General features: G+C 64.5%; 234 protein-coding genes, 1 tRNA gene and 1 riboswitch (2 of these 236 cut by a window edge). Of the genes, 133 read left to right on the forward strand and 102 right to left on the reverse strand.

From position 1 onward, the window contains the following. Together ACNEOT_RS00815 and ACNEOT_RS00820 are read left to right on the forward strand one after the other, a co-directional pair. Positions 1-343, forward strand: the 3' portion of a protein-coding gene (locus ACNEOT_RS00815; protein WP_415971352.1) for a MarR family winged helix-turn-helix transcriptional regulator. The gene continues 113 nt to the left of window position 1, outside the view; 343 of the gene's 456 nt are visible here — the last part of the coding sequence; its start codon lies off the left edge, out of view; its stop codon occupies positions 341-343. A 2-nt stretch (positions 344-345) separates the two neighbouring features. Next, complete coding sequence (locus ACNEOT_RS00820; protein ID WP_415971354.1) at positions 346-1230, forward strand: pirin family protein; 885 nt, start codon at positions 346-348, stop codon at positions 1228-1230. Positions 1231-1261: 31 nt separating this feature from the next. Here the strand turns inward: ACNEOT_RS00820 and ACNEOT_RS00825 are convergent, their stop codons facing one another. From ACNEOT_RS00825 to ACNEOT_RS00835, 3 genes are all read right to left on the reverse strand, one after another. Next, positions 1262-1792, reverse strand: a complete 531-nt coding sequence (locus tag ACNEOT_RS00825; protein WP_415973612.1) for a ribonuclease H family protein — start codon at positions 1790-1792, stop codon at positions 1262-1264. 93 nt (positions 1793-1885) lie between these two features. After that, a complete protein-coding gene (locus ACNEOT_RS00830; RefSeq protein ID WP_415971356.1) occupies positions 1886-2695 on the reverse strand; it encodes a family 1 encapsulin nanocompartment shell protein in 810 nt (269 codons plus the stop codon). Further along, positions 2692-3732, reverse strand: coding sequence for a Dyp-type peroxidase (locus ACNEOT_RS00835; protein ID WP_415971357.1), 1041 nt, complete (start codon positions 3730-3732; stop codon positions 2692-2694). Before ACNEOT_RS00835 ends, ACNEOT_RS00830 begins: the two co-directional genes overlap by 4 nt. Before the next feature lie 125 nt (positions 3733-3857). On the opposite strand from ACNEOT_RS00835, the gene ACNEOT_RS00840 reads away from it, so the two are divergent. Both ACNEOT_RS00840 and ACNEOT_RS00845 read left to right on the forward strand, forming a co-directional pair. Then, positions 3858-4850 (forward strand): GlxA family transcriptional regulator, encoded by a 993-nt coding sequence (locus tag ACNEOT_RS00840; RefSeq protein WP_415971359.1) that lies wholly within the window; start codon positions 3858-3860, stop codon positions 4848-4850. 53 nt (positions 4851-4903) lie between these two features. After that, positions 4904-5458, forward strand: coding sequence for a hypothetical protein (locus tag ACNEOT_RS00845; protein WP_415971361.1), 555 nt, complete (start codon positions 4904-4906; stop codon positions 5456-5458). Here ACNEOT_RS00845 and ACNEOT_RS00850 read toward each other — a convergent pair. After that, on the reverse strand, positions 5419-6297 hold the full coding sequence (locus ACNEOT_RS00850) for a helix-turn-helix transcriptional regulator (RefSeq protein ID WP_415971363.1): 879 nt from the start codon (positions 6295-6297) through the stop codon (positions 5419-5421). The two genes, ACNEOT_RS00845 and ACNEOT_RS00850, sit on opposite strands and share 40 nt — an antisense overlap. A 111-nt stretch (positions 6298-6408) precedes the next feature. After that, positions 6409-8868 (reverse strand): LuxR C-terminal-related transcriptional regulator, encoded by a 2460-nt coding sequence (locus ACNEOT_RS00855; protein WP_415971364.1) that lies wholly within the window; start codon positions 8866-8868, stop codon positions 6409-6411. Positions 8869-8972: 104 nt separating this feature from the next. On the opposite strand from ACNEOT_RS00855, the gene ACNEOT_RS00860 reads away from it, so the two are divergent. From ACNEOT_RS00860 to ACNEOT_RS00875, 4 genes are all read left to right on the forward strand, one after another. Then, positions 8973-9914: a DNA-3-methyladenine glycosylase family protein gene (locus tag ACNEOT_RS00860; RefSeq protein WP_415971366.1), complete on the forward strand. Its 942-nt coding sequence runs from the start codon at positions 8973-8975 to the stop codon at positions 9912-9914. A 103-nt stretch (positions 9915-10017) separates the two neighbouring features. After that, positions 10018-11301, forward strand: a complete 1284-nt coding sequence (locus ACNEOT_RS00865) for a multidrug effflux MFS transporter (protein WP_415971368.1) — start codon at positions 10018-10020, stop codon at positions 11299-11301. A 36-nt stretch (positions 11302-11337) separates the two neighbouring features. Beyond that, positions 11338-11814, forward strand: a complete 477-nt coding sequence (locus tag ACNEOT_RS00870) for a DUF309 domain-containing protein (protein ID WP_415971370.1) — start codon at positions 11338-11340, stop codon at positions 11812-11814. A gap of 106 nt (positions 11815-11920) precedes the next feature. Beyond that, the gene (locus ACNEOT_RS00875; RefSeq protein ID WP_415971371.1) at positions 11921-12616 is read left to right on the forward strand and encodes a hypothetical protein; all 696 of its coding nucleotides are present in this window, start codon (positions 11921-11923) and stop codon (positions 12614-12616) included. Here the strand turns inward: ACNEOT_RS00875 and ACNEOT_RS00880 are convergent. Beyond that, positions 12594-13358 (reverse strand): deoxyribonuclease IV, encoded by a 765-nt coding sequence (locus tag ACNEOT_RS00880; protein WP_415971372.1) that lies wholly within the window; start codon positions 13356-13358, stop codon positions 12594-12596. The genes ACNEOT_RS00875 and ACNEOT_RS00880 overlap by 23 nt on opposite strands. A gap of 74 nt (positions 13359-13432) precedes the next feature. Here ACNEOT_RS00880 and ACNEOT_RS00885 point away from each other — a divergent pair, with 74 nt between their 5' ends. The 5 genes from ACNEOT_RS00885 to ACNEOT_RS00905 all read left to right on the forward strand — a co-directional run bounded on the left by ACNEOT_RS00885 (position 13433) and on the right by ACNEOT_RS00905 (position 21171). Continuing rightward, positions 13433-14167: an ABC transporter ATP-binding protein gene (locus tag ACNEOT_RS00885; protein WP_415971374.1), complete on the forward strand. Its 735-nt coding sequence runs from the start codon at positions 13433-13435 to the stop codon at positions 14165-14167. A gap of 53 nt (positions 14168-14220) precedes the next feature. Next, positions 14221-16743: an ABC transporter permease gene (locus ACNEOT_RS00890; RefSeq protein ID WP_415973613.1), complete on the forward strand. Its 2523-nt coding sequence runs from the start codon at positions 14221-14223 to the stop codon at positions 16741-16743. Positions 16744-16928: 185 nt separating this feature from the next. Then, the gene (locus ACNEOT_RS00895; RefSeq protein ID WP_415971375.1) at positions 16929-19496 is read left to right on the forward strand and encodes an alpha/beta fold hydrolase; all 2568 of its coding nucleotides are present in this window, start codon (positions 16929-16931) and stop codon (positions 19494-19496) included. A 125-nt stretch (positions 19497-19621) separates the two neighbouring features. Next, positions 19622-20536 carry an alpha/beta fold hydrolase gene (locus ACNEOT_RS00900; RefSeq protein WP_415971377.1) on the forward strand — a complete coding sequence of 305 codons (915 nt, stop codon included), beginning with the start codon at positions 19622-19624 and terminating at the stop codon, positions 20534-20536. Next, positions 20533-21171 carry an LON peptidase substrate-binding domain-containing protein gene (locus ACNEOT_RS00905; RefSeq protein WP_415971379.1) on the forward strand — a complete coding sequence of 213 codons (639 nt, stop codon included), beginning with the start codon at positions 20533-20535 and terminating at the stop codon, positions 21169-21171. The genes ACNEOT_RS00900 and ACNEOT_RS00905 overlap by 4 nt, the downstream gene beginning before the upstream one ends. 59 nt (positions 21172-21230) lie before the next feature. On the opposite strand, the gene ACNEOT_RS00910 is transcribed toward ACNEOT_RS00905, so the two are convergent. Continuing rightward, positions 21231-21304: transfer RNA gene (locus tag ACNEOT_RS00910), tRNA-Met, on the reverse strand. 77 nt (positions 21305-21381) lie between these two features. Between ACNEOT_RS00910 and ACNEOT_RS00915 the strand changes: the two genes are divergently transcribed. Further along, complete coding sequence (locus ACNEOT_RS00915; protein ID WP_415971381.1) at positions 21382-22161, forward strand: enoyl-CoA hydratase/isomerase family protein; 780 nt, start codon at positions 21382-21384, stop codon at positions 22159-22161. Here the strand turns inward: ACNEOT_RS00915 and ACNEOT_RS00920 are convergent. Beyond that, on the reverse strand, positions 22144-22761 hold the full coding sequence (locus ACNEOT_RS00920) for a DUF998 domain-containing protein (protein ID WP_415971382.1): 618 nt from the start codon (positions 22759-22761) through the stop codon (positions 22144-22146). The two genes, ACNEOT_RS00915 and ACNEOT_RS00920, sit on opposite strands and share 18 nt — an antisense overlap. Before the next feature lie 139 nt (positions 22762-22900). Between ACNEOT_RS00920 and ACNEOT_RS00925 the strand changes: the two genes are divergently transcribed. Continuing rightward, entirely contained in the window at positions 22901-23464 is a 564-nt protein-coding gene (locus ACNEOT_RS00925) for a TetR/AcrR family transcriptional regulator (RefSeq protein WP_415971383.1), read from the forward strand. Between the two features lie 56 nt (positions 23465-23520). After that, complete coding sequence (locus ACNEOT_RS00930) at positions 23521-24861, forward strand: ABC1 kinase family protein (RefSeq protein WP_415971385.1); 1341 nt, start codon at positions 23521-23523, stop codon at positions 24859-24861. A 20-nt stretch (positions 24862-24881) separates the two neighbouring features. Here the strand turns inward: ACNEOT_RS00930 and ACNEOT_RS00935 are convergent, their stop codons facing one another. Further along, a complete protein-coding gene (locus ACNEOT_RS00935) occupies positions 24882-25859 on the reverse strand; it encodes an NADPH:quinone oxidoreductase family protein (RefSeq protein ID WP_415971387.1) in 978 nt (325 codons plus the stop codon). A gap of 200 nt (positions 25860-26059) precedes the next feature. Between ACNEOT_RS00935 and ACNEOT_RS00940 the strand changes: the two genes are divergently transcribed. Continuing rightward, positions 26060-26944 carry an amidohydrolase family protein gene (locus tag ACNEOT_RS00940; RefSeq protein WP_415971389.1) on the forward strand — a complete coding sequence of 295 codons (885 nt, stop codon included), beginning with the start codon at positions 26060-26062 and terminating at the stop codon, positions 26942-26944. 24 nt (positions 26945-26968) lie between these two features. Here ACNEOT_RS00940 and ACNEOT_RS00945 read toward each other — a convergent pair whose 3' ends face one another. Further along, positions 26969-27817: a patatin-like phospholipase family protein gene (locus ACNEOT_RS00945; RefSeq protein ID WP_415971391.1), complete on the reverse strand. Its 849-nt coding sequence runs from the start codon at positions 27815-27817 to the stop codon at positions 26969-26971. Positions 27818-27845: 28 nt separating this feature from the next. Continuing rightward, positions 27846-28700, reverse strand: a complete 855-nt coding sequence (locus ACNEOT_RS00950) for a lysophospholipase (protein ID WP_415971393.1) — start codon at positions 28698-28700, stop codon at positions 27846-27848. Positions 28701-28864: 164 nt separating this feature from the next. Between ACNEOT_RS00950 and ACNEOT_RS00955 the strand changes: the two genes are divergently transcribed. The 3 genes from ACNEOT_RS00955 (at position 28865) to ACNEOT_RS00965 (ending at position 32225) form a co-directional block, all read left to right on the forward strand. Then, positions 28865-30046, forward strand: a complete 1182-nt coding sequence (locus ACNEOT_RS00955; RefSeq protein ID WP_415971395.1) for an alkane 1-monooxygenase — start codon at positions 28865-28867, stop codon at positions 30044-30046. A gap of 102 nt (positions 30047-30148) precedes the next feature. Next, on the forward strand, positions 30149-30469 hold the full coding sequence (locus tag ACNEOT_RS00960; protein ID WP_415971397.1) for a nucleotide pyrophosphohydrolase: 321 nt from the start codon (positions 30149-30151) through the stop codon (positions 30467-30469). Between the two features lie 79 nt (positions 30470-30548). Continuing rightward, a complete protein-coding gene (locus ACNEOT_RS00965; RefSeq protein WP_415971399.1) occupies positions 30549-32225 on the forward strand; it encodes a DNA/RNA helicase domain-containing protein in 1677 nt (558 codons plus the stop codon). Positions 32226-32268: 43 nt separating this feature from the next. Here the strand turns inward: ACNEOT_RS00965 and ACNEOT_RS00970 are convergent, their stop codons facing one another. Next, positions 32269-33471 carry an AAA family ATPase gene (locus ACNEOT_RS00970; RefSeq protein WP_415971401.1) on the reverse strand — a complete coding sequence of 401 codons (1203 nt, stop codon included), beginning with the start codon at positions 33469-33471 and terminating at the stop codon, positions 32269-32271. 229 nt (positions 33472-33700) lie between these two features. Here ACNEOT_RS00970 and ACNEOT_RS00975 point away from each other — a divergent pair, with 229 nt between their 5' ends. Then, complete coding sequence (locus tag ACNEOT_RS00975) at positions 33701-34177, forward strand: 2-isopropylmalate synthase (protein WP_415971403.1); 477 nt, start codon at positions 33701-33703, stop codon at positions 34175-34177. A gap of 138 nt (positions 34178-34315) precedes the next feature. Here ACNEOT_RS00975 and ACNEOT_RS00980 read toward each other — a convergent pair whose 3' ends face one another. Beyond that, positions 34316-34831, reverse strand: coding sequence for a hypothetical protein (locus ACNEOT_RS00980; protein ID WP_415971404.1), 516 nt, complete (start codon positions 34829-34831; stop codon positions 34316-34318). A gap of 147 nt (positions 34832-34978) precedes the next feature. On the opposite strand from ACNEOT_RS00980, the gene ACNEOT_RS00985 reads away from it, so the two are divergent. Genes ACNEOT_RS00985 through ACNEOT_RS00995 form a run of 3 tightly spaced genes read left to right on the forward strand, consistent with a single transcriptional unit; the run spans position 34979 to position 37917 of the window. Further along, positions 34979-35878, forward strand: coding sequence for a metal-dependent hydrolase (locus ACNEOT_RS00985; protein WP_415971406.1), 900 nt, complete (start codon positions 34979-34981; stop codon positions 35876-35878). Beyond that, the gene (locus ACNEOT_RS00990) at positions 35875-36981 is read left to right on the forward strand and encodes a PDR/VanB family oxidoreductase (RefSeq protein WP_415971408.1); all 1107 of its coding nucleotides are present in this window, start codon (positions 35875-35877) and stop codon (positions 36979-36981) included. Before ACNEOT_RS00985 ends, ACNEOT_RS00990 begins: the two co-directional genes overlap by 4 nt. A gap of 12 nt (positions 36982-36993) precedes the next feature. Further along, positions 36994-37917 carry an alpha/beta fold hydrolase gene (locus ACNEOT_RS00995; RefSeq protein ID WP_415971409.1) on the forward strand — a complete coding sequence of 308 codons (924 nt, stop codon included), beginning with the start codon at positions 36994-36996 and terminating at the stop codon, positions 37915-37917. Here the strand turns inward: ACNEOT_RS00995 and ACNEOT_RS01000 are convergent. Continuing rightward, positions 37893-38828 carry a quinone oxidoreductase family protein gene (locus tag ACNEOT_RS01000; protein WP_415971410.1) on the reverse strand — a complete coding sequence of 312 codons (936 nt, stop codon included), beginning with the start codon at positions 38826-38828 and terminating at the stop codon, positions 37893-37895. The two genes, ACNEOT_RS00995 and ACNEOT_RS01000, sit on opposite strands and share 25 nt — an antisense overlap. Positions 38829-38915: 87 nt before the next feature. Here ACNEOT_RS01000 and ACNEOT_RS01005 point away from each other — a divergent pair, with 87 nt between their 5' ends. Further along, the gene (locus ACNEOT_RS01005) at positions 38916-39503 is read left to right on the forward strand and encodes a TetR/AcrR family transcriptional regulator (RefSeq protein WP_415971411.1); all 588 of its coding nucleotides are present in this window, start codon (positions 38916-38918) and stop codon (positions 39501-39503) included. Here ACNEOT_RS01005 and ACNEOT_RS01010 read toward each other — a convergent pair. Together ACNEOT_RS01010 and ACNEOT_RS01015 are read right to left on the reverse strand one after the other, a co-directional pair. Next, positions 39497-40765, reverse strand: coding sequence for an LLM class flavin-dependent oxidoreductase (locus ACNEOT_RS01010; RefSeq protein ID WP_415971412.1), 1269 nt, complete (start codon positions 40763-40765; stop codon positions 39497-39499). The genes ACNEOT_RS01005 and ACNEOT_RS01010 overlap by 7 nt on opposite strands. A 1-nt stretch (position 40766) precedes the next feature. Then, on the reverse strand, positions 40767-41528 hold the full coding sequence (locus ACNEOT_RS01015) for a 3-oxoacyl-ACP reductase (RefSeq protein WP_415971413.1): 762 nt from the start codon (positions 41526-41528) through the stop codon (positions 40767-40769). Positions 41529-41577: 49 nt separating this feature from the next. Next, positions 41578-41670: riboswitch (TPP riboswitch) on the reverse strand. Between the two features lie 106 nt (positions 41671-41776). Here ACNEOT_RS01015 and ACNEOT_RS01020 point away from each other — a divergent pair. Continuing rightward, positions 41777-42091, forward strand: a complete 315-nt coding sequence (locus tag ACNEOT_RS01020) for a hypothetical protein (protein ID WP_415971414.1) — start codon at positions 41777-41779, stop codon at positions 42089-42091. Here the strand turns inward: ACNEOT_RS01020 and ACNEOT_RS01025 are convergent. Genes ACNEOT_RS01025 through ACNEOT_RS01035 form a run of 3 tightly spaced genes read right to left on the reverse strand, consistent with a single transcriptional unit; the run spans position 42081 to position 45277 of the window. Further along, positions 42081-43376: an alpha-amylase family glycosyl hydrolase gene (locus tag ACNEOT_RS01025; protein WP_415971415.1), complete on the reverse strand. Its 1296-nt coding sequence runs from the start codon at positions 43374-43376 to the stop codon at positions 42081-42083. The two genes, ACNEOT_RS01020 and ACNEOT_RS01025, sit on opposite strands and share 11 nt — an antisense overlap. Beyond that, positions 43376-44554: a lactate 2-monooxygenase gene (locus tag ACNEOT_RS01030; RefSeq protein ID WP_415971416.1), complete on the reverse strand. Its 1179-nt coding sequence runs from the start codon at positions 44552-44554 to the stop codon at positions 43376-43378. Before ACNEOT_RS01030 ends, ACNEOT_RS01025 begins: the two co-directional genes overlap by 1 nt. Positions 44555-44563: 9 nt before the next feature. Next, on the reverse strand, positions 44564-45277 hold the full coding sequence (locus ACNEOT_RS01035; RefSeq protein ID WP_415971417.1) for a type 1 glutamine amidotransferase: 714 nt from the start codon (positions 45275-45277) through the stop codon (positions 44564-44566). A 48-nt stretch (positions 45278-45325) separates the two neighbouring features. Between ACNEOT_RS01035 and ACNEOT_RS01040 the strand changes: the two genes are divergently transcribed. Further along, positions 45326-47275: a helicase-related protein gene (locus ACNEOT_RS01040; protein WP_415971418.1), complete on the forward strand. Its 1950-nt coding sequence runs from the start codon at positions 45326-45328 to the stop codon at positions 47273-47275. Positions 47276-47368: 93 nt separating this feature from the next. Continuing rightward, the gene (locus ACNEOT_RS01045) at positions 47369-47524 is read left to right on the forward strand and encodes a DUF6131 family protein (RefSeq protein ID WP_094611554.1); all 156 of its coding nucleotides are present in this window, start codon (positions 47369-47371) and stop codon (positions 47522-47524) included. A gap of 253 nt (positions 47525-47777) precedes the next feature. Here the strand turns inward: ACNEOT_RS01045 and ACNEOT_RS01050 are convergent, their stop codons facing one another. Then, on the reverse strand, positions 47778-47939 hold the full coding sequence (locus tag ACNEOT_RS01050; RefSeq protein WP_415971419.1) for a hypothetical protein: 162 nt from the start codon (positions 47937-47939) through the stop codon (positions 47778-47780). Here ACNEOT_RS01050 and ACNEOT_RS01055 point away from each other — a divergent pair. Continuing rightward, a complete protein-coding gene (locus tag ACNEOT_RS01055) occupies positions 47938-48696 on the forward strand; it encodes a GTP pyrophosphokinase (RefSeq protein WP_415971420.1) in 759 nt (252 codons plus the stop codon). The genes ACNEOT_RS01050 and ACNEOT_RS01055 overlap by 2 nt on opposite strands. Before the next feature lie 67 nt (positions 48697-48763). On the opposite strand, the gene ACNEOT_RS01060 is transcribed toward ACNEOT_RS01055, so the two are convergent. Next, positions 48764-50383 carry an MFS transporter gene (locus tag ACNEOT_RS01060; protein WP_415971421.1) on the reverse strand — a complete coding sequence of 540 codons (1620 nt, stop codon included), beginning with the start codon at positions 50381-50383 and terminating at the stop codon, positions 48764-48766. Positions 50384-50464: 81 nt separating this feature from the next. Between ACNEOT_RS01060 and ACNEOT_RS01065 the strand changes: the two genes are divergently transcribed. After that, complete coding sequence (locus ACNEOT_RS01065) at positions 50465-51031, forward strand: TetR family transcriptional regulator (protein WP_415971423.1); 567 nt, start codon at positions 50465-50467, stop codon at positions 51029-51031. A 163-nt stretch (positions 51032-51194) separates the two neighbouring features. Here the strand turns inward: ACNEOT_RS01065 and ACNEOT_RS01070 are convergent, their stop codons facing one another. Continuing rightward, on the reverse strand, positions 51195-52184 hold the full coding sequence (locus tag ACNEOT_RS01070) for an NAD-dependent epimerase/dehydratase family protein (RefSeq protein WP_415971424.1): 990 nt from the start codon (positions 52182-52184) through the stop codon (positions 51195-51197). Positions 52185-52444: 260 nt separating this feature from the next. After that, positions 52445-53278: a DUF72 domain-containing protein gene (locus tag ACNEOT_RS01075; RefSeq protein WP_415971425.1), complete on the reverse strand. Its 834-nt coding sequence runs from the start codon at positions 53276-53278 to the stop codon at positions 52445-52447. A 33-nt stretch (positions 53279-53311) separates the two neighbouring features. Between ACNEOT_RS01075 and ACNEOT_RS01080 the strand changes: the two genes are divergently transcribed. Genes ACNEOT_RS01080 through ACNEOT_RS01090 form a run of 3 tightly spaced genes read left to right on the forward strand, consistent with a single transcriptional unit; the run spans position 53312 to position 56401 of the window. Continuing rightward, the gene (locus tag ACNEOT_RS01080; protein ID WP_415971427.1) at positions 53312-53698 is read left to right on the forward strand and encodes a hypothetical protein; all 387 of its coding nucleotides are present in this window, start codon (positions 53312-53314) and stop codon (positions 53696-53698) included. A gap of 10 nt (positions 53699-53708) precedes the next feature. Continuing rightward, positions 53709-55253, forward strand: a complete 1545-nt coding sequence (locus tag ACNEOT_RS01085) for a metallophosphoesterase (RefSeq protein WP_415971428.1) — start codon at positions 53709-53711, stop codon at positions 55251-55253. Positions 55254-55291: 38 nt separating this feature from the next. Beyond that, complete coding sequence (locus tag ACNEOT_RS01090) at positions 55292-56401, forward strand: S1C family serine protease (RefSeq protein WP_415971430.1); 1110 nt, start codon at positions 55292-55294, stop codon at positions 56399-56401. Positions 56402-56506: 105 nt separating this feature from the next. Here the strand turns inward: ACNEOT_RS01090 and ACNEOT_RS01095 are convergent, their stop codons facing one another. Next, the gene (locus ACNEOT_RS01095) at positions 56507-56920 is read right to left on the reverse strand and encodes a VOC family protein (protein WP_415971432.1); all 414 of its coding nucleotides are present in this window, start codon (positions 56918-56920) and stop codon (positions 56507-56509) included. 59 nt (positions 56921-56979) lie between these two features. Between ACNEOT_RS01095 and ACNEOT_RS01100 the strand changes: the two genes are divergently transcribed. Then, positions 56980-57957: an LLM class F420-dependent oxidoreductase gene (locus ACNEOT_RS01100; RefSeq protein WP_415971434.1), complete on the forward strand. Its 978-nt coding sequence runs from the start codon at positions 56980-56982 to the stop codon at positions 57955-57957. A gap of 64 nt (positions 57958-58021) precedes the next feature. Here ACNEOT_RS01100 and ACNEOT_RS01105 read toward each other — a convergent pair whose 3' ends face one another. Genes ACNEOT_RS01105 through ACNEOT_RS01120 form a run of 4 tightly spaced genes read right to left on the reverse strand, consistent with a single transcriptional unit; the run spans position 58022 to position 61450 of the window. Further along, on the reverse strand, positions 58022-58411 hold the full coding sequence (locus tag ACNEOT_RS01105; protein ID WP_415971435.1) for a universal stress protein: 390 nt from the start codon (positions 58409-58411) through the stop codon (positions 58022-58024). Then, on the reverse strand, positions 58408-59934 hold the full coding sequence (locus ACNEOT_RS01110; protein WP_415971437.1) for a tripartite tricarboxylate transporter permease: 1527 nt from the start codon (positions 59932-59934) through the stop codon (positions 58408-58410). The genes ACNEOT_RS01105 and ACNEOT_RS01110 overlap by 4 nt, the downstream gene beginning before the upstream one ends. After that, positions 59934-60473 carry a tripartite tricarboxylate transporter TctB family protein gene (locus ACNEOT_RS01115; protein WP_415971438.1) on the reverse strand — a complete coding sequence of 180 codons (540 nt, stop codon included), beginning with the start codon at positions 60471-60473 and terminating at the stop codon, positions 59934-59936. Before ACNEOT_RS01115 ends, ACNEOT_RS01110 begins: the two co-directional genes overlap by 1 nt. After that, on the reverse strand, positions 60470-61450 hold the full coding sequence (locus ACNEOT_RS01120) for a Bug family tripartite tricarboxylate transporter substrate binding protein (protein WP_415971439.1): 981 nt from the start codon (positions 61448-61450) through the stop codon (positions 60470-60472). Before ACNEOT_RS01120 ends, ACNEOT_RS01115 begins: the two co-directional genes overlap by 4 nt. Positions 61451-61554: 104 nt before the next feature. On the opposite strand from ACNEOT_RS01120, the gene ACNEOT_RS01125 reads away from it, so the two are divergent. The 5 genes from ACNEOT_RS01125 to ACNEOT_RS01145 all read left to right on the forward strand — a co-directional run bounded on the left by ACNEOT_RS01125 (position 61555) and on the right by ACNEOT_RS01145 (position 65984). Then, the gene (locus tag ACNEOT_RS01125; protein WP_415971441.1) at positions 61555-63183 is read left to right on the forward strand and encodes an ATP-binding protein; all 1629 of its coding nucleotides are present in this window, start codon (positions 61555-61557) and stop codon (positions 63181-63183) included. 5 nt (positions 63184-63188) lie between these two features. Beyond that, entirely contained in the window at positions 63189-63854 is a 666-nt protein-coding gene (locus ACNEOT_RS01130) for a response regulator (protein WP_415973614.1), read from the forward strand. A 78-nt stretch (positions 63855-63932) separates the two neighbouring features. Beyond that, positions 63933-64541 carry an AIM24 family protein gene (locus ACNEOT_RS01135; RefSeq protein ID WP_027495163.1) on the forward strand — a complete coding sequence of 203 codons (609 nt, stop codon included), beginning with the start codon at positions 63933-63935 and terminating at the stop codon, positions 64539-64541. Between the two features lies 1 nt (position 64542). Beyond that, complete coding sequence (locus ACNEOT_RS01140; protein ID WP_415971443.1) at positions 64543-65220, forward strand: AIM24 family protein; 678 nt, start codon at positions 64543-64545, stop codon at positions 65218-65220. Positions 65221-65231: 11 nt separating this feature from the next. Continuing rightward, a complete protein-coding gene (locus ACNEOT_RS01145; protein ID WP_415971445.1) occupies positions 65232-65984 on the forward strand; it encodes an AIM24 family protein in 753 nt (250 codons plus the stop codon). Here the strand turns inward: ACNEOT_RS01145 and ACNEOT_RS01150 are convergent. Then, complete coding sequence (locus ACNEOT_RS01150; protein WP_415971447.1) at positions 65928-66713, reverse strand: alpha/beta fold hydrolase; 786 nt, start codon at positions 66711-66713, stop codon at positions 65928-65930. The two genes, ACNEOT_RS01145 and ACNEOT_RS01150, sit on opposite strands and share 57 nt — an antisense overlap. Positions 66714-66742: 29 nt before the next feature. On the opposite strand from ACNEOT_RS01150, the gene ACNEOT_RS01155 reads away from it, so the two are divergent. Beyond that, positions 66743-67069, forward strand: coding sequence for a hypothetical protein (locus ACNEOT_RS01155; protein WP_037194906.1), 327 nt, complete (start codon positions 66743-66745; stop codon positions 67067-67069). Positions 67070-67131: 62 nt separating this feature from the next. Here ACNEOT_RS01155 and ACNEOT_RS01160 read toward each other — a convergent pair whose 3' ends face one another. Next, positions 67132-67980 carry an alpha/beta fold hydrolase gene (locus tag ACNEOT_RS01160; RefSeq protein ID WP_415971448.1) on the reverse strand — a complete coding sequence of 283 codons (849 nt, stop codon included), beginning with the start codon at positions 67978-67980 and terminating at the stop codon, positions 67132-67134. Positions 67981-68116: 136 nt separating this feature from the next. On the opposite strand from ACNEOT_RS01160, the gene ACNEOT_RS01165 reads away from it, so the two are divergent. Further along, a complete protein-coding gene (locus ACNEOT_RS01165; RefSeq protein ID WP_415971449.1) occupies positions 68117-69664 on the forward strand; it encodes an FMN-binding glutamate synthase family protein in 1548 nt (515 codons plus the stop codon). Here ACNEOT_RS01165 and ACNEOT_RS01170 read toward each other — a convergent pair whose 3' ends face one another. Next, positions 69665-70210 (reverse strand): pyridoxamine 5'-phosphate oxidase family protein, encoded by a 546-nt coding sequence (locus ACNEOT_RS01170; protein ID WP_415971450.1) that lies wholly within the window; start codon positions 70208-70210, stop codon positions 69665-69667. A 110-nt stretch (positions 70211-70320) separates the two neighbouring features. Here ACNEOT_RS01170 and ACNEOT_RS01175 point away from each other — a divergent pair, with 110 nt between their 5' ends. Continuing rightward, the gene (locus ACNEOT_RS01175) at positions 70321-70785 is read left to right on the forward strand and encodes a hypothetical protein (RefSeq protein ID WP_415971452.1); all 465 of its coding nucleotides are present in this window, start codon (positions 70321-70323) and stop codon (positions 70783-70785) included. Positions 70786-70797: 12 nt separating this feature from the next. Here the strand turns inward: ACNEOT_RS01175 and ACNEOT_RS01180 are convergent, their stop codons facing one another. Continuing rightward, positions 70798-71946 (reverse strand): macrolide family glycosyltransferase, encoded by a 1149-nt coding sequence (locus tag ACNEOT_RS01180; RefSeq protein ID WP_415971453.1) that lies wholly within the window; start codon positions 71944-71946, stop codon positions 70798-70800. Positions 71947-71979: 33 nt separating this feature from the next. Beyond that, positions 71980-72294 (reverse strand): ArsR/SmtB family transcription factor, encoded by a 315-nt coding sequence (locus ACNEOT_RS01185; RefSeq protein WP_415971455.1) that lies wholly within the window; start codon positions 72292-72294, stop codon positions 71980-71982. A gap of 87 nt (positions 72295-72381) precedes the next feature. Here ACNEOT_RS01185 and ACNEOT_RS01190 point away from each other — a divergent pair, with 87 nt between their 5' ends. From ACNEOT_RS01190 to ACNEOT_RS01205, 4 genes are all read left to right on the forward strand, one after another. Then, positions 72382-73665: an MFS transporter gene (locus ACNEOT_RS01190; protein ID WP_415971457.1), complete on the forward strand. Its 1284-nt coding sequence runs from the start codon at positions 72382-72384 to the stop codon at positions 73663-73665. Next, positions 73634-74221: a GNAT family N-acetyltransferase gene (locus tag ACNEOT_RS01195; RefSeq protein ID WP_415971458.1), complete on the forward strand. Its 588-nt coding sequence runs from the start codon at positions 73634-73636 to the stop codon at positions 74219-74221. Before ACNEOT_RS01190 ends, ACNEOT_RS01195 begins: the two co-directional genes overlap by 32 nt. 9 nt (positions 74222-74230) lie before the next feature. Continuing rightward, complete coding sequence (locus ACNEOT_RS01200) at positions 74231-76600, forward strand: lysylphosphatidylglycerol synthase domain-containing protein (protein ID WP_415971460.1); 2370 nt, start codon at positions 74231-74233, stop codon at positions 76598-76600. 148 nt (positions 76601-76748) lie between these two features. After that, positions 76749-78443 carry an EAL domain-containing protein gene (locus tag ACNEOT_RS01205; protein WP_415971461.1) on the forward strand — a complete coding sequence of 565 codons (1695 nt, stop codon included), beginning with the start codon at positions 76749-76751 and terminating at the stop codon, positions 78441-78443. A gap of 15 nt (positions 78444-78458) precedes the next feature. On the opposite strand, the gene ACNEOT_RS01210 is transcribed toward ACNEOT_RS01205, so the two are convergent. Then, positions 78459-78755 carry a putative quinol monooxygenase gene (locus ACNEOT_RS01210; protein ID WP_415971462.1) on the reverse strand — a complete coding sequence of 99 codons (297 nt, stop codon included), beginning with the start codon at positions 78753-78755 and terminating at the stop codon, positions 78459-78461. 45 nt (positions 78756-78800) lie between these two features. Beyond that, a complete protein-coding gene (locus ACNEOT_RS01215) occupies positions 78801-80306 on the reverse strand; it encodes a PucR family transcriptional regulator (protein ID WP_415971464.1) in 1506 nt (501 codons plus the stop codon). Between the two features lie 148 nt (positions 80307-80454). Here ACNEOT_RS01215 and ACNEOT_RS01220 point away from each other — a divergent pair, with 148 nt between their 5' ends. From ACNEOT_RS01220 to ACNEOT_RS01255, 8 genes are all read left to right on the forward strand, one after another. Continuing rightward, complete coding sequence (locus ACNEOT_RS01220) at positions 80455-81321, forward strand: FAD binding domain-containing protein (protein WP_415971466.1); 867 nt, start codon at positions 80455-80457, stop codon at positions 81319-81321. Between the two features lie 2 nt (positions 81322-81323). After that, the gene (locus ACNEOT_RS01225; RefSeq protein ID WP_415971468.1) at positions 81324-81797 is read left to right on the forward strand and encodes a (2Fe-2S)-binding protein; all 474 of its coding nucleotides are present in this window, start codon (positions 81324-81326) and stop codon (positions 81795-81797) included. Further along, positions 81794-83146: an 8-oxoguanine deaminase gene (locus ACNEOT_RS01230; RefSeq protein WP_415971470.1), complete on the forward strand. Its 1353-nt coding sequence runs from the start codon at positions 81794-81796 to the stop codon at positions 83144-83146. Before ACNEOT_RS01225 ends, ACNEOT_RS01230 begins: the two co-directional genes overlap by 4 nt. Further along, positions 83143-85467, forward strand: coding sequence for a xanthine dehydrogenase family protein molybdopterin-binding subunit (locus ACNEOT_RS01235; protein ID WP_415971471.1), 2325 nt, complete (start codon positions 83143-83145; stop codon positions 85465-85467). Before ACNEOT_RS01230 ends, ACNEOT_RS01235 begins: the two co-directional genes overlap by 4 nt. A 119-nt stretch (positions 85468-85586) precedes the next feature. Next, complete coding sequence (locus tag ACNEOT_RS01240; RefSeq protein WP_415971473.1) at positions 85587-87029, forward strand: NCS2 family permease; 1443 nt, start codon at positions 85587-85589, stop codon at positions 87027-87029. A gap of 1 nt (position 87030) precedes the next feature. Beyond that, the gene (locus ACNEOT_RS01245; protein WP_415971475.1) at positions 87031-88113 is read left to right on the forward strand and encodes an XdhC family protein; all 1083 of its coding nucleotides are present in this window, start codon (positions 87031-87033) and stop codon (positions 88111-88113) included. A 238-nt stretch (positions 88114-88351) separates the two neighbouring features. Continuing rightward, on the forward strand, positions 88352-89548 hold the full coding sequence (locus ACNEOT_RS01250) for an MFS transporter (RefSeq protein ID WP_415971477.1): 1197 nt from the start codon (positions 88352-88354) through the stop codon (positions 89546-89548). Positions 89549-89717: 169 nt separating this feature from the next. Beyond that, on the forward strand, positions 89718-92048 hold the full coding sequence (locus ACNEOT_RS01255) for a DUF222 domain-containing protein (protein WP_415971479.1): 2331 nt from the start codon (positions 89718-89720) through the stop codon (positions 92046-92048). 4 nt (positions 92049-92052) lie between these two features. Here the strand turns inward: ACNEOT_RS01255 and allB are convergent, their stop codons facing one another. The 7 genes from allB to ACNEOT_RS01290 are packed head-to-tail and all read right to left on the reverse strand — an operon-like array spanning position 92053 to position 99497. Continuing rightward, the gene (allB, locus tag ACNEOT_RS01260) at positions 92053-93429 is read right to left on the reverse strand and encodes an allantoinase AllB (RefSeq protein WP_415973615.1); all 1377 of its coding nucleotides are present in this window, start codon (positions 93427-93429) and stop codon (positions 92053-92055) included. Further along, complete coding sequence (alc, locus tag ACNEOT_RS01265; RefSeq protein ID WP_415971481.1) at positions 93371-94414, reverse strand: allantoicase; 1044 nt, start codon at positions 94412-94414, stop codon at positions 93371-93373. The genes allB and alc overlap by 59 nt, the downstream gene beginning before the upstream one ends. Further along, positions 94411-95544 carry a glycerate kinase gene (locus tag ACNEOT_RS01270; RefSeq protein WP_415971483.1) on the reverse strand — a complete coding sequence of 378 codons (1134 nt, stop codon included), beginning with the start codon at positions 95542-95544 and terminating at the stop codon, positions 94411-94413. The genes alc and ACNEOT_RS01270 overlap by 4 nt, the downstream gene beginning before the upstream one ends. Positions 95545-95546: 2 nt before the next feature. Then, positions 95547-97346, reverse strand: coding sequence for a glyoxylate carboligase (gene gcl / locus ACNEOT_RS01275; protein ID WP_415971485.1), 1800 nt, complete (start codon positions 97344-97346; stop codon positions 95547-95549). A gap of 1 nt (position 97347) precedes the next feature. Continuing rightward, a complete protein-coding gene (locus ACNEOT_RS01280; RefSeq protein WP_415971486.1) occupies positions 97348-98229 on the reverse strand; it encodes a 2-hydroxy-3-oxopropionate reductase in 882 nt (293 codons plus the stop codon). A gap of 8 nt (positions 98230-98237) precedes the next feature. Then, positions 98238-99074, reverse strand: coding sequence for a hydroxypyruvate isomerase family protein (locus ACNEOT_RS01285; RefSeq protein WP_415971488.1), 837 nt, complete (start codon positions 99072-99074; stop codon positions 98238-98240). A 27-nt stretch (positions 99075-99101) separates the two neighbouring features. Further along, positions 99102-99497, reverse strand: a complete 396-nt coding sequence (locus ACNEOT_RS01290) for a gamma-glutamylcyclotransferase (protein WP_415971490.1) — start codon at positions 99495-99497, stop codon at positions 99102-99104. Positions 99498-99729: 232 nt separating this feature from the next. Between ACNEOT_RS01290 and uraD the strand changes: the two genes are divergently transcribed. Genes uraD through ACNEOT_RS01315 form a run of 5 tightly spaced genes read left to right on the forward strand, consistent with a single transcriptional unit; the run spans position 99730 to position 103723 of the window. Further along, complete coding sequence (gene uraD / locus ACNEOT_RS01295) at positions 99730-100269, forward strand: 2-oxo-4-hydroxy-4-carboxy-5-ureidoimidazoline decarboxylase (RefSeq protein ID WP_415971492.1); 540 nt, start codon at positions 99730-99732, stop codon at positions 100267-100269. Next, on the forward strand, positions 100262-100600 hold the full coding sequence (gene uraH / locus ACNEOT_RS01300; RefSeq protein WP_415971493.1) for a hydroxyisourate hydrolase: 339 nt from the start codon (positions 100262-100264) through the stop codon (positions 100598-100600). Before uraD ends, uraH begins: the two co-directional genes overlap by 8 nt. A 5-nt stretch (positions 100601-100605) precedes the next feature. After that, positions 100606-101502 carry a factor-independent urate hydroxylase gene (gene pucL / locus ACNEOT_RS01305; protein ID WP_415971494.1) on the forward strand — a complete coding sequence of 299 codons (897 nt, stop codon included), beginning with the start codon at positions 100606-100608 and terminating at the stop codon, positions 101500-101502. A gap of 12 nt (positions 101503-101514) precedes the next feature. After that, positions 101515-102915 carry a nucleobase:cation symporter-2 family protein gene (locus ACNEOT_RS01310; protein ID WP_415971496.1) on the forward strand — a complete coding sequence of 467 codons (1401 nt, stop codon included), beginning with the start codon at positions 101515-101517 and terminating at the stop codon, positions 102913-102915. A gap of 31 nt (positions 102916-102946) precedes the next feature. Next, complete coding sequence (locus tag ACNEOT_RS01315) at positions 102947-103723, forward strand: IclR family transcriptional regulator (protein WP_415971498.1); 777 nt, start codon at positions 102947-102949, stop codon at positions 103721-103723. Here ACNEOT_RS01315 and ACNEOT_RS01320 read toward each other — a convergent pair. The 3 genes from ACNEOT_RS01320 to ACNEOT_RS01330 are packed head-to-tail and all read right to left on the reverse strand — an operon-like array spanning position 103720 to position 105639. Further along, a complete protein-coding gene (locus ACNEOT_RS01320; protein ID WP_415971500.1) occupies positions 103720-104544 on the reverse strand; it encodes a spermidine synthase in 825 nt (274 codons plus the stop codon). The genes ACNEOT_RS01315 and ACNEOT_RS01320 overlap by 4 nt on opposite strands. Continuing rightward, positions 104537-104977: a cupin domain-containing protein gene (locus ACNEOT_RS01325; protein WP_415971501.1), complete on the reverse strand. Its 441-nt coding sequence runs from the start codon at positions 104975-104977 to the stop codon at positions 104537-104539. Before ACNEOT_RS01325 ends, ACNEOT_RS01320 begins: the two co-directional genes overlap by 8 nt. Continuing rightward, positions 104974-105639, reverse strand: a complete 666-nt coding sequence (locus tag ACNEOT_RS01330) for a TetR/AcrR family transcriptional regulator (protein WP_415971503.1) — start codon at positions 105637-105639, stop codon at positions 104974-104976. The genes ACNEOT_RS01325 and ACNEOT_RS01330 overlap by 4 nt, the downstream gene beginning before the upstream one ends. Positions 105640-105792: 153 nt before the next feature. On the opposite strand from ACNEOT_RS01330, the gene ACNEOT_RS01335 reads away from it, so the two are divergent. The 7 genes from ACNEOT_RS01335 to ACNEOT_RS01365 are packed head-to-tail and all read left to right on the forward strand — an operon-like array spanning position 105793 to position 113590. After that, positions 105793-107340, forward strand: coding sequence for an amino acid permease (locus ACNEOT_RS01335; protein WP_415971505.1), 1548 nt, complete (start codon positions 105793-105795; stop codon positions 107338-107340). Between the two features lie 6 nt (positions 107341-107346). Then, positions 107347-108129, forward strand: coding sequence for an urea amidolyase associated protein UAAP1 (locus ACNEOT_RS01340; protein ID WP_415971507.1), 783 nt, complete (start codon positions 107347-107349; stop codon positions 108127-108129). 41 nt (positions 108130-108170) lie between these two features. Continuing rightward, positions 108171-108794: an urea amidolyase associated protein UAAP2 gene (locus ACNEOT_RS01345; protein WP_415971509.1), complete on the forward strand. Its 624-nt coding sequence runs from the start codon at positions 108171-108173 to the stop codon at positions 108792-108794. After that, the gene (locus ACNEOT_RS01350; RefSeq protein WP_415971510.1) at positions 108791-110803 is read left to right on the forward strand and encodes a 5-oxoprolinase/urea amidolyase family protein; all 2013 of its coding nucleotides are present in this window, start codon (positions 108791-108793) and stop codon (positions 110801-110803) included. Before ACNEOT_RS01345 ends, ACNEOT_RS01350 begins: the two co-directional genes overlap by 4 nt. Next, positions 110793-112496: an allophanate hydrolase gene (gene atzF / locus ACNEOT_RS01355; protein WP_415971512.1), complete on the forward strand. Its 1704-nt coding sequence runs from the start codon at positions 110793-110795 to the stop codon at positions 112494-112496. Before ACNEOT_RS01350 ends, atzF begins: the two co-directional genes overlap by 11 nt. Before the next feature lie 45 nt (positions 112497-112541). After that, positions 112542-113045, forward strand: a complete 504-nt coding sequence (locus tag ACNEOT_RS01360; RefSeq protein WP_415971513.1) for a PaaI family thioesterase — start codon at positions 112542-112544, stop codon at positions 113043-113045. Between the two features lie 2 nt (positions 113046-113047). After that, positions 113048-113590, forward strand: a complete 543-nt coding sequence (locus ACNEOT_RS01365) for a winged helix-turn-helix transcriptional regulator (protein WP_415971515.1) — start codon at positions 113048-113050, stop codon at positions 113588-113590. On the opposite strand, the gene ACNEOT_RS01370 is transcribed toward ACNEOT_RS01365, so the two are convergent. Further along, entirely contained in the window at positions 113540-114181 is a 642-nt protein-coding gene (locus ACNEOT_RS01370; protein ID WP_415971517.1) for a LysE family translocator, read from the reverse strand. The genes ACNEOT_RS01365 and ACNEOT_RS01370 overlap by 51 nt on opposite strands. Before the next feature lie 57 nt (positions 114182-114238). After that, complete coding sequence (locus ACNEOT_RS01375) at positions 114239-115054, reverse strand: SGNH/GDSL hydrolase family protein (protein WP_415971519.1); 816 nt, start codon at positions 115052-115054, stop codon at positions 114239-114241. A gap of 329 nt (positions 115055-115383) precedes the next feature. On the opposite strand from ACNEOT_RS01375, the gene ACNEOT_RS01380 reads away from it, so the two are divergent. Continuing rightward, positions 115384-115539 (forward strand): hypothetical protein, encoded by a 156-nt coding sequence (locus tag ACNEOT_RS01380; RefSeq protein WP_415971521.1) that lies wholly within the window; start codon positions 115384-115386, stop codon positions 115537-115539. Here the strand turns inward: ACNEOT_RS01380 and ACNEOT_RS01385 are convergent. Further along, positions 115536-115778, reverse strand: a complete 243-nt coding sequence (locus ACNEOT_RS01385; protein ID WP_415971522.1) for a hypothetical protein — start codon at positions 115776-115778, stop codon at positions 115536-115538. The genes ACNEOT_RS01380 and ACNEOT_RS01385 overlap by 4 nt on opposite strands. A 239-nt stretch (positions 115779-116017) precedes the next feature. Here ACNEOT_RS01385 and ACNEOT_RS01390 point away from each other — a divergent pair, with 239 nt between their 5' ends. The 3 genes from ACNEOT_RS01390 to ggt all read left to right on the forward strand — a co-directional run bounded on the left by ACNEOT_RS01390 (position 116018) and on the right by ggt (position 121328). Continuing rightward, positions 116018-116992 carry an NAD(P)/FAD-dependent oxidoreductase gene (locus ACNEOT_RS01390; RefSeq protein WP_415971524.1) on the forward strand — a complete coding sequence of 325 codons (975 nt, stop codon included), beginning with the start codon at positions 116018-116020 and terminating at the stop codon, positions 116990-116992. Positions 116993-117146: 154 nt separating this feature from the next. Beyond that, positions 117147-119369: a putative bifunctional diguanylate cyclase/phosphodiesterase gene (locus ACNEOT_RS01395; protein WP_415971526.1), complete on the forward strand. Its 2223-nt coding sequence runs from the start codon at positions 117147-117149 to the stop codon at positions 119367-119369. A gap of 36 nt (positions 119370-119405) precedes the next feature. Then, entirely contained in the window at positions 119406-121328 is a 1923-nt protein-coding gene (ggt, locus tag ACNEOT_RS01400; protein WP_415973616.1) for a gamma-glutamyltransferase, read from the forward strand. A gap of 3 nt (positions 121329-121331) precedes the next feature. Here ggt and ACNEOT_RS01405 read toward each other — a convergent pair whose 3' ends face one another. Further along, entirely contained in the window at positions 121332-122711 is a 1380-nt protein-coding gene (locus ACNEOT_RS01405; RefSeq protein ID WP_415971528.1) for a PLP-dependent aminotransferase family protein, read from the reverse strand. A 47-nt stretch (positions 122712-122758) separates the two neighbouring features. Here ACNEOT_RS01405 and ACNEOT_RS01410 point away from each other — a divergent pair, with 47 nt between their 5' ends. After that, positions 122759-123196, forward strand: coding sequence for a carboxymuconolactone decarboxylase family protein (locus tag ACNEOT_RS01410; protein ID WP_415971529.1), 438 nt, complete (start codon positions 122759-122761; stop codon positions 123194-123196). Here ACNEOT_RS01410 and ACNEOT_RS01415 read toward each other — a convergent pair. Beyond that, on the reverse strand, positions 123168-124601 hold the full coding sequence (locus ACNEOT_RS01415) for an amidase (protein ID WP_415971530.1): 1434 nt from the start codon (positions 124599-124601) through the stop codon (positions 123168-123170). The genes ACNEOT_RS01410 and ACNEOT_RS01415 overlap by 29 nt on opposite strands. A 253-nt stretch (positions 124602-124854) precedes the next feature. Here ACNEOT_RS01415 and ACNEOT_RS01420 point away from each other — a divergent pair, with 253 nt between their 5' ends. Beyond that, positions 124855-126429 (forward strand): AbgT family transporter, encoded by a 1575-nt coding sequence (locus ACNEOT_RS01420; protein WP_415971532.1) that lies wholly within the window; start codon positions 124855-124857, stop codon positions 126427-126429. 10 nt (positions 126430-126439) lie between these two features. Here the strand turns inward: ACNEOT_RS01420 and ACNEOT_RS01425 are convergent, their stop codons facing one another. Together ACNEOT_RS01425 and ACNEOT_RS01430 are read right to left on the reverse strand one after the other, a co-directional pair. Further along, positions 126440-127429 carry an Lrp/AsnC family transcriptional regulator gene (locus ACNEOT_RS01425; protein WP_415971534.1) on the reverse strand — a complete coding sequence of 330 codons (990 nt, stop codon included), beginning with the start codon at positions 127427-127429 and terminating at the stop codon, positions 126440-126442. Positions 127430-127443: 14 nt separating this feature from the next. Next, positions 127444-128448 carry a 1-aminocyclopropane-1-carboxylate deaminase gene (locus tag ACNEOT_RS01430; RefSeq protein ID WP_415971535.1) on the reverse strand — a complete coding sequence of 335 codons (1005 nt, stop codon included), beginning with the start codon at positions 128446-128448 and terminating at the stop codon, positions 127444-127446. 116 nt (positions 128449-128564) lie between these two features. Between ACNEOT_RS01430 and ACNEOT_RS01435 the strand changes: the two genes are divergently transcribed. Then, positions 128565-129260, forward strand: coding sequence for a GntR family transcriptional regulator (locus ACNEOT_RS01435; protein ID WP_415971537.1), 696 nt, complete (start codon positions 128565-128567; stop codon positions 129258-129260). Here the strand turns inward: ACNEOT_RS01435 and ACNEOT_RS01440 are convergent. The 8 genes from ACNEOT_RS01440 to ACNEOT_RS01475 all read right to left on the reverse strand — a co-directional run bounded on the left by ACNEOT_RS01440 (position 129242) and on the right by ACNEOT_RS01475 (position 137930). Further along, positions 129242-129919 carry a response regulator gene (locus ACNEOT_RS01440; RefSeq protein WP_415971539.1) on the reverse strand — a complete coding sequence of 226 codons (678 nt, stop codon included), beginning with the start codon at positions 129917-129919 and terminating at the stop codon, positions 129242-129244. The genes ACNEOT_RS01435 and ACNEOT_RS01440 overlap by 19 nt on opposite strands. Next, positions 129916-132387 carry an ATP-binding protein gene (locus ACNEOT_RS01445; RefSeq protein WP_415971540.1) on the reverse strand — a complete coding sequence of 824 codons (2472 nt, stop codon included), beginning with the start codon at positions 132385-132387 and terminating at the stop codon, positions 129916-129918. The genes ACNEOT_RS01440 and ACNEOT_RS01445 overlap by 4 nt, the downstream gene beginning before the upstream one ends. Further along, complete coding sequence (locus tag ACNEOT_RS01450; RefSeq protein ID WP_415971542.1) at positions 132371-133012, reverse strand: potassium-transporting ATPase subunit C; 642 nt, start codon at positions 133010-133012, stop codon at positions 132371-132373. The genes ACNEOT_RS01445 and ACNEOT_RS01450 overlap by 17 nt, the downstream gene beginning before the upstream one ends. Positions 133013-133014: 2 nt before the next feature. Beyond that, entirely contained in the window at positions 133015-135015 is a 2001-nt protein-coding gene (gene kdpB, locus ACNEOT_RS01455; RefSeq protein WP_415971544.1) for a potassium-transporting ATPase subunit KdpB, read from the reverse strand. Continuing rightward, the gene (kdpA, locus tag ACNEOT_RS01460) at positions 135012-136676 is read right to left on the reverse strand and encodes a potassium-transporting ATPase subunit KdpA (protein WP_415971546.1); all 1665 of its coding nucleotides are present in this window, start codon (positions 136674-136676) and stop codon (positions 135012-135014) included. Before kdpA ends, kdpB begins: the two co-directional genes overlap by 4 nt. Positions 136677-136683: 7 nt before the next feature. Next, on the reverse strand, positions 136684-136767 hold the full coding sequence (locus tag ACNEOT_RS01465) for a potassium-transporting ATPase subunit F (protein WP_072691966.1): 84 nt from the start codon (positions 136765-136767) through the stop codon (positions 136684-136686). 147 nt (positions 136768-136914) lie between these two features. Then, positions 136915-137388 carry a hypothetical protein gene (locus ACNEOT_RS01470; RefSeq protein ID WP_415971547.1) on the reverse strand — a complete coding sequence of 158 codons (474 nt, stop codon included), beginning with the start codon at positions 137386-137388 and terminating at the stop codon, positions 136915-136917. After that, positions 137373-137930 (reverse strand): RNA polymerase sigma factor, encoded by a 558-nt coding sequence (locus ACNEOT_RS01475; protein ID WP_415971549.1) that lies wholly within the window; start codon positions 137928-137930, stop codon positions 137373-137375. The genes ACNEOT_RS01470 and ACNEOT_RS01475 overlap by 16 nt, the downstream gene beginning before the upstream one ends. Positions 137931-138104: 174 nt before the next feature. Here ACNEOT_RS01475 and ACNEOT_RS01480 point away from each other — a divergent pair, with 174 nt between their 5' ends. From ACNEOT_RS01480 to ACNEOT_RS01515, 8 genes are read left to right on the forward strand one after another with little or no spacing between them, the layout of a single operon-like run. Continuing rightward, positions 138105-138593, forward strand: coding sequence for an Asp23/Gls24 family envelope stress response protein (locus tag ACNEOT_RS01480; RefSeq protein ID WP_415971551.1), 489 nt, complete (start codon positions 138105-138107; stop codon positions 138591-138593). A gap of 11 nt (positions 138594-138604) precedes the next feature. Further along, positions 138605-138880 carry an Asp23/Gls24 family envelope stress response protein gene (locus ACNEOT_RS01485; RefSeq protein ID WP_415973617.1) on the forward strand — a complete coding sequence of 92 codons (276 nt, stop codon included), beginning with the start codon at positions 138605-138607 and terminating at the stop codon, positions 138878-138880. A gap of 19 nt (positions 138881-138899) precedes the next feature. Next, positions 138900-139184 (forward strand): hypothetical protein, encoded by a 285-nt coding sequence (locus ACNEOT_RS01490; protein WP_415971553.1) that lies wholly within the window; start codon positions 138900-138902, stop codon positions 139182-139184. A gap of 15 nt (positions 139185-139199) precedes the next feature. Then, positions 139200-139379, forward strand: coding sequence for a hypothetical protein (locus ACNEOT_RS01495; RefSeq protein ID WP_027495126.1), 180 nt, complete (start codon positions 139200-139202; stop codon positions 139377-139379). Continuing rightward, positions 139372-139740, forward strand: coding sequence for an Asp23/Gls24 family envelope stress response protein (locus ACNEOT_RS01500; protein WP_415971555.1), 369 nt, complete (start codon positions 139372-139374; stop codon positions 139738-139740). Before ACNEOT_RS01495 ends, ACNEOT_RS01500 begins: the two co-directional genes overlap by 8 nt. Next, positions 139737-140279: a DUF6286 domain-containing protein gene (locus tag ACNEOT_RS01505; RefSeq protein ID WP_415971556.1), complete on the forward strand. Its 543-nt coding sequence runs from the start codon at positions 139737-139739 to the stop codon at positions 140277-140279. Before ACNEOT_RS01500 ends, ACNEOT_RS01505 begins: the two co-directional genes overlap by 4 nt. Next, positions 140276-140854 carry a hypothetical protein gene (locus tag ACNEOT_RS01510; protein WP_415971557.1) on the forward strand — a complete coding sequence of 193 codons (579 nt, stop codon included), beginning with the start codon at positions 140276-140278 and terminating at the stop codon, positions 140852-140854. Before ACNEOT_RS01505 ends, ACNEOT_RS01510 begins: the two co-directional genes overlap by 4 nt. Positions 140855-140906: 52 nt before the next feature. Beyond that, positions 140907-141710 (forward strand): SDR family oxidoreductase, encoded by an 804-nt coding sequence (locus tag ACNEOT_RS01515; protein ID WP_415971559.1) that lies wholly within the window; start codon positions 140907-140909, stop codon positions 141708-141710. A 1-nt stretch (position 141711) separates the two neighbouring features. Here ACNEOT_RS01515 and ACNEOT_RS01520 read toward each other — a convergent pair whose 3' ends face one another. From ACNEOT_RS01520 to ACNEOT_RS01530, 3 genes are read right to left on the reverse strand one after another with little or no spacing between them, the layout of a single operon-like run. After that, positions 141712-142677, reverse strand: a complete 966-nt coding sequence (locus ACNEOT_RS01520) for an endonuclease/exonuclease/phosphatase family protein (RefSeq protein ID WP_415971561.1) — start codon at positions 142675-142677, stop codon at positions 141712-141714. A gap of 14 nt (positions 142678-142691) precedes the next feature. Next, a complete protein-coding gene (locus ACNEOT_RS01525; protein ID WP_415971562.1) occupies positions 142692-143990 on the reverse strand; it encodes a lipase family protein in 1299 nt (432 codons plus the stop codon). 60 nt (positions 143991-144050) lie between these two features. After that, positions 144051-145322 carry an HNH endonuclease gene (locus ACNEOT_RS01530; protein WP_415971564.1) on the reverse strand — a complete coding sequence of 424 codons (1272 nt, stop codon included), beginning with the start codon at positions 145320-145322 and terminating at the stop codon, positions 144051-144053. Positions 145323-145493: 171 nt separating this feature from the next. On the opposite strand from ACNEOT_RS01530, the gene ACNEOT_RS01535 reads away from it, so the two are divergent. The 5 genes from ACNEOT_RS01535 to ACNEOT_RS01555 all read left to right on the forward strand — a co-directional run bounded on the left by ACNEOT_RS01535 (position 145494) and on the right by ACNEOT_RS01555 (position 150516). Then, positions 145494-146420, forward strand: a complete 927-nt coding sequence (locus ACNEOT_RS01535; RefSeq protein WP_415971566.1) for a TIGR04222 domain-containing membrane protein — start codon at positions 145494-145496, stop codon at positions 146418-146420. A 99-nt stretch (positions 146421-146519) separates the two neighbouring features. After that, positions 146520-147419 carry a TIGR04222 domain-containing membrane protein gene (locus tag ACNEOT_RS01540; protein WP_415971568.1) on the forward strand — a complete coding sequence of 300 codons (900 nt, stop codon included), beginning with the start codon at positions 146520-146522 and terminating at the stop codon, positions 147417-147419. After that, entirely contained in the window at positions 147416-148255 is an 840-nt protein-coding gene (locus ACNEOT_RS01545; RefSeq protein ID WP_415971570.1) for a DUF692 domain-containing protein, read from the forward strand. The genes ACNEOT_RS01540 and ACNEOT_RS01545 overlap by 4 nt, the downstream gene beginning before the upstream one ends. 320 nt (positions 148256-148575) lie before the next feature. Beyond that, the gene (locus tag ACNEOT_RS01550; protein ID WP_415973618.1) at positions 148576-149808 is read left to right on the forward strand and encodes a molybdopterin-dependent oxidoreductase; all 1233 of its coding nucleotides are present in this window, start codon (positions 148576-148578) and stop codon (positions 149806-149808) included. A gap of 18 nt (positions 149809-149826) precedes the next feature. Beyond that, on the forward strand, positions 149827-150516 hold the full coding sequence (locus tag ACNEOT_RS01555; protein ID WP_415971571.1) for a hypothetical protein: 690 nt from the start codon (positions 149827-149829) through the stop codon (positions 150514-150516). 18 nt (positions 150517-150534) lie between these two features. Here the strand turns inward: ACNEOT_RS01555 and ACNEOT_RS01560 are convergent, their stop codons facing one another. Together ACNEOT_RS01560 and ACNEOT_RS01565 are read right to left on the reverse strand one after the other, a co-directional pair. After that, entirely contained in the window at positions 150535-150978 is a 444-nt protein-coding gene (locus ACNEOT_RS01560; protein WP_415971573.1) for an SRPBCC family protein, read from the reverse strand. Positions 150979-151031: 53 nt separating this feature from the next. Then, on the reverse strand, positions 151032-151985 hold the full coding sequence (locus ACNEOT_RS01565) for a D-2-hydroxyacid dehydrogenase (RefSeq protein ID WP_415971575.1): 954 nt from the start codon (positions 151983-151985) through the stop codon (positions 151032-151034). A gap of 23 nt (positions 151986-152008) precedes the next feature. Between ACNEOT_RS01565 and ACNEOT_RS01570 the strand changes: the two genes are divergently transcribed. Further along, positions 152009-152569 carry a sugar O-acetyltransferase gene (locus ACNEOT_RS01570; RefSeq protein WP_415971576.1) on the forward strand — a complete coding sequence of 187 codons (561 nt, stop codon included), beginning with the start codon at positions 152009-152011 and terminating at the stop codon, positions 152567-152569. Here ACNEOT_RS01570 and ACNEOT_RS01575 read toward each other — a convergent pair. Both ACNEOT_RS01575 and ACNEOT_RS01580 read right to left on the reverse strand, forming a co-directional pair. After that, complete coding sequence (locus tag ACNEOT_RS01575; protein WP_415971577.1) at positions 152561-154141, reverse strand: ABC transporter permease; 1581 nt, start codon at positions 154139-154141, stop codon at positions 152561-152563. The two genes, ACNEOT_RS01570 and ACNEOT_RS01575, sit on opposite strands and share 9 nt — an antisense overlap. Beyond that, on the reverse strand, positions 154138-154938 hold the full coding sequence (locus tag ACNEOT_RS01580) for an ABC transporter ATP-binding protein (protein ID WP_415971578.1): 801 nt from the start codon (positions 154936-154938) through the stop codon (positions 154138-154140). Before ACNEOT_RS01580 ends, ACNEOT_RS01575 begins: the two co-directional genes overlap by 4 nt. Positions 154939-154973: 35 nt before the next feature. Between ACNEOT_RS01580 and ACNEOT_RS01585 the strand changes: the two genes are divergently transcribed. Together ACNEOT_RS01585 and ACNEOT_RS01590 are read left to right on the forward strand one after the other, a co-directional pair. Next, positions 154974-155777 carry an SDR family oxidoreductase gene (locus tag ACNEOT_RS01585; RefSeq protein ID WP_415971580.1) on the forward strand — a complete coding sequence of 268 codons (804 nt, stop codon included), beginning with the start codon at positions 154974-154976 and terminating at the stop codon, positions 155775-155777. Positions 155778-155835: 58 nt separating this feature from the next. Then, positions 155836-157401: a Na+/H+ antiporter gene (locus ACNEOT_RS01590; RefSeq protein WP_415971582.1), complete on the forward strand. Its 1566-nt coding sequence runs from the start codon at positions 155836-155838 to the stop codon at positions 157399-157401. Here the strand turns inward: ACNEOT_RS01590 and ACNEOT_RS01595 are convergent. Beyond that, on the reverse strand, positions 157398-158180 hold the full coding sequence (locus ACNEOT_RS01595; RefSeq protein WP_415971584.1) for a pirin family protein: 783 nt from the start codon (positions 158178-158180) through the stop codon (positions 157398-157400). The two genes, ACNEOT_RS01590 and ACNEOT_RS01595, sit on opposite strands and share 4 nt — an antisense overlap. Before the next feature lie 34 nt (positions 158181-158214). Further along, positions 158215-158706, reverse strand: coding sequence for a VOC family protein (locus ACNEOT_RS01600; RefSeq protein ID WP_415971586.1), 492 nt, complete (start codon positions 158704-158706; stop codon positions 158215-158217). A gap of 84 nt (positions 158707-158790) precedes the next feature. On the opposite strand from ACNEOT_RS01600, the gene ACNEOT_RS01605 reads away from it, so the two are divergent. Genes ACNEOT_RS01605 through ACNEOT_RS01615 form a run of 3 tightly spaced genes read left to right on the forward strand, consistent with a single transcriptional unit; the run spans position 158791 to position 160786 of the window. After that, a complete protein-coding gene (locus tag ACNEOT_RS01605; RefSeq protein WP_415971588.1) occupies positions 158791-159243 on the forward strand; it encodes a MarR family winged helix-turn-helix transcriptional regulator in 453 nt (150 codons plus the stop codon). Next, positions 159240-159962 carry a pirin family protein gene (locus ACNEOT_RS01610; protein WP_415971590.1) on the forward strand — a complete coding sequence of 241 codons (723 nt, stop codon included), beginning with the start codon at positions 159240-159242 and terminating at the stop codon, positions 159960-159962. Before ACNEOT_RS01605 ends, ACNEOT_RS01610 begins: the two co-directional genes overlap by 4 nt. Positions 159963-159976: 14 nt before the next feature. Further along, positions 159977-160786, forward strand: coding sequence for an alpha/beta fold hydrolase (locus tag ACNEOT_RS01615; protein WP_415971592.1), 810 nt, complete (start codon positions 159977-159979; stop codon positions 160784-160786). A 3-nt stretch (positions 160787-160789) separates the two neighbouring features. Here ACNEOT_RS01615 and ACNEOT_RS01620 read toward each other — a convergent pair whose 3' ends face one another. Then, complete coding sequence (locus ACNEOT_RS01620) at positions 160790-161221, reverse strand: MarR family winged helix-turn-helix transcriptional regulator (RefSeq protein ID WP_415971593.1); 432 nt, start codon at positions 161219-161221, stop codon at positions 160790-160792. A 188-nt stretch (positions 161222-161409) separates the two neighbouring features. Between ACNEOT_RS01620 and ACNEOT_RS01625 the strand changes: the two genes are divergently transcribed. Then, positions 161410-162333, forward strand: coding sequence for a helix-turn-helix domain-containing protein (locus ACNEOT_RS01625; protein WP_415971595.1), 924 nt, complete (start codon positions 161410-161412; stop codon positions 162331-162333). 8 nt (positions 162334-162341) lie between these two features. After that, complete coding sequence (locus ACNEOT_RS01630) at positions 162342-162554, forward strand: hypothetical protein (protein ID WP_415971596.1); 213 nt, start codon at positions 162342-162344, stop codon at positions 162552-162554. A 7-nt stretch (positions 162555-162561) separates the two neighbouring features. Here the strand turns inward: ACNEOT_RS01630 and ACNEOT_RS01635 are convergent, their stop codons facing one another. Then, positions 162562-162912, reverse strand: coding sequence for a GNAT family N-acetyltransferase (locus tag ACNEOT_RS01635; RefSeq protein WP_415971598.1), 351 nt, complete (start codon positions 162910-162912; stop codon positions 162562-162564). 134 nt (positions 162913-163046) lie between these two features. Next, on the reverse strand, positions 163047-163991 hold the full coding sequence (locus ACNEOT_RS01640) for a DUF808 domain-containing protein (RefSeq protein ID WP_415971600.1): 945 nt from the start codon (positions 163989-163991) through the stop codon (positions 163047-163049). A 186-nt stretch (positions 163992-164177) separates the two neighbouring features. Between ACNEOT_RS01640 and ACNEOT_RS01645 the strand changes: the two genes are divergently transcribed. Both ACNEOT_RS01645 and ACNEOT_RS01650 read left to right on the forward strand, forming a co-directional pair. After that, positions 164178-164585 carry a hypothetical protein gene (locus tag ACNEOT_RS01645; RefSeq protein WP_415971601.1) on the forward strand — a complete coding sequence of 136 codons (408 nt, stop codon included), beginning with the start codon at positions 164178-164180 and terminating at the stop codon, positions 164583-164585. Then, complete coding sequence (locus tag ACNEOT_RS01650; protein WP_415971603.1) at positions 164582-164779, forward strand: helix-turn-helix transcriptional regulator; 198 nt, start codon at positions 164582-164584, stop codon at positions 164777-164779. The genes ACNEOT_RS01645 and ACNEOT_RS01650 overlap by 4 nt, the downstream gene beginning before the upstream one ends. Before the next feature lie 7 nt (positions 164780-164786). On the opposite strand, the gene ACNEOT_RS01655 is transcribed toward ACNEOT_RS01650, so the two are convergent. From ACNEOT_RS01655 to ACNEOT_RS01680, 6 genes are all read right to left on the reverse strand, one after another. Next, positions 164787-165761 carry a glycine betaine ABC transporter substrate-binding protein gene (locus ACNEOT_RS01655; RefSeq protein WP_415971605.1) on the reverse strand — a complete coding sequence of 325 codons (975 nt, stop codon included), beginning with the start codon at positions 165759-165761 and terminating at the stop codon, positions 164787-164789. Then, positions 165758-166495 carry an ABC transporter permease gene (locus ACNEOT_RS01660; protein WP_415971606.1) on the reverse strand — a complete coding sequence of 246 codons (738 nt, stop codon included), beginning with the start codon at positions 166493-166495 and terminating at the stop codon, positions 165758-165760. The genes ACNEOT_RS01655 and ACNEOT_RS01660 overlap by 4 nt, the downstream gene beginning before the upstream one ends. Then, complete coding sequence (locus ACNEOT_RS01665; protein WP_415971607.1) at positions 166492-167700, reverse strand: ATP-binding cassette domain-containing protein; 1209 nt, start codon at positions 167698-167700, stop codon at positions 166492-166494. Before ACNEOT_RS01665 ends, ACNEOT_RS01660 begins: the two co-directional genes overlap by 4 nt. Further along, a complete protein-coding gene (locus ACNEOT_RS01670; RefSeq protein ID WP_415971609.1) occupies positions 167697-168341 on the reverse strand; it encodes an ABC transporter permease in 645 nt (214 codons plus the stop codon). Before ACNEOT_RS01670 ends, ACNEOT_RS01665 begins: the two co-directional genes overlap by 4 nt. Before the next feature lie 177 nt (positions 168342-168518). Next, positions 168519-169745, reverse strand: a complete 1227-nt coding sequence (locus ACNEOT_RS01675) for a pyridoxal phosphate-dependent aminotransferase (RefSeq protein WP_415971610.1) — start codon at positions 169743-169745, stop codon at positions 168519-168521. After that, positions 169742-170683, reverse strand: coding sequence for a DMT family transporter (locus ACNEOT_RS01680; protein ID WP_415971612.1), 942 nt, complete (start codon positions 170681-170683; stop codon positions 169742-169744). Before ACNEOT_RS01680 ends, ACNEOT_RS01675 begins: the two co-directional genes overlap by 4 nt. On the opposite strand from ACNEOT_RS01680, the gene ACNEOT_RS01685 reads away from it, so the two are divergent. Both ACNEOT_RS01685 and ACNEOT_RS01690 read left to right on the forward strand, forming a co-directional pair. Next, the gene (locus ACNEOT_RS01685) at positions 170682-172076 is read left to right on the forward strand and encodes a PLP-dependent aminotransferase family protein (protein ID WP_415971614.1); all 1395 of its coding nucleotides are present in this window, start codon (positions 170682-170684) and stop codon (positions 172074-172076) included. The genes ACNEOT_RS01680 and ACNEOT_RS01685 overlap by 2 nt on opposite strands. Positions 172077-172163: 87 nt before the next feature. Beyond that, positions 172164-172802, forward strand: coding sequence for a hypothetical protein (locus ACNEOT_RS01690; RefSeq protein WP_415971615.1), 639 nt, complete (start codon positions 172164-172166; stop codon positions 172800-172802). On the opposite strand, the gene ACNEOT_RS01695 is transcribed toward ACNEOT_RS01690, so the two are convergent. Together ACNEOT_RS01695 and ACNEOT_RS01700 are read right to left on the reverse strand one after the other, a co-directional pair. Next, positions 172768-173511 (reverse strand): HD domain-containing protein, encoded by a 744-nt coding sequence (locus ACNEOT_RS01695; protein ID WP_415971617.1) that lies wholly within the window; start codon positions 173509-173511, stop codon positions 172768-172770. The genes ACNEOT_RS01690 and ACNEOT_RS01695 overlap by 35 nt on opposite strands. Beyond that, a complete protein-coding gene (locus ACNEOT_RS01700; RefSeq protein ID WP_415971618.1) occupies positions 173498-174118 on the reverse strand; it encodes a TetR/AcrR family transcriptional regulator in 621 nt (206 codons plus the stop codon). Before ACNEOT_RS01700 ends, ACNEOT_RS01695 begins: the two co-directional genes overlap by 14 nt. Before the next feature lie 56 nt (positions 174119-174174). On the opposite strand from ACNEOT_RS01700, the gene ACNEOT_RS01705 reads away from it, so the two are divergent. Both ACNEOT_RS01705 and ACNEOT_RS01710 read left to right on the forward strand, forming a co-directional pair. Continuing rightward, a complete protein-coding gene (locus tag ACNEOT_RS01705; RefSeq protein ID WP_415971620.1) occupies positions 174175-174609 on the forward strand; it encodes a PaaI family thioesterase in 435 nt (144 codons plus the stop codon). A gap of 40 nt (positions 174610-174649) precedes the next feature. Further along, positions 174650-175111: a DUF6194 family protein gene (locus tag ACNEOT_RS01710; protein WP_415971621.1), complete on the forward strand. Its 462-nt coding sequence runs from the start codon at positions 174650-174652 to the stop codon at positions 175109-175111. Here ACNEOT_RS01710 and ACNEOT_RS01715 read toward each other — a convergent pair. From ACNEOT_RS01715 to ACNEOT_RS01725, 3 genes are read right to left on the reverse strand one after another with little or no spacing between them, the layout of a single operon-like run. Then, positions 175055-176011 (reverse strand): transketolase family protein, encoded by a 957-nt coding sequence (locus tag ACNEOT_RS01715; protein WP_415971623.1) that lies wholly within the window; start codon positions 176009-176011, stop codon positions 175055-175057. The two genes, ACNEOT_RS01710 and ACNEOT_RS01715, sit on opposite strands and share 57 nt — an antisense overlap. Then, entirely contained in the window at positions 176011-176691 is a 681-nt protein-coding gene (locus tag ACNEOT_RS01720; protein ID WP_415971625.1) for a thiamine pyrophosphate-dependent enzyme, read from the reverse strand. The genes ACNEOT_RS01715 and ACNEOT_RS01720 overlap by 1 nt, the downstream gene beginning before the upstream one ends. Positions 176692-176738: 47 nt before the next feature. Then, the gene (locus ACNEOT_RS01725) at positions 176739-177332 is read right to left on the reverse strand and encodes a TIGR03086 family metal-binding protein (RefSeq protein WP_415971626.1); all 594 of its coding nucleotides are present in this window, start codon (positions 177330-177332) and stop codon (positions 176739-176741) included. Between the two features lie 103 nt (positions 177333-177435). Here ACNEOT_RS01725 and ACNEOT_RS01730 point away from each other — a divergent pair, with 103 nt between their 5' ends. From ACNEOT_RS01730 to ACNEOT_RS01765, 8 genes are all read left to right on the forward strand, one after another. Next, positions 177436-178368 (forward strand): helix-turn-helix transcriptional regulator, encoded by a 933-nt coding sequence (locus ACNEOT_RS01730; RefSeq protein ID WP_415971628.1) that lies wholly within the window; start codon positions 177436-177438, stop codon positions 178366-178368. A 233-nt stretch (positions 178369-178601) separates the two neighbouring features. Continuing rightward, positions 178602-179006: a VOC family protein gene (locus tag ACNEOT_RS01735; protein ID WP_415971630.1), complete on the forward strand. Its 405-nt coding sequence runs from the start codon at positions 178602-178604 to the stop codon at positions 179004-179006. Position 179007: 1 nt separating this feature from the next. Then, positions 179008-179529, forward strand: a complete 522-nt coding sequence (locus tag ACNEOT_RS01740; RefSeq protein WP_415971632.1) for a putative immunity protein — start codon at positions 179008-179010, stop codon at positions 179527-179529. Between the two features lie 40 nt (positions 179530-179569). After that, positions 179570-179908, forward strand: a complete 339-nt coding sequence (locus tag ACNEOT_RS01745) for a hypothetical protein (protein WP_415971634.1) — start codon at positions 179570-179572, stop codon at positions 179906-179908. A 14-nt stretch (positions 179909-179922) separates the two neighbouring features. After that, positions 179923-180396: a GNAT family N-acetyltransferase gene (locus tag ACNEOT_RS01750; protein WP_415971636.1), complete on the forward strand. Its 474-nt coding sequence runs from the start codon at positions 179923-179925 to the stop codon at positions 180394-180396. A gap of 23 nt (positions 180397-180419) precedes the next feature. Beyond that, positions 180420-181175, forward strand: coding sequence for a class I SAM-dependent methyltransferase (locus tag ACNEOT_RS01755; protein WP_415971638.1), 756 nt, complete (start codon positions 180420-180422; stop codon positions 181173-181175). A 90-nt stretch (positions 181176-181265) separates the two neighbouring features. Further along, a complete protein-coding gene (locus ACNEOT_RS01760; RefSeq protein WP_415971640.1) occupies positions 181266-181550 on the forward strand; it encodes a DUF1490 family protein in 285 nt (94 codons plus the stop codon). A 19-nt stretch (positions 181551-181569) separates the two neighbouring features. Then, positions 181570-183750: a heavy metal translocating P-type ATPase gene (locus ACNEOT_RS01765; protein WP_415971642.1), complete on the forward strand. Its 2181-nt coding sequence runs from the start codon at positions 181570-181572 to the stop codon at positions 183748-183750. On the opposite strand, the gene ACNEOT_RS01770 is transcribed toward ACNEOT_RS01765, so the two are convergent. Next, the gene (locus ACNEOT_RS01770; RefSeq protein WP_415971644.1) at positions 183751-184995 is read right to left on the reverse strand and encodes a KasA/KasB family beta-ketoacyl-ACP synthase; all 1245 of its coding nucleotides are present in this window, start codon (positions 184993-184995) and stop codon (positions 183751-183753) included. A gap of 40 nt (positions 184996-185035) precedes the next feature. On the opposite strand from ACNEOT_RS01770, the gene ACNEOT_RS01775 reads away from it, so the two are divergent. The 4 genes from ACNEOT_RS01775 (at position 185036) to ACNEOT_RS01790 (ending at position 187764) form a co-directional block, all read left to right on the forward strand. Further along, positions 185036-185614: a TetR family transcriptional regulator gene (locus tag ACNEOT_RS01775; RefSeq protein ID WP_415971646.1), complete on the forward strand. Its 579-nt coding sequence runs from the start codon at positions 185036-185038 to the stop codon at positions 185612-185614. A gap of 207 nt (positions 185615-185821) precedes the next feature. Then, the gene (locus tag ACNEOT_RS01780) at positions 185822-186307 is read left to right on the forward strand and encodes a MerR family transcriptional regulator (protein WP_415971648.1); all 486 of its coding nucleotides are present in this window, start codon (positions 185822-185824) and stop codon (positions 186305-186307) included. Next, on the forward strand, positions 186288-187280 hold the full coding sequence (locus tag ACNEOT_RS01785; protein WP_415971649.1) for an aldo/keto reductase: 993 nt from the start codon (positions 186288-186290) through the stop codon (positions 187278-187280). The genes ACNEOT_RS01780 and ACNEOT_RS01785 overlap by 20 nt, the downstream gene beginning before the upstream one ends. A gap of 1 nt (position 187281) precedes the next feature. Next, entirely contained in the window at positions 187282-187764 is a 483-nt protein-coding gene (locus ACNEOT_RS01790; RefSeq protein WP_415971650.1) for a cysteine hydrolase family protein, read from the forward strand. A gap of 17 nt (positions 187765-187781) precedes the next feature. Here ACNEOT_RS01790 and ACNEOT_RS01795 read toward each other — a convergent pair whose 3' ends face one another. The 7 genes from ACNEOT_RS01795 to rpsF all read right to left on the reverse strand — a co-directional run bounded on the left by ACNEOT_RS01795 (position 187782) and on the right by rpsF (position 194183). Continuing rightward, positions 187782-188039: a DUF3297 family protein gene (locus tag ACNEOT_RS01795; protein WP_415971652.1), complete on the reverse strand. Its 258-nt coding sequence runs from the start codon at positions 188037-188039 to the stop codon at positions 187782-187784. A gap of 75 nt (positions 188040-188114) precedes the next feature. Further along, on the reverse strand, positions 188115-189509 hold the full coding sequence (dnaB, locus tag ACNEOT_RS01800; RefSeq protein WP_027495083.1) for a replicative DNA helicase: 1395 nt from the start codon (positions 189507-189509) through the stop codon (positions 188115-188117). 521 nt (positions 189510-190030) lie between these two features. Further along, complete coding sequence (locus ACNEOT_RS01805; RefSeq protein WP_415971653.1) at positions 190031-192310, reverse strand: SulP family inorganic anion transporter; 2280 nt, start codon at positions 192308-192310, stop codon at positions 190031-190033. A gap of 220 nt (positions 192311-192530) precedes the next feature. Further along, a complete protein-coding gene (rplI, locus tag ACNEOT_RS01810; RefSeq protein ID WP_415971655.1) occupies positions 192531-192986 on the reverse strand; it encodes a 50S ribosomal protein L9 in 456 nt (151 codons plus the stop codon). 15 nt (positions 192987-193001) lie between these two features. Beyond that, complete coding sequence (rpsR, locus tag ACNEOT_RS01815; protein WP_027495080.1) at positions 193002-193244, reverse strand: 30S ribosomal protein S18; 243 nt, start codon at positions 193242-193244, stop codon at positions 193002-193004. 42 nt (positions 193245-193286) lie between these two features. After that, positions 193287-193838, reverse strand: coding sequence for a single-stranded DNA-binding protein (locus tag ACNEOT_RS01820; protein ID WP_037195207.1), 552 nt, complete (start codon positions 193836-193838; stop codon positions 193287-193289). Positions 193839-193895: 57 nt separating this feature from the next. After that, positions 193896-194183, reverse strand: a complete 288-nt coding sequence (gene rpsF, locus ACNEOT_RS01825; RefSeq protein WP_008711385.1) for a 30S ribosomal protein S6 — start codon at positions 194181-194183, stop codon at positions 193896-193898. A gap of 161 nt (positions 194184-194344) precedes the next feature. Here rpsF and ACNEOT_RS01830 point away from each other — a divergent pair, with 161 nt between their 5' ends. The 5 genes from ACNEOT_RS01830 to ACNEOT_RS01850 all read left to right on the forward strand — a co-directional run bounded on the left by ACNEOT_RS01830 (position 194345) and on the right by ACNEOT_RS01850 (position 199159). Beyond that, a complete protein-coding gene (locus ACNEOT_RS01830; RefSeq protein WP_415971657.1) occupies positions 194345-195727 on the forward strand; it encodes a glycosyltransferase family 87 protein in 1383 nt (460 codons plus the stop codon). 33 nt (positions 195728-195760) lie between these two features. Further along, on the forward strand, positions 195761-196450 hold the full coding sequence (locus ACNEOT_RS01835; protein WP_415971659.1) for a response regulator: 690 nt from the start codon (positions 195761-195763) through the stop codon (positions 196448-196450). Next, entirely contained in the window at positions 196450-197631 is a 1182-nt protein-coding gene (locus ACNEOT_RS01840; RefSeq protein ID WP_415971660.1) for a sensor histidine kinase, read from the forward strand. Before ACNEOT_RS01835 ends, ACNEOT_RS01840 begins: the two co-directional genes overlap by 1 nt. Further along, positions 197628-198674, forward strand: coding sequence for a hypothetical protein (locus ACNEOT_RS01845; RefSeq protein ID WP_415971661.1), 1047 nt, complete (start codon positions 197628-197630; stop codon positions 198672-198674). Before ACNEOT_RS01840 ends, ACNEOT_RS01845 begins: the two co-directional genes overlap by 4 nt. A 125-nt stretch (positions 198675-198799) precedes the next feature. Then, positions 198800-199159: a response regulator transcription factor gene (locus ACNEOT_RS01850; RefSeq protein WP_415971663.1), complete on the forward strand. Its 360-nt coding sequence runs from the start codon at positions 198800-198802 to the stop codon at positions 199157-199159. 81 nt (positions 199160-199240) lie between these two features. Here the strand turns inward: ACNEOT_RS01850 and ACNEOT_RS01855 are convergent, their stop codons facing one another. Both ACNEOT_RS01855 and ACNEOT_RS01860 read right to left on the reverse strand, forming a co-directional pair. Next, on the reverse strand, positions 199241-200338 hold the full coding sequence (locus tag ACNEOT_RS01855; RefSeq protein WP_415971664.1) for a DUF475 domain-containing protein: 1098 nt from the start codon (positions 200336-200338) through the stop codon (positions 199241-199243). 130 nt (positions 200339-200468) lie between these two features. Next, a complete protein-coding gene (locus tag ACNEOT_RS01860) occupies positions 200469-201044 on the reverse strand; it encodes a TerD family protein (protein ID WP_057478477.1) in 576 nt (191 codons plus the stop codon). Between the two features lie 220 nt (positions 201045-201264). On the opposite strand from ACNEOT_RS01860, the gene ACNEOT_RS01865 reads away from it, so the two are divergent. The 9 genes from ACNEOT_RS01865 to ACNEOT_RS01905 all read left to right on the forward strand — a co-directional run bounded on the left by ACNEOT_RS01865 (position 201265) and on the right by ACNEOT_RS01905 (position 211080). Beyond that, positions 201265-202350, forward strand: a complete 1086-nt coding sequence (locus ACNEOT_RS01865) for a hypothetical protein (RefSeq protein ID WP_415973619.1) — start codon at positions 201265-201267, stop codon at positions 202348-202350. A 23-nt stretch (positions 202351-202373) separates the two neighbouring features. Then, a complete protein-coding gene (locus tag ACNEOT_RS01870; RefSeq protein ID WP_415971665.1) occupies positions 202374-203522 on the forward strand; it encodes an HpcH/HpaI aldolase/citrate lyase family protein in 1149 nt (382 codons plus the stop codon). Next, on the forward strand, positions 203519-205852 hold the full coding sequence (locus ACNEOT_RS01875) for a phosphoribosyltransferase (protein ID WP_415971667.1): 2334 nt from the start codon (positions 203519-203521) through the stop codon (positions 205850-205852). The genes ACNEOT_RS01870 and ACNEOT_RS01875 overlap by 4 nt, the downstream gene beginning before the upstream one ends. After that, complete coding sequence (locus ACNEOT_RS01880) at positions 205849-206652, forward strand: HAD family hydrolase (RefSeq protein WP_415971669.1); 804 nt, start codon at positions 205849-205851, stop codon at positions 206650-206652. The genes ACNEOT_RS01875 and ACNEOT_RS01880 overlap by 4 nt, the downstream gene beginning before the upstream one ends. A 40-nt stretch (positions 206653-206692) precedes the next feature. Further along, the gene (locus ACNEOT_RS01885) at positions 206693-208105 is read left to right on the forward strand and encodes a hypothetical protein (RefSeq protein ID WP_415971671.1); all 1413 of its coding nucleotides are present in this window, start codon (positions 206693-206695) and stop codon (positions 208103-208105) included. Positions 208106-208107: 2 nt separating this feature from the next. Then, on the forward strand, positions 208108-208854 hold the full coding sequence (locus ACNEOT_RS01890; protein ID WP_415971673.1) for an ESX secretion-associated protein EspG: 747 nt from the start codon (positions 208108-208110) through the stop codon (positions 208852-208854). A gap of 84 nt (positions 208855-208938) precedes the next feature. Continuing rightward, on the forward strand, positions 208939-209538 hold the full coding sequence (locus ACNEOT_RS01895; protein ID WP_415971675.1) for a hypothetical protein: 600 nt from the start codon (positions 208939-208941) through the stop codon (positions 209536-209538). Continuing rightward, a complete protein-coding gene (locus tag ACNEOT_RS01900; protein ID WP_415971676.1) occupies positions 209538-209765 on the forward strand; it encodes a helix-turn-helix domain-containing protein in 228 nt (75 codons plus the stop codon). Before ACNEOT_RS01895 ends, ACNEOT_RS01900 begins: the two co-directional genes overlap by 1 nt. Positions 209766-209856: 91 nt before the next feature. Then, positions 209857-211080, forward strand: a complete 1224-nt coding sequence (locus tag ACNEOT_RS01905; RefSeq protein WP_415971678.1) for a TerD family protein — start codon at positions 209857-209859, stop codon at positions 211078-211080. On the opposite strand, the gene ACNEOT_RS01910 is transcribed toward ACNEOT_RS01905, so the two are convergent. From ACNEOT_RS01910 to ACNEOT_RS01920, 3 genes are all read right to left on the reverse strand, one after another. Continuing rightward, positions 211055-212518, reverse strand: coding sequence for a glycosyltransferase family 87 protein (locus tag ACNEOT_RS01910; RefSeq protein ID WP_415973620.1), 1464 nt, complete (start codon positions 212516-212518; stop codon positions 211055-211057). The genes ACNEOT_RS01905 and ACNEOT_RS01910 overlap by 26 nt on opposite strands. A gap of 113 nt (positions 212519-212631) precedes the next feature. Further along, positions 212632-215112, reverse strand: coding sequence for a transglycosylase domain-containing protein (locus ACNEOT_RS01915; RefSeq protein WP_415973621.1), 2481 nt, complete (start codon positions 215110-215112; stop codon positions 212632-212634). A gap of 315 nt (positions 215113-215427) precedes the next feature. Then, positions 215428-215859 carry a DUF5318 domain-containing protein gene (locus tag ACNEOT_RS01920; protein WP_415971679.1) on the reverse strand — a complete coding sequence of 144 codons (432 nt, stop codon included), beginning with the start codon at positions 215857-215859 and terminating at the stop codon, positions 215428-215430. 98 nt (positions 215860-215957) lie between these two features. Between ACNEOT_RS01920 and ACNEOT_RS01925 the strand changes: the two genes are divergently transcribed. Next, positions 215958-216773, forward strand: a complete 816-nt coding sequence (locus ACNEOT_RS01925; protein WP_415971681.1) for a DUF1707 SHOCT-like domain-containing protein — start codon at positions 215958-215960, stop codon at positions 216771-216773. A gap of 25 nt (positions 216774-216798) precedes the next feature. Beyond that, on the forward strand, positions 216799-217641 hold the full coding sequence (locus ACNEOT_RS01930; RefSeq protein WP_415971683.1) for a DUF1707 domain-containing protein: 843 nt from the start codon (positions 216799-216801) through the stop codon (positions 217639-217641). A gap of 52 nt (positions 217642-217693) precedes the next feature. Here the strand turns inward: ACNEOT_RS01930 and ACNEOT_RS01935 are convergent, their stop codons facing one another. Beyond that, on the reverse strand, positions 217694-218197 hold the full coding sequence (locus ACNEOT_RS01935) for a lipoprotein LpqH (RefSeq protein ID WP_415971684.1): 504 nt from the start codon (positions 218195-218197) through the stop codon (positions 217694-217696). Between the two features lie 292 nt (positions 218198-218489). On the opposite strand from ACNEOT_RS01935, the gene ACNEOT_RS01940 reads away from it, so the two are divergent. Together ACNEOT_RS01940 and ACNEOT_RS01945 are read left to right on the forward strand one after the other, a co-directional pair. Continuing rightward, complete coding sequence (locus tag ACNEOT_RS01940; protein ID WP_415971686.1) at positions 218490-219080, forward strand: PadR family transcriptional regulator; 591 nt, start codon at positions 218490-218492, stop codon at positions 219078-219080. Beyond that, entirely contained in the window at positions 219073-220155 is a 1083-nt protein-coding gene (locus tag ACNEOT_RS01945) for an inositol-3-phosphate synthase (protein ID WP_415971687.1), read from the forward strand. Before ACNEOT_RS01940 ends, ACNEOT_RS01945 begins: the two co-directional genes overlap by 8 nt. Positions 220156-220297: 142 nt before the next feature. Here the strand turns inward: ACNEOT_RS01945 and ACNEOT_RS01950 are convergent, their stop codons facing one another. Further along, on the reverse strand, positions 220298-220648 hold the full coding sequence (locus ACNEOT_RS01950) for a nuclear transport factor 2 family protein (protein WP_415971689.1): 351 nt from the start codon (positions 220646-220648) through the stop codon (positions 220298-220300). A gap of 107 nt (positions 220649-220755) precedes the next feature. On the opposite strand from ACNEOT_RS01950, the gene ACNEOT_RS01955 reads away from it, so the two are divergent. Beyond that, positions 220756-221190 (forward strand): MmcQ/YjbR family DNA-binding protein, encoded by a 435-nt coding sequence (locus ACNEOT_RS01955; RefSeq protein ID WP_415971690.1) that lies wholly within the window; start codon positions 220756-220758, stop codon positions 221188-221190. Then, positions 221181-222071, forward strand: coding sequence for a LysR family transcriptional regulator (locus ACNEOT_RS01960; protein ID WP_415971692.1), 891 nt, complete (start codon positions 221181-221183; stop codon positions 222069-222071). The genes ACNEOT_RS01955 and ACNEOT_RS01960 overlap by 10 nt, the downstream gene beginning before the upstream one ends. Here ACNEOT_RS01960 and ACNEOT_RS01965 read toward each other — a convergent pair. From ACNEOT_RS01965 to ACNEOT_RS01980, 4 genes are read right to left on the reverse strand one after another with little or no spacing between them, the layout of a single operon-like run. Next, entirely contained in the window at positions 222049-222222 is a 174-nt protein-coding gene (locus tag ACNEOT_RS01965; protein WP_415971693.1) for a hypothetical protein, read from the reverse strand. The genes ACNEOT_RS01960 and ACNEOT_RS01965 overlap by 23 nt on opposite strands. Further along, positions 222219-223040: a carbohydrate ABC transporter permease gene (locus tag ACNEOT_RS01970; RefSeq protein WP_415971695.1), complete on the reverse strand. Its 822-nt coding sequence runs from the start codon at positions 223038-223040 to the stop codon at positions 222219-222221. Before ACNEOT_RS01970 ends, ACNEOT_RS01965 begins: the two co-directional genes overlap by 4 nt. Beyond that, the gene (locus tag ACNEOT_RS01975) at positions 223037-224083 is read right to left on the reverse strand and encodes a carbohydrate ABC transporter permease (protein ID WP_415971697.1); all 1047 of its coding nucleotides are present in this window, start codon (positions 224081-224083) and stop codon (positions 223037-223039) included. Before ACNEOT_RS01975 ends, ACNEOT_RS01970 begins: the two co-directional genes overlap by 4 nt. A gap of 14 nt (positions 224084-224097) precedes the next feature. Further along, positions 224098-225378: an ABC transporter substrate-binding protein gene (locus tag ACNEOT_RS01980; protein WP_415971699.1), complete on the reverse strand. Its 1281-nt coding sequence runs from the start codon at positions 225376-225378 to the stop codon at positions 224098-224100. A 188-nt stretch (positions 225379-225566) separates the two neighbouring features. Here ACNEOT_RS01980 and ACNEOT_RS01985 point away from each other — a divergent pair, with 188 nt between their 5' ends. Further along, a protein-coding gene (locus ACNEOT_RS01985; protein ID WP_415971701.1) for a DUF2786 domain-containing protein crosses the window boundary here: on the forward strand, positions 225567-225943 show its beginning. Its footprint extends 442 nt past the window's final position; 377 of the gene's 819 nt are visible here — the first part of the coding sequence; its start codon is at positions 225567-225569; its stop codon lies beyond the right edge, outside the window.

Genomic DNA, 225943 nt, shown 5'->3' on the forward strand with positions numbered 1-225943 from the left:
GCGCGAGTACGACGTGTTGTTCACCCTGAGCAACAGCGAAACCCGCGCCCTCCGGCTCCACGAACTCAACGAAGAGATCCTGCTCAGCCAACCCTCGCTGAGCCGAATGTGCGACCGTCTCACAGCGCTGGGTTATGTTGCCCGACAGAGTGATCCTTCGGACAAACGGGGAACGGTGATCTGCCTGACCGAGGCGGGTGCGCACGTGCAGAAGAAGATCGGGCGCAGACATGCCGCCCGCATCCGACGCTACGTCGGCGGCGCACTGAACGCCGACGAGCTCGAGACACTCGAAAGTCTGTGCACCAAGCTCAGACTCGCCCAGACCGACATCGAGGAGTAGCGGTGGTCCAGGTTCTCACTCCGCGCGAGGTTCCGCTCGGCGGTCCACGCGCGATGAAGGTTCGACGCACCCTGCCGCACAAGGACCGATCCCTCATCGGTGCATGGTGTTTTGCCGATCACTACGGGCCGGAGCGCTCGCGGATGGATGTTGCGCCGCACCCGCACACCGGACTGCAGACGGTCAGTTGGCTGTTCTCCGGGGAGATCGAGCACCGCGACAGCGTGGGATCGCACGCCATGGTTCGGCCGGGTGAGCTGAATCTGATGACGGCCGGCTACGGCATCAGTCACTCCGAAGTCTCCACGCCGGAGACGGACGTGCTGCACGGGATGCAGCTCTGGGTCGCGCTTCCGGCCGTATCGCGTTTCGTGGCACCGACCTTCGAGCATTACGCGCCGGGCCCGGTTGCTCGCCCCGGGCTGGAGGCGAGAGTCTTCCTCGGCACGCTGCTCGGCGAGACCTCGCCGGTGCAGACGTATTCGCCGCTGCTCGGGGCGGAGATCGTGCTCGACGCCGGAGCACGTGTCACGATCGAGATCGACCCGACGTTCGAGCACGGAATCATCGTCGACCGAGGCGCGGTGATCCTGGCCGACACAGAACTGGGCTCCGCCGAACTGGGCTACGTCGAACCCGGCGAGAACGAACTGCACCTGCACAATTCGACGCGGGACCCCGTTCGCCTTCTGCTGCTGGGCGGTCCGCCGTTCGGGGAGCAGATCGTGATGTGGTGGAACTTCGTCGGACGCAGCCACGAGGACGTCGTGGAATATCGGGCCGCATACGAGGCCGAGAACGGTCAATTCGGAACCGTGGAGGGATACCCCGGCTCGCGCCTGCATGCCCCCGAACTACCCAACGCTCGAATGAAGCCCCGCGGCTGACTCCGAGCGAGGGTCCGAAGCAGAGCCTGCCTCAGAACAGTGTCGCGATTTCCGGCTCCGCTGACTGCGGTGTCGGGGCCGCGGCGGGTGCTGGTGCAGCGTTCACCGGCGCGGGTGTGGCGTTTGCCCCTGCTGCTGCGATGGCGCGAGCAGCTTCGCCGGCCAAGGCGTCGGCTGCTTCGTTGAAGTGATTGCCCACGTGTCCGCGAACCCACCGGAACCGGACCGGACCCTCGCGTTCGGTGATGGCCCGCTCGATGTTCTGCACGAGATCCAAGTTGCGCACCGGGGTGCCGCCTGCGGTTTTCCAGCCCTTGCGCTTCCACCCTGCCAGCCACTCGGATGCGCATTTGATGGCGTACTGCGAATCGGATTCGATCAACAGCGGCTCGGGGCCCGGGTGGGCCAGAACCGCCTCGAGCAGCGCTCTGAGCTCGGCAACCTGATTGGTGCCCGAGGGCTCGCCGCCGGACTTGCTCGGCCCCGTGTGGTTGACCCACGCCCACCCGATAGCGCCGCCGGGGTTACGCAGACACGAGCCGTCCGTACTCACGATGATCACGGTCACCGACCCTACTTCGGGCCACCGACAAACTCTGGGTGACTCGCTCACGAACAACGAAAGACTTGCCGAACACTGTCGGTGCGAACCGGTTCAGGATCGGGGCGCCGGCGCGAGAGGCACCACAGCTTCGCTGGTGTACATCCGGAACGTCAACGACTCCTGGAAGTACAGCTCCACCGAGTTCGCGTCGTGAGAGAGATAGCCGATCGACAGGTCCTGCCCGAGATGCAGCTCGTAGTCACCGCCGCGGGTGGTCATGAGGAAGGCCCCGTCGATGGCCGGGGCCCAGATGATCTCGCCGTCGAGCAGGCGGCTCAGATGCTGCCGAACGGGGTAGCCGTGATCGGAGGTCTCGTTGATCGCGGTGAACGCATCGGCGCTGAGCACCAACGAATACGGTCCGTTCACGCCGGCCAGCCGCAGTGCGGTCACGGCCTCGCTGACGGTCTCCGGATAGTCGCGCGGGTCGGCAGGCAGCGACATCTCGGCATTGGACGCCCCCTCCCGCAGTCCGGTGATGCTCGCTGCCGCGTAGCTCTCGAAGATCGCCCGATCCTCGGCGAACGCGATCTTCTCGGCGGCGTCCTTGACCGGTTGCCAGTCCGAATCTCGTGCGCCACGCTCGACGTCGTCGACCGCAGATCGACTGACGGTGAACGGCACTCGCAGTTCCACGACCGGTTGCGACACCCGGGCGTGGGTGAGGACGCCGTCGGCGATCGGCTCGATGGCAGCGAGGTGACCCGTCCCGACGGCATCGAGAGCCGATCCCGCGGGATCGGCCACATCGACGACGCGTCTGCCGGCCGAGTGCCGGGAGAACGTGCGGGTGGCTTCCTCTTCGATCTCGGCCCACGCCGCCGCAGTGATGGGTGCCAGTTCGCGGTGGAGATTGTTCATTCGGACAATCCTCTCTGCTCGAAAGTTGTTTTGAGACTGCCGATTCCGAGCGATCCGTCGGACAGGGTGGCCGGAGCCGTCGACGGTGTCGATGTGGGCGGACGGCCCGGTGGAGCTTCGAGGAAATCGACGGTCGGGACGAAGAACAGCGTTCCCGTCACCGCCGTCGAGAAGTCGAGAATCCGATCGTGCGACGCATCGCCCCTGCCCAGGAACATGTTTCGCAACATCGTCTCGGTCACCGACGGGGTGGCGGAATACCCGATGAAGTACGTCCCGTACTCCCCCGAGCCTGGACGGCCGAACGACATGTTGTCGCGCAGAATCTGCAGTTGGTCGCCGTTGTCGTCGATGACGACCGTCAATGCCGTATGCGAATCCGGCGGCTTCACGGTCTCACCCATCTCGATGTTGGAGAGCTTGCTGCGGCCGATCACCGACTCCTGGTCCTCGACGGTGAGCGCGTTCCAAGCATCCAGGTCGTGTAGATACTTCTGCACCATCACGTAGCTGCCGCCGAAGAAGGGGGCATCGTCGGCCACCATCACCGCGCGGTCGGCCGCAGTCCCCGTCGGGTTCTCGGTGCCGTCGACGAATCCCATGAGGTCGCGCTGCTCGAAGTACGCGAACCCGTGCACCTCGTCGACGGTCGTGACCGCGGAGCCCAGGGCCGCCATCACCTGCGCCGCCAGCTCGAACACGACATCCATCCGACTGGCGCGCACGTGAAACAACAGGTCCCCCGGTGTAGCGGGAGCACTGTGCGTGGGGCCGGTCAACGGCACGAACGGATGCAAGTGCGCAGGCCGTGGACCGTCGTAGAGCCGGTCCCACGCGTCCGATCCGATTCCGACCACACACGTGCAGCCCGCATCGGGCACCCGCGATCCGATCGAACGCTGCAGTCCCGCAAGGCCGGACAGGATGTCGCGGACGGTGTCCTCGCCTCCCTCGTCGACGGTGACGACGAGGAAGATCGCTGCGGACGTCACGGGTGCGAGCACGGATTGCGCGTTCGCAGGACACGACCGGATCATGCTCTCAGTCTCTTACGAGGGCAGCCGTCGTCTCCTCTGTCAGATGACTCGAATTGCTAGAGTGAGTCCGCTGCTCCACTGCAGCTGTGGGCAACGCGCGGATACCTGACCCATGGAGGTCGGCAGTGAACGACGGACGAGTCGAGCCGAGGCCGGTCCATCGTCGTCTCCGCGTCGGAATCCTGCTTTTCGACAAGGTGAAGATGCTCGACTTCGTCGGACCCGCCGAGGTGTTCCTCGAAGCCAATCAACTCGTCGACGCCTACGAGATCGTCTTTCTCTCGGTCGACGGCGGCGATGTCGTGACCTCGATGGGTATGAAGGTATCGGTCGGCACCGCCGCAGCCGACGGCGGCGAGTTCGACACAGTCATCGTTCCCGGTAGCGAATCGGCTCCGGGCGTCTTCACCGATCCCGCGTTGCTCGACGCAGTCGTGCTGCTCGCGTCGAGGGCGCGTCGGGTGGCCTCGATCTGCAGCGGCGCGTTCGCTCTCGCCGGTTCGGGCTTGTTGGACGGCAAGCGTGCGACCACCCATTGGAAGTTTGCATCCGTACTGGCGCAACAGTTTCCGGGCATCGTGGTCGATCCGGATTCCATCTTCGTGCGGGACGGCAACATCTACACCTCGGCCGGCGTGGCCGCGGGAATCGATCTCGCCTTGTCGATGGTCGAGAGCGACCACGGGGCGCACGTCGCCAGAACGGTGGCACAACTACTGCTGGTGTACATGCAGCGGTCCGGTGGCCAGTCGCAGTTCTCGGCGTCACTGAAGGGCGCACCACCTCGGACGCCCGTTGCCAGAGCCATCACCGAGTACATCCATGCCGATCCGACGCGGCCTGCCGGCCTGCAGGATCTGGCTGAACACGCCAATGTCAGTGTGCGCCATCTGAACCGCCTCGTTCGCGACGAGTTGGGCAGAACGCCTCTGGAATACGTCACCGCATTGCGCCTCGATGTCGCGGTCGGCGCTCTCGAGTCCGGCCACTCCGTCGCACGGACGGCCGCCGTCGCCGGGTTCGGCACACCGGTGGCATTCCGACGCGCCTTCGTCGCCAAGTTCGGTGTGACGCCCTCGGACTATCAGCGAAAGTTCCGCACCACCAGCCGAATCTAGGTGGCCCTGGCAGGGCTACCGCCTGTGCGTTCGCCGAGATCTATCGTCGACCCATGCACCACGGTGACACCCCACACCGCCGAGCTCAGGGCGGCTCGGCCCGCGCACTCGAGGCCCGGGCGCTCGAGGCCTGGGCGGAGCTTCCCGCGATTCTGCTCGACCGGCACCTCACCGTTCTCTCGTCCACCGCCCTTGCCCGCGCGGTCTCCCCCAGCTTCTTCGAGGGTGTCAATCTCGCCGTCTACACCTTCGTCGACGCAGCGGAGGAACCGTGCGCAGAACGGAACGACGAGTCCCGAGAACAGGTGGTCGCGATGCTGCGCGAATCGCTGGACCGACACGAACCGGACGAGCCCTTTCGCCGCATCGTCGGTGAATTGTCCACCAGGAGTGATGTATTCGCACAGAGTTGGGCGGCCGAGACCAGTGCGAGAACCTCGGGTGTCGTTCTGATTCCACACGACGTCGTCGGCCCACTGGCCTTGACCTACCGACAGGTCCGTGCGGACGGCGATCACACGGTGGTGGTGTTGCATCCCCGCTCCGCGCAGTCGCGGGCCGCCCTGACTCAGCTCGCCGAGGCGGTTCGCGAATCCGATTCGGTCTGAGGTACGACGAACTTCGTTTCGCGCGTCGAACCGGCACCGGCCACCAGATGCCGGATCGCCGACTCCGACCGACTGCCCGGATCGGCGAAATACGTGGTGATGAACTGACCGCCCTCACCGAGGATCTCCAACGTCTGCGAACGGAACTCGACCAATCCGAACGGTTCGACCGGAACGACCGAGATGCTCGACGTCAGCGGCCGAACATCGTGTCTGGTCCACATCCGCCGAAATGCCCTGCTCTCCACGGACAGTCGCCCCACCAGCTCGGTGAGCCGAGGATGACCCGGTGTCGCATGAAAACGAAGAGCCGAGACCATCCGCTGCGCTGTCTTCGACCAATCCTCGTGCGAGGGGGCGTGATGCTCGTGCTCGAACACGTCGAGCATGACGTTGGCGCCCACGGTCAGACCAGGAGTCATGAGCGCGGCAGGAGCGTTCAACGCCAGCAGATCGTGATGGCGGTCGGTGATGTACGCGGGAGTGTGCACCCACTGCTGCAGTACCCGCGCCGAGGCCTCGGACACCCTCGGCGGCAGCGCCTCCACGACGGGAACACTGGACGGCGCGTGTGCGACGCGATGAAAGTACGCACGCTCGTTCTCGTCCAACTGCAGCGCCCTGCCCAGCGCGGCCAGAACCTGCTCGGACGGTTGATGATTGCGACCCTGCTCGAGCCGGAGGTAGTAGTCGGAGCTGATGTCGGCAAGCCGGGCGATCTCCTCGCGTCGCAGACCGCGAACCCGACGGTTGCCCTCACGCGCCAACCCCACCTGCTCGGGCTGCAGCGATTCTCGGCGCACGCGGAGGAAGTCCGCAAGCAACGAGCGTTCGGCCATCGTCTCGACCTCCTGTCCGGACCATCATTGCGCACCGTGCCCGCCGTGGCGAGACCGAATCCGGCCCATTGTGGACTGTTTCAGGACAGGTCGGACCCGCCGACGCGGCGATCACGACCGAGAGAGGGTGGGAGCTCCTTCGTAGCGCAGCAACGCGTCACGCAGAGCAGATCGTTTGGTGACCTGCAATTTGGGAAAGACCCGGTACAGATGCCCACCGACCGTCCGCGCTGACAGGTAGAGCTCCTCGCCGATCTGCTTGTTGGTCAGACCCGACGCGGCGAGCGAGGCGATGCGATACTCCTGCCCGGTGAGGACAGTGCTCGCGTCGCCGTCGTTCTCGCGCCTTGCCGTCGGTGCCCCGGCAGCGCGCAACTCGTCCTCGGCCCGGCGCTCGAAGGTGCTGGCACCGAGCTGTCCGAACAAGTCCGCGGCATGGGTCGACCAGCTACGACTCTCGATGACCCGATGATTGCGACGGAGCCACTCACCGTAGACCAGGGACACCCGAGGGAGATCGAACGACCATCCGACCGAACGTATTTCGCGGATACTGGCGTCGAAGAGCCGATCGCTTCCGGTCTCGGCCACGATCGCCTCGGCCGCGGTCATCAGCGCCGCATGACGCGCTCCCCAGAAGTTCGGTCTGCTTCGACGAATCCGCTCGAGATACCTCCGAGCATCCTCGGGGCGGCGAAGGCGCACGCAGCACTCCACGAAGTCGATCATCTCGAGCGGCCCGTACGGAGTACTGAGCCAATTCAGGGCCGACATGTCCCGGTGACGCATGCGTTCGTACGCCACCTCGAACTGACTTCTGGCGACGAGATCGATTGTGGTGGAACCATTCTCGGAACCGTCGATGGTGGCGACGAGCTGCCGTAGACTGCTCAGCCGGTCGGCGAAGGGAACGAAGCATACGTCGTCCGGGTCACCGTCTGCGCCGATCACCGCCGAGTACTCCCCGCGAGCGGCGCAGACCGCGGGCGTTCGTAACCGTTCCAGAGCCGCGGTCGCGGGCGAGACCGCTGCCGGGGTGTCGAGTACGTCTGTCAGCCAACGATTTTCGTCGGGATGCCACATCAACAGCGGTAACGCCAGATGCAGGAGCACCTGCTTCCAGGGCTCACCGCCGCGCAGCGAGGCGAGCACGGCACCCTGCAGTGCAGGGCGATCGAGAGCACGCACGTGCGAGCTCGGACCCGACGTCGACAGGGATTGGCTGATCAGCACGTTGACGGGGTCGAGGTGCTGCTCGTACTTGACCGCCCACTGCAGTGCCTGCGCGACGGCCCCGGCGTCGCCGGTGACGACGCTGTACGCCAGGGCCGACCCGACGAGCTGATCGAGGACGTCCGGGTGCACCGAATCGGGTACTCGACCCAGTGCCCGAACGACGGCGGCGAGAGCCGCGCGGGGCTCACCACCCCGCATCACGGCAGCGAATGCCTCCGCCGCTGCCGTCTCGGACGAGTCGGTGCCGCGGCGACCTCGGCGCACCCGGGCGGCGATCTCGTCCGCGAGATCGAAGAACCCGGCGAACGCCGCTATCGAGGCAGCACGCGTCTCGAGGGCCAGCGCCCTCTCATGCTCCGGTGCCAATACCGCAGCGCGACACAACAACAACGCAGCCTGCCGGTAGCGACGCGTCGACGCGATGTCCTCCGCCCGTTCTTCGAGTGCATCGACGAGACAGGCATCGGGCGTCGATACGCCGTGCGCGCGATGCACCAGCCGTTCCTCGGACGACAACCGCGCATCGGCGGCCAGTTCGAGGTGGGCCTCAGCGCGATCCTCGGCGCTCGACGAGGCGTGAATCCACAGTTCGGCGACGGTGTTGCCGGGCGGGCACCGCCTCTCGGGTTCCGATCCTGCACCGAAAGCGCGAGTCACGCTGTAGGCCAACACATCACGCAACATCACTCGGCGTGCAGCGGGTTCCATGTCGCGGACCTCTCGGGCACCGATGTGCGCGAGCGCATCGGTGAGGTGAGGGACCGGAACGGTCTCGGTGCATCGCTCGAAGCTCCGCATCCTGGCCAGCTCGATCGCGGCGAGTGGATTTCCCCGCGCCTGCGTCACGATCGAGGTCTGCCGCGTCGCCGCAACGCCCCTCTCGCGCAACAGTGCTCGAACGTCCGCCTCCGGCAGCGGAAGTAGCGGATGAAACGAAAACTCCCGCCACAGCGGAGGGGGTAACAGCTCAGTGGTGGTCGCGACGCACCGCACATTCGGGTCGTGCACCGCGGTCTTCACCGCGTACGCGAGACGATCGCGGCAGTGCTGATCGAGCAGATGCAGGTCGTCGATCAGCAGGAGGGTCGGGGCCCCGCCGGTGCTCGCCTGCGCCGCGGAACATTCGCCCACCGACGTGCCGAGAGACACGAGGCACGGCAGATCGACGACCCGGAAGCCCGCCGCCCGCGCCTCGTCGCCGATGGTGTTGGCAATCGTGGACTTCCCGATTCCGCGCGGACCCGAGAGCATCACAATCCGAGAGCTACCCGGCGTCGCCGACAGACACAGCCGGGCGTCACGCAGCACGGACACGCGACCGGATGGCTTGGACATGTGTCCAATATATTTTCGCCGCGAGCTCTGGAAGGGTGTTCACTATGGCCCTGCCAGGGACACACTCGGCCCACCTGGCTCCGACCGTTCAGGAGGTGACGCCGATGACCGTCGAACCCCGTGCGACCGACTCGGGCGGAACCGCGCGCCTGGTCACCTCGGAGCAGCGGATCGACGTGCGGATGTCGATGGCACCCCTGCGCCGGGGCCGCGGAGACCCCACCTACGAGTCCACCCAGGACGGCGCCGTCTGGCGCACGTCGAGGATGAGTTCGGGTCCGGTGACCTACCGCCTGATCCAGACTTCGCCGACCAGCGTCCAGGCCCGAGCGTGGGGCCCCGGTGCACCCGAGTTGCTGGACGCCGCGCCCTCGCTTCTCGGCCTGGACGACGATGCCACCACCTTCGCACCCGAGCACCCGATTCTGCAGGAAGCCCATCGGCAACTGCCGCACCTGCGCCTGGGCCGGACCGGGCTGGTGCTCGAGGCGTTGATCCCGGCGATCATCGAGCAACGCGTACACGGCATTTCGGCCTTCGGATCCTGGCGGTACCTGGTGAGCAAGTTCGGCGAGAGCGCACCGGGGCCGACCCCGAAACCGATGTTCGTCTTCCCGACGCCCGACGTGTGGCGACGCATCCCGTCGTGGGAGTACCACCGTGCCAACGTCGACCCGGCCCGGTCCAAGACCATCGTCCGCGCCGCCTGCGCGGCCGGGCGCCTGGAGGAGGCGTCGGCGATGACATCAGGGGACGCTGCGCGCAGGCTGCGGGCAATCCCTGGCGTCGGTGTCTGGACAGCAGCAGAGACCGCGCAACGCGCCCTCGGCGATCCCGACGCGCTGTCGGTCGGCGACTATCACCTGGCGTCGGTGGTGGGGTGGTCTCTACTGGGTAGGCCTATCGACGACGCCGAGATGGTCGACTATCTGAAGCCCCTTGCACCGCATCGGCATCGGGCGATTCGCCTGCTGTACCTCAGTGGGAAGGCCACCAAGCCCAAGTTCGGTCCGCGAACCGCGCTGGTCGATCACACGTGGCATTGAGCCCTCGACGGCTCGCACATCAACGCGGCCACCGTGGCGTAGAACACGAAAATCTCGGTCGGCAGCCGGGAACAGAACGACTGCCCCGGTTGCTGAACCTCGGGTGGCCCAAGCACCGAACACGTCCGTAGCCAACACGTCCGTAGCCGACCCCGCCGTAGCCGACCCGTCGGCGACGACCGCGTCCGGAACGGAGCCGACGTCCAAGGAACGCCTGCGGGTGATCCTGGTGCTCGGCGCGCTCATCGCCCTCGGTCCGCTCACCATCGACATGTATCTGCCTGCTCTTCCGGCCATCGCCGACGACCTGAACACCCCGTCGTCCGCCGTGCAGCTCACCCTCGCGGGCACGCTGGTCGGACTCGCTCTCGGCCAGCTCGTCATCGGGCCGCTCTCGGACATCGTGGGCCGACGCCTGCCGCTCATCGTCGGTACCGGAGTGCACATCCTCGCGTCCCTCGCCTGCATCGTGGCACCCAACATCGCGGTTCTCGGTGGCCTCCGCGTCGTGCAGGGTCTCGGTGCTGCGGCTGCTGCCGTGGTCGCGATGGCGATCGTCCGAGATCTGTTCAGTGGCCGTGCTGCCGCGACGGTCCTCTCCCGCCTGATGCTCGTCATGGGCGTCGCACCCGTACTGGCACCGTCGCTCGGCGGTGCGGTGCTGCTGGTCGGATCGTGGCGGCTCGTCTTCGCTGCACTGGCGATCATGGGCGTCGCTCTGATGACTCTCGCCATCGTGTCGCTACGTGAGACGCTGCCGCCCGAACGTCGTCGAGCCAGCGGAGTCATGCCGGTGCTACGCACCTACCGCTCGCTGCTGCGCGACGCCCAGTTCGTCGTGCTCGTCCTGGTCGCAGCGCTGGCGATGTCGTCGTTGTTCGCGTACATCGCCGGATCGTCGTTCGTCCTGCAGGAAGAGTTCGGCCTCGACGAGCAGCAGTTCGCCATTGTCTTCGCTGCCGGAGCGATCTCTCTCATCGGTGCATCTCAGCTCAACGTTCTCCTGCTCGGACGCTTCGCTCCGGTGCAGATCGTGTTGGCCGCACTGTCCTTCGCCGTCCTCGCCGGCGGCGTCATGGCCGTACTGGCGATCGCCGGGATCGGCGGCATGGCCGGCTTCGTGGTTCCGCTGTGGTTCGTGCTCGGTGCCGTCGGATTCGTGATGCCCAACGCCCCGGCTCTGGCGTTGTCCCGGCACGGTGAGGCCGCCGGTGGTGCTGCAGCCCTGCTCGGAGCAGCCCAGTTCGGGCTCGGTGCCATCGTCGCGCCGATCGTCGGCGCACTCGGAAACGACGCGGTCGCCGTGTCGACGACGATGGTGGTGACCTCCGCCGCGGCACTGGCAGCACTGGGCATCATCACCGTGCGCTCGTCGTCCCGGCCATGATCTCGGTGCACGACACAACGCACTAGGGTGACCGCCATGGCCGACCGCGAACGTGATGCGCACGGTAAACCCCTCAACGCCAGGCCTCGCGACGGTCTCGGGCGGCCCCTCGCCCGCGGCGGCGACGGAACCCCACGGGTGCCCGACGACCTGCGGCTTCCGCCCGCCGCCGCCCTCGTCGAAGCGCAGAAGTTCCTCGACGCGAACATGCCGTTCCACGCACACGAAGTGCTCGAGGGCACGTGGAAGATCTGCCCGCCGGGCGAGCGTGCGTTGTGGCAGGGACTGGCTCAGCTCGCCGTCGGATTGACCCATCTCATGCGCGGCAACCGCGTCGGTGCCGGTTCGCTCCTCCGACAGGGCCACGACCGACTGGTCGGCTTCGAGTGCGAGCCTCCGCATCACGTCGACGTCACCGGCCTGCTGACCTGGTCGCAAGGCCTGCTCGACGACCTGGACACGGGAAAATTGCCGGCCGCTCCAGGCGTTCCTGCATTGCGTGATACCCACTGAACCGATCCCGACCGGGGTGTCCTGGCGTCGGACTTCCGGCTCGAGCTAGCCTGATGGAGATTAGGTAAGGCTAGGACAATCTGCATCGGAAGTGGGGTTCTTCGGCGTGACCGTGTTCGCACCGCTGAGACTCGCGCACCGCGAGACGATCAGCCCGGCCCAACTCGGACGCACCCTGTGCACCGAGGTCGCCGAACAGGTTCCGTACTGGGTCGCCGTACTGACGCCGGCGGAGCGACCTCTGCTTGCCGAGCCGTCCACGGAGTTCGAGCAGACCTCGGTGACGTTCGCGGTACCCGCCGACGCACCCCGGCACCGCGTCCTGCTGCTCGCAGCGCTGGGCTCGGCCGTGTGCACGTGGCAGAGAAACAACCGCCGCGGCTCCTCGGCCGGAGTACTGGTCGACCTCGACCTCGCGCACACCGATGCGGTTCACCCGGTCCGACTCCCCGCCGTCAGCACCGATGCTCTTGCCGTCCCCTCGCACGGCAGGCACCTCGTCGACGACGTCTCCAGGCGACTCGACTCGGTGCCGAACGGCGGCCGCGACTACGCGCTGACGCGCAACTATCCCGCGCTGGCCTCGCGAGCAGGAGCGCAGATCATCGTTCGTGACGACGCAGTGGAGAAGCACAGCCGCGACCACGCCATCGACATCGCCATCGCCGCGACGGATGCGGGTGGGACGCAGGCCCGAGTGAGCTGGGCTGCGAGCCTGCAGGGCGTCGACGAGCTGACTCGGCTGTGGTCTGCCGCTGTGACCGACCTCGCGGCCGCGTTCACAAACTCTTCAGCAGCCTGACGTCGTCCTCGATCCCTTCGGGCGGCGTCTCCAGAATCACCGGCGCGTCGGCTGCCAACGCGACCGCGGTGAGAATTTCGGCGTCGATGGTTCCGGTACCGAGATTCGCGTGCCGGTCTCGCGCCGAGTCGAACTCGTCGCGTGAATTGTTCAGGTGCACCAGATCGATTCGCCCGGTGATGGCCTTGATGCGATCGACCACGTCGACCAGATCCTCACCCCCGGCCCAGGCATGGCACGTGTCCAGGCAGAAACCGGCACCGAACTCCCCGATCGCGTCCCACAACCGGGCGATGTCGTCGAAGTGGCGCGCCATCGCGGAGTCCCCGCCCGCGGTGTTCTCGACGAAGATCGGAACGGCGAAGCCGCCCTGCTCGGCCTGACGCTCGAACAGCTTGCGCCAGTTGTCGATTCCCTTGGCGGTGTCCTCACCCTCACGAACGTGACCACCGTGCACGACAAGCCCGATAGCCCCGATGTCGGACGCAGCCGCAGCCTGCTCCACGACGGCCTTGCGCGACGGAATCCGGATCCGATTGTTCAGGCTCGCCACATTGAGCACGTACGACGAGTGCACCACCACGTCGACGTCGCCGCCGCGCAGCGCCTCGCCCTGTGGGTGCGGCTCCAGCTTGTTCCACTTCTGCGGATCGGTGAGGAACATCTGAACGAGGTCGACGCCGAGCGCCTCCGCCGTACCGAGAGGGTCGCTGCTGTCGCGGACATGGGCTCCGATGCGCATGACGCCCATCATAGGGGCGCTATCAGGGTCTCCCCTGATAGCGACGGGGGCAGAACACTGAAACACTGGCACCCATGAGCGACATTGCCGCACGTGCGGTCAACGTATCGAAGGTCTACGGATCCGGGGACACCCAGGTTCACGCACTGTCCGGGGTGAGCGTCGAATTCTCGCGCGGAGAATTCACCGCCATCATGGGCCCGTCGGGCTCCGGCAAGTCCACTCTGATGCACTGCCTGGCCGGATTGGACAATGCGTCCTCGGGAACGGTGACCATCGGCGATACCGAGTTGACGGCGCTGTCCGACAAGGAGATGACGGGATTACGCAGGGACCGAATCGGATTCGTGTTCCAGGCCTTCAATCTGGTGCCGACACTCACCGCTCTGGAGAACATCACGCTGCCCCTCGACATCGCCGGCCGCACGCCGGATCAGGGATGGCTAGACACCGTGGTCGACCGACTGGGCCTGCGCGATCGCCTCGATCACCGCCCCAGCGAACTCTCCGGTGGACAGCAGCAGCGAGTGGCGTGCGCCCGCGCACTGGCCGGGCGACCCGACATCGTGTTCGGCGACGAACCGACCGGCAACCTGGACTCCCGCTCGTCCGGCGAGGTGCTGTCGATTCTGCGCACGGCAGCAGACGAATTCGACCAGACCGTGGTGATCGTCACGCACGATCCACGCGCGGCCAGTTACGCCGACCGCGTCGTGTTCCTCGCCGACGGCGCGGTCATCGATCAACTGAACTCGCCCACCGCCGACGCCGTACTCGAGCGAATGAAGAAGCTGGAGACGGTCCGATAATGGCGCATTCTGTCTCCAACAAGCCTCCTCGACACAAGCCGTCGGGCAACCCCATGCGCAAGGTGTCGCTGAGAAACCTTGCTGCACACAAGGTTCGGTTGGCCCTGACCGTACTGTCGGTCGTACTCGGCACTGCATTCGTCGCAGGTTCGTTCGTCTTCACCGACACCCTCCAGCGCACCTTCTCGTCACTGTTCGCCGATACCGCACAGGGCGCGGACGTGCGAGTGAGCCCCGAGGACGCCCGCTCTTCCGGCGTGCCGAACGAGGACATCGCGGCGATCGCGGCGCTGCCGAACGTGCGTGCCGTGTCGCCCTACGCCGGCGGGCAATTGGTGCTGCTGGGCTCCGACGGTGCCGCCGTGCAATCCGGTGGCGCACCGACTCTCGGTGAGTCGTACCTCCCCGACGACCAACGCCTGGGCGATCCGACGAACTTCGTCGACGGTTCGGCTCCCACTGCGCCAGGGCAGGTGGCGATCAATGCCGGCGGAGCCGAGCGCGCCGGCCTGAAGGTGGGCGACGCGACCCAGGTGCTCGTGCCGTCCAAGGGCATCACCGACATCACGATCTCCGGAATATATTCCACTGCAACCGAATCCGGTGGCTTCATCGGAATTCAGTTCGTGCAGAGCCAGGCGAACGAGCTGTTCACCGACGGCGCCCACGTGCAGTACATCGACGTCGCAGGCGACAACCTCGCGGCCCAGGGACTCACCCAGAGCGACCTTCGGGACGAGATCGCCGCGGCGCTGCCCGGTCTGAAGGTCCAGACCGCAGCGGACGTGCAGGCGGAAACTCAGGCCGAGGTCGAGTCGGCACTGTCGTTCATCAACTACTTCCTGCTGGCGTTCGGCGGGATCGCGCTTCTCGTCGGCACCTTCATCATCTACAACACGTTTTCGATGATCGTCGCTCAGCGCGTCCGCGAATTGGCACTGCTGCGCGCCATCGGAGCCAGCCGCGGGCAGGTCAGCCGATCGGTCGTTCTCGAGGCTCTCGTCGTCGGCGTCATCGGCAGTGTCCTCGGCTTCATCGGCGGAGTGGGGCTGGCCTACGGTCTACGGGCGCTGCTCAACGCCTTCGACCTCGGCCTACCGTCGGGACAGCTGGCACTCGAGCCCCGCACCGTGGTCGTCGCGTTCGCCGTCGGCATCGTGGTCACCGTGTTGAGCGCGTACGCACCGGCCCGACGGGCGGCCAAGATTCCGCCGGTCGCCGCGATGCGCGAGGAGTTCGCCTCCGCGGGCGACACCCTGCGCACCCGGACGCTCGTGGGTGTCGGCCTGGGAATCGCAGGCGCGGCTGCACTGGTGATCGGCGCGCAGTCGACCGGCGGCGCGGCCGCGGCCACCGTCGGAGCGGGAGCCGTGGCACTGATCATCGCCACGGCACTGGCCGCACCGTCCCTCTCGCGGCCGGTGGTCGGTGCGCTCGGTGCCGTCATCACCCGCCCGTTCGGAGCGATCGGACGCTTGGCACGGACCAACTCGGTACGCAACCCGCGTCGCACCGCGGCCACCGCGTTCGCCCTGATGCTCGGCCTCATGCTCGTCACCGTGATCGGCGTGCTCGGATCCACCGCCAAGGCCAGTGTCGACTCCCTCGTCGACACCGGCGTCGAAGCCGACTACATCCTCTCCGGTCCGCAGTCGATAGGAATTCCGACCGGTGCCACGACGGCCACGCAACAGGTGACCGGGGTGGACCGCACGGCGGTGCTGCACCCGGTGTTCGTCATGATCGCCGGCGAGGAGGAATACGGCGCCGCCATCGACGGCTCGCCCGAGGGGTTGCTCGACCTGTCGATGGTCCAGGGCACCGCCGACCTCGACAGCAACGGATTCTCGGTCTCGGAAACCGAAGCGGCCGGCCGCGGTTGGACCGTCGGGACCGAGGTCACCTTCGACACCGTGGACGGAGCCTCGGTCCCCGTCACCGTCACCGGCGTGTTCGCCGACAATCCGCTGATCGGTAGTTGGATCGTCTCGGGCGACATCTACGAGAAGGTGACACCGTCCATCACCCGGTCGGATCTGCTGGTACTCGTCAAGGCAACGCCCGGCACCGACCTGAGCACCCTGCGCTCCGATCTCGAAGCCGCGACCAAGCCGTTCGTCGTCGTGCAGGTTCAGGACGTCGACGAGTTCAAGGGCAGCCAGGGTCAGCAGATCGACACCCTGCTCGCCGTCCTCTACGGCCTGCTGGCACTCGCCGTCGTGATCGCAGTGCTCGGCATCGTCAATACGCTCGCCCTCTCCGTCGTCGAGCGTCGCCGGGAGATCGGCATGCTGCGGGCAATAGGAATGCAGCGGCCCCAGGTTCGCCGCATCATCTACCTCGAATCGCTCCTCATCGCGCTGTTCGGTGCCATCGTGGGCGTCGTCCTCGGCATCGCCTTCGGATGGGGATTCGTACAGACTCTGCGCGACGAGGGCCTGGGCACCATGACCGTGCCCTGGGGTCAGGTGGTGTCGATGCTGCTCGGATCAGCCGTGGTCGGGGTGCTGGCCGCGCTGTGGCCGGCTGTGCGAGCTGCACGCACGAAACCGTTGGAGGCCATCGCCGACCTGTAGAGCGAGGCCGGAAAACAGACCGGACATTCCGCAACGTCACCCGATTGTTGCGGAATGTCCGGTTTTTCGGCTTGCGCACAAAGCCGATACGCGTCTACCTTCAGAGGGGCAAAACAAACCTTTGGAAGGTTTGTCGGTATCAAACCAACTCTGACAACGCGGGTCGGGCTCGTGCAAGGAGAATCATGTCGGTTCAAGACATCGATGCGCCCACCCGACTGTCACTGGCACCGCTGTGTCGCCCCGAACGCCGGGACACGCTGATGGCCCGCTACCGCGAGGTGGCTCACGCCATCCCGGACGCCGTCGCCCTGCACACGGACGACACCTCGCTCACCTTCGACCAACTCCTCCATCGCGCCTACTCGCTGGCACGAAAGATCGCCACGCTCTTCCCCGGCGATTCTCGGCCACTCGCCGTGGACACCGACGCGAACACCACCTCGATCGAGCTGATGCTGGCGGTCGTCGCCGCAGGCCATCCCCTCGTGCCCCTCGACCCGATGCTTCCCGCCGAGCGCCGCGCCACGATCATCGAGCGAGCAGCCGCGACGCCGATCGACTCCGCCACTGTCGAAGCGACCATGGACTCCTGCGTTCCCCTACCGACGCTGTCCGGCGACCACACCGCGGTGATCAACTACACCTCCGGATCCACCGGCACGGCCAAGGGCGTGATCCTCAGCCACCGCATGTGCCTGACCAAGGCATACGAGGTTGCCACCGCGTTGGCACTGAGCCCACACGACCGCGTCGGAAACTCCCTGCCGGTCAGCTTCGGTGCCGGCCTGAACACGCTGTTCGCCGGTCTGCTCAGCGGAGCCTCGGTGTACTGCCGCGACCCCAGATCCGGCGTCCCCGGCAGCACTGTCGAGTGGGTATCCACGCATTCCCTGACGACGCTGCACTGCTCGTCGTCGCTGTTGCGTGCAGTCTCCGTGGCCGATCACGGACCGGCAGCGCACTCGGCCGGCGGGCACGTACCCACGTTGCGGGTGGTCACCACGTACGGCGAATCCCTGCACTCCACCGATGCCGAGGGCTTTCGACGGCGGTTCGACAGCCGCGCCACGATGGTCAACTGGTATGCGACCACGGAGGCCGGTGCCGTCGCCTACAGCGAGTACCCGCCCGAACGGGAACTTCCCTCGGGCTTTCTTCCTGCAGGAAGACCCATTGCAGGCAAGCTCGTCGAAGTCGTCGGCTCCGACGGTTCGAGATGTGCACCCGACGTGATCGGCGAAGTACGGGTCACGGCGAACTGCCTGGCCGACGGCTATCTGGGCGACGCCGGTCCGGACTCCCAACGATTCGTAGCACTCGGTGACGGCCTGTTCCGGTACCGTACCGGCGATCTGGGGCGACTCGACGAACAGGGGACGCTGCACCTGGCCGGACGCATCGACGACGCCGTCAAGGTACGCGGATACCTGGTGGAGCCTGCCGAGGTCGAGGCCGCTCTGCGCGCCATGCCGGAGATCGCCGACGCCGCGGTGATCGGCAGGAACTCCGGCACCGACACCGACCTCGTCGCCTACGTGTGCTCCACCCGATCCGGCAGGCGGCCCTCCGTCGGCGAGATCAGATCGTCGCTACGCCGAACGCTGCCGGAGTGGATGGTGCCCACCCACATCGTCGCGCTCGACGCGATGCCGCGGAACGAACGCGGCAAGCTCGATCGCATGTCGTTGCCCGAGCCGTCCGATCGGCGCGTCGAGCGCACCGCGGTCGGCCCGACCGAATACATCGTGGCCGAGGCCGCCCGCACCGCGATCGGTCTGGACACCATCGGACGGGACGAGGACTTCCTGGCTCTGGGCGGGAACTCGCTGACCACCACGGCAATGCTGGCCCAGCTGCGCGAGAACTTGAAGATCGATCTGACGCCGGAGGATGTGTTCGCGGCGACCACGGTCCGAACGCTGGCCGTGACGGTCGATGCCCGACTCGCCGAGGCAGCCACCGCCCGTCGTCGCACGTCCGGCGGTCACGACGTGCTCGTGCCGTTGCGCACCGAGGGCAGCAAAGCGCCGATCTTCCTCATCGGTGGTGCCGGCGTCGGCGCGATGGCTTTTCTCAACCTCGTCAAGCACATCGACGACGACCACCCGGTGTACGCCCTGCAGGCGTACGGCCGCGGAACACGCGGACGACCCGACCGCACCATCCGGCGAACTGCCAAGCGCTACGTCGACGCCGTTCGCACCGTCCAGCCCGAGGGCCCGTTCCACCTGGTCGGTCACTCGCTCGGCGGCTGGATCGCCATCGCGATGGCGGAGGAAATCAGGGACTCCGGCCTCGGCTCGCCGCACCTGCTCCTCCTCGACACGCGGCTGTTTCGGCATCTGCTGGACAAGTTGCCCGGCGGTACCGAGGTTCCGGCCGCATCACCTGCCCAAACACGAGAAGAGGCCGGCTTCCATCTCGGCCGCGTCGGCACCGCCGCCCTTTGGTTGCGCATGCAGTGCGCCGGGTTGCTTCGGTACCCGACGACGATGGAATGGTTGGTCTTCGCAAGCATCGGGTACGTGGCGTTGAACAAGCATGTGCCGACTCCGTGGTCAGGTTCCATGACCGTGGTTCGTACAGCAGAGAATGTGAAAGACGCCCGGTCGTGGCGGACGGTCGCTCGAGGCGAGTTGACCTTCGTCGACATTGCCGGGGATCACATCGACATGTTGCGCGAACCGATGGCCGAGGAGTTGGCCAAAATCATCGACGACACCGTCGACTCGACCGACCGATCCGAATAGCTGCGCAGCCGTCGGAACGAGCCGGTCGATGGCCTGTCGCCGCGGGGGATGAGCTTGTACGTTTGTGCCGGACGCCACCGGCGAGGCGTGCGACGGGCGCGAACCACACGACAGGGAGGTCGACAATGAGTTCATCGTACGAATTGCAGTCCGTGGAACTTCACAAGGACGTCCTGCGGTACGTCGACATCGGCGACGGCCCGCCCGTGATTCTGGTGCACGGTCTGCTGGGATCGCACCAGTCCTGGGGCACGCAGCTCGAGCGGCTGTCGCACAAACATCGGGTCATTGCGCCCGATCTGTTCGGTCACGGCGCGTCCGACAAGCCGACCGGCGACTACTCACTGAGTTCGCACTCGGCCACCATCCGTGACCTGATGGATCACCTGAACATCGACTCGGCTCCGATGGTCGGCCACTCACTCGGCGGCGGCATCGTCATGCAGCTGACCTATCTGTTCCCCGAGCGGGTGGAACGTCTTGCGCTCGTCAGCAGCGGCGGGCTCGGCCCCGAGGTGAGCTTGCTCCTCAAGGCCGCGACACTGCCCGGCAGTGAGCTGGTACTGCCACTGCTCGCGTCGGATTGGTTCCGTAAGAACACCGAAGGCGCACTGACGCAGCTGGGCAAGTGGGGTCTGCCGGTCAAGCCGGGACCGAGCATGGCCGAGACCTGGCGGTCGTTCCGATCCGTCGCCGACCGCTCCACCCGCGGGGCCTTCCTGGCGTCGACGCGAGCCGTGGTGGGCCCACGTGGGCAGACCGTCAGCGCCAAGCAGCACTTCGAGAAGTTCGAGTCGATTCCGTCGCTGCTCGTCTGGGGCGGTAAGGACCGAATGATCCCCGCCAAGCACGCAGACAACATTCGCCGCGAGGTTCCGAACAGTCACGTCGAGATCTTCCCCGACGCCGGCCACTTTCCCCAGCTCGACGAGCCGGACTTCTTCTTTCGACTGCTCGACGAGTTTCTCGATGCCGACCGATCCGACAAGAGTGCTCCCACGGCGATCACTCCGGCAGCTGTTCCGCTGCGGCGCCCGTGAGCGTTGTCCCGATGTTCCCGCTCGGCAGTGTGCTGCTTCCCGGCGAACGTCTACCACTGCACATCTTCGAGCCGCGTTACCAAGCGCTGGTACACGATTGCTTGAAACAGGACGACCCGAGCTTCGGCGTCGTCCTCATCGCGCGCGGGCACGAGGCCGGTGGCGGCGATGTTCGGCACGATGTGGCGACGACCGCTCACATCATCGGCCACGAGGCCATCGGCGACGGTAGATACCTACTCGAATGCGTCGGCGGTGAACGCATCAGGATCGACGCGTGGCTGCCGGACGATCCGTACCCTCTCGCCGACGTCCGACCATGGCCAGACGAGAACGTCGACGCGGTGATAGCCGACACCGAGTTCGATGCCACGTGGGCGCGGGTCGAGGATCTCTACGAATTGATCGGCCGCCTCGAATCGACGGAAGATGTTGCCACACCCGGTGTTCCGGACTTTCTGAGCTTGCCGATCTCGGCCGCCGAGAAGATCTGGTCATTGGCCGCACTGATTCCCATGGGTCAGTCCGATCGACTCGACATTCTGTCGGCACCGGACGCCAGGGCACGGATGACCGCACTCGACGACGCCATCGAGAATGTCACGGCCGTAGTGCAGTTCAGACTGCAGCCCTGATCCTGATCCAACGAACAAGTCAGGCCCGGCATCGTGGATGCCGGGCCTGACTTGCGTAGTAGCGGGGACAGGATTTGAACCTGCGACCTCTGGGTTATGAGCCCAGCGAGCTACCGAGCTGCTCCACCCCGCGTCGGGTGTTCACCACGTTACAGGCCATCTCGACAGTCTCCCAATCGCCAGGTCAGCCGCACGCTCTACGGTTCAGTCATGACCGCCGAACCCTCTCCCGTCCTGACTTTTCCGCACGAGGCCGTTGCGCAGATCACGCTGAGCAACCCGCCGGTCAACGCTCTGACCCGCCCGGCGACGAGGCGACTGCGTACCGTTTTGCAGGGATTGGCCCAGGACGTCGCAATTCGAGCTCTCGTCGTCACCGGCGAGCGGGTGTTCAGTGCCGGCTCGGACATCGCCGAGATGCCCGAGATGCAGGAGGCCGGCGACGTACTCGCTCGCAAGAGCGAGCTGGAGAACGCCACCCTCGACCTGCTCGCCGCACTACCACTTCCCACCGTTGCGGCAATCGACGGCTTCGCATTGGGCGGCGGACTCGAGATGGCGCTGTGCTGCGACCTGATCGTCGCCGACGCACGCGCGCGACTCGGGCTCCCGGAAATCGACCTCGGTGTGATCCCCAGCAGCGGCGGGTCCATGCGTGCACTGCGGCGAATCGGTCAGGCGCGTGCCTCCGAACTGGTGCTGCTCGGCCGGCCCATCTCGGCCGAGACCGCTCTGGATTGGGGTCTGATCAACCGGGTCGCCCCACGCGGAGAGTCGTTGGCGGCGGCACTGGACCTGGCACGGACGCTGGCGAGCAAGTCCCGAACTGCTGTCCATGCGAACAAGCGGGCACTCGCGCTCACGTTCGGCGAGAACCCCGACCTGCCTGCACGACGGGCATTGCCGGTGTTCGAGGAGGCGTTCGAGTCAGCGGACGGCCGGGAGGGCGTGCGCGCCTTTCTGGCCAAGGAGTCACCGCGATTCGGCTAGGGTGCGTTTCGCGAGAATTGTTGCGCCGGTGACGATCTCCCAACCGATGATGGTGTAGACCGAGATTCGCTCGAACGTTCCGCCACCGAGGAATCCGGTATCGGAGAGAAAGAGGCCCAGCCCCACCAGGCCTGCGACCCCCGCAACGGCACTGCCCGCGGTGTACCAGCGCGGCGCACCGACGCGGCCGCCGTATCGGCCCGCGGCCAGGAGTACGAGGTTGCCGCCGACGATCGCCATTCCCGCACCCACCGCATGCGGCGTCGATGCCCCGTCGACCGAGGCGTGCGCCAGCCCGACGACGATGCTGCCGACGCCATGTACGACGGATGTCCCGGACACGATCCACCGCGCCCGGCCCTCGAAGAGCACGGACAGTCCGAGTCCCGCGAGGACGAACAACGAGCCGTCCACGACGAAGCCGGTATTCATCACCGCGTGCAGCGGTGAGATGTCAGGGATTCCGAGGTCGCTGATGTTGTTGCGAGCGTAGCTGTACGGTCGGTCCGTCCACCCCAGCGCGGCAACGGCTTCGGCCGCCAGGTAGGTCACCCCACCGACGAGGAAAGCTCCGGCGGCCAGGACAGTCGTTCTCTTCACGACTGCAGTATCCACCGTCTGCTCGACCCCAAGGGTCATTCCGCAGGCTCCACTGCCTCCAGACCCAGGGTCATTCCGCAGGCTCCACTCCTGGAGCCCGGATACACCCGGCGTGTACCGATTGGTACAGTACGGCCTCATGAGCGATCGCCACGACGTGGTGCCGGTACTCGCAGGGGTGTTCCGCGACCATGGGTTCGACGGTTCGTCCCTCGCGGTCATCAGCAAGCAGACCGGGCTGGGCAAAGGCAGTCTCTACCACTACTTTCCGCGCGGAAAGCAGGAGATGGCCGAGGCCGTCCTCGACGACGTCGAGCAGTGGTTCCACCACAACGTGTTCGAGCCGTTGCGGCACGGCACCGACGCCGCGTCGACCACCCACGAGATGTTCGAGCAGACCTCCCTGTATTTCCGCTCCAACCGCCTGGTGTGCCTGTTCGGGGCGTTCACTCTCGGACTCGAACGCGCTGCGTTCTCGGGCCGCGTCGCAACGCATTTCGCCCACTGGATCGAGGCACTCACTCCGGTACTCCGACGGCTCGGCCACGGGGAATCCGCGGCCGAAGTAGCCGAGGAGATCGTGGCCGGCATCCAGGGCGCACTGGTGCTCTCGCGCGCATCGGACGATGCAACGCGGTTCGAACGGCTGTTGGCGCGCCTGGAAGCCTCGGCCGCACGCGTTCCTGCTGGGGTGCCCGCATGACCCCGGAACCCATGAATCCCGTGCCCCTGAACCCCGTGCCCCTGAACACAGAGCCCATGTCACCGAAACCGGCACCCGAACTGAAGACCTTCGGTATACGAGAATTGCTGCGGCTCATCGTCATCGGCTCGGCGCTGACGTTCTTTCAGTTCGTCGCGATCGGACGCTGGGTGCGAGCACCTCGGCGCGGGTGGCCGGTACACGCCTCGGAAGCAGTCGTCGACGCCTTCTTCGTTCTCGGGCCCACGTTCGTCAAGGTGGGGCAGCTGATGGGGTCTTCGCCCGGGTTGTTCCCCAAGGTTCTCGCCGATACCTGTCTGCGCTGTCTCGACGAAGTGCCGCCGTTCCCCGGTGCGCAGGCGCGCGCAGTGATCGAGGCGGATCTGGGCCGCGGCATCGACGAACTGTTCTCCTCGTTCGAGGACGTGCCGCTCTCGTCGGCCTCGGTTGCTCAGGTACACCGGTGCGTGCGCCGCGACAACGGACGCGAAGTGGTCATGAAGGTGCAGCGACGAGGCATCTACCACCGCATGAAGATCGACCTGCGCATCGCATACCTCATCGCCCGCGGGCTCGAGAAGTTCATTCCGTTCTTCGCCACCGCCAACGCGTCGGCCATCATCGCCGATCTGCACGCGGCCACCTTTGCCGAACTCGACAGTGCCGTGGAAGCGAAGCGGCAGGACAGCTTTCGCGCGGCCATCGGTGCGTTCGGAGACAACGCCCACGTCACGGCTCCCGAGGTGTTTCTCGACTACTGCGGTGGCCGCGTCATCTGCATGGAACGTATGCACGGCTCCCCGCTCGACCGCTACGAGCCGGGCGACCAGTCCGAGCTCATCGTCCGCCGCGCCGCCAAGGTGTGGATGGAAGCGCTTGTGCTGCACGGTCTCTTCCACGGCGACGTGCATGCCGGCAACGTGTGGGTGCTCGACGACGGCCGGGTGGCGTTTCTCGACTTCGGAGTCATGGGCGAGGTCGACGAGCAGTGGCGCGCACTGCTACTCGATCTGTTCCACGCCACCGTGATCGACGGTGACTTCACTCGCCTGGCCGTCACCGTCAAGCGGTTGGGAATCGTTGCTCCGCAAATGGGTTCGGATGCGGAGGTCGGCGCGATCCTGCAGTCGGTGTTCGCGCCGATGCTCTCGGCAACTCTCGCGCACTTCAGCCTGGCGGATTTCATTCGAGCGCTGGTGAGCATGGGAAAGCAGTACAAGACGTCGAGCCCCGAGGAGTTGATCCTGGTGGCCAAGCAGCTCGGCTACTTCGAGCGGTACGCCATCGAGCTCGCGCCGAACTGGGCGCTCGGGACCGATCCGTTCGTGTTCAAGAACGTCTTCCCCGCCGAGATCGCAGCCTTGGCCGAGGCGAGAGGCGTCGAGCTGCCGGAGTGACCCGGCAGCCCCACAGTGCGTCACAGGCCGAAGTCGAGCACCACTTTTCCTGCCGCAGTGCGGTTTTCCAGTGATGCGATCGCTGCCGCAGCCTCGGTGACCGGGAAGACGGACGGCTCCGGTGCACTGAGCGATCCGTCGGCGAGGAGCGGTTCGATCTCGGCCCACTGGGTGGCGAGGTAGCCCGGCCGCGTCATCCACCACGCACCCCAGCCGACGCCGACCACGTCGACGTTGTTGAGCAACAAGCGATTCACCTTGACGGTGGGTATCTCACCACCGGTGAAGCCCAACACCAGAATTCGACCCGACGGTGCGAGCGAACGGATGCTGTCGGTGAATCGGTCGCCGCCCACCGGATCGACGACGACGTCGACGCCACGGCCGCCGGTCAGTTCCTTCACCGCGTCCTTCCACCCGTCGAGCAGAACGACGTCGGTGGCTCCGGCAGATCGGGCGATGTCCGCCTTGGCTTCCGAGCTCACAACGGCGATCACGCGGGATGCGCCGAGTACCGGAGCCATACGCAGCGCGGAGGTCCCGATTCCGCCTGCTGCGCCGTGCACCAGGACCGTCTCGCCCGGTGCCAGCCGCCCACGTTCACGAAGTGCGAAGTGCACCGTCAGGTCGTTGAACAGCAGTCCCGCACCTGCCGAGAGGGACACCGACTCGGGCAGCGCGAACACCGTATCGGGCGATACGACGGCGACCTCGGCCATACCGTCGCTCAGTCCCGTCAGAGCCGCGACTCGATCGCCTGCGGAGAAGCCGGACTCCGCAGGTGCCGACCGAACGATGCCGGCAATCTCACTACCGGGAACGAAGGGCAACTCGGGCTTGTACTGGTAAAGCCCCCGAGTGAGCAACGCATCGGGAAATGCAACGCCCGCAGCATGAACCTCGATCACCACCGACCCATCGCGCGCAGCAGGCTCGGCGACGTCCACGACGGTCACCGAATCGGGGCCGTCGAGGCTGGAGATCTGTACCGCGCGCATCAGTTGTCCTCTCGGTCGGGATCGTTCCCTGCACGCCACCGTACAAACCGAGAGACTCGCCGTCACTACCGGCATACGGTGCAACTCCCTACCGGGTCGTTCCGCAGGCTCCACTCCAGCACCGGGTCGTTCCGCAGGCTCCACTCCAGCACCGGGTCGTTCCGCAGGCTCCACTCCTGCCGATGTGCTCCAATCGAGAGATGAACACCGCCCTCGCCGAAGAGACGGATCGCATCGTCGCCTTCTGGACAGATCTGTCGCTGCCCGGCCTGTTCGACGTCCACACGCACTTCATGCCGAAGAACGTGATGGACAAGGTGTGGAGCTACTTCGACAGTGCAGGTCCGCTGACCGGCAGTGTCTGGCCCATCTCGTATCGCTTCGCCGAAGACGAACGGTTGGAGGTGATTCGAGCATTCGGGGTTCGCCACTTCACCTCGATGATCTACCCGCACAAGCCGTCGATGGCGGCGTGGCTCAACTCGTGGGGTGTCGATTTCGCGGCCCGAACGCCCGACTGCCTGCAGACCGCCACCTTCTACCCCGAGGTCGGTGCCACCGAGTACGTCGAGCAGGCGTTGACGAACGGTGCCCGAATCTTCAAGTCGCACATACAGGTCGGGAACTACTCACCGAACGATTCCCTACTCGACGGCGTCTGGGGTGCAATCTCGGATGCCGAGGTACCGGTGGTCATCCACTGCGGATCGGGTCCGGCACCCGGCGCCCACACCGGCCCGGAACCTATTGCCGCTCTGCTGCAGCGGTTTCCGAAGCTCCCGCTGATCATCGCGCACATGGGTATGCCGGAGTACACCGACTTCCTCGATCTGGCCGTTCGCTATGAGAACGTGCGGTTGGACACCACGATGGCCTTCACCGATTTCTCCGAGGCAGGCGCTCCGTTCCCGAAGCAGGAACTGCCGAGATTGCTCGATCTGCAGAACCGCATTCTGTTCGGCAGCGACTTCCCCAATATTCCGTACCCCTACCTGCACGCGCTGGAGGCCGTGAGCCGACTCGATCTCGGAGACGATTGGGTTCGCGCCGTGTGCTGGGAAAACGGAGCTGCGCTGTTCGGCTGAAGAGCTGTTCGGGTAGAGAAGCTCTCAGCCGACCCAGAACTGCGCAATGCGCTCGGCGATGGCATTGCCCTGCGCTCGTCCGGCCACGGCCGCCGCCGATCGGACGGCGATATCGGTGGCGTCCGGTCCGATGGCTGCTGTCGAATCGGCATCGGGGGCAATCACTTCCACCCTCGAACCACCCTTCACGAGGCGCTTGCGCTCGATCTCGAACGGGTCGTCCTCCAGGTCGAGCGCCCCGACCTTGAGCACCAGCACCTTCTCGAATCCGACTGCCAGATCGGCATTCTCGCTTGCTCGGATGCCTCCGTCGACGTAGCGATGATCGCCGATCGTCACGGGCGGCCACATACCGGGGATGGCGCAGCTCGCGGCAACCGCGTCGACCAGCTGGACGCCCGAGCCACGATCGAGAACGCGATGCCGACCGGTCACCGCATCGACGGTGACGATCCTCAGATCGCGGTCGGGCCACGAGTGCGTCGGTAGCCGTCGTCCGACGATGGCGCGGCGCTCACGTTCGGTGATCGTCGATGCCGCCAGCGCCTGGGTGCCGATGCGTCTGCGAGTGTCCAGAGCGCTGCCGTCGGAGTTCTGCGCCGCACGCGCCAACATCGTGACCAGTTCGTCGATGGTCGCGTCGGCGTGTGGCTCGTCGTCCTGCTTCGATTCGTCTGCTTGACGCTCGTAGAACTCGGCCAACGGAACTCCGCTCGAGATCTGCGCTGCGACCGAGGAGCCTGCCGACGTTCCCAGCAGCATCTCGGCGTCGGTGACGTCGGCTCCGGTTTCTGCCAATCCCAGTAGGACACCCGTCTGCCACGCAATACCTGCGACTCCGCCGCCGCCCAATACGAGTGCTCGCCTGGTCATGGTCGTACCCCTTCTTCGTGAAGAACCGTCAGGAATTTACAGCGCCGGCATGTACACGGGGACGCAGCCAAGCGATGAGGTCGTCGAGTACGCGCTCCTTCTCCGGTTCGTTGAACACTTCGTGGAACAGCCCGTCGTACGTTTTCAAGGTCAGATCCTCGGATCCGGCCAACTCGGCGACGAGTTCGCTGCCGGAGACGTCGGCCAGTCCGTCCGCCGTCCCGTGCTGGAGCAGGACTGGAATCTTCAGCGACGGCAGGCGCGCCGGAAAGGTCTCGCCGACACCCAGCAACGCTGCGGCCAGGCCGGCCGGGACAGTGCCGTGATAGCCCAGCGGATCGGCGACATAGGCGTCGACCACCTCTCGATCGCGCGAGACGAGATTGGGATCGAGTTTGAGTACGGGCATCGCCGGGAGGAATCGCCCGAGGATCTTGCCGACCGCCACCAGGGCTTTCGGTTGCCCCACGCTGGGAGCCACAGCGGGGCCGGACAGCATCAGAGCGTCGAGGTCGCCCTGATGGTCGAGGGCATACGAGAGTGCGATGGCACCGCCCATGCTGTGGCCGAGCAGAAAGGTGCGCGTGCTCGGGTACTCGTCGGCAGCGATGCCGAACAGGGTGTGCAGGTCGTCGGTGAAGTCGGACCACTTCTCCAGCGACACCCGTTTTCCGCCGGAGCGTCCGTGTCCGCGGTGGTCGGGTGCGTAGACGACGAGGCCGAGCGAGCCCAGGCGTTCGATGACGTGCCGATATCGGCCTGCATGCTCGGCCAGGCCGTGGGCCAGCACGAGAATCCCGGTCGGCGTGTTCTCGGGGGTCCAGACGTCGTAGACGATCCGGGTTCCGTGAACTCCGACGAACGACGACTCGACATGCTCCATTCGGTCACCGTACAAGGGCGGCGGACCGTTCGACGGCCCATCGACGAACCCACAAAATTTGCTTGGGTAACTATCCTGGTGGAGCGGGCGATGTAATTGTGACACCCCACTAACCACTTGCCTCGCGCCCGAGGCACAGCCCGACCAGGAGCGAAGAATCCCGAATGCGTGATGAGTCCGCCACGAGTACGTCGCCGCGGTGGCGCGACCCGAAGCGCTACTTGTGGCCGCTCGGGCTGATCATTCCTCTGAGCCCGTTCCTGGCCTGGGGCCTGGTCTCTCTCCTCGGTCCAGGGGCGTTCTGGACTCTCGGATTGATGATCATGGGTATCGCGCTCCCGTTGGTGGACAAGTTTGCAGGCATCGACCGCAGCAATCCACCCGACGAGGCAATCGCGGCACTCGAGAATGACAAGTACTACCGGTGGTGCGTGTACCTGTTCCTCCCGCTGCAGTACGCGGGTCTGGTGGCCGCATGCTATCTGTGGGCGCACGGTCCACTCGGTACCCCGGAGAGAATCGGCCTTGCCATCACCATCGGTGTGGTGGGCGGAGTCGGAATCAACGCCGCTCACGAACTGGGACACAAGCGCGAGAACGTCGAGCGGTGGCTGTCGAAAGTCACTCTCGCACAAACCCTGTACGGCCACTTCTACGTCGAACACAACCACGGTCACCACATTCGCGTCGCCACTCCGGAAGACCCGGCGTCGGCGAGATTCGGTGAGACTTTCTGGAAGTTTCTGCCGCGCACGATGATTCACGGTCTACGCTCGGCCTGGGAGCTCGAGTCCCGACGCCTCGCACGGCAGGGCATATCTCGTTGGACACATCGGAACCACCTGTTCAACGCCGCCGCCATGAGCATCCTGCTGTTCGGGGCACTCGTTGCGGTGTTCGGTTGGATCGTTCTGCCGTACCTACTGATCCAGGCGGGCATCGCCATCGTTCTCTACGAGGCAGCGAACTATCTCGAGCACTACGGCCTGTTGCGCACGAAGCGCCCCAGCGGTCGCTACGCCAAGCCCTCGCATCGAGACAGCTGGAACAGCGACCACCTGTGGAGCAATCTGTTCCTGTACCACCTGCAACGCCACAGCGATCATCATGCGAATCCGGTGCGCCGCTATCAGGCACTGCGCACCGTCGACGAGTCCCCACAGCTACCGGCCGGATACGCCGTGATGATCTTCTGCGCGCTCGTTCCGCCGCTGTGGCGCAAGGTGATGGATCAGCGACTGATCGATTTCTACGACGGTGATCCGAGCCGCGTCAACGTCGACCGCTCCGACCCCAAGGCTGTGCGCAAGCTCGAGCAACTGTGCACCGAGCGAGCCCAGGCCTGAGTTCCCGCGCCCTGATAGGCCGTCAGCCGAGGGACTGCGGCTCCTAGCCGCAATGACAGGCTGAGATCGCACTCGATCACGGGGCAGTGCTACCTTGACGTGATGGTTGAGCGGACTACACGTGAGCAAATCGCCGCGTTCGTCGCAGAACGCAATTGGTCCCAATTTCATAGCCCCGAGAACCTCGCCAAGAGCATCGCAATCGAAGCCGGCGAACTTCTCGAGTGCTTTCAGTGGAGCGCCGAAGCAGATGAGTCCGATGTTCGCGGTGAGCTCGCTGACGTCTTGACTTATTGCCTGATTTTGGCCGATAAACTCGGCCTGGACCCAGATCAGATCGTCCAGAACAAGCTGGCCATCAGTCGTGAAAAGTACCCGGTTGACAAGGCCTTCGGTCGCAGCGAGAAGTATGACGCCCTTTGAGATCCAGCGCATAGACTTCACCGCAGCGTCGATAGTCGACTGGACGCCACCGAACCCCCGGTACACAAACTGGCCAGTCGTGTACGTCATAGACGGTGACGCGCTCCCAGGTCGAGGTGAACTGCTCCGCAATGTGTACGTCGGTGAAACCTTGAATGCCGCCAGCAGGATGAGGCAACACCTGGAAAATTCCGAGAAGAGACAACTCAGCAGTGTGCGAATTATTCTCGATGACAAGTTCAACAAGTCAGTCTGCCTTGACCTCGAGTCCTACTTGATTCGCCTACTTGCGGGCGATGGAACTTTTCGAGTACTCAATCGAAATAGTGGCGTCGTCGAGTCGGACTACTTCGAGCGTGACTCATACAGAACAAGTTTCAAGGATGTCTTCCAGTCACTTCGCGACGATGGAATGTTCACGCGATCGATCGCCGAGATCGAAAACAGTGACCTGTTCAAGCTGTCGCCATTCAAAGCCCTGACGCACGACCAAGCAGTTGCTGTCGAAGGAATTGTCGAAGGGCTACTTGAAGATCTTGAGCCGCCCAAGACGAACAGCATGAGCGTCGTTGAGGGATCGCCCGGGACCGGCAAGACTGTCGTCGCGATTTATCTGCTGAAATTGCTAATGGATATCGCTTTCTCAAAACCCCAAGACATAGTGGACAGCAACTCGATATTCTCGGAGTTCTTCGTCAAAGAAAATCGAGAACTACTCCGTCGCATCAAAATTGGCCTTGTTGTACCGCAGCAATCTCTGCGTACGTCGATTCAACGCGTATTCAAGAAGACCCCCGGCCTGCGACCCGACATGGTGCTGACGCCGTTTGATGTAGGGAAAGCGGAAGACCACTTCGATGTCTTGATAGTTGACGAAGCACACCGACTGAACCAGCGAGCGAATCAGCCGTCAGGTGGCCAGAACAAGCTGTTCTCGGAGATCAACATCTCGTTGTTCGGGTCCGACGATCTCGTCAAAACCCAACTCGACTGGATCAAGGCCAAAAGCGATCATCAGTTGTTACTCGTCGACGGAGCGCAACGTGTGCGACCTGCAGACCTGCCGCTCGGGAGCCTGAAGGCGCTGACGATCGATGCAGAAAAAAATATGCGGCTCTACAAGCTCATGTCGCAAATGCGAGTCCGCGCGGGGGAAGACTACGTTTCGTACGTACGCAGAATTCTCGGAGCCGAAGCCAACCTCAAGCAGCTACGGCCAGAATCGTTTGCTGACTACGACTTTCAACTCTTCGATAGCTTTTCCACTATGCGCGAGGAGATTCACAGGCGCGATGCAGAGGTAGGGCTTGCTCGCCTCGTTGCCGGCTACGCGTGGAAGTGGAAGTCCAAGAGCGACAAGGCGGCTTGGGATATCGAACTGGATGGAGAGCAGTTGCGTTGGAACGGGAAGCCGGTCGATTGGATTGCGTCTCCCGGTTCCCTGGCCGAGGTCGGCTCTATCCACACTGTCCAGGGTTACGACCTCAACTATGCAGGAGTCATTGTCGGCGCAGACCTGCGATACGAACAGGGCAGGGGACTATTCATCGATCGCGACTCGTACTTTGACTCGAAGGGCAAGGAAAACAACGCCAAACTCGGCATCAAGTACAGCGACAATGATCTTCTGCAATTCATCACGAACATCTACGCAGTACTGCTGACACGCGGAATGCTAGGCACCTACGTCTATGTTGTGGATTCGGGTCTACGCGAATATTTGGGTCGCTTCGTACCACCGCACAGCCACGCATAGTCTGGATCGATTGGGCCACATGGTGCGTAATGTCGGTCCCAGTTCAGACCGCTGCGGGTTCGTCGGTCTGCGCGCGCAGGTAGCGGCCGAAGTGAGGCACCGTGAAGGCGATCGTTCCGCGCTCCGCCGAATAGATCAGCCCCTTCTTGATGAGGCCGTCCCGCGCCGGAGACAGTGACGCCGGCTTGCGTTTGAGCTCCGTCGCCACGGCCGAGGTCGGCACCGAACCGTCGTCCACGGACAGCTCGGCCATCGCGCGCATGTACTCGCGCTCGGCCGGCGTCGCGCGCTCGTAGCGGGAACCGAAGAATCCGACGGCGAGTTCTTCCTCTGCCGTCGGGGCGGCGACTCGCACGTCCTCGACGGTGATCGGGGTGTCGGCTGCGAGATCCCAGGTGGCCTTGCCGTACGCCTGCACGAAGTACGGGTAGCCGTCGGCGGCCGCGTACAGCGCGTCGAGCGCCTCGGGGGTGAACTCGACATCCTCGCGATCGGCCGGGGCGATCAGGGCCAGGTCTGCCGCAGCTCGTTCGAGCCGACCGATTCGGTGGTAGCTGAACAGGCGCTCGGAGTAGCTCTTGGACGCCGACAGCACGGCGGGTAGGTGCGGCAAGCCGGCCCCGACGATGATCAGCGGCGCGGTGTCCTGGCTCAGTTCGTGACAGGCCGCGCACAGTGCGGAGATGTCGGCAGGTCCCAGGTCCTGCATCTCGTCGATGAAGATGGCGATGCCCACGCCCACGTCACCCGCCAGCGCGGAGGCGTCGAGCAGCAGTTCCACCAGGTCGATCTCGATGTCACCGGAATCGGCGCGGCCGGTCTTCGCGGGAACGTCGATGCCGGGTTGCCACCGCTCCCGCATGCCCTTGTCGGCAGTCGAGCGCAGGGCGAAGGCCTTGAGAACGCCGAGGAACTCGTCGACGCGTTCGGGGTCGCGATGCGAGGCCGCAATTCCGCGGACCGCCATGTGCAGCGCCGACGACAGGGGTCGACGCAATTCCTGGTCGGGGCGGGCCTCGATCTTCCCGGTTCCCCACCCACGGGCGATCGCTGCGGATCGGAGGTGGTTGAGGAGCACCGTCTTGCCGACGCCCCGCAGCCCGGTGAGAACGACGCTGCGTTCCGGCCGGCCGCGGGTGATGCGTTCGAGCACGACGTCGAACGCGTCGAGCTGCTTCTTTCGACCTGCGAGCTCGGGTGGGCGCTGGCCGGCGCCGGGAGCGTAAGGGTTACGCACGGGGTCCATGGGGCCAAAGTTACAGCGATTCGTGCGATATATGCGGACATCTAGTTCGTGTCCTAGAGATCTGTATTCACTCGATACTTGCGCCGGCGTCCAGGTCGCGGCTAGGTTGCTCGTTGTGAAGCGCATTCTCGTAGTACGCCGCCGTAGCGGGGTCTGATTCGGACCGACCCCTCGCTGCGGGTCTTCGTACTGCCTCGGTCCTCCCTTCACATTCGGAAGACCACTCCTGATGAATGCACTTGCTTCCACTTTCGCCACCGATCCATTTCACGGCCGTTTCGGCTGCACTCTCCCGCGCACGATGCGCGACGAGACCCCCGACTCCACGTGGCACCACATGACGTGGACGGCCTTCACCGAGCGCTTCTCACCGACCACCGGGCCACTACGGCTCGGGTCGTGGACCGGGACGAAGACCAACGGAGGAAGGATCGAATTCGATGCCACCTTCGGTATCGGTGACACGATCATCGCTTGCGCCGCAACAACATACGGGCCGATCGAGGCGTTGACGTCGATGCTCTACGACGCCGGATTCCGCATCGAGATCCTCTCGTTCCACCAGCAGATCATCGGCGACGAGACCGCCACCTTCATCCTGGGTGAGCACGATGGTCGCCGCGAATGGTCGATGGCCATCGAGCCCGACGCCACCCTGTCGGCCGTGCGAGCCGTCATCGGCGGGGCGAACATTCTGCATCGGTAGCGGGATCGACGTCGAGTTCGCAGTTGTGCTGCTCACAACGCCCATATCGTCTGCACAACTGCGAACTCGACGCTGGGGACCCGCCGGTAGCACTTTCTTCGCCTCTCTAGCGCTGACGCAAGAGAGGCGAAGATCTCGCTAGGGCATCTCCACTGTTTGTGCGCGGTGGATTTCCGCCAACGCACTGCGCAGGTAGGTTTCGGCGCGGCCCCGACGGACCGCAAGTAGGTCTGCCACCACCAGCAACGCATGCGCCGGCCGTGGCTTCGAGCGAGATTGCTCCTCCACATCGGCAACGCCCAACGCTCCGGTGAGCACCTCGACGAACCCGGCGATGTCCAGATTCGGCAGCCAATCTGCGCCTCGCACGGTTCGGCCGAGCACCTCCTGGACGTTCTCGCCGGTCAATCCATCGCTATGTACCTCTTCGAGCAACGTGCGTACCATTTCGGCATGCACGTGACCGGCCTGCGCCGCGTCCGAGCGGCCCAGCAGTTCGACGGCGTCGTCGAACGCGATCGGATTCCGCGCCGCAACTGCGGCGAGGGCAGCGTTCGTGGCATCGGCGATCCGCCGTATCTCGGCGGGCCATTCGGCAGGCCAGGCGACGGGGACGCTGCTCGGGGGAACAGCCGCTGGGGAGGGGTCGGTCATCGTAGAAGTCTCTCATTGCTCCACTGTCGTTCCGCAGGCTTCACTCCCGGCGACGCCGACGCAGTTCCTTTTACATGTAACTGATGTTTATACTAAAGCGCGCACTGTGGCATCGGCCACACAGCGGATGTTGAGGAGGTGGACTCGATGAACGAACGGAACACCGTCGCGTCGGATCCCGGTGAAGTGATGCTGCAGGCCAGGAACGTGAAGTTCGACTGGACCGACCTGCCGATGCATTGGGTGCCAGGCGATCCGTACACCACGCACGTCCTGAACGTGCTGCATCTGCTGCTGCCCGCCGGTGAGCACTGGTTCGTCGACACGTTCAAAGAAGCACTGCCCTACATCGACGACGAGAAGCTCCGCGACGACGTCATCGGCTTCATCGGCCAGGAGGCCGTCCACGCCGAGGCGCACACCGGCGTACTGGTGCACCTCGAGGCCAAGGGCCTCGACCCCAAGCCCTTCACCGACCAGATGGAATGGGCCTTCGGCAAGGTGCTCGGATCCGATTCCGTGACGAGCCTGCGATCCAAGAACAACCTGGTCGAGCGCCTGGCTCTGATCGCTGCCATCGAGCACGTGACCGCGTTCCTCGGCGACTGGGTACTCAACGCCGACGGTCTCGATCGTGCAGGCATCCACCCCACCATGCTCGATCTGCTGCGCTGGCACGGTGCCGAAGAGGTCGAGCACCGCTCGGTCGCGTACGACACGCTCCGATACTTCGACAAGCGCGAGGTACGTCGGCTGCGCACCTTCGTAGTTGTCGTGCCCCTGATGGCGTACATCTGGATGCGCGGGATCATCTTCCTGATGAAGAACGACCCGGAGCTGGCGACCGCACCGAAGTCCGTACGCAAGCCTCGCTCGGCGCTGTGGAGGAAGTCCGTGAAACGCGGCACCCTTCCCGCACTGTCGCACGTCGCTCGCAGCATGTCGCGGTACCTCAAGAAGTCGTACCACCCGAGCCAGGAAGGCTCTACCGCCCAGGCTGTCCGGTACCTCGCGTCCTCGCCTGCCGCGCAGGCTGCGGCACGGTGAAACTCACCTCACGACGCGTCCCGCGGTTCCTCCCCAAGGATGCGCCGCCGGATCTGCGCGGACGCGGGCGACCCGACCGCTCGATGCAGGTGCTCGGCACGTTCCTCAACGGGTACATGCATGCCGCTGCCAGTGCGGAGTACAACGATGCCGTCGCAGGCCACAATCCCGATTCCGCAATGAAATTGGTCGTCACCGAGCGCGAGATCATCGCCGAGGACGACAACGTCGCTGCCCTCACCCTGGCGTCGCCGACGGGGGATCAGCTGCCCATCTGGCATCCCGGTTGCCATCTGGATCTGCACCTACCCTCGGGGCGTCGTCGGCAGTATTCACTGTGCGGCAACCCGTCCGATCGCAGTTCCTATCGCATCGCGGTGCGCCGAATCCCCGACGGCGCAGGCGGTTCCATCGAGATGCACGGGCTGGAGCCGGGCACCGAGGTGACCGTCCGCGGTCCCCGCAACGGTTTCCCTTTCGTCGGCGAGGGCAGTGCGCTGTTCATCGCAGGTGGCATCGGCATCACCCCCATCATCGCGATGGTTCGGGCCGCACGGATTATCGGCATGGACTGGCACTTCGTGTATTGCGGTCGATCCCGCGAGACGATGCCATTCCTGGACGAGATCGAGAGCTGGGAATCCGACCGCGTGTTCATCCGCACCGACGACGTGCACGGCTACCCCGCCGAGGGTGAGCTGCTCGCGCGCGCGAGCGCGGGAGGTGCCGTCTATTGCTGCGGCCCCACCCCCATGCTCGACGCCGTCCGCCGTGACTTTCGCCAGTGCCGCGCTACCGCATTGCATTTCGAGCGCTTCGGACCGCCGCCCATTCTCGACGGCACACCGTTCGAGGTGCAGCTGATCAGCACCGGTGCCGTGCTCGACGTCGCCGCCGACGCATCCGTGCTCACTGCGGTCAGGACCCAGAAGCCCAACGTCGCGTACTCGTGCCAGCAGGGGTTCTGTGGCACCTGCAAGGTTCGGGTGCTGTCCGGTGAGCCCGAGCACCTCGAGACCCGGCTGACTCCCGAGGAGCAGCGCGATCACATGCTCATCTGCGTCTCCCGTGCACGCAGCGCACGTCTCGTCCTCGATCTATAGAACGGAAAACTGTTGAGCAGCAAAGCGGTTCGTACGACGGTCGTCAACGAGGGAATCCGGTTGGCGGTATTCGAGAGCGGCAACCCCGACGGCGACCCCATCGTCCTCGTCCACGGGTGGCCGGATACCCACGAGCTGTGGAGCCACATCGTGCCGCAGCTGGAGGACCACTTTCGGGTGATCAGCTACGACTCCCGCGGTGCCGGCGAGAGCTCGATTCCCGCCGAGCAGTCGGCGTACAAGCTGGCGCGGTTGGCCTCGGACTTCTACGCGGTCGCCGACGCCGTCAGCCCCGACGCTCCGGTCCATGTGCTCGCCCACGACTGGGGCGCAGTCGAGGTGTGGGAGGCCGCCGCGCAACCGCAGGCGAAGGATCGAATCCGTTCCTACACTTCGATTTCGGGACCCAACCTCGACCATCTCGGCAAGTGGTCTCAGTCGCGCCTACGTCGCCCGACCCTGGCAGGCATCAAACAGGTGCTCGCCCAGACGCGGGCCTCGTGGTACACCGTCACCTTCCACATCCCGGGCTTGTCGACCCTGCGGATCAAGCGACAGTTCGCCAAGGGCTGGCCGGCATTCCTCCAGGAATTCTCGGGAGTGGACCCGAAGCTCGTCACCCAGAACCCCACGCTGTGGTCGGACGCAACCAACGGCACAAATCTGTACCGGGCCAACATCATTCCGCTGCTGACCAATCCGCGGGATCGGTACATCGACATCCCGGTGCACCTCATCGTCAACACTGAGGACGTCGCGGTGCGCCCGTACCACTACGACGACACCGGCAAGTGGGTGAAGGACCTGACGCGCAACGACATTCCAGCCGGACATTGGTCGCCGATCTCACATGCCGATGACATCGCCCGATTGACAAGAGAATTCATCGACTCGCTGGACGCGAGGCACACTCAGGGAACCAGTACCAGCTTGTGACGGGTGCGCGGGGCTCGCTCCCACGCATCCGCCACCTCGGCCAGCGGTACGGTCTCGTACTGCACGGCGATCTCGCCGGCTGCAGCCCATTCGGTCAGCGTGCGATACGACTGCTGCACTGCGCCGGGCCCGTAGTGGATCGGCATGAAGCCCTGAACGCTTGCGCCGAGCGATCGCATCAATTGCGCCGGCACGGTCATTTCCGCTCCGGCCCGATCACCGATCTGCACCAGGCGAACGAGCCGATTTCCGGCCTGCAGCGCCGCCAGAGCCACTGTGCCCCATGTGTAGTCGATGATGACGTCCGCGCCGGAGGAGGCCTGTCGGATCGCGTCGCGCAACTCGTCGACGCTTCTGTCACCGATGGCGACCGTCGCCGTGGCACCGAGCTCGCGAGTGGATTCGAGCGCGGCCTCGTCGCGCCCGACGACGGTGACCGATCCCGCGCCGAGTAGGCGGGCAGCCTGAACGGCGAGGCGACCGACCACTCCAGTCCCACCGAGGATCACGACGTTCTCTCCGGCGACGAGTCTGCCGCCGTGCGTGAGAGGCATCAGCGCGGCAAGTCCGGCATTGCCGAGGGTTGCCGCCGCCGCGAAGTCCAGTCCATCGGGTAGTTCGATGAGCAAGCCCGTCGGCACCAGCGCCTGCTCGGCCATCGAACCGTACGGCGAGACGGGTAGGGAGAAATAGACGCGGCGGCCATCCGCAGCCGTACCTGCGCCTTCGATACCGCTCACTGTCGGCAAGTTCTTGGGGCTGAGGTAATGCGCTCCCGATGCGATGGCGATATCGACGGCATTGAGCGTCGCGGCCGCAACGTCGATCACCTCCAGACCTTCGGCCGGGACCGGGCTCTCGTGGTCGGTGTACCTCGGCACCCCGAATTCGGACAGAACTGCTGCTCGCATGGCCACTCCTTCGACGAATACATATTCACTGAATCGTTATTCAGTGTGTATCGTGACAGTACAGGTGTCAACAGGGAAGGAGCGTCGATGCCCAACGCGACGCGGGCCCAGCAGGCCGAGCAGACCCGAATCGAGCTGGAGAACGCAGCGCGCGTCGTCTTCGCCCGTTCCGGCTACCTCAACACCAAGATCGTCGACATCACGCGACAAGCGGGCCGTGCGGCTGGCTCGTTCTACAACCACTACGCAGGCAAGGACGAACTGCTCTTGGCGCTCGCCGAGCAGATCGGGGAGGACGCTGACGTCATTGTCGCCACACAGGATCCGACGGCTCGCGAACGCCCCACGATGCGTCCTCACGTGGAGGTGTTCTGGCAGTTGCTCACTCGGCATCGAGTGGTGATCGACGCCCTCCGCGACGCCGCGCTGGTGAGTCCCGATTTCGCGGAGCGAGTACAACGATTCACGCAGGTTCAATTCGAGCCGTGGGTCTCCCGACTCACCGCCTTCGAGAAGGCGGGGGTCGAGCTACCTGCATCCCCTGCCACCACCGCGATGCTGATAGGCGGTGCGGCGGAGAACTTCGCCCGGCTGTGGCAGGGCCCTTCCGACGATGGCCTCGACGCTCTGGTTGCATTCGTCGATCGGGGAGTCTTCGGGCCGGCCACTCAGTGAGCCAGGTGCCCGCGGAGCGTCGACTCGGTGTAGTCTGTGCGAAAGATGCTGCGCTGCTGCAGGATCGGGACCACGTGGTCCACGAAGTCCGCGAGAGAATCGGGGTAACGCGGACACATCAGGTTGAAGCCGTCGGCACCGCGCCCGATCCACGACTGCATCTCGTCGGCGATGGACTCCGGTGTTCCGATCATGGTGGCGTGCCCGCCGCCCGCAGAGAGGGTACCGAGCAGCGCCCGCACAGTGGGTTCGTCCTTCTCCACGATGCGCAGGATCGTCTCGTATCGGCCCTGCGGTCCGGTGAACTCCGCCGCCGGGGGTAAAGGCGGCACCGGAGCGTCGAGTTCCCAAGCGGCGCAGTCCTGCCCGGTGAAGGTAGACAGCATGGCCAGCGACTGCTCGGTGGGCAGCAGTGCATCGAGCTCGGACTTCTTTCGGCGGGCTTCCTCCATGGTCGAGCCGACGTAGGTCACCAGGCCTGGCATGATGCCCACCGCGGCGCTCTCGCGACCAGCATGATCGATTCTGGATTTCACGTCCTCGTAATAGCGCTGCGCTGCAACGAGATCGTAGGCAACCGCGTAGATCGCCTCCGCGTACTTCGCCGCGAGATCACGACCCGGACCCGACGCCCCGGCCTGAAACAGAACGGGCCTGCCCTGCGGTGACCGCGGTACCGTCAACGGCCCGTCCACGCGAAAGTGTGTGCCGTCGTGGTCGATCGAATGCACCTTCGCCGGGTCTGCGTAGTTGCCGCCGCGATCGAGTGTCAACGCGTCGGCGTCCCACGAATCCCACAGTGCCAGAGCCGTATCGACGAACTCCTCGGCACGCGCATAACGCTCGTCACGAGCCGGGATGGAGTCCATCCCGTGATTGCGTGCTTCGGCGTCGAACATGGAGGTGACGACGTTCCAGCCGGCCCGGCCACCACTGATGTGATCGAGGGACGCCAGCATGCGGGCGGCGTGGAACGGGGTGTAGAACGTCGACGACACCGTGGTGACCAGACCTATGTGCGTCGTGGCCCTGGCCATGGCCGACAACGCTGTGATCGGCTCGAGGAACCAGTTGCCTGCCCCGGCGGGGTCGCGTACCGAGTGTCCGTCGGCGAAGAACACCGCATCGAACTTCCCTCGTTCGGCTAGTTGCGCGAGTTCCTCGTAGTACGAGATGTTGCCCAGGTCCTCGACGCGTGAATCGGGATGACGCCACGCCGCGCTGTGGTGGCCGCAACCGTAGAGAAAAGCGTTGAGGTGCATGTCAGTCCTTGACCAGGCCGCCGTCGACGACGAGGTTCTGGCCGGTCACCGACCGTGCCCACGGAGAGGCGAAGAACAACAGCGCGTCGGCGAATTCCTCGGGGGTGGTGACGCGTTGCAGCGGGGTCGAGGCTGCGATGAAGTCGAACACCTCGGGCGGGGTCGCGGCACTGGCATCGGTGGTGCGCAGCAGTCCGCCCGAGACCATGTTGACGGTGATGTTGTCTGCGCCCAGGTCGGCGGAGAGGGTGCGTGTCAACGAGAGCAGTGCGGCCTTGGACGCCGTGTAATCGTGGTACGGCACCACCGGATTCTGGAACAAGTTGGTGCCCACGTTGATGATGCGACCGAATCCTGCCTCGCGCATTCCCGGCAAGGCCGCCTGGGTGGTGAGCAACGCTGCTCGGACGCTGCCGCGCAGCTGTGCGTCGAACCGATCCCAGGTGATGGTGTCTGCTTTGGGCCGCGCATCTCCGTCGAACGAGAAGTCCGCCAGCGCGTTGTTGACGACGGTGGTGATCGGGGTGCCGAAATGTGTTCGTGCGGTGTCGAACAGCCCGGCTACGTCACCCTCGTCGGTCACGTCGCCCTGCACCGCAATCGCGTTGTCACCGAGCCTGGCGGCCAGCGCCTCCGCAGCATCACGGCTGTTGCGGTAGTCGATCACCACGCGTGCGCCTTGACCGGAGAAGGCAGCGGCGATCGCTGCTCCCAGTCCGCGTCCTCCGCCGGTGACCAACACTGTCTGCTCGTCGAATCTCATACGCCTCGCCTCTCGTTCGAGGTCGGGACCGTCGCGAGGGACAGGAAATACCGAAACGTCACGACATTCCCTTCGCTGGTCCTAACCAGAGCAGGTTCGACGGGTGTGTTCTCAGCCCTGTCGGGCACCCCGTGTCGCGGTCGACTGTACCGATCACTTCCGAGACCGGGGTTGCATTGCCGTCGCTACCGCTCTCTAGGGCGAGCGGTAGATTCCCGAATACGATCATGACGAGTTACTGTGCCGAGATGACCGAACGCGTCTACCTGGAGTATCGCTTCGACGAGAACGTCATCTTCGTTCTCGACCACCGCATCGTCGAGGTCTTCGACGCTGCGGTGACCGTTGCCTCCGGCGGTCGATGCCGCTGGCACGTAGACCATCTCGGAGTCGACGCGAAGCCCAAGCGAGGCGGCACCAAGGTCGTCGTGGGTCTACGTACACCCGATGGCGGTATTCACTACAACGGCGACCGAGTGAACCTCACCGTGACCGACGAGCAGCTACCTCACCTGATGGCATTCTTCGACCGCGCGAAGGCAGCCCGAGCTCTCAGCCGATGACGGCCCAGCCGTGCGACGGAACGCTCAGCCGCCCGCCGTTCAGGTATGCCTCACCGGCCAATACTTCGCTGCCCTCGACCGGATAGTCGATGGCATCGTCGCCGAGGTTGAGCGCGACCGTCAACGAGTTGCCGTCCGCGTGTGCGCGGTAGAGCAGCGCGGTGTTGGTGAGCTCGAGAGTCTCGGTGCGCGCGGAATACAACCACGGGTTGCGACGCCGTAACCCGATCAGCTCCTGGTGAATTCGGAAAACCGGCCAGCCGTACGGCGCGAGGTCGTCGGAGGTGTCGGGGTACTCGGGCCGCACCTCGTCGTCGCCGCCGACGCGATCCTCTTTGACGCCGCGGAAAGCCTGCTCGTCGCCGTAGTAGATCATCGGCATACCGCCCACGGTGAACAGAACCACCAACGCGTGCACCAGATGTCGCTCGTCCTCGATGACGCTGGCGATGCGATTGACGTCATGATTACCGACGAAGGTGGCGGGCACGAACGCGTCGAGCCAGCCGTTGTGCCGCTCGAGCGCGTGGGAGAGCTCGAAGAAATTCTGCTCGCTCAGACCACTCCAGATTGCCTTCCACAGTTCGTACTGGGTCACCGAGTCCAGTGTGGAGGCCGAGACGATTCGGTCGTAGTCGCCGTGAATGACCTCGCCCAGAAAGTATGCGTCCGGGTGCTTTTCGCGAACCTTCGGCAGCACTGCCGACCAGAAGCGTGGCGACACCGCATAGGCCGCGTCGAGCCTCCAGGCGTCGACGCCTCGTTCGAGCCAATGCGAGAGCACATCCACGACGTACTGCTGCACATGCGCACTCTCGTGGTCGAGCGCGACGAGTTCGTCATGCCCTTCGAAGTTGCGGTGTGTCGGCTTCTCGCCGGAGAAGTCGAGGTGGAACCATCCTGCGGCCTCGGAGTTCGGGCCTTCGTCCAGGGCCTGCCGGAACTTCGGAAAGCTCTGTGCCACATGGTTGAAGACACCGTCGAACATGATCTTCAGGCCGCGGGAGTGCGCGGCGGCGATCAGCGCATCGATGTCCTCGTCGGTGCCGAGCCTGCCGTCGACGTGGAAGTAGTCGACCGTGTCGTAGCCGTGCTTCTCGGACTCGAAGATCGGCCCGAGGGCGATGCCCGAGGCCCCGAGCTCGAGTGCGTAGTCGAGCCATTTCTCGATTCTGTTCAGCCGATGCAGATCCGCTTGGGATTCGCCGTCCCATCCGTGCACCGGCGCACCGGTGAATCCGAGCGGATACAGGTGCCACCAGATGGCGTGCTTCGTCCACTCCATCAGGACTCCATGATCGAGTCGCGGCCGAGCTCGCCCGCACCGGTATGGCCGGACAGGCTGGTCACCAAATCGAATTCCGCCAGCAGACAACGTAATACGTGCGACACGCCTTCTTGCCCGCCGAGCGCGAGACCGTACAGGAACGGCCGGCCGAGCAACACCGCATCCGCTCCGAGGGCCAGGGCCTTGGCCATGTCGGCTCCGGTCCGCACACCCGAGTCGAAGAGAACGGTCAGTTGGTCGCCCACTGCGTCGACGATGGACGGCAATGCGTCGAGTGAGGCTCTGGCCCCGTCGATTTGGCGTCCGCCGTGGTTGGAGACGACGATACCGTCCACCCCGTGCGCGGCAGCTTCTCGGGCGTCACCCACGGTGCAGATTCCCTTGAGCACGATCGGGCCACTCCAGTGCTCACGCAGAAACGCCAGGTTCTTCCACGACAGACCCGGGTTGGGGAACATCTGCGCCCAATGCATCGCTGCGGCAACAGGATTGTCCTCGACCGACTGCGCCAGGCCGGCTTGGAACGCCGGATCGGTCAGGTAGTTCTCGATTCCGAGGTTGGCGAGGAACGGAAGGTAGCCGCGGTCCAGATCGGCCGGCCGCCAACCCAGCATCGTCGTGTCGAGGGTCAGCACCAGCGTGGAGAATCCGGAATCCTTCGCGCGCTGCAGAAAGCTCAGCAACACCGACTCGTCCGTCGGCCAGTACAGCTGGTACCAGCGCGGAGCGTCGCCGCCCGCCTCGGCGATCTGCTCGAACGAATGCGAGGCCTGCGTCGAATGGATGTACGGCACACCGAGTTCCGCGGCGGCGCGGACGGTGGCGAGCTCCCCGTCGGGGTGCGCGAGCGTCTGAATACCGACGGGAGCGATCATCAGCGGAGCGGGCATGTCGGTGCCGAGCACGGTGCACGCGTGATCGCGGGCAGCCGAGCTGCGCAGCATCCGCGGCGTGATGGCCCACCTGTCGAAGGCCGCCCGGTTCGCACGAGCCGTCGAGCCACTGCCCGCACTGGCGACGATGTAGCCCAGCGCCTCGGGCGAGAGCTTCTCGGCAGCCTGATCCTCCAGCCGCGCCAGGTTGGTGGTGATCGGCGGTGTCTGCTGGGCGAACATCCCGGCGGCGTAGATGCCGAGTTGGTGATCGCTGAAGTTGCTGGGCCTGGCCTCGGTCATCGTTCGACCCTACCGGGGCACCGCCGAGGATCGGGCCAGAAAGCCGTCCAGCAGAGCCGAGCAACGCACCCGAGCTGCAGGTTCGGCGTCGGCGATGGCGCGTCTGATCTCGTCGATGTCCGCCGCATGTTCGACGCCGTCGCGGTCCCACGCCGCTGCCCACGCGTCGTAGGTATCGAGGTCGATTTCGGGGTGGAACTGCAGCCCGAGGTGCGGCCCGAGAACGAACGCCTGCTGCGCCGACTCGTTTCGGGCGATCACCGTGGCCTGCGAGGGAGCGGTGAAAGTGTCGCCGTGGAACTCCATCCACGGTCCAGGGGGGATGAGGTCGGGATCGGAGGTGTCGACGTCGACGAAGCCGTACTCGGGACGTTCGGATCTACGCACCGACCCGCCGAGCACGCGTGCGAGCAGTTGGCCACCGAAACACACTCCCAGAATGGGGACCTGCGCGTCGATCGCCTCCTGCACGTACGCGATTTCCGGCGCGAGCCACGTCAGCGTGTCGTCGTACGCGGCGTCGGGCGAACCCATGATCACCAACAACCGCGCGTCGGGCAGCGGTGGCGGCGCGACGTCGGGGCTGTGATCGAAGGAGTGCACGTCCAACTGGAAACCCCTGGTGCGCAATTCGGCGTCGAGGGTACCGATGTCGCGTCGCGCGAGGTTCGGATCCTGATCGTGGACGAGCACTACGGCGCGCGGGTGATTCGGGTATGTCACAGGGCTCCTTTACGGTGTTCGTGCACACCGTACGACAGACTGGATCCGATGCCACCTCGTAGACGCACAGCCCGATCCACCACTGCCCGCACCGTCAAGGCCGGGCAGAGCAGCGCTGCCCGAAAGTTCGCGGCCGCGAAGAACGGTGAGCCGGCGCCGAAGAAGGCTGCGGCGAAGAAAGCGGCCCCTCGTAAGCGGGCAGCTCCGCGCAAGACGTCCCCACGCAAGGCTGCTGCTCCGGATCTGCGGGTTCCCGATCCCGGCGAGCGCGTCTGGGTGCTGGACGTGCCGTTCGAGGATCGATCTGCGGCGGGCGCGGCCGGGGCGCGCTGGTACCCGGGTCCTCGGGTGTTCGCGTACTACGGCACCGAGTTGCCCGAGTATCTGCGTCCCTACGAGTCGATGCCCTACAGCCTGCAGCGGTGGCTCGAGGACGACGCCAACGAGAACTGGCGGGACGAGGAGGTCCGGGAACGGGCGATGCAGCCTCGCGAGACGCAGCTCGAATCCGTTCGACGCCATCTCGCCGCCCTCGACGCCGGGTTTCCGTATTTCGCGCAGATGGATTCGACCGGTCTGGGCAAGACGTTGGCGGTGTGCGAGGCCGTCCGGCAGATGTCGGCGGCCGAGATCGGCACGGTACTGGTGGTCGCGCCCAAGGGTGCGTTGCCGGGTTGGCGTCGCACCATCGCAGACAGCGAGGCGGACATCGAGCCGTCCGAGCGTAAGCGCTGGCTGTTGATCACCTACCAGTCGACGAAGAAGCTGCTGTCGGTTCCGCCCGAGACCGATCTGGGCAAACGCAAACGGACACAGAACAAGCGGACCATCTCGCTCGGAGAACTCCGGTTCGACATCGACGTGGTGATCGCCGACGAATCGCATGCGCTGATGAACATCGAATCGCAGCAGTCGCAGATCCTGTGGCGGTACCAGGAGGCGGCCCGCTCGGTGGTGTGGATGTCTGCGACCCCCGGCTATCAGCCGCTGCACTTCGCGTACATGGCGCGGGCCGTGGAGCGTAGCCGCGGGGTCGAGATCCTCGGTGACGACGAGTATCTCGGCTATGCGGTGACGATGAAGTGGGCCGAGTTCCTCATCGAGTCCGGTTTCGCTGTGAAAGCAGGCAAGGCGACGACCGGTCTGACGACGTGGCGTTGGGAGCCTGAGGACGCGGCCCGACGCGCCCGCGATATCGCGTCCGTGCACGGTTGGCTGTCGGGAGGCGCTGTGCCGTGGTCGATTTCGCGTCCGTCACCGCCGACTCCGCGCGAGCCGCTGGGTCAGGAACTCACCGCGGCACAGAAGCGGCTGTACAACTCGGCGTGGGTGGACTACCGCAAGGAAGTCGGGCTGCCGATCTGGAAGGCCGTCGGCGGTAAGCGCGTGTTGCAGAAGAACCCGAGCACCCGCGCCGCCACTCTGCGGTTCCGCCAAAAATGTTCGTACTTGCGCATTCCCGCGTCGGCCGATCAGGTGCGGACGTGGGTCAAGGCCGGCAATCAGGTGTTCGTCTCGATGTTCTACCGCGAGTCGGTCGCTGCGCTGGCGCAGACGCTACGAGACGAGGGTCTCGACGTCGCCGTGGTCGACGGAAGTATGAGCAGCCCCGATCAGGAGGCGTCGATCAGGCGTTTTCAGACCGGCGACGCGTCGGTCATCGTCTCGACCACCACCAGCGCGATCAACCTGCACACCAACGAGTTACTGCTGCCGGAAGGGACGGTATCGACCCTCGCACCACGGGTGACGCTGATCCACGATCCTCGATGGACCCCCATCGACATTCGTCAGATCGAGGGTCGTGCCAACCGAATCGACAAGGACCACAACCACACGACGTCGACCTGTTACTACGGCTACGCCGAGGGCACCGTCGAGGAGGAGATGGTGCTCACCGGCATCGAACGGATTGCCGATCTGGGCTCCATCGTCGGGCAATCGGACCTGATCGACCCAGAGGCATTCCTCGCCGCAAAGGTCGATGCCGAGAAATAGCGACAATCGTGATCAATCCTCCACCTGACGGGGGTACGTTCGGTCGTATCGGCATCCGCCGGTAACGGGCTCACCCCAGCACCAGGAGTGGTCATGATCGTTCTCGGAATCATCCTCGCCCTCATCGGCTATTTCGCCGGCATCTCAATTCTGACGACTATCGGCATCATTCTGGTGGTCGTCGGCGCGGTTCTGACGTTGCTCGGTTCGATGGGTCGCGCAGTCGGTGGCCGCAAGACGTGGTTTTGACATACGAGTTAGAACACATGTTCGATTTCTGCTAGTGTGAACGCGCCCCCGGAGTTGGCGATGCGGCCAGCGGAGCCACTTCGGGCGGTCCAAATCGGACGCGGTGGATTCTCGAAGGCGGTCGCGCGCGATGGCACTCGAACCCGATCCGACTGCGGGATCTCTGTACCGCGTCGGAGATCGGTGGGCCGAGCGGGCCCCGACTCGATGCGGCAACGGTCATCGTCTCGTCGCCGGATCGGTTCTGGTCGGTTCACGAGCGTGTTCGTGCGAGCTCGGGCATCACCGGACGCATCAGTGCCAGTCCTGTGGCGTCGTGAAATTCACTCCTGAGCTCGGCCCAGTGTGCAGCGATGCGAGCTTCGATTCCCGCGCCGCGCGTGCCCGACCCGATGTCGTGGACAATCGTGCTCATGAGCGAGGTCATGAAGAACAGTGAGTCCGTTGTCGACCTGGGTCGGTTGAGACACGATTTCACCCGTTTCATGATGAGTTACAAATTCGGCATCGACGAGCTGATCACCAAGATCAACATCCTGAAGCAGGAATTCACCCACATTCATCGCTACAGCCCCATCGAGCATGTCTCGTCGAGGCTGAAGACTCCCGAGAGCATCATCGACAAGGCGCAGCGCAAGAAGTGCGCGCTGACGCTCGATGCGATCCGCGAGAACATCTTCGACATCGCCGGGGTCCGCATCACGTGCAGTTTCATCTCCGACACGTACCGCATCGCGGACATGCTCAGCAGCCAGACCGACATCCGGGTGGTCGAGGTCAAGGATTACATCGCGAATCCGAAACCCAACGGCTACAAGAGTTTGCATCTGATCGTCGAGATTCCGGTGTTCATGTCCGACCGCGTTCAGCCGGTGCTCGTCGAACTGCAGATCCGCACCATTGCGATGGACTTCTGGGCGAGCTTGGAACACAAGATCTTCTACAAGTATCGCGGGGAGATTCCGGCCACTCTGCTGGCCGAGCTGACCGAGGCCGCCGAGAGCGCCAACAAATTGGACGAAAAGATGGAGAGCCTGCACGACGAGGTGGTGGAACTCAACGGTGACACCGGGAACTCGATCGACCTTGGTGCGATGCCGCCCATGGCCCTGCCGCCCGAATTGCTGCACATGCTGCTCACGGCACAGTCCGAGGCGATCGATCCCGATTGACGCGTTCGAAACGAAGAACCCCGCTGCTCGACGGGTGAGCAGCGGGGTTCTTCAAGTTGGAACAGCGCTATCCGACGTGAATCGGGGTGTCTCCGACGGGCAGGTCGTCCTTCTTCGCGCGGACGAGTCCCAGCACGACGGGGCAGACCAGCGCGACCAGGATCGCGGCTGTTCCGAAGGCCCAGGCGTAGCCCGATACCTCGGCCGCGAACGCGTGGTCGATGGTGGCGAGCACGAAGTTGCGGATCGGTTCCGGCAACGCGGCCAGTACCTCGTCGCTGGGGATTTCCTGGCCGGCGAGAGCCTCGGCGGGAACCCCTGCGGGCGGAGTCGGTGCCGGGTTGTCGGCCAGGTACGAGGACTTGGACGAGGTGTACACCGTGGTGAACACTGCCGCGCCGAGTGCGCCGCCGACCTGCAGCGTGGCGTTGATCAGCGCGGATGCGGCACCCGCGTCGTGATCGGGTACGCCGATGAGTGCCACGTTCTGCATCGGGACCATCAGCAGACCGAGACCGAGGCCGAGCAGCACGACGCCGGGGAGAACGTGCGTCCAGTACGAGGTGTCGACGCCGATCTGCGTCAGCAGCAGCAGACCGACCGCGGAGACGACGGGGCCGACGGCCATCAGCGGCTTGGGCCCGATCTTCGGTACGAGCGCCGACGCGATCGCTGCGGTGATCAGGATGCCGCCGGTCATCGGCAGTGACGCGACACCCGCGATCACCGGGCTCATCTCGAGCACGATCTGGAAGTAGAAGGTGAGGTACAACGTGCCGCCGAGCAGTGCGGCACCGATGACTGCCGAGCCGATGTATGCGGCACCGCGGTCGCGGTCGAGCAGCACGCTCATCGGAAGCAGTGGGTTCTCGGACTTCGTTTCGACCACTACGAACGCGGCGAGTAACGCGAGACCGAGGGCGATGAAGGAGATGGTGGGTACCGTCGCCCAACCGTCTTCGGCTTCGGTGAAGCCGTAGACCAGCGATGCCAGTCCGAGTGCGACGAGGATTGCGCCGGGCAGGTCGTAGCGGGTGTCTCCGTGCGCCTTGCTTTCCTTGACCAGCGGGACAGCGGCCGCAATAGCGACGATGGCCACCGGGATGTTGACGAGCAGGCACCAGCGCCAGTTGGCGTACTCGGTGAGTACTCCGCCGAGGAGCAGGCCGACGGCTGCGCCGCCGCCGGCGATCGCTCCGAACACACCGAACGCCTTGGCGCGTTCCTTGGTGTCGGTGAAGGTGACCGTCAGGATGGCCAGTGCGGCCGGTGCCAGCAGTGCGGCGAAAACGCCCTGCCCGGCGCGTGCGATGAACAGCTGCCAACCCTCTTGGGCGAGTCCACCGATGGCGGAGGCAACGGCGAAGCCGGCCATTCCGACGATGAACGATCGCTTGCGTCCCCAGTAGTCCGCGATGCGGCCGCCCAGCAGCAGGAGGGCACCGAACGCCAGTGCGTAGGCGGTGATCACCCAGGTGCGGCTGGTGTCGCTGATACCGAGATCGATCTGGGCCTGCGGCAGCGCGATGTTGACGATGGTGCCGTCCAGCACGATCGTGAGCTGCGTGATGGCGACGATGCAGAGCACCAACCATCGACGCTCGTAGTTCGGATTCGGATCCGACGCTTCGCGTTCGGAGACCTGCGACATGTTTCTACCCCACTCGTACTCGTTGATTCTGGGCACGAAAAATGTCCCGAGCGAAAAGGTAGGCCAACTGACGCCAAGTGTCAAACGAACTGGTTGGTTGGGGGTATGGTGACCGCCATGAAACCTGACGCCAGCGCGACCCGCGCCCGCATCGTCGTCGCCGCCCGTGACGAGTTCTCGGTGCACGGACTGGCCGGGGCTCGGGTCGATCGCATCGCGGTCGCGGCCAAGGCCAGCAAGGAACGCCTGTACGCGTACTTCGGCGACAAGGAAGCACTGTTCCGAGCCGTCGTCGAGGACGGATTCGCACGCTTCATCGAAGAGGTGCCCTTCGCAGTCGACGACCTCGGCGGATACGCCGCGCGCGAATACCTGCATCTCGCCGCGAACCCGGAGGAACACCGCCTACTGCTGTGGACCCAACTTCAGGGCGGGATGGCGACCTCGGGCACCGATGACATCCACTCGGTCATCGCACAGCGACGCAACGCCATGGCCGCAGCGCAGCGAGACGGACTGATCTCCGACGCCTTCACCGTCGACGACCTGATCACCATGATGTTCGGTATCACCTCGGCCTGGATGACCGCACCCAGCCTGGATTGTGAGCCTGCGGGCGGCGCGGAAATTGCGCGTAGGGCGTCGAAAATCGAAGCGGCTGTGCGACGCCTCTGCGCTCCGTAGCGTTGTCTATCGATATCTAGCGCTGGGGTAAGAGTGGTGAATAGTGGGGTAGCGGGCCGGTTTCAGCGCAAACGCGCGCGCGTTTGCCAGACGCGCGCGGAGTAGACACCGATTCGTTGGCAATTCCGAACGCGCCCGACGATTCCGCGCGCGTTTGCCGAGTTCACCGCCCCTCCGCGCGCCCAAGTTCGGCCAGAATTGCGGCCTCACGCTCAGCCGGGAGTCCGACGGGCGGGCGATCGCCCCTGATCGGCGTGGGTCCGTTCAGCGATTGCAGCCACGTCCACGTATCCGCGACGGTCTCCTGGATCGGCCTGACCCGCAGGCCCGCAGCGAACGCCTTCGAGACATCCGACGCATGCAACGAGTCGTGATCTGCACCGGGCGGAATCCAGATCGGAAGCTCGGTCCACGGTTGCACCCCAGCAGCGAGGAGAACATCGGGTTCGACCCAGCGCAGACGAGCATCGGACCGAGCGGCGGCGATGCAGCACTGCAGTAGTTCGCCGATCGTGGTGTGTCCGGGTCGACTCACCGCGTCGTACGGACCGCCGAGCCCCCGAGCGGCTGCATCCAGACTCCAGCCGACGAGATCGCGGGCGTCGACGTACTGCAACTGCAGATCCGCTGGACCGGGAGCCAACACCTCCCCGGCACGCTCGATTCTGTTGAGCCACCAGGGCAGTCGGCCGATGTTTTCGTACGGGCCGAGGATCAGCCCCGCGCGGACCACCAGCGCTCGATCACCGAAAACCGCGACTGCCGCTCGTTCACCGGCCACCTTCTGCCGCGCATAGTCCTCGCCGGGCCCCTGGACTGTCGGCCAGGTCTCGGTCGCTCCCGCTTCGGGTGTGTCGTATACCGATCGGCTCGAAACGTAGATGTAGCTCCCGGTTCGATCGGCGAGCATCGCCGCCGACTGCGCGACGACCGTCGGATCCGATGACCACGTATCGAACACCATGTCCCAGTGTCCATTACGGAGCGCGTCGAGCCCGTCTACGGCTCGTCGGTCCCCACGGAGTGCGGTAACCCGCGGATTCGGAAGCGCGTGTCCGCGGTTCAGAACCGTGACATCCCATTCCAGATCGAGGGCATGTTCGACGGCAGCTCGACCCACGAAGTCGCTGCCGCCGAGGACGAGTAGCTTCATGCATCCAGTGTGCCGGTGAGCCGGTTCGTGCTGTCGTGGATCGACGCGTTCGCCTCTCTGCTCACAGCAGACGGATCGGTACCCCGGAAGTGGCGGTGGCGGCACCGGTCTTTCCGCAAACGCGCGCGCGTTTGCCAGACGCGCGCGGAGTAGACACCGATCCGATGGCAATACCGAACGCGCCCGACGATTCCGCGCGCGTCTGTGCTGCCATAGCAATCCCTAGCCCTATCTTCGCCAAACGCTAGAGAGTCGAATACTCACCTACCGATACGCTCGATCAGTTTCATCGCATCGAACGGTGCGTATCCCTTGATGTCGTTGTCGAAGTACACGTAGACGTCGCGGCCCGTTGCAGTCCAGTCCGAGATCTTCGCGGCCCATCCATCGAGGGCTGCATCCGTGTAGCCGCTGGCGTACAGCTCTTCGTCACCGTGCAGGCGGGCGTACATGAAATCGGCTGTCGGCGTGTCGATATACGGATACTTGCCGGCGGTGTCGGCAACTACGAAGGCAATACCGTTGTCCCGCAACAGCTTCACTGCCTCATCCGTTGCAAAACTCTGGTGTCGAGCCTCGACACAGTGCCGCAGCGGGCGCGAGGACGGAGGCGGCAACAGCACGCGATCCTCAGCCAGCTTGTCGTCGCGAGAATCGGCCAGAGAGACTGCGGCAGAGACGGTTCGCGGCAGCATGGCGAAGAAGTCCGACATCTTCTGCGCATCGAATTCCAGGTTCGGCGGCAATTGCCACAGGAACGGGCCGAGCTTGTCGCCCAGCGTCAACACCCCGGTGGCGAAGAAGTTGGCGAGTGCGGCCTCGACGCCGACGAGCCGCTTGATATGAGTGACGTAGCGACCGCCCTTGATGGAGAACACGAAGTCCTCCGGCGTCTCGTCGCGCCACTTGGTGAAGCTCGACGGCTTCTGCATCGCGTAGAACGTGCCGTTGATCTCGATCGACGTCAGATGTTCCGACGCGTATCCGAGTTCCTTGCGATGAGCCAAGCCCGTCGGATAGAAATCCCCCCGCCACGGCGCGTACGTCCAACCGGAGATGCCGATCAGGACTCGGGGTCGACGCGACGCGGGCATGAGCAGACTGTAGACGGGCGGTACCGTCGCTTCGTGCGCTCCGCCCCACGGCACGTCGACGTGCTGACGTATCTGTTCGCGGTCGTATTCGCATACGGCACGGCGGTTCATCTGGTGCAGCTCGCCGGCGGCGGAGGAGATCCATATCCGGGTGCGCCCACAGCGATCGCGTGGTTCTTCGTAACGCTGGTCGTCCTCGACCCGCTTGCGGCAGTTCTCATCGCCCGACGTAGACGAATCGGACTGATGCTCGGCGCAACGACACTGCTCCTCGATTCCACAGCGAACGCCGTTGTGAATTACCCGCCGTATGATCCGACCGGCGGTGTGACAGCGGGTCGCGTCGGCCAAGCCGTGGTCACTGCCCTCGCAGTGCTGCTCGTTCTCGCAGCTCCGCGGCTGTGGCGCTGGTATCGGTAGCCTCGATGGCATGCAGCGTCCATCGACTTTCGGTTCCCTGGCGCTGACCTGTGTTCTTCTCGCATTCGCCGGGGCCGACGCGGCAGCCGAAGGCGGTGATTCACCGACGCCGCGTCTTGCCGCTGCGGTACCGGGTGTCGGGTTGACGACGGTGCCCGCAGCGATCACCACGTCGATGGTCGCGGGGGTCAGCGACCGATCGGTTCCGACGACGCGCGAGTTCGGGGTCGAGTCGTCGTCGACGGAAATGCGGACCTCCGAGTGGGACGTGTACCCGTACCTTCGTTACACCGTGAACCTGACGCCGGGCACAGACACAACGAATATCAGGTGGGCCGGCCGGTCGGTGAACAACAACGATCTCGCCTTGCATGTGTGGGACGAATCGACCGACAGTTGGGGTTCTGCCCTCGCAGCCGCGAAACCTGAAACACCCGGCAGCACAATCGAACTGAATGCCGAAATCTCGAACCGAAGCGGCACGGTCGACGTACTCGTCATCGACGGCCCCCGAGTCGACCGTTCGTTCGCCCAGACCAACGCGACCCCCGACAGGGCGTTCGCGGACCCGAGCACCTACGACTTCTCGCTCCAGCACATCACGGACACCCAGTACATCTCGCGCGACGACCCCGGCGTGTATTCGGACATGACCCAGTGGACCGCCGACAACGCGGACGAGTTGAAGATCGACTACAGCATGCACACCGGCGATCTGATTCAGAGTTGGATCAGCCCTGGTCGACCGGATACTCAGGCCCGCAAGGAATTCGAGGCGGCCAGCGAATCCATGAGCATCCTGGAGGACGCCGGCATCGCCCACGGTGTGCTGCCCGGTAATCACGACAACATCTGGAACACAGCCGGCAAATTGGTTCCGGGGGAGCACGAGAAAAATCACGCACTCTACAACGAGTACTTCGGCCCGCAACGCTATCGCGATCAGCCGTACTGGGGCGGTTCCTTTACGGACCAAGACAATTCGGCTCACTACGACCTGGTCGACATCGCAGGCGCGAAGTTCCTCATGCTCTACATCGGCTACAACCCGCCCGAGAAAGTCATGCAGTGGGCCGAGCGGGTGCTCGACGAGCATCCCGATCGCAACGTCGTGATCGGCACGCATTACTACATGGAGGACGACGGCGAGAAGAAGCTGATGGGGTTCGGCGACATCGGATCGAGTTCGGGACAACAGATCTGGAATCGTCTCGTCGTACCGCACGAGTCGGTCTTCCTCGTGTTGTCCGGGCACGTGGACGGTCAGGCGGCCGTGGTCGACGAGAACGTCGGCGACACCGACCGCACCGTCGTCCAACTACTGGCCGACTACCAGTACTTCGAGGTCGACGGAGAACGCAGCACCGGATTCCAACGACTGCTCCAATTCGACGTCGACGGCGGAACGATGGCCGTCACGACACACTCGCCCACACTCGACGCGTACGACGTCGAAAGCTACGATCTCAAGAATCGCTACGGGCCCGAGGACGGGGAATTCGTCACCGATTTCACGTTACGCGCCGACGTTCCGCGAGCCGTCATCGCCGACTAGCTGGCACCGCCCGCTTCACCGGGCCATAATCGGTACCCATGCAGTCGGGCGGCCGAGCGGTGGTACTGACGCTGGTCGCTGCCGGTGTGTGGTTCTTCGCGACACCGCCACTCGATCCCGGCACCGCCGACTTCACCGCCGCGCCTGCGCCCGCCCCAACCGTCGCACCCATCGTCGAACCGCCCCCACTGACGCTCGACGAACTCTCGGCGCGCGTCGACCCCACCGTGGTCACGATATCGGCATCAGCGGGCTACTCCGGGGTCGCGGGGACCGGCTTCGTCGTCGCCCCCGACGGAATCGTGCTCACCAACTTCCACGTCGTGGAGAACGCCACCGAGATCAGTGCGGTCCACATGGGCAACGGACTGATCTACGACGCCACCGTGCTCGGTTACGACAAATCCCGCGACGTAGCTGTCGTGCAGTTGATCACCGCGGCGAACCTGCCAGTGGTCGAGCTTGCCCCGGAGCCACTTCCCGAGGTGGGTGATGCGGTGACTGCTGTCGGGAATGCCTCGGGCGCAGGGGTATTGGTTCCGGCACCAGGTGCTGTGACCGCCCTCGATCAGGAGGTTCGTACCAGCAGTTCGGTGGATTTCTCACGCAACACTCTGGAGCGGATGATTCGCGTCGATGCCGATGTGCGAGCGGGGGATTCGGGCGGCCCACTGTTCGATGCGTGGGGCCGGGTGATCGGTGTGAACACCGCCGGGTTGTCCGAAGAGGCGCGCAACGGCACCGAGACGTCGCCGCCTCAGGCTCCTGAGGCGTATGCCGTTCCCATCTCCGAGGCGGTCGCTGTGCTCGATCAGGTTGTCGCCGGTCAGTCGAGCGGCACTGTCCATGTGGGCCCCACGCCGTATTTCGGAGTGTCGGTGCGCGATGTGTCGGCTTTCGAGAACAGGCCCGCGGTCGGAGCGGCCGTCGTAACGGTCACCGCCGATTCCCCGGCCGAGGCGGTGGGCTTGTCTGTGGGAGACGTGATCGTGAAGTTCGACGGCAAGTCGATCGGCTCCTCGTCGGAGCTGTCCGAAGCCCTCATCGGTCGTCTACCCGGCGATTCCGCCGTCGTCGAATGGGTCGACGAGGCCGGTGTAACCAGTTCGGGCACAATCACTCTCGCCGAAGGGACACCGACCGCATGAAGGTCGCTCCGCAGGCTCCACTCCCGACCGCATGAAGGTCGTTCCGCAGGCTCCACTCCCGACCGCATGAAGGTCGTTCCGCAGGCTCCACTCCCGACGGCGTAATCAGTCCTGCAACACCGACAACACATTGCCCGCCGGGTCGGTGAACCAGGCGATCAGCGGTCCGCCGTGTCGAAAGATCCCCTTCTCGTCGGTGCCCATGGCAGGAGTGGAGCCTGCGGAACGACCCTGTATGTCCGGATACTGCTCGAACACAATCCCTTTGGCAATCAAGGAGTCGACAGCGCTCTCGATGTCGGCCACCGGGAAATTCAGGATGGTGTGCTGCGCGGGCACGTGGTCGGGGCGCGGATAGATCAGCACGACGGTCTCGGTGCCGAGGTGCAGTTCGAGCATGCCCATCTCGTTGTCGGTCACCTCGAGACCGAGTGTCTCGGTGTAGAAGGTGCGGGCCGCGGACAGGTCGTCCACGGCGAATCCCGAGAACGGCTGCCTGGTGGATGCCAAGGGTGTCATCGTCGAATTATCGCGCTCTCGCACGTGCCACGGGCCGAAATCCGAGTAGCGTGAATGCCGTGACTATTCGCCTCGGTTACCAGATGCCCAACTTCAGCTACGACGGTTCGGTCGCAGAACTCTTCCCCCAGGTCATCGCGCAGGCGCGCGAGGCCGAAGCGGCCGGATTCGACACCGCATTCGTGATGGACCACTTCTACCAACTTCCCGGAATCGGCAAGCCCGACGAGCCGATGCTCGAGGCCTACTCCACGCTCTCCGCACTCGCGACGGCCACCGACACCATCCAGCTCTCCGCGCTGGTCACCGGCAACACCTACCGCAACCCGGCGATCCTCGCCAAGACCGTCACCACGTTGGACGTCGTCAGCGGCGGGCGCGCGATTCTCGGTATCGGTGCCGGCTGGTTCGAGCTCGAGCACCAGAGCTTCGGACTGGAATTCGGCACCTTCACCGATCGCTTCGAGCGTCTGGACGAGGCCCTGCAGATCATCGAACCGATGCTCCGCGGACAGCGCCCGACGTTCGACGGCCTCTGGTACCAGGTCGACAATGCGATGAACGAGCCGCGCATCCGCGACGATCTACCGATCATGCTCGGCGGCGGAGGCGAGAAGAAGACGTTCGGTCTGGCAGCGCAGTTCGCCGATCACCTCAACATCATCTGCGACGCAAAGGAATTGCCGCGCAAAGTGGCAGCAGTTCAGGCTCGGTGTGAGGAGGTCGACCGCGATCCGAAGGACCTCGAGACCAGCTTCCTCGCCTTCGTCATCATCGACGAGGACGGCGACAAGGCGAAGGAGTTGCAGCGCGAGTTCGTGCTCAAGCAGGGCCTCGATCTGACGAACCTCTCCGAGGAGGACGCCGCAAAGGCCACCGATCGCCACTTCTGCGGCACTCCCGACGACGTTGCCGAGCAGGTGCAGAAGCGCGTCCTCGATCAGGGCATCGACGGGATCATCATCAACCTGATCACCAACGGACACCAGCCGGGAGCCGTCGAACTGGCAGGCAAGGCTCTGAAGCCTCTCGTCTGAAAAAGCTGTCGCCTGCTCCGCACGAGTGGCGGAGCAGGCGATATCAGCACGACCGGGGCGGATGCTACCGAGGCGGTTTGACCGCAAGCACCGGCTTGGGGCACGAGAGGAGCAGCTGCTGGGCGGAGCTGCCCATCAGCAACTTACCGACCGCCGATCGGTGCCTGATTCCGATGACGAGTACGTCGGAATCGTCGGCATCCATCACGGTGAGCAGTGCGTCGACGGTGTCCGAGACCACGCCTTGATCGAGCACGTACTCGAGGCCGGAGGCATCGAGGGTGGCATTCAACTCGGCGACGGTGTCGGAATCGGCGAAGCGAGGATCGGCCAGGGAGTCGCCGGTGGAGGTATTGACCACCTTGAGACCCGTGTTCCGAAACTGGGCCTCGGCAATCCCGTGCTCGAGTGCAGCCTTACCGAATTTGTCAGGGGTATATCCGACGACAATCATGCGTCTTCCTTCGTCTTCTCGAGGGTGGGAGCAGTAAGAGCGGTGCGCGGTCGGACGAGCTTTGCCACGAAGGGCGCGACCAACAGCAGAACGATGACGGCGTAGACCACGATGGCAATGGGCTCGGACAGGATGCTGCTCCATTCGCCCCCACCGAGCTGCAGAGTTTGGCGCAGCTGACGCTCGACGCGCGGGCCGAGGATGACTCCGATGATGAGCGGCAGCACGGGGAGTCCGAACCGTCGCATCATCAAACCGAGCAATCCGAAGATCAGCAGCAGAACCAGATCCAGCCACTGCAGATTGACTGCGTAGGCACCGAGCACCGCGAAGAAGAGAATTCCGGCGTACAGGTAGGGCCGGGGGGTGCGAAGTAGCTTGGCCCACAACGGCGCAAGCGGGAGGTTGAGCACGAGCAGCAGGAAGTTTCCGATGAACAAGCTCGCGATCAACGTCCAGATCAGCAGCGGTTCCTTGTCGAACAGCGTCGGCCCGGGCTGAATGCCGTAGGACACGAAGGCGGTGAGCATCACGGCCGCAGTGGCATTGGTGGGTAGACCGAGGGAGAGCATCGGCACGAGAGTGCCTGCGGCAGAGGCGTTGTTGGCTGCCTCTGGTCCTGCTACACCCTCGATGGCACCCTTGCCGAACTCTTCCGGATGCTTGGAGAGCTTCTTCTCGGTGATGTAGGACAGGAAGGTCGGTAGCTCGGCTCCGCCTGCAGGCAACGCACCGAACGGGAATCCGTATGCGGTGCCGCGCAACCACGGCTTCCACGACCGCTTCCAGTCGCTCTTGCCCATCCAGGGGCGACCGACAGGAATGACCTCGGCCGGCTTACGTCGCAGGTGTGCAGCGACCCACAGTGCTTCGCCGAGCGCGAAGACCGCGACGGCGATCACCACGATGTCGATTCCGTCGGAGAGCTGCGCGACACCGAACGTCGCCCGGGGCTGTCCGGTCAGGAAGTCGATACCCACCAGACCGATGGCCAGTCCCAGCAGTAGGGAAATACATCCTCGTAGCTTCGAGCTACCGAGTACAGCGGTCACGGCCACCAGAGCGAGCAACATGATCGCCAGGTACGAAGGCGCTCCGAGCGACACGGCGAATCGAGAGACGATGGGGGCGAACAACACCAGGAGCATGGTTCCGATCGACCCGGCGATGAACGATCCGATGGCGGCCGTAGCGAGCGCCTGGGCGGCTCGTCCGGCCTTGGCCATCTTGTTGCCTTCGATCGCGGTGATCACCGACGACGATTCACCGGGAGTATTGAGCAGAATCGACGTCGTCGAGCCGCCGTACATGCCGCCGTAGTAGATGCCGGCGAACATGATGAATGCCGCACTGGGGCTCACGTTGTAGGTGATCGGAAGAAGCAGCGCGACCGTCATCGCCGGGCCGATTCCGGGCAGCACGCCGACTGCGGTGCCCAGCAACACTCCGATACATGCGTACAGAAGATTCATCGGAGTGACGGCTTCGGCGAAGCCCTGCATGAGCCAGTTCAGATTGTCCATCAGAGTATTCCGTCCAGAATGCCTGCAGGCAACGGTATTCCGAGCCCGACGTAGAACGCATAGAAGCTCAGGAGCGAGAGAACGAGCCCGATAGCCAGGTTACGAATCCAGTGCCGATTGCCGAGAATCGTTGCGGCACCGCCGAAGAGCACTGCTCCGATGATGACCCAACCCAGGGTGTCCACCGCCGCGATCGTCACCACGAACAGACCGACGAGCAGTCCGACGGTCTTCCAGTCTGCGGGGGTCGATGTGTCGATGTCTTCACCGCCGTCCTGTTCACCTCGACTCCCTCGCAGGGTGGCCACGGCGAGCAGAAGGGAACAGACGAGCATCGCGATTCCGACGACGATCGGAATCAGCTTCGGTCCGACGGGGTCGACTTTGGCGAATTCGGCTGTGAGAGAGAGTGCGTCGACGATCAAGAAGATGCCGACCACAAGCAGTACCGCGCAGACCAGGAGCTGCGCACGGTCCGGGCCGACCGGTTCCGTTCCGGCCTCGCCGTTACCGTCACTGCGGTCCACGGTGGCGGTCATACGAGTCCCAGTTCTGTGAGTGTGGACTCGACTCGGGCATCCTGATCGCGCAGGAACTGCTCGAAGTCAGGTCCCGTCTCGAATGCGTCGATCCATCCGTTCGTCACGAGCGCTTCCTTCCATTCGTCGGTGCCGTGCAGCTCGGTCAGTGCCGCAACCATCTGTGCACGAACGTCTTCGGGTGTGCCGGGCGGTGCGAGAACACCACGCCAGTTGGTGAACTGCAGATCGATGCCGGCTTCGGTGAGGGTCGGTGCATCGATGTCGGGCAGTCGCTCGGCTCCCGATACGGCCAGTACCCGCACCTGTCCGGCCTCGATCTGGTCGACGTACTCACCCAACCCCGACGTGCCAACGGAAATCTTGTTGCCCAGCAGAGCCGTCAACAGATCTCCGCCGCCGTCGTAGGACACGTAGTTCACGGCCTTCGGATCCACGCCAACCGTGCGAGCGGTTTCCATCGGGAACAGGTGGTCGGGCCCGCCCGGAGAGGATCCTCCGCCGATCGTCACCGAAGACGGATCTGCTTTCCATGCCGCGACGAAGTCGCCGACGGTCTGGAACGGCGAATCCGCGGGCACGAGAAGCCCCTCCTGCTCTTCGACGATCTTGGCGAGCGGGGTGGCGTCGGAGACTCGATCGGTCGAGCCGTTGGTGTACATCGCGCCGACGACACCGAGTCCCATCATCATCATCAGGTCGTCGTTGCCCGCCTCGTTCATCAATCGAGCCATGGCGACGGTTCCGCCTGCTCCGATGACGTTGAAGACCTCGACGCGGCCGGTGATGTCGGTTTCTTCCATGATCTTCACTGCGCTTCGTGCGGTGAGGTCGTAACCTCCACCGGGACTGTTGGGCACCATCATTCGAATGCGGTGCAGTCCTTCGCCGTCGTCACCTCTGGTGACGCCACACGATGCGAGCGCCAGCACGAGCAGTGGGATCAGCGCCAACACCACTGTCAGCCTTCTGGGCATCGGTCCTCGTTTCGGTTCGGTCTCTGTGAGACTGTGATCGGTAGCAAGTATCAGCCCGTCAGTGATGCAAGTCACTTTTGAGAAACCAATGGAAGTTAAGTTCTTTGTGGTCACGACAGAGTCGACGAGCAGTCAGCCGACGGCACACCCTCACCCTCGCCGGGCAGTACCTGCTGCTTCAGCTCGCCGTCCTCACCCTCGTACTCGGTGCCGTCGCAGCAATTTCCATCGAGCAATCCACCGACGAGTTTCGCGACCTACGCGGAGCACGGATGCTTGCCGTGGCCGAGAATCTCGCGTCAACACCGATAGTGCGTGATCAGCTCGATGCTGCTTTGGTCGACCGAGTGCTCGCGCCCGAGGTGGATCGAGCAGTGGCCCTCTCCGGTGCGTCACTGGCGGAGATCGTGTCCATCGACGGTGTCGTGATCGTGTCCACCGATCCCACCCGCGTCGGTAGCGACGCGGAGCTGGGGGACAGTGACGTTCTCGACGGCCGTGGATGGTCCGGTGACGTCGAGTCGGCAGGTGCTCGATCCATTGCCGGCCACGTCCCCGTGCTCGCTCCCGACGGCTCGGTCCTGGCCATCGTCACCGTCGCGGAGTTGTATCCGTCGACGTGGATGTTGTTGTCCGAGTCCGGAACCAGGCTGATCCTGTACCTCGCGATCGGTGCCGGTCTCGGTGCCACGGGGTCATGGTTGCTCTCGCGTCGAATTCGACGACACACGCTCGGCCTGGAGACGGCCGAGATAGCGAGTCTTGCCGATCACCGAGAAGCGTTGTTGCACAGCATTCGCGAGGGCGTGATCGCGGTGGGGAACGACGGCAGGATCACCGTCGTCAACGACAGCGCCTGCACCCTCCTCGGTCTCGATCCCACCGTCGTCGGCAAGCCGGTGGGCGACGTCGGCATCGACGACGGGGTGCTCGAGGTCCTGCTGTCCGACGGGGAGGTGGCGGACTTCATCGTCACCACCGCGCACCGGGTTCTCGCACTCAACCGCCGCACTGCCACCAGTCGCGGCCAGCACATCGGCACGGTCACCACGATGCGTGACAGCACCGAGCTCGCGTCGATGCAGAGTCAGCTGACCTCGCACCGCAGTGTCACCGACACATTGCGCGCCCAGACGCACGAGTTCGCCAATCAACTGCACACCATCTCCGGACTGGCCCAGCTGGGCAGCTACGACGAGGTGACGGCACTCGTCGGAACCCTCACTCGCAAGCGTGCAGCGATCAGCGAATCGATCACCACCTACATCCACGATCCGGCGGTCGCGGCGCTGCTGATCGCGAAGACATCGTTGGCCGCAGAGGTCGGCGCGCGATTGACGGTCGACCCCTCGTCCAACCTGCGCCCACTCGATCCGGTGATGTCGACGGACGTCATCACCGTGGTGGGCAATCTGGTGGACAACGCACTCGACGCATCGCGGGATTCCGGAGAGCGCGCCATCACGGTCACGGTGAACGACACCGACGACCTGGTCGTCGAGGTGACCGACTCGGGCCCCGGAGTGCCGGAGGACATGCGGCAGTCGGTGTTCTCCCGGGGCGTGACCTCGAAACCGGACCTGCCCGGCGGACGCGGCATCGGCCTCGCTCTCGTCAGATTGGTGAGTACTCAACACGGGGGAACGGCCGTGGTGGACGACGCCCCCGCCGGTGGCGCTAGATTTCGGGTACGAATCCCGTTGCCGGGGCACGCGAGCACAGGAGACCGATGATGGCGTTGACGGGCGTTCTCGTGGTCGACGACGACTTCATGGTCGCCGACATTCATCGTCGTTTCGTCGATCGAACGGACGGTTTCCGTGCGGTGGGCGTGGCTCACACAGCGGCCGCTGCCCTCACGGCCGCTGCCGAACTTAGGCCGGATCTGATCCTGCTCGACGTTCATCTCCCCGACGGCTCGGGCCTGGACGTACTGCGCGCTCTACGTGCGGACAACAATGCCGTCGACGTCATCATGATCACGGCTGCGCGTGAACTGGACACGGTCAGCACGGCATTGAGCGGTGGTGCTGCGGACTACCTGATCAAACCGTTCGAGTACACGAATCTGCGCGAGAAGCTCGAGGCCTACCTCGCTCGCCGGAAGGCGCTGTCCTCGGATCGGCTGGACCAGGGTGTCGTCGACGCCCTGTTCGGTCGCGGGACCGCCGCTGCCGAACGCGTGCAGTTACCCAAGGGAATGTCCGCCGAGACGGGAAAGTCGGTACTGAACGTCATCACGCCGGGTACCGAACTCTCCGCGAGCGAGTGTGCCGACCTCGTCGGGATTTCGCGCGTCAGCGCGCGCCGCTACCTCGAGCACTACCTGACACACGAGGTTCTCGACATCAGGTTGCAATACGGCCGGGCCGGGCGGCCGGAACGGTTGTACCGGCGTCGTTGACCAGCGTGCCCGAATATCGAGCTACCAGTAGCCACGGGGCGCGTGCAGTGGCATAGTTCCCCCGTGGCTCAGCTGAGGATGAACGGGCACCGCGTCTTGGTCGCAGACCTGACCGGCGACTCCCTGCGCGCGATGTCGGGTTCGATGGTGGCGTACGAGGGCGATGTCGCCTTCAAGAGCGCCGGAATGGGCGGCGGCGGTGGATTTCGTGCCGCGCTCAAACAGAAGGTGACCGGCGAATCGCTGTCGCTGATGGACGTGTCGGGCAAGGGCACCGTCTACTTCGCCGTCGACGCCCAGGACATCACTCTGGTGGAGGTGCAGGGAGACAACCTGCACGTCGAATCGTCTCAATTACTTGCTCTCACAGGGCAATTGAAGACAGATGTGAAATTCTCCGGCCTCCGCGGCGCAACGTCGGGACAAGGTTTGTTCACCACCGTCGTCAGCGGATCCGGCACCGTGGCACTGCTGTCGAAGGGTGGGCCGATCATCGCCCTTGCTGTCGACCCGCAGTACCCCCTCGTCGTCGATCCCGACGCCTTCGTCGCCCATCGCGGCCAACTGAATCAGAGCTTCGTCACCGACGTCACGTGGCGTTCCGCCATCGGCGGCGGTAGCGGCGAGGCGTTCTCCCTCCGCTTCGACGGCCAGGGCGTCGTCTACATCCAACCCGAGGAGCGCTGACGTGCCGCTCGAACTCGTCAACAGCAAAGTCGTGAAATCCGTTCTGGCACCGAATCAGAACGTGCTCGCACGTCGTGGATCGATGCTCTACTACACCGGCGACGTCCGGTTCGTACCGCATTCGATGGGCGGCGCGGCCGGTGCCATGCCCGGCATGGGCGGCGTCGCCGGGATGGCCGGCCGGATGATGGCAGGCGAGCACGTGGCGATGATGGCCGCCGAGGGTCAGGGCGAGGTCTTCTACGGCCACGCCGGGCTCTACGTCGAGGTGATCCATCTCGACGGTTCCTCGATGCTCACCGTCGAAGCCGACCGTCTGCTGGTGCACGACGGATACCTGCAGAGTTCGATCGTGGCCCTGACCTCACAGGGCGGCGTTCGCGGAGCGGTGCGCGGTGCGATGACCGGGCAGGGGCTCTTCACGACGCAACTCACCGGACAGGGCAGCGTTGCGGTTCTTTCGCACGGCGGCGCGACTCCCCTGCAGGTCGGACCCAACAACCCCATGGTCGTGGTGGATCCGCAGGCGTACGTCTGCCACATCGGCAACATCAACGTCGACATCTCCGCGAACGTCGGGTGGCGCGACGCCGTCGGCAAGGGCAGCGGTGAAGCAATTCAACTCAAGATGACGGGTATGGGCACCGTGTGGGTCCAGGCCTCCGAGCAGAAGTTCTGAGGAGCAACCTGATGGGTCTCGAAATCCACACCCCGTACACCTTGCCTGCCAACGACAATGTCCCCGGCAACGACTACGCATACTGCGTCGAGCTCGCCGGTCAACCGTGGTTCACGTCGAAGGGCGCGATGATCGCGTACTACGGCAACGTTCGTTTCGAGCCGCTCGGGCAGACGTCGATGCCCGCCATCGTCGCGGCACGGTTCTCGTCTCCGCTGTACTCGAACGACTGGGTGCTGGCGCAGGGTCAGGGCAAGTTGATCCTCGGCGATCGCGGATTCAACATCAACAGCTACGACCTCGACGACGGCAACCTCACGATCCGCGCCGCGAATCTCCTTGCGTTCGAGCCGACTCTGGATCTCAAGCAGTCGATCGTGCCCGGCTTCTTGACTCTGCTCGGTACCGGTAAGTTTCTCGCGTCGTCCAACGGCACCGTGATGTTCGCCGAGCCGCCTTTGCGCATCGACCCGGAAGCGCTTGTGGGATGGGCAGATTGCCCGTCACCGTCGCATCACTTCGACGCCGACTGGATGCAGAGCTTCCTCGGCGCGGCCCGCGGATTCCTCGGAGCCAACAGCGGCGAGGAGCGTCAGTTCGACTTCACCGGCGCGGGCACAGTGCTGATCCAGTCGAGCGAGAAGGTTCTCAACGACACGCATCTGTTGCGATACGTCGAGTCACAGACGGTCTCATTGGGCCAGAACTCACTGCGCGCGCTGCACAACACCATCGGTGCCCGACTGCAGCAGGGCAACGCGTAGCAACTCGACGACGCCGCAGTGGTTGTCGGCCATCATGACGTGGCCGGCGTCATCGATGCGTGCGACGGCCACCCCGGACGCAGTCAGTTCAGCTTCCTGACTCGGCGCACCGGTGCGCTCGCCGAACGCGAACGTCCTCGGAATGGGCAGCGACTCGAGCATGGACTGCACTGTCGGCTCCGGACCCAGACACAGCCCGACGGCAGTGCGGTGGAGAGCGATCGGATCGGCAACACGCAGGGTGGACGCCCACTTCGGATCGGCGTCGGCGATCACCGCGGCGATTCCGCTCTCGACGAATGCACTCTCGGACTGTCGGGCGATCTCGACGCTGGCAGTGCCGTCCCACGGCAGCAGATTGGGTTCGAGCACGACCAACCGGCCCACCAGATCCGGTCGTCGGTAGGCGAGCACGATCGCAATCGACCCACCCAGGCTGTGCCCCACGAGGTCCACCGCCGAGAGGTTCCGCCGATCGAGCACATCTGCAATCGCGGCAGCGTGGTCGTCGAGCGAGTAGCCCAGGCTGTGCGGACGGTCGCTGAATCCGTGGCCGAGCAGATCCAGCAGTAGCCGCTCACGACCCTCGAACGCTGGATCGGTGGCGACGGCCCCGAACGCCGGGACGCCGGCCGAACCGATCCCGTGCAGGAACACCATGACCGGCCCTGAGCCACCCGGCAATCCGAACGTTCGGACGATCGGCGGCTGTTCGGAGAAAACGCGCATACTGGAGTATCACCTCAGGAGGTACGGCCATGGCCAACCAAGGACCCTTCGGATTCGGATCCGACGATTTCGACAAGTTCGCGCGAGAGGCGACCGAAGGACTGCGCGAGGTGGTCGGCTCACTGTTCGCCTCCAACGCCGGGGCACCCAAAGCTCCACCGGAGCCCGAGACCACCGGCCAGAAGGGCGACGGAGTCTGGGCGATCTACAGCGTCGACGACGCCGGATCACCGCAGATCGATCAGCTCTACGCCACCGAACTCGATGCCCTTCGTGCGCACAAGGACAACACCGACCCGCGTCGACGCGTCCGATTTTTGCCGTACGGCGTGAGCGTCAGCGTCCTCGAAGACTGAATCGGGTGCAGTGAACCGCGCTCAGCGCGGTCACCTGCACCCGATTCGACAGCAATGTGCGGTCAGGCGAGCACCTCTCGTAGCTTGGCCGCGAATTCGACAGGTTCGCCGCCGGAGAAGCTCGCGTGATCGCCCGGGAACACCACCGCATCGGTCTCCAGTAACGCGGCGACGGCGTAGGCGGCTCGCCCGGCCATTTCGCCGTCCGAGGGTCCCCCCGAATTCTCGCCGACGGCGATGACGATCCTCGTTGCTGCGGATCGGAGTGCTTCCATATTGGGTAGGAAGTCCACTCCGCCGCCGCGCATGTTCGCCATCAGTGGGTTCGAACGGTCACCGTCGTCCTCGGTCGGCAGCCCGAAGGCAGAGGGATCCGGCGCAGGTCGATCGAGGTAGGAGGCGTCGAGTTCACCCCGGTGCATCACCAACGCGATGAACTGGGCCATCGCCGGTCCGAAACCCGAGTCGTCGTAGGTCTTCACGATGTTCGCACACACCGCGCGCAGGGTGACGCGATCCGGGAGCGTCCCTCCTGCGGGCGGCTCGTGCGCTATCAGGGTGCGAACGTCGTGCGGATGGCGCGCAACCAGCTCGAGTGCATTGACGGCACCGCCGCTGGATGCGAAGACATCCACCGGCCCGCAGTCGAGGGCAACGAACACTGCATGGAGATCCTCCGCGTGCTCTTCGGCGCTCACCGGGGCAGCGGCATCGTCCCGCACACTGCGTCCGGTGTTGCGGGGGTCGTACGTCACCACGGTGCGGTCGGCGAACTGCTCGGCCAAGGCCGCGAATCCTCCGGCATCCATCGGCGATCCGATCATCACCAGCGGGACCGAGCCCGAAGACTGCTCACCGTGGACGTCGTAGGTGATGGTTGCGCCCGGGACTTTCGTGGTGAAGGTGCTCATACAGGATTCGACTCCGGTCGCGCCGAAACATCACCGGTCGACCCGTACACGAACCTCCGATTCGACGCCGAAATGTCGTTCGTTGTTCGTCTGAGCGCCTGCACACTTCACCCTGGGCGGTGCAGTGTGTTGGACCATGTCATCGAAATGGGCTCGGGCGCTGTCGGCACTACCTGTTGCGGGTGTGCTCGGCCTCGCGGCGTACGACCTGACCCAGAAGCGCCACGCGATTCTCCGCAATTTTCCGGTCGTCGGTCATGCCCGCTACCTCCTGGAGGCGGTTGGGCCGGAGTTGCGCCAGTACATCGTGAGCGGCAACGACGAGGAGCGGCCGTTCAGTCGCAACCAGCGCCGTTGGATCTACTCGTCGGCGAAGTTGCAGAACAACTATTTCGGGTTCGGCGCGGACAACGACACCGAGTTCTCCCAGGGCTACCCGATCATCAAGCACCGCACGTTCTCCGACATCTCGCCGGCGACGGCGCAACCGGCCGGGGCAGGCGACATCGTTCCGGCTGCCAAAGTGTTGGGCGGACACCGTGAACGACGCGGTGCGTTCCGTCCGTCCTCGGTGGTCAATGTGTCCGCGATGAGTTTCGGTTCGCTCTCGGCGGCGGCGATCGAGGCCATCAATCGGGGCGCAGCAGCAGCCGGTTGCCTGCACAACACCGGCGAGGGCGGACTGTCGCCGCACCACCAGCACGGCGCAGACCTGACGCTGCAGATCGGCACCTCGTATTTCGGGTGCCGAGACGACGACGGCCGGTTCGACATCGCTCGCCTGAAGGATCTGGTTGCAGCGCACCCGGTGAAGTCAATCGAGATCAAGCTCAGCCAGGGTGCCAAACCCGGCCTCGGCGGCCTACTTCCCGGTGCCAAGGTCACTCCCGAGATAGCGAAGATCCGCGGTATTCCCGAGGGCAAGGACTGCGCCAGCCCCTCCCGGCATTCCGAATTCGACAGTGTCGATTCGATGTTGGATTGGGTCGAGATGATCGCCGACGAGACCGGTGTGCCGGTGGGCATCAAGTCCGCTGTCGGCAACATGGACTTCTGGTCGGAATTGGTCGACTTGATGAGCACCACCGAACGCGGCGTCGACTTCGTGACAATCGACGGTGGAGAAGGCGGAACCGGCGCAGCGCCATTGTTGTTCAGCGAATCGGTAGCGCTTCCGTTCCGAGTCGGCTTCGCCCGGGTGTACGAGCAGTTCGCGCGCAGCGGAGTCGCCGATCACGTGACGTTCATCGGATCGGGCAAGCTCGGACTGCCCGACAACGCGGTCGTGGCATTCGCGCTGGGCTGCGACATGGTCAACGTGGCCCGCGAGGTCATGATGTCCATCGGGTGCGTGCAGGCGCAGAAGTGCCACACCGACAAATGCCCGACCGGCGTTGCGACACAGGACAAGTGGCTCGCCCACGGTCTCGACCCGATGAACAAGGCCGATCGTGCCACCAACTACCTCAGGACGCTTCGGCGCGACCTGTTGAAGGTCTCGGAGGCATGCGGCGTCGCGCACCCGGGGTTGATCACGGCCGACGATCTCGACATTCTCTACGGCCACGAGTCCGCGACCTCGTTGCGGGAGGTGTACGGCTACGAATCGAAATGGGGCGTTCCCAACGAGTTCGACGCCGCCGAAATCGTCAGCCTGATGAACGGGCCGGCCACACTCCGCTAGTCAGCCGGGAAACCCGGGCAGACCATCGATACTGGTGGCGTTTCGTTCGGCGCGGTATTTCACCATGCCGTCGACGCCCTTCTTCTCGGCGTGCCGTCGAATCAGATCGCGTTCGCCGACCAGATCCATGGTCGGCACACCCCAACCGCAGGAATCGCTGATTCTTGTCACGTCGACCGAAATCACTGCGCGCGTACTCGGATTCGATGGGTGGCGGGCAACCACGTCGTCGAACATCGCGTCACCCGGCAGCCACACCGATCCGGTTCCGTGCAGCCGCACAATGCGCGGTCGAGAGTCGAACGCGGAGAACATCAGGCACACCCGACCGTTCTCTCGTATGTGCGCGATCGTCTCCACCCCGCTGCCCGTGTAGTCGACCCACGCAACTTCGCGATCTCCCAGAATGGAGAACGAATCATGTCCTCTGGGTGAGACATTGACGTGTCCGTCACCCTGTAGCGGCGCAGTTCCGACGAACCACATCGGCTGCGCCTGGATCCATGCCTTCAGCGAGTCGTCGATGCGCTCGAATATTTTCCCCACGGTGGGACCTTATCGCTGTCGACGCGATTGTCGTTCGGCGAATCAGTCTTGCTTCGCTTCGTGTCGGTACCCTCGATCCCGACACCCGAGAAGGCAAGGATTCGACACCGATGACTTCGACACCAGAACCCATCTCGATCCCGTTGGGACAACCCGTATTCGTTCAGGCACTTCGCTACACGGCGTTGTTCGATCAGAAGCCCTTCGCCGAGGCACTGCTGATCTACACCGACAACGGGGCGTACAAGATCATGTCTCCGGGAGAGGACCACTACGGAAGCTACGTCTCGTACACCGACGTCGCGGCGAATCCGCAACATGTGATCTTCCTGTCGTGGCCGTCGGAGGATTGGGGCCGAAACGTCGCATCCCACACCTTGACGTTCAATCCCGATTCCGCGGCGTTCACCCAGGTGCTCGTCCTGCCCGGCAATCCTGTGCCTCGCTCCCAATACGGCTACGCGCTGCCGACTCCCGATCCGCAGAATGTCGACATGACGGCATCCTGGGGCCAGGTCCGCGACACCTATGCCGATATCTTCGGGCAGCTGGAGGTTCTGGCCACGGCTCGATAGCCGTGACGTCGGTCAGCGCCGGAATACCTCGATCGCATCCGCTGCCTGTTCCAGGCCACCGTGTGCGCGCACTTCAGTGCTGACCGCTGTTGCGCGCGTGCTCAATCGACGGGCTTCGGAGACAGCGTCGGCGAGGCTCGTAGCCGTTACCTTCTCGAAGTCCAGATGCACTCCCACGCCGAGTTCGGCGAGCATCGCGGCGTTGCCGAATTGATCGACCGCCTGCGGGATGGCCACCGTCGGGACGCCGAACCACAGCGCCTCGGTGCATCCGCCCATTCCAGCGTGGGTGATGAACACAGTGGCCGCGTCCAGTACTACGAGCTGCGGAACATGTTCGTGCACTTCTACATTCGCGGGCAGCGCACCGAGCACCGCGGGGTCGACGCGCCGGCCGATGGAGATCACCACGTGCCAGTCCGTATTTCCGAACGTCTCGATGCACAGTCGGTAGAACTCGGGTCGTTCGTTGTAGCCGGTGCCGAAGGAGATGTACAGGATCGGCGCGTCGGGTGCCGTCCAGCTGCGATCGCTCAGACGTACCGGATCGAGGCACGGCCCGACGAACCGCACCGTATCGGCCACCCGATCCGCATGGGGCTGCATCACCCGCGGAATCAGTGACAGGCAGTGCTTCGGATACGTGATCCACTCCCACGGATCGGCGTCGATGTCGTTGTCCTGCAACCATGTCGTGTAGCAAGCGTGGTACGCGAGGCCGGTGACGGACTCACGCATGGGCGTCAACGCATCGGAAAGATCCTCGGCATATCCGTCCCATGCCACGTAGGTCGGCGAGAGCTGTACGGCGGTAACCCCGTATCGGACGCCGAGGACCGGTGCCGTCATGCCGCCGATGTCGTACAGGAACAGGTCCGGCTGATCGTCGTCGTAGAACGCGGTGAGCACGGGATACGACGCAATTGCCTCGTCGAGGAACACCTGCATCGCGGCTGCCGGATCATCGGGCCACGAGCCCTCTCCGTCGGGGAGTATCGAGGAGAACGGCACCACCTCGACTCCCGCAGGTTCGACCAGGTGCCGCAGAGAATCACCGACGGCGTAGGTGACGCGATGCCCACGCCGCACCAGCTCGGCAATCACGGCCAGTGATGGGTAGATGTGGCTGGGAGCCGTGGTGCCGATCATGGCGATGTGCATGGTGCCCACCGTAGAACGTACCCCCGAAACCGGCTAGCGAATTTCGTTGGCGATCAGATCCAGCAAGCCGGGAAACCGCGCGTTCAGTTCCTGCCGTCGCAGCGTCACTTTACGACTGTTGCCACGGTCGACCTGAAACACCAGACCCGCTTCCCGTAGCACTCGAAAGTGATGCGTCAGTGTCGATTTGGTGACACCGAGCTCGAAGGACATACACGTCCGCTCGGCTCCGTTCTCGTCACCGACGAGTTCGGTGACAACCTTGCGGCGCAGCGGATCCGCCAGCGCAGCCATCACCGAACCGAGTTGCATTTCCTCGGGCTCCGGATGCCCGTTCTCGTCTGCCATCGGCCTCCATCCGAAAGGTACGACTTGCGCCGTACCTACAATCCTGATCTAGTACGAAAAATATCGTACCTAAACCTGGGGGGATTCATGAGAGCAGTTCTGCCGGTCGTACTCGCGGCGCAGTTCGTCGTGCCCATGTCCATTTCCGGTACCGCCATCGCGCTCCCGGTGATCGCTGCCGATCTCGGCTCGGATCCGAACCCTCTGCAGTGGGTGGTCAACGGCTTCAACGTGGCGTTCGCATTGTTCACCGTGGCCTGGGGCGCAGTATCGGACCGCATCGGACACCGCACGTCGTTCCGCATCGGCGTTGTGCTCACTGCCGCAGCCAGCCTGGTCAGCGCCTCGGCGTCCTCGCTGCTCGTACTCGATGCGGCGCGGGTGTTCGCCGGCGTCGGGGCCGCGGCGGTCCTCGTGGGCTCGACGTCGATTCTCTCGCTTCACTTTGAGGGAGCCGAACGAACCACGGCATTCGCCCTGTTCGGCACCGTGAACGGACTCGGATTGGCACTCGGGCCCACCATCTCGGGACTGCTGATCGCCGTCGTCGAGTGGCGCGGAGTGTTCGCCGCTCAGGCGCTCGTTCTTGCCCTCGCGGCCGTCGGCATGCTGGCCCTTCCGGCTCTGCGCACCCACACCACAGCATCGAAGCTGCTCGATTTCGGCCTGCTGCGCAACCGTCGGTTCCTCGCCCTGTGCCTGGTGCCGGTCGCCGGTGCCATCGGATTCGTCACCCTGCTCACGTATCTGCCCGCAGCCCTGAGCGCCGTCGCGTCCCTGACTCCGGGACGCGCGGGGCTGTTCATGCTGGCGATGACGGTCCCGGTTCTGATCGCTCCGTTGACGGTCTCCAGGGCGATCGCTGCCTTCGACGCCGTCACACCCGACCGCGTCGTCCTGGCGAGCCTCGGGTGCCTCGTACTCGGAAATCTCGGCATGCTGACGCTGCAACCCGGCGTCCCACTTCCCGTCGTCCTGGTCCCGATGGTCCTGGTGGGACTGGGGTTCGGGCTTCCGATCGGACTCGTCGACGGCGAGGCACTCGCCGCAGTTCCGCCGCACAGCAGCGGCACCGCGGCAGGCGTCCTCAACATGTTCCGTATCGGCAGCGAGGCCGTGATGGTCGCCGGTTACGCCTGGCTGCTGACCCTCTTCGTCCGAGGCGAACTTCCCGACCGAGCCGATGCCGATGCCGCCGCTGCCGGGCAACCAGGATTCGCCGACGCATACGCCCATGCGTTCACCGAGGTGATCGCCCTCGTGGCGGCGGCCGTCGCCGTCACCGCAGCGGCGATCATTGCGCTTTCCCGGAGGAGTGGATCCGACGTATCGTCGGCGAATGCCCTTTCTGCAACCGGTGACCCTCGCTGACGATCTCGTGACCCTCGAGCCGCTGAGTCACGACCACCTCGAAGGACTGTGCGACGCGGCCCGCGACGGCGAGTTGTGGAACCTCTGGTACACCAGCGTTCCGAAGCCCGAGGAGATGGCGGCCGAGATCGACCGTCGACTCGGATTGCTCGACGCAGGCACCATGCTTCCGTTCACGCTGCGCCGCAACGACACCGGGCAGATCATCGGAGCGACGACGTTCTGCAACGCCGACGCGAACAACCGCCGCGTCGAAATCGGATACACCTGGAATGCCCGCTCCGCGCACGGAACCGGCACCAATGCGGCGAGCAAACTGCTGCTGCTGACACATGCTTTCGAGGAACTGGAATGCATCGCCGTCGAGTTTCGTACCCACTGGATGAACCTGCAATCGCGGACGGCGATCGCGAAACTGGGCGCGAAGCAAGACGGTGTTCTGCGCAATCATCAACGCATGTCCGACGGTTCGCTGCGCGATACCGTGGTGTTCTCGATCATCGAATCCGAATGGCCTACCGTCCGCAACGAACTCCGTAGGCGTACCGCACGGTAGGTTGACCTCATGCGCGTGGATGGGCGGGACGTTCCCGTAGCGGGAAACCTGCTTCAGCCGTTGGTGCGAAGAACCAGTGACATCCTTCGCGTCGTATCGGCCGCTGCACTGCTCGGCGTGGTGATCGCCGGTTCGCTGATCACCAGAAATCAGTGGGACGCGCTGGAGCAATCGGTATCGAACATCGTCGGTGTGCTCAGCCCCGATCAATCCAATGCCGTGTACATCGTCTACGGCGTCGCCATTCTCGCGCTCCCGTTCGGCGTGCTGATCGGTCTGATCGCCGGACGCAAATGGAAGTTACTAGCCGGATACGCGGCCGCAGCACTGCTGGCCGCCCTGTCGCTGTCGATCACCGGCACCGGGATCTCCACTCCCACCTGGGACCTCGACGTTCCCGAGCGCTTGGACACGTTCCTCGCGCAATTCCTCGACGACTCTCGCTGGATCGCCATGCTGGCTGCGGCGCTGACGGTTTCCGGACCGGGCCTGCCCGCGCGGTGGCGTCGGGCATGGTGGACGCTGTTGCTCGCATTCGTGCCCATACACCTGGTCGTCTCCACCGTGGTCCCCGCTCGCTCGTTGCTCGGACTTGCCGTCGGCTGGCTCGTCGGGGCGGTGATCGTTCTGCTCGTCGGCACACCGGCACTGGAGGTTCCGCTCGACGCGGCTGTTCGCCTGTTCCACAGCCGCGGAGCCACCGTCCGCAGCTTCACTGTCGTCCGTCCGGCGGGCCCCGGCCCGCTGGTGTTGAACGCGCACACTCCCGACACCGACGTGGTGGTCGAGTTGTACGGGCAGAATCAACGCAGCGGTGGTGCCCTACGGCAGTTCTGGCGATGGATCACGCGGCGGGGCAGCGAAACTGCACCATTGCACGCGTCGATGCGCCGAGCCGTCGAGCATCGCGCACTGATGGGTCTGGCCATCAAGGGGCTCGGGGCTGCAGGCAGCGACCCGTTGGCGGTGGCGGCGCTGGATCGAGGCTGGACGTTGTACGCACACACTCCACCCATCGGCGATCCGATCGAGGCCGAGCACGACGACGCCACCCTCAGCGCGTTGTGGAAGGCCCTGAAAACCCTGCACGAGAACCAGATCTCGCACGGTGACCTGCATCGAGGCGAGCTCCGGATTCACGACGGCCGGGCACTGTTCTGCGGTTTCGGTCACGCGGAGCTGGGGGCGTCGGATGCTCAGATGCAGTCCGACGTGGCGCAGCTGTTGCTCACCACGGCAGACCTTTTCGGCTCTCGGCGTGCCGTGGCGACCGCCATCGACGTGCTCGGTTTCGACCCGGTGGTCCTGGCCTCGGGTCGATTGACCAAGTCCGCCATCCCGGCTCGCATTCGCCAGTCGGTGCGCGAGCCCGGACAGACGATGAAGGCCATCAGACTGGAAGTCCTCGACCAGACCGGCGCAGCCAAGATCGAGGCCGAACAGGTCACCCGCTTCACTCGCAATCAGATCATCTCGCTCGTGCTGCTGATCGGATTGGTCTACGTCGCATACCCGTTCATCAGTGCGGTGCCTGCGTTCGTCGTAGAACTCGGTTCGGTCGATTGGTGGTGGGCGCTACTCGGCCTCGTGGTGTCGGCACTGACCTACATCGGGGCCGGAGCGGCGTTGTGGGCGTGCGCGTTCGGCAAGGTGAGCTTCAAGAACCTCACGATCATGCAGGTCGCCAACACGTTCGCGGCCACCACGACGCCTGCCGGTGTCGGCGGTCTGGCGCTGAGCGTCCGGTTCCTGCAGAAGGGCGGGCTGGGAACGGTCCGAGCGACGGCCGCTGTGGCGCTGCAACAATCCGTCCAGGTGATCACGCACGTGAGCCTGTTGATCTTCTTCAGCGTCGTGGCAGGCACCTCGACCGGTCTGTCGAACATGGTGCCGGGCAACACCGTGTTGTATCTGATCGCCGGTGCCGCATTCGGCATCGTCGGGACGTTCATGTTCGTACCCAAACTCAGACTGTGGCTGAAAGTGGCCGTTCGACCGCAGGTCACCGAGGTGCTCAGCGAACTTGCCGAACTTGCCCGCGATCCCAAACGCTTCTCCATCATCATCCTCGGCTGTGCAGCAACGACGCTGGGTGCGGCGTTGGCACTGTGGGCGAGCATCGAGGCCTTCGGTGGAGGTACGACGTTCGTCACGGTCACGGTGGTGACGATGATCGGTGGAACTCTGGCCTCGGCCGCGCCGACTCCGGGCGGCGTCGGTGCCGTGGAGGCCGCACTCATCGGCGGGCTCGCCGCCTTCGGACTGCCCGCATCCATCGCAGTGCCGTCGGTGTTGCTCTACCGCGTTCTGACCTGCTGGCTGCCGGTGTTTCTCGGGTGGCCGACGCTGCGTTGGCTCACCGCGCGCGACATGGTCTGATTCGGTAGATCATGGGTGCGGATATTTCCGCAGATGCTAGCGTTCATGCAGGCTGGGGTCCCTATTCGACGGAGGGCGTGCTATTTCCGATCAGGGAGATTTCGTCCCCACCGCCCAGGAGCGATGGGTCCGGCTGTTCATCAGCGGAATGACGCTGACGTTCGGACTGGCCGGGGTTCTGATGATCCCGGCGGGGCAATTCTCCGAGCCGATGTCCATCGCGGTCCTCATCGCGTCGGCCACCACCGTGCCCGTGTCCATCGCCTGGTACATCCGGCCGTTGACGTCACCGCACCTGGCGACGGCCTACGTTCTGTACGCCGATATCGGGATCATCTCGGTCCTGTTCTCCTTCCAGACCCACTTCGACGCGATGCCGGGTTGCGCGATGTTCTCGATCGTCGCCGCGTTCATCGTCGTCGGAGGTTCGTATCGGGTGATGCTGATCCACCTCGGCGCCGCGACCGTCACGCTGCTGACGCTCGGTGTACTGGCCGTGGCCGATGGTGCCGACCCGTGGTCGACCGCGTCGCGCATCGTCACCATCGGCTCTCTGTATGCAGCTCCCTTCATGATCAAGGCCTACATCGGGCAACTTCGGCTCAAAGCGGCGCGAGCCCTGCGCGATCCATTGACCGGCCTGTGGAATCGTCGCGGATTGCTGGACACCGTGGACACACTGGTCGACACCCAGGTCGGCGAGGCACTGGGGGTGACCGTCCTCGACGTCGACCGGTTCAAGCAGATCAACGACAGATTCGGGCACCCGTCCGGCGACGCAGTTCTCGTCGAAGTTGCCCGTCGCCTGTCCGAGGCAGCCGGCGAACGGGCCGCGGTCGCACGGCTGGGCGGCGACGAATTCGTGGTGGTCAGAACCGGGACTCGAGGAGAGATCGCGCAGTCGGACAACAGGATCCGCGCTGCGCTGGAAGAGACGTTCGACGGGCCTCGGTTCTCCACCAGCATCGGATCGGCTGTCGAAGCATTCGAGACCGACACCAGCGTCCACGTCCTGGTTCGACGGTTGATCGCGTTGGCCGACATCGAGATGTATCGGTTCAAGACACGAGCCTCGGGCACCGAAGTTCCCTACCGACGTCCCGAAGCGAACACACACGAGCAGACGCGACTGCGAATCGACGAACTCATCGCGTCCGGCGGCCCCGAGATCGTCTTCCAGCCGATCTGCAACACGATCGATGGATCCGTCCTCGGCTTCGAGGCACTCTCACGCTTTCCCTTCGGTGCCGGATCACCACTGTCGTGGTATCGAGACGCCACCGAGGTCGGCATCGGTCCCCGACTGGAACGCGCCGCACTCGACCGAGCGCTCGACGCGATGCACGCGTTACCGTCGGGATCGTTCATCTCGCTGAACGCATCCGCGGACACCATCCGCACGACGAATCTGCTCGACCGGTTGCGTCCGCATCTGTCTTCGCGGACGTTCTACCTGGAGATCACCGAGCACGAGCGGGTCGACGATTACCTGGCAGTCACCCGATCCATCGAGAATCTCCGTGCCGCAGGAGTACAGATTTCCATCGACGACGTCGGAGCCGGATTCGCCGGTCTACGCCATGTCGTCGAACTGCGGCCCGACATCCTCAAAGTGGACTACGCACTGGTGCACGGGATCGACCGCGATCCGCTTCGTCGAGCAGCAGCGAACGCAATCATCGACTTCGCCCGGCAGATCGGCGCGACCGTCATCATGGAAGGCGTCGAGACCGAAGCGGAACTACAGGTGGCGGCCGAACTCGGCGCCCACATGGTTCAGGGTTTCCTCACCGGCCGGCCGGAACCCGCCGCGAAGCACTCCACGCTGGGAGTGACGAGCTAGCGGAATTACCTTCGCTCAGATCGAGGAATCGGCGGTGAATTTCGTCAGCGACGGCGGCGCGGCGAGCAGCGGCGGAAGTTCGACGATCTTGCCGGGACCGGCGCGGAACTCGCGGTACTTCGCATCCGCCTCGACCGACTCCCAGGTTTCGTAGGCAACGACATGGGCCTCGTTCTCCTCGTCGACCCACACCTCGACGCCGAGGCAACCCTCGAACGCCCGCGTATCGGCGAGCACCGTCCGCAGCAATGCGCGGGCTTCGGCAAGAGATTCGGGCTTGAACGTCAAATCCAACAGAGCGATGAGTGCCATGGGATTCAGTGTATGGGTCGTTCCGCAGGCTCCACTCCTGCCTGGTCATCTCAGTCGAAGTGCCAAGTAGAACTCGATTCTGTCCTCCAGCCTCGACAGATCGCGTCCGGTGAGTTCCTCGATGCGCTGGATGCGATATCGGACGGAATTGACGTGCATGTGCAGTTGTTCGGCGCATCGCGTCCAGGCACCGTTGGTGTCGAGGTACACCGACAGTGTCGCGATCAGGTCACTGTTGTGCAGGTCGTCGTACTCCACCAGTGGAGTCAGCAGCCTCGAGGTGAACATCCGTCGCACGTCGCCGGGAACATTCGCGAGAAGTATTGTCAGCATGGCCAATTCATCGTGTCCGACGACGCTGCAGTCCGGGCCACGGCGCTCCGCGAGGCGGCGGGCATAGCGCGCTTCCTCGAGTGCGCTTCCGATGTCGGCGGGTGCGGTCGGAGCGCTGACGCCGATCGAGGTGCCGCTGCCGGCCAAACCCGGGGCCAACGTCCGGACGGCTCGCCGGATGGAATCGGTTCGATCGGTCTCGGCCTCCACCAAAGCGAAAGCCTCGTCGTCGACGATTCCTACCGTGACCTCGTTCGGTGCCAGCACTTCTCGCAACAACGCTCGTAACTCGCCGAGTCGCAAAGTCTCTCCTGATGTGGCCACAGCGATTGCAGCATAACGCATTTCGCTGTCGAGACCAATCACGTGCATCTGCGCGAGGATGTCTCCGGCCGTCGCGCCACCGACGATCGCCCGCACGAATTCCTGAGCCAGAATTCCTGACCCCGTCAGGCGATCGTCGAGACGACTGCGCTCCACCGCCACGATCGACGCCAGCTGCGCGGCCAGGGAATGCCTCGGCGCGTCCCATGTCTGCCAATCGCTTTCGAACGCAACGAACCAGTCCACCACCCGCGGCGTTGCCTCGCCGTCGACCGGGAAGATCGAGACGCGCTGGGCCTGGCAGTACCGAGGAAGTCGCACCGACGTCATGAATTCCTGTGCCACGGCCTCGGTGTCGGGCGGATTTTCCGGTCCGGCAAGGACGCGTCCCGACGAGGTGACGACCCAGCAGTTCATGCCCAGATCGGAACCGACCATCTCCAGGAGCGGACCGAGCCCGCCGCCCGGACCGGTGCTCGCCACGAGGCGTCGATGCCGATCCAGCACGAGACTCAGGTCCGACGCTCTGGCCGTCGACAGCTGCCGGACGACGCTCTCGGTCACCGTGGCGAAGGCGATGTCGGCCGGTACGCGGAAGAGCGGCAGCCCGTGCTCGCGGCACGCGTCGACCAGATCGTCCGGCACAACGCCGTCGTCGGATGCCGCCAGCGCGGCGATGCCCGCCTTGGACACCGCCCGCACGAACGTCCTCGAGTCCTCGGGGCCCGTCCGCCACATCAGGCCGGTCAGCACCAGTTCGCCGCCGCTGAGGTAGCGGCTCGGGTCGAGCATGTCGGTGGTGACGACCCATCGGATGGTCGGATCGAAGTGCTCGGGAGTGACGATCGCTTGCAGCTTCAGATCGGGGAGATCGGCCAGATCACGCAGCCTCACGGTGGTATCGACCTCTCCTTCGTAGGATCCTCCAAAACCTACACTGTGATCGCCGTCATACTTCGTCGTTCCTGTCTCTCGTTCCTGTCGCGCCCGGCCGCTGTACTGGGTGAACACGAAATATGGACAGCGAGCGGAGTGCACCGACATGGATTTCCTGCGACCACAGACCTGGAGCGACGCGTTGGCCGCGAAGGCCGACGATGTCGACGTGGTGCCCATTCAGGGTGGCACCGACGTCATGGTCGAGATGAACTTCGACCTGCACCGGCCGGGCGGATTGCTGGACCTGAACCCGATCACCGAACTCACCGAGTGGAAAGAACTCCCCGACGGCACGCTGAGGGTGGGAGCCGGCGTGCCGTACGTGCGCATCATCGCCGAGCTCGGAGGCAAGCTTCCCGGTATCGCGCAGGCATCCCGCACCGTCGGTTCGCCGCAGATCCGCAATCGCGGAACAGTCGGCGGCAACCTCGGCGGCGCATCACCCGCCGGTGATCTGCACGCACCCCTGCTCGCTGCGGGTGCGACCGTCGAAGTCGAATCGGCCGAGCGCGGCGTGCGCATGATCCCCGCGACCGAGTTCTACCTCGGCGTCAAGCGCAACTCGTGCAAGCCCGACGAACTCATCCGCGCATTCCACGTAGCGCCGGCAGCGGGCCCGCAGTACTTCTCGAAGATCGGCACCCGCAACGCGATGGTCATCGCCGTCTGCTCGTTCTCGATCGCGCTGTTTCCGCAGGACGGCCGTGTCGGTACCGGTCTCGGCTCCGCTGCGCCGACGCCGCGCCGGGCTTACGATGCCGAGAACTACCTCGCGGCCGAACTCGACTGGGACGGAGCCCTCGATCCGCGGGTGTCGGAGGAATTCGGCCGATTGGTCAGTGCGGCAGCAAGTCCCATCGACGACGTACGTGGCACTGCCGATTACCGCAAGCACGCCCTGTCCGTGATGGCCCGGCGAACACTGGGTTGGGCGTGGCGCGATCTCACAGCCGCACGGAAGGTGGCCTGAACATGCGAGTCAACTGCACCATCAACGGAAAAGACATGGAAGCCGACGACGTCTGGGAGGGCGAGAGTCTGCTGTACCTGTTGCGTGAACGCATGGGACTCCCCGGATCCAAGAACGCGTGTGAACAGGGCGAATGCGGCTCGTGCACGGTCTATCTCGACGGTATCCCCGCCTGCGCGTGCCTGGTGGCAGCCGGACAGGTCGAGGGCCGTGAGATCCGAACCGTCGAGGGCCTCGCCGACGGGGACAAGCTGGACCCGATGCAAGAAGCGTTCGTCGAGTGCGGAGCCGTCCAATGCGGCTTCTGCACACCGGGGCTCGTGGTTCAAGCCCACGATCTGATCGAACGCGTTCCCGATCCGTCCGATGCCGAGATCCGTGAATCCCTCGCTGGAAACCTCTGCCGTTGCACGGGATACGAGAAGATCCTGGACGCCGTACGGCTCGCAGCAACTCGAAAGGCGGAAGCCAAATGACCACGGTGATCTCGAACGCCTACATCGCCCCCATCGTCGGGGACGAAATCGCCTCCGGATACCTTGTCGTCGAGGGCACCACGATCAGCGCCATCGGATCGGGCCCGGCACCGGTGATCGCCGGTGCCGAGACGATCGACGCGGCCGGCTGCCTCGTCACACCGGGCCTGGTGAACACCCATCACCACCTCTACCAGTGGGCGTCCCAGGGCCTGGCCAAGGACAACACCCTCTTCGAATGGCTTGTCGCCCTGTACAAGCCGTGGTCCAAGATGGACGCCGAGGTGGTCGGGGGAGCCGCTGCCGCCGGTCTCGGCTGGCTCGCCAAATCGGGCTGTACCACCAGCACCGACCACCACTACATCTTTCCCAAAGGCAGGGGCGATCTGTTCGCCGCCGAGATCGACGCGGCGCAGCGCATCGGCGTTCGGTTCCAACCGTGCCGTGGCTCGATGGATCGAGGTGTGTCCGACGGCGGATTGCCGCCGGACGAGGTTGTGGAAACGCTCGACGACATCCTCACCGCCACTTCCGAGGCCATCGACACCTATCACGACGCCTCGTTCGGTTCGATGCTCCGGATAGCTGTCGCTCCGTGCTCCCCGTTCTCCATCAGCAAGGAACTGCTCGTCGAATCCGCCGCCCTGGCTCGTGCGAAAGGCGTTCGGCTGCACACACATCTGGCCGAGACCCTCGACGAAGAAGAGCATTGCCTCGCTCAGATGAACTGCACCCCGGTCGAGTACATGGAGCAGGTCGGCTGGCTGGGTGACGACGTGTGGTTCGCCCACGCGGTACACCTGCACGACTCCGATATCGCGAAGATGGCCGCGAGCGGAACCGGTACCGCGCACTGCCCGAGTTCCAACGCCCGACTCGGCGCAGGCATCGCCAGGATCTCCGATCTGCTCGCGGCCGGCGCACCCGTCGGCCTGGGCGTCGACGGTTCGGCCTCGGCCGAGATGGTGCCCCTCGCCGGAGAAGTGCGTCAGGCGATGTACATGCAGCGCGCCAAGTACGGTCCGACCGCATTGACTGCGCGTCAGGCACTCGAGATCGGAACACTGGGCGGTGCAACGGTACTGGGTCGGCAGAGCGAGATCGGCTCGCTCGAGGTCGGCAAGCTCGCCGATATCGCGATCTGGCGCACCGACGGGTTCTACTCGGCCGTCGACGACCCCATCGTGGCGTTCGCGTACGGGCAGACACCTCCACTGGCGCGGTTGATGGTCGGTGGGCGGACGATCGTCGAGAACGACGTTCTCGTCAGCGCCCCGCAGGACGAGATCGGGCGCGCCGGGGCAGATGCCCACCGTCGTCTGATGAAGCTTGCCGAGGACGTCCTGTGAGCGCGCCGAGTACCACACCCCGACAGGTCCCCGCCGACCTCTCGGCACCGGGACGCGGTCGTGTCGGTGACAGCCCACTTCGGCCGGACGGCACGCTGAAGGTCAAGGGCGAGTTCGCATATTCGTCGGATCTGTTCATCGACGGGATGCTCTGGGGCGCAACGCTGCGCAGCCCGCACCCACGCGCGAAGATCGTCTCGGTCGATATCTCACAGGCCCTCTCGACACCCGGCGTCGAAGCTGTCCTCACGCACGACGACGTTCCGGGACGGAAGTGCTTCGGTCTCGACCACACGTGGGATCAGCCGGTGCTGGCTTTCGACGAGGTACGGCACGAAGGCGAACCCATCGCCCTGATCGCAGCCGATCATCCCGAAACTGCCCGGCGCGCAATGGAAAAGATCGTCGTGGTCTACGACGTCCTCGAACCCCTGACCGATGCCCGACGCGCCGCACTCGATCCGGACTACCCGAAGGTGCAGGAACGTGGCGGGGTGGCGCGGCATCAACCGGTGCGCGTCGGTAACGTTCCCGCGGCCCGTGAGTCTGCGGACGTGATCGTCAGCAGCGACTTCACCGTCGGAATCCAGGATCAGGCATTCCTGGGACCCGAATCGGGACTTGCCGTTCCGGCCGAGGACGGCGGAGTCGACCTCTACGTCGCGACGCAGTGGATGCACAACGACCTCGCGCAGATCGGCCCGTGCCTCGGACTGCCCGAGGAGAAGATCCGGATGACGCTCGCCGGCGTCGGCGGGGCATTCGGAGGCCGCGAGGACCTCTCGATGCAGATCCACGCGGCGATGCTCGCGATGCACACCGGCAAGCCGGTCAAGATCGTCTACAACCGCTACGAATCGTTCTTCGGGCACGTGCACCGCCACCCCGCGCAGATGCACTACGAGTACGGCGCAACCCGCGACGGCAAGCTGGTGTTCGCCGACGTGGAGATCATCCTCGACGGTGGCGCGTACACCTCGGCAACCCTGAACGTCGTGGGTAATGCCGCATCGCTCGGCGTCGGTCCGTACGTCATTCCCAACATCGAGATCGACGCCTACGGGGTGTACACCAACAATCCGCCGTGCGGCGCGATGCGCGGATTCGGCGCAGTGCAAGCATGTTTCGCGTACGAGTCGATGATGGACAAGCTCGGCGAGGCCTGCGGCATCGGTCCCGTGGCGATCCGGCAGATGAACGCAGTCAGCCAAGGTTCGATCCTCGCGACCGGCCAGGTCATCGAGGCACCTGCTCCACTCGCCGAGATGCTCGCCCGAGCCGAGGCGATGGAACTGCCTGCCCCCGTGGACGCGTCGGACATCCGTAATCTGCCGGGCGGGGCTTCGCAGACCACCCACGGCGAAGGCGTCGTACGCGGGATCGGCTACGGCGTCGGCATCAAGAACATCTGCTTCTCCGAGAACTACGACGACTACTCCACTGCCCGCGTTCGACTGGAGGTGATCGGCGGTGAGGCAACAGCGTTGGTGCACACGGCCGCTGCCGAGGTCGGCCAGGGTCTGGTGACGTTGGAGGCCCAGATCGCGCGCACCGAGCTCGGCGTCACCAAGGTCGTCATCCACCCGGCCGACACCACGGTCGGCAATGCCGGCTCCTCGTCCGCGTCGCGTCAGTCGTACATGACCGGCGGCGCAGTCAAGACTGCGTGCGAGGCCGTACGCGAGGCGGTGTTCGTCCTGGCCGGTCTCTACCTCGGCCGCGCGGTGGCCGACCTGAGCCTCGACGGCGGAAAGATCGTCTCGGCCACCGATGGTGTGCTGGCGACGATCGAGGACGTTCTCGGCGAACGGGTCATCGAGCAGACGCGTGAATTCCACCATCGCCCCACCAGCGGAATGGATCCGGTCACCGGACAGGGAGCGAGCCACACCCAGCTCGCCCTGTGTGTCCATCGCGCCGTGGTGGACGTCGACGTCGAACTCGGTCTGGTCAAGGTCGTCGAGATGGCGGCCGTGCAGGACGTCGGCAAGATCCTCAACCGCCTCTCGCTCGAAGGCCAGATCCACGGCGGCACAGCGCAAGGGCTCGGTCTTGCGGTGATGGAGGAGATCGTCGTCGTCGACGGTCTGGTGAAGAACCCGTCGTTCACCGACTATCTCATCCCGACGATTCTCGACATGCCGCCCATGAAGCTGGACATTCTCGAGAACCCGGACCCATTGGCCCCGTACGGTCTTCGCGGTGCCGGCGAGCCGCCGACCCTGTCGTCGACGCCTGCTGTGGTGGCCGCCATCCGCAACGCCACCGGGCTCGCCCTCACCCGAGTACCCGTCAGACCCGAACACATCATCAACAGCTGACCGATCTCCACCCCCATTCGACGAAACCTTCTCCGCTACATCGACACCCGACGCCATTTCCCCGGCACGGCTACCGTCGGACGCTCGGAAAGGTTGATCACGCCCTGGGAGGGCCGATCATGACCGACGTACGCACATCCAGCACTCGCCGAACTGCACGAGGTCGATCCCAGATCGACAAGTTCTTCGACATCACCGGCCGCGGTTCGACACTGTCGCGCGAAATTCGCGGTGGTGTCACCACATTCGTTGCCATGGCTTACCTCATCGTGCTCATCCCGCTGATCATCGGTGATGCTCGCGATGTCACCGGCGCAACGCTCGACGCGGCGCAGTTGTCGACCATGGTGGCACTGTCCGCCGGTCTGACGACCATCCTGATGGGCGTGGTCGGCAACGCGCCCCTCGCCATGGCGGCCGGCCTAGGAGTGACGCCGATCGTGGTGTTCCAGGCGGCACCGTTCATGACCTGGCCGCAGGCTATGGGCCTGGTGGTGCTCGAAGGCGTGGTCATCGTCGTCTTCGCGCTCACCGGCGTTCGTCAGCTGATCATGGATGCCATACCTCTGGTACTCAAGCAAGCGATCGGCGTCGGGATCGGGGCCTTCATCGCACTGATCGGCCTGGTCGACGCCGGGTTCGTCGGGCACCACGAGGCAGCCGCAACTGCGGTCACCCTCGGCACGTTCGGCAAGCTCGCCGGCTGGCCGGTGTTCGTGTTCTGCGTCGGCCTGATCCTGATGATCATGCTGTTCGTTCGTCGAGTTCCCGGCGCCATGCTGATCGGCATCTTCGTGGCCACCAATCTTGCCATCATCCTGAACGCGGTCTTCAACATCGATCCGAAGGCGTGGGGGCCGGTGGTGCCCAAGGTTCCCGATTCCATCATCGCCACACCGCAATTCGATCTCCTGTTCAATGTGGACCTGTTCGGTGGATTCGCCCGGGCAGGTGTCGTGACGGCCTCGGTCGTACTGTTCACTCTCGTTCTCTCGGGCTTCTTCGACGCCATGGGCACCATCCTCGGTGTCGGTGAGGAAGCCGGACTCGTCGACAAGCAAGGCAGGATGCCGGGATTGAGTCGCATTCTCACCGTCGACGGCATCGGTGCCATCGTCGGTGGCGCGATCAACGGTTCCGCCAACACGGCCGTCGTGGAATCTGCGGCGGGCGTGACCGAGGGTGCGCGAACGGGTCTCGCCAGCGTCGTCACCGGCGGACTACTGACCAGCTTGATCTTCTTCACCCCGTTGGCCGGAGTGGTTCCGGTCGGCGCCGCTGCTCCGGCACTGGTTCTGGTCGGCGCGCTGATGATGACACATGTACGCAAGATCGACTGGGAGAACACCGAAATCGCGGTCCCGGCCTTCCTGACCATCGTGCTCATGCCCTTCACGTACTCGATCACCGTCGGCGTCGCGGCCGGTGTCATCTCCTATACGGTCGTGCGGCTCGCCAAAGGCAAAGCACGCCAGACGCATTGGCTGCTGTACCTGATGTCGGGCATCTTCCTGGTCTACTTCGCCCTGCACCCCATCGAAGAAGCGTTGGGAATCTCGTAACGTGAAAGAGATCGTCGATAGGTTGTCGGCCTGGGACCACGAAGGTGTTCCCTATGCCGTAGCGACGGTCATCGCGGTATCCGGAAGCGCTCCACGGCTTCCGGGTGCCGCGATGGCGGTCTGCGCCGATGGTGAAGCAGTGGGCAGCGTCTCCGGCGGCTGCGTCGAAGGAGCAGTGTACGAGCTGTGCCGTCAGGTTCTCGACACCGGCGAACCTGTCCGGGAATCGTTCGGCTACAGCGATATCGACGCTTTCGCTGTCGGCTTGACCTGCGGGGGAGTGATCGAGGTGTTCGTACGACCGGGGCCACCGAGGGCAGTGCTGGCGGCCATCGCCTCGGACGCGGCAGTGGCCACGGTGACCATGCTGTCGGGGTCCGGGCAGTCTCTCGCTGTGTCCGCCACGGCAACGATCGGCAGCACCGGGCTCTCCGACGTCGACGCCGTGGTGGTCGGTGAGGCACTGGCCATGTTGGACTCCGGTGGCACCGGCGTTCGGTCGGTGCGGTGCAGGCCGGACCTCGACGTATTCGTCCAGTCGTACGCCACCGCACCGCGACTGCTGATCTTCGGGGCCATCGACTACGCCGGAGCACTCGCGCGAGTCGGTCGATTCCTCGGCTACCACGTGACGGTGTGCGACGCACGGCCCGTATTTGCCACGGCTGCACGGTTTCCCGATGCCGATGCAGTAGTGGCCGAATGGCCGCACAGCTACCTGGCGCGGACAGAGGTCGATGCCCGAACGGTGATCTGCGTACTCACCCACGACGCCAAGTTCGACGTGCCGCTACTCGAAGTGGCACTGCGACTCCCCGTCGCATTCGTCGGGGCGATGGGTTCACGCAGGACTCACGACGATCGCGCAGCCCGGTTGCGTGAAGTGGGGCTGACGGAGGAGGAACTGGCGCGCTTGAAATCGCCGATCGGACTGGACCTGGGTGCCCGAACACCCGAGGAGACTGCACTCGCCATCGCGGCTGAATTCGTGGCGGTGCGACGCGGAGGTAGTGCTCTGCCGTTGACACGAACGGCGGGCCCGATTCACCACGACACCGCGGCGGAGGATGCGAAGTACGCGTGAACGCAAGTTCGACGTAGATGCGGTCCTGGTAGCCCGCTGCCGGGCAGTTTCGTCTCGGAAGGCGAACAGCACTCGACCAACTCGCGATGTTTGACGTCGATCACGCAGAGTGGTTTGCTGACATCGTTCACGAATCACGCCGTAGCGCCCCTGCCCGTCCGGGGGTGTAGGCATCTGCTTCCGATAGGGCGACCGCGAGGCCGTCATGTCGTTTCCTGTTCGTACCCGTCGATCGTCAGTGGCATTGTGGGTCATCTTCTTTGTGAACGGTGCGGTTCTGGCAAGTTGGGCACCTCGCATTCCGCAGGTCACCGCCGATCTTCACCTAACCGACGGCCAAGTGGGCTGGGTACTGTTGGCGGTCGCCGCTGGTTCTGTGCCGGCCTTGACCGGCGCTGCGCACCTGTTGCGCATCGTGACGGCGAAGTCGTTGTGCGCCAATACATCCGTCGCATTCAGTGCTGCGCTGCCGCTGATCGGGCTTGCACCCAACGGCTGGGCACTCGGTGGAGCGTTGGTTGCCCTCGGTGCCGCAAGCGGGTGCTTGGACGTCGCAATGAACACTGCTGCTATCGATTACCAGAATCGCGGTGGACAACGGATCCTCTCCCGTCTTCACGGCGGTTACAGCCTGGGAGTACTCGCCGGGGCATCGTCGGGCGCTCTCGCCTCGATGTTCGACATCACTGTGCTCGCGCACTTCGCCACGGTCAGCACTCTTCTGGTGGTCTCGGCCCTTGCCGCGTCGTGGTCCTTGCCGTCCTCGAGTACGCAGGGCGTGGCCATCGACCCCGACGCCGTCGGACATTACAGGCCGACCGCGGGGATTTGCAGTGGTCGGACGCTGGCCATCCCGGCATCGATCGGAGTAATGGCCGTTGCAGCCCTCCTGATCGAGGGCATGATCACCGACTGGTCTGCCCTGCTGGTGTCACGGGACTTCGGCGGTGGTGCGACATTCGGAGCCGTTGCAGTAGTCGCCTTCAGCAGCTCGATGTTCGTCTCGCGTAGCTTCGGTGATCTGATCGTCGACCGGCTCGGCGCAGCACTGACGGTGTGGTGCGCGGCAGCGGTGGTCTCGACCACCATGCTCGTGGGACTCCTGCTGCAGCACCAGGCATGGGTTGCGGTTATCGCTGTGGGTTGCTCCGGGATAGTCCTCGGGCCCCTGTTTCCGTTGCTCATCAGTGAAGCAGACCGCTGCAGCAATGCCGACGCAGCAGTAACCGCCGCGCGGGTCAGCGCCATAGGGTACGGCGCGTACCTCGTCGGACCCCCTTTCGTGGGTTTTCTCGCCGAACACCTCAGCCTTGTGACCTCTTTCGTTCTCATCAGCTGCATCTGTTCGATCGCGCTCGTGTTCGCGTCGACGTCGTTGCGCAGCAGGGACAAGTCTTCTTGTCAGGAACATCGCAGTCTCGATCTCTTGGAGTAAACGGCAGCTGAATCCGTGTAGACCTCGGAGCGATCGATGCGCTCCGCCAGAGGTAAAACGCGTACTCGAGGGGTCTACTGCTTCGGCGCACGTTTCTGTCGGTGGCTCGGGATAGTCTTCTTTCAGTTCGAACACGCGTTCGTAATTGGGGTTCACCGGGGGGTGGAGAATGAATCCAGCACCAGCAGTGTCGTTGGCGGCGTTGACCGCTGCCGCGCGCGACGAGAACCGGCATGCAGCACGCAAGATTGCTGCCTGCTACGACGTCCACCGCACCTGGATCACCCGCGATATCAAGCACAAGCACTACAGCCGCTACGGGCGCACCGAAATGGCACTCGCGTTGGGGTGCTCGGCGACGGTCGCCGAATCGTATGTCTCGATCGCCGTCGCCCTGCACACCCGCATGCCACTGCTCCGGGCAGCGTTCTCCGCCGGTGAGATCGACCTCGCCCGGATACGCACCGCCTGCCGGATCCTCGACAATCTCTCCGACGACCTCGTCACCCGCGTCGAAGCCGAGGTCCTCGACGCCGCCCGCCAGAACTCGCCCGGGCCTTTGGAGAACGCGATCTGGGACATTCTGGTTCGCGTCGCACCCGAAGAAGCAGCAGCATTGCGGGAATTCGCGAAAAGATTTCGGACCGTCACCTACAGTTCCGCCGGCGAACTCGCCCGCATCCGAGCCGAACTGACCGCCCCCGAAGCTGCTGCCGCATGGCAGCTTCTCGAAGAAATGGCCGACACCCTCTGCCCGAAAGACCCGCGCGGTAAGAAGGAACGGCTGTGCGATGCGTTCATGGCCCGCATGCACGGCGACACCCGACTGGTGTGCCAGTGCCCCCGCTCGGACTGCCCGAAAAAAGATGCGGTGTTGCCGGATCGGCGGGTGCCGCTGGCGATGATCACCGTCGACATCGCCACCCTCATCGGACTACTCGCCAATCCCGCCTACCTGGCCGGTCACGGAACCATCGACCCGGAGTTGGCGCGGGATTTGGCCCGCACCAGTCAGTGGCAGATCCTGCTCACCGAAGCAGTGACTCTCGCCGAATCCCTCGGCCTCGCCCAGCAGAACCCAGAAACAGGGGACTGGGAACGAACCCCGACGAACGACAAGGACATAGCGTCACCGAACGCGGAAACTGAGCCTGCCGCAGAAGCAGCACCGGCAGCCGCAGCCGCAGCCGCAGCGAATTCAGCGACGGACACCGGCACCGCTGCAAACGAGACAGAGCCAGGCGCAAGCACTGACACCGAACCGGCGTCGGAGACCAGGACCGAATCTGGCATAGCCACTGGGACTTCCATCGATACCGACCCCGACACCGACACGCCTACTGTGCCGGGCACGGACCCTGCGTGTGAGCCCGCCAACCGCACCGACACCGAATCGACCACTGCACCATCGCCGGCGACGGTACCGAAACCTACCCCCGGCCGGGGAGCTGATCCCGGCTATGGCTCCAATTCAGCGTCGCCGCACGCAGCATCGGTCCGAGGCCCGGTGGGAGCATCCGGTATGCCAGCAGATCCGAGCCGAGCGCCCGATCCACGCCGAACACACTCTGCTGCAGAACAACCCGAACGATCAAGAACAGGATCGTCGACACCGTCGAGTGGACCACCACCTGCAACAGACCCCGCGCGGGGAACACACACTGCGTCTGTTCCTCCGCCCGAACCGCGCAGAACGACACCACCGGAGCCGAACCCGAACCCGGTCGGAGCAGCACCGCAACCCGCCCCAGCTACCGACGGAACGGCAGAACCCAGCGGGGAGGAACACCAACGACGCACCCAGTCGTTGACCTCCGCCGCAGCCCTGTTCTGCACCCACACCCCACTCGGCCGGGGCACACGGCACAGCTCTGCCCTCGACCTCTCAGCCCTCGATCTTGCAGCACCGAATCACGCTGCACAGAAACTGTCGAGCAGCAGAGGCTGTACTGCCAGCGGCATCTACCTCGGAAACGCATCCCTCACCGCCGCACTCGAAGCCGCCATCGCCGCCGACCCCACCCTCGGAAAATCCGTACCCCGCGACCCACTGACCGACCGCGCCCTCATCTACCGACCCGACACCCTCACCACCACCGCCGTCCGGCAACGCGACAGGCACTGCCGCTTCCCCGGCTGCCGGCGCCCCGCCGCACGCTGCCAACTCGACCACATCATCGCCTTCGACCACACCAACCCACTCGGCGGCGGCTGGACCACCATCAACAACCTCCAATGCCTCTGCGAGTTCCACCACTCCGTGAAAACCGCCGGCTACTGGACAGCCACCATGCTCCCCGGCGGCGCACTACTGTGGACCTCCACCTCGAAAACCACCCGAATCACCCTGCCCGCCAACGGAACAGCCGTACCCATCCTCGGCAACGACCTCAGACCACACATCCCCACCAAACCGAGACGATCCGGCATCGTCGCCTACCCCAACCCACCCGACAACCACGAGCCCGAGTCGCCAGACGAAACGGAGCCGCCGTTCTAGAAACTCAACGCTGGCGCGACAACAACTGTCCGGTCGACGCCTCCGATCCCGCGATCCACGATCGTCGCACCACACCGGACAGGCCGAGCCGATCGTAGGCAGTCACGGGGTTGCGGTGGTACAGCTGATCCACGTCCACGGTGAAGTTCTCATCCGGAGCGAACGCCACCAGGTCTGCCGCACAACCGATATCGATGCGGCCTCGGTCCGTCATCTGCACCTGATCGGCAGTATTGGTGGCCATCCACCGCACGATGTCGGTCAGCGCGAACCCACGGGCACGCGCCTCGGTCCACACTGCAGCCAGCGACACCTGCAACGACGCGATCCCGCCCCACGCATCGCCGAAGTCTCCGGTGTCGAACCTCTTCAGATCGGGCGTACAGGGGGAGTGGTCGGTGACGATGGTGTCGATCGTGCCGTCGGACAAACCCTGCCACAGCAACTCTCGATTGCCGGCCTCACGAATCGGCGGGCAACACTTGAACTGTGTTGCCCCCGCCGGCACTGCTTCCGCATCGAAACACAAATAATGCGGGCATGTTTCGACGGTCACCCGCACGCCGTCCCGCTTGGCCGCCGCAATCATCGGCAACGCATCCGCACTGGACAGATGCAGAATGTGTACCCGGCACCCTGTCCGACGGGACAACTCGATCACCTGCTCGATGGCACGGTTCTCCGCCGCACGCGGACGTGATTCGAGAAAGCCCGAGTACTCGCGGCCAGTAGCGGGAGGCGCATCAGCAATCACCTCGGCGTTCTCGGCATGCACGATCATCAACCCGTCGAACGACGCGATCTCGATCAGAGCCTTCTCCAGCTCCGCCGGCGTCAACGGCGGAAACTCGTCCACGCCCGACGCAAGCAGGAAGCACTTGAAACCGAAGACCCCCGCATCGTGCAGTGGCCGAAGCTGATCAACGTTCCCCGGCACGGCCCCGCCCCAAAAACCGACATTGACGACCGACTGATCCGCCGCCACCCGGCGCTTGATCTCCAACGCAGCCACATCGACCGTAGGCGGAATGCTGTTGAGCGGCATATCGACGATGGTCGCGATGCCTCCCGCAGCCGCAGCTCGGGTGGCGCTGGCGAACCCCTCCCACTCGGTACGCCCCGGCTCGTTGACGTGCACATGAGTATCGACCAGACCGGGCAACAGCACCTCGTCCGGCGAGAGCTCGACCACCACTGCCGCAGACACGGGCGCATCCAGGGAGTCGATGGCCACGATTCGGCCGTCGCGCACGGAAATCGACGCCGCAACCTCCTGCCCGCCGATCACAGCTCGAGCAGCGCGGACAACCAGATCGACCGAATCAGCCTGCACTGGAGACACTCTGCAGCTCGGACGACTTCCACGCGACGTCAGCCGCATCGAGGGCTTCGGCGTCGAGTTCACCGAACAATCGCAATCGGGAGAGTCCACCGTCTGGGTACACGTCCAGTCGCAGGTGCGTGTACGCGTCGGACTCGTTCAGCAGGAACCGGTGGCGTGTATCCGGTTGAACGGCGGTTCGGGGCAGAATTTCGCTCCAGGCCGTCGGGTCCGTGATGTGCCGGCGACGAGAGTCGATGGCGCTGAGTCGAATCCACCCCGGCGCGTTGCCGACGTAGTAGCTGGTATCGACCTCCACGTGGCGCGGGGCCCCGGGCGACGCGAGAGCGAACACTGCGAAGTCGTTGCCGCCGTTGCGTCGTCGAGAATTCTCCCAACCCTCACCCATGTTGCGGGCCCGTCCGGGCAGGATGATGTTCGCGGGCGAGGAGTAGAACGCGTCGGAGCAGTCGGTGAGCCGGGCACCGTTCTCCGCGGCAAGCAGATCGACTGTGCCGGCGAGGAACCGCGGATCCTGTACCACCTGGCCGTGCACACGGAACCGAGCAACACCGCCGTCGGGGTAGATGGACAGGCGCAGGTGCGTCCACCGGTGCCGATCGGCGACCGCGTAGGAGTTCGCGGTGTCACCGACTGCGGGGGACTTGTCGACGATGGTGTGCCAATCGGCCTTCAGCACATCCTCGATGGACGGGTAGCCCTCGATCGACGCAGCCTCGATGGAGACGAAAGGCGGGTAGTTCCCGGTGAAGTGAGCGGTGTCGACCACGACTCCGTGCACGATGCCCGGTGCCCCGAGTCGCACGATCGCCCAGTCATGACCACCTTCGTCGCGGCGACGCCGAGTCTCCCACCCGTCGTATACCTTTCCCTTGTGGCCGAAGTCCGCGGGATCGAACAGCGGGGAATCGGGCTTGATCAGGTTCTCGCGCTGGGCGAACAACTCGTCGTTCGCTGCGGACACGCTGCCGCCGAGCGCCCGGGACGCGAGATCGGTCAAGGTGGTGAAATCGGTATCGGTCATGACGTTCCTTCCAAAATATGTGTGGTGGCCACTGTTCGGCCCACCTCGTACAACAACCTGGCCGCGTCACGCATGGAGATGCGAGGGTCCGGCTCCAAGTCGGACAACGCGTAGGAAGCCGTGATTCCGTACGGACGCAACCGGTCCAGGGCAACGGTGCTTCGTCCCGCCACGGTGATCACCGGAACACCCACTGCACGCGCAGCATGAGCGACACCGATCGGTGCCTTGCCGTGCAGGCTCTGTTCGTCCAGCGAGCCCTCACCGGTGACGACCAGATCGGCCGACGCCACAGCGCCGGTGAAGTCGATCAGCTCGAGCACCGTCTCGATCCCCGACTTCGCGGTGGCACCCAGTACTGCGACAGCTCCGAACGCGGTCCCACCTGCTGCCCCGGTGCCGGCCAGGCCGCTGAGATCGCGACCGATTGCGTTGCGCACCAGATGAGCCCACTGCCGCATCCCGTGTTCCAGATACAGCAGCTCCTGCGGCCCGGCACCCTTCTGCGGGCCGTAGACCGCCGCAGCTCCGGTGACGCCGAGCAGCGGATTGTCGACGTCGCACGCCAGCTCGAACTCAGCTGCTCTCGCCGACGGCAACAAGCCACTCAGATCGAGCTGGACTGCGCCGCGCAGTGGACCTCCGCCGAGCGCGACGTCGTTGCCGTCGGCATCGAGGATGCGCGCACCGAGCGCCATGAGCATCCCTGCACCGCCGTCGGTGGACGCACTGCCCCCGAGCCCGACGACGATACGCTCCGCACCCGCTACAAGCCCGTGCGAAATGACGGTACCGAGACCGAATGTGCTGGATCCCAGGGCATCCGGCACTCCATCGGGCAGAAGCTCGAGCCCGACGGCCGACGCCAGTTCGACGACGGCAGTATCGCCGCGACGGGCATAGGACGTGTGTACCGGTTCGCCGGTCGGTCCCGTGCAGGTCACTGCCACTCGGTCCCAACCGGCGGTGACGGCAGCATCGACGGTGCCGTCACCGCCGTCGGCGACGGGCAGGCATACCGTCTCGAGCGTCGGGTCGACGGAAGCCAACCCCGCCGCCAACGCCCGTGCGACCTCCGCCGCCGTCAGCGAGCCCTTGAACTTGTCCGGGGCGAGCAGAATTCGCCTCATCTCTAGTCCAGCAGGAGCAACGCAGTGGGTGCGTCGGACGAGGTGGTTGCCAGCTCCTCGAATTCGCCGACGTTGTCGATTTCGGTACCCATCGAGATATTGGTGACCCGCTCGAGGATTATCTCGACCACGACCGGAACCTTGTGCTCGGACGCCAGCGTTCTGGCCCGCACGAGCGCCTCGCCGATGAGGTCGGGATCGGTGACGCGAAGCGCTTTGCAGCCCAATCCTTCTGCAACCTGCACGTGGTCGACGCCGTAGCCCTTGGGGATACCGGGCTGAGTGTCCACGGTGTCCTGGTGGTTGATGTTGTCGAATCCCAACTGAACACAGAAGTCCATGTCGAACGCGCGCTGCGCCTGCCGAATCAGACCGAGGTAGGAGTTGTTCACCACCACGTGCACGTACGGCAGATTGAACTGCGCACCCACGGCCAGCTCCTCGATCATGAACTGGAAGTCGTAATCACCTGACAGGGCAACGACATTCGTCTTCGAATCGGCAGCCACGGCACCCAGCGCAGCGGGAATGGTCCAGCCGAGCGGGCCGGCCTGACCGCAGTTGATCCAGTTCCGCGGCGAATACACGTGAAGGAACTGACCTCCCGCGATCTGCGAGAGCCCGATGGTGCTGACGTAGCGGGTGTCTCGATCGAAGACCTTGTTCATCTCCTCGTACACACGCTGCGGCTTGATCGGCACGTTGTCGAAGTGGGTGCGGCGATGCATCGTGCGCTTGCGCGCCGCACAGTCCTCGACCCAGCCCGAGAGATCACGCACCGTGCCTGCCGCGCGACGCTCTTCGGCGACGGCCACGAACTGCTCGAGTGCGGCCTTGGCGTCGGAGATGATGCCGTAGTCCGGCGCGAAGACGCGTCCGATCTGAGTCGGCTCGATGTCCACGTGCACGAACTTGCGGCCCTTGCGGTAGGTCTCCAGACCACCGGTATGCCTGTTGGCCCAACGGTTTCCGATTCCGAGCACGAAGTCCGAGGCCAGCATGGTCGCATTGCCGTATCGGTGCGCGGTCTGCAAACCGACCATGCCTGCCGCGAGGCGGTGATCGTCGGGGATGGTGCCCCAGCCCATGAGCGTCGGGATCACCGGGACGTCGAGGATCTCTGCGAGCTGGACGAGCAAGTCCGAGGCGTCGGCGTTGATGATCCCGCCGCCGGCCACGATCAGCGGACGCTCCGCCGCGAGGAGCATGTCGATGGCCTTCTCGGCCTGGGCACGCGACGCGACGGGCTTGTGCACCGGCAAGGACTGGTACGTCTCGGGATCGAAGTCGATCTCGGCCAATTGCACATCGATCGGAAGGTCGATCAGCACCGGGCCGGGACGACCGGAACGCATCAGGTGGAACGCTTGCGCAAATGCCCCGGGAACCTGGGCGGGTTCGAGCACGGTCATCGCCATCTTCGTCACCGGTGCGGCGATCGATGCGATGTCGACGGCCTGGAAATCCTCCTTGTGCAGCCGCGCGACGGGGGCCTGCCCGGTGATGGCGAGGATCGGAATCGAGTCCGCCATGGCCGAATACAGCCCGGTGATCATGTCGGTTCCGGCCGGGCCGGAGGTACCGATGCAGATCCCGATGTTGCCCGGTGCCGCTCGAGTGAATCCCTCCGCCATGTGCGAGGCACCCTCGACGTGGCGGGCCAGCACGTGGCGGATGCCCCCGTGATTGCGCATCGCCGCGTAGAAGGGATTGATGGCCGCACCGGGAAGGCCGAATGCGGTTGTCGCACCTTCGAGTTCGAGAATCTTCACCGCAGCTTCGGCCGCGCGCATCTTCGCCATGTCAGTTCTCCTTACCGGAAAGACGTGCGACACCGCGGTACAGCGCCGAATGGTCCAGGCCGCCATCGCCGTTGGCGCGGGCGGAGGCCATCAGCTGCGCCAGTACAGCACCCATCGGAATCACGACCCCTGCCTCGCGTGCAGCCGAGTTGACGATGCCGAGATCCTTGTGGTGCAGGTCGATACGGAAACCGGGCTCGAAAGACCGGTCGAGCATCTTCTGGGCCTTCTGGTTCAGCACTGCCGAACCGGCGAGGCCGCCGCCGAGCACTTCCACCGACGCAGCCAGATCGACGCCGTAGGCCTCGAGGAACGCGATCGCCTCGGCGAGCACCTGAATGTTGCCGGCCACGATCAGCTGGTTCGCTGCCTTGACCGTCTGGCCGGAACCACTGGGGCCGACATGTACGACGGTCTTGCCGACGACGTCGAGAATCGGCTTGGCAGTGGCGAAGTCGTCCGCACTGCCGCCGACCATGATCGACAGCGTCGCGTTCTCGGCACCGGCCTGGCCGCCGGAGACCGGGGCATCGAGGATGCGGAAGCCGCGCGAGGTCGCGTCGGCAGCCAACGTGGCGGTGACATCGGGACGGATGCTGGAGAAGTCGATGATCAGCGCGTCGCGTCGAGCATTGTCGAACACACCGCCCTCACCGCCCAGGACCTCCTGGACGTCCGGGGAGTCGGGAACCATGATCGCGACGATGTCGGCGTCGTGGACAGCCTTGGCGATGGAATCGGCGGCGGTGCCGCCTGCCTCGACCAATGGACCTGTGCGATCGGGGGTCAGGTTGTAGCCGACCACCTGATGGCCTGCCTTCGCGAGATGCACGGACATGGGACTGCCCATGATTCCGAGGCCGATGAATGCAATGGTGCTCATGGGAATCCTTACGTGGTAGTGGTGCCGGTGGAGAGAGCCAGATCCAGCCAGTCGAACGTGTCCTGGCGAGTGGCCTTGTATTCGAGTCCGACGTAACCGTCGTAACCCCGTGATGCGAGTCCGGCGATCTGTCCGCCGAGGTCGAGCGAGCCGGTGCCCGGTTCTCCGCGGCCCGGGGAATCGGCGATCTGAACGTGCCCGATCAAGTCGTGGTGGGCATCGAGCGCTGCGGAAACGTCCTCTCCGTTGACGGCGAGGTGGTAGAGGTCCGCGAGCAGACGCAGATTGTGTACGTCCTGTTCACGGGCCACGCGTCGGATGGTGGCGACGGCTCCGGCCGCGGTTTTCAGTGGGTAGGCGGGTGCGCCGCTGACGGGTTCGATCAGTACGACGCCACCGATCGTGGACGCCGCTCGCCCGGCTGCGGCCAGGTTCTCGATCGCGACGTCGTCCTGCTGCAACGGATCCACGCCGTCGATACGGTTTCCGTAGAGGGCGTTGAACGCCTTGGTTCCCAGCTGCTCACCGATTCCGACCGTGATGTCGATGTTGTCTCGGAAAGCCTGCACCTGCGCGGGATCGGAGAGAATCCCGCGATCACCGGCGGGCATATCACCGGCGGCGAAGTTCAGTCCGGTCAGCTGCACCCCGGCATCGCGGATCGAGGACACGAATGCGGAGACATCGGCGTCCGACGGGACCGGGTTCGAGAACGGCCACCAGAATTCCACGGCATCGAAGCCGGCGTCTCGCGCCCGCTGCGGTCGATCCAGCAGCGGAACATCGGTGAAGAGAATGGAACAGTTGACGGTGTAGTGGAGTCGAGAATCAGCGAAGGTGTTCATGCACAGTGCCTTTCAGAGCTCGATCTATCAGGACAGTGGTTGCGGAAGGCCGCGGTAACGGCGCCAGCTGCCGGCGTAGGTGATGTCGGTCAGTTCGTCCGGTTGCGCATCGAGCACCCCGGGGCGGAGGCCGACGCCCAGGACCGAGCGCCCGTCCTCGAGAGCGACCACGGTGAGTTCGAGTTCCGGCGGTTCGTCCGGCAAGAAGGACGTGCGAATGGCGTCGAGCGGAATGTCGTACAACTCGCCTTCGATGGCCGCACCGGCGGTGTGATCGAGCAACAACGCCGGAAATTCGTCCCGTACGGAGAAGAAGCGGTAGTTCGGGGTGGTGCGGACCGTGCCAACGAACGGGTGGGACGAGACGTTGTGATGCAAGCTTCCGCCGCGCATCGCGCCACCGTTGCAGAAAAGCTCCGTCATGAAGTCGTTCCTCTCGGGCTCGAACGGACCGGGTCAAAGTCCGTAATACGGAATTGCTATTCCGTTTTGTGTTTCGAGTGTGGCGTGCACCACGTGGATCTGTCAAGACCCGCACACCCGGACCGCCCGGGCGAAGTGCCGAATACTGCAGTGCAGCAACAAGGAATGGCTCGACACAGACAGCCCGAGATTAGCCCTTGACACTCGGTGTGATCGGTGTCACGCTCGTTTGGTGGAATCATCATTTCGTATTGCGGAATCCAAGCCGGAGATAGCGACCGCCAATCTGAACGCGACCTCCGAGACCGAGGCGGCACGCACACTCTCGCTCTGCCTCGACGTACCGCGCTGGGTCGAGGAAGTTCTGAGCGCCCGACCGTTCGCCGACGCCCAGGCTCTGCGCCTCACCATTCAGCACGCCGCCGCGCCACTGACAGCCGAGGAAGTGCGTCGAGCATTGGCCGTGCATCCACGTATCGGCGAAAGACCCGACACCCACAATGCGAGTGCCGAGTTTGCGAGCGCCGAACAAGCGGGCGTCGACATCACGGACGCGAACATCGAACAGCAACTGCGAGCTGAAAACATGGACTACGAGAGGCGGTTCGGGCAGGTCTTCCTGATCAGGGCTGCCGGCCGGGATGCCCGGGCCGTTCTCGACGCTCTGCACAGCAGGCTCGGCAACGACCCCGCGACCGAGGCCGCCGTCGTCGAACACGAGCTGCGGGAGATCGCCGAAATTCGCGCAACGGGGAGCCTCGGCGATGCCTGATCACAAGAGCCATGTCACCGCTCACGTGCTCGACGCCGCCAGAGGTTTTCCCGCGCAGGGTGTCTCGATCGTTCTCGCCGATCACCACGGCACCCCGGTTGCCGACGCCGTCACCGACGATCACGGCCGGGTCGGGGCGCTCGGTCCGAGCGAACTCGAACCGGGAATCTACCGCCTCACCTTCGCAACCGGGGCGTACTTCGCGGCGCAGCACACCGAGTGCTTCCACCCCGAGGTCGTCGTCACGTTCGAGATCACCGCACCCGACCAGCACTACCACATCCCACTTCTGTTGAGTCCGTTCGCTTTCACCACCTATCGAGGGAGCTAGAACCCATGACCATCGTGCTCGGAGCAAACCAGTACGGCAAAGCCGAATGCAGGCTCGTCCGCATCGACCGCGAGACTCCTCGCCACCGCATCACCGACGTCAGTGTCACCTCGCAGCTGCGCGGCGACCTCGACGCCGTCCACACCGAAGGCGACAACGCCCACGTCGTGGCAACCGACACCCAGAAGAACACCGTGTACGCCTTCGCGCGGGACGGCATCGGGACCATCGAGAACTTCGCGCTGCGTCTCGGCGCGCACTTCACCGACAGCTTCGACTGGATCACCGGTGGTCGCTGGGAGGTCGAGCAGTACTCCTGGTCGCGGATCGGCAGCAACAACGGCACAGACGGATACGACCATTCCTTCGTCAAGGCAAGCGACGAGAAGCGGAACACGATCGTCACGATCGACGGCAACGACATCTCCGTCGTCTCCGGAATCAGCGATCTCGTTGTGCTGAACTCGACGGCATCCGAGTTCTGGGGCTACCCGAAGGACCGGTACACCACGCTGAAGGAGACCACGGACCGTATCCTCGCGACGTCGGTCAGCGCCCGCTGGCGGTACCTCACCACCGAGCTGGACTTCGACAAGACCTTCGACGACGTCCGCTCCGTCATGCTCGACGCCTTCGCCTCCACTCACTCTCTTGCTTTGCAGCAGAGTCTGTTCCAGATGGGAAAGCAGGTACTCGAAGCGCACCCGGAGATCGGCGAGATCAAGTTCTCGATGCCCAACATCCATCACTTTCTCGTCGACCTCGAGCCGTTCGGGCTCGACAACCCCGGTGAGGTCTTCTACGTCGCGGATCGTCCCTACGGTCTGATCGAGGCCACGGTGCAGCGCGACGACGCCCCGGACGCAGGCCGCGCCTGGGATACCGTTCCCGGATTCTGCTAGGAGCGCAGGGCCATGAAGCTGACGAAACGCAAGCTGAACGACACCCGCGCGCCGCACGATCCCGCCCGTCCCGAGGACGAACGGTTGTCGATCGGCAGGTCGTATCTCTATGGATTGCAACACATCCTGACGATGTACGGCGGAGTCATCGCACCACCCCTGATCGTCGGCGGTGCAGCGGGGTTGAGCGGCACCGAGATCGCCCTGCTGGTCTCGGCCGCATTGTTCGTCAGTGGAGCGGCCACCCTGCTGCAAACCCTGGGGGTGCCCTACTTCGGCGCGAAGCTACCTCTGGTACAGGGCATTTCGTTCGCGTCGGTGTCGACGATGGTGGCCATCGCGAGCGGGCCGGGTGGCTTGAACTCGGTATTCGGAGCCATCATCGCCGCCGGTGCCATCGGCATCCTCATCACCCCGTTCTTCAGCAAGATCGTGCGCTTCTTCCCGCCGGTGGTGACCGGCACGATCATCACCGTCATCGGCATCTCTCTACTGCCCGTTGCGGTTCGGTGGGCCATGGGCGGTAACCAGCAGGCCACCGACTGGGGCTCGATGTCCAACATCGGACTCGCTGCCTTCAGCCTCCTGGTCGTGCTGCTCGTGAGCAGACTGGTGCAGGGCACGCTCTCACGCCTGTCGATTCTCATCGGCATCGTGGTCGGCACGGTGTTCGCCGTCCTCGTCGGCAAGGCCGACTTCTCGGCCGTGGGCGATGGTGCCATCTTCAGCCTCCCCGAGCCGTTCGCCTTCGGTGCACCCACCTTCCAGATCGCGGCGATCATGTCGATGGTGGTCGTCATTCTCGTCATCATGACCGAGACCACCGCGGACATCCTGGCCGTCGGCGAGATCGTCGGTACCGACGTCGATGCCCGACGCGTCGGCGACGGGTTGCGCGCAGACATGGTGGCCACCACCATCGCTCCCGTGTTCGGCACCTTCCCCGCCAGTGCGTTCGCCCAGAACGTCGGCCTGGTGGCTGTCACCGGAATCAAGAGCCGCTACGTCGTCGCGGCCGGCGGCTCGGTGCTGCTCTTCCTCGGACTCTTTCCCGTTCTCGGGTTGGTGGTGGCGTCGGTTCCGTTGCCGGTACTCGGCGGGGCAGGCATCGTGCTGTTCGGTTCGGTGGCGGCGAGCGGCATCAGGACCCTGTCCAAAGTGGAGTTCGACGGCAACCTCAACCTCGTCATCGTGGCGGTGGCCATCGGGTTCGGCGTCATACCCATCGCGGTGCCGGGCTTCTACGCGGCCTTCCCCGACTGGGTCCACGTGGTGCTCGACTCGGGCATCAGCGCCGCGAGCATCGTCGCCGTCGTGCTGAACATCCTCTTCAACGTCGTCACCCGTGGCCAGAAGGCCTCGCCCTCGGTGGTGACCGCAGCACCTCCGGTCGCGACGCGGCATCACCAGTAGTGTTCTATCGAGATCGGTAGAAGCTACGAGCATGCGAGGTGGGACTGTGGCGGCAGGTGGCGGGGTGCAGTCCGTGGAGCGTGCGTTCGAGTTGCTCGACATCATGGCCGCCTCGGGCGGATCCATCGGAATCAGTGAACTCGCCGAGGGTACCGATCTACCGATGCCGACAGTGCACCGACTGATCGGTACCCTCGTCTCTCTCGGCTACGTCAGACGGCTCCCGTCTCGCCGATATGCACTGGGCACCAAGCTCATTCGGTTGGGTGACAGCGCATCGAAGCTGATCGGCGGATGGGCGAGACCCTACCTCGCCGAGCTGGTCCGCATCACGCACGAGACCTCGAACATGGCATTTCTCGAGGACGACATGGCGGTGTACGTCGCGCAGGTGCCGTCCGAACACGCCATGCGGATGTTCAACGAAGTGGGCCAGCGAGTGTTGCCGCATTCCACCGGAGTCGGCAAAGCTCTGCTCGCGCAACTCGACGACGACGCCGTCCGCGCGATCGTCGGCCGTCTCGGCATGGCTCCCCGGACCGTCAACACCCTCACCACTCTCGACGCGTTGCTCGCGGACCTCGCTGTGATCCGCGAACGCGGGTACGCCGTCGACGACGGTGAGCAGGAAGTGGGAGTGCGCTGCTTCGCCGTACCGGTGATCGGTGCACCGACGCTCACGGCCTTGTCCATCGCCGGACCCACCGCCCGGGTCACGCTGGAGTCGGCCGAACAGTTCGTGCCCCTGCTGATCTCGGCTGCCGAACGACTGGCGAAGGACCTCGCGAGCAACGTCCCCGCACCTTAATCCCGCAGAATCCTCGCGTCGCGAGCGAAGGACTCGACCTGCTCGGTCAACCACACGTGAGCCGGAACCGCGCCGCCGAGCAATTCGCGAGCCAACGACGGGGAATCCCCGATCGGCACGTCACTGCCCGCAATGATGATGTTGCCGTAGCGCCTGCCCTTGAGCATCGCCGGATCGGCGACGATTGCCAGGTGCGGAAAGACACTGCGAAGAGTCGACGCCTCCTGCTTCGCAAGCGAGAGATCCCGTCTGTCACCACAATTGACGACGTACATGCCGCCGGGGGAGAGGACGCGTCGAACTTGCTCGGTGAACTCGGCGGTGAGCAGCGGGGCGGGAGTGACCGCTCCCGCGAACACATCTCGCACGATCAGGTCGCGGCTGTTCTCGCTCAGCGTCTCGGTGACGGCGCGTGCTTCCCCGACGCGGATGCGCAGCAGCGGTGCCCGCGGTAGGTCGAACCATTCGCGCACCAGCGCCGAGAGCTTGCCATCCAGTTCCACCACCACCTGGCGCGCACCGGGGAACTCCGCGGTGAACGAGCGCGCCAGAGTGCACGCCCCACCGCCGAGGTGCAGCGCCCGCAGTGGAAAGCTCGAATCCCACTGCGCTCGAACCAGTCCCGATATCCACCGCATGTACTCGAACTCGAGCACCGTGGGGTCGTTCATGTCGATGTGCGAACTCGGGACGTCGTTGACGTTGACGACCCAGCCGTCGTCGGAGAAGGTGTCGCGAACCAATTCACAGGTGCCCGAATCGATCTCGAAGACCCCGGGCTGCAATCCGCCGGTCGGCTCCGATCCGCGCTTTCTACCCATTACCGTCCTCGAGCCGAAAGTCCTCGAAATCGAATCCAGGGGTGACGGTGCAGCTGACCAAGCTCGGTTCCTCGCCCAGCGGACGCGCCCGCTGCCACACCGACGGCGGCACGATCTGCTGCGGTGATTCGGGTCCGACGAGCAACGAGGTGACGGTCCCCGGTTCGGCCCCCGCGCCGCCGAGGTCGAGCTGCACAGGACTGCCCCGGTGATACAGCCACATCTCGGTTCCGCGGACAGTGTGCCACGCAGACTGCTGACCGGGCATGAGCAGAAACAGAATCGCCGTGCCTGCCGCGCGGGGACCGGGATACCCGTCGGGCAGAAATTCCTGCGGAATGGTGACCTCGCTGCGCCAGGTCTCGCGGAACCAACCACCCTCGGGGTGTGGGGCCAGGTCGAGAGCCTGCGCCCAAGCCGGAAGCTGAGTCATCGGAGTCCTTTCAGCAAGTCCTGGGCCGCGTCGTGCAGCCCCGCCACATCGGACGACCACCCCAGCACACGCAACGCGGCCTCGGCGATGGCTGCGGCGTCGGCCATCGCGTCGGGCCTGCCGTTCTCGAGGTCGGCGCGGGCGTTCACGATGGTCTCCACCAGGCGAAACGGCAGGTCGACGGTCCCAGGACGTGGCGCGGCACCGAGCTCGGCCACGGTATCCGACGCGATCGCCGCATACAGACCCATCAGCGTGTAGCGATGGTCACGGAAGGACTCGAAGCGCTCGCTGCGCAGTTCGGGCAGCAGGTAGAGCGCGCCGAGGTTCCACGTGGACGCACCGAGCTGCCCGGCATCGAAGTAGGCCAGCGCATACATCTGAACCGCCGCGGCTGCCCCCGACTCGCGGATCCGCTGCGCAACGGCCAACGGCGCGTCGACCGTTCCGCTGAGCAGCGCGTCGAGGATGTCGTCCTTGGTGGCGAAGTGGTGATAGAGCGAGGCCTGACGCAGTCCGACGGCGTCGGCGATGACGCGCGTCGAGGTGTTGGTGAATCCGCGAGTGGTGAACAGTTCGGCCGAGGCGTCGAGAATTTCCTCGCGAGCGGTGTCGCCGGGCCGTTTCTTCGTGCTCAGCCTGGGTCTGCCTGCGCCGGTCATGGGCCCATCTTGTCAGGTCGACGTGACGGTGAGATTTCTGTCATCTGATCGAAATAGACGAAACGAGCTTGTTTCACGACGGTCACCGCGAGGGAACGGCGATCCCGAAAACTATCAACTGACAGAAACCCCGCTTCGGCCGTAGGAGTACACATGAGCTCGACCACACTGCCTGCCCCCGGCGCGGGGTCCGAACCGCCCACCACCTCGGATCATTCGGATCTGGCTGCGCTGGGCTACGACCAACAGCTGCATCGCAGCCTCGGCAAGTACGCGTCCTTTGCAGCCGGCTTCTCGTTCGTCTCGATTCTGACGACCATCTTCCAACTCTTCGGACTCGGCTTCAGCTTCGGTGGCCCGGCCTTCTTCCTCACCTGGCCGCTGGTGTTTCTGGGGCAGTTCATGGTGGCCCTGAACTTCGCCGAACTCGCTGCCCGCTATCCCATCTCGGGCGCGATCTACCACTGGTCGCGACGCATGGGCGGTGAGCTGGTCGGGTGGTTCGCCGGTTGGTTCATGATCATCGCGCAGATCGTCACCGCCTCGGCAGCCGCCATCGCACTGCAGGTGGTGCTGCCCAGCATCTGGGGCGGATTCCAGCTGATCGGCGAGGACACCGCACTCACCTCACCGAGCGGTGCGGCGAATGCCGTTGTGCTGGGCTCGATTCTGCTGGTGCTCACCACCACCATCAACTGCATCGGCGTGAACTGGATGTCGCGGATCAACAGCATCGGCGTCACCTGCGAGATCGTCGGCGTCATCGCCCTCGTCCTGGTGTTCTTCACCCACGCCGAGCGTGGACCGCAGGTGGTCTTCGACACCGGCACTGCCGGAGCGGATCCCGGCTACATCGGTGCCTGGATCGTCTCGGGCCTGATGGCCGCCTACGTCATGGTCGGCTTCGGCTCGGCAGGCGAACTCGCCGAGGAGACCCGCAATCCCCGACGCGTCGCCCCGCGCACCATCCGTCTCGCCCTGTCCGCCTCGGCACTGGGCGGTGGCCTGATGATCGTCGGCGCTCTGATGGCCGCACCCAGCCTGACCGATGGTGAGCTTGCGGCACAGGGACTTCCGTACGTGATCGACTCGATCCTGACGTCCCCGTGGGGCAAGGTACTGCTCATCGACGTGGCAATCGCCGTGTTCATCTGCACCCTCGCCATCCAGACCGCGGCGTCGCGCTTGATGTTCTCCATGGCCCGCGACGGACGACTGCCCGCCTCGACTGCTCTCGCGAAAGTCAACTCACGCACCGGAACTCCCATCGCACCGTCGGTCCTGATCGGTCTGGCCTGCGTGGCGATCCTGGCCGTCAACGTCGGCAACTCGGCGATCTTCACCACGCTCTCCAGCGTCTGCATCGTGCTGATCTACCTCGCCTACATGATGGTCACCGTCCCACTGCTGATCCAGCGACTCAAAGGCTGGCCGCACGGCGGAGTACAGAAGGATGCCGACGGCGAGAAGCTGTTCACCCTCGGCCGTCTCGGCCTGCCCGTCAACATCGCCGCGGTCCTCTACGGCGGGCTGATGGTGATCAACCTGTCGTGGCCGCGGGCCGAGATCTTCGACCCCACCGGCGAATTCCCCCTCCTACGGTGGGCAGCCCCGCTGACCGTCCTCGCCGTGATCGTCGTGGGCATCGCCTGCCTGCCGCGCGGCAAAGACCACCCCAAGCCCGTCACGATCGGAGCCTGAACCACCATGAGCACCGCAACGACGTATTCCGCCAAGGAACACGCACGATCCCAGGCCACCGTCGCGCCTGCGCCCACAGCACCGGAGGGCATCTCGGAGCTCACCTGGGCGGAATCGGTTCCCGGTGGCAGCTACGCCTCCAAGGTCCTCGCTCGCGGAACGCGGCTACGCCTCGTCGACGTCGACGGTGATGCGTGCGCCAACCTGCTGCTCTATCGCGCGGACGCCCCGTGGGAACGACTCAACACCGCCGATACCGTCAAAGTGCCGTGGCAGGCGTACCTGAGCTCGGGCCATCCCTTGCTCTCGGATCAGGGCCGCGTTCTGGCCACCATCGTCGACGACACGTCCGGTCACCACGACGCACTGTGCGGCACCACGTCCACCGCCACCAACACGGCCAAATACGGAGTGAGCGGTCCACATTCGGCGGCTCCGGCCGGTCGAGAACTGTTCACCCTTGCCGCGGCCAAGCACGGGCTCGAACCACGTGACGTGGCACCGTCACTGTCCTTCTTTCACGGCGTGAGAGTCCACGCCGACGGCAGTCTTGTCAGCACCGGCTCGGCCGGAAACGGGAAGTCCGTGGATCTGCTGATCCATCTGCCGGTGATCGTGTTGCTCGCCAACACTGCTCACCCACTGGACCCGAGGTCCGAGTACCCCACGACAACCCTCGACGTACTGGCCTGGCGAGCACCGGACGAGTTACTGGCTCTCGACAACACAGAGCCGGAATACCTGCGCGCAGTGCAGAACACCGAGGACGCATGGAAGGCAGCACAGTGAATACAGGGACAGTGAATACAGGGACAGTGAATACAGGGACAGTGAGCAGCACGGTAGTGAGAGACGAGATCGCCCCCGCGTTCGGCCCCTGGTCCGCCGTCGTCGAGGCGGGTGACGTACTGACCATCGTCGATCTGTACGGCAATCAGGCCGTCGACACCCTGATGTACGGCGCGAACGATCATTCGATCCGGTACTCCGCCCCCGCCACCGTCACCGCGCAGCGGAACCTGTTCCTCACCACCGGAACCGTTCTGCGCAGCGATGATTCGACTCCGGTCATGACGATCGTCGACGACGAGGTCGGCAACCACGACACCGTCGGAGGTGCGTGCTCCAAGGAATCGAACACCCTGCGCTACGGCCACCACACCCAGCATCAACACGCGTGCGTCGAGAACTTTCTCATCGAGGGCTCGAAGTGGGGACTCGGCAAACGAGATCTGGTGCCCAACATCAACTTCTTCATGAACGTGCCCGTCGACGCCGACGGCACTCTCGGCATCGTCGACGGGCTCTCGGCTCCCGGAAAGAAGCTCTCACTGCGTGCCGAGATCGACACGCTGGTGCTGGTGTCCAACTGCCCGCAGATCAACAACCCCTGCAACGGGTTCGACCCCACCGCGGTGCGCATGATCGTGACACGGGAGTCGGCCCGCGCATGAACGCCACCAAGATGGCCGTACAGCGGCCGGGAATGCTCACCACGGTGCAGGACTGGCCGGGGCGCATCGGGTACTGGAAGGTGGGCGTACCGCCGTCGGGGCCGATGGACGATCTGTCGTTTCGGCTCGGCAACGTCGCGCTCGGTAATCCCGAGGGTGCACCGGGCCTCGAATCCACCATGGCCGGGCCGGCATTGACATTCGACTCCGACACCTACGTCTGCGTCACCGGTGCCGCAGTACCGGTCCGCATCGACGGCCGAGCGGCCCCACAGTGGAAGCCGGTCCTGGTCCCCGCCGGTGGCACCCTCGATGTCGGCACCACCACCGGGCACGGACTTCGGGTCTACGTTCTGATCCAGGGCAGCCTCGACGTCGACGACTACCTCGGCAGCGCAGCGACTTTCACGCTCGGCAAGTTCGGCGGACACCGCGGCGGCACCCTCGGCGAGGGCGACGTCATCGCGCTGGCCGGCCGCTCCGACAACCCCGCCGTCCTCGGGCCAATTCCGATGGAGCACCTGCCGGTACTGACGTCGAGCTGGGACATCGCCGTCACCGAGGGACCGCACGGCGCTCCGGAGTTCTTCACCCGCGACGACATCGACACCCTGTACGCCACCCGCTACGAGGTGCACTTCAACTCCGATCGCACCGGGGTCCGGTTGATCGGGCCGAAGCCGCAGTGGGCGAGGGCCGACGGCGGCGAAGCCGGCCTGCACCCGTCCAACATCCACGACAACGCCTACAGCGTCGGAGCGTTGGACTTCACCGGCGACACCCCGATCCTGCTCGGACCCGACGGCCCGAGCCTGGGCGGATTCGTTTGTCCCATCACCGTTGTCGCAGCCGAACGGTGGAAGCTCGGCCAACTGCGACCGGGTGACACCATCCGCTTCGTTCCCGTCAAGGCCGCCTCGACCGCGCCGCTCGGATCACTAGGCCTCGCCCGTCGCGCGTCTCTGCCCGCGGTGTTCTCCGCAGGCGGCGACGGTGACGACGGCGTCATCGCCCGACGCGACGCCGACACGTGCGTCACCTACCGCCGGTCGGGCGACGACAACGTGCTCGTCGAGTACGGAGACATGAAACTGGATCTGGCACTGCGGGCCCGGGTGCACGCCCTGCATCAGCGGGTCGAGGCAATAGCCCCGCGTGGCCTGGTGGACCTCACCCCCGGCATCCGCTCGTTGCAGGTGAAGGTGAATCCCGATGTGCTGTCGATAGATTCGCTGATGGGTCTGCTCTCCGAGGTCGAGGACGATCTCCCCGCGGCCTCGGAGCTGGTGGTCCCCAGCCGCCAGGTTCGGCTCCCGCTCTCGTGGGACGACCCCTCCACCCGCGAGGCGATTCAGCGCTACATGCACGGCGTGCGCGCCGACGCCCCGTGGTGCCCCTGGAACATCGAGTTCATCCGGCGGATGAACGGACTCGATTCTGTTGCAGACGTATTCGATACCGTCTTCGCCGCCGACTACATGGTCCTCGGACTCGGCGACGTGTACCTGGGCGCTCCGGTTGCGACTCCACTGGATCCGCGGCACCGCCTGGTGACGACCAAGTACAACCCGGCGCGAACGTGGACGCCGGAGAACGCGGTCGGCATCGGCGGAGCGTACCTGTGCATCTACGGCATGGAGGGTCCCGGCGGATACCAGTTCGTGGGCCGAACCACGCAGGTGTGGAACCACAGTGCCGCCTACAGCGGCGGCCCGTTCGAGGAGGGCACCCCGTGGCTGCTCCGGTTCTTCGACCGAATCTCCTGGTACTCGGTCGAACCCGAGGAGCTGATGGACCTGCGCGCGGATCTGGCGGCAGGCCGCGGCGGCGGCGTGCAGATCACCGACGGTGAGTTCTCCCTCGCCGAGCACGAGAACTTTCTCGATACCAACGCGGACTCCATCGCCGAGTTTCGCGCGAGACAAGCCGTGGCCTTCGGTGCCGAACGTGATGCGTGGTCGGCAGCGGGCGAATTCGATACGAAGAAGGGCAAAACCGATGCGGCCTGAGGTACGAGAACGAGTCCTGCAGGCGTACAAACGAATTGCCGAGGTCGATCGGCCCGAGGTGTGGATCACTCTGCGCAACGAGGACGACGTGTTGGCCGAGGCAGTCGCCCTCGACGAGGCATTGGCATCCGGTGCGGCTCTACCTCTTGCCGGCGTCCTCGTCGCGGTCAAGGACAACATCGACGTCGCGGGCTTGCCCACCACCGCGGCCTGCCCCGAGTTTGCCTACACCCCAGCCGCGTCCGCAATCGCCGTCGAGCGACTCACGAGCCAGGGCGCACTGGTACTGGGCAAGACGAATCTCGACCAGTTCGCCACCGGACTGGTCGGCACCCGCAGCCCGTACGGCGCGGTGCGCTGCGCCTGGGATCCGACATTGATCTCGGGTGGTTCGAGTTCCGGGTCCGCCGTCGCGGTTGCACTGGGCATCGTCGATGTCGGAATCGGCACCGACACAGCAGGTTCGGGTCGAGTACCGGCAGCCTTCCACGACATCGTCGGTATCAAGGCCTCGCTGGGGATCGTGCCGAACACCGGCGTCGTACCTGCCTGCGCCGACTACGACTGCGTCACCGTTCTGGCGCGCGACCTCGACAGTGCCGCTGCGGCAATGAAGGTCATGACCGGCCCCACCGCGTCCGATTCACGCAGCCGAGCCTGGCCCGCCGACGTCCGACTGGCCGCATCCCCACAGCCCCGCGTCGCCGTTCCACGCGATGACGACCTGACGGCCTTGAGTCCGGCGTACCGTCGGGCATTCGAGGCGACCGTCGCCGGACTGGCCGACAAGGGCATCTCTCATGCCGAGGTCGACATCTCCGCCCTGCTCGACGCCGCGAAATTGCTGTACGACGGTGCCATTGTGGCGCAGCGTTATTCGGCCGTCGGGACGTTTCTGGACACCGCACCGTCCGGAGCCGATCCCACGGTGGCCGCGATCGTCGGATCGGCGGCAGGGCCGTCCGCGCACCGGTACGTGGACGATCTCGATGCTCTCGCGACCGCCGAGACCGCCGCGCAAGCCCTGCTGAGCGGGTTCGACGGCCTGTTGCTGCCCACCACCACCGAGCATCCGACCATCGCTGCAGTGCAGGCGGATCCGATTGGTATCAACCGCAGACTCGGGACGTTCACCAACTTCTGCAATCTGCTCGACATGGCGGCAGTCGCCGTCCCCGGAGCCCCGACGCCCGACGGTGATCCTTTCGGAGTCATGGTCGTCGTACCCGCATTCGAGGACCAGATCGCGATCGACCTCGCGGCGCAGCTGAGCGGCGTCGCGTCGCCGTCGTTGATCGACGACGGTATCGAGGTGTTGGTCGTCGGCGCGCATCTGCGCGGATTCCCGGTGCACCATCAGCTGACCGAGCGCGGCGCACGGTTCGGTGGCGAGGTGAGGACCACCGCGGACTACCGACTGGTGGATCTGCACACCACACCGCCGAAGCCCGGCCTGGTTCGGCGGGCAGGCGACGGCGCGCCCATCGCCGGAGAGCTGTATCGAATGTCCGCGGCCGCGGTCGGAACCTTCCTCGCCGGACTGCCCGCGCCGATGGGTCTGGGGCCCGTCGAGCTGTCCGACGGACGCTCGGTCACCGGATTCTGCTGCGCGCACGATGCGGCCGAGGCAGGAACCGACATCACCGAGTACGGCGGCTGGCGCGCGTATCTCGATCAGGGTTTACGATCGTGAGCAGCTTACTATCATCGTAATAGTGACTCGACGACAGGACGACGCATGATCACCGACGAGCATCGACGATCGCAGACCTTCTCGTGGGTCAGCCCCGCCGAGGTGTTGAAGACCGCGTCGACCATGAGTGGTCTCGACGCCATGCGGGCGGTGGCGAGCGGTGAGATGCCGCCTCCGCCCATCGCCGTACTGATGCAGTTCTCCGCGGTGCACGTCGAGGCAGGCAAGGTGGTGTTCGAGTGCGAACCGTCCGAGGCGCACTACAACCCGATCGGCATGGTGCACGGCGGTCTGGTGTGCACGCTTCTCGACACCGTGCTCGGATGCGCGGCCCAGACCATGCTCCCGGCGGGCACCGGATACACCTCCATCGACATCAACGTCAGTTACCAGCGGCCGGTGCACTCCCACAGCGGTCCTCTGACGGCGACGGGAACCGTGGTCAAGAACGGTTCGCGGGTGATCTTCGCCGAGGGATCAGTGGTCGACAACACCGGCAAGGTCGTTGCAACCGGCACGAGCTCGCTGCTGGTCATCGCAGGAAAGTAGCAATGCAACGACGTAGTTTCGCAGACATGGAGTGCCCCATCGCCGGTGCGCTCGAGCAGGTCGGTGAATGGTGGACGCTGCTGATCCTGCGGGACGTGCTCGACGGCTTCTCCCGCTTCGACGAGCTGGAATCCAACCTCGGCATCGCGCCGAACATGTTGGCACGCAGGCTCAAAAGCCTCGTCGACGGCGGGATGCTGACCAAGGTGCAATACAGCGAGCGACCCCCGCGTCACGAATACGTACCGACGACGCGGGCCCGTGAACTCGGCACGGTCATCGTCGCGCTGTATGCATGGGGAAACAAGGATGTGCCGCAACAGGATCGGCGGGTCGTATTGGTGGACGGCGAAGGCCGATCGATCGACCCGGTCCTCGTCGACCGCGAGAGCGGAAGGACACTGCGTGAGAGCAACGCGCAGTTCCTTCCCGGCCCGGCCGCCTCCGAATCGGTACGGCAACGGCTCGATCCGGAGCTGCGGGCCGCGCGTCGATCACGCCGGGAGCGGCCTTCCGCCGTCGGTGGCGACGCGGACCGCGAGTAGCCCGAGCACCGTGCCCATGGCATAACGCTGCATCTTCAGCCAGGTCGGGCGGACGGCAAGGAACTGGGCGATCGATCCGGCCAGTACGACGATCAGCAGGTTCACCGCGACCGCAACCGCGATCTGCACGGCGCCGAGCGTGAACCCTTGCAGCAGAATGTGTCCGGCCGCGGGATCGACGAACTGCGGGATGACCGAGATGTACATGATCGCGATCTTCGGGTTCAGCAGGTTGGTCACCAGGCCCATCGTGAACAGCCGTCGAGTCGAATCCTGTTGCAATTCGGTCGGTTCGAACGCCGATACCGTTCCGCGCAGGGCCTGCACCGCCAACCAAGCAAGGTAGGCCGCACCTGCGAGCTTGACCGCCGTGTACAGCGCGGGCACGGCGGTGAACACCGCAGCCAGACCGAGATTGGTGGCCGTGAGATAGATCAGGAAGCCGATCGCGACACCGGCCAGCGACACAAGTCCCGCCCGCCTGCCCTGCGAGATGCTGCGCGAGACCAAATAGATCATGTTCGGGCCCGGCGTCAGAACCAACGCGAGAGCGACGGCGAACACCCCGAGGACAGCGGTATACGAAACCATGCCGTCGAGACTTCACGCCGACGGCAGGTCCGAGAAGAGCCAATCCGCAACCCGTGGCTATCCGGCGCGTACCGCAGCCGCGACCGCGTCACCGATCGCCGCCATTCCCGCCGCTGTCGGATGCAGGGGTGCCGCAGGGTTCTGCGGGACGACCCCTTCGAAGTACCGCTGATCGGCGGCCACGCACACGTCGTGGCCGACGCTCAACGGCTCGGTGTCGACGAACTCCGCGCCGTGCGCGTCCGCCTGCGCCCGTAGCGCCTCGTTCATCGTCGTGATGCTGCTCTGGATGTAGTCGGCGTCCTCGGGCAGCATCGGCTGGGTGGGGAAGCAGCCGCCGTCCGGCAGATAGGTGCCGTAGCCGACGACCAGGATCCGCGCGTCCGGCGCTCGCTCGGCCACCGCGTCGAGCATGGCTCCCCACTGCGGTGCCTTCTCCGCAACGGCGGCCGCGACGGTGTCGACGCCGCCTGCGGTGAGGCGGTCCTTGCAGACGTTGGTGGCCGAGGTGTTCGCGAAGGTCAGGCACTGCACGGCGGTGGACACCAGTCCGATGTCGTTACCGCCGATCGTGACGGTCACCAGGTCCGTCTCGGGGGTCAGCGCGTCGAGCTGCGGGGGCACCTCACCGCTCGACGTGCTCTGCGATACCGAGACGATGTTGTCGGTGACCGCACCCCCGCAGGTGACGTCGACGAACGAGGCGACCTGCAACGCCTCGGCGAGAACGTGCGGGTAATTGGAGTCGGACTGCTGACAGCCCGGTGCGCCGACCTGATTGGGGATCCGCGGCCCCGACGCCGCCGAGTCTCCGAGCGCGACGTAGTTCAGCGGAACGGCCGCGTCCGACGACACAGCAGGTGCTTCCGGCACCGAAGAGTCCGACGAACAACCCGCCAGTAGACAGGCGGACACAGCAATACCGACGAGAATTCCCTGGCTCCTCACAGCTTCGACGCTACAGCTGCCGGTAACCTCGACCGGGTTGTCCAGGACACACAGTCCATCACATCGAACAGAGGAATTACATGATCACCGCGTTCATCAACCAGATCCTCAGTGGCTTCGGCTCCATTTCCGCTGGCAGCAGCGGCTTCGAGCTGGCACCGGGAACGTTGCCTTTCGGCCTGTAGGAACTGCCCGAGTGCTCGCCCGTGCGGCGGCCGAAGATTCGTCTCCCGCTGCACGGGTACCCCGGGCTCATGACTACTGAGAAGAACCACGACACCGCCCCCGACGCGAAAGAGGACGTCACGTCCGATCCGGCCGCGGCGGCGGAAGACAACGATTGGTCGAGCGAGGGCGGAGCGGTCGAAACCGGTCCCGCGACCGCCGACGAGCGAACCGACAGCAACTAGCCGATCAACCGGCGGGGAGCTGCCCGCAGAGTGCGGACGTCACCGTCGGCGACGATGTGTTCCACGGTCTCACCGCGGGCGAGCATCGACTCGTCGACGGTGAAGTTCACGCGGGCATCGCCGAGCCAATCCACGCCGACGACGATTCCCACTGTTCCTTTCGGAATTCCACTGCGCCACCGCAGGTGCCCCAGGTTGCGGACCGTGATGACGGTCGCTCCGATCTCGAAGTGCCCCATGCGCCCCCCCGGCTAGTTTTCTTACCGATCAGTAGACCTCGAGTGAACGCCCTGTTCAAGCGGTACGTCCGCGCTTACCTCGGCGGCTCACCGCCCGGCTGACAGTCACAGCGGTCGCAATTGGGGCCAACGGTCCGTTTCTGTCGTGTCGCGTCGTCCGGCGGTATTTTTGCCTTCCATCATTTGCTGTTTCGGCAATAATTATTGCCAGCGTTCGATCTACGACGCACACTTTCCGCATGACTACAGATACCGATCGACACACTCCCGTCGACGCAATCATCGTCGGCGGCGGAGTCGCCGGACTCAGCGCCGCAGTGGCTCTCGGCCGTTCCCGACGATCCGTTGCGATCGTCGACGCGGGCGATCCCCGCAACGCGCCGGCAGCGCACTCCCACAACTACCTCACCCGCGACGGCGAATCGCCTCTCGAACTGGTTCGACTCGGCCGACTCGAGGCGCGCCACTACGGCGCACGCATCATCGACGGCGTCGCCGACTCGGCGATCCGAACCGAGTCCGGCTTCGAGGTGACCCTCGCCGACGGCTCCGTCGTGCGCGGTCGACGCCTGCTGGTCACCACCGGCCTCACCGACGTCCTCCCGGACATTCCCGGTCTCGCCGATCGATGGGGTCGCGACGTCCTGCACTGCCCGTACTGCCACGGCTGGGAAGTGCGAGATCGCGCCATCGGGATCATCGGCAGCGTCATGGTGGGGCATCAGGCACAGATGTGGCGCCAGCTCAGCGAACGCGTCACTGTGTTCGCCCATACGGCAACGGAATTGGCCGCCGAGGACGTCGAGCGACTCACCGCGCGGGGCATCGACATCGTCGACGAGGAGATCGCTCGGATCGACGTCGAGAACGACGCCATCGTCGGCGCGACGCTCGTGAGCGGCAGGCAGGTCCGGCTCGACGCCGTGGTCGTGGGACCGAACTTCACCTCTCGCGCGGACATCCTGGTGTCACTGGGGCTCGCCACCACCGATCTGGTGATGAACGACCACGTCCTCGGCACCTACATCGAGTCCGATCCCGTCGGTGCCACATCGGTGCCGGGCGTCTGGGTTGCAGGCAACGTGTCCGCCCCGATGGACACCGTGATCGCCGCGTCCGCGGCGGGAGTGAAGGCGGGTGCTGCGATCAACGGCGACCTGATCGAGGAGGAGGTCCGCTCCGCTGTGCAGCGGGAGAAGTCGACGGCGTCCTGATCTCGGAGAGCCGCCGTTGCAACACCTGTTGAAATTCTTCCCCATTCAGCTCGAACTTCGGCACCGTGAGCAGTGCACGAAGACGTATATTCACCGATGGAGGCGGTGCTGAAGCCGTGCGCACGCCGCGAGCGGGAAGGAAGTAGGTCCTTCGATGAATACGAAGGTCGCCGCGCCCTTCGTCGTGCACAGCAGACGAACCGCCGCCCTGGTCGCAGTGATCGTCGTCGCGGCAACCGTCTTCGTTCTCGGCGACGCCGGAGTACGGGCAGGTGTGCTGGCCACCGTCGCTGTGGGGTCGGTGCTCGCCATCAGCGCCGCCATCCGTCGATACCGTCCCGAGGACTCCCGATGCTGGTGGGCCCTGTTCGGGGCCTCTGTCCTGTTCATGTTCGGGGTCGCGCTGCGCAGCGATCCCAGCGCACTGAATCATTCGATCCCCCTGCTGCCGGATCTGTTCACGCTGACCGGGTACGCACTCGTCGGATACGCGCTCTCACGGTGGATCCGAGATCGTCGGTCGATCGACGACATCACCCCGCTCGTCGACGCCGGTCTGATCTTCCTCGGCACCCTGTTCCTGTCGTGGTTGCTGTTCATCTCCCCGGCCCTCGAATCTCCGCGTTCGTCGGCATCGACGGTGGTGAACGGGGTGTATCCGGCGATCGACGCAGCGCTGATCACCCTGACCACCTACCTGCTGTTCTCGGCCAAACCCCGCACGGCGGCGCTGCAATGGGCCTTGATCGCCTTGGTCGCGACACTCGTCGGCGACGTCTCGTATGCCTTCGCGGCCACCACCGACGCCGCGCCGTCCTCGGGAGTGCTCGACGCGATCTACCTGTTCGCGTACCTCTCACTCGCGATGGCCGCCCTCGATCCGTCGATGCGCACCGTCTCCCAGCGGCAGACCCCGGCACCGGCACACAGCAGCCGCCGCGTCGTGTTCGTGGTGACGCTGCTGGTCGTCTGCGCCACGGTGCCGCTGCTGGGCTCGGCGGTGTCCACCGGTGACCTGATCGTGCGGTCGCTACTGCTCGCCTCGATCCTGGTGGGCGCATTCCTTCGCGGGGAACGCGCGCTGACCAGAATGCAGGTCGGCAAGGAGCACGCAAAATACCTGGCAGCTCACGATCTGTTGACCGGCCTACCGAACCGCACGATTCTCGACGAGGAATTCACTCGGCACGAGCGCAACCAGAACCCAGGACGCACGTACGTCCTGTTCGTCGACCTCGACAATTTCAAGATGGTCAACGACTCGTACGGGCACCGCGTGGGAGACGAGCTCATCGTGGCCGCAGCACGACGCATCCGCGTCGCAGTCGGCGGCACCGACACCGTGGTTCGCTACGCGGGCGACGAATTCGTCGTCCTGACCCACCGCGATCGCGGTGGCGCGGAAGCGTTGGCCCGCAGCGTGATCGACCGGATGAACGAGCCGTTCCAACTCAGCGCCGCGACGGCATACGTCACCGCGTCGGTCGGCATCGCGGATGCGGACCGATTGCACGACGCCATCCGCGAGGCCGACACCGCGATGTATCAGGCCAAATCTCTCGGAGCGGCGCGCTATGCGTTCTTCGACGAATCCCTGCGCGCACGTGCCACATCCGCGATCGAGACCGCCACCGAGCTGCGCGGCGCGATCCGACGCGGCGAGCTCGAGGTGTACTACCAGCCGATCATCGAGACCTCCTCGCGCGCCACCGTCGTCTACGAGGCACTGGTGCGCTGGAACTGGCGGGGCCGAGTGCGTACCCCCAACGAGTTCATCCCGATCGCCGAATCGACCAACCTCATCAAGGAAATCGGCGAATGGGTGCTGCACACCGCGATGTCGGATCTGGTGGCCCTGCGTACCAACGGGCAGGACGTCAGGATGTCGGTGAACGTGTCCCCGATGCAATTGCGCGACGATTCGTTGCCGCTCATCGTCGGACGACTGCTCGATACGTACGGCCTCGACGGAGCCGACCTGGCCCTCGAAATCACCGAGAGCGTCCTGATCGACGACATGGGCACGGCGAAAACCGTGCTCGATCGACTCGCCGCCATGGGAGTGCTGATCGTGCTCGACGACTTCGGCGTCGGGTACTCCTCACTCAATCGATTGCGCACCATGCCGTTCAAGATGCTCAAGATCGACAAATCGTTCGTTCAGGAGATCGGTCGATCCGACTGGGACATTCAACTGATCCGCGCCATCACCGCAATGGCGTCGGCTCTCTCGGTGGCCACGGTTGCCGAGGGAGTCGAGACCGAAGAACAAGCCGCCACCGTCGAGGCGCTCGAATGCCGCTTCGCGCAGGGCTTTCTGTTCGGCCGGCCCGCGCCCGTCGCACACTGGCTTCTCGAATCTGCCGAACGGCGGTAACCACGGTGTTAGCGTCGAGCGGTGTCTGCAACCGGAATGCGTCCGCTCCGCTCGACCGCCCTTGCCTGCGCCTTACTGTTGGTGCCGCTCGCCGCGTGCAGTAGCAGTGAGAGCACCGATCGCGACTCCGCTGCCGAGAACAGCTGCGTTCTCGGCTCCAGCGGCGGCACCCCGGTAGGAAAGACGCCGAGCGCAGGTTCGGGCGACATCTCGACCAATCCGGAAGTGGCGACCGGGTATCGATCGAACATGGCTCCGGTGGAAACGGCCTCCTACTCCGTCTCGACGGCCAATCCGGTCTCCACCGAGGCCGCCTGCGACGTTCTGCGTGACGGCGGTACCGCGGCCGACGCGCTCATCGTGGCGCAGACGGTGCTCGGCCTCGTCGAACCGCAGTCCTCGGGAATCGGCGGCGGCGCATTCCTGATGTACTACGACGCGGCCACCGGCGAGGTACAGAGCTACGACGGCCGCGAGACCGCCCCGATGAGCGCTACCGGCGACTACCTGCGATACATCGACGATGTGAATCGCACTGTGCCGCAGCCCGATGCCCGCTCGAGCGGTCGGTCGATCGGCGTTCCCGGAGTGCTGCGCATGCTCGAACAGGCCCATGAAGATCACGGCGACAAGCCGTGGGGTGAGCTGTTCGAGCCTGCAATCGGTCTCGCCGACAACGGAATCGAGATCAGCCCGCGCATGGCGTCGTCCATCGCCGACTCGGCACCCAAGCTCGCACTGGACCCGGCGTCCAAGGAGTACTTCCTACAGGCGGACGGTACCGGCAAGCCGGCCTGCACGGTCCTGAACAACCCCGCGATGTCGAAGACGTTGTCCGCCATCGCAACCGACGGTGCCGACGCCTTCTACACCGGCGATATCGCACAGGCCATCGTCGACGCGACGGCCGACACCACCGCGGGCCGCACCGCCGGGCAGATCACGCTCGCCGACCTCGCCGCGTACGAGCCCAGAACACGCACCGCCGTGTGCACGCCGTACCGCGACCACGACATCTGCGGTATGCCCGGCCCGTCTTCGGGAGGTATCGCGGTGGCGTCGGCGATGGGGATTCTGTCGAATTTCGACCTCGCGCAGTACGCGCCGACCGGAATGGACGCCAACGGCGGAACTCCGAGGGCGGAGGGCGTGCACCTGATCGCCGAAGCCGAGCGCCTGGCCTACGCCGATCGCGACAAGTACGTTGCCGATCCGGATTTCGTACCGCTGCCCGGCGGTTCCCCCGATGCACTGCTCGATCCCCAATACCTCAGCAGCAGAGCGGGACTGATCGACGAGGGCAAGTCGATGGGCACCGCGAAGCCGGGTGACTTCGGGCCGGTGCAGTTCGCCTCGTCCAGCGATCCCGAGCACGGCACCAGCCACATCTCCGTCGTCGACAGCGAGGGCAACGCAGCCTCGATGACCACGACCGTCGAGTCGGCCTTCGGCTCGTTCCACATGGTCGACGGCTTTCTGCTCAACAATCAGCTCACCGATTTCTCGGCATCACCGGTGGCCGAGGACGGCACTCCGATGGCCAATCGCGTCGAGCCCGGTAAGCGTCCGCGTAGCTCGATGGCCCCGACGCTGGTGTTCGACCGAGACGACAACGGCGCGCGCGGCGATCTGGTCCTCGTCGCCGGTTCTCCGGGCGGCTCGGTGATCATCCAGTTCGTCGTCAAAACGTTGGTGGGACTGCTCGATTGGGGCATGGACCCGCAGCAGGCGGTGTCAATGGTCGACTTCGGTGCGGCCAACACCCCGTCGACCAACTACGGCGGCGAGCACCCGAACGTCTCGGGCGAAACCGACCCGGTGGTGGTACGGCTCCGGGAGATGGGCCACCAGGTGTCGGTCGCAGACCAGTCCAGTGGACTGAGCGCGTTGCAGCGCACCGACGGCGGCTGGATCGGGGGAGCCGACCCCCGGCGCGAGGGTGAGGTGCTGGGTGGTTGATGCTCAAGACAGGACGGACATCAGGGCCTCCAAAGCCGCAGGATAGGCATTCTCGGTAGGAGCGGAGTATCCGACCACGAGACCGTCGTACGTGGCATCGGTCGCGGCCGGGTGCCGAAAGGTCGAGAGACCCTCGATGGCGAGTCCGATGCCCGCGGCCCTGTTCAGTGCGTCGATCTCGCGCCCGGGCGGCAGGGTGATCACGGCCTGCAGGCCGGCCGCGATTCCACCGATACGTACGTCCGCATCAGCGCGATCCATGCTCTGCTGCAACAGATTCCGCCGGGCGCGGTAGCGCATTCGCATCGTCCGCACATGCCGGTCGTACCGACCCGAGACCAGCATGTCCGCCAGCGTCAGTTGATCGCCCGTGGCCACCGTCGACTCACGGACCCCCTTCGCCGCGACCACCGCGTCGAGCAACCGGTCCGGGACCACCATCCACCCGATGCGTACGGCGGGGGACAGGCTCTTCGATACCGACCCCACGTACATCACGCGATCCGGATCGAGGCCCTGCATCGCACCGATCGGTGAGCGGTCGTACCGGAACTCGCCGTCGTAGTCGTCCTCGATCACCGTTCCGTCGACATCACGGGCCCACTGCACCGCCGCGGTCCGACGCTCGGGGGCGAGCGCCACACCGGTGGGGAACTGGTGACTCGGGGTCAGAACGGCGACCGACGCCGCGCCGGCCCCCAGATCCTCTGCGACACAACCCTTGTCGTCGACGCCGAGCGCCACCGTGGATCGGGACTTTTCGACGATACTCCGATGAAACGGCAGACCGAAGGATTCGAGTGCTACAGGTCCGGCTGGCACGATGTCGTTCAGCATCGTGAGCGCCTGAGAAAAGCCCGAGCACACCACGATTCGCTGCGGATCGGTACGCACCCCACGGGTCCGTGCGAGGTAGTCCGACAGTGCCGTCCGCAGTTCGATGCGGCCGCGCGGATCACCCGGACCGAACGCATCGGACGGCGCGTCGTTGATCGCCCGCCGAGCCGAGGCCAACCAGACCGAACGCGGAAACGACGACGGATCCGGTCGGCCGGGCCGCAGATCGAAGAGCGGCCGAGGCTGCGGTGGCATTGCCGCGCCGGCGACCGGCGTGGGCCGAGCGCGGTGAGCGACGCGAGTGGACGATCCTTGCCGGGCCGTCAGCCATCCCTCGTCCACCAATTCCGCGTACGTCTCGGCGACGGTGTTTCTGGCTATCCCCAGGTCGAGCGCGAGCGCGCGGTAGGACGGGAGCGCCACCCCCGGCTCGAGCCTGCCGCTGCGGACGGCGTCGCGCAACGCCCTGGCCAATGCCTCGCGGCGCGAGCCGGACGGGTCGAGATCGAGATGCAGATCGACCGAAGTGACCCGTTGAATTGCCATGAAAGTGAACCATAGCGGGGTTCGCCTTGGCTCATACAGTGGACGACATGACACGAATCAACCTGGCGAAGTCCGCACCGGAGACCTACAAGGCACTCGTCGCACTCGACACCGTGGTGCGCGAAGGAATCGATACCGAGCTCGCAGAACTCGTCCGCATCCGGGCATCTCAACTCAACGGCTGCGCCTACTGCATCCACAGGCACTCCTCGGATGCCCGCGCCGCAGGCGAGAGCGAGGAGCGCCTGATGTTGGTATCGAACTGGCACGACGCTCCGGGATTCTTCAGCGAGCCCGAACAGGCCGTGCTCGCGCTCACCGAAGCAGTGACCACCCTTCCGCACGGCGGCGTGCCCGACGAGATATACGACCGAGTTGCAACACATTTCGACGACCATCGCATCGGTCAGCTGATCGGACTCATCTTCACCATCAATGCCTGGAACCGCATCGGCGTCACCACGCAACTGGAGCCGCAGCCGTGAGTTCGGGCCTGCGCCGGTGAAATCCCGTCGACTCCTCGAATGCATGAGCAACTCGAAGCAGTAATCGGTCGGCCCGATCGGCGGTGACCATCTGTAGTCCGACGGGCAGACCGGAGGAGCTGAAACCGCCCGGAATCGACAACGACGGAAGTCCTGTCGCCGAGATCAGGCAGGCCGCTCGCATCCAGTCGAGGTAATTGCCCATCGGCGTGCCGTCGATCTCGGTGGGGTATTCTTCGACGGCCGGAAACGGAAGCACCTGAACAGCAGGCGCGATCAGGACGTCGTACGTCGAGAAGAAACGTCTGACAGCAGCGCAGAGGCGTGCACGAGCTGCGTTCGCAGAGATCATGTCGCGGGTGGTGAGCGCCATTCCCTTGTCGACGTTCCATTGCACCGCGTCCTTCATCCGGTGCCGGTGATCGGCCAGCAGGTGACCGTAGTTGGTCGCGAAGTCGAACGCCCGCGTGGTCTGGAAGACCTCGTCGGCGTCGGACAGATCCGGACAGCCGACCTCGACGTCGGCACCGAGGTCCTCGAATACGTGGAGTTGGCGACCGAGCACCTCGATCACCTCTCGTTCCACCGGAACGCCGAGACCGAAGTCGGCGGTCCACGCAATTCGCACGCCGCGCAGAGTGCCGGGCTCCTCCGATGCGTACGTATCGTCGATCGGGAGACTGTGCGGGCTCGACGCGTCCGGGCCCGCGATGGCGCGCATCAGAAACCGCACGTCCTCCACGTCGTGCGCGAGTACGCCCTGTCGGGCGATCCAGGCCCACGGGTTGCGCGCAGGAGTCATCGGGACCCGACCGAGCGACGGCCGGTACCCCACCAGGTTGCAGAACGATCCAGGAGTCCGCAGTGATCCGCCCATGTCGGAGCCGTCACCGGCCGGCTGTACACCGGCGGCGATCGCGGCTGCGGCCCCGCCGCTGCTGCCGCCCGCACTCCGGGTGGGGTCGTAGGGGTTGGTCGTGGTCCCGAACAGGGGGTTGAACGTGTGCGACCCCGCCGCGAACTCCGGCACGTTGGACTTGCCCGTCGTGTTGACGCCCGCACGCTTGAGGCGCGCGATGATGCCGCTGTCTTCGGTGGGGACGTTGTCGGCCAACACCGGAGAACCGAAAGTGGTGCGCATGCCTGCGGTGAGGTGGTTGTCCTTGTGGGTCATCGGCACACCGTGCAGCGGAGGCAGTGCTGCACCCGAGGCCGATTCGGCGTCGGCCTCGCGGGCGCGCTGCTCAGCGGTGTCGGCGTCGAGTGTGACGATCGCGTTGATGACGGGGTTGACCTCGTCGATGCGCGTCAGATGGGTTGCGAGAGCTTCCCGAGCCGAGATGTCTCGACGGCGGATACTGCCCGCCAACTCGCGTAGGGACATGGACTCGGCAGCACTGCTCATGGGTCTCCTCGCGTCGGTCCGGCAACGCCGGAAGTGTTGTCGGCAGCCTATTTACACACTGCCCTCACCCGCAGCACGGAAAGAACCATCCTGCGCAATCGAGCGTTTTCGCCCTCCGCGTGGCGGATTCGCGCATCCGGCCGGAAAAAACACGCAAGCAACATATCCGCAACGTGAAACGAGTTGAGTGAGCAGCACATTCGTCACCGTGCTCCGTGTCACAATCCATGAGGTCTGCGAAGGAGAAACATCGATGTCCAGTCAAATCGACGGCCCACCAGCAACTGCCGATGCGGTCGAGGAGCGGATGCCGAGGGGATTGAGGCCGCTCTTCGCGCTGGTGTCGGGAATCGAGCGGGTCGGCAACAAACTGCCCCATCCGTTCCTGCTCTTCTGGATTCTCGCGGCCATCCTGGCTGTCGTCAGCGCAGCCCTCGCGGCCATCGGCACCAGTGTCGTGCTTCCCAGCACCGGGGAGTCGACAGCTGTGAGGAGTTTGCTGAGCAGTGACGGTGTGGCCATGATCTTCGGGACCGCATTGGACAACTTCGCGGCCTTCGGTCCACTTCCGATCATCGTCACCGTCATCCTCGGCGTCTCGGTAGCGGAGCATTCGGGCGTACTGACCACACTCCTGCGCACCACCATCGTGAAGTTGCCCGCAAAATGGGTGACATTTGCGGTTGCGTTCGCCGGCACCATGTCTCACGTCATGTTCGATGCGGCATTCATCGTCGTCCTCCCGTTGGCGGCGCTGGCCTTCAAGGCTGCGGGCCGCAGTCCGGTACTGGGAATGATGGTCGCCTTCGTTGCCATCTCCGGCGGCTACAACGCATCCCCGCTGATCACCCCGAGTGACGCGATCCTGTCCTCGCTGACCACGTCGGCCGCACAGATCGTCGACGCAGAGTATGTCGTGACACCCGTCGACAACTACTTCTTCAGTCTCGCGTCGTCGCTGGTGATTTCCGTCTTCATCACTCTCGTCGTGGAACTGGTGATGGCCAAGCACATGAACCTCGACGCCGACGAGGGCGTCGAGGACGGTGCCGAGAACCTGAAGTTGGATCTCGAGCCCGCGGAGAAGAAGGGGCTGCGTCGCGCCGGTATCGCGTTCCTGATCTATGCAGGCGTCGTCGTCGCAGCCCTGCTACCGGAATCGTCGCCGCTGCGCGGTGAGAACGGTGGCTTCGTTCAGTCCATCGTCATGGAGAACGTGGCCTTCTTCATCGCGATCGCGTTCGTCCTGACGGGCTGGGTCTACGGCAGGACCACCGGCAGTTTCGAGCGTGCGAGGCAGATACCCGAATCCATGGCAGTGGGTATCAAGACCTTGGCTCCGATCCTGGTGCTCTTCTTCGCCATCTCCCAGTTCCTCGCATATTTCAAGTGGACCGGGATCGGTAACGTCGTCGCCGTCAACGGGGCGGAACTGCTGAAAGCCGGTGGGTTGCATCCGCTGATCGTCTTCATGCTGATGCTGGTGGTCATCTCCTTCATGAACCTGCTCGTCAGTAGCGGCTCGGCGATGTGGGCGATGCTCGCGCCGGTTCTCGTTCCGATGCTGATGTACATCGACGTGAACCCCGAAACCACTCAGGCCGTCTACCGGATAGCCGATTCCTGCACCAACGCAATGACTCCCATGTCCGCGTACTTCATCCTCACCCTGGGGCTGATCCAGCGGTACAAGAAGAATGCGGGCATCGGCACCCTCGCGTCGTTCACCATTCCCGTCGCACTGGGCATGCTGATCGTATGGGCTGCACTGTTCGCCGTCTGGTACGCCTTGGGTATCCCGCTCGGTCCCGGTGCCCCCATCCGCTGACCCGCGCCGGTCAGTAGAGGTAGGCCGCGGATTGCGAGGCGAACAGCCGATTGCCGCTTCGTTTGGTGGCACCGAGCACCGACACCACCGAGATCGAATCGGCCAGTGCCGACCATGCGGTGTGAGTTGTCATCTCGTGCAGAGCAATTCGATCCGGACACGCAAAATTGATCAGTAGACTCTCGGCCCCCGCGACAGCCACGGCGTACCGCACCTCGGAATGCTCGAGCAGCAGCCCGACGAGGTCGTCGTGCTGTCGCGGCGCAACCTTGACCCACACCATCGCTTCCGCGGTATACCCGAGCAGCGCCGGTTCGACCACTACACGCAGGCGGGACTTGTTGGTCCGCTCGAGTGTCTCCATGTGCCGTCGGACCGTGTTCTCGGTGGTGCCCACCACCCGCGCGATCTCCGAAGTGGTCGTGCGCGCATCCTCGGCAAGCACGCGCAGGATGCTGCGATGCAAGGCCGAGATCTCGGAGCCGAGTCGTCCGTCCGGCTGATAGTCCCCGTGTACGGGCGGGGTCAGTGCGGCCACCTGCGCGTGGTCGAGAATGTTCGGACGCCACTCCCGCACCGAGCGATAGACGTGCGTGATCGGATCGACCCGGATCCGCCGAATGCCACTGATGCTCGGCAGATCGTCGAGCATCAGATCCGCCAGATGCGCGTCGTCGACGAGAATTTCCGCGATGCACTCCTCGTGTCCCGAGGTGGCGTAGACGAACATCGTGTCGTCACGACGTGCCAGCCCCACCGACACGGCGCGGGCCATGCCCACATGACAGCGCGCACGGAGAATGACGGCACCGGTGGCGCCGATGACACCGACCACTCGAACACTGCCCGAATCGAGCAGTTCTCGACCCCGACGAGTCACGGTTCTCTCCGGTTCGCCGAGGGCATCGGCGATGCTCGCCCACGATGCCCTCGGATTCACCTGAAGCGCCGCAGTGATCCGAGCGCTCAACGGATCCAGCTCTGCTCGACCTTGCGTCATCAGCCCCGCTTACGTCAGAAGATTCCGCTGTATGCGTTGAGAGCGGGTTGACCGCCCAGGTGTGCGTAGAGCACGTTCGAATCCTTGCCGATCTCACCTTGCTCGACCAGGTCGATCAGACCGGCCATCGACTTACCTTCGTAGACGGGGTCGATGATGACACCTTCGAGGCGTCCCGTCATCTCGATGGCCGCGATGGTGGACGCGACGGGAATGCCGTACAAGTCACCGGCCCACCCTTCGAGCACGGTGATCTCGTCGTCGCGCAGCTCGCGTCCGAGGCCGATGAGTTCGGCCGTGTTCCGCGCTATCCGCTCGACCTGGTTGCGTGTCGCCTCGATCTTCGCCGACGCGTCGATACCGAGGACGCGGCGCGGGCGATTCTGCCCCGCGAAGCCGGCGATCATGCCCGCGTGCGTCGAGCCGGTCACGCTGCACACCACAATCGTGTCGAAGAAGACCCCGAGCTGCTCTTCCTGCTTCTGTACCTCGTACGCCCAGTTGGCGAAGCCGAGACCGCCGAGCTTGTGATCGGACCCGCCCGCCGGGATCGCGTACGGCGTGCCGCCGGAACGCTCGACGTCCTCGATGGCGTTCTGCCAGCTGTCCTTGAACTCGATACCGAAGCCCGACGGGTCGAGTCGGACGTCCGCACCCATGATTCGAGATAAGAGGATGTTGCCCACCTTGTCGTTGACCGAGTCCGGCCAGTCGACCCACTTCTCCTGTACCAGAACTGCTTTGAGGCCCAGTTTGGCAGCCACGGCAGCGACCTGACGGGTGTGGTTCGACTGCACCCCGCCGATGGAGACGAGCGTGTCCGCGCCCTTGGCCAACGCGTCGGGAACTATGTACTCCAACTTGCGCGTCTTGTTGCCGCCGTACGCCAGACCGGAGTTGACGTCCTCGCGTTTCGCCCAGATCTTCGCGCCGCCGAGGTGCGCGCTCAGTCGTTCCATCGGGTGAATCGGGCTGGGGCCGAAAGTGAGTGGATAACGGTCGAAGTCGTCGATCGCCACGCGGTTCTCCTTGGGTCGATGTTCGGGCCACAGTTGTGAACCGGGATTCTGCAATATATTGCATCTTGCATGCCGCGCCCTGTCAAGCCCGAGGAGGGTGGGCTACGATATTTCGCATGCCGGTACCCGTCGAACTCGGAAAGCACAAGCGGTCATTGCTGCGCGAGAACGCCTACGTCTCGATCCGAGACGCAATCGTCGACGGCACCTTCGCGCCCGGTGAACGGCTGCGCGACGCGGAACTCGAACAGTGGCTCGGCGTGTCTCGCACTCCCATTCGCGATGCGATCGCGCGGCTGGAACAGGCAGGTCTGGTCCACACTCGACCCGGGCGTTCGACGATCGTCTCGACCATCGAACGCAAGGCGGTATTGGACGTCCAGGCGGTGGCGGCAGCCATGCACGCTCTCGCGATGCGCACCGCCGTTCCCCTCATGCGCACGCCTGAGATCACCGCGATGCGGAGCGCGAACAGCGAGTTCGCCGCAGCCTTCGCCCGAGGCGATGTCGACGTGGCGTTGGCCAGCGACGACAAGTTCCACAACGTCGCCGTCGAAGCCAGCCAGAACAATGTGGTGGCGTCGGTACTCGAGCAGGTCACACCCAGCTTGCGTCGATTGGAACGGCTACGGTTCGCCTCGCTCGTCGGCCGCGATTCGATCGCACAACACGAGAGAATCATCGAACTGTGCAGCGCCGGCGACGCCGACGGAGCAGCCCTGGCCGTGCAGCAGAACTGGGAATCGCTCTCGCTCTTCGTCGACCACGACGAGTCGGCACCGCAACCGGACTTTCAGCTCACGAATCGGTAGCCCATACCCGTTTCGGTGATGAGGTGCACCGGCGAGGCCGGGTCTCGTTCGAGTTTCTGGCGCAGCTGGCCGAGATAGATTCGCAGATAATGCGTTTCGCGCTCGTGGCCGGGGCCCCAGACGGTGCGCAGTATCTCCTTCTGCGACACCAGTTTTCCCTCGTTGCGAACGAGCAGTTCGAGGACACCCCACTCGGTGCGAGTCAGGTGCACGCTCGCACCTTCGCGCACAACGGTTTTCGCGGCGAGGTCGACGGTGAAGTCGGCGGTCTCGATCACCGGGTCGGCGACGGAGTGCGGGCCACGGCGCAAGGCAGCGCGCAGTCGCGCCAGCAGCTCGTCCATTCCGAACGGCTTGGTCACGAAGTCGTCGGCTCCGGCATCGAGCGCCTCGACGGTGTCGGCAGAATCGGTGCGCGCCGAGAGCACCAGAATCGGCACATCGGTCCAACCGCGCAGGCCCGCTATGACGTCGATACCGTCGATGTCGGGCAGACCGAGGTCCAGAATCACGATGTCCGGATGGAAGTTCGCGGCCACCCGCAGAGCCTCTCCACCGCTCGCGGCGCTCACCACGTCGAATCCGCGCACATTGAGATTGATGCGCAGCGCCCGCACGATCTGTGGCTCGTCGTCGACGACGAGCACCCGCACCTTCACCTGCTCCCCGCTTTCGACTCGGCTGCCTTCAACTCGACCGTCATCGTCAGCCCGCCGCCGACGGTGTTCGATGCCGTGACGGTACCGCCCATCGCGCGCACGAACCCGCGCACCACCGACAGTCCGAGCCCGACGCCCACCGAGTTGTCACGATCGCCGAGGCGCTGGAACGCGTCGAACATCGTTTCCTCGGCCCCCTCGGTGATGCCGGGGCCGTGGTCGGCCACGGAGATGCTCGCCCGGTCACCGTGCGCGGTCGCCCGCACGGTGATCTCGCCGGCGGGGGCGTAGCGGGCACTGTTGTCCACCAGATTCGCGAGGACGCGTTCGAGCAGTCCCGGGTCGGCGAGCACCTCGACGTCTCCCACGTCGACCCGCACACGGTCGCCTGCCGCCCCGATGAGCGCGCTGCGAAGTACGTCGTCGACGAAGACCGGTCGGAGCGTCGGCCGCACGACGCCCGCCTGCAGTCGCGAGGAATCCAGCAGGTTGCTCACCAGAGCGGTCAACTGATCGGCCGACTCGTCGATGGTGGCCAGTAACTCCTCGGTATCCTCCGCCGAGAACTGAACGTCGTTGCTGCGCAGGGACGACGAGGCCGCCTTGACCGCGGACAGCGGCGTTCGCAGATCGTGGCTGACGGCCGAGAGCAATGCTCGACGCAACGCGTCGGCCTCGGCGAGCGCGTTGGCTCGGCTGGCTTCCTCGGCGAGTCGCGTCTGTCGGACCATGCCCGCGGCCTGGTTCGCCACCGCTGCGAGAACCCGACGATCGTGGGCGCGGGTGCGTTCGCCGACGAGCAGCAGCGTGAAATCACCCGCGTCGATCTCGGTGTCGGCGCTGGAGCGGTCGATCGGGGCTCGGGCTCCCACGCTCCCCATGATGGCGCGAGACTCGTTGTCCCACAACGCGACGCCGTCCTGCCGGTAGGTTTCGCGGGCGCGTTCGAGCAGTGCGGCGAGATCGGCCCCGCGAAGCACCGATCCGGCGAACAGCGTCAACAGCTCCGCCTCCTGAGTGGCCCGCCGCGCCTGACGTGTTCGCCGGGCGGCGGCGTCGACCAGGGCAGCCACGGCGACGGCGACCAGTAGCAGCACGACGGTGACGACGAAGTTGTCCGGTTCGGCGATGGTGAGGCTGTACCTCGGTGTGGTGAAGAAGTAGTTCAGCAGGAAGCCCGCGATCAGTGCCGAGAGTGCCGCAGGCGCAACCCCTCCCAGCAGCGCAACGCACAGCACCACCATCAAGAACAGGGCGCTCTCGCCACTGGAGTCGAAGTCGGGTCCGATCGTGCTGAGTAGGGCCGCAGCGAGGCACGGCACCAGAACGGCGGCGACCCACGCCAGAATGCGTCGCCGCCCCGAATCCACCTGAACGCTCCTACGCCTGGCCTGCTCCGCGTGAGTGACCATGTGCACGTCGATTTTTCCCGAGTTCTGCACCACGGCCGCACCGATGCCCTCGTCGAAAATTCGAGCGGCACGGGACCGTCTCGAGGTTCCGATCACCAACTGGGTCGCGTTCACGCCGCGGGCGAAATCGAGCAGGGTCGACGGCACGTCGTCGCCGACGACACTGTGCACGCTGGCACCGAGACCGGCAGCGAGCTTGCGCACTGCGCCCATCTGCGGTGCAGACACTCCCATCAGTCCGTCGCCGCGGACGATGTGCAGCACCATCAGCTCTGCACTGGATTTCGATGCGATCCGGCTGGCTCGGCGCAGCAGCGTCTCCGATTCCGGGCCGCCGGTGACGGCCACCACCACGCGCTCGCGCGCTTCCCACGTATCGGTGATGCGATTGTCCTTGCGGTACTTCACCAGTGCGGCATCGACCTGGTCGGCGATCCACAGCAGGGCCAACTCTCGCAGGGCAGTGAGGTTGCCGCCCCGGAAGTAGTTGCTCAGTGCGGCGTCGACCTTCTCGGCGGCGTAAACGTTGCCGTGCCGCAACCTGCTCCGTAGCGCCTCCGGGGTGATGTCGACCAACTCGACCTCGTCCGCCGCTCGAACGACGCTGTCGGGCACGGTCTCTCGTTGCGGCACCCCGGTGATCTGCTGCACCACATCGTTCAGCGATTCGAGATGCTGCACGTTGAGCGTCGAGATGACGTCGATGCCGGCGTCGAGCAGCACTTCCACGTCCTGCCACCGCTTGTCGTGCACGCTACCGGGGGTGTTGGTGTGCGCCAGCTCGTCGACGAGCACCACTTCCGGGCGGCGAGTCAGGACGGCGTCGAGATCGAGTTCCTGTGCCGAGGATCCCCGATAGCGAACGGTCGCCATCGGCAGCACTTCGATCCCGTCGAGCGCCTCGATCGTTCGCGCGCGACCGTGCGTTTCGACGACCGCTGCCACGACGTCGCAACCACGACCACGCAGCCGGTGGGCCTCCCCGAGCATGGCGAAGGTCTTGCCGACGCCGGGAGCCGCGCCGAGATAGATCCTCAGCTCACCCCTGTCCGCCACAACCTGTCTCCTTACCCGACAGTGCCAGGTTCAACTCCGGGACGTTCACCGCTTCGGCACCGAGTACACCGTACTGCGGGCCATGGGTGTACTTGTCGACCAGAGCCTCGACATCGTCGACCGACGCTCCGTTGACCTGCGCCACCCTCGCAACCTGGATGGCTGCGTACGCCGGGCTGATATCGGGGTCGATTCCGGAACCGGAGCCGGTGACGGCGTCAGGCGGTACCGCCGACGGGTCGACGTTCTCGCGGGCGGCGATGGCGGCACGCCGCTGTTCGACGAACGATGCGAGCACTTCGCTGGACGGTCCCTGGTTGCTCGGCAGGGCTGCCGCGGGATCGCCGGGAGCGAATGCGTCGTCGTCGGTGACCGAACCGGTCACGCGGGTGTGGAAGTACGGATCCGGCTGTCCGGGAGCCACCTGTGGATCGACGCCGATCAACGAACTCCCGACGACGCAGCCCTGAGCGTCGCGGAGCGGGCTGCCCTCAGCGGAGTCGGTACCGATGCGACTGATGCCCCAGACCACCGCCGGATACGCGATGCCGAGGATCACGGTCAATGCCAGCAGCACTGCGAGGCCTGCGAGTACCTGTCGAAGAAATCCCTGTACGAAACGCATGGTCAGCCTATTCCTGGAATGTGTCGAACGAGCAGGTCGATGAGCCAGATACCGACGAACGGACTGATCACGCCGCCGACGCCGTAGACCAGCAGGTTGCGCCGCAGCAGGGCCGCCGCCGATGCCGGGGTGTATCGAACACCTTTGAGCGCCAACGGAATCAGCGCGACGATCACAAGCGCGTTGAAGATCACCGCCGACAGGATCGCCGATTGCGGCGTCGCCAGATGCATGATGTTGAGCCCGCCGAGCTGGGGATAGACGGTGCTGAACATGGCCGGCAGGATGGCGAAGTACTTCGCCAGGTCGTTGGCCAGTGAGAAGGTCGTCAGTGCTCCGCGGGTGATGAGCAACTGCTTGCCGATCTCGACGATCTCGATCAGTTTGGTGGGATCGGAATCGAGATCCACCATGTTGCCGGCTTCCTTGGCGGCCGAGGTGCCGGTGTTCATCGCCACGCCGACGTCGGCCTGCGCCAGAGCGGGAGCGTCGTTGGTGCCGTCGCCGGTCATCGCGACCAGCCTGCCGCCCTCCTGCTCCTGCCGAATGAGCGTGAGCTTGTCCTCGGGAGTTGCTTCGGCCAGGTAGTCGTCGACGCCTGCCTCGGCGGCGATGGCTTTGGCAGTCAACGGGTTGTCGCCGGTCACCATCACGGTGCGGATGCCCATGGCGCGCAGTTGCGCGAACCGCTCCGCGATGCCCGGCTTGACCACGTCGGACAGCTCGACGACGCCCAGCGCTTTCGCGACCTTTCCGGTTTCGTGTACTGCGACGACCAGCGGAGTGCCACCGTTCTGGGCGATATCGTGCACCGTCCCGTCGAGGTCCGCCGTGCCGCCGCCCGCTCGAATCCACTCGTACACCGAATCCGCGGCACCCTTGCGGATTTCCATGCCGGGCAGATCGAGTCCGCTCATCCTGGTCTGCGCGGTGAACGCCACGAACTCGCCGCGCTCGGATTCGCCCTCTGCCGTTGCGGATTCGAAGTCACGATCGACCAGTTCGACGATGCTGCGGCCTTCGGGGGTGCCGTCGGCGAGGGAGGACAGTCGTGCTGCTCGCGCGAGCTCGGCCGCGTCGATACCCGTCGCCGGGTGCAGTCCGGTCGCGCGCCGATTGCCGAAGGTGATGGTCCCGGTCTTGTCCATCAGCAACGTGTCGATGTCGCCGGCGGCCTCGACGGCGCGGCCGGACATCGCGAGTACGTTGCGTTGGACCAACCGGTCCATGCCCGCGATACCGATGGCCGAGAGCAGCGCGCCGATGGTGGTGGGGATCAGGCAGACCAGCAGAGCGATCAACTGAATGGGATCCTGCTGCTGCCCTGCGTAATTCGACATCGGACCGATGGCGACCACCGCGAAGAGGAAGACGATGGTCAGCGACGCGAGCAGAATGTTCAGAGCGATCTCGTTCGGCGTCTTCTGACGAGCCGCGCCCTCGACGAGAGCGATCATCCGGTCGACGAACGTCTCACCCTGCGCTGCAGTGATTTTCACGACGATCTCGTCCGAGAGCACGATGGTGCCGCCGGTCACTGCGGACCGGTCTCCACCCGACTCTCGCACCACCGGTGCCGACTCGCCGGTGATCGCGGACTCGTCGACGGTGGCGATGCCCTCGATGACGTCGCCGTCACCGGGGATGACCTCGCCTGCCGAGACGATCACCTCGTCGCCGACGGCGAGTTCCGCTCCGGCCACTTCTTCGGTTCCGGATGCGGTGCGCCGTCGGGCAACTGTGTCCTGCTTGACCTTTCGTAGGCTTGCCGCCTGCGCTTTGCCGCGGCCCTCGGCGACGGATTCGGCGAGGTTGGCGAAGAGCACGGTGAACCACAACCACCCGGTGACGAACCAGGCGAACACCGACGGCTGAGCGATCGAGAGGACGGTAGTGACGATGGAGCCGAGAAACACCACGAACATGACCGGGTTTCGGGCCAGATGTCGCGGATCGAGTTTGCGGAACGCCCCGGGTACGGCCGTTTTCAGTGACAGGTTCATTGCATGGCCTCTGCTATGGGTCCGAGAGCAAGTGCGGGGAAGAAGGTGAGGGCCGCCACGAGGATCGAGGTTCCGATCAGGAGGGTGCCGAAGAGCGGCCCGTCGGTGGGGAGGGTGCCTGCGTTGGGTGCGCTACGCTTGGTCGTCGCCAATGATCCGGCCAAGGCCAATACGAAGACGATCGGCAAGAATCGGCCGAGAAGCATTGCGATACCGAGGGATATCTGGAACCAATCACTGGTCACCGTCAGCCCACCGAATGCGCTGCCGTTGTTGTTGGCCGCCGATGCGTAGGCGTAGAGCACCTCGGTGAAACCGTGGATGCCGGGATTGCCCTGATAGCTCGTCGTGGATTCGAGCACCACCGTGATGGACGTGCCGACGAGCACCAGGATCGGCATCACCAACACCGACAGTGCCGCCATCGTGATGGCCCGCCGGCCCAACTTCTTGCCGAGGAACTCAGGCGTACGTCCGACGAGCAGGCCGCCGACGAAGACTGCGATGACCGCAAGCACGAGCAGCCCGTACAGTCCGGTTCCGACTCCGCCGGGTGCGATCTCGCCGAACAACATGTTCAGCAATACCGTTCCGCCACCGAGAGCCGACATACTGTCGTGGGCCGAATTGACTGCACCGGTGGATGTTCCGGTGGTCGAGACGGCAAACAACGCCGAAGCGGGAATGCCGAAGCGGACTTCCTTGCCTTCCATCATCGCGCCCGCAGCGGTGGCGGCAACTCCGCGAGTACCGGACTCGGCGTAGAGGGTGACCGCCAACAGGACTCCCCACAGCGTTGCCATCACCGCCAGCAGCGTCAGACCCTGCTTACGGTTGCCGACCATGGTGCCGAAGGTGCGGGTCAACGCGACCGGGATCAGCAGCAGCGAGATGATCTGCACGATGTTGGTCAGCGGAGTCGGGTTCTCGAACGGGTGCGCCGAATTGGCCGCGAGGATGCCACCGCCGTTGGTGCCGATCTCCTTGATCGCCTCCTGAGAGGCAACGGGCGCAAGCGCATTGGTCACCGTCTGCCCGTCCAGGCCGGTGGAGGTGAAGCCGGTGGAGAACGACATGACGGTGCCCTGGGTCAGCAAGATCACCGCCACCAACAGCGAGAGCGGCAGCAGAATGCGCAGGGTCCCGCGAGTCAGATCGACCCAGAAGTTGCCGAGTTCGCCGCCCGTCGACACACGCACGAACCCGCGGATGACCGCGATGGCAACCGCGAGACCGACTGCGGCAGAGACGAAGTTCTGCACCGCGAGCCCCAGCGGCTGCGTCAGATTCGACACCGTGGTCTCGGGGACGTACGACTGCCAGTTGGTGTTGGTGACGAACGACGCCGCGGTGTTGAACGCCATCGCCGGACTGACCCCGGCGAGTCCACCGTTCAGCGGCAGGACGCCCTGAATCCGCTGCAGTACGAACAGAAACACCACGCCCGCGAACGAGAATCCCAGCAGACTGGTGGAGTAGCCGACCCACGTCTGCTCCGACGACGAATTCACGCGGGCCACCCGATAGACCAGGCGCTCGACGTGAGTGTCGTGAGCCCCGTCGAACACCCGGGCCATGTAGTCACCCAGTGGTACGTACGCCGCAGCCAGCACGAGGATCACGATGCCGATCTGGAAGCCGGCAAGCAGAGCAGGATTCATGGCGGCGTCAGAACCTCTCCGGGTCGAGGAGAGCGACGAACAGGTAGACCGCGACGAACGCGGCCACCGTGAGACAGAGCAATTCGGTCATTGCTCGATCCTGGAGCCCGCAACCGAGCCGAGACGGTTTCCTTACGCTTTCTTACGCCCGCAACCAGCGGCTATGACGCAATATTTACGCTCTACCGCTCCGCCGGCAATCGCGATCCGCTACCGCTCCGCCGGCAATCGCGATCCGCTACCGCTCCTCGATGTCATCGACGCGAACCTCGACGACGTCGCGATCGAGGGTGACACCGAGCAGATCCGCCACGACGTCGATTGCGATGGTCGCGAGTTCGTCTCCTGCGGCCTGCAGATCGTCGCCGTAGACCCCGATGACCGCGATGAACAGGCCGACACAGGCATGGTCGTCGAGGTGGAGATCGATCTCGGTGGGCTGCGCACCGTGCACGCCTGCGAGGGCACGCCGGAGCGTCGTCTTGACGATGTGGTCGCTGATCTTCAGCGAGTCCTGCGACCTGGCCTCGTCGGCGGAGAATGCGCCGGCGGCCGGGAAAGCGCTGTCGATGGGCCACGTACGCCGAGTCGTGTTGCGTACCTTCGCGATGATGGACGAGCTGATGTCCACCCAGTTCGGTTCCTGCGGTGCGTCCCGAAGTTCGGTGGCAGCACGCGCGAGAACTGCGTCCGGCTCTACCGGGTTCGCCATGTTGCCAACCTCTCGCTCAATGTTGCTCGTGCTCTGGTCAATTGGCCGCGTACCGCTCCCGCCGACAACGTCATGATCGCGCCGATCTCGGGGTGAGTCAGACCCTCGACCTCGCGGAGCAGCCAGCAGGCCCGCTGACGGTAGGGCAGCTCGGCGAGCGCGACGCCGAGTTCGGCCATGAAGCTGTCGGCCTCGACGTCCGCCTCGGGATCGCTGCCTGCCCCCGTGCTCTTGCGCTCGAACATCCAATCCTCTGCAGGAGGGACGCTACGCCGCCTGCGATGATCGACCACCTTGTGCGAGACCAGAGAGAACAGCCATGTCCTCAACGCCGAGTCGCCGCGGAAGTTGTCCAGTCCCTTCCACGCTGCGACGAAGGCGTCCTGCACAACCTCTTCGGCGGCACCCTGATCGGACAACATGTTGCGTGCGTACCGGAACATCTCCGGGCCGTAGCGCCGGACGATCTCCTCGAACGCATCGGTCTCGCCGAGCGCGGCCGCGCCGACGAGAACGCGATCCGACGCGTCAACCCACTCCATCGGCCCCCCAGTTCATCGTGCGGTCATCCGTCACGCATGTCTTCCGTACCGGTTTACCAGCAGACGTAATCTATGACGTAGGTCACTTTATCCGGACGTGCGTTTCACCGATCGAGCTACGACCAACTCCTGACACACACTCTGCACGAGACATACGACGAAGAGAGGCACTCAATGAGCTCCACGACGGACACCAAGGCAACCGTATCGGCAGCAGGCGAAGGCAAGACCGACATCACCACCAAGTCGGATTCCGTGCTCGTCAGCTCGCAGGGCCGCACCACCATCGCCGACACCGTCGTCTCCAAGATCGCCGGCATCGCAACCCGTGAGGTCCAGGGAGTGCACGCCGTCGGCGGCGGAGCGAGCCGCGCGATCGGCGCACTTCGTGAGCGCATCCCCGGTGCCCGCGTCAACCAGTCGCAGGGCGTGTCGGTCGAGGTCGGCGAGCGTCAGGCAGCCGTCGACATCGACATCGTCGCCGACTACGGCGTCTCGATCGCAGACCTCGCGGCAGGCATCCGTCGCAACGTCATCAATGCCGTCGAGCGCATGACAGGGCTCGAGGTCACCGAGGTCAACATCGTCGTCCACGACATCTTCCTCGACGACGGCTCGGAGGACGAAGAGACCGCCGAGGCCACCTCCACCCGAGTGCAGTGACCGACCCGCACATGGCGGAGCGTGACAGGTCCGAGGACATCGCCGACGCCGTACTGGCGATCGACGGTGTCGTCGGGCTGCACGGCGGCATGTTCGGCGAGGCAGCGACGTACCTTCCCGGACGCCGGATCGCCGGCGTCCGAATCGGGGAGGACGGAACCGAAGTCCACGTGACACTCGAATTCGGTGTCGCGGTACGCGACACCGCCGAAGCAGTCCGGCGCACCGTGGCGGCGATGGTCGACGGGCCCGTTCACGTCACCGTCGAAGACATTGTGCGAGTCTGATCTGTGCGAGTCTGACCAGGTGAACGAGCATGCAGCGCACGACCGAGCCGCCGCGTACAAGGCGGCTCGGCGCGCTGTGGCCCGCCAACACCATCCCGACGTCGGCGGAGACCCGGCTCGCTACCTGGCCGAACTCGCCGAGGTCGACCGACTTTTCGCTGTCCGGCCCTCTACTCCTGCCAATGCAGCGAGCGCGCCGACGGCATTTCGCGCGTCGTCGATCCCGTCCCCGCTGCGCACCCTTCCCAAGCGGATCGCTCGCATCCACAAACGCGTCACCAGGCGCAACTACTTCGAACTCTGAGTGGAGATCAAGACCATGACCACTGCAACCATCGGTTTGTTCGTCGGCCTTCTGCTGGCCATCGCCGCGGCGGCCGGCGGTTTCACCGGCTTCCTCATCGCCATCGTTCTGGGCGGCCTCGGCTTCTTCGTCGGCCGCTACATCGACGGTGAGCTGGACCTGAACTCGATCATGCGTGGTCGCGGTCGTGACTGAGACAGCTGCTGCAGACCCCGGTGAGCGGGGTTCGCTGGAAATCAAGCACAAAGCGGTCGAGCGCCTCGCCGTCCTCGCTGCCCGTTGCACCGACGCGGTAACCGACCGTCACCCGGGACTGCGTGTCCTCGGTGGACGTGACCTACCCAAGGCCGACGTGACGGTCAGCGGCTCCCGCGTTCGCGCGCAGGTCGCTGTGGCCGTCACCTGGCCGTCGCCCCTGGCGAAAGTTGCTGCGGACGTCCGCGCCGCCGTGGCCCGGGACTTGTCGGAGCTGGGCACCTACACCGTCGACCGAGTCGATGTCACCGTCCAATGCGTACCCGCCGAGGCCAGCAGCGAAGAAGGGAGAGTGCAATGACCGAGAAGGCAGGCAAGAAGCCGGTAGCGAACCCGACCGCAGCCGTTCCCGCGATCCTGTTCGCTCTCGTCCTCATCGGTGCCGGAGTGGTTCTCGGCCGCGAGGCGCTGCTGAAGCTGGGCGCTCTCGACGGGCCCGAATGGGTCGGCCCCGCGGCCACCCACCTGGACGGCCTCACCGCTCAGCAGTGGATGCTGCCCGCGGGCATCGCCGCAGTCGTTTTCGGGTTCATCCTGGTCCTGGTTGCCGTCCGTCCGCGCCGACGCACCCACCGCGCCCTCACCGAGCCGAACGTCTGGCTCCGCAAGGGTGACATCGCCGCCGTGGCGCGGACCGCCGCTCTCGACAGCGTCGGAGTCGATTCCGCGACAGCCAAGGCCGGAAACAAGAAGGTCACCGTCGCCGTGTCGACCGTTGCAGGCACCGACACCTCGGAGCTGAAATCCTCGGTCGCCACCTCCGTTGGCGACGCCCTCCGCCCACTCGCGTCGGCACCGAAAGTCCGCACCCGAGTGCGAACGACAGGACAGACATCGTGAAACGCGCCACCGCATCGGTCGACCGAACCAGCACTGCCGTCGTCGGCCTGGCCCTGATCGCCCTCGGCGGCGGAGCAATCGCCTGGGAGCGTGGCAAGCTTCCCGGACGCGAGCGCCTCGATGCAGCCTTCGTCGACACCGCAGTCGATGCAGGCTGGTGGCCTTGGGCTCTGGGAGCAGCCGCCATAGCCCTCGTGCTGGTCGGTCTGTGGTGGTTGCTCGCGCACCTGCCGCGCCGTTCGGTCGGCACCGTCGCCTTCGCCTCCGCGGCAGATCCGGACATCGACGGCAGGCTCAGCGTCGATCTGGGAACTGCTGCCCGCAGCGCCGCCAAGTCCCTGGCCGCGCACCAGGGCGTCGTATCGGCGACCGGTCGTTCGGTCTCCGATCGCGGGCAGAGAGTCGTCGAGATAACCGCGACGCTGGACCCCGCAGTGACCTCGCTCGAAAAAGTGGCCGGCGCCGCAGCACGCACGCGCAATGACATCGTGACCTCGCTCGACGGCACCCCGGCTGCGGTGCGAATCCTGTTGCAGTGCGGCAAGTCCAAGAAGCAGGTCGTTCGCGTCAGCTGACGTCTTTCCGTTCCGCACCCGACCGTGATCGTCATACCGTACGCTGTACGGTATGACGATTCTGGTAACCGGAGCCACCGGCAACATCGGCCGCATGCTCGTCGACCACCTTCTGGCCGCAGGACGAACCGACGTGCGTGCGCTGACCAACCATCCCGAACGCGCACGATTGCCCGCGGGCGTCGAGATCGCCGAGGGGTTCCTCGGTCGAGTGAATTCTCTGCCCGACGCCCTGGTCGGCGTCGACCAGATCTATCTGGCTCCGTATCCGAGCACGATCGAACCCGTGCTCGAACTCGCCCGCAACGCGGGCGTGAGGCATGTCGTCGATCTCGCCGGTCCGCCGGAGAACTGGTGGAATCCCATCTCGGTAGCGGTCGAGCGGTCCGGAATGCACTGGACTCACCTGTGGCCAGGCGAGTTCATGGAGAACTCCACGATGTGGGCGGAGCAAATCATCGAATCCGATTGTGTCCGTGAGCCGTTCCCCGATGCCGCCAATGCCCCGATCGCCATGGAAGACATCGCCGCAGCGGCGGCAGCCGTACTGATCGACGAGGAGTCGCATCACGGCCGGGCTCACATACTCACCGGGCCCGAAACTCTGACGCGCACAGAGCTATTGGACAGGATAAGCACCGCTCTCGGCCGTCCCCTGACCTTCGAGACGGTCAGTAGACAGGAGACGATCGACGACTTGACCCCCAGCATGGGGGACTTCGCAATCACCTACGTGGACGGACTCGAGTCCTCGGTGGACAACCCTCAACCGGTCGACGGGACACTCGTCGACATCACCGGCACTGCTACGACATTCATGCAATGGGCGCAGCGCAATGTCGACTCGTTTCGATGACCTACCGGTCGAACTCGATCTCCCCGATCAATCCGTGATGGTCCGATCCCGGTAGATCGATTCGCTCCAACGATCGAGCGTGACCGGTGTTGGTGAGAATGTGGTCGATCCCGACGACTGCGGGGGTACCCTTGTCCGTGGGATACGTCGGAATCAGACCCTTCCCCAATTGCGCTGCGGCGTCGGAGTATCCGGCATCGAGCAGGTTGCGGAACTTCTTGTGCGAGTAGGTGGTGTTGAAGTCTCCGCTGACGATCACCGGCCCGCTGACCGATACCGCCTCCAATTCGTCTCGGAGCGTGTCCAATTCGGCGGTCCAGATGTCGGCCGGGGTGATGTATGCCGGGCCGGGATGCACCGCCAGTAGCGAGATCGGCTCGGAACCGGGAACCTCCACCTCGGTTGCGAGATTCACCGGACCGTATCCGTCGAGTTCTCGGCTACCGGTAATCGGGAACCGGCTGTAGATTCCGGCTCCGCCGCCACCTGTCACGTGTGGCTGGAGGTAGCTGTAGGGAAACTGTTCTTCCATACCGGCGTCACGCAGGCCGATCACCGATGCGTCGGTCAGCTCCTGGATCGTGACGATGTCGACGGCGTTCTCGCGGGCCTGGCCGACAACGACCGCCGGATCTGCCATCCCGATCATCAGATTCGCCTGCATCACGCGCAGCCGCACGCCCTCCGACTCCTCAGGCGCTGCGTCCGCCACGTAGAGCGGTGCGTAAGCGAATGCGCCTGCGGCCAGCACCAGTGCCGACACTCCCGCCAGAACCCAGCGTCGACCGATCAACGCCACCAGAGCACCGACCACGACGGCGACGAACATCAACGGAACGAACGAGGCCAGCGCGATCAACACGTTGACTCGGGTGTCGGTGTAGTACGCACCCATAGCCACGAGCCCGGTGACGATGCCCAGAGTGGCGATCGTGCCGGTGAGTATTCGTATCCAGGTTCGTTTCACCGGTCCGAGGGTAGCTACGCCCGAACGCCGACGACCAGCGCTGTGATCGTGGTCCAGGTCAGCGCCATCAAGTCGCGCACCGCCGAGACCGATGACGCCGTGGACCACACCGTTCGCGTCGATGGATCCGGGACCGGAAGGCCTGCGAATCGGTCGGCCAACCAGTCCAGCGTCAGCGACGCACTGAGCGGATGCAGCGAAATGTGTTCGCTCAACCGATCCCGGAGGTAGGTCACGTGCGCGCCCGCTTCGATGTACCGATCCACCTGTCCGTCCACGTCGTCGACGGCGATGATCTGATCGTTGACCGACTGGACCACCAGCAACGGTGCGGACGGAGCTGTTCGACCCGGCTGGATGTCCTGGAAGACCTGCACGATCTCGGGCAGAGCCAGCAGATCGGCCAACGGGAGGTCTGTGTAGCGATCCAGATCGTGTTTCCCCAGTGTGGTGACGGCGCGGACGGTCGTCATCTTCTCCACGGAGTCGAGAATGCGCATCCCCTCCTCGTCGACGTGCTGGCGAATGACCCGGTCCAGTTCGGGATAGGTGCGCCGCAGCCCGGCCACCACCAGAGTGGGCAACGCCGAATGGAACGTTGCGTTCAGCCTCATGAACGCCGAACCCGGATCGCCGACGGGGGAGCCGAGTGCGGCACCGACCAACTCGATCTCCGTTGCGTATTCCGGTGCCATCTCCGCTGCCCAGGATGTCGCGAGCCCGCCGCCCGAGTAGCCCCACAATGCGACGGGCGTCTTCGCGTGCAATGCCAACGGCTCGAACGACAACGCCGCGCGGACGGCGTCGAGCGTGCAGAAACCGGGTTCCTGCGGCGAGCCCCAGTGCCCGTCCGGACCCTCGTGATCCGGGATCGAGATGGTCCACCCGCGGCGCAGAGCATGCAGGACCAGCAAGAATTCGAACTGCGGAACCGCGCCGAACGCCCGCGAACCACGCCGAAGCGCATAGGACGGGAAACACGAGGAGGCGACGCCGTCGATCGCACACTGATACGAGAGCAGCACAGGCTCGGCGTCGCGCGGGCGAAGGACTGTCGTAACGCTGGCCTGCGGAAACCCACCGAGATCCGCAGTGCGATACAGCAGCTGCCATGCGTCGACTCGCTGGCGAACGCGACCGAACATCGCGACGTCGACCGGCCGAACTTTCAGAATCGTCCCCGGCAGAGCCGCTTCGTACCCGTCGGGCGCGGCGTAGAAGGGGTCGTCCTCGGGCCTCGTCGCGTCGCTGCGCCTCGGTGCTCGTTCCACCGGCCAGGGCGATTCGTCCCCCACTGATCTGTCGACGCTCATGTCCCACCGCTTCTTGTCCGAGTCTCGTCGTCACACTAACTTGCTCGTCGCGCGGTTCACTCAGGCAGCCTGCCGCCAGTTGGTGATCAGGACATCGGTCGCGTAGCTCAGGTCGAGACCTTCCCCGCCCCAATTCGGGATGATGGCGTCGGGTTCGATGTCGTCGTGTCGTCGCCTGAGATCGGCGGCGTCGCCGGACACCGCGGGCGCATGAATCATCTCGGTTCCCGAGGGATGGCGGAACGAGAAGCGTTGATGGCCAAGGGCTTCGATGATAAAATAGCCGTCGTGCAACGCTCGATGGTGTTCGCCGCACAGCAGCACCAGGTTGTCGAGCGTGGTCTCACCACCGCGCGAGCGGTAGGTGACGTGATGCGCATGCAGAAACCGAGTGCGGCCACATCCGGGTACTGTGCAGCACCGATCTCGAATGATCAACTGCCGCATCTGACTTCGGCCGGGGTGTGGGGCGGTGGTACTCCATCGCACGGTCTTACCCAGGCGCCCGTGACCGACTGTCCGCATCACTGCAGTGCACAGCACCTGAGCCAGCGTTTCGTCGTCGAGTCCGGGACCGTCGTCGAAGTGGGAATGATCGCAGCCCGCTTCGCTGCTGTCGCCGATGTGGACCAATACCTCCGCGACAGGGGAGACAACAGGGGATTTCAGGCCGCTGCACATCATCTCCGCCATCGAGATCATCGCCGGCACAGGGTTCGGCGGTGCCGGAGCTGCCCGATCTGCTCCCGACTCCTCATCCGTGCGGGTCCGCTCGTACTCGGCCCTGGTCAAGGCGGCCAGAAACCGCTTGCCGTCCTCGGGCCGAAAGCGTGCCGTCAGCACCAGCGAGCCGTCTTCCTCGTCCCAGCGCCACCGTCCCACGCACGGATCGGCGTCGACACCGTTCCGCCGGGTGGGCCGCATCGCCTTCTTCAGGCCGCGGCAGAGACGTTCGATATGGGCGGCGGGCGCATCGAGTGCCTTCTGCAGCAGCGACGCCTCGTTGTCGGCTGTTGCAACGCGGGTCATCGCACGGACCTTGGAGTACGAGACCGTGCCGTTCAGATACGCAGAGGTGATCAGCGGAAGCTCTCGCATCGCTTTGGCCACGCGCACCTGCTCACGAGCCGTGTGCAGATCGACTCCCGCGCGCCAGGACAACCAATGTGCACACGACCGCACTTCCCAGGCCGCCCATCCACGTCGCGTGTCGAATTCTCCCACCAGGATCAGATACTGCGCCGACGCTGCAGCGATCTGACCTGCCAGCGCGCAGATCTCGGTCTCGATTTCTTCGATCTCGACCGACCCCGCCTCGACCGTGTCGCTCATGAACGCCCCCATTCATCGAATGCATGTTCGATAAAGGTACGACGAGGCACCGACAAGAACTTCCTGCAGGCAGGAAAAGCGTCCCCGCGGAGACGTTATTGCTCTTGCTTTCTCGCCGGTGCGCCCGATACTGACACCAGACGCTTCTTCCGAGCGAAGGGTGGTGCAGTGATGACCGGTACCGACACCTGGGGCATATCCGGCTCCGACTTCCTGCACTGGTATCTGATCGCAGCCGTGCTCGCGGTCGTACTGACGGTGCTGGGCAATTGGATTGCAGACAAACGGTCCGTTTCATCCGCCCCGGCGGTTCGGGTGCTCACGCCTCCCGAGGTCGGCGCGTTGACCAGCGACACCCAAGCCGTCCTGGCATCGCTGGCCATGCTGCGTGGGGCCGATGTGATCGACTCGAGCGGCCGTTCCCTTCGAACTCCCACGACCACCGAACTCACCCATCTCGACTGGTTCACCCGCATCGTCCTGTTGCGGCTCGGTAACGGCACCGCACCATTGGTCCGCTCCCGACTCTTCGCCAACACGTCCGGGGCCCGCGCAAAATTGCGTAGAGGATTGGTCGACGAGGGGCTGCTCTACGGCCGGTCGACGCTCGGCGCGTCGACGATCCGCGTGTTCCCCATACTGTTCGTCGTGGCCGTCGGAGTCGCACGGGTGACCCAGGGTCCGAGGAACGGCAACCCGGTGCTGTTTCTGGTCGGAATCATCGCCCTACTGCTACTGACGCTTCCCTTCGTGCACCGTCGGCGGCGACGTACCGCCCTCGGCGAGGCCGAAGTCCGCCGTCTTCGTCAGGAGAACGACTACCTCGCGCCCAGCTTACGCCCGTCGTTCACCGCATACGGTCCCTCGCGCGCAGGAATGTCGGCCGCGCTGTTCGGAACGAGTGCGTTGATGATGCTCGATCCCGCGATGGCGGATGCGTTGAGTCACGGCGTCGCACAGGTCGGTCAGGCCCCGTTGGTCGGGTTCGGCGGCACATCCGGATCCGGCGGCAGCGACAGTGGATTCGGCGGTGACGGCAACGGTGGTGGCTGCGGCGGTGGAGGCGGCGGTGGAGGCGGATGCGGCAGCGGCAGTTGAGACGTTGCGTCCCCGCGGGGACGTTTCAGGGCTTGCTTTCTCGCTGTTTGGCCCGATACTTGCACCAGATACTGGTTTCGACCGAAGGGTGGTGCAGCCGTGGGGAATACCGACACCTGGGGGATTGCCAGCGCTGAGTTCCTGCGGTGGTATCTGCTCGCAGCCGTTCTCGCAGTCGTTGCAACGCTGGTGGGCAACTGGCTCGACGCACACCGGACCGTTGCGGCCTCGCCGACCGGCCGGGTACTCACGCCGCCCGAGGTCGGGGTGCTCACCAACGACGAGCAGGCGGTGATGGCGTCGTTGGCCATCCTGCGCGGTGCCAACGTGATCGATTCCAGCGGCCGCGCCCGGCGAGGCCTGACCGATACCGAGCGCGTGCAGCTGGATTGGTTCACCCGCACCGTCCTCGAACGACTCGGCAGCGGAAAGGCACCCCTGGTTCGATCCCGCCTGGTGTCGAACATGTCCGGGGCTTGCGCGCAGCTGCGCAGCGCCCTCGTCGACGAGGGCCTCATGCACGGCGCGAACGCGCGTCCCATGCTGGCCCGGATGTTTCCGATCCTCTCCGTCGCGGCTGTCGGCATCGCCCGCATTGCTGCAGGCGTCGCCAACGAGAAGCCGGTGGGTTTTCTCATCGTCATCGTCGTCTTGCTGCACGTCGCGCTTCCGTTCGTCATTCGCCGACCACGTCGTACCGCCCCTGGAAACGAAGCGCTCCGACGCCTTCGCGCCGAGAACAACTACCTCGAGCCACGGGCTCGCCCGTCGTTCACCGCGTACGGTCCGTCACGCGCGGGCATGTCGGCGGCCCTCTTCGGAGCGGGAGCGTTGATGGTGCTCGATCCGGCAATGGCGGGTGCTCTGAGCTACGGATCAGCTCACGCCGGTGGAGCTGCATCGTTCGGTTTCGGTGGTGACGGCGGTGGTGGTAGTGGTGGCGACGGAGGCGGAGGCGGGGGTGGAGGCTGCGGGGGCGGCGGTGGGTGCGGAGGGTGACGGTGGAGACTCTGCCCACCGGCCTCGGAATCGGTTGGCGCTCCGAGATTTCGGGGATCATCTCGCAGTTGCCGGGGCTCGCGTTCTGCGAGGTGATCGCCGAGTCGATCGGTGATCGTGTTCCCGACCGCCTCGCCGCACTCGGCGTGCCCGTCGTCACGCACGGAATTGCCCTGTCGTTGGGCGGTGCCGAGCCCTTGGAGCAGCATCGAATTGCGCAGCTGGAAAGAGTGGCCTCGCTGCTCGGCTCACCGATCGTCAGCGAGCACATCGCCTTCGTTCGTGCCGACGGAATCGAGGCCGGGCATCTGCTTCCGGTGCCACGGACCCGCGAAGCCCTGACGGTGCTGACCCGGAACATCTCCCGAACTCAGGACGGCCTTTCCGTCCCCTTGGCAGTGGAAAACATTGCAGCACTGTTCGATTGGCCGGATGACGAGCTGACCGAAAGCGAGTTCCTTGCCGAGCTCGTCGAACGCACCGGCGTCACCCTGGTGCTCGATATCGCCAACGTCTATGCCAACGCGCTGAACCGGGGTCGCGACCCATGGACCGAGCTGGCACGGTTGCCCCTGGACCGAATTGCCTACTGCCACATCGCCGGTGGCACGGTTCGCGACGGTGTTTACCACGACACGCACACCGCTCCCGTTCCCCACGAAGTGCTCGGGCTGCTCCGCACCTTCACCGCGGCGGGCCACCGCGCGCCGTTGATGCTCGAGCGCGACGGTCATTACCCGCCCGAGGACGAGCTGCTCGACGAACTCGACGCCATCGCCGATTCCGCCGGCCTGACGCGCATCACCCCAGATCGTTCGTCGTGCACGACGATGTGAGCGAGAACCTCGCGCGCCGCCAGAAGGACCTCATCCGCGCGCTCGTTGCGGGAGAATCACTTCCCTCCGGGTTCGATTCCGCCACCATCGACACCGTGCGAACCGCTCTGCTGCGCAAGCGGGCAGCCGAGATCGCGGCTCGGTACCCGGCGGTACCGTCGGCGTTGGGTGAGAGATACGGCGAACTCTTTCACCGATGGGCGTCCAATCGACCGAAAGTATCCACCGCCGCCGATGCGGAAGCCTTCTACGCGGCAATGGGTCGGGACGGTGAGTTGGACGCGACACATCCGGTACCCACCGGGCAGCGAATGCACTACATGGCCGACGCACGCAACCCTCTCGCGCGCTTTCGCAGTCCGCTGCGCGGCACGTGGCTGACGTCGCTGTTCGGCGCGGTACTGCTGTTCGCGTTGCCGATCGTCATCGTGACCGGGCTGCTCTCCTACAGCGCGTACGGGCCGCAGTTCGGTCAGGCGCGGCCGGGTGCCGTCGGGTGGCTGCGGTTGCCGTTCTTCGACTGGCCGACGAACCCCGCCTGGCTCTACCAGCTCACGCAGGGTCTGCACGTCGGACTCGGCCTGATCATCGTGCCGCTCGTCATCGCCAAACTGTGGTCGGTGATGCCCAAGCTCGTCGAACTTCCGCCGGTGCGCTCGCCCGCGCATGCGCTCGAACGGTTGTCGCTGTTGGCACTCGTCGGCGGATTGTTGTTCGAGATCGTCACCGGTGTTCTCAACATCCAATACGACTACGTGTTCGGCTTCGACTTCTACGCCGCTCACTACTTCGGTGCGTGGGTGTTCATCTCGGGATTTCTGGTGCATCTCGGCCTCAAAGTTCCGCTGATGTTCCGCACTCTTCGCTCGGAGTCGTTGATGGACGTGCTCCGCGCACGGAACGAGGCACCCGACCAGAGCAGCGACAAGACGTCAGCGACCATGAGCCGACGCGGGGCCATCGGATTGGTCGCTGCCGGAATGGGTTTCATCGCCGTGTTGACGGTCGGCCAGACGGTCGGTGGAGTTCTGCGCAAGGCCGCCATTCTGCTACCTCGCGGGCGCTCGTACGGCGACGGCCCCAACGACTTTCAGATCAACCGGACGGCCGAGGCCGCGGGGATCACCGACACACAGACGGGGGCCGATTGGCAGCTGACCATCAGCAGCACAGCCCAGGACGCCGTGCCGATCGTGCTGTCCCGAGGCCGGCTGATGTCGATGCCGCAACACACGGCCGAACTTCCCATTGCGTGCGTCGAAGGATGGTCGACCGTTCAGACGTGGACCGGCGTGCCGCTGGCCGAACTCGCCGCGCTGGCAGGCGTGCCGGCACCGCGATCGGCCGAGGTGGGCTCGCTCGAGCAGAACGGAGCATTTACGCGAGCCGTGTTGCAGGGAAATCAAGCGGTGCACCCGGACTCGTTGTTGGCCTTGAAAGTCAACGGGGTCGATCTCTCGCTCGATCACGGCTATCCCGCCCGCGTGATCGTCCCGGCGCTTCCGGGCGTGCACAACACCAAATGGGTTGCCCGCATCGTGTTTCGTTCCTGACTTTCCAAAACTGCGTGAATGGTAAACAATCTTTCATCGGTGGCCCGTGGGGTTGCCGACGAGGGCGCGTTCCCTCGCCTGGATGAGCTCGAAGGTGTCGCCACGATGCACGCATTCTCCAGAGGTCTGTTCGCCGCAGGTGCAGCGCTCACGCTGCTGTTCGCTGCCGGCTGTTCGTCGTCCGACGCGGGCAACGCCGTTGCCGCGGACACCACCGCCAACTCCTCGACGTCCGCAGCTCCCAGCACCACCGACGACGTGTCCGGCCAGGAAGGCATCGATGCCGGCGGCTCCACCGATATCGACGTCGAGATCGGTCAGTGCGTCAAGCTCGGCGGGACCATGACGGCCGCCACCATCGAGAACGCCGAATGCGGCAGCATGGAATCGAACTACAAGGTCATCGCCAAGGCCGAGCTGAACGAGCAGTGCCCCAGTGATGTGAATCAGACCTACTACGAGACTCTCGACGGCGTGGAGCAAGGCGCTCTGTGCCTCGACGTCGACTGGGCGATCAACGGTTGCATGAGCGTGCCCACCGGAGGCATGGACGAGCCGGCCCGAGTCGACTGCGCCGATCCCAGCGCGACGAACGTCGAACAGGTCACCGAAATCAAGACCGGTACTTCCGATCCCAACGACTGCCCCGAAGGCGGATTCGCCTACGAGGCACGGCAATTCGTCGTCTGCACCACTACGATCTCCTAGCGGACGCTGGGCGGTGTGCTAGCCGGCCGCTTCCAACCGCGCCCGGAGTGTCGACTCGGTATACCGAATCGCTTGGCTCACAACAGGTTCGACCACGGCCCCGAGCACCCTGCCTGCGATCCCACCGGGCAGGGTGTACCGAAACACGACGTCCAGACGGGTATTGCCGTCGGCCGTATCGGAGAACGACCAGGTGGACGAGTTGGACAGGCCCTCGACGGACTCGAGCGTGAGCCTTTCGTTTCGGACCCACTCGGTCACGTGCACAACGGAGGTGAGGGCCTTCGGCCCGATCTGCATCGTCGCGCCGTAGGTGGCACCGAGACCGGACAGGATATCGCCCGTCGGCTCGAAACGAGTGATGCCGAACATCCACTGTGGAACGTTCTCGAAGTCGTCCATGTAGGCGAAGGCCGCCTCACGGCTGGTCGACGCGACGGCCGAACGATTGATTTCACGCACTCGTGCACACTAGTACACGCGACTTCGTGTTACACATACTTTCGGCCCGGTTCCTATCGGCGGACGTAACCTGCCTGCTTGTCGACCACATTGGCCAATGGCTCGTTCCGTCGATATTTGTGGAGGTTGTCCTCGAACAGCAACCACAGACGTTCCGCGAAGTCGTCCGCGTCACCTGCCAGATGTGCGGTCACGATGACGTTGTCCAGGCCCCACAGCGGGCTCGATTCCGGCAGCGGCTCGACCTCGAACACATCGAGCACGGCCCACCCGATGGAACCCGAGGCAAGAGCGTCGCACAAGACGTCTTCGTCGACGATGGGTCCGCGGGCGATATTGACCAGGCCCGCGTCATGCCGCATGGCCGTGAGCACCTCGGAGTCGACCAGTCCCCGGGTGGCGTCGGTCAACGGTGCCGCCAGCACGATCACGTCGTATTCGCCTGCATGGGAGGGCAGGTGCGCGACGTCCCGGATTCTCGCGAAGTCCGAATCCCCCGGCCGCTCGGAGGTTGCCGCAGCGTCGACCTTCATCCCGAGAGCGCCGAGCATCCGGCCGATTTCGCGTCCTATCGAACCCGGACCGACTACGAGGGCGTTCCGACCGGAGATTCCGGCCGTCATCCGATGCTCCCAGACCCGCTCCCGCTGTCGACGCAGCGCCTGAGGCAGCTTCTTCACCGATGCCAAGATGCCAGCGGCAACGTACTCGGCAATCGCACGGTCGAGAATGCCGGCCGAGTTGGTCAACAGCCAAGGGCCGTCACGAAGAACCGGATCCAACAATCGATTGACTCCGGCGCTCGACGCGTGGACCCAACGCAGGTTGTCGGCGTTCGGCCACACGGCCCGCAGATCGGCGGTCTCGAACGTTCTGAACAGGAGGACCTCGGCCCACGACACCGCGTCCGCGAGATCGGCGATGGTGCAGCTCTTGAACTCGACTCCGTCCAGCGAGGGAAGTAGTCGGCGGTCCGAGTCGTTCTCGACCACAAGTACGTTGATCACAGGACAACGATAGTGTCTCGTCCATGGGCGAGAATCGGGATCGTATGTTGCGCGGCGAGCTCTATCGGGACAGCGATCCGGACCTGGTCGCGTCCAGGGTGCGATGCGGGACGCTGCTGGACCGGTTCAATGCGACGACGGCAGAACAGAACACGGAGAGGCGCAGGATTCTCGACGAGTTGCTCGGCTCCATCGGACCGGACTCGTGGATCATGCCCAGATTCCAATGCGATTACGGCACATACATTTCCATCGGATCGAACAGCTTCCTCAACTACGACGCGATTCTGCTGGACTGCGCGCCCATCACCATCGGTGACGACGTATCGATCGGTCCACGAGCACAACTGCTGACGGCACTGCACCCCATGGAGGACCACGAGGCGCGTCGAACACGTTGGGAGAGCGCTCTTCCCATCACCATCGGAAACAACGTCTGGCTCGGCGGCGGGGTCATCGTCTGCCCGGGAGTGACGATCGGCGACAACTCGGTGATCGGTGCCGGCAGCGTCGTCACCCGAGACGTACCGTCGCACACATTCGCGGCCGGCAACCCGTGCCGAACGATTCGCGCTCTACCGTGACAGCACCGCGTTCAAGATCTTGTCCGAGTCACGAACCAACGTGGATACGGCAATCCGCGCACCCCACCAGAACCCCAGCCAACCGATAGCCGCAGCCACGGGTACGGACAGGTACGCGTAGGCACCGGGAAGCAGTGCCAGGAGCAGGCCGGGAACAACCGACACGGCCATCACCACTATCGACAGCATGATCAACGCGAACGAGCTTCCGTTGAACGACCCGCGGGTGTTCAACGAGAAGGCCTTGGTCGGCTCGGGAACCGGATAGGCGGCACGCACCGAGATCGCGACGGTCAACCCGGCACCGACCCCGAGCATCGAAACAGTCACCGAGATGGGGATCTCCAGCCGGTGCAGGCCGAGATCACCGAACACTCGGACCACCAGTGTCGAGGCGATCGCGAAGGGTGCGGCCACCATGAGCCACGCGATCTGCCGACCACGGACATCGTCGCGGAGAGCCTGCGGGATCATCACCAGGTGCCACATCGAACTCCCGTCGAGGCCATAAGAATTCGATCCGGCACCCATCGCCATGAAGATCACGATCCACGCACCCCACGCCGAACCGAACGGAATCGAGTCGGTCACCAACGGACCGACACCTCCGAGCACCGTGAAGATGAGGACCGACAGCAGCTGACTTCGACGCCGCATGTCACCGCGCCACAGGGACAGCTCGCGCGTCACCACCGCACCGACTCGCGTTGCCCGCCAGCCGGTCTCCCCGTCGCGGCCGTTCGCCGCTGTCTGTTTCCGTGACGCGCCGTGCGAGGTGGACACCCGTCCCTCGAACAGCCGCAGGACAAGCCGCTGCCACAACCACACCAACACGCCGTCGAGCACCAACAGTCCCGCCACCGCGCCGACCGCCAGCGGCCAATTACCGTCCAGCGCAGCATCCACCCCGGTGATTCCCCAACTGAACGGAATCGAATGAGCCAGTGTCAGAGGCCATGTCACCTCACCGGACAACACCCTGGAGAAGTTCTGGGTGATGGGGAACTGCAGGAAGTACAGGCCACCGAACACTGCACCGAACGCCAGCAGCGCAAACTCTCGACTGCGCCGACTCTTCAACAGTTGAGACATCGCCACTGTCACCACCCTGGACAGGGTGACGAAGAAGACCACAGTTGCAGGCCAGGCCACCAGGGCCAGCGGGAGAGCTGCGAGAAAACGCGAGGCGGCGTAGATCGGGATCGACGCGGCCGCGATGGTGGTGAGCGGCACCACCATTCCGTAGGCCGACGTGCTCAACATCGCACGCGCCAGTCGGGGTGGATCGATCGCCAGCATCTGGAAGTGGCGAGGCTGGATGTTGTCGTCGGAGATTCCGGACAGGACCGGGAACAGCACCCAGCTCAGGCCCATCAGTGTCAGCCCGAGGCTCGCGGTGCCGCCGACCAAGACCTGCGAGGATCCACTGCGCGCAGCCAACACACATGCCACGACGGCCAAGACCAGTCCCAGCAACCCGAACACGGTTTTGACGACCGCTTGCCCGCCCTTGAACTGCCTGCGGTAGAGCGTGATTCGCATCTGCAGAACAGTGCGCACGATCGACGTCACGAGCGCATCCAGGACAGACCGTCGGGGTTCTGCTGGCGAGTGCCCACCAGCCGAACGAAGGCGTCGTCCAGGGTTCCGCCGGCCCGGACCTCGTCCACCGTTCCCGCCGCGACGACGCGTCCGCCGGTGATGACACCGACATGAGTGCAGAGTTGCTCGACGAGCGCCATCACGTGGCTCGACAGAATCACCGACCCTCCGGACCGGACGAACTGAACCAGGATGTTCCGAATCGTGGTGGAGGAGATGGGGTCGACCGCCTCGAACGGCTCGTCCAGTACGAGAAGGCGTGGGCCGTGCAGCAGTGCCGAGGCCAATCCGATCTTCTTGGTCATACCCGCGGAGTAGTCGGCGATGACGGTTCCTCCGGCGTCGGCCAGATCCAGTGCGTCCAACAGCTCGTCTCGACGCTGCGCGATGACGTCTTCCGGCATCGCGCGCAGCCGTCCGAAATATGTCAGGAGTTCGTGGCCGGTGAACTGCGACGGCAGCGCCAGCCCGTCGGGCAGCACGCCGAGAAGTTCTTTCGCGGCGATCGGATCGGCCCAGACGTCGCGTCCGAACACCAGGCTTCGCCCGTACTGCGGCCTGAGCAGGCCGACTGCCATCGACAGGCAGGTGGTCTTGCCCGCACCGTTCGGGCCGACGAGACCGAACATCGACCCGGGCGGAACCATCAGCGACAGGTCGTCGACGGCAACCTTGGGGCCGAACGCCATGCAGAGATGCTCGATCAGCAGAGCAGCAGAATTCGTTTGCACGCGTAACAGACTAACCGGTACGGCCCCACTCGTCATCCGCTCCGAATCGACCGCGCCGGTACCATTCGGGCATGAATCGCACGGCAGTGGTCACCGGAGCTTCGTCGGGTATCGGACGCGCGGTCGCGCAGCAACTCGTCGCACGGGGTTATCGAGTGATCGGCACTTCTCGCAATCCGAATTCGATGACCGAGGACCAACGGGCCGGCGGCGTCGAGTACCGCGCTCTCGACCTCACCGATTCGGAATCGATCCGCACCTTCGCCGCCGACCTCGGCGAAGTAGACGTGTTGGTCAACAATGCCGGCGAGAGCCAGTCCGGGCCGTTCGAGGAACTACCGACCGACGCCATCGAGCGGCTGTTTCAGCTCAACGTGTTCGGCGCAGTGACGTTGTCGCAGAACGTCATTCCCGGGATGCGCGAGCGTGGGTACGGTCGCATCGTGATGGTGGGATCGATGCTGGCCAGCTTCCCTCTCGCTTATCGCTCGTCCTACGCCTCGACGAAGGCCGCCATCAAGGGCTTCTCCGACGCGGCGCGCCTGGAACTCTCGCCCTTCGGCGTGTGGATGACCACCGTCGAGCCGGGGTCGATCAACACCGGAATCAGTGAGCGGCGAACCAAGTACATCGCATCGGATTCGGTCCATCGAGACGACTTTCATACCGCCATCTCGTCACTGGATCGCAAGGAAGCAGGCGGCATCTCCGCAGACGACGTCGCCGAGGTGGTCCTCAAAGCCATCGAGGCCGACAAGCCGAAACCGTTGTACGCCAGGGGAAGCAACGCGCCGGTCGTGTTCCTCGCGCGGCGGTTGCTGCCGGCTACGTTCATGGAGAGAACCATTGCGAAGATGTTCGGCCTGAAGAGGTAGTTTGAAGCCATGACCTGCGGGAATACGGCTGTGTGAACAAAATTTCTCTCGACCGACCGTGGTAGAGACCCTCGGGCTCGTACTGGCAGCCACAGGCCTCATCGTCGCCGCGCAGGTGATCTCGAAGAAAACGACGCTTCCCGCAGCGGCATTGCTGACTCTGGCCGGGTTGGCGGTGTCGGCCTCTGCGTTGCCGGACATCGTTCTCGACCCCGAGGTCGTACTGACGCTTGTGATTCCGCCTCTGCTGTACAGCGCTGCGCTCAATTCCTCGCTCGTGGCCATTCGTCGCAATGTGTGGACGATCCTGAGCCTGTCCGTGGCCCTGGTGGTCGCCACCGCGGCACTGGTAGGAGTGGGACTCTGGCTGCTCGTACCCGGCATCACGCTGGCGGCCGGGATGGCGCTCGGTGCCGCCGTGGCACCACCGGACCCGGTGGCCGCGCTGGCCGTGGGTCGACGGGCAGGCATCCCACCGAAACTGGTGACCCTCATCGAGGGGGAGGGACTGCTCAACGACGCCACCGCACTGACGATGCTCACCGTTGCGATCACGGCTATCGCGAGTCAGGACATGACAGCGGCCCATGCCGGCGGACTGTTCGTGCTGGCTGCAGTCGGCGGCATCATCGTCGGGCTGGTCGTTGCCCTGTCGATTCGATTGGTGCAGAGGTTCGTTCACGATTCGCTGCTGCTCAACATCGTGTCGCTGGCGACGCCGTTCGTCGCCTATCTCGCGGCAGAAGAGGTCCACGCTTCCGGCGTCCTGGCCGTTGTCGTTGCGGCGCTGGTGATCGGCCATCACACCCGTCACGCAATTTCGGGTGCCAGCCGTCTGCAGACCACCGCAGTGTGGCGGCTGATCGACCTGCTGCTCGAGGGGTTCGTGTTCCTGCTCATCGGCGAACAGCTGCCGACAGTGGTACGTGGTCTGTCCGCGTATTCGGGTACCACCATCGCCCTCGCTGTCGGAGTCACTCTCGCCGGAGTTCTGCTGCTGCGGCCGCTGTGGTTGCTCACGACCGGGCTCTCCGCGCGTGAAGCAGTGGTGATGAGCTGGGCAGGCACCCGCGGCGTCATCACCGTCGCCGCCGTGTTCACGTTGCCGCTGACCATCGACTCGGGCGAGCCGTTTCAGAGCCGAGATCTGTTGCTGTTCTGCGCATTTCTCGTGGTCCTGGTGACCGTCGTGGGGCAAGGTCTGACGTTCGCTCCGCTGGTGCGGAAATTGAATGTCGTGGCCGATCCGGCCGCCGAGGCACGGCTGAGAAACGAAGCGCGGGAGGGTTCGACCAAAGCTGCGCTGTCGCAGCTGGACCGAATCGCCGACGAGGAGAACCTCGACGACGAGGGGCGGGAGATGCTGCGTCGCGAATTGGAGCATCGCATCGACCGCTACCATCGCCGTCTCGATCACCTCGACGAGTCCGATATCGGCGACGCGGTGATCTCACCGGAACAGACCGCGGCGATGACCACACGTCGCCGCATCCTCGACGTCGAGCGGGAGGAATTGTTGTGCTGGCGAGACGCCGGCCGACTGCCGGACAACAGCATGCGCAGTCTCGAGCACGAGCTCGATCACGAGGAGCATTCCTTCCGCCCGCATCGAGAGACCGATTAGCCGGCGATCGCGGCGTGCATCTCCCAGACGATCACTTCGGCTCCGGTGGCGGAGCCGATCTTCTGACCGCCGCCTCCGCTGATACGCACGGCGTCACCCTCGGCGAGTATTCCGACGCCTTCGAGCATCGCTTCGCCTTCGGCGACGAAGATGTGCACAAACGGCGCGTCCGGAATTTCGACGGGAGCCTGGCCGGGCTGCAGGCGTGCCGCGTGCATGGCCGCATACTTGTTCTTGATGCGGATTGCCGCGTGATCGGCATGGTCGGGCATGCCGGATGCGACGGGAACCAGGCCGCCGCTGAGCAATTCACCGTCAATCTCGAGTTGTTCGTAGCCCGGGGTGATGCCCTGTTCGTCGGGCACGACCCACATCTGGACGAACCGAACCGGATCGCCGTGCTTGCCCGAGTACGTGCCGGCAGTCTCGCCGAGCCGCCACGAATCGTTCTTCTCCGAGTGCAGGATGCCGGTTCCTGCGCTCATTCGCTGAGCCAGACCCGGGTAAATGACGCCGGAGTGGCCCATCGAGTCCTGGTGCACCAACGAACCCTGCAGGACCCAGGTGACAATTTCCATGTCGCGGTGCGGGTGGGTGTCGAAACCCTGACCAGGAGTGACGATGTCGTCGTTGTTGACCATCAGAACGCCGTGGTGAGTATTACCGCGATCGAAGTGATTGCCGAAGGAGAAGGAGTGCTTTGAGTCGAGCCAGCCGATCTTGGTCTTGAATCGGTCGTCGGCGCGGCGAACGTCGGGTGTGGTTGCTGCAGAGGTCATGTGGTGTGCCTCGATCTTTCGAGTATGCGGATGCCTACAGGACGTGCGAGCCGTACATCTCGCCGAGCGGATCGGCGATCAATTCCAGGCGGGCACCATCGGGATCGCGGAAGTACAGCGAGACCTCACTGTGCTCGATCAGCTCGATACCGGCGTCGATCAGCTTGGTACGCAGGTGTTCCCAGCGGGTGGGCTCCACGCTGATCGCCACGTGGTGAAGTCCACCGAGCACCTCTTTGTACGGTCCGACATCGAGGCCGGGAAAATCGAAGAACGCGAGAAGGTTGCTGTTGCCGATGTCGAAGAAGAAGTGCGACGAGCCCGGGTAATCGCGGTTCTCGATGAGCTCGGTCAGCGGGAACTCGAGCAGGTCCTGATAGAAGCGGACGGTTGCTTCGACGTCACTGCTGATCAACGCGGTGTGATGAAGGCCGCGAGCCGACGATGCCGGCCGCTCACCCGCCGGCTTCAGGTGCTGGTCGCGGATGCGGTCCCGTTCGATGGAGTGCTGATCTGTCTCGGTCATCGCTGTACCTCCGGTCAAGTAGTTGCTTCGTCAACTACTGAGAACAGTACACCGGATAGTTGCGTTGTCAACTACTATGCAGACATGAACTCTCCACGGTGGCTCAGCCAGGACGAACAGCTGGCCTGGCGCGCATATCTCGACGCCACACGCCTGCTTCTGCGTGATCTGGACAACCAGCTCACTCGCGACTCCGGAATCTCGTTCACCGACTTCGAGCTGCTGGTCGTCCTCTCCGAGGCACCGGATCACCGCAGACGCATGAGCCAACTCGCGGACGCAGTCACCACCACCCGCAGTGGCGTCACAAGGGCGATCAGCCGACTCGTCGAATGCGGATGGGTGCGCCGCGTCAAATGCGACGACGACAAGCGAGGCATGTCGGCCGAGCTCACCGAGGCCGGGCTCGACACCCTGGCCGCGGCGAGCCCCGGTCACGTCGAGGCGGTACGACAGAACATGTTCGATCTCATGGACCCGAACGATCTGGGCGCGCTTGCCCGAACATTCTCGGCGATGCGGGACCACGCGTCGTGACGCTCATCCACATCCCCAGCGAAGATCGGCATCACTGGTGGAACGAGTGGCTCGACTCCAAGCAGTCGTTTCCCGCCACCGGAAACTACGATCTGGCGGCCAATGCACATGGGCTGCTGATGGTGCACAACGAGGACACGGTGTTCCCGGGCGAGGGGTTCGACTCCCATCAGCACGAGAACATGGAGATCGTGACGTGGGTACTGGAAGGAACGTTGAAACACTCGGACTCAGAGGGTAATTCAGGTCTGATCTACCCCGGCCTCGTTCAACGCATGAGTGCGGGAACCGGTATCCGACACACCGAACGCAACGCTTCGAGTCTGACCAGCCGCGACAGACTGCGCGTCGTGCAGATGTGGATTCCGCCGGACACCGACGGACGGGTGCCGTCGTACGAAGAACTCGACGTGCGAGACGAATTGGCGTCCGGTGAGCTGGTCGGCGTGGCATCGGGAATGCCCGACAGAAGTGGGGTGCGTATCGGCAATCGCTTTGCGGCACTGCATGTTGCACGACTCGAGCCTGGACAGCCGATCACCGTGCCGGACGCGCCGTTCGGTCACGTCTTCGTCGCCGACGGTTCCGCGATGTTCGAGGACATCGGAGCCGTCGAACAGGGTGATGCAGTTCGACTGACCTCCACCGGAGGGCACCGTGTGACAGCATCGACGACGAGCGAGATTTTGATCTGGGAAATGCACGCCGAGTTCGCGTGAGGGGAGCGCCGACCATGCCGACTGTCGTCACCAACGATGCCGTCACCCTGAATTACCTGGACGAGGGAACAGGCCCGACGGTCGTACTTGTCGCGGGCTTCTGCGCGCCCGCGACCACCTGGGCGCTACAGCAGAAAGCGTTGGTGCGAGCCGGTTATCGCGTTCTTGCTCTCGACCGACGTGGGCACGGTGACTCCGACGCACCTACGCATGGAGCATCGATGAAGCGGCACGGTCGCGATCTCGAGAACTTCCTTGCGGCGGTGGGCGTCACCGACGTCGTCTTGATCGGCGGCTCGATGGGTGCGAGCACCGTCTGGTCGTACATCTCGCAATTCGGCACAGAGCATGTGCGGGCCGTCGTATCGGTGGATCAGACGCCGAAGATGGTGAACAGTGCCGACTGGCCCAACGGCTTCTACGGACTCACCGACGATAATCGAGCATCGTTCTTCGACAGAGGAATACCCGCGACGGGCCACGGCCGGCCCCAGTGGAAGTCCGTGCCGTCACTGCTGAGACTCGTGGTCGCACTGCGCGCGATGCCGAAGATGGCCTCACCCGACGCAGCCCCGATGAAAACCCTGCTGGACGATCATGCGGCACAGGATTGGCGCGGGACCATCGCGGCGACCGACAAGCCGATTCTCATGATCGCTGGGCGCGACAGCCAATTCTGGCCTGCCGCTCACGCGTCGGATGCCGTCGGACGCAATCCATACGGCCGATCGGTGATTCTGGAGGATTGCGGACACGCGGCGAACATGGACCGTCCGGGCAAATTCAATGCGACGATGCTCGATTTTCTGGGCTCGCTCGACTGACATTCACCGCCCGGCTCGATCCAACGCGTCCGCGCACGCGCTCAGACTCCGCAGCATCGACAACCGGTCGTGCTCGGACAGCGACTCGATCATCGCGCTCTCCACCTCGGCAACAGCAGCCGATGCGCGCTCGAGCCGTTCCAGCCCTCGAGCAGTGACATGGAGGCGTTGCTCGCGACCGGTCCCCGTGACCTCCACCAAGCCTTCGCGCGTGAGTCCGGCGAGCAGCTGATGCGTGGCCTGCCTGGTGACGAACACCCCTCTGGCGAGGTCGGCGTTGGAGAGTCCCGGCGTGTGCGCGAGAAGTTCGAGACTCGCATACTGCGACACCGTCATGTCCAGCGCACGCAGTCGCTCGTCCATCGCCGAGCGCAGCGCCGAAGTGGCCCGCTTGAGGGCATATCCGATCGAGGTGTCGAGATCCACGTGGCTCATGTCAATATCTTGACATGCACGGGCCCTGATCATGGCATCCTGACTGCGACCCGACTCCGCAACCTGAGGGACCCACCATCTTCAGAATCCTGATCGACCGCATGATCGCGGCATCCAACGCACCACGACAGCCGGCCAAGCCCCCGGGGCCGATTTTGCTCGCGTTCACAACAATCGCGGTCGTCCCGTTGGTATTCATATCCGGGCATTGGTGGCCCTCACCGTACGGACGCTTCGCGTGGCTGGATCCGTTGCTCATCGGTGCAGCAGCGGTTTTGGTGTTGCTGACCGTGGGGCTGATCTGGGCCATTCGCACCCTCCACGTCGTCGGCCAGGATCGCCGCTGGTCATGGTGGATCCTGCCCGCTCCGATCGTGGTGGGAATCGGGGCGTTGCTGATCATGATGCAGTCGGACCAGGTGACGACCGACTCGTGGCTCGAATTTGCAGTCTTGGCAGGAGTTAGCACCCGACGAACTCCGAAAGAACTATTGCGAAATATTTCTTTCGGGTTATGGTGCTTCATGACCCCACCACCTCCGGCTCGGACGCCACGGAAGCTGACGGACATGTCCGAGCTCAAGGCGCTGACGCATCCCATCCGACTGCGCCTGCTCTATGCGTTGCGCGCCAACAAGTCGATGACGGCAACCCAGCTCGGTGATCTCGTGGACGAGTCGCCCGCCTCGGTGAGCTACCACCTGCGCAAACTCGCCGAACACGGCTTCGTCAAGGAGGTCGAGAACGGATCGGACAAGCGTCAACGCTGGTGGTCGGAAGCCAACGAGAACGGGTTCAGCTGGTCCGAGAACGACTTCGCCGATTCACCCGAATCGTTGTCGGTTGCGAAGGCCTCCAAGGACTCCTGGTTGGCGCACCAGTGGTCACGGCTACGCGACTTCGATCGGACCTCGGAATCCTGGGGACCGGAGTGGGTGTCGGCAGCGTTCAGTAGCGACAACGTCTTGCGCCTCACAACAGGCGAAACCGCCGAGATGGATCTGGAACTACGGGCTGTCGTGGACAAATGGCGGCGACACGGCGAGAACGCGACCTCGGGGGAACGCGAACACGTCATGGTCCTGATGCACGGATTCCCCACCACACCATAGGAGTTGGCATGTATCCGTTCGATCCGCAAACGTATCTGAACTTGCTCGCGCGCGACCGGGAGGCGGCAATGATCAACGCGGATCGGCGCGCCCTCGCTGCTGCGCAACACCGTCTACGCCGCGACGAGCTTCGTGTTCAACGGGCATGGGAGGAGTTGACGGCTTCCCTCGCCGACGTCTCGTTGTCGGAGCGACGGGTTCTCGAGCTGGCTCGACGGTGACAAGCGGTCAAGGCAGAATCTTCTCCAGCCACACCTCGGCGTAGGGCTCCGCATTGAACGCAGGCACCTCTCGATAGCCGAGCTTCGAGTACAACCCCCGCGCCTCGACCAGGTCCGCTCGGGTGTCCAACCGAATCTTCGTGCGGTGTGACTGTCGGACACATCCTTCGAGAAACTCGACAATCGACGCCCCGATGCCGTCCCCGCGTGCCCCCGCATCCACGAAGACGCGGGTCAGCTCTGCGACGTCCTCGGATACGAAACGTGCGCCCCCGCAACCGACCACATGCGCGCCGAGGTACGCGACGACCAACAATCCCGTATCTCCTGCGAGGTCATCGCTCGGTTCTTCGATCATGGCTCGATGCACTTCGTCGTCCGTCGCTTCTCGACCGTGAAAACGTCCGACGACATCGGCGTAGTAACGAAACAGAACCTCGGACGCCGGCTCCGACGAAGGATGAACGACGGCAAAAGTTACTGGCGCAACCACTACTTCGCTGCGGTGGCGCGCTTGGCGAGCACCTTCGAGATCCCCAACTGAGCAAGCACGATGAGAACACCCACGATCGCGCCGATGATCGCCGAGGCCAGGGTGTTGACGATCCACGCCAACACGCCGCCGATGCCCGCAACTCCGCGCACCGCTTCTTCGCCGTGGTGCACCAATTCGTAGATGGGATGAAATCCGAGCTCGTCGATGCCGACGAGCAGGATGTGCCCACCGACCCACAGCATCGCTGCGGTGCCGACGACCGACAGCACCGACATGACCTTCGGCATGCCCTTGACGAGACCCCGACCGAACTTCTCGACGAATCCGGTGGAGCCGTCGGCGAGCTTCAAACCGATGTCGTCCATCTTCACGATCAGCGCGACGACTCCGTAGACGACGATCGTGATGACCACGGCGACAACCGCCAGGATGATCAGCCGGCTCCAGAAACCCTCTGCAGCAATGGTATCCAGCGCGATGACCATGATCTCGGCGGACAAAATGAGGTCCGTGCGCACCGCGCCGGAGACAACAGTGTCCTCGTCGCGCGGTTCGTCCTCGGCGGCCGCGTGATCGTCACCGTGGCCGAACAGTGCACCCCAGATCTTGTGCGCCGCCTCGTAGCTGAGGTAGCAACCGCCGAGCATCAGAATGGGTGTCAACAGCCACGGCAGGAACTGACTGAGCAGCAACGCGATCGGCAGAATGATCAGCAGCTTGTTGCGCAGCGAGCCCACCGCTATGCGCTTGATGATGGGTAGTTCACGTTCGGCCGCGAGACCTCGAACGTACTGAGGCGTCACCGCTGCGTCGTCGATCACGACACCGGCCGCCTTGGCCGTCGCCTTGCCGGTCGCCGCCCCGACGTCGTCGATGGATGCCGCGGCCAAGCGAGCAAGCGCTGCCACGTCGTCGAGTAGAGCTACGAGTCCGCCGGCCATCACAGACCTCTGTAAGAAGACGAGTGCACGGGCTGGCTCCTAGGGCTGGGTACGACGCCGAAATCCCGACGATCTACGTGTTGGGAACCTTACCGTCCGTGCTGCGTCGGCGAACACATACGAAGCCGGTGACGATGTATGGTTTCCTATACGTATAGCAAACTATACCTAGGATCGGAGTCTCTCATGACCCTCAGATGGCTGTCGGTCGGCGCTGTCGGCCTTGCAACCGCAGCGTCGACTGCCCTTTTGGCCTGGCTCGTCTCACCCGTCGCACCGGGCATTTCCGCGGTCGTGTTCGGATTCACCGCGCTACCGTTCGGCGCGATGCTGGGGTGGATTCTCTTCGCCGCCCCGAGAACCGCCGAGGCCACCTACCCCTCGGGCGAGAGTATCGAATCCCACTGGACGTCGACCGCGTCGAGCGGGATGGCCACAGATCTGGTGTGCATTCTGGGCCTGACACTTGCCGTCATCTCGATTGCACGCGCCGAGCCGCCGGCCACGCTGGTTCTCATCGGCTTGCTTCTCGCCGCATTCGCGTCGTTCACTGCTCGGTACGCATTCGCGCGGCATCGCGCGCTGTCCGAGTGAAGAACAGTGTTCGACGTCGACGCACGGAGAAGGGTTGGTCTCAGAACGAACTGGCCGAACGCATCGACGTCACTCGACTGACGATCATCTCCATCGAGAAGGAACGATTCGACCCGAGCCTGCCCGTCGCCTTTCGCCTCGCCGCGGCCTTCGACTGCTCGATCGAGGAACTGTTCGAGCCGGAACCGAGTTGATTGGTTCCTATTTCACGAGCCCTTCGCTCTGCAACCACTCGTAGGCGACGTCCGAGGGATCCTCACCTTCGATGTCGACGCGTCCGTTCAGCTCCTGCATCAGGTCGTCCGTCAGCTTTTCGGACACCACGCCCAGCAGATCGGCGATCTCGGGATGCTCGGTGAGCACGGCGTCCCGTACGACCGCGGTGCCGCTGTACGGCAGAAAGAATGCGCGATCATCCTCGAGCACAGTCAGATTCAGATTCTTGATTCTACCGTCGGTGGTGTAGACCATGCCGAAATTGCACGGCGAACTATCGGCGGTGGAGGTGTAGACGACGCCGGCGTCCATCCGGGTGACGTTCCCCGAGGGCACTCCGCCCGGAGCATTGAGTCCTATTCCGTACGTCTCGAGCATCGGACCGAAACCGTCCGAGCGTGAATAGAATTCGTCGTCCACGCAGAACGTCCGCTCTGCTTCCGGGAGATTTGCCACGTCCGACAGCGTCTTCACACCGAGGCGCTGTGCCGTCGCGGCCGAGGCAGCGAAGGCGTACGTGTCGTTGAAGTTCGCAGGCGGTAGCCAATCGAGGTTGTGCTCGCTCTTCTCGATATCGCGTACCCGTTCCCACAGTTCTTCCGGGTCGCTGATCGTCTCGGTCTCGTTGTGGTAGTTGACCCATCCGGTTCCGGTGTACTCCCACAGGATGTCGGCGTCGCCGTTGAGCTGGGCCTGCCTCGACGACGCGGATCCCGGGGCTCCGGTCAGGTCGGTGACCTTCGCACCGGCCGCGGCGAGGTATGTGGCGGTGATCTTTCCGAGGAGCACACCCTCGGTGAAGCTCTTGCTCGTCACCACCAACGATGCGCCGTCGAGCGGCGTGGCACCGTCCGGCAGGCTGGTGCTCTGGAATGTGCCGGAGGAGCTGACCAGCCCACAACCGGCCACGGTCCCGATCAGCGCCGCTGCAACTGCGGTGGTGAACAGTCGGCGCATCATGCCACTCCTCGTGGGGTCGCGAACAATTCGACCACCCGGCCGAGCCAGTCGATGATCAGAGCGAGCAGAGCGACCAGGACGGCACCGGAGATGAGCAGCTTCGGCAGAAACAGCGTGGTCCCCGTCGTGATCAGGGTGCCGAGACTCGATGCCCCGATGAACGTACTCAGGGTGGCAGTGCCGACCAGGATGACGAGTGCGGTGCGAACTCCGTTGAGAATCACCGGAACTGCCAGCGGTAGCTCCACCTGAACCAGCGTGCGCACCCCGGAGAATCCGATTCCTCGCGCAGCCTCGATGGTGCGCTGATCGACCTGTTGAATGCCGACGATGGTGTTCTGCAGGATCGGGAGGATCGCGTACACCACCAATCCGACCACGGCCGTGCGGAACCCGGTACCGAGCCACATCGTCAACAGCACGATGAGACCTACTGCAGGCGCAGCCTGGCCGATGTTGGCAAAGTTGATGGCCACTGGACGGAACTTCTCGGCACGCTCACGCGTGAGCAGTATTCCCAACGGTATCGCGATGGCGACGACGATCACGGTGGCCGTCAGTGTCAGCACGATGTGGTCGACGATGGTGGTCTTCAAGTTGTCCCAGCCGAGTGACGCCTGCTCGGTCGTCGTCAACGTCGTCGATCGGTACCAGAGGATGTAGCCGAGTCCGAGCACGACGATGATCAGGGGCTCGAACCACACGTCCAACGGAGCGCGGCGGAGACGGTTCATGCCTTCTTGCCTTCGGTGTGCGCGGAGTACGACACGTGGCCATCGCCCGATCGTGCATCCGAGAGCTGGCCACGGATGACGGCCATGACGGTCGCGATCGTGAGCGCGCCGGTCACCGCGCCGCGGCCGTCGGTGACGAGCACTCCGCCCTGGCTCGCCGCCAGCATCGAATCCAGGGCATCGTTGAGCGTCGACGACGGTGCGACGGTCGGTAGCCGCGCGTCGACGTAGTCGGTGATGTGGTCCTTGGTCGCCACTTCTTCCAGAGACGGCCATGCGCGCGGACGCCCGTGCTCGTCGATGACGACGATCCACGTTGCTCCGTGCGCTCTCGCCCGTGCGATCACAGCCTTCGCATCGTCGCCCACCTTCGCGGTGACGACCGAATCGTGCTCCACGTCCTTGACTCTCGACAATGTCAGGTGTGCGAGCGTGGCCCCTGAACCGACGAACTCCTCCACGAACGGCGTGGCGGGCTTGGCCAGGATCTCCTCGGGCGTCGCATACTGCTCGATGTGTCCGCCCTCGGACAGAATCAAAACCTTGTCGCCCAGCTTCGTCGCCTCCTCGAAGTCGTGAGTGACGACGACGATGGTCTTGGCCAGCTCGTGCTGGATGGCAATCAAACTGTCCTGCAGACGAACTCGAGTGATGGGGTCGACGGCACCGAACGGCTCGTCCATCAACAGCACGGGCGGGTCGGCGGCGAGGGCACGAGCTACGCCCACCCGTTGTTGCTGCCCGCCCGACATGTCCTTCGGCAGGCGGTCACGGAACTCGGCGACATCGAGACCGACCAGATCGAGCAGATAGTCGGTCCGCTCGTCGATCCTCTTGGCGTCCCAGCCGAGAACGCGGGGGATGGCCCCGACGTTCTTCGCCACGGACCAATGCGGGAACAACCCGCCGGACTGGATTACGTACCCGATCGACTGCCGCAGCTTGTCGGGATCCTCGCCGGTGACATCCCGGTCGCCGATGAAGATGCGGCCCTCGGTCGGTTCGATCAGCCGGTTGATCATCTTGAGCGTCGTGGTCTTGCCGCAACCGGACGGCCCGACGAACGCGACGATGTGACCCGCCTCGATCTCGAGATCTATCTTCTTCACGGCCGGCTTGGTTTGGCCCTTGTACTGCTTCACCACACCGTCGAGTCGGATGGAGGCACCGGTGACCGTGCGCTCGCCGATCGTGTTGTCCGTCATGACAATCCCTTCGAGATGGTGAGGCGCCCGAGAAGGACGAGCAGGGCGTCGAACACCAATGCGATGACGACGATGAGAACTGTTCCCGTGACTGCCATTTCGACGGAATTGGTTCCGCCCAGTCGCGACAGACCGTTGAAGATGAGCGAACCGAGGCCCGGTCCGAGAACGTAGGCGACGATCGCGGCGACGCCGACGACCATCTGCGTCGAGACCCGAATCCCGGTGAGGATGACCGGCCACGCTATGGGCAGGGAAACCGACAGCAGAATTCTGCTGCGAGAGAGCCCGATTCCCTTGGCCGACTCGATCACGGTATCGGGAACACCGCGAAGTCCGACGATGGCGTTGCCGATGACGGGCATCGCGGCGAAGAACGCGAGCATGATGAACGACGGCACGACGCCGAGGCCGAACGGCACGATGAGCAGCGCCAGCAACGCCAGCGACGGAATGGTCAGTGCCACTCGGCTGGTGGTGAGCGTCAACGCCGCGAACAGCGGCAATCGATGCACAGCGATGGCCACTGCCACTGCTACGACAGTGCCCACCAGGACCGTCTGAAATGCCAGCGAAGCATGTTGGTACGCCAGAAACGCGAGAGACTCACCCCGCCCCTGCAGATAACCCCAGAGATCCACGAATTCCCTCTCGCCCGGTAGATCGGACGACGAGCGTAACCCCCATTTCCCCGGAGCAGCCGGGAAATGGGGGTTCACCAAAGACTGTGCAGCAGAGCGACAGGCGGGCCCATCAGCACGAATACCTCGTCTTAGACCATCCGCATGGACTTCGAATCAGCTCGAGCGAAACTATTTCTACTGCGAGTACGAGCTCATGAAGTTGCCCAGTCGCTCCAGCGCCGTCGCGAGATCGTCCACGTTCGGCAGAGTGACGAGTCGGAAGTGATCGGGCACATCCCAATTGAACGCGCGGCCGTGGCTGACGAGTATCTTCTCGGATTCGAGGAGGTCCAGTACGAACTTCTCGTCGTCGACGATCCCGAACCGTTCGGTGTCGAGCTTGGGAAACATGTACAGCGCACCCGCCGCTTGCACGCAGCTGATCCCGTCGATGGAGTTGAGCATGCGATGCGCCAGGTCACGTTGCGCGGTCAATCTGCCCGCCGGGAGCAGTAGGTCCTCGATCGACTGCCGGCCACCGAGCGCAGTCTGGATTGCGTGCTGCGCCGGCACATTTGCGCACATCCGCATGTTGGACAGCAGCGTGATGCCTTCGATGAAGCTCGACGCACGCCGTCGTGGTCCGGTGATCGCCAGCCACCCGGCGCGAAATCCGCAGACCCGGTAGGCCTTCGAGAGCCCCGAATAGGTAAGACAGAGAACATCTTTCCCGGTCAAGGTTGCCAGGTTCGTCATCACCGTCCCGTCGTAGACGATCTTCTCGTAGATCTCGTCGGCAAGCAGGATCAGATCGTGCTCGCGCGCCAGGTCGACGAAACGCTGCAGTACCTCGCGTGAGTACACCGCTCCGGTCGGGTTGTTGGGGTTGATCACCACGATTGCGCGGGTGCGCTGGGTGATCTTGGATTCGAGATCGTCGAAGTTCGGTGCCCAACCCTGGCTTTCGTCTGCGAGATAGTGGACGGGTGTGCCACCGGACAGGGCCACCGACCCCGTCCACAGCGGATAGTCGGGGGAGGGGATCAGAATCTCGTCCTCCGGGTTGCACAGGGCCTGCATGGTCATCGCGATCAGCTCCGACACCCCGTTGCCGAGATAGACACTCCCGACGTCGAGATCGAGATCCGTCAGGCCTTTGGTCTGGTAGTACTGGACCACAGCCGTACGGGCGGAGAACAATCCGCGCGAGTCCGAATAGCCCTGTGCGGTAGGCAGATTACGAATCATCGCCATCATGATCTCGTCCGGCGCCTCGAACCCGAACGGGGCAGGGTTGCCGATATTGAGGCGCAGGATCGCGTGGCCCTGCTCCTCGAGTTCCTCGGTCTTGTCGAGAATTCGTCCGCGAATGTCGTAGCGAACTTGCCCGAGCTTGCGGGCCTGATCGATCGATTTCGTCATTGCGAAAACTCCTCCTGTCGAACGGTCGGCGACATCCGGGTCCGGACCGCCACTGTTGCACACACGATGACCGCTGCTCCACCCATCACCACAGGCCACGTCAAGCCCTCTCCCAACAGGATCGCCGCCCAGCAGATGGTCAGCACCGGTTGGATCAACTGGACCTGGCTGACGCTCGACATCGGGCCGATGGCCAGGCCCCGATACCAGGCGAAGAACCCGAGATACATGCTGATCACCGCCAGGTAGCCGAAGGCCGCCCACTCGGATGCACCTGCCGTCGACGGGTGCTGCCACCACGCGAACACGGCCAACGCACCGGTGACCGGCGCGGACACCACCAGCGCCCAGGACACCGTCTGCCACGCCCCGAGTTCTCGTGCCAACAGGCCGCCCTCGGCGTATCCGACCGCCGCGGCGACGACCGCCCCGAGCAGCAACAGGTCCGACCACCCAAGCCCGGTCAGCCGTCCACCCTGGACGGCGGCGAACCCGACTGCGACGACAGCGCCCAAGGCAGCCACCACCCAGAACATCGGCCGTACCGATTGCCGTTCACGAACAACCGCGGTGGCAGCGGTGGCGGCGGGAAGCAAGGCGATGACGACGGCGCCGTGTCCCGCCGACGCGGTGGTGAGGGCGTAGGAGGTGAGCACCGGGAACCCTATGACGACACCGGCCGCGATCACCACCAGCCGGATCCATTGCCGTCCCTGTGGGAGCCGTTGCCCAGTAGCGGCGAGCGCTAGCGCGGCCAAGGCGGCGGCGACCACAGCGCGTCCGCAGCCGACGAAGAGGGGAGACAGACCTCCGGTGACTGCAATACGGGTCATGGGCACGGTGAACGAGAACGCCGTGACGCCTGCCAGGCCCCAGAGCACTCCGGCGCGGGATAGCAGACCCGTTCCGGACTGAGTAGCGCTACTATGCTGTGTCATGTCCGACGATAGCAGTTCGCGGATCGTGTCCGCACTGAGAAACTGGATTGCGACCGCGCCACCGGAATCCCGGCTGCCGTCCACCCGCGCCCTCGTTGCCGAGCATTCGGCCAGTCCGGTCACGGTACAGAAGGCGCTGCGCACCCTCATCACCCAGGGCGTCATCGAAAGCAGGCCTGGCGTAGGCACATTCGTCCGGACAGTGCGCACGGCCCGCCCCAACGACTACGGGTGGCAGACCGCAGCTCTGGGGGCACCGGACAATCGCCTGCAGCTTCCGGCGGCGCTGCAGTCCACCTCGAGCGATGTGATCGCTTTGCATTCGGGCTATCCGGCCCGGGAGTTGTTGCCTGAGAGACTCGTTCACGCCGCGTTCACCCGCGCCTCGCGTACCGACTCGGTGATCGCCAGACCACCCACCGCCGGACTACCGGAATTGCGGGCATGGTTCGCGGCAGAGGTGGGAGCGTCCACCCCACTGGGCGTCACGCCACCGTCGGCCAGCGACGTCGTCATCATTCCCGGCAGCCAGACAGGGCTCAGCACAGCTTTTCGGGCGCTCGTCGGTGCCGGCCGGCCGCTGCTCATGGAGTCCCCGACGTACTGGGGTGCGATCCTCGCCGCCACGCAGGCAGGCGTCCGCGTCGTACCGATTCCCAGCGGTGTCGACGGCCCAAACCCCGACGAACTGGCCCGGGCATTCGATCACACGGGTGCTCGCGCGTTCTATGCCCAACCCACGTTCGCCAGCCCCACCGGAGCTCAGTGGTCGCCTGCGCTGTCCGAGCAGGTCCTCGAGACCGTTCGACGCCATGGCGCGTTTCTGATCGAGGACGACTCGGCCCACGATTTCGGCATCACCGCCGAGCCGCATCCACTGGCCGCGAGAGACGACGCCGGACATGTCGTCTATCTTCGCTCGCTCACCAAGACGGTGTCGCCCTCGGTTCGGTTGGCGGGCTTGATCGCTCGTGGCCCTGCGTACGAGCGAATTCTGGCCGACACCGGAGCCGAGTCGATGTACGTGAGCGGAATTCTGCAGGCGGTCGCGTTGGATGTCGTGACGCAACCTGCCTGGCGTACCCATCTGCGTAGGCTGCGCACACAACTGGCCTCGCGGCGAGACCTCCTGGCGAACAGCTTGATCGAGTTCGCACCTCGCGGCCATCTCGACACAGTGCCTCGCGGTGGGCTCAATCTCTGGATGCGACTGCACGACGATGCGGACCTGAACCAAGTTGTGCAAGAGTGCAAATCGGCGGGGGTCATCGTCGGAGCCGGAGACGACTACTTTCCCGCCGAACCCACCGGGAAATACCTTCGACTCAATTACGCGGGCCCCAACCCCGGGGAGTTCGCCGACGCAGCGCGCACGATCGGGTCGATCATCTAGGGCCGTTGGACACTCCTACGGCGACAGTCGAAGTATCGAGAAGACTGGCCTTGCCCGGCCCTCCCGGTTACGTTGAGACTTACCTACGTGACCAGGGGGACTGTGGAGATCGTCAGAAGAGACTATGCGGCGTGGACGGACCTCGGTCCGGGCGGACTGCCTGCCAATGTGGGCGGGTGGTTGATCGCGTCCGCCTTGCGCCCGCTGTCCCGGCGGGATCGAACAACCGTCCGCGGCGCGGGGCGTCATGGGCTGGGGTGGAACCTCGAACAGCGGCCGGGCCCTCGGCCTGAGATCGCCCCACATCCGATACCTCATCGGCAACTGAACGGCCGCGGCCCCTCTTCGCTCATCGACCGCATGGTGGCAGTCGTCGAGGCGAAGGCCAGTACGGACGGCCTGTTCCACCTGTCGCGCAGCAGGTTCGAGCGTCGGGGTGACGCACTGTACGTGTCGGATACCGCGGATGCCGCCCCGTGGATTTCACGCACCAAGGGCGAAGTTCTGCACGTGCACGAGACCGAAGGATCGCTGCATGCAGTGATGGAGCCGAACGATGCCCAGACCGTCATCTCGGCCGGATGGGGCGAACTGCATCCCTTGGCCGGACGGCCTTTCCTCGGACTACCCGAGACCTACGTCTTTCTGTACGCGCCGCGGGATTCCGACGACGCCGAACGGATCGAACTCATCATCGAGCGGGCACTCTCGACCGCGACGACGTGAGCCCACGTTCGAGTGGATTGGCTCTCAGCGCCAGCTGCATTCCCGATCGCCAGAAGACTGCGGCTCTCGATTTCGGTCGCAGTCGCGATTCGGCCTCAACCTTGGATGCGAACTCCGTGGCGAAACCTGCTCGTGGATAGCATGATTCGACCGCGACGAGGCACTGCCGCTCGAGGTCACGAATCCGGCGACCGCTGACGTCCAGGTACGCCGCGTCGTGCAGTAGCGAGGCTTCGGCCGCGTCTGGTGTCGACACGTCCATGTGCCTGGCAACCGCCTCGTGGACGATGCGGCTCGTCCGTTGGTCCCCGCCGTGTTCGTGGACGAACCTACCGGCCCGTTCTGCGCCGAGCAATGCGAAACATCCTACGACAGAGTCGAGTTCGCTGCCGAGTGCGAGGTCGTGCAGAAGACACGAGACATACAACGCCTCCTGATCCGGACGCAGATCGTCCACGACGGCGAACGCCGAGGCGTATTGCCAGCAGCGCAGGCTGTGTCGAAACACGGGTGCACTCAGACACTCGCGAGCCTCGTCGAGCGCGTCGCGGCACAATCGTGAATCCGGTGCATCGACAATCGACCAGGCCATGTTCGACGCGCCTCTGCGAGGACCGAGCACGGTGCCGGCCAGCATCGACAGTTGCTGCCGCAGAGCGACTCCCACGGTTCGCACGCGTCCGCCTGCACCGAGTTCACCGGGTTTCATCGGAGGCCCCCTTCAGATGACGGAGCATATCGGCCCGCGTGATCGCCAGCATCGCGTCGAGCATCGGTTGGTCGACAATCCGTCGTTGCCGCAGTGACACAGCACCGTTCATGCCGGCCCAGGCATTCAACACCAACGCGCGTGGGTCTACGTCGGCACCGGCGTCCGTCACTGCTCGCGTCACCGAGTCGACGAGTCCACCGAGGGCAGCATCGATTTTCCCTTTGGCCTCGACCACCGAGTCGGACTCGGACCTGTCCACATCCGTCAGTCCCAGCAAACGGAGCGCCAGCGGATTGTCACGATGGAATGCGATGTACCGATCGAGGGACTCGGCGACAACATGCGCTGGTTGGACTGCGCCGAAGGGTGCCGTCATCTGCTCGACATGGTCCAAGGCTGTTCTCCAGGCCAGTGCCGCATACACATCGACCTTGCCCGCACCGAAGTTGGCGTAGATGGAACTCACTGCCACATCCGCTGCTGCAGCGAGCATTTCGATGGTCGTTCCTCGATAGCCGTGCGCGAGGAAGAGCGTCCCTCCGGCGTCGAGCACAGCGGTGTGGGTTCGACGCTTTCGTTTGTCGGTGGGGGTATCCAAGACCATGGACTTATCGTAGTCTGATTCCGATATCAGAATCAACCTATGATAGAGGGGTAGCGATGACAGCCAGCGAAATACAGACACCGAAGAGCGGTAGTGCAGCGATGACCATGTTTCTGCCGCAGTCGCCATTCGTTCAGGAACTGGGCATAGAGCTCGTCGACATCGCCGAGGGCACGGCTCGACTGCGACTGCCCTACCGCGACGAGCTGTCCACCGTCGGACAGATGCTGCACGGGGGAGTGATCGCGGGCTGTATCGATATCGGAATCATGACCGCAGCGTGGGCCGGATCCGCAGTCCCCGAGAAGCTTCGGGGTGTCACGGTGTCCATGTCGGTGCAGTTCATGGAACCCGTGTACGCCGAAGGCATCGACATCGTCGGGACACGGATGCACGCCGGCCGGAGCTTGAAGACCTGCCGAGTCGACATCCTCGGGACGGAGTCCGGACGCCTCGTCGCGACCGGAACAGGTTCGTACAAAGTCGGCTGAACACTGCGACAGACGCTGCCGGCCATGTGACGATCGGTGCATGACACTCGACGACATCGTGAATCTGGTCGACAGCTTCGGAGGAACCGTGGCGCAGCAGCCCCGGGAGGGTGATGGAACTCCGGAGCTCGCTTGGGGCGATGTGTTCTTCTACTACTCGCCCGACGGCACCATCCCGTCCACCACTCAACCGTTCGCAACGATCGTGACCAAGAATTACCCGGGTGACGAGTTGTCCCAGCTGAACAGGCCCGATGCATTCCGTGTCAATGTTGTTGCAGGAAAGCAGGAATTCGAGCGAATTCTGGGCCTTCCGCCCCGCGAAGCTGCGCACGCAACTCAGGCCGACGCCGACGACGTCATGGCCGCCCACCCCCATTACGGCACCGCCGGATGGCTGTCGGTGGTCAACCCGTCCTCGCAGACCGAAACGCAGCTGAAGGACTTACTCGAGTCCGCGTTCGAAGTTGCCAAGAGCAGGTACGAGCGCCGCCGAGACTGACTGCCCGAAGAACTCGGCCATGGAACTCGACAGACCCTCGACATCCAGGCCGTTGGCCCGATCATGTTGGGCCACAGTGCCGTACTTGCGACGCTCTCCCTGCTCGACCCCGATCCCCGACACTCGATGCCGCACATCGGCCAACGCCCGATCGATCTGCAGCACAGAGGTTCCCGCCAGGTATGGCTCGACGATCATGACGTCGGGCTCGGACAACGTCGCCCGTAGCGTTCGGCCGTCGAACGGCCTGATCGTCGACGCGTGCAGCACCGTCAGGTCACGTCCCCCGGCTGCGGCCAGCACCCGGTCCGTCATGGGGCCGACGGAGATCACCGTGCCCGAATTACCCTGCTGCAGAACGGTGAACCTCCCATCGGAGCGCCCGTACTCGCGTTCGTTGGAGACGCCGTCGAGTCTGATGTAGACGCGATCGTCGGTGGCCGTCGCGCTGCGAAGCATCCATTCGACTTCGGCGACGTGCCCGGGTACGTGAACCGTCCAACCACCCAGGGTGTCGAGCAGTGCTACGTCTCGCTGGCCGAAATGAGTCTCTCCGCCCTGCGGCCACCCGTACGAGCCGCCGGAGCTCACCAGGATCGCGCCGACACCCTGATGGCCCAGGTCGAGTTTGACCTGCTCGAAAGGTCGCTCGATCAAGAACGGCGGGAAGGTGTGCACGATCGGGCGCATCCCTGCCAGGGCCAGACCGCCGGCAACACCGATCATCGCCTGCTCGCGAATCCCGACGTTGATCACCCGCGATCGGATATCGGGCGTGAGGTGCGGTTCGACATAGCCCACTCCGATCTCCGCCAACACCAGCGCGATTCGCTCGTCCTGGGTCAGCAGCTCGGGTACGAGGCGATAGAAGTGCTCACGTTGGTCCAGCGTTGCGCTCATCAGCTCTCTTTCTTCTCTACGTGGGCGACCACAACATGCGGTCGATCGGCATGCCCGGTGCCAAACGCTTGCCGCAGTGCACTGTGGTCTCGTCCGTCGACGTCGGATGTCGCCCACCCCTCGACGGCGAAGCGCGACGCAATGCCACCCGGCCAACCCAGACCGGCCGACTCGTTGTCGATCACAACCGCCGTCAGCGAGCCCAGCTTCGATCGGCCTGCGACCTGAATGGCTTCCATGTTGCTGCCCTCGTCGAGCTCGGCGTCGCCGACGAGCACGAAGACTCGGGCCGTGCTCTTCCGAATCTTGAGCGCAACAGCGGTTCCGGCGGCCAATGCCAGACCGTGGCCGAGTGACCCCGATCCGATGTCTGCTCCCGGAATCAACGTTCGATCCGGATGGTTGCCCAACGGTGAGTGGTAAGCGCCGAACGATGCAAGATCGTTCGGCGTCAGGAACCCCCGTGCAGCGAGCACTGCGTAGTAGGCCATCGGACCGTGGCCCTTGGAGAGGTAGAACCGGTCGCGTTCAGGGTCATCGGGATTCGCCGCGTCGAGCCGAAGAATATCGGAGTACAGCACCCACAGCACATCGAGTGTGGAAGTGGCACTACTGCTGTGCTTTTCATCGCCCGTCATCAGTGTCATGAGTCGAGGCAACTCGTCGAAGTTCATCTCCATGACCCCACCTTGCAACCTCGAGTGCACTCGAGGTCAAGCGTTCGCCACTACACCCAGCCGTCCGAGGACCGCCCCGAGAAGTTCGCGAGACGCTCCAGTGGCCCTGCCGCAGTTCGCGGTTCCACTATGGAGTCGAACGGAACGCCCGGAACCCGAGCTTCGGCCGGAAGCATCCCCCGAAATTCTTCGGCTACCGGTTCGATGAGGGCGGGATCGACTTCGGCCGGCTGACCGGTCGCCACCGCAAGATCCCACCCGTGCAGCAGCAGCTCCCGCGCGTAACCCCATACGGCCGATCGGCCGGGCACTGCGCCCCACGGAACCACCACCGGGGCGTCGAGCAACGCGTCTTCGGCCCATGCCGCACGCGCCTGCACGACGAGCTCGTCGAAGGAGGCGGCGTCGTGAACGGCGGAGAACGGCGACACCGAGTCCGGGCTACCCAACTCGGCGATCGCAATCAGCCGGCCGACCGTCGCGACGAGGTGACCCGCCAGCGTCCGGACGTCGAACTCGTCGCACGGGGTCGGGAGGTCCAGTTGCTCGGAGCGCACCGCACCGAGCAGTCCGCTCACCCACGTCGCGGCGGTGGCGTACACATCGCGCGGATCGTTCTGCTGGGTGGTGTCGATGATGGTCATTTGTGCGCCTTCCGTCCGCGGGCCACCCGACGTGGCCCGACGCTGGAAAGTAAATCGGGTAAACATGACACCTACTGTCATATTCTGATGGCAGACTTTTCTCGTGCGCGCAGATCGGTTGCTGTCCATCGTCATGTTGCTCCAGCATCGGGGCCGGCTGAGCGCTGCCGACATCGCCCAGCAACTCGAAGTGTCGACGCGGACCGTACTGCGCGATGTCGAAGCGCTGTCCTCGGCGGGTGTGCCGATCTACACCGATCGCGGTCGCGGTGGTGGCATCAGCCTGCTGCCCGGCTACCGGACCGAGCTGACCGGCTTGACCGCCGACGAGGCGACGGCGCTGCTGGCCTCCGGCTCGGGACGCGTTGCGACCCCAGCATTCGCGAGCGCTATGCGCAAGATTGCCGCCGCGATACCCGACGCGCATCGCGCATCGGCGAGCTCTGCCTCACAACGGATTCTGGTGCGCCCCGACGGTTTTGCCTTTCCCCGTGAGCCCGAGGGCCACCTCGTCGAATTGCAGCGCGTCGTGATCGAAGGCGTGCGGATACGAGTGGCGTATCGAAATCGCGCCGATGCAGTGGCCGATCGCGTCCTCGACCCCATCGGATTGGTTTACGCCGGTGATCACTGGTACCTACTGGCCGCGCGCGACGGTGCCGAGCGCGTCTACCGAGTCTCACGCATCGAGAACCTGGTCGTGCTCGACGAGCCTGCCGACCGCAGTGAGTCGGTGGATCTGGAGGCGTCGTTCATGGCGCACTGGGAGTCCTTTCGTTCGAGTTTGGCCAAGATCGAGGTCACCTGCCTTGTCGATGACTCTGCGTGGTTGTCGTTGACCAAGAACGTGGTTCGTGTGATCAGCGAGGACGTACAGAGCGACGGGCGACGCCTGGCAGTCATCGAGTTCTCCGGCCACAATCACGCCTCGGGAGCGTTGTGGCACTGCGGACCTGGCGTTACAGTGCTGCGGCCGAGCGTGATTCGAGAGGAACTGGCCGCCCGCGCCTTCGAGACGGCGACGTTGTACCGGTGACAGTCCGTATGTGGTGGGTAGTGCGGTGAGTGTCCACCTTTTTGGCTCAGAAGCGCGATCCCGCCTTTGGCGGCAAATTGTGGACACTGAGCGCACTGCCGCCCACCTATGGCCAACTCTTTACCATTGCGAATCGGCTGGGGGATCTGCCCGCACACCTGGGAGGGATGGCTGATTCTCGCCATCTTCGTGATCATCGTCATCATGCTGGGCGCGACCGTATTCTCCTGAAGATGTCGCGCACCTACCTCGCTGTAGCTGGAACATCCATCGACTGTGCCGAGCCTCGGGAACTCGCGGAGTTCTATCTGGCTCTTCTCGGCGGAGAACTGTTGTGGGACAGCTCGGACAGTGTTGGACTTCGGACGGAATCGGGTCTGTGCCTCGTTGCGCAAAAGGTCGCGAACTACGTTCCGCCCATCTGGCCATCGACTTCGATCGTCCACCTCGACCTGGATGCGGGAGCGGACCTCGCCGGGTCCGTCGCCTACGCAATCGAATGTGGAGCCACAGAGGCAACGGAACAGCCGGACCCTCGATGGCGAGTACTGCTCGACCCCGCCGGTCACCCCTTCTGCATCACCACTGAGGTGTACACCGACTGGTCGCTGACACGCCCGCAAACCGGCGATGTCTGAGGTGGCCGAACCTGCGGACGTCGAACTGAGCCTCGACGACATTCGGCATGTGGTGGCGTTCGCAGCGGTCTGCGCCCGACAGGCATTGCCGGTTTTCGAGATGGCCCACCCCGACGATTCGCGCCCACGCTCGGCGATCGCCGGTGCCGAGGCATTCGCCGAGAGCGGCAACCGGACGGCATCGCTTCGCCGACTTGCCTGGGCAGCACACAAGGCCGCCCGGGAGGTGCCGGCATCGGCGGCCACGGATGCTGCACTGTCGGCAATGCACGCCGCCGGTGCAGCGTTTCTGCATCCGCTGTACAGCCCGCATCAGGTCAAACACATTCTCGGTTCAGGCGTCCATCAGATATTGGCGCTCGAACAAAACGATGCCAAAGCTGTTGCACAGCAACTCGACTGGGTCGCGAGCAATGCCGATCCGACAGTCCGATCGGTCTTGCGCCGGTTTCCGTCACCGGTCGCCGGGCGTACGACATTCGGCAAACTGATGGCACAGCTCGACACCGAATTGCGCCGCTGAGACATTGCCCCGAGCGGGGTCCGGTGACAGCATGGGACACATGAACGATCGTCGACGCCCATGGGTCCGGTACCTGTTCGCGACCTGGCTGATCCTGATCACAACCTTCGTCGTTTCCGATCTACTCTCCGAACCGTCGGCCTGGAACTGGACGAAATTGGCGGTATGGGTGGTTGCTGCCCCCTTGCTTCTGCACGGCCATCTGCGCCCCGAAAGGCCTAGCGTCGAAAAGATCGGACCCGAATCCGTTCCCGCCGAGGATGTCGAAGCGGTAGTCGCAGAATCCGGCAGAACTGTCTACGCCATGAAAGCGCTACGAGAGATGCACCCCGGCCTCGGTCTGCGCGATGCCAAGAATCTCGTTCAACCGGATCACTGACGGAGGAGAAGGCGATGACACCATTCGGCGCTACGCGTGCCGTCCAGGATCCCGCCGGATTTGCCGAGGCCGCGACTCTGCTGATCGATTTCAATCGCGAGTACGACTACCCGGTGCCTGAGCCGGAATGGCTTGCAGCCCATCTCGCGACGTTGGTGGACTCCGGCGATACCAGCGTTCTGGTGCATGGGACTCCGGCCATCGGTGTTGCGGTTCTGCGCTTTCGGGCCGGTACGTTGTGTGCCGACCTCGAGGCGTATCTCGCCGAGTTCTACATCAAGCCCGGTCTGCGCGGGAAAGGCTATGGGACAGAGTTTCTCGATGATGTCATCGAGCACGCGCGCGCCAAAGGTGCCACGTACATGGACCTCAACACCTCGGAGGACGACGAGGCAGCGCGACACGTCTACGAGAAGCGTGGTTTCGACTGCCACGAAGGCCGCGGCGAGGGCCCGAAGGCTCTGTACTACGAACTCGAACTCGGCTGACTCTGGCGATGTAGCCTGAGTTTATGGTTAGCCGAGATAACAGCTCGACATCGTTCGGAACCGCCGCCGATGTGTACGAAGCCGCGCGTCCGCAATACCAGACCGAAGCGGTCGAGTGGCTGCTGGAGCCGGTACTTTCGGCCGGCCGACGACCACGAGTCGCCGACGTCGGTGCCGGCACGGGAAAACTCACCCGCAGCATCGTCGCCGCCGGTTGCGACGCCATCGCCGTCGATCCTGACCCCGCGATGCTCGCTTACCTGCGCACCGCAGTTCCCGGCGTTCCCGCCCACGTCGGTACTGCCGAGTCCCTTCCGCTGGAGGACGACAGCGTCGACGCTGTCCTACTGGGACAAGCCTGGCATTGGGTCGAGCCCGTAGCCGCGTCACGCGAGATCGGGCGGGTTCTCCGTCCCGGCGGCGTCCTGGGCCTGATCTGGAACATCCGCGACGAGTCGCAGTCGTGGGTACGGCAACTGAACTCGGTGGTCTCCCGCGGCGGAGCGCTGACCATGTTCGACGACGGTCCGCCGCCGGTTGCAGACCCGTTCCTTCGCCTCGACGAAGAGCGGTGGACGTGGTCTCGCACGATGAGGCGGTCCCAGTTGACCGACCTGGTTCGGTCGCGCAGCTTCTACATCACCGCGACGGCCGATGAGCGTGACGGCATCGATCGGGATGTGGCGGCGCTGTTCGACGAGTTGGGCCTGGACGGAACAGCGACGATCGAACTTCCCTATGTGACAAGGGCTTTTCGCACCACGCGTCCGAACCGATGACACCTCGCGACCCCGGGAGTCGCCACAGCCGAACAAAACGAATATGATTCCCATTAAGTGGTTACAGGTTCGAGTTCGAGGAGCAACAACATGGCGTTTCCGATCATCGTCGCGAAAGCAGTATCGACGGTCGTGACAGGTGCAGTCGGCGTCGCCGCGTACAACGGTGCCAAGAAGCTGTACGAGAAGGCACCCGTTCGCAAGGCTGCGGTATCGGCAACCGAGATCGGTCTTCGTGCCGCACGGAAGGCCGAAATCCACGCCGAGTCAGCACGTTTGGCTGTGTCCGATGTCGTTGCGGAGGCACGGGACCGCCTCGGCGAGGAAGTACCGCCGCCGTCGGCCACCGAAGTCGGCCACGGCCACTCGCACTGACCGCGGCAGCACGCCGAACATGACGACACTCGCCGAAAAGCCGGTCGACGCTGCTTCCATCCGAACAGACGGCATCGAGATTCTGTCCGACGCCGCCGGCCGCATGCGGCTCCGCGTCGACTGGCTGCGGTCGAGCCCGGGCCGGGCGGTCGCCGTCGAAGACCATGTGGACAAGATTCGCGGGGTGCGGGCCGTCCACGCCTATCCCCGCACGGCGTCCGTGGTCGTCTGGTACTCCCGCTCACGGATCGATAGGGCCGAACTGTTCGACGCGGTGACCGCGGGCCGAACGACGAACTGGGCACTGGTACCTGTACGCAGTCCACGTTCTGCGGACGTCACCAGCGGTGACGTCCTGCGCATGACCATCGGCGGCGCGGCCCTCGTACTGCTCGGCTTTCGCCGATACGCATTCCGTCGGCCACCCATTCTCGGACCCACCAGCCGGGTCGTGGCCACCGGCGCAACCATTTTCACCGGTTATCCGTTCCTGAAGGGCGCGCTGCGCTCGTTGGCCGGCAATGGGTCCGCCGGCACCGATGCACTCGTCAGCGCCGCGACCGTGGCCAGCCTCGTCCTGCGCGAAAACGTCGTCGCCCTCACGGTGCTGTGGCTTCTCAACATCGGCGAGTACCTACAAGAGTTGACGCTCAAGCGAACTCGTCGAGCGATCTCGGACCTCCTGACCGGTACTCAGGACACCGCATGGATCCGGCTTGCCGACGGTTCCGAGATTTCCGTCGACGTCGATCGGTTGGAAATCGGCGACGAGGTGATCGTGCACGATCACACCGGCGTTCCTGTGGACGGGATCGTCGTGGACGGTGATGCGGTGGTCGATCAGTCGGCGATCACCGGTGAGACGTTGCCGGTGTCCATCGTTACCGGCGACCGCATTCATGCCGGGTCGGTCGTTGTCCGGGGCCGCATCGTCGTACGCGCGTCCGCAGTGGGCCGCGACACCACCATCGGCCGCATCATCTCGCGTGTCGAGGAGGCGCAAGAAGACCGCGCCCCGATTCAGACTGTGGGAGAGAACTTCTCGCGACGCTTCGTGCCAGCGTCGTTCATTCTGTCGGCCCTCACTCTCTTCGTCACCCGCGATGTTCGACGCGCGATGACCATGCTGTTGGTCGCATGCCCGTGTGCGGTGGGTCTGTCTACTCCGACGGCGATCAGCGCTGCCATCGGAAACGGCGCTCGCAGGGGGATACTCATCAAGGGTGGGTCTCATCTGGAACAGGCAGGCAGGGTCGACGCCTTCGTGTTCGACAAGACCGGCACCCTCACCGTCGGACGCCCCGTCGTCACCAATGTCGTGTCTTTTCAAGACGACTGGGAGCCGGAGCAGGTGCTGGCGTATGCCGCCAGTTCCGAGATCCACTCTCGGCATCCGTTGGCCGAGGCCGTGATTCGCAGCACAGAGGAACGTCATATCGTGATTCCGCCGCACGAGGAGTGCGAGGTACTCGTCGGACTCGGCATGCGCACTGTCGCGGATGGACGGACGTTGCTGCTGGGCAGTCCCTCGCTGCTGCGCGCCGAGAACGTCGACGTGTCCGAGTATGCGGCTGAGTGGGTTTCGCGACTCCAGCGTCAGGCCGAGACACCGCTGTTGCTGGCAGTCGACGGGGTGCTGGTCGGATTGATCAGCCTTCGTGACGAGGTCCGGTCCAATGCTCTGGAGGTACTCGATGCACTCCGGGCCGACGGAGTGCAACGCATCGTCATGCTCACCGGAGATCACCCAGAGACCGCTGCCGCCGTCGCCGCCGAACTGGGCATCGCCGAGTGGCGGGCCGAAGTGATGCCGGGCGGCAAGCTCGAAGCCGTCCGCGAGTTGCAGGAGGCGGGGTACGTCGTCGCAATGGTCGGCGACGGCACCAACGACGCGCCCGCGCTCGCCGTTGCGGACATCGGAATCGCAATGGGTTTGGCGGGCACCGATGTTGCCGTCGAAACCGCTGACGTTGCCCTGGCCAGCGACGACCTTGCACGGTTGCTCGACGTACGCGATCTGGGGCGACATTCGGTGTCCGTCATTCGGCAGAACTACGGAATGTCTATCGCAGTGAACGCCCTGGGTCTCGTGGTGAGCGCCGGTGGGGCACTGTCTCCGGTACTCGCCGCAATCCTGCACAACGCATCTTCTGTCGCGGTGGTCGGCAACAGCTCGCGATTGATCCGGTACCGAATCTGATCAGTAGCGCCCGAACGCGAGCGCGACGTTGTGCCCGCCGAAACCGATCGACGTGCTCAACGCGTAGTCGATCTGCTGGCTGCGTCGTGAACCAACGATATCGAGATCGATTGCAGGGTCTTGATTGTCGAGGTTGAGAGTTGGCGGCACCACCGAATCGCGAATCGACAGCATCGTGAGAATTGCCTCCAATGCACCGACCGCGCCGATGGAATGGCCGAGCGCAGACTTCGGCGCATAGACGGACGCCTGACCGACTGTGGCGGCGATTGCCCTGGCCTCCGACAGGTCACCGATCGGAGTCGCCGTCGCATGCGCATTGACGTGACCGACGTCCCGAGCGTTCAAACCCGCTGTACCGATGGCCTTTTCCATTGCCTTGCGAATCCCTCGCCCCTGCGGATCCGGTGCCACGATATGGAACCCATCCGAGGTGATACCGGCACCGAGCAAGCGCCCGTGAACCCGCGCGCCACGAGCTACGGCATGCTGCTCCGACTCGACGATCAGCAGCGCTCCGGCTTCGCCGAACACGAATCCGTCACGGTCACGATCGAAGGGCCTCGACGCCCGCGCCGGTTCGTCGTTGCGGGTACTCATGGCGCGCATCATCGAAAAGCTCGCGATCGGCACCGCGTCGATGTGCCCTTCGACTCCTCCGGCGATCACGACATCGGCCTCACCTGTCACGATCAGCCTCCACGCGTGAGCCAACGCCTCGGAACCCGACGAGCAGGCCGACACCGGAGTGAACACTCCTGCCCGCGCGCCGACCTCGAGCCCGATGTGAGCGGCCGGTCCGTTCGGCATCACCATCGGTACCGACATCGGCGGCACCTTTCGGTAGCCACCCGACCTCATCGCGTCGACGGCCCCGATCAATGCGTCGCCGCCGCCCAAACCGGTGCCCACTGCCACGGCAAGTCGATCCGAGTCCATGTCGTGCAGACCTGAGGAACGCCACAGTCGCCGCCCCAACACCACCGCCAACTGCTCGACGAAGGACAGTCTTCGCTGCTCCACGCGGTTCAGATGGTCGGAGAGCGCCATTTGAAGGACTCCGCCGATGCGGACAGGTAGGTCATATTGCGCAACGAAGTCATTCTCGAGCGTGCCGATACCGCTCTGCCCGTCGAGGAGGCGAGCCCACGTTGTGTCGGCGTCGTCGGCCAGAGCGGTAGTAGCGACGTATCCGGTGACGACCGCGTTGCGGCGGTCAGTTTGTGTAGCGATCGGTTCACTCATACCGTCCATGAATACATGTAGCGACCGGTACAGTCAACCCATGGCCCGCCCCCTCGATCACGACAAGCGCGTCGAACTACTCGGCCGCGTTGTCGAATACATCGGAACTCACGGTCTCGACGATCTGACTCTTCGCCCATTGGCCGCCGAACTCGGCACCAGCTCTCGAATGTTGATCTACTACTTCGATTCTCGCGAAAACCTGATTGTGCAGGCACTGACCAGCCAACGGCCGGCGTTCGCTGAGATGTTCGGCAACGTCGACACTGCCGACCAGCTCGAGAACCGACTGCTCGAACTATGGAAGTCGATGTCGGAGGGCAATGACGCGGTCAGCTCACGAATCCTGATGCAAGTCATCGGGATTGCGTCCATCAAGTCCGGAGTCATCGCGGACTTCGCGCGCGACAGCATTCGGGCACTGACCGACGCTTTGGCCGGCGCGATGGCGCGCTGCGGGATGGACTCGACCACGGCCTACGCGCACGCGACAACCGTGGGGGCCGGATTCCGAGGGCTGCTGCTCGACCACTTCACCACAGGTGACTTCGAGCGGACCGATGCAGCCGCAGTCCTGATCTTTCGCGCCGCAGCCCAAGCCTGTTCGATCAGAGGTTGAGCCGTCACCAGAGCCGCGACCGCACCTGCGGCAACCGCCGTCCCAGACCGTGCTGTGGGTGTTCCTTCGGCTGGAGGACTGGACACCTGAACATGGACGACGTCGCCCGGGCGCGAGAGAAGTACGACTCGATCCACCGGACGAGTATTTAATCGTTGCCGATTTCGGCTTGCGTTGGAGTGCACTCGAAGACGTAGCGTCTGGTCCATGACCGCAGCACCGCATTCACCGGCCGCGACCGACACCGAGGACGTGAGTATCGGAATTGCCGAGATGGCCGAGTCCTCGGGGCTGACGCAGGACACGCTGCGTTGGTACGAGCGGGAGGGCCTGATACCCGAGATCCCTCGCACGGCGATGGGTAGGCGCGCGTTCAGCCCGCGGCTGGTCGCACTCGTGAAACTTCTGGTTCGTCTGCGGTCGACCGGTATGCCCACAGCCGATATGCGCCGATTCGTGATTCTGGTGAATCTGGGTGCGTCCACGCATCAGGAACGGATCGACATTCTGACCGCTCACCGGGTACGGGTCGACGAGAAGCAACGTCGTCTCGCCGAAGCACGGTCGGCGCTGGAGTCGAAAATTTCGCACTACGAGGACCTGATCGCACAGGGTCTCGACTGTGACGGTCTTGCGGTCATCCCCCCATCATTCAACGAGCACAGGAGCATTTATGTCGATTCCCACTCGTAACGTCCCGGCACTCGGACGCAATGTCGGTGCGATCGGCCTCGGTTGCATGGGTATCAGCTGGGCCTACTCCGGTGCCGATACCTCCTCGGACACTGCAGGTGCACCAATCCTTTCGCATGCACTCGAGTCAGGGATCGACTTCTTCGACACCAGCGACGCCTACGCCGCCGGACACAACGAGAGGGTCGTCGGCCGCGCTCTGGCCGGGACGAATGTCGTGATCGCCACGAAAGCCGGGTTGATCGGCAACCTGGACGGCGGAGCGCCTGTGCTGACTCGAAACGGTACGCCCAAGCACCTCGCGCAAGCCTGCGACTCGAGCCTGCGGAACCTCGGTGTGGACACCATCGATCTGTACTACCTCCACCGCGTCGACGACCAGGTGCCGATCGAGGACTCCTGGGGAGCCTTGTCGGAATTGGTAGCGGCGGGCAAGGTGCGTGCCCTGGGACTCAGCGAGGTCACCGTCGAGCAAGCGCGGGTGGCCCACAGTATTCATCCGGTCTCTGCGGTGCAGTCCGAACTATCCCTGTGGACTCGAAACGCACTGGGGCAGGGCACTACCCATGACGGCGAACCGGTGGGAAACATGGTGGAGTGGACGGGTGAGAACGACGCGGTGTTCGTGCCGTTCTCGCCGTTGGGTCGAGGATTTCTCACCGGTTCACTCGACACCTCCACACTTCCGGCGACCGACATGCGGTTGGCACTTCCCCGATTCTCCGGAGCTGCCGCCGAACAGAACCGATCGATCGTCCAGGTGGTGTCCGCAGTGGCGTCGAGGCACGACTCCACCCCTGCCGCTGTGGCATTGGCGTGGGTACTCGCCCAGGGCACCCACGTGATTCCCATTCCCGGCACCACCAACATCGGCCACTTCGACGCCAACCTCGCGGCACTCGAGCTCGAGCTCACCGCCGAGGATCTCGCCGCGCTCGAAAGTGCACCCGCTGCAGTCGGAACTCGATACTGACGTGACGCGAACGGCACTGCTGCAGATCGACTTTCAGCCATGGATCATCGAGCTCGGACATGATCCCGGCGCACTGGCTCGCGCCGGATCGGTCCGGGACGCCCAACGTGCGGTGGGCGGGCTGGTGGTGTGCACTCGCTATCTCAGCCGCGATGCAGCCGATCCGCTGCGTTCCGACCCGGCGGGCGATGGGGCCCGCTTCCACCCGTCGATGACGCCTCTGCCAGGGGACCTCATCGCAACGAAGTTCGATCGCGACATCTGGTCGAACCCCGATCTGGACGCCCTGTTGAGACTCGTCGGGGTGGAGCACCTGACGATCACCGGCTACCTCACGGATTTCGGGGTTCGGATTGCCGCGGAAGGCGCGTGTTCACTGGGCTACCGCGTCACGGTGCGCTCCGCTGCTTGCGCGGGATCGACCGAAGACGAGCATCAGCGAGCCCTAGCATCCATAGCGGCGGCCGGTGCCACTGTCGACTAGACCCCGGGCGAAGTCCGCTATTTGGCGTCGCGGAAGTACGGTTCGACCGTGCCCTTGAGCTTGACGAGCATGGGATTTCCGAAGCGATCCTTCGCGGTGGGCACTTCGACTCGCACCCAACCCTCGGTCACGTTGTATTCGCGAATACTGGTCTTCTCGACGCCGTTGAAGCGAATACCCACGTCCCGTCGAAGAACCTCTTCGCTGTAGAAGGGGCTCCGCGGATCGATCGAGAGATGATTCGGTGGAACGTCTGTGTTCTGATCCTCGGGCATGATTACTTTCGTCGATTGCTGCAGTAGGTGCTCGGTTTATTCACAGAGAGAATACGCGACCCAGCGCTGGTGACCCTAGCCCCGCGCCATGTCCACGAACCTGGACAAGTGAAGCTGATGTGCCACAGTGATTGTCGCGGTCGGACCGTTACGGTGCTTACCGAGAATCAAGTCGGCCTCACCGCCGCGGGGGTCGTCGCGCTCGATCGCGTCGGGGCGGTGCAGCAGAATTACCATGTCGGCGTCCTGCTCCAGTGAGCCGGACTCACGAAGGTCCGAGACCATCGGCTTCTTGTCGGTTCTCTGCTCCGGACCACGGTTGAGCTGGCAGACCGCGACCACCGGGCATTCGAGTTCCTTGGCCAACAGCTTGAGCTGACGGGAGAAGTCCGAGACCTCCTGCTGACGGGACTCGACCTTCTTGCCGGACGACATCAGCTGAAGGTAGTCCACCACAATGAGTTTCAGGCCGTTGCGCTGCTTGAGGCGTCGCGCCTTGGCTCGAATCTCCATCATCGTCAAGTTGGGCGAATCGTCGACGAAAAGCGGTGCTTCGCTGATCTCACTCATACGTCGGGCCAGCTTGGTCCAGTCGTCGTCGGTCATCTTTCCCGAACGCATGTCGCCGAGTTTGATCTTCGCCTCCGCGGACAGCAGACGCATGACGATCTCGGTGCGACTCATCTCCAGAGAGAAGATGACACTGGGCATGCCGTGCTTGATGGAGCACGAACGCATGAAATCCATACTTAGGGTAGACTTACCCACGCCAGGTCTAGCCGCCACAATGATCATCTGACCAGGGTGAAGACCGTTGGTTATTTCGTCGAGTTCGGCGAATCCTGTCGGTACACCGAGGGAAATGCCGCCTCGGCTGGCGATGGAGTCGATTTCGTCCATCGTGGGCTGCAGCAGTTCCTCGAGGGGCAGGAAGTCCTCGGAGGTGCGGCGTTCGGTGACCTCGTACACCTCGGCCTGGGCGCGGTCGACGACCTCGGCGACGTCCTGTCCGTCTGCACCCGCGTAACCGAACTGCACGATGCGGGTGCCTGCCTGGACGAGTCGGCGCAGAATCGACTTCTCCGCCACGATCTCGGCGTAGTACCCGGCATTGGCTGCCGTCGGCGTGGTCTGAGTGAGCGTGATCAAGTACGGAGGCCCGCCGATGCGCTTGAGCTCCCCGCGTCGATCCAACTCGGCCGATACGGTCACCGGGTCCGCAGGCTCACCGCGGCTGTAAAGATCCAGGATCGCGTCGTAGACGTTCTGGTGGGCGGGGCGATAGAAGTCGCCCGGACGAAGCACCTCGAGCACATCGGCGATGGCGTCCTTGCTCAGCAACATGCCGCCCAGCACGGACTGCTCGGCAGCCATGTCCTGTGGGGGCTGGCGACCGAAATCCTCGCCGGGCCCCTCGCTGGAAGAGGAGCCGGAATAGTCGGACTGTCCTCGATCGTCCACAACTGCCACGCGAACCGGCCGTCCTCTCCCCATTGTCGTCAGCATCGTCGAATATCACCCGGCGGTGCGGTGTTGCAAGTTCTACCCCCGGGCACCGACAGGTCCTGCTCGGCACCGGATTCGCCCTGTCCCGTCGCCGTTGCACGGCATCGAGAGAGACGCTGCACGGACGTTAAGCGCTATCGGCAGTAGTCACAACACAGCCTGTGGACGAATCTGTGGATGAAATGTGGATGGTGTTGAACAACCGTGTTGACCGTCTGGGGATAACCTGGGTATAACTTTCCGACTTTGATGACTATCGCCAGCTCACGGGGTGTACATAAAGTTTTCTTCCTGTGCATCGATTCTGGAGCGGCGTGTCGGCCGAATTGACAGCTCGGGCGTGTTGAGTAAATGCCAAGTGAACCCGAGGGTGAATTAGGTCACACGGACTGGGATCGGTCACAAAACAGACCATAAGCCTGTTTCGACGGCAAGGGCCCGATCCCAGACTCGGAATCGGGCCCCTCGATACCGCCGCTCGGAGGTCAGGCGTCACTCTCCTGCCGGCAGTCCGCCGGGTCCAGGACAGTGACCTCCTGGGTGCCAATCTGGAGCACGCGTGCCGTCGGAATGTCGAAGAACAGACCGGTGATTCGTAGACGGCCCTCGGCGTTGGCCCGGCCCACGATGCGGTGGCGCGTGAGCGTCTGCAACTGCACCGCCACGTTCACCATCGCGAGCTGATCCGCCTCACCGAAGCCGAGCTCCGCCGCCTGACGTCCCACCACATGTCCGCTGCGGTACGCCTCCAGGCTTGCCATCCCGTACCCCAACCACTCCGCCACGGACGGGTCCGCGGCGTTCTCCGGCCCACTCAGCACCGCCTTCATGGCACCGCAGCCCGAGTGTCCACAGACCACCACCGACGAGGTGCCCAACTGATCGACTCCGAACGCCAGCGCCGCCTCCACCGAACAATCCTGCCCCTGAGCGGGCACGAGGTTGCCCATGTTCCGGACGGTGAACAGATCGCCGGGACCGCTACTGGTGATCGTGTTCGGCATGACGCGCGAGTCCACGCAGCACAGGAAGAGAGTGTCCGGATCCTGCATGTCGGTCAGACCCTCGAGATGTGGACGAATGTTCGGAGCATGGGTGCGGTGATATTCCGCGACGCCGTGCAACACCGGCCGCAGCGCGGCAGGCGAATCATTCTGCGTCACATCGCTCTTGAGCTGCCAGGCTCGCCACGGCGCCAACGAACTGCGCACCGTCGCAGATCCACGCTTGGGTGGACCCTCGGCAGCGGCCGCCATCGATGCGGTGCCCACTTCCTCGACTTTGACTGTGCCACCGCCCAGTTCGTGCTGGCGCATCCATTCGTTCAGTGCATCGTGCACGGCGTGATCGAGAAAGTCGACGCCCAGGTGCACGGTGACGGCGGTTCCTGCAGGAACGGTGGACAAGACCTTCGTCAATCGAGGGAGCGCGAGAAAGCTCAACGAACCCTCGGTGTTGACGCGCCAGGTACCGTCCACCGTTTCCTCGGCACGCACCTTGGCCCACACGACCCTGCGCAACACGAGGATGATCGACAGGGCCAGACCGATCAACACGCCCTCGAGCAGATTGAGCGCCACCACGCCGACGACCGTCACCGCGTAGACAGCGATATCGCCGGTCTTGTTCGCAATCTTGATGTCCGCCAACTTGATCAGCTGCACGCCGATCATCACGAGCAACCCGGCCAGGGCCGCGAACGGAACCAGTTCGACGATCGAGATGAACAGTACCGAGAAGATCAGAATCCACACACCGTGCAGAATCGCCGACGCACGGGACTTGGCTCCGACCTTCACGTTGGTGGCACTGCGCACGATGACGCCGGTGATCGGCAGACCACCGATGGCACCGGAAACCATGTTGCCTGCGCCCTGCGCCATGAGTTCGCGGTCGAAATTGGTGCGCTCACCACTGTGCATCTTGTCGACGGCGACCGCCGAGAGCAGGCTCTCGACACTGGCGATCAATGCGATGGTGATGACACCTGTCGCAAAGGCGCTCCACTGCCCATCGGGCATGACGGGCAGGCTCAGGGACTCGATCAGGTTGCCCGGCAGTTCGATTCGCTCGACGTCGAGCGAGAAGAAGATGGACACCGCGGTTGCGGTGACCACTGCGACCAGTGCAGCAGGCACCTTGGTCACCTTGGCCATCACGCTGGATACCCCAGCCAGCCGCGGCCACGAGAACATCAGCACGACGACGATGCCGCCGACGACGATGGACGGCCACTGACCGTCGGCAACCGAGCGGGGAATGGCCAGGACGTTCTGCACCGCAGAACTCTGGGACTCGCCTCCGAGCAGTACGTGAATCTGTTGCAGCGCAATGGTTATGCCGATTCCGGCAAGCATGGCATGCACCACCACTGGTGAGATGGCCAGCGCGCTGCGGGCAATTCGACTCATCCCCAACAGGATCTGCACGGCACCGGCAAGAACCGTGATCGCACAGGTCACGCCCCAACCGAATTGGCCGACCAGTTCGGCCACCACCACCGTCAGACCGGCAGCCGGGCCGCTGACTTGCAGCGGTGACCCACCGAGTATCCCGGCGAGAACGCCGCCGACCACCGCGGCGATGAGGCCGGCCATGATCGGAGCGCCGGACGCGACGGCGATACCGATCGAAAGGGGCACTGCTACAAGGAAAACGACCAGCGAGGCCGGCACGTCGTATTTCAGGATCGACCCGACACGAGAGCGAGGCTCGGGTCGGGTCGGGATACTGGGCTCCGAATCGGGCTCCACAGTTGTGGTCACGGTGTTCCTCCGGGCGTCTAGGCGTCAGGTGATCGTTCTTGTTGTTCCGTCGCCCCCGAAGTAAAGGTTACGCAAAGCTTTGCCCATCGGCCCCTCAGGAGAGATGCTTCACAATCCGGAACCTGTTGTGACAGTTCATTTTTGTGAAAGACCACGAAAAAGCCCCACGAACTGTGAGTTCGTGGGGCTTTGTTCGACCGAATCGGGCCGAAAGCTGAAATCAGCTTCCGACAACCTCCAGCTTGAACTTTGCGGTCACGTCGGGGTGCAGGTTCACGACGATGTCGTGCTTGCCCGTGCTCTTGACGTGAGCCTTCGGCAGATCGATGCTGCGCTTGTCGACAACCGGACCACCGGCAGCCTTGAGAGCAGAAGCGACGTCCGACGCGGTGACCGAGCCGAACAGCTTGCCCGTATCGCCCGCGGTCTTGACCGACAGCGTGACGGACTCGAGGCCCTCGATGGCCTGCTTGAGCTCGTTGGCGTGCTCGAGACCGCGAACGGCCCGTGCTTCCTGAGCGCGGCGAATGCCGTCGACCTGCTTCTGAGCTCCACGGGTGGCCTGAATGGCCAATCCGCGGGGCAGCAGGAAGTTACGGCCGTAGCCGTCCTTGACCTCTACGGTGTCGCCAGGCGCACCGAGGTTGTCCACATCAGCGGTGAGGATCAGTTTCATACCAATCGCCCCTTTCTATCGAGCCGTCGCGGCGTAAGGCAGCAGTGCTACCTCACGCGAGTTCTTCACGGCAACGGCCACGTCACGCTGATGCTGGACGCAGTTGCCGGTGACACGGCGAGCACGGATCTTTCCGCGATCGCTGACGTACTTACGCAGCAACGTCGTGTCCTTGTAGTCGATCGCCGTGTTCTTTTCCTTGCAGAAGGAACACGCCTTCTTCTTGAGCACCTTGTCGCGCAATGGCGGTTTGGGCATGGGTCTTTCTCCGTTACATCTGGTTGTTCTCGATCGAAGGATCTAGAACGGTGGCTCTTCGTCTCCGCCACGTCCGCCGAAGGAGCCCGATGCCGCCGGGGCACTGCCCCAGGGATCGTCTCCGCCGGAACCGGAGTTGGACGAGGAGTTCGAGCGGCCGCCGCCCGATCCGCCAGAGGAACCGGAGCCGGAGCCGGAGTTGAAGCCGCCTCCGCCGCCACCTCCACCGCGATTGGCCTTGTTGACCTTTGCGGTGGCGTAGCGGAGTGAAGGTCCGATCTCGTCGACCTCGAGCTCGACGACTGTCCGCTTCTCACCTTCACGCGTCTCGTACGAGCGCTGCCGCAGCCGTCCGCTCACGATCACTCGCGAGCCTCGGGTCAAGCTCTCGGCAACGTTCTCCGCTGCCTCGCGCCAGATGTTGCAGCGCATGAAGAGCGCGTCGCCGTCTTTCCACTCGTTCGTCTGACGATCGAATGTGCGCGGGGTGGATGCAACCGTGAAGTTGGCAACCGCCGCACCGGCGGGGGTGAATCGAAGTTCTGGATCAGCCGTCAAGTTTCCGATGACGGTGATGACGGTCTCGCCTGCCATGGTTCCTCTTTCAGTAGTAAGCGTTGTAGATGCCAGCCTAGAGGCGGGCAACGACAATTACTTGCCCTGTCGCAGGACCTTCGTGCGCAGAACGGACTCGTTGAGTCCGAGCTGACGATCCAGCTCGCTGACGGTGGCAGGCTCGGCGTTGAGGTTCACAACGGCGTAGATGCCCTCGGCATGCTTGAGGATTTCGTAGGCCAGACGACGCTTGCCCCACACATCGACCTTGTCGACGGTGCCGCCATCCTTGCGAACGACGTTGAGGAACGTATCGAGCGACGGAGCGACAGTGCGCTCGTCCAGATTGGGGTCGAGAATGACCATCAATTCGTAATGACGCATAAGACCTCATCACCTCCTGTGGACTAGTGAAAACGGCCACGGACTATCCGTGGCAGGAGGGTCGTTGCGTCAGCAACCCCTCGAAGATACACGACAGGGCCCTGACCTGCTAATTCGCGTTGGACGTACGGCCCGGCGTTCGCGCGTCATAGTCTTGCACCATGCGATCCGGGGTCCGCGCCAGTACGACGACGGCCGTCGTGGTCGTCGTGACGGCCGCGTTCGGATTGATTCTGGGGTATCTGAACAAGGCACGCTGCGCGGTCGCACCGTTCGACGCTTCCGGACGGAGCACGGTGTTCGACGCCATCAAGGATTCCTCGGTCTGCTACTCCGACATCCAATTCCTGTGGCTCGGTCGAGACATCGACAATCACATCTTTCCGTACATCCACGGGGCCATCACGAGCGATGGAATTCTCACCGGGGGGACCGTCGAGTACCCGGTTCTGAGCGGTCTGTTGATGTGGCTCGGCGCGATTCCAGCACACACCGACGCGCAGTTCCTGCTGACCTCGGCGTTGATTCTGGGGCCGTTCGGTCTGCTCACCGCCTGGATGCTCGGTCGGATGGCCGGCTGGCCCGCACTGCTGTGGTCGATCGGCCCGCCCCTGGTGATGTACGCGTTCCACAACTGGGAGCTCCCCGTGGTCGCCGCGGCCGTCGGCGCGATCTTCGTCATGACGCTGCCGATGCAGCTGCGACACAGAGCCACCCTCGCGTCGGTGTTGTTGGCAGTCGGCTTCTGTCTGAAGCTCTATCCGGGAGCCTTCGTGTTGCCGCTGATCGCGTACGTGGTCACCGGCGGGATCGACCGGAGCGAATCCGCCGACACCATCCGGGGTCGCTGGGACATTCGTGGTGGTCTGATGGTCGCCGGTGCGGCGATCGGCACGGTCGTTGCAGTGAATCTGCCGTTCGCCGTACTCGGCTACGAGGGGTGGCGCGCATCCTTCACGTTCCAGTCGCTGCGACAGGCAGATCTGACGACCAACTCCATCTGGTACTGGGGACTGCGCCACGCCTATATCAACGACCGGATGACACCCGAGGCCTACGCGGCGGCCGAAGCGTCGTTCCAGGACACGGTGGACGTGGCGTCGCCGCTGTTGGTGTTCGTCGCATTCGCTCTCGCGCTGTGGCTCGGGTTCCGCCGCGCGAAAGTGGTCGGCACCTATCCGTGGGTTGCGGTGAGCGGATCGATGTTGTGCGGCTTCATGCTGCTGCACAAGGTGCATTCCCCGCAGTACACGCTGTGGCTGCTTCCTTTCCTGGTGCTACTCCGGGTTCCGTGGGGACTGGTCGCCGCGTATCTGGTGGTCGATCTGTCGATGGGAGTCGGCGTCTTCAAGTATTTCGCCGCGCTGGCCTCGGGTACCGACGCCAACGACGAAGAGTTCTTCGTTCTCGTCGGAGTGTGGGGACGAGCGTTGCTGTTGGTCGTGCTGTTCGTCTCGTTCATCAAGTCGGAGATGCGGATTCCGGCCCGGTCCGACCCCGACCAGGACCCCGCAGAGCCTCGAACCCTGGTACAAAACAGGTAGCACGTTACGGTTACGGCTACGGGGGGCGGGGACATGGCAGAGGGGTCGCAGTCGCACGAGGAATCTGCCGTCGAGGCGCGGCGCATCGGACTGGTCGAGGACCACGAATCCGTCGCTCTGGGCCTCAAGGCCATGCTGGCGGACGAACCGGATCTCGATCTGGTGTCCATCGCAGCCACCGTCGGAGAGTTGCTCGCCCAGCAGCAGACACTCGATCTGGTCGTACTCGACCTTCGCCTGGGTGACGGTTCGTCACCTCGATCGAACGTCGAACAGCTCCATGCCGCCGGTGTACGCGTGCTGGTCTACACCGGCGCCGAGAACGCCTTCCTGGTGCGCTCCGCCGCCCGTGCAGGCGTGCTGGGTGTAGTGCGCAAGTCCGCGCCGGCGGCCGCGATCGTCTCTGCCATCCGACGTGCCGCGAGCGGAGAGCAGGTCGTCACGACGGACTGGGCGGCCGCGATCGACGGCGACCCACAGCTTCCCGACGTCGGCCTCAGTCCGCGTCAGCGCGAGGTACTCGCCCTCTACGCCTCCGGCGAGAAGGCCGGACGCGTCGCCCGCCTGGCCGGGTTGTCCGAACAGACCGTCAACGACTACCTCGTGCGGATCCGCACCAAGTACTCCGAGGCGGGGCGTCCGGCACCGACGAAAACCGATCTCTACAAGCGGGCGGTCGAAGACGGCTGGCTCCCGATGCCCGAGCTTCCCTCGCAGGACTGATGCCCAACACGAGTGCGGAGGAACGCCTCTCGCGCTACATGGCCCGTTTCGCCAGCGCGGGGGCGTTCGCGTACCTGGTATTGCTGGCACCGCAGATCGCGGGACAGTTCGATCGGCTATACGCTTGGTACACAACGGTTTTCGTGGTGACAGTTTTCGGCCCGGCTCTGTTCCTGTCGTTCGCCTCGTTCCGGTGGAGCATCGGGCGCATCCGCGCTCTGGTGACGGCGTTGGCGGCTGCCTATCTTGCCGCGCAGGTGTTGTGGCTGCCCGCTTTCGACGGGCCACCGCTCGGAGTGACCGAATCTGCTTGGATCGCAATGTTTCCCGGATTGATCACCGTCACGACAGCGATAGCGTGGTCCAACCGCGCCATCTTCGCTTACCTGGTGGTCGTCGCCTCGTACGGGCAGGTTCTCAACTACTACAGCAGGATCGATCACGGCAACGTTGCGCTCGTCGCCGACATCGCCTTCGGCGTCATGTTCTGCGGAATCTTCACGTTCACGGTCACCTTGGTGGTGCGCACCGGCCGGGTGCTGGACACCACGCGAACTACTGCCGAGGCTCAGGCCGCGGCTGCTGCCGCCAGCGCCGCGCGGTCGGTCGAACGCGAAAGGTTCGACGCACTGATACACGACGACGTCATGTCGACCCTGTTGTCGGCCGCACGAGCGGGCAACAGCCCGGCACTGACGGCCCAATCGGCGACGGCTCTGCACCGGCTGGACCGATTGCGATCGGGTATCTCCTCCACCGAACAGGTCGACCCGGACGGCTTCGTCGCGTACTTGCGATCGGCCCTGGCCGAAGTCGACGACCACGTTGCCATCACCGCCGCCGTCGACGACGCGGCACGAGACGCGACTCTGCCGATGGACGCAGTGCGAGCTCTGTCTGCGAGTGCCACAGAGGCGCTCCGCAACAGCGTCCGGCACGCAGGCGAGTACGCCGCACGTACCGTCGAGGTCTCCGTCGCCGCCGACTCGGTACGCATAGCCGTATCCGACGACGGTCGCGGATTCGACCCCGGTGCCGTCGCACCACATCGACTCGGACTCGCCGTCAGCATCGAGGGCCGCATGCGCCAGCTGCCGGGCGGATCGGCCGAGGTGGCGTCGAAACCGGGACGCGGGACAACCGTCACTCTCACCTACCGACCCATCGGTGACGCGTCGTGACCGACGAAGCCGTCGTCGACGCCGATCGCGACGTACGTGCTTTTCTCGGTATGAACACTGCCAGTGCGTACGTCGCAGCGGCCGTCTTCCTCGCCACGTATTCGTTGATGAACTTCACGTCGTCGGACGGCGTGCGCAGCGTCTGGGTGGTGGAGTCGGCGGTGCTGCTGGTGTCTGCGGCCGCATTCGCTCTGGTCGCCGTGCCGGGGGATCCGCTCGCTGCGAGATGGGCGGTGGCGATTGCCGCTACGGCTCCGATAGCCACGGCCGTCGTGCTGCTTCAGCTGCCGGTCCCCGTGGACAACGGAGTGCAGACCTGGCCGCTCAGCGCGGCCATGGCTCTGTGCGGATTCGTCAGTGTCCGCGGCCGCACCGCGATCGGGTGGATCGCCATGGCCTCGGTGGTCGCCGTGTGCATCGTCTGGTCCGCTGCCACCGGCCAGGGCCCGGCGCACGGTGTGGTCATGTCGATCATCAACGTCGCTCCGCTGGTGATGGCGACGTTCTTCGCGCTGACGTTCCGATCCACCGCCGCGGCCGTCTTCGAACTGCGCGGTCAATCGCGTCGACGAGCCGCGGAGAATGCTGCAACCTCGGCCGCACTGGACGAACGCGACCGACAACTCGAGCGACTCGACCAGCTCGCCAGACCTCTCCTGGACAAACTCGCGAGTGGTGCCGAACTCGATCGAGCCGAGCGCGAAGCGTGCGGCCTGCTCGAGGCTGCACTGCGGGACGGACTGCGCGCGCCGGGGTTGATGACCGACGACGTCGTGGCGGCAGCGAGATCGGCCCGTGCACGCGGCGTGCAGGTAGTTCTGCTCGACGACGGCGGTCTCGCTGTGCTCGATCCCACAGTCGCCCATCGAGTCCAGGCAGCCGTCGCCGACGTCCTCACACACGCGACGGGCGAGGTCGTCACGGCCAGAATCTTGCCGCCCGGACGTCCGACGATTGCGTCGATACTGGTCAGCGACCCCACCGAGGACCGCAGAATCGAACTCGACGGCTACGGCAGCGCGCTGGCCGACACAGGTGCATGAGGCATCATCTGAGTTGACGGTTCAATGCCCATAGAAATCAGGGCAGCGATCCTGTGATCTACCTGTGAGAATCAGGTTGCTCAGGTTTAGACCGTCTCAACCTGCTTCGGCCCTCGGGAGAACTGATGTCCGCACTGCTCGATCCCATGCCCTCGGAACACAGCGACTCCATCACTGCCACACCCCGTGGGCTGATCTCCCTGGTACCGCACGCGATGCAGGTCAACCCGGTGCCCCCGGCACCGAGCCCGTTCCCGACGCAACCCGGGCTGACCGACCGCGAGATCGAAGTACTTCTCTGCTGGATTCGGCACGACTCCAAGACCGAGGTCGCCAAAACGCTGTTTCTGTCGCTGGGCACCGTCAACACCCACCTGACGCGTATCCGCGCGAAATACACCTCGGTCGGACGCTCCGCTCCGACCAAGGCCGCACTGGTGGCCCGGGCTCTACAGGACGGACTGGTCGACATCGCAGAGCTGTGACCCCCACACAGCTCGGGAAACACAACAGCTCCGGCCCCTGCACTGCGCAGGCCCGGAGCTGTCATGATTCGAAGCGGTAGGTCAGACGTGGACCTCGGTGTCCACGCCTTCGCGTGCCAGACGCTTGTTGCGTCGAACGCTGCTGACGAGAGCGGCTCCGATGAACAGGATTCCCACGAAGCCGGTGATCAGCTCGTTGATGTGCACACCGATCGACACCAGCAGGATGACGGCCAACGCGCCGATTGCCCAGTGCGCGCCGTGCTCGAGGTACACGTAATCGGACAGCGTCCCCTTGCGGACCAGGAACACCGTGATCGAGCGGACGAACATGGCACCGATGAAACCGAGTCCGAGCGCGATGATGATCGGGTCCGCGGTGATCGCGAAGGCACCGATGACGCCGTCGAACGAGAACGACGCGTCGAGCACCTCCAGGTAGAGGAACAGGAAGAACCCGGCCTTACCCGTCGCCTTCGCCAGTTCGCTTGGTCCGTTCGAGGACTCTTCGCCCTCTTCTTCGACGTGGAACAGCTCACCGAGACCGTTGACGGCGATGTACGTGATCATGCCGAGCACTCCGGACACCATCACGGTGGCGATCTTGTCGTCCTCGGCCAGGAACTCGGCGCTCAGGACCAACAGCAGACCGGCGACGACCACCGAGAGCTGATCGAGACGACCGATGCGAGCCAGCGGCTTCTCGAGCCAGCTCAACCAGGTGATCTCGCGATCCTCGAAAATGAAGCCGAGGAACAGCATCAGCAGGAACATTCCGCCGAACGCAGCGATCTGAGGATGCGCATCGGTGAGCAGCGTCTCGTAGCTGGGGCGGCCGTCGTCGAAGTACGCGGCATCGTTGGGCGGAGGATTCAGCGCCAGGTCGATGGCGGCGACCGGACCGAGGCCCGACGCGGCCCAGACGATGACCAGCGGGAACAGCAGTCGCATACCGAAGACGGCGATGACGATGCCGATGGTGAGGAAGATCTTCTGCCAGAACTCACTCATGCGCCGCAGCACAGTTGCGTTGATGACGGCGTTGTCGAAGGACAGCGATACCTCGAGTACACCGAGGATGAGCACGAGGATCATGGCCTCGAGTCCGCCGTACAGGAATGCCACGATGACGGACACGATGGTGACCGCGATCGACCAGCCGAAGATTCTCAAAACCACTGTCAGTGGCCTTTCTGGCTAGAGCGGAGCCGGCAGGAACGACCAGGCTGGGGGGAGGACAAATACGGAAAAACCCCCGCCCATCATGAATGACGAGGCGGGGGTATCACCAATCTTGGGGAGGTCTTTACTAGACGTTTACTCCGAAGTCGCGAGCGATTCCCGCGAGACCGGACGCGTAGCCCTGACCCACTGCACGGAACTTCCACTCCGCGCCGTTGCGGTACAGCTCACCGAAGACCATGGCGGTCTCGGTGGAGGCGTCCTCGCTGAGGTCGTAGCGAGCGAGTTCGGTGTTGTCGGCCTGGTTGATCACGCGGATGAACGCGTTACGCACCTGACCGAACGACTGCGAGCGCGCGTCCGCATCGTAGATCGACACGGGGAAGGTGATGGTCTCGATCTCCGGCGGTACAGCGGCGAGATCGACCTTGATCTGCTCGTCGTCTCCGTCGCCCTCGCCCGTGGTGTTGTCCCCGGTGTGCTCGATGGAGCCGTCGGGAGACTTCAGGTTGTTGAAGAACACGAAGTGTCCGTCGCTCAAGGCCTTCTTCGTCGAGTTCAGCGCGATGGCGCTGGCGTCGAGGTCGAAGTCGGTGCCGGTCGTCGTGCGGATGTCCCATCCGAGTCCGACCACGACCGCGGTCAGGTTCGGAGCTGCTTTGGTGAGCGAGACATTGCCACCCTTGCTGAGGCTGACGCCCATTGAGAGGTCCTTTCGCAAATGGTTTCCCGTTACGGCTACAACCGTAGTGGGAATGTCCGGTTCTTGGACGTACTCCGCCAACGACTGCGACATCGCCAGGGTTCCCGTCGGTACTATCGAGCAGGTGACAAGTCGCTGGCCTGGGGTCTTTCGCCGAGGTGCCGAATCGGACGCCGCCGCGCGTCGGTCCCAGGACAATGCTGTCGCCGCGTTTCTCGACATGGACAAGCGTCAATCCATCGCCTCGGCAGGCGTGGAAGCCTCCACCGCGTTGCGGCCCGAGGATCGACTCGGCACCCGATGGGCCGACACCGAGAAGCAGTGTTTCGACGCCGGAGCGGCCTACCTCGCCGCGGTCGATCAATTCGACGGAATGGCCACGCCCGCCGCCAGATCGGCATTCGACCGCGCGACCGCCTTGCTGCACGATGCGAGCGGCGCTGTCGATCGTTTCTACGACGCTCATCGCAGCACCCTCGAACACGCTTCCGCTCAGTTCGCCGCCACCCCGCGCCTGGTCCAGGACGCATTGACCGAGGCCGATGCAGCCCGGTCGACCGTCGACGAGCAGTACGCCGGGTACCCTTCGCTTCGTCAGGCGTGGCACGAACTCGACTCGGCCACAATGCAATTGCAGAGTTCCCAACGAAATCCACTGCTCGCGCGCGAGCATGCCGCAGCCGTCCGAGACCGGGCGGCCGCACTGCAAGCCGTCGTCGCGTCCGCCCCGGGGCGTACCCAGGAGGCCCGTACGGCACTGGCCTCGGTGCGCACTCGAATCGAAGCAGTGCGAACGAGATCCGAGGGCATCGCCCCTGCCTTCTCCAGCTTGCTGCGCGAGTTCAACGCCAAGAGTTCGGCAGACCTCTCTCGCAACGAACGGTCGAGTGCGCGCCACATCGAGCAAGCGGACGAGGACCTGCGGGCCGCACGTTCTGCGCTCGACGCCGGTAATCCCGAGCACTCACTGGATCTGGTGACTCAGGCGCGCAGCCATCTCAGCGACGCCGAACACCTGGTCGACGCAGTCACCGACCGAGTTCGCCTGCTGCGCGCAGTGAAATCGGATCCGCACGCCACCGAGAACAAGGTGCGTTTCAAACTTCGTGATGCTCAACAACTCGCGATCAATCGCGGCCTGGTTGCCGAATGGGGCTCGGTGTTGGATGCTCAGCTCGCCAGGATCGACAGGGCGAGCACAGCGCTGACGGGAACCCATCCCGACTACTGGTCATATCTGCAGGATCTGGATACCATTTCGGACTTCATCGCAGGCGTGATCGAGCGTATGCGCAACTCGCACTGATCACATTCACACGAAGGACAGTGGTGCAACACTTTCGCCATCTCGACGCAGACACCCGTGCACGTGTGTTCTTCCTGCAGCCGGAAGACATCGAGACGAGCGACGGAAACGACCTCCTCGCAACGGCTCTCGGCGCAACGCTGTACATCCCAGCCACGCGCTCGGACCTGACCGCGACGGTGAACAAACGAACCGCCGAGGGCGTGCGGTCCATCGTCATCGATCTCGAAGACGCTGTCGCAGACCATAATCTGGACGAAGCGTTGGCGAACACTGTCCGAACTCTGAACGAACTCTCGGGTTCGAGTTCGCTCGTCTTCGTTCGAGCCCGCACCGCTGCGCACATCCGGAGTATCTGCGCCGACCTCACCCACGGAGCCGCCGGACTCGCCGGGTTCGTGGTACCCAAGTTCACCGCAGCGCGCGGAGCCGAGTTTCTCGACGAGATCGCCGCTGCATCTCGGGCACACGGCACGCGCCTGTTCGCGATGCCGGTCCTGGAGTCGCCGGAAGTGGTGCACCGCGAGACTCGCGACGCAGAATTGGTTGCGATCCGCGAACTCCTGGGTGGCTACCGAGACATGGTGCTGGCAGTGCGAATAGGTGCCACCGACATGTGCGGCAACTTCGGCATCCGCCGCGACCGCGACCTGACGATCTACGACGTGCGCGTCGTCGCCGACGTCATCAGCGCCATCGTCAACCACCTCGGCCGCAACGACGGATCGGGATTCGTCATCACCGGCCCGGTGTGGGAATACTTCGCAGACCACGAACGCATGTTCCGCCCCCTGCTGCGTCAGACGCCGTTCGTGGACCAGGAGGCCGTCCGCTTCCGCCAGCAATTGGTCAGCAGCGATCTCGACGCACTGCTGCGCGAGGTGGCCCTCGACCGGGCCAACGGTATCCAGGGCAAGACCGTCATCCATCCCTCGCACGTGCCCGCTGTGCACGCGTTGTCCGCGGTGACGCACGAGGAATACCACGATGCACTCGACATCCTGTCGTCCGACCAGGGCGGCGTACAAGCATCCGGCTACCGCAACAAGATGAACGAGCTCGGCCCGCACCGCAATTGGGCGAAGCAGACGGTCCTGCGCGCGAAGGCATTCGGCGTCACCAACGAGGGGATCACGTTCGTGGATCTACTGACCGCACTGGCACAGCAATGACCGGGAAGCCGGCGGACGGCATCGCCTTGACCGACACCGGCTCCTCGTCGTCGTGGACGGCGACGCAGTTGGTGCGGCCCGGTCTGCGGCGCAACCCCCGTCGCGCCCACTTGTTGGTATCGACGGTGCTCGGCAAACACATACCCGTCGACCCCGAGGTCGTCATCGCGGCCGGAAACGAGCTGGCCGCCGTGGCACACGCCGCGGTGGACGGTTCCGACGTCGATGTTCTCGGATTCGCCGAGACGGCAACAGGATTGGGCCACACCGTCGCCACAGCGCTCGGCGCCCACTGCTACCTGCACTCGACTCGTCGCACGGTGCCGGGCATGACGGTGCACGCGGAGTTCCAGGAAGGCCACTCGCACGCCACCGACCACCTGCTGATGCCGACATCGGGCGATCTGCTCGCCGGCGATCTGCCGTTGATTCTGGTGGACGACGAAATTTCCACCGGAGCGACGGCGCTGGATGCATTGCGGCAGATTCATGCATCGGCCGGACGCGCGCACTACGTCATCGCGTCCCTGGTCGACATGCGCACGGCCCAGCATCTCGCTGCTGCCGAGGCGGTGGCAACGGAGCTCGGCGTTCGGATCGACAACGTCAGCCTCGCGCAAGGATCGGTGGATCTGGCACCGGGACTGGTGGAGACGGTTCTGGAGCTCCCCGATCCGACCTTCAATCCCACTGCTGCACAGTCGGGTTCGGTTCGCAGACTCGATGCGAGCTGGCCCGCAACTCTGCCCGACGGCGGACGCCATGGGTTCCTCGGTTCCGACGCGGCCGGTTTCGACACCGCCATCGAAGCCGTCGCGGCCACCGTCGACGCGTCTCTCACCGAGGCCGAATCGGTGGTGGTGATCGGCCACGAAGAGCTGATGTACCTGCCACTTCGACTGGCGGCGGCGCTGCAGAAGAAGGGACACAGGGCGCTCTTCCAGACGACCACTCGGTCACCGGCATACGTGCTCGACATACCCGACTACCCCCTGCGTCGCGGCTTCGAATTCGCTGCACCCGAGGATGATTCGGGACTACGTTACCTTTACAACGCGTCCGCCCCGCACGATGCCACGCTGGTGCTCGTCGCCGATGCCCCGGCCGACACCGATGCCCTCGAGGCCGCGGCCCGTACACTCGCCGCCGCGGGCACCGACGTACTCCTGGTTGTCGTGAGCGGGGCCGACCCCGTGGCCCTCGAGGTCGCTCGGCGGGCACGCCCACTTCGAGGACCCGAGTTCGGTTCCTATGCAGCCGAAGAAGTCACCTGGCTGCTCAAGGACCTCTCGGCAGTCTCGCTCGAAGCGGGAATCGAAGAGCGCGAGAGGCGCATTCAGGCCGGCGAAGCCCACTATGCCGAGTCGCTTCCGGTCGAGTACCAACCGGATCTTGCCTACCGTGAACTGTTCGAGAAAGTGCTGCAGGAGAGCGCATCGAGGTTGGCAGTGGCCGTCGGAACCGTCACCGAGGTCGTGCTGGCCGAGCGCGGACACGACATCGCACTCGCGTCGCTGGCTCGCGCGGGCACACCCGTCGGAATCCTGATGCGCCGCTGGGCATTCGCGGCTCACGGCATCGAGATTCCGCACTACGCCGTCTCGATCGTGCGCGATCGAGGTATCGACGCCGTGGCCCTGCGATACCTTGCCGACCATCACGACTCGCGATCGGTGGTGTTCGTCGACGGCTGGACCGGCAAGGGTGCGATCGCACGCGAACTCACTGCGGCGCTGCGCGAATTCCCGGGGGCGGACTTCGACGACGATCTGGCCGTGCTCGCCGATCCGGGCAACTGCGCGCGCACGTACGGCACGCGCGACGACTTCCTCATTGCGTCGGCCTGCTTGAATTCGACTGTCTCGGGCCTGGTTTCACGGACCGTGCTCAACGACGAACTGATTCGGCCCGGCGACTTCCACGGTGCGAAGTACTACGCCGATCTTGCCCCCGACGACGTCTCACGTCACCTGCTCGACACCGTCGCTGCGCGTTTCGACGACGTGCGGGACGAGGTAGCCGCCTCGGTGACTGCCGTACTCGCCTCCGACAGAATTCCCAACTGGTCGGGATGGGCATCGGTGGAGAAGGTCCGCGAGGAGTACGGCATCTCGCACGTCAATTTCGTCAAACCCGGCGTCGGCGAAACCACGAGGGTGCTGCTGCGTCGCGTTCCGTGGCGCGTGCTGGTGCGCGACGCCGATGCGCCCGAGCACGAACACATTCGGATGCTCGCCGCAGCCAGGGGCGTACCGGTGGACGTGGTTCCGGACCTCGCGTACTCGTGCATGGGACTGATCAAGAACGTCTCGAACGAGGACGCGTCGTGAGTGCCCTCGTCGCGGTGGATCTGGACCGCACGATGATCTTCTCCGAGGGCGCGCTCGGAGTGCCCCTGGACGATTCGTTCGAGTGCGTGGAGATGTACGAGGGAAAGCCGCTGTCGTACATGAGCTCTCGCTCGGTGTCGCTTCTTCGGGAGTTGAGCGAGACCACCGTCGTCGTGCCGACCACCACGCGGACCATCGAACAGTTTCAGCGGATCGCGCTGCCCGGGGCACCCTGGCGGTACGCCATCACCAGCAACGGCGGCAACATCCTCGTCGACGGCACACCGGACTCTGCCTGGCGCAACAGTTTCGAGTTGGATCTGGCGGGCATCGGTGCCGAGTTGAGGTCGCGGGTATCCGAGGATTGGGTACTGAAGTATCGCGAGGCAGACGGTCTGTTCTGCTATCTCGTCGTCGATACGACGGCCGTGCCGGAAGACTTCGTCGCGCAGTGGTCGCAGTGGTGCGCCGCGCGGGACTGGAACGTCTCGCAGCAGGGCCGCAAGATCTACACGATGCCCAACGCGGTGTGCAAGAGCTCCGCGGTGGCCGAGGTCCGGTCCAGGCTGATCCAGGACGGCACGCTCAGTTCCGGGGCTCGACTCTTCGCCGCCGGTGACGGCGCACTCGATGCCGAGATGCTCATCGCCGCCGATGCGGCGATCCGGCCACGACACGGGGAACTGGAACTGCTCGGATTCACCCGCCCCGGTTTGACCGTCACCGATTCCTCCGGCGTCCGGGCCAGCGAAGAAATTCTCGAATGGCTGCGGAACCGAACCGCAGTGCGCCGCGTCTAACAGTTCGTCGGGGAGACACACTGTAGGGCAAGGGGTGGGCATGACGGATCCGTACGAGGAACTCACAGCGACGATCGACAACATCGTCACCAGTGCGTTCGTGACTCCGGTGGGACCCGAGTTTCTCGGCTCCGTCCTGGAAGCGGCATTCGAGAAGGCGAACGTGGCCCTCGATTACCGCGGCGAGTTCGAGCCGACCGAAGTGGTCATCACCGAGGCGTTCGAGGTGATGCCGCACGAGCAGATCGTGGCCCTGGTTGGATCGCTGGGAACCGGCATCATCGAAGGCTCGTCCAAGAACTGGAACGACTTGTCCGCTGCCGCAACCACCGGATCCGACGGCTTCCGGTCCGGCATCGAGGCGGCCATGACGTCGGGGTGGTCGGGCCCCACAGCCGACGCCGTCCGCGGCGGTGTGGGGAACTACGTCTCGTCTGCGACCGCGTTGTCCACCTCGATGAGCCTGATCAGCAACAAATTGCTCGAGGCGCACTCCGGTTTCACGCAAACGAAGTCGAAGATGCCGCCGGTGGTTGCGCCGGCGGCAAGCAGCATGATCGATACCCTTCTGCCGATTCCCTTCGCCGCGAAGGACGTGGTGTCTGCCCGAGAGGAGCAGCAGGAAGAAGCGCGTCGAATCATGCGCTCGGTGTACGTGCCAGGGGTGTTGCAGTCCGATTCCCAGGTTCCCGTGCTACCGGCAGCGCACAACCCGGTCGCCGACGGTGGCGGTTCCAGCGGCGGCTGGGGCCTCGGCAATTCCCTGGGAGGCGGTGGTGGTGGTTTCGGGTCGCTGTCCGAAAACGGCGGCGCAGGTGGGGCAGATTCGGCAGCCCAGGCGGCTGCAGCACAGGCGCAACCCGGCGGCACGGAGCCTGCCGGAGCAGAGCAACCGAGTGCAGGGTCGGGGCGACCGGGTTCCGGGCAATCGGGACCTCTTCCGCCGGCCGAGAACTCCGGTGAAACTCGTGCCGCATCGGCCGGGCCCGGATCTGCAGGCGGCGGTGCAGGTTCCGGGGCCGGTGCAGGTTCCGGGGTGGGCGCAGGTTCCGGCGGGTACGGCGGAACAGGCCCCGGTAGCAATGGTTTCTCTGGGCCGAACGGTTCGGGCTACGGCGGCGGCACGGGGTACGCAGGCGGTGCCGGCTCGGGCTACAGCGGTTCCGGTGCCGGCTCGGGCTACGGCGGCTCGGTTCTCGGCCCTCCGATCGGCGGCGGGGCGAGCGGCGGCGGCGCGGCCAGCACCGGCGGACCGGGCAACGCCGGTGCGGCGGCCGGCCGTGCGGGATCGCACGGAATGCCGGGAATGGGTGCAATGGGCGGAGCAGGCGCACGGGGAGCAGGCGACAACGACAGCGAGCACGCCACTCCCGGCTATCTGGTCGACGTGAGCAACGGCAGCGAACTGATCGGGGATCTGCCGCTGGTCGCACCTCCGGTACTCGGCGGCTGACGATGACCGGATGGACCATGGCGGGTATCGATTTCATGATGCTGTGCAGTCGATTCGGACGCGACCGACTGCCGTATCCCTTGTCGGTCACGATCGACGTCGACACCGCGGACGAACTCCGAGAAGTCCGGAGTCAGGCGTCGGCGAGGATCGACGCGATGATGAACGAGGAGCTCGACGCGGCTGTTCGAACCCTTGTGGAACCGGCCGTTCGCATCGAATGTCGTGGTGAGACAACCGAATCCCGATTCGGCATCATACGGAGCCATGCAGCGATACGTCACGACGTCGCCGTGGTGCTCACCCAGCAGCCGGGGCCCGACGCCACGTCCGGCGGCGCCGTCACGATCGAACTGGTGAGTCCCGCACACGCACCCGCTCGCGTACTCGCAGCGGTGCCGAACACTGCAGCCGGCCGACACCCTGCCGCTCGACTCGAACGTGCAACCGCCCCCGCATCATCGGGTGGTGCGGGGCTGTCCACTGCAACTCGCGGGGCTACGGCAGACGAGCAGATCCGAATGTTCTTCGCCCGCCCACGGTCTGCTGTCGGTGAGATCATCATCGCGCGCGGCAAGACCTACGACAACCGCCGAGACGCCGACGCCGTCTCGTTCTTCTGGATGGACTTCGAGCGCGACGGCCGGTACATCGTGCACTCCGACGAGTCCATCGATATCGCGCCGGCCGATACTGCCGGGCTGGCGTCGGAGATCGGACGACACGTCGCGGTCGCGCTGAGGCGGTGACGGCAGCCCGCCCTTGACACCGTATCGATTTTCGATAGGTTATCGATATTCGTTGTTATCGACTATCGATATGGAGGCGGCGGAATGGCATTTGGACTGGGCTCGGCACGAACGAACAAATGGGTGATGGTGTTCTACGCGGCGGCGGCAGTCGTCTGGTCCGGCTGGAAGATGTGGAAATACCACTCGTCGGACTACGTCATCGCGACGGTGGAACCGGAGTGGAACACCCCACCGGTCGAACTGTTCGGCGGCCGGTTGCAACCGGGCAATTCGATCGAGCTCAGCGTGCCGAAGGCCGACATCGCACGGTTGCTGGGGTTCATCGACGTGATGCGCTACGGCGCGATCGTCCTCGGCCTCGTCATCATCCTGGTGGGCTTGCTGTTCTTCTACCGCTTCTGCGATCGCGTCATCACCGGAACGCCCTTCACCAACGCCGCGCGCACGGACGTCGCTCTGATCGGGGTGTCCATCGTCGCGTATCCAGTGCTCACCGGATTCATGAACATGCTCGGCACCAACAGCGTGGTCGGCGCTCTCGAGCTGAGCGAGACCATCGACACCTCGCGATCGTCCAACGGCCTGTACATCGCGCTGGTCGTTGCCGTCTTTCTGCAGTTCGTCTACGCCACCATCACCCAGGGCACCAAGCTCGCTCGCGATGCCGACGGGCTGGTCTGATGACCGAGGAGTTCGTCGACCATCTCGTACTCTGCCATCTCGGCGAGATTCTCGACGCCCGCGGCATGACACTGGCCGAGCTCTCCCGTCTTGCCGGAGTCAGCGTCGTCAATCTCTCGGTGCTGAAGAACGACCGCGCCAAGGCCATCCGATTCTCGACACTCACCGCCGTCTGTCGCGTCCTGGGCTGCACGCCCGGCGACCTGTTCACCCTCCGCCAGATCTGAACGCTCCCCGATCGCAGCCACACCAGTGAAGACAAATCGGACAAGTACATTGGATGGCGGTAACCAGCACTACGAGAGAGAGTCCATCACATTGTCTGCTCCGGCCGGTCAACCGTTGTCCAAGGGCCAGAACGGCCCCCTCACCGTCGGTGACGTCGTCGTCTCCATTGCGCTTGCCGTACCCGCGGATCTGTCCGCGCTGATGGTCACCGACGCCGGAAAGGTGCGCACCGACGCCGATTTCGTGTTCTTCAACCAACCCACCGGCCCCGGCGTGCGTCTCGAGCCCGGCCAGGGTGGACCGGCTCGACTCGCTTTGTCGCTCGGCGCAATTCCCAGTGACATCGAGCAGATCCGCGCGGTCATCACCCTCGACGACGCGTCGAGCAACTTCGGCAAATCCGCCGCTCCCGTTGCACGAGTCAGCGACACCACTGGAAATGTGTTGTACGAGTACACGATCGACGGCCTGAGCTCGGAGTCCATCGTGATCGCACTCGAGATCTATCGCCGTCAGGGCAGCTGGAAGGTCCGAGCAGTCGGGCAGGGCTATGCCGGTGGATTCGCCGCGCTGGTCACCGATCATGGCGTGTCCGTGGACGATGCCCCCGCTCCCGCTCCGACGCCTCCTCCCACTCCCGCCGCTCCGCCGGCACCACCCGCTCCGCCTGCTCCACCCGCTGCACCGGTCCGCACCGAGGCTCCGGAAGTCAGCCTCACCAAATCCAAGCCCGTCAGCCTCGCCAAGGGGCAGAAGGTCACACTCCGCAAGGACGGCGGCGTTGCGCTGACGGTCATTCGCATGGGCCTCGGCTGGGATCCGGTCACCACCCCGAAGAAGGGCGGACTGTTCGGCGGCGGCGGCCGGGCGGCCAACATCGACCTGGATGCGTCGGCGATCATGCTGGCCGACCGCAACGTCAACGATGTCGTCTACTACGGGCAGCTCAAGGCCAAGGACGGGTCCATCGTGCACCAGGGCGACAACCTCACCGGTGAGGGTGAGGGCGACGACGAGGTCGTCGTGGTCGACCTGACGCGGGTACCCAAGCACGTCACCGGCATCATCTTCACCGTCACCTCGTACCGCGGTCAGACGTTCGAGCAGGTCGCGAACGCGTTCTGCCGTCTGGTCGACAACACGACGAACGTCGAACTGGCCCGCTTCACCCTCCAGGGCGGTATGCCGTTCACCGGCCTGGTGATGGCGAAGGTCTATCGCCAGGGGAGCGAATGGAAGCTCCAGGCAATCGGCGACGGCATCGCGGCCAAGCACGCAGGTGAAGCCGTCAAACAGCTCGGCCGCTATATGTGACCGGGCGAGCCGCGGGCCGATGCGTCGCGGTCCGATCTGCAGCGCCGTCGAGCACGCCACCGAGCGGATCGACGGCGCTGCCGTTTCGAATGAGGTCCTCGGACGGACGGTAGATCTGTCGAACGATCAACGCGCACAACCCGATCACGGCAACATCGCGCACCACGACGGTCGCGGTGAACCACTGCTCGGGTAGGCCCTTGTTCTCCACACCCAGGTAGTAGTACATCCTTGGGAACCAGACGAAGGCGTCGATTGCCATCCACGCCAACAGAATTCGGCGATGAGGTAGTGCCAGCACGGCCAGTGGAACCAGCCACAGCGAATACTGCGGGCTCCACACCTTGTTGGTGAGCAGGAATCCGGCCACCACCAAGAACACCAATTGCGCGAGTCGCGGCCGCGTCGGTGCCGTGGTGCCGATGTAGGCGATCAGTGCACACACGACGGCGAACAGCACCAACGTCACAGCGTTGAGAACCAACGGTTTGTCACCGGGGTACAGGGGCCCGTCGAAGCCGGTCCAGCCGGTGAACGAGGTGACGACATTGTACAGCGAGTCCGGGTCGGCCCCGCGCTCGGAATTGAGCCGGAAGAACTCGTACCATCCCGACGGATACAGCAGGGCGAGTGGAAGATTGACTGCCAGCCACGCTCCGAGTGCAGCGCAGGCGGTGAGCCCCCACTCCCGCATCCGACCGGTGCGCCAGCAGAGCACCAGCAGCGGACCGAGGAAGAGAAGGGGATAGAGCTTGGTGGCACCACCGAGACCCATCAGCACGCCGGCAAGAACCGGCCGCTTCTTTGCCCAAGCAAGCAAGCCGGTGAGCGCGAAAGCCGATGCGAGAGCGTCGAAATTGGTGAATCCGTGCACGATCACCAACGGGGAGGCAGCCACGAGAGCGGCATCCCAGATGCGACGTCCGGCAGCTATCGCGGTGGCCCATACGGTGACCAACCAGGCCACGGCCAGTCCCAGAGCCACCACGTTGAAGTAGACGACGACCGGCAGGGCCTGTGGCAGGAACGTCAGTGTGTTCCACACCTTTCCGACGACCATCGAGCCGTACTGATACAACCCCGCAAGCACCGGGTACTCCATGTACCGAATCTGACTCGACCCGTCGGCCTTGGTCTCTTCCCACGACTTCTTGTAGGGGAAAGCGCCTTGGTCGAGTCGCTCCGCACCGTAGAGAGGCACTGTGTCGGAGTAGCACATCGCCACGTACTGCCGACTGCCACTCCAGTCCAGTCCGAGCTCACCGTTCGGCCCCACCGGTGCCTGCTGAATGCACGCAGCCTTGGCGAACCACCCGAAGCTCAGGAAGATCACCGCCAGCAGCAGAACGACCCGCAGCGCAGTGAACCAGCGCTGCCGTCCGATCAGCGCGTGCTTCCCGACCGGTCCGCCGATGACCGAGGACAGTTCCCCGGCCATCGCATCGGTGCGACTGGGTAGATCGCGGTCCGCTGCGCTCGCCTGGTCGAGGAGACCGGGGCTCGCCACTGCACGGCCCTTGCGCTCGGGTTCGGTCGTCACCGGTGACGTCGCTACTGTCCGGGCGTCGCCGGTTCGGGTGCTGCCGGTCGAGGTGCGGGCTGCGCCGGTGCCGCAGGCTGCGCGGGTGCCAGCCCCGGAAGGGGAATGGTCACGCCGGGCAGAATTTCGACCTGTCGCGGAGTGATGACCACCGGTGGGGAGATCTCCGTCGGAATCGGCAGTGTCACGGGCGGCGGAGCCGTCGACGGAGCCACCGTGGCCGTCGGTGCGGGTGCCGAATACTGCGGCACACCGGCCTGACCCGCGATGGCCTCGGGCGTCGGGAAGGTCTCGTTCGAGGTGCCGTCCAGCGTGCCGTCCATCGTGTCTTTCCAGATGTCCGACGGTATGCCCGATCCGTAGATCGGCCCGCCGTAACTGTTCTCGAGCGGTAGGCCCTGCTCGGTGCCGACCCAGACTGCGGTGGACAGCGACGGCGTGTAGCCGACCATCCAGGCGTCCTTGTTCTGCCCGGTGTCACCGAGTTGAGCGGTACCGGTCTTGGCTGCCGACTGGCGGCCGCCGGCGAGGTTGTGACCGTTGGAGTATCCGGCGATCGGACGCATCGCCGAGGTCACGTTGTCCGCGACCGCGGCCGAGACGACCTGTTGGCCCGCTTCGGGAGCACGGTCCAGAAGCACGGTGCCGTCCGCGGTGACGACCTTCTGCACGAAGTGCGGCGTGTGATAAACGCCGGACGCCGCCAGGGTCGCGTAGGCCGAGGCCATGTCGAGGACGCGAGACTGGTACTGGCCGAGCACGATTCCGTAGTTGGGGCCTGCGTTGTCGGGCTCGGTGAGGGTGGGGCCGACGCCCTCGATTTCCTGCGGGATTCCGAGCTTGTGCGCCATGTCTGCGATGGCCTGCGGGCCGTTGTCCATGCCGAGCATCATGCGGTAGAAGCTGGTGTTGAGCGACCGCTTGAGTGCCTCGGCGATGGTGCAGGTCCCGCAGGATTCGCCCTCGACGTTGCTGATCTGGATGCCGTTGACGTCGAGCGAGGAGCTGTCGTACATCTTCGACAGCGGAATGCCCTGATCCAGTGCCGCGGCCAGGCCGAACACCTTGAAGGAGGATCCGGTCTGCAACCCGGACTGCGCGAAGTCGAAGCCACGTCCGTCCGCGCCGCCGTAGTAGGAGCGGACCGCGCCGGTACGGGGATCGATGGAGACCGAGGCCGTACGCAACTCGCTCGGCTCACCCTCTAGATTGCTGTTCACGGCGTCCACCGCTGCCGCTTGAGCTCTCGGATCGATGGTCGTGGTGATCTGCAGACCCTCGGTATTGAGGTCTTGATCGCTGACGCCCGCATCGGACAACTCGCGCAACACCTGGGCCTTGATCAGGCCGTTCGGACCTGCGTCCTCGGCGTCACCGGAATCGACCTGAGAGGTGGGGACCACCGCCGGGAACATCATCGTGGCTCGCTGGGTCGCGTCGAGCTGACCCTGCGAGACCATTCCGTCGAGAACGTAATCCCAACGAGCTTGCGCGCCGGTGGGGTTCACCTCGGGATCGAGATTGGAGGGCTGCTGGATGACCGCCGCGAGGACCGCACCCTCTTCGACCGAGAGTTGATCGACGGACTTGCCGAAGTACGCCGTCGACGCGGCAGCGATGCCGTACGCACCGCGGCCGAAGTAGATGGTGTTGAGATACGCAGCGAGAATGTCGTCCTTGGACCACTGCCGCGCCATCTTCGAGGAGATGACGAGCTCACGCATCTTTCGCTTCAGCGTCCGATCGTTACCGACAAGCGCGTTCTTCACGTACTGCTGAGTGATGGTCGAACCGCCACCGGCACTGTCGCGTCCGAGCACGTTGTCACGTAACGCCCTGCCGAAACCGGTCACCGAGAATCCGGGATTGGAGTAGAAATCGCGGTCCTCGGCAGAGAGCACGGCATTACGCACATGCTCCGGAATCTGGTCGATCGTCACGTCGGTGCGATTGCCCTCTTTGGGCACCACCTTGCCGAGGACACTCGAGCCGTCGGAGGCGAAGATCGTCGCAACCTGGTTGGTCCTGATGTCGCCGGGCTGCGGAACGTCCTCCACGGTGTACGCCACCATGAACGCCAGGATCGGCACGATCAAACCCAGTGCAATGAACGCATACAGCGTGCGTCGAACGACCCGCCACTTGGATTTCTTCTTCGTTTTCGCGGCGGAACCTCTTTCGGGCGGCTCGGGCGGTTCATTGCCCGAGGAGAGAGCTGATGGATCGTTCGGTTCGTGTGGTGGCGGAACGGCACCGGACCGGGTGACGCCCGTCGGAGCAGCAGGACGGACCGGGGGCGCGATGGGTGGCTCACCGTAGCGACGTTCACCGGGGGGACGTCCACTCACCGGACCCGCCTGAGGTCTGCCTTGAACGGGTCGGGCACCCGGAGGTAGCGGACGCTGACCGGGAGGCGGTCCTGGTCGCTGACCGGGAGGCGGCCCGGGTCGCTGACCGGGAGGTGGCATGGGAGGACGCCCCTGCGGAGGCATCGGACGCTGACCCGGAGGAGGTCCGGGACGCTGACCGGGAGGTGGCATGGGAGGACGCCCCTGCGGAGGCATCGGACGCTGACCCGGAGGAGGTCCCGGACGCTGGCCAGGTGGAGGCACCGGGCGACGCCCGGGTGGATCGGAATGTCGACTGCCACGCGGCGGCCCTGGCACGTCGGGACGCCGTCCGGAGTCGCTACGGCCAGGTTCGTTGCTACCCGGGTTGTTGTCGTAGGGGGAACTCACGTACGAATCTCCAGTAATTTCGGCGGCCGCGTCGAACTTTCGGTGGATGGGATCAGCAGAGCGTTTGTGTCATTCACTCGCTGTTCGACGGTTCGGTTGACGGGAACCCGCTCGCGGCCGGCGGGGTTGTTTGGGCGCGGGGACGGCCCCGAGGACGTAGGACTGAACAAGGTGGTTCCAACTGCACGACCGGCACACCTCGACCACATGGACCGAGAACTCCTCCTGAGTAGCCGCGAGGCGAACGAGTTCGTCCGCCGTTCTCGCCGACCCTGACAGGGCCCCGAGCTTCTCGCCGAACACCCAGGACACCAGCGTGAGCTGCTCCTTGCGGCAGATGGGGCACACGACATCGCTGCCGCGACCGTGAAATTTGGCAGCGCGAAGCAGGTACGGATCTGCGTCACAGACCGCTGCGACTCCCGTCCTACCCGAGTAGACCTCGGCCAGCAGCGACCGACGCTGAAGGGCGTAGTCCACCACCTGTCGCTGAAGTCGCACGAGACCAGAGTACGTGCGGGCCCGGACACGCGGGCCCGCGAACCCCGCCTGAGTCCGTACAAGACCCCATTCCGACGCCGAGAAACTATGCTCCACCTGTGCCGACGCGACTGCCGCCCACCACACGAGCGCGTGATGTGGATCGCTCCGATACCTGCGCCACATTGGACGAGGCGCTCGCCGACGGCCAGCTGTCCGAGTTCGAGCATGCGGCAAGGATCGACCTGGCCAAGGAAGCCGAGACGATCGCCGATCTGCACACCCTCATCGAGGACCTGCAGAACGACACCGATCTACAGCCCATGGCGGACCCCATAGCGCTCCAGCATCCGATCGCCACGGCAAAAGGCTCACGACTGGGCTTCATGAGCGTCGCGGTGCCCGCGGTTGCCGCGCTCGTGGCACTCACCTTCGGTATTCGCGCGTGCTCGAGCACAGACGACCCGGCCGCGAGTCTCGGGACGGCGGGGTACAGGAATCCTGCAATCGTCGTGGACATCGTCGATGCGCTGCGGCAGAAGATCGGCACCTCGGTGGTCGACCGCCTCGGCCTGTACGACGACTACGCCGTCATCGCGGCACCCGCGCCGGGGGTGCCGCAGAAGCAGGTCAGTTATACCTATCGCGACGGCGTCATCGAAGACTACGACGACAATTTTTCGAGCACGCGCGACTTCGACGAACCTCAGATCGACCTGGCGACCATCGACCTGACCGCAACAGCGGGGATCATCGCCGGCGCCCCCGAGAGCCTGAACATGTCACGCATCGACAGCTACAGCGTGAGCTTCTACGGCAGCGACAACGGACCCGAGATCTACGTCTCGGCCGAGAACACCGACCAGGAAAGCGGCAACCTCGCCTTCGATCCTGCAGGCAACTTCCTGCGTGTGAACCCGTTTTCGTTCGGCTGATCAGTCCCGAAAGGAAGCCCGCAGCATGGCACGACGACCCGATTTTCGCGCTCGTGAAATAGACCGTGCGCTGACCGCCACCGTCCTCGATACCGCCTACGCCGACGGCCAGCTCACCTTCGACGAGCATCGACTGCGCAGCGAACGTGCGCGGGTAGCCGTCACCCTGAGTGATCTGCGACGACTGGTCTCCGACCTGCAGATCGACATCGACCTTCCCGAACCGGCTCCGCGAACCGCAGAACCGAAGAACCGGCTACTCCTGGCACTCGGCTCGGTCATGATCGTCGCTGTCGCACTCGTCGTGTTCCTGTCCACCAGGAACGGCGCGGAACCGGTACAAGCCGCGGCAGTCGTCGCGTCCACGACAACGAGCAGCGTCGCCCCGACCGTGCCGATGGACCTGCCGGTCGACGTCACCCCTATCGTTGCTCGCCCCTTCGTTTTCGACACTGCGGCCGGGCTCGACGATTTCCGAGACCGATACGTGCAGCGTTTCGGTAGCTCACAGGTTCTCGAGGTGTACATACAGCTGGACAACAACCGTGCCGACGTCTATCGGCCGACGCCGGAGAGCCGACGGGAAAGAGTGTTGATCGCGGGGGGCTTCGAGGTGGACCTGGACACCGACGCTCCCGACACCGATGACGCGCTCTTCGATTGGGCCACGATCGATTCCGCGGTTCTGGCGGGTCTCGTTGCGGGAACTCCCGAAGCCATCGGAGTCCCTGACGCCGCCGTCGAGTACGTCATGATCAACGAAAGCCGGGGCAAGCAACGCATCTCGATCAGCGCTCGCAACGAAGACGCCGAGGGCGGGCGCGTCGAGGCGGACTTCGCGGGCAACATCGTCTCTGTCAGCCGTTAGAGCGTCACGTGGGTGCGGCATCTCTGCCGCACCCACGTGATCAGCAGTTACATCACTTACAGGACACCTTGATCGTGAAGTCCTTCGTGATCATTCCGGCTGTGGGGTTCGCCATGTCGGCCCCCTGTGCTTCTCCGGTGATGGTGTAGGTATCGCCGTCGACCGAGACCTCGGCGGTGCCCACCGACATTCCCATGCTGTTGGAGACTGCCAGCGCATTCCCGTCCACCACCAGTCCCAGTGATTCGATCTTGGGGGTGTCCTCGTCGGTCATCACCACACCGAGTCCCTGCTGACCACCCACCGAACCGCTGCCGACGTTGATCTTGCCGGCCGCCTTCACGCAGCTCACCGAGTTCAAGTCCAGACCGGCCAGATCCTTTCCGTCCACCTGCACCTCGGTGTCGCCACCGGTGGTGACCTCTGCGGCACCCGACTGCGAGGCCGACGCCGTGGTGGTGGCCGGTGAACTGTCGCCACCGTTGTCGCTCGAGCAAGCCATCAACAGGCTGGCACTTGCGATCAGTCCGAACGACGCTGCGAGGACTCGTTTCATATGGGTATCCCTTTCCCGTACGGATGCCACTTCTTGACACCCGTCATGAGATAAGTACATTTCCGCCACCTCCGCCACAGAAGCGAGAAACTTGTCCGTTTTTGTACGTCTTTTGTACTACGGACACGGATCGAGGGGCGAGAACCGTGCATTGCCACGGTCTGCGTAGGGGGTTTCACACCGAAACAAGACATCGGCTTGTCAATCAATGTATCGGCGCGATACATTCTTCGATAGTGCGGTCAATCGCATCGCCATGTTGTGATCGTTGGATTCGAGAAGGGGGAGTTGCATGCTCGAGCTCGCAATTCTCGGACTGCTTCTCGAGTCACCCATGCACGGTTACGAGCTCCGCAAGCGGCTGACCGGCCTGCTCGGAGCTTTTCGAGCGTTTTCGTACGGATCGCTGTACCCGGCACTCCGTCGACTTCAGACCGACGGTCTCATTGCCGAGGACGCCGGACCCGATCTGCTCGTGAAAAGACGAGCAAAACGGGTGTACGAGCTCACCCCACTCGGCAGGGAACGATTTGCCGAACTGGTGGCCGACACCGGACCGCAGAACTACACCGACGACGGATTCGGCGTACATCTTGCCTTCTTCAGTCGGACTCCCGCGGAAGCTCGAGTCCGCATTCTCGAGGGCAGACGTCGCCAGGTCGAGGAGCGCCGAGAAGGACTCCGCGACGCTGTGGCCAAGGCGAACGGGACACTCGACCGCTACACCAGGCAGCTACACCAGCTCGGTCTCGAATCGAGTGAACGCGAGGTGCGTTGGCTCAACGAAGTCATCGCAGCCGAGCAGGCCGACCCCAACCCAGCACCGTCCCACACAGCACCAAACAGGACAGTCAAGACAGAAGGAGAACCCGACCATGGGTGAGAACAACAACGCAATCCGCGTGGCCATTGTGGGTGTGGGCAACTGCGCCTCATCCCTGGTCCAGGGCGTCGAGTACTACAAGGACGCGGACGAGAACGCCACCGTCCCCGGCCTCATGCACGTCATGTTCGGCAAGTACCACGTCCGCGACGTCGAGTTCGTCGCCGCGTTCGACGTGGACGCCAAGAAGGTCGGCTTCGATCTCTCCGAGGCCATCTTCTCCAGCGAGAACAACACCATCAAGATCGCCGACGTACCCCCGAAGGACGTCCACGTCCTGCGCGGACCGACCCTCGACGGCCTCGGCAAGTACTACCGCGAGACCATCACCGAGGCCGACGGCGAAGCAGTCGACGTAGCGCAGGCCCTGCGTGACGCCAAGGTGGACGTGCTCGTGTCCTACCTCCCCGTCGGATCCGAAGAGGCCGACAAGTTCTACGCACAGGCATCCATCGACGCAGGCGTCGCCTTCGTCAACGCACTGCCCGTGTTCATCGCCAGCGACCCGGTCTGGGCCAAGAAGTTCGAGGACGCAGGCGTCCCGATCGTCGGCGACGACATCAAGAGCCAGGTCGGTGCCACCATCACCCACCGCGTCATGGCGAAGCTCTTCGAAGACCGCGGCGTGCAGCTCGACCGCACGATGCAGCTCAACGTCGGCGGCAACATGGACTTCCTCAACATGCTCGAGCGCACCCGCCTCGAGTCGAAGAAGATCTCCAAGACCCAGGCCGTCACGTCGAACCTCCAGAAGGAGTTCAACGCCAAGGACGTCCACATCGGACCGTCCGACCACGTCGGCTGGCTCGACGACCGCAAGTGGGCCTACGTCCGCCTCGAAGGCCGCGCCTTCGGTGACGTTCCCCTCAACCTCGAATACAAGCTCGAGGTATGGGACTCGCCCAACTCCGCCGGCGTCATCATCGACGCAGTCCGCGCCGCGAAAATCGCCAAGGACCGCGGCATCGGTGGACCGGTCATCCCGGCTTCCGCTTACCTGATGAAGAGCCCGCCCAAGCAGCTGGCCGACGACATCGCTCGTGAACAGCTCGAAGCGTTCATCATCGACGCATAAGTGCCTGCTGCAGTGGTGCGGATAGATGCCCTCTGAGGCACTCGTCCGCACCACTGCGCTTTCCGCCCGTTGGTCCACTCAACGTGACATTGACCCCCGAAAAGGCCACCAAATGTCACATTGAGTACCGGCGGGCGTTCGGCTATCCGGCCGCGATGATGTCTCGCGGATCGAATGTCACTTTGATTTCCACAATTTTTCCGTCCTCGATGCGCTGCCAGTTGGCGGTGCTCGCGGGCGATGCGATGGACGTGTGCAGATCGAACCACGTCAGTACATTCGGACCGTCCACGAAGATGTGGGCGATGTCGATGTCGGTGACAATTTCCGACATTCCTTTCAATCCGGCCACACATTCTGCGCCGTTGGCCGCTGTGCCCAATGGTCCCCGGAATGTCGCGTCCTGGTGCAGGATCGACGCCAGAGTGTCGAAGTCCTTGCCCTTCCATGCCTCGAAGTAGGTTGCTGCAACTTCTTTCGGTGTCTGTGTCATGAATCGAGTCTCGAACGCGCCGAGTCAGAAGTCCAACAGTTGGTTCGGATGATCGCCAGAAGTTCTATTCATAGCCGCAGGTAGGGAACGCAGGTTATCGTGTGTCCGTGGCAATCGACCCCACCTCGAAGCATCCGGTCCTCGAACGTGTCCGGAAAATGGCGTTCGCCTACCCCGACGTGAGCGAGAAAATCTCCCACGGCAGGCCGACCTTTCGCACCGCCTCGGTATTCGTCTACTTCGGTGGTGGCGTCAAAGGCGGCGACCAGTACGACCTCTCGATCCTGGTCAAATGCGAGAGCGCCGAGGAGCAGCGAGCCTGCGAGCTCGAGCCCCGCTACTTCCACCCCGCCTACCTCGGGCCGTCGGGCTGGGTGGGATTCGACCTGTCCGATGCCCCCGACGACGGTGCCCCCGACGACGTCTGGGCCGAGGCCGCCGAGTTGATCGACTGTAGCTACCGCGTCACCGCTCCGAAACGCAGTGTTGCGCGACTCGACGCCGGCGAGGGTCCGAATCTGGGACTACAGCAATGGAATTGAGGCAACTGGAGTATTTCGTCGCGGTGGCCGAGGAGGCGAACTTCACGCGCGCCGCCGCCCGAGTGCACATCAGTCAATCCGGCGTCAGCGCGCAGATACGAGCCCTCGAACGCGAACTCGGTGCCGAGTTGATCGACAGATCAGGCGGCACAGCAACATTGACCACTGCGGGCCAGGCCGCGCTGACTCGAGCCCGTGCGACTCTGGCCGCCGCCGGGTCGGTTCGACAGTCCGTCGATGACGTTGCCGGACTCCTGCGCGGCTCGCTCCGCGTCGGGATGGTCACTGCCTGCACGGTTCCACAGCTGTTCGACGCGTTGGCGCGCTTCCATTCGGCGCATCCTGGCGTCGAACTCGCTCTGCACGAGGACAATTCGGATCGACTGGTGACCGACGTGCGTGCCGGAGAGCTCGATCTCGCACTCGTGGGAGTCGCAGCCCGACCCCCGGACGGACTGGAATCGATGGTGGTGATCGACGAACGGATAGTCGCGGCAGTTCCACCTGAGCATCCGCTGGCAGCTCACGAGAAGGCAACACTGGCACAGGTGTGCGAGCATTCGATCGTCGCCCTCCCACCGGGCACGGGAATTCGCACGGTGTTCGACCGAGACTGCGGTGGGGTAGGCCTGTCACCGTCGATCACGTTGCAGGCCAGCGCACCCGACGCAGTTGCCGACCTCGCTGCCCGCGGCCTCGGAGTCGCGATACTCAGTCAATCGATGGCAGGGTTCTACGACGATCGACTCGTTGCTGTGGAGCTCACGGACTCGCACACCGCCGCGCTGCTGGCCCTGGTGTGGCGGCCCACCATGAGCCCGGCGCTGACCGAATTGGTCACGCTGGCGACGCGCAGTTTCAGCGAATCTTCTTCACGGTGAACCACAGTGCGATCACGAGGCCGAGTAGTGCCAATGAGGGCAGTACACCGGGATCACCCCCGATGATCCCGGCGACGGCAACGATCAGAGCCACGAGCGCGAAGAATCCCAGAATGCCCGCCAGCAACTGAAGGTGATCCTGAGCCGTCACGACTTGACGCCACCTGCAGTGAGGCCGGAGATGATGCGGCGCTGGAACAGCAGCACCATGATCACCAACGGGATCGCAACGATGGTGCCCGCGGCCATGATCGCGGCATACGGCACTACCAGCGGATCGTTGCCGGTGAACCGCGCGATGGCCACGGTAACCGGTTCCGTCTTGTCACTCGAGAGCTGACTGGCCAGCAGGTACTCGTTCACCGCAGCGATGAATGCGAGGATCGCGGTGGTGAACAATGCAGGTGCGGCAAGCGGGAGCATCACCAGGCGGAATGCCTGGAAGCGTCCGGCACCGTCGATCCGCGCGGCTTCTTCGAGTTCCCAGGGCAATTCGGCGAAGAACGCAGCCAGCGTATAGATCGTCAGCGGCAGCACGAACGAGATGTTCGGGATGACCATGGCCTGATAGCTGCCGATCCACCCGATGTTGGTGAAGAACTGGAACAGCGGGGTCACCAGCGCAACGACCGGGAACATCGAGGCTCCCAGGATGATCCCCGTCACCACGTACTTGAAACGAAAGTCGATGCGCGAGAGAGCATACGCTGTGAAGATGCCGATGATCAGCGCGATCAGCGTCGTCGCTCCGCCGACGATGAGGCTGTTGCCCACGGCCCGCAGGAAGTTGTTGCCGTTGGCAGTCGACAAAGCATTGTCGAAGTTCTCCCACGTGACATGGGTCGGCCATGGCGTCGTGTCGAAGGTGTAGCGCGGGTCGCGGAATGCGGTGACGACCATCCAGTAGAACGGTGCCAGGCCCCAGACGAGGATGACGACGACACCGAGATAGATGCGGGCCTGCTTCATCGACCGGCCCCCTTACGCTGATTCTCCTGAGTGGCAACGGCATTGGCACCGAGAAACTTCACCAGGATGAACGCCACGATGAAGATCATGACGAACGAGATGGTCGACAAGGACGCAGCGCTGTTGAAACCCTGCCGGATCTGATCCACCACCAAGATCGAGATGGTTCGCGTGGCGGGATTACCCTCGGTGAGGATGGCGGGCAGGTCGTACATGCGCAGTGCGTCCATGGTGCGGAACAGAATTGCCACCATCAACGCGGGCTTGACCAGTGGCAGCGTGATCTTGGTGAAACGCTGCCAGGCCGACGCCCCGTCGACGCGGGCAGCCTCGTAGACGTCGGCGGGAATCATCTGCAAACCGGCCAGAATCAGCAGCGCCATGAACGGCGTCGTCTTCCACACATCGGCGATGATCACCGCGAAACGAGCGGGCCAGGCGTCACCGGTCCACAGAATGTTCGTTCCGAGAATGCGATTGGCGATACCGTCGTACGCGAAGATGAAGTACCAGAGCTTGGCCGTGACCGCCGTCGGGATAGCCCAGGGGATCAGGATCGCGGCGCGCAGCAGGGCGCGTCCGGCAAAGGTCTTGCCCATGATGACGGCCATCGCGAAACCGATGACCACCTCGATGGACACCGTCACGACCGTGAAGAACGCGGTGTTACCGACGGCGCCCCAGAACTGCGAACCGAGCGTCCCCGGCGGGCAGGGCACCGACGTGCCCGACGCCGAGGTGCATTGCTGCAGGATCCAGTGCGTGTAGTTGTCGAAGCCGGCAGATCCACCGGTGACGAACATGCCGGTGGCGGGATCGAGACCGGGATCCTTGGAGAAGGACATCACCAGGGCTCGGATCACCGGGTAGACGATGACGATCGCGAGGATCACCATCGTCGGTGCGATCAACAGCCAGGCTCGACCCTGCGTCAGGCCGAACCGCTTGTTCTTGGACCGCACATGCCGACCGCGGCCGGGGGACGAGCCCCCGGCCGCGGCGGTTGTGGCGGCCCCACTGGTCACACCAGCAGGTACAGCCATTGGTTCTCCCGAAATCAGTTGGCGCCGGCGGTTTCGATACCGGCCTGCATGTCCGTGATCGCCTGGTCGACGCTCTTCTCACCCTTGATGGCGGCAGAGACGTTGTCCTGCACGGCCTTCGAGACGGCCGGGTAGAACGGGGTGACGGGACGCGGAACGGCGTTCTCGATGGATGCCTTCAATGCGGGAAGGTACGGCATCGCGGCGATCAGTGCGGGATCGTCGTACAGCGACGAGAGCACGGGCGGCAAAGCACCCTCGGCGATGATGCGCTGCGCCTTCTCGCCCTGCATGAAGCGCAGGAAGTCCGCTGCAGTGGCCTTGTTCTCGGAGTACGCGCTGATCGCGGCGTTGTATCCGCCGAGCGTCGAGGTGCCGACGCCGGTGACTCCGGGAAGCGGTGCGACCGCGTACTTGCCGACCACAGCCGAACCTTCTTCTGCGGCGGTGCCGTAGACGTACGGCCAGTTGCGCAGGAACAGTGTCTTTCCGTCCTGGAACGCCTGCTGGCTGTCGGACTCTTTGAACGTGGTGTCCTGGGCCGGGATGACGCCGGTTTCGAACGCGGTGACCAAAGTCTGCAGTCCGGCCTTGGCTTCCGGGCTGTTGACGGTGGGGGTCTTGCCGTCTTCGCCGACGATCGATCCGCCGTGCGCGTTGATGATTTCCGACGCGTTTGCCGTCAGACCCTCGTAAGGCGCGAACTGCCCTGCGTAGCAGTCGATGTTGTTGTCGCGGGCGACCTGGCAGTCCTCGGTGAGCTCGGCCCAGGTGGTGGGCGCTTCGGGGAGCAGATCACTGCGGTAGTAGAGCAGTCCGCCGTTGGTGTTCTTCGGTGCGGCGTACTGCTTGCCGTTGTACGTCGCGCTCGCGACGGTCGCGGGCAGAACGCCTGCGTTGTCGAGTGCGAATTCACCCTCGAGCGGCACGAGCCAGCCCTTGGCCGCGAACTCGGCGGTCCAGACGACGTCGAGTGCCATCACGTCGTAGTCGCTCTGCTGTGCCTGGAGTTGCTGGACGAAGTCGTCGTGGGCCTGATCGGCGTCGGCGGACTGTTCCTTGAAGGTGACCTGCTCTTCGGGGTGGCTGGAGTTCCACTCCGAGACGATCTGCTGGACGACACCGGTCTCGGTGGTGTCCTGGCCCTCTACATAGGTGATAGGCCCACGGCCGTCGGCATTTTCGGATGCAGCACCCGAATCGCCGCTCGAACCGCTGTCGCTCGAACATCCGGTGAGCGTCAGCAGCGTGGCTGCTGTCGCAACCACTGCCACCTTCGTGATCAAAGACGCCATTGTTTTCTCCACTTACTTCTACGCGGTGGTATGCGCCCGGAGATGGGCACGCAGAATCGTGCTGTGATGCTCCCCCGACACATATGTCGATGGGTACTGTGGCACACAACTCACCGCGCAGGGGTCATTATCGAGTTCCTGAATCGGTCAACCCGGACGTGTCGGAGGTGCCCGGTACCCTTTCGCTCATGAGTTCGGACAAGATGCTGACGCGAATCGGCGGATTGCTGCGTCAGGCGGAGTCCACCGACAACCCCCATGAGGCCGAGGCATTCATGGAGGCAGCTCAGCGTTTGGCGACGTCGGCATCGGTGGATCTGGCGGTGGCTCGTTCGCACAGTGCGTCCCGGGAACGGCAGGCGACGCCGAGCCAGAAGGTGATCCCCATCGGTGAACCGGGTAAGCGCGGACTCAAGACGTACGTACACCTGTTCGTGTCCATCGCGCACGCCAACGACGTCCAGTGCGATGTGTCTCGATCGTCGACGCAGGTGTTCGCCTACGGTTTCGACTCCGACATCGAGACCACCGAGGCCCTGTACTCGTCCCTGCTGATTCAGATGGT

The sequence above is a fragment of the Rhodococcus sp. 077-4 genome, assembly GCF_047782425.1.
GTDB lineage: Bacteria > Actinomycetota > Actinomycetes > Mycobacteriales > Mycobacteriaceae > Rhodococcoides.

Coding starts and splice junctions, on each gene's coding strand:
- ACNEOT_RS00830 (WP_415971356.1), bottom strand. CDS start 2,695: ATGAACAATCTCCACCGCGAACTGGCACCCATCACTGCGGCGGCGTGG.
- ACNEOT_RS00835 (WP_415971357.1), bottom strand. CDS start 3,732: ATGATCCGGTCGTGTCCTGCGAACGCGCAATCCGTGCTCGCACCCGTG.
- ACNEOT_RS00845 (WP_415971361.1), top strand. CDS start 4,904: ATGCACCACGGTGACACCCCACACCGCCGAGCTCAGGGCGGCTCGGCC.
- ACNEOT_RS00850 (WP_415971363.1), bottom strand. CDS start 6,297: ATGGCCGAACGCTCGTTGCTTGCGGACTTCCTCCGCGTGCGCCGAGAA.
- ACNEOT_RS00855 (WP_415971364.1), bottom strand. CDS start 8,868: ATGTCCAAGCCATCCGGTCGCGTGTCCGTGCTGCGTGACGCCCGGCTG.
- ACNEOT_RS00860 (WP_415971366.1), top strand. CDS start 8,973: ATGACCGTCGAACCCCGTGCGACCGACTCGGGCGGAACCGCGCGCCTG.
- ACNEOT_RS00870 (WP_415971370.1), top strand. CDS start 11,338: ATGGCCGACCGCGAACGTGATGCGCACGGTAAACCCCTCAACGCCAGG.
- ACNEOT_RS00880 (WP_415971372.1), bottom strand. CDS start 13,358: ATGCGCATCGGAGCCCATGTCCGCGACAGCAGCGACCCTCTCGGTACG.
- ACNEOT_RS00885 (WP_415971374.1), top strand. CDS start 13,433: ATGAGCGACATTGCCGCACGTGCGGTCAACGTATCGAAGGTCTACGGA.
- ACNEOT_RS00890 (WP_415973613.1), top strand. CDS start 14,221: ATGCGCAAGGTGTCGCTGAGAAACCTTGCTGCACACAAGGTTCGGTTG.
- ACNEOT_RS00895 (WP_415971375.1), top strand. CDS start 16,929: ATGTCGGTTCAAGACATCGATGCGCCCACCCGACTGTCACTGGCACCG.
- ACNEOT_RS00900 (WP_415971377.1), top strand. CDS start 19,622: ATGAGTTCATCGTACGAATTGCAGTCCGTGGAACTTCACAAGGACGTC.
- ACNEOT_RS00915 (WP_415971381.1), top strand. CDS start 21,382: ATGACCGCCGAACCCTCTCCCGTCCTGACTTTTCCGCACGAGGCCGTT.
- ACNEOT_RS00925 (WP_415971383.1), top strand. CDS start 22,901: ATGAGCGATCGCCACGACGTGGTGCCGGTACTCGCAGGGGTGTTCCGC.
- ACNEOT_RS00930 (WP_415971385.1), top strand. CDS start 23,521: ATGTCACCGAAACCGGCACCCGAACTGAAGACCTTCGGTATACGAGAA.
- ACNEOT_RS00935 (WP_415971387.1), bottom strand. CDS start 25,859: ATGCGCGCGGTACAGATCTCCAGCCTCGACGGCCCCGATTCGGTGACC.
- ACNEOT_RS00940 (WP_415971389.1), top strand. CDS start 26,060: ATGAACACCGCCCTCGCCGAAGAGACGGATCGCATCGTCGCCTTCTGG.
- ACNEOT_RS00945 (WP_415971391.1), bottom strand. CDS start 27,817: ATGACCAGGCGAGCACTCGTATTGGGCGGCGGCGGAGTCGCAGGTATT.
- ACNEOT_RS00950 (WP_415971393.1), bottom strand. CDS start 28,700: ATGGAGCATGTCGAGTCGTCGTTCGTCGGAGTTCACGGAACCCGGATC.
- ACNEOT_RS00955 (WP_415971395.1), top strand. CDS start 28,865: ATGCGTGATGAGTCCGCCACGAGTACGTCGCCGCGGTGGCGCGACCCG.
- ACNEOT_RS00960 (WP_415971397.1), top strand. CDS start 30,149: ATGGTTGAGCGGACTACACGTGAGCAAATCGCCGCGTTCGTCGCAGAA.
- ACNEOT_RS00970 (WP_415971401.1), bottom strand. CDS start 33,471: ATGGACCCCGTGCGTAACCCTTACGCTCCCGGCGCCGGCCAGCGCCCA.
- ACNEOT_RS00975 (WP_415971403.1), top strand. CDS start 33,701: ATGAATGCACTTGCTTCCACTTTCGCCACCGATCCATTTCACGGCCGT.
- ACNEOT_RS00980 (WP_415971404.1), bottom strand. CDS start 34,831: ATGACCGACCCCTCCCCAGCGGCTGTTCCCCCGAGCAGCGTCCCCGTC.
- ACNEOT_RS00985 (WP_415971406.1), top strand. CDS start 34,979: ATGAACGAACGGAACACCGTCGCGTCGGATCCCGGTGAAGTGATGCTG.
- ACNEOT_RS01000 (WP_415971410.1), bottom strand. CDS start 38,828: ATGCGAGCAGCAGTTCTGTCCGAATTCGGGGTGCCGAGGTACACCGAC.
- ACNEOT_RS01005 (WP_415971411.1), top strand. CDS start 38,916: ATGCCCAACGCGACGCGGGCCCAGCAGGCCGAGCAGACCCGAATCGAG.
- ACNEOT_RS01010 (WP_415971412.1), bottom strand. CDS start 40,765: ATGCACCTCAACGCTTTTCTCTACGGTTGCGGCCACCACAGCGCGGCG.
- ACNEOT_RS01015 (WP_415971413.1), bottom strand. CDS start 41,528: ATGAGATTCGACGAGCAGACAGTGTTGGTCACCGGCGGAGGACGCGGA.
- ACNEOT_RS01020 (WP_415971414.1), top strand. CDS start 41,777: ATGACCGAACGCGTCTACCTGGAGTATCGCTTCGACGAGAACGTCATC.
- ACNEOT_RS01025 (WP_415971415.1), bottom strand. CDS start 43,376: ATGGAGTGGACGAAGCACGCCATCTGGTGGCACCTGTATCCGCTCGGA.
- ACNEOT_RS01030 (WP_415971416.1), bottom strand. CDS start 44,554: ATGACCGAGGCCAGGCCCAGCAACTTCAGCGATCACCAACTCGGCATC.
- ACNEOT_RS01040 (WP_415971418.1), top strand. CDS start 45,326: ATGCCACCTCGTAGACGCACAGCCCGATCCACCACTGCCCGCACCGTC.
- ACNEOT_RS01045 (WP_094611554.1), top strand. CDS start 47,369: ATGATCGTTCTCGGAATCATCCTCGCCCTCATCGGCTATTTCGCCGGC.
- ACNEOT_RS01055 (WP_415971420.1), top strand. CDS start 47,938: ATGAGCGAGGTCATGAAGAACAGTGAGTCCGTTGTCGACCTGGGTCGG.
- ACNEOT_RS01050 (WP_415971419.1), bottom strand. CDS start 47,939: ATGAGCACGATTGTCCACGACATCGGGTCGGGCACGCGCGGCGCGGGA.
- ACNEOT_RS01065 (WP_415971423.1), top strand. CDS start 50,465: ATGAAACCTGACGCCAGCGCGACCCGCGCCCGCATCGTCGTCGCCGCC.
- ACNEOT_RS01070 (WP_415971424.1), bottom strand. CDS start 52,184: ATGAAGCTACTCGTCCTCGGCGGCAGCGACTTCGTGGGTCGAGCTGCC.
- ACNEOT_RS01075 (WP_415971425.1), bottom strand. CDS start 53,278: ATGCCCGCGTCGCGTCGACCCCGAGTCCTGATCGGCATCTCCGGTTGG.
- ACNEOT_RS01085 (WP_415971428.1), top strand. CDS start 53,709: ATGCAGCGTCCATCGACTTTCGGTTCCCTGGCGCTGACCTGTGTTCTT.
- ACNEOT_RS01090 (WP_415971430.1), top strand. CDS start 55,292: ATGCAGTCGGGCGGCCGAGCGGTGGTACTGACGCTGGTCGCTGCCGGT.
- ACNEOT_RS01095 (WP_415971432.1), bottom strand. CDS start 56,920: ATGACACCCTTGGCATCCACCAGGCAGCCGTTCTCGGGATTCGCCGTG.
- ACNEOT_RS01105 (WP_415971435.1), bottom strand. CDS start 58,411: ATGATTGTCGTCGGATATACCCCTGACAAATTCGGTAAGGCTGCACTC.
- ACNEOT_RS01110 (WP_415971437.1), bottom strand. CDS start 59,934: ATGGACAATCTGAACTGGCTCATGCAGGGCTTCGCCGAAGCCGTCACT.
- ACNEOT_RS01115 (WP_415971438.1), bottom strand. CDS start 60,473: ATGACCGCCACCGTGGACCGCAGTGACGGTAACGGCGAGGCCGGAACG.
- ACNEOT_RS01120 (WP_415971439.1), bottom strand. CDS start 61,450: ATGCCCAGAAGGCTGACAGTGGTGTTGGCGCTGATCCCACTGCTCGTG.
- ACNEOT_RS01135 (WP_027495163.1), top strand. CDS start 63,933: ATGAACGGGCACCGCGTCTTGGTCGCAGACCTGACCGGCGACTCCCTG.
- ACNEOT_RS01145 (WP_415971445.1), top strand. CDS start 65,232: ATGGGTCTCGAAATCCACACCCCGTACACCTTGCCTGCCAACGACAAT.
- ACNEOT_RS01150 (WP_415971447.1), bottom strand. CDS start 66,713: ATGCGCGTTTTCTCCGAACAGCCGCCGATCGTCCGAACGTTCGGATTG.
- ACNEOT_RS01155 (WP_037194906.1), top strand. CDS start 66,743: ATGGCCAACCAAGGACCCTTCGGATTCGGATCCGACGATTTCGACAAG.
- ACNEOT_RS01160 (WP_415971448.1), bottom strand. CDS start 67,980: ATGAGCACCTTCACCACGAAAGTCCCGGGCGCAACCATCACCTACGAC.
- ACNEOT_RS01165 (WP_415971449.1), top strand. CDS start 68,117: ATGTCATCGAAATGGGCTCGGGCGCTGTCGGCACTACCTGTTGCGGGT.
- ACNEOT_RS01175 (WP_415971452.1), top strand. CDS start 70,321: ATGACTTCGACACCAGAACCCATCTCGATCCCGTTGGGACAACCCGTA.
- ACNEOT_RS01180 (WP_415971453.1), bottom strand. CDS start 71,946: ATGCACATCGCCATGATCGGCACCACGGCTCCCAGCCACATCTACCCA.
- ACNEOT_RS01185 (WP_415971455.1), bottom strand. CDS start 72,294: ATGGCAGACGAGAACGGGCATCCGGAGCCCGAGGAAATGCAACTCGGT.
- ACNEOT_RS01190 (WP_415971457.1), top strand. CDS start 72,382: ATGAGAGCAGTTCTGCCGGTCGTACTCGCGGCGCAGTTCGTCGTGCCC.
- ACNEOT_RS01195 (WP_415971458.1), top strand. CDS start 73,634: ATGCCCTTTCTGCAACCGGTGACCCTCGCTGACGATCTCGTGACCCTC.
- ACNEOT_RS01200 (WP_415971460.1), top strand. CDS start 74,231: ATGCGCGTGGATGGGCGGGACGTTCCCGTAGCGGGAAACCTGCTTCAG.
- ACNEOT_RS01205 (WP_415971461.1), top strand. CDS start 76,749: ATGACGCTGACGTTCGGACTGGCCGGGGTTCTGATGATCCCGGCGGGG.
- ACNEOT_RS01210 (WP_415971462.1), bottom strand. CDS start 78,755: ATGGCACTCATCGCTCTGTTGGATTTGACGTTCAAGCCCGAATCTCTT.
- ACNEOT_RS01220 (WP_415971466.1), top strand. CDS start 80,455: ATGGATTTCCTGCGACCACAGACCTGGAGCGACGCGTTGGCCGCGAAG.
- ACNEOT_RS01225 (WP_415971468.1), top strand. CDS start 81,324: ATGCGAGTCAACTGCACCATCAACGGAAAAGACATGGAAGCCGACGAC.
- ACNEOT_RS01230 (WP_415971470.1), top strand. CDS start 81,794: ATGACCACGGTGATCTCGAACGCCTACATCGCCCCCATCGTCGGGGAC.
- ACNEOT_RS01240 (WP_415971473.1), top strand. CDS start 85,587: ATGACCGACGTACGCACATCCAGCACTCGCCGAACTGCACGAGGTCGA.
- ACNEOT_RS01255 (WP_415971479.1), top strand. CDS start 89,718: ATGAATCCAGCACCAGCAGTGTCGTTGGCGGCGTTGACCGCTGCCGCG.
- allB (WP_415973615.1), bottom strand. CDS start 93,429: ATGCGGCTGACGTCGCGTGGAAGTCGTCCGAGCTGCAGAGTGTCTCCA.
- alc (WP_415971481.1), bottom strand. CDS start 94,414: ATGACCGATACCGATTTCACCACCTTGACCGATCTCGCGTCCCGGGCG.
- ACNEOT_RS01270 (WP_415971483.1), bottom strand. CDS start 95,544: ATGAGGCGAATTCTGCTCGCCCCGGACAAGTTCAAGGGCTCGCTGACG.
- gcl (WP_415971485.1), bottom strand. CDS start 97,346: ATGGCGAAGATGCGCGCGGCCGAAGCTGCGGTGAAGATTCTCGAACTC.
- ACNEOT_RS01280 (WP_415971486.1), bottom strand. CDS start 98,229: ATGAGCACCATTGCATTCATCGGCCTCGGAATCATGGGCAGTCCCATG.
- ACNEOT_RS01285 (WP_415971488.1), bottom strand. CDS start 99,074: ATGAACACCTTCGCTGATTCTCGACTCCACTACACCGTCAACTGTTCC.
- ACNEOT_RS01290 (WP_415971490.1), bottom strand. CDS start 99,497: ATGACGGAGCTTTTCTGCAACGGTGGCGCGATGCGCGGCGGAAGCTTG.
- uraH (WP_415971493.1), top strand. CDS start 100,262: ATGCCTGATCACAAGAGCCATGTCACCGCTCACGTGCTCGACGCCGCC.
- pucL (WP_415971494.1), top strand. CDS start 100,606: ATGACCATCGTGCTCGGAGCAAACCAGTACGGCAAAGCCGAATGCAGG.
- ACNEOT_RS01310 (WP_415971496.1), top strand. CDS start 101,515: ATGAAGCTGACGAAACGCAAGCTGAACGACACCCGCGCGCCGCACGAT.
- ACNEOT_RS01315 (WP_415971498.1), top strand. CDS start 102,947: ATGCGAGGTGGGACTGTGGCGGCAGGTGGCGGGGTGCAGTCCGTGGAG.
- ACNEOT_RS01320 (WP_415971500.1), bottom strand. CDS start 104,544: ATGGGTAGAAAGCGCGGATCGGAGCCGACCGGCGGATTGCAGCCCGGG.
- ACNEOT_RS01325 (WP_415971501.1), bottom strand. CDS start 104,977: ATGACTCAGCTTCCGGCTTGGGCGCAGGCTCTCGACCTGGCCCCACAC.
- ACNEOT_RS01330 (WP_415971503.1), bottom strand. CDS start 105,639: ATGACCGGCGCAGGCAGACCCAGGCTGAGCACGAAGAAACGGCCCGGC.
- ACNEOT_RS01335 (WP_415971505.1), top strand. CDS start 105,793: ATGAGCTCGACCACACTGCCTGCCCCCGGCGCGGGGTCCGAACCGCCC.
- ACNEOT_RS01340 (WP_415971507.1), top strand. CDS start 107,347: ATGAGCACCGCAACGACGTATTCCGCCAAGGAACACGCACGATCCCAG.
- ACNEOT_RS01350 (WP_415971510.1), top strand. CDS start 108,791: ATGAACGCCACCAAGATGGCCGTACAGCGGCCGGGAATGCTCACCACG.
- atzF (WP_415971512.1), top strand. CDS start 110,793: ATGCGGCCTGAGGTACGAGAACGAGTCCTGCAGGCGTACAAACGAATT.
- ACNEOT_RS01360 (WP_415971513.1), top strand. CDS start 112,542: ATGATCACCGACGAGCATCGACGATCGCAGACCTTCTCGTGGGTCAGC.
- ACNEOT_RS01365 (WP_415971515.1), top strand. CDS start 113,048: ATGCAACGACGTAGTTTCGCAGACATGGAGTGCCCCATCGCCGGTGCG.
- ACNEOT_RS01370 (WP_415971517.1), bottom strand. CDS start 114,181: ATGGTTTCGTATACCGCTGTCCTCGGGGTGTTCGCCGTCGCTCTCGCG.
- ACNEOT_RS01380 (WP_415971521.1), top strand. CDS start 115,384: ATGACTACTGAGAAGAACCACGACACCGCCCCCGACGCGAAAGAGGAC.
- ACNEOT_RS01385 (WP_415971522.1), bottom strand. CDS start 115,778: ATGGGGCACTTCGAGATCGGAGCGACCGTCATCACGGTCCGCAACCTG.
- ACNEOT_RS01390 (WP_415971524.1), top strand. CDS start 116,018: ATGACTACAGATACCGATCGACACACTCCCGTCGACGCAATCATCGTC.
- ACNEOT_RS01395 (WP_415971526.1), top strand. CDS start 117,147: ATGAATACGAAGGTCGCCGCGCCCTTCGTCGTGCACAGCAGACGAACC.
- ggt (WP_415973616.1), top strand. CDS start 119,406: ATGCGTCCGCTCCGCTCGACCGCCCTTGCCTGCGCCTTACTGTTGGTG.
- ACNEOT_RS01405 (WP_415971528.1), bottom strand. CDS start 122,711: ATGGCAATTCAACGGGTCACTTCGGTCGATCTGCATCTCGATCTCGAC.
- ACNEOT_RS01410 (WP_415971529.1), top strand. CDS start 122,759: ATGACACGAATCAACCTGGCGAAGTCCGCACCGGAGACCTACAAGGCA.
- ACNEOT_RS01415 (WP_415971530.1), bottom strand. CDS start 124,601: ATGAGCAGTGCTGCCGAGTCCATGTCCCTACGCGAGTTGGCGGGCAGT.
- ACNEOT_RS01420 (WP_415971532.1), top strand. CDS start 124,855: ATGTCCAGTCAAATCGACGGCCCACCAGCAACTGCCGATGCGGTCGAG.
- ACNEOT_RS01425 (WP_415971534.1), bottom strand. CDS start 127,429: ATGACGCAAGGTCGAGCAGAGCTGGATCCGTTGAGCGCTCGGATCACT.
- ACNEOT_RS01435 (WP_415971537.1), top strand. CDS start 128,565: ATGCCGGTACCCGTCGAACTCGGAAAGCACAAGCGGTCATTGCTGCGC.
- ACNEOT_RS01450 (WP_415971542.1), bottom strand. CDS start 133,012: ATGCGTTTCGTACAGGGATTTCTTCGACAGGTACTCGCAGGCCTCGCA.
- kdpB (WP_415971544.1), bottom strand. CDS start 135,015: ATGAACCTGTCACTGAAAACGGCCGTACCCGGGGCGTTCCGCAAACTC.
- kdpA (WP_415971546.1), bottom strand. CDS start 136,676: ATGAATCCTGCTCTGCTTGCCGGCTTCCAGATCGGCATCGTGATCCTC.
- ACNEOT_RS01465 (WP_072691966.1), bottom strand. CDS start 136,767: ATGACCGAATTGCTCTGTCTCACGGTGGCCGCGTTCGTCGCGGTCTAC.
- ACNEOT_RS01470 (WP_415971547.1), bottom strand. CDS start 137,388: ATGGCGAACCCGGTAGAGCCGGACGCAGTTCTCGCGCGTGCTGCCACC.
- ACNEOT_RS01475 (WP_415971549.1), bottom strand. CDS start 137,930: ATGGAGTGGGTTGACGCGTCGGATCGCGTTCTCGTCGGCGCGGCCGCG.
- ACNEOT_RS01480 (WP_415971551.1), top strand. CDS start 138,105: ATGAGCTCCACGACGGACACCAAGGCAACCGTATCGGCAGCAGGCGAA.
- ACNEOT_RS01485 (WP_415973617.1), top strand. CDS start 138,605: ATGGCGGAGCGTGACAGGTCCGAGGACATCGCCGACGCCGTACTGGCG.
- ACNEOT_RS01495 (WP_027495126.1), top strand. CDS start 139,200: ATGACCACTGCAACCATCGGTTTGTTCGTCGGCCTTCTGCTGGCCATC.
- ACNEOT_RS01505 (WP_415971556.1), top strand. CDS start 139,737: ATGACCGAGAAGGCAGGCAAGAAGCCGGTAGCGAACCCGACCGCAGCC.
- ACNEOT_RS01515 (WP_415971559.1), top strand. CDS start 140,907: ATGACGATTCTGGTAACCGGAGCCACCGGCAACATCGGCCGCATGCTC.
- ACNEOT_RS01525 (WP_415971562.1), bottom strand. CDS start 143,990: ATGAGCGTCGACAGATCAGTGGGGGACGAATCGCCCTGGCCGGTGGAA.
- ACNEOT_RS01530 (WP_415971564.1), bottom strand. CDS start 145,322: ATGAGCGACACGGTCGAGGCGGGGTCGGTCGAGATCGAAGAAATCGAG.
- ACNEOT_RS01535 (WP_415971566.1), top strand. CDS start 145,494: ATGACCGGTACCGACACCTGGGGCATATCCGGCTCCGACTTCCTGCAC.
- ACNEOT_RS01550 (WP_415973618.1), top strand. CDS start 148,576: ATGGCCGACGCACGCAACCCTCTCGCGCGCTTTCGCAGTCCGCTGCGC.
- ACNEOT_RS01555 (WP_415971571.1), top strand. CDS start 149,827: ATGGTAAACAATCTTTCATCGGTGGCCCGTGGGGTTGCCGACGAGGGC.
- ACNEOT_RS01570 (WP_415971576.1), top strand. CDS start 152,009: ATGGGCGAGAATCGGGATCGTATGTTGCGCGGCGAGCTCTATCGGGAC.
- ACNEOT_RS01580 (WP_415971578.1), bottom strand. CDS start 154,938: ATGACGAGTGGGGCCGTACCGGTTAGTCTGTTACGCGTGCAAACGAAT.
- ACNEOT_RS01585 (WP_415971580.1), top strand. CDS start 154,974: ATGAATCGCACGGCAGTGGTCACCGGAGCTTCGTCGGGTATCGGACGC.
- ACNEOT_RS01595 (WP_415971584.1), bottom strand. CDS start 158,180: ATGACCTCTGCAGCAACCACACCCGACGTTCGCCGCGCCGACGACCGA.
- ACNEOT_RS01600 (WP_415971586.1), bottom strand. CDS start 158,706: ATGACCGAGACAGATCAGCACTCCATCGAACGGGACCGCATCCGCGAC.
- ACNEOT_RS01605 (WP_415971588.1), top strand. CDS start 158,791: ATGAACTCTCCACGGTGGCTCAGCCAGGACGAACAGCTGGCCTGGCGC.
- ACNEOT_RS01615 (WP_415971592.1), top strand. CDS start 159,977: ATGCCGACTGTCGTCACCAACGATGCCGTCACCCTGAATTACCTGGAC.
- ACNEOT_RS01620 (WP_415971593.1), bottom strand. CDS start 161,221: ATGAGCCACGTGGATCTCGACACCTCGATCGGATATGCCCTCAAGCGG.
- ACNEOT_RS01630 (WP_415971596.1), top strand. CDS start 162,342: ATGTATCCGTTCGATCCGCAAACGTATCTGAACTTGCTCGCGCGCGAC.
- ACNEOT_RS01635 (WP_415971598.1), bottom strand. CDS start 162,912: ATGATCGAAGAACCGAGCGATGACCTCGCAGGAGATACGGGATTGTTG.
- ACNEOT_RS01640 (WP_415971600.1), bottom strand. CDS start 163,991: ATGGCCGGCGGACTCGTAGCTCTACTCGACGACGTGGCAGCGCTTGCT.
- ACNEOT_RS01645 (WP_415971601.1), top strand. CDS start 164,178: ATGACCCTCAGATGGCTGTCGGTCGGCGCTGTCGGCCTTGCAACCGCA.
- ACNEOT_RS01655 (WP_415971605.1), bottom strand. CDS start 165,761: ATGATGCGCCGACTGTTCACCACCGCAGTTGCAGCGGCGCTGATCGGG.
- ACNEOT_RS01660 (WP_415971606.1), bottom strand. CDS start 166,495: ATGAACCGTCTCCGCCGCGCTCCGTTGGACGTGTGGTTCGAGCCCCTG.
- ACNEOT_RS01665 (WP_415971607.1), bottom strand. CDS start 167,700: ATGACGGACAACACGATCGGCGAGCGCACGGTCACCGGTGCCTCCATC.
- ACNEOT_RS01675 (WP_415971610.1), bottom strand. CDS start 169,745: ATGACGAAATCGATCGATCAGGCCCGCAAGCTCGGGCAAGTTCGCTAC.
- ACNEOT_RS01685 (WP_415971614.1), top strand. CDS start 170,682: ATGTCCGACGATAGCAGTTCGCGGATCGTGTCCGCACTGAGAAACTGG.
- ACNEOT_RS01680 (WP_415971612.1), bottom strand. CDS start 170,683: ATGACACAGCATAGTAGCGCTACTCAGTCCGGAACGGGTCTGCTATCC.
- ACNEOT_RS01695 (WP_415971617.1), bottom strand. CDS start 173,511: ATGAAACCCGGTGAACTCGGTGCAGGCGGACGCGTGCGAACCGTGGGA.
- ACNEOT_RS01700 (WP_415971618.1), bottom strand. CDS start 174,118: ATGGTCTTGGATACCCCCACCGACAAACGAAAGCGTCGAACCCACACC.
- ACNEOT_RS01705 (WP_415971620.1), top strand. CDS start 174,175: ATGACAGCCAGCGAAATACAGACACCGAAGAGCGGTAGTGCAGCGATG.
- ACNEOT_RS01710 (WP_415971621.1), top strand. CDS start 174,650: ATGACACTCGACGACATCGTGAATCTGGTCGACAGCTTCGGAGGAACC.
- ACNEOT_RS01715 (WP_415971623.1), bottom strand. CDS start 176,011: ATGAGCGCAACGCTGGACCAACGTGAGCACTTCTATCGCCTCGTACCC.
- ACNEOT_RS01720 (WP_415971625.1), bottom strand. CDS start 176,691: ATGGAGATGAACTTCGACGAGTTGCCTCGACTCATGACACTGATGACG.
- ACNEOT_RS01725 (WP_415971626.1), bottom strand. CDS start 177,332: ATGACCATCATCGACACCACCCAGCAGAACGATCCGCGCGATGTGTAC.
- ACNEOT_RS01735 (WP_415971630.1), top strand. CDS start 178,602: ATGTCGCGCACCTACCTCGCTGTAGCTGGAACATCCATCGACTGTGCC.
- ACNEOT_RS01745 (WP_415971634.1), top strand. CDS start 179,570: ATGAACGATCGTCGACGCCCATGGGTCCGGTACCTGTTCGCGACCTGG.
- ACNEOT_RS01750 (WP_415971636.1), top strand. CDS start 179,923: ATGACACCATTCGGCGCTACGCGTGCCGTCCAGGATCCCGCCGGATTT.
- ACNEOT_RS01755 (WP_415971638.1), top strand. CDS start 180,420: ATGGTTAGCCGAGATAACAGCTCGACATCGTTCGGAACCGCCGCCGAT.
- ACNEOT_RS01760 (WP_415971640.1), top strand. CDS start 181,266: ATGGCGTTTCCGATCATCGTCGCGAAAGCAGTATCGACGGTCGTGACA.
- ACNEOT_RS01765 (WP_415971642.1), top strand. CDS start 181,570: ATGACGACACTCGCCGAAAAGCCGGTCGACGCTGCTTCCATCCGAACA.
- ACNEOT_RS01770 (WP_415971644.1), bottom strand. CDS start 184,995: ATGAGTGAACCGATCGCTACACAAACTGACCGCCGCAACGCGGTCGTC.
- ACNEOT_RS01775 (WP_415971646.1), top strand. CDS start 185,036: ATGGCCCGCCCCCTCGATCACGACAAGCGCGTCGAACTACTCGGCCGC.
- ACNEOT_RS01780 (WP_415971648.1), top strand. CDS start 185,822: ATGACCGCAGCACCGCATTCACCGGCCGCGACCGACACCGAGGACGTG.
- ACNEOT_RS01785 (WP_415971649.1), top strand. CDS start 186,288: ATGTCGATTCCCACTCGTAACGTCCCGGCACTCGGACGCAATGTCGGT.
- ACNEOT_RS01795 (WP_415971652.1), bottom strand. CDS start 188,039: ATGCCCGAGGATCAGAACACAGACGTTCCACCGAATCATCTCTCGATC.
- rplI (WP_415971655.1), bottom strand. CDS start 192,986: ATGAAACTGATCCTCACCGCTGATGTGGACAACCTCGGTGCGCCTGGC.
- rpsR (WP_027495080.1), bottom strand. CDS start 193,244: ATGCCCAAACCGCCATTGCGCGACAAGGTGCTCAAGAAGAAGGCGTGT.
- ACNEOT_RS01820 (WP_037195207.1), bottom strand. CDS start 193,838: ATGGCAGGCGAGACCGTCATCACCGTCATCGGAAACTTGACGGCTGAT.
- rpsF (WP_008711385.1), bottom strand. CDS start 194,183: ATGCGTCATTACGAATTGATGGTCATTCTCGACCCCAATCTGGACGAG.
- ACNEOT_RS01830 (WP_415971657.1), top strand. CDS start 194,345: ATGCGATCCGGGGTCCGCGCCAGTACGACGACGGCCGTCGTGGTCGTC.
- ACNEOT_RS01835 (WP_415971659.1), top strand. CDS start 195,761: ATGGCAGAGGGGTCGCAGTCGCACGAGGAATCTGCCGTCGAGGCGCGG.
- ACNEOT_RS01840 (WP_415971660.1), top strand. CDS start 196,450: ATGCCCAACACGAGTGCGGAGGAACGCCTCTCGCGCTACATGGCCCGT.
- ACNEOT_RS01850 (WP_415971663.1), top strand. CDS start 198,800: ATGTCCGCACTGCTCGATCCCATGCCCTCGGAACACAGCGACTCCATC.
- ACNEOT_RS01860 (WP_057478477.1), bottom strand. CDS start 201,044: ATGGGCGTCAGCCTCAGCAAGGGTGGCAATGTCTCGCTCACCAAAGCA.
- ACNEOT_RS01865 (WP_415973619.1), top strand. CDS start 201,265: ATGGACAAGCGTCAATCCATCGCCTCGGCAGGCGTGGAAGCCTCCACC.
- ACNEOT_RS01875 (WP_415971667.1), top strand. CDS start 203,519: ATGACCGGGAAGCCGGCGGACGGCATCGCCTTGACCGACACCGGCTCC.
- ACNEOT_RS01885 (WP_415971671.1), top strand. CDS start 206,693: ATGACGGATCCGTACGAGGAACTCACAGCGACGATCGACAACATCGTC.
- ACNEOT_RS01890 (WP_415971673.1), top strand. CDS start 208,108: ATGACCGGATGGACCATGGCGGGTATCGATTTCATGATGCTGTGCAGT.
- ACNEOT_RS01895 (WP_415971675.1), top strand. CDS start 208,939: ATGGCATTTGGACTGGGCTCGGCACGAACGAACAAATGGGTGATGGTG.
- ACNEOT_RS01900 (WP_415971676.1), top strand. CDS start 209,538: ATGACCGAGGAGTTCGTCGACCATCTCGTACTCTGCCATCTCGGCGAG.
- ACNEOT_RS01910 (WP_415973620.1), bottom strand. CDS start 212,518: ATGGCCGGGGAACTGTCCTCGGTCATCGGCGGACCGGTCGGGAAGCAC.
- ACNEOT_RS01915 (WP_415973621.1), bottom strand. CDS start 215,112: ATGCCTCCGCAGGGGCGTCCTCCCATGCCACCTCCCGGTCAGCGACCC.
- ACNEOT_RS01930 (WP_415971683.1), top strand. CDS start 216,799: ATGGCACGACGACCCGATTTTCGCGCTCGTGAAATAGACCGTGCGCTG.
- ACNEOT_RS01935 (WP_415971684.1), bottom strand. CDS start 218,197: ATGAAACGAGTCCTCGCAGCGTCGTTCGGACTGATCGCAAGTGCCAGC.
- ACNEOT_RS01940 (WP_415971686.1), top strand. CDS start 218,490: ATGCTCGAGCTCGCAATTCTCGGACTGCTTCTCGAGTCACCCATGCAC.
- ACNEOT_RS01945 (WP_415971687.1), top strand. CDS start 219,073: ATGGGTGAGAACAACAACGCAATCCGCGTGGCCATTGTGGGTGTGGGC.
- ACNEOT_RS01950 (WP_415971689.1), bottom strand. CDS start 220,648: ATGACACAGACACCGAAAGAAGTTGCAGCAACCTACTTCGAGGCATGG.
- ACNEOT_RS01960 (WP_415971692.1), top strand. CDS start 221,181: ATGGAATTGAGGCAACTGGAGTATTTCGTCGCGGTGGCCGAGGAGGCG.
- ACNEOT_RS01970 (WP_415971695.1), bottom strand. CDS start 223,040: ATGAAGCAGGCCCGCATCTATCTCGGTGTCGTCGTCATCCTCGTCTGG.
- ACNEOT_RS01975 (WP_415971697.1), bottom strand. CDS start 224,083: ATGGCTGTACCTGCTGGTGTGACCAGTGGGGCCGCCACAACCGCCGCG.
- ACNEOT_RS01980 (WP_415971699.1), bottom strand. CDS start 225,378: ATGGCGTCTTTGATCACGAAGGTGGCAGTGGTTGCGACAGCAGCCACG.